General features: G+C 33.4%; 190 protein-coding genes, 10 tRNA genes, 9 rRNA genes, 1 other RNA gene, 3 riboswitches and 2 other annotated features (1 of these 215 cut by a window edge). Of the genes, 87 read left to right on the top strand and 123 right to left on the bottom strand.

Annotated features, from left to right (window positions below):
* Nucleotides 1–690, bottom strand: the 5' portion of a protein-coding gene (locus GXM21_RS01055; RefSeq protein WP_008540047.1) for an enoyl-CoA hydratase/isomerase family protein. The gene continues 84 nt to the left of window position 1, outside the view; the window shows 690 of its 774 coding nt (coding positions 1–690); the start codon lies at nt 688–690; its stop codon lies beyond the left edge, outside the window.
* 10 nt (nt 691–700) lie between these two features.
* Nucleotides 701–1828 carry a glycerate kinase family protein gene (locus GXM21_RS01050; RefSeq protein WP_008540048.1) on the bottom strand — a complete coding sequence of 376 codons (1128 nt, stop codon included), beginning with the start codon at nt 1826–1828 and terminating at the stop codon, nt 701–703.
* 99 nt (nt 1829–1927) lie between these two features.
* On the opposite strand from GXM21_RS01050, the gene GXM21_RS01045 reads away from it, so the two are divergent.
* Complete coding sequence (locus GXM21_RS01045) at nt 1928–2215, top strand: hypothetical protein (protein ID WP_008540049.1); 288 nt, start codon at nt 1928–1930, stop codon at nt 2213–2215.
* A gap of 72 nt (nt 2216–2287) precedes the next feature.
* On the opposite strand, the gene GXM21_RS01040 is transcribed toward GXM21_RS01045, so the two are convergent.
* From GXM21_RS01040 to GXM21_RS01025, 4 genes are all read right to left on the bottom strand, one after another.
* Complete coding sequence (locus tag GXM21_RS01040; protein WP_008540050.1) at nt 2288–3439, bottom strand: mannitol-1-phosphate 5-dehydrogenase; 1152 nt, start codon at nt 3437–3439, stop codon at nt 2288–2290.
* Nucleotides 3440–3465: 26 nt separating this feature from the next.
* Complete coding sequence (locus tag GXM21_RS01035) at nt 3466–5361, bottom strand: PTS mannitol transporter subunit IICBA (protein WP_008540051.1); 1896 nt, start codon at nt 5359–5361, stop codon at nt 3466–3468.
* Between the two features lie 2 nt (nt 5362–5363).
* The gene (locus GXM21_RS01030) at nt 5364–7436 is read right to left on the bottom strand and encodes a BglG family transcription antiterminator (RefSeq protein ID WP_008540052.1); all 2073 of its coding nucleotides are present in this window, start codon (nt 7434–7436) and stop codon (nt 5364–5366) included.
* A 214-nt stretch (nt 7437–7650) separates the two neighbouring features.
* A complete protein-coding gene (locus tag GXM21_RS01025) occupies nt 7651–7977 on the bottom strand; it encodes a hypothetical protein (protein WP_008540054.1) in 327 nt (108 codons plus the stop codon).
* A 148-nt stretch (nt 7978–8125) separates the two neighbouring features.
* On the opposite strand from GXM21_RS01025, the gene ssrS reads away from it, so the two are divergent.
* The 7 genes from ssrS (at nt 8126) to deoD (ending at nt 14598) form a co-directional block, all read left to right on the top strand.
* Nucleotides 8126–8308, top strand: a non-coding RNA gene (gene ssrS, locus GXM21_RS01020) — 6S RNA.
* A 220-nt stretch (nt 8309–8528) separates the two neighbouring features.
* Entirely contained in the window at nt 8529–9224 is a 696-nt protein-coding gene (locus tag GXM21_RS01015; protein ID WP_008540056.1) for a response regulator transcription factor, read from the top strand.
* A gap of 1 nt (nt 9225) precedes the next feature.
* Nucleotides 9226–10914, top strand: a complete 1689-nt coding sequence (locus tag GXM21_RS01010) for a sensor histidine kinase (protein ID WP_244263893.1) — start codon at nt 9226–9228, stop codon at nt 10912–10914.
* Between the two features lie 111 nt (nt 10915–11025).
* Nucleotides 11026–12033, top strand: a complete 1008-nt coding sequence (locus GXM21_RS01005) for a hypothetical protein (protein WP_008540059.1) — start codon at nt 11026–11028, stop codon at nt 12031–12033.
* Between the two features lie 72 nt (nt 12034–12105).
* Nucleotides 12106–12182: transfer RNA gene (locus GXM21_RS01000), tRNA-Arg, on the top strand.
* Nucleotides 12183–12293: 111 nt separating this feature from the next.
* Nucleotides 12294–12393, top strand: a riboswitch (TPP riboswitch).
* Between the two features lie 80 nt (nt 12394–12473).
* On the top strand, nt 12474–13778 hold the full coding sequence (thiC, locus tag GXM21_RS00995; protein ID WP_008540060.1) for a phosphomethylpyrimidine synthase ThiC: 1305 nt from the start codon (nt 12474–12476) through the stop codon (nt 13776–13778).
* Nucleotides 13779–13881: 103 nt separating this feature from the next.
* Nucleotides 13882–14598 carry a purine-nucleoside phosphorylase gene (gene deoD, locus GXM21_RS00990; protein WP_008540061.1) on the top strand — a complete coding sequence of 239 codons (717 nt, stop codon included), beginning with the start codon at nt 13882–13884 and terminating at the stop codon, nt 14596–14598.
* Between the two features lie 59 nt (nt 14599–14657).
* Here deoD and GXM21_RS00985 read toward each other — a convergent pair.
* Nucleotides 14658–16018, bottom strand: a protein-coding gene (locus tag GXM21_RS00985) for an IS3 family transposase (protein ID WP_421648064.1) whose coding sequence is annotated in 2 segments (ribosomal slippage) — nt 14658–15515 and nt 15518–16018 — 1359 coding nt in all. Because the reading frame shifts where the segments join, the coding sequence is not laid out codon by codon here.
* Nucleotides 16019–16095: 77 nt separating this feature from the next.
* Entirely contained in the window at nt 16096–17778 is a 1683-nt protein-coding gene (locus GXM21_RS00975; protein ID WP_008540064.1) for a carbon starvation CstA family protein, read from the bottom strand.
* Nucleotides 17779–18165: 387 nt separating this feature from the next.
* On the opposite strand from GXM21_RS00975, the gene GXM21_RS00970 reads away from it, so the two are divergent.
* Nucleotides 18166–18381 carry a cold-shock protein gene (locus tag GXM21_RS00970; RefSeq protein ID WP_008540065.1) on the top strand — a complete coding sequence of 72 codons (216 nt, stop codon included), beginning with the start codon at nt 18166–18168 and terminating at the stop codon, nt 18379–18381.
* 48 nt (nt 18382–18429) lie between these two features.
* Here GXM21_RS00970 and GXM21_RS00965 read toward each other — a convergent pair whose 3' ends face one another.
* The 11 genes from GXM21_RS00965 to GXM21_RS00915 form a co-directional block, all read right to left on the bottom strand.
* Nucleotides 18430–18879 (bottom strand): NanQ anomerase/TabA/YiaL family protein, encoded by a 450-nt coding sequence (locus GXM21_RS00965; protein WP_008540067.1) that lies wholly within the window; start codon nt 18877–18879, stop codon nt 18430–18432.
* A 74-nt stretch (nt 18880–18953) separates the two neighbouring features.
* Entirely contained in the window at nt 18954–19379 is a 426-nt protein-coding gene (atpC, locus tag GXM21_RS00960) for an ATP synthase F1 subunit epsilon (protein ID WP_008540068.1), read from the bottom strand.
* A gap of 3 nt (nt 19380–19382) precedes the next feature.
* Nucleotides 19383–20795 (bottom strand): F0F1 ATP synthase subunit beta, encoded by a 1413-nt coding sequence (gene atpD / locus GXM21_RS00955; protein WP_008540069.1) that lies wholly within the window; start codon nt 20793–20795, stop codon nt 19383–19385.
* Nucleotides 20796–20810: 15 nt separating this feature from the next.
* Entirely contained in the window at nt 20811–21662 is an 852-nt protein-coding gene (atpG, locus tag GXM21_RS00950) for an ATP synthase F1 subunit gamma (protein WP_008540071.1), read from the bottom strand.
* A gap of 17 nt (nt 21663–21679) precedes the next feature.
* Nucleotides 21680–23194, bottom strand: coding sequence for a F0F1 ATP synthase subunit alpha (gene atpA / locus GXM21_RS00945; RefSeq protein WP_008540072.1), 1515 nt, complete (start codon nt 23192–23194; stop codon nt 21680–21682).
* 28 nt (nt 23195–23222) lie between these two features.
* On the bottom strand, nt 23223–23762 hold the full coding sequence (locus GXM21_RS00940; protein WP_008540073.1) for a F0F1 ATP synthase subunit delta: 540 nt from the start codon (nt 23760–23762) through the stop codon (nt 23223–23225).
* Nucleotides 23756–24259, bottom strand: coding sequence for a F0F1 ATP synthase subunit B (gene atpF, locus GXM21_RS00935; RefSeq protein ID WP_008540074.1), 504 nt, complete (start codon nt 24257–24259; stop codon nt 23756–23758). Before atpF ends, GXM21_RS00940 begins: the two co-directional genes overlap by 7 nt.
* A gap of 54 nt (nt 24260–24313) precedes the next feature.
* Complete coding sequence (atpE, locus tag GXM21_RS00930; protein ID WP_008540075.1) at nt 24314–24565, bottom strand: F0F1 ATP synthase subunit C; 252 nt, start codon at nt 24563–24565, stop codon at nt 24314–24316.
* Between the two features lie 112 nt (nt 24566–24677).
* Complete coding sequence (gene atpB / locus GXM21_RS00925) at nt 24678–25352, bottom strand: F0F1 ATP synthase subunit A (RefSeq protein ID WP_008540076.1); 675 nt, start codon at nt 25350–25352, stop codon at nt 24678–24680.
* 135 nt (nt 25353–25487) lie between these two features.
* Nucleotides 25488–25868, bottom strand: coding sequence for a hypothetical protein (locus GXM21_RS00920; RefSeq protein WP_019000085.1), 381 nt, complete (start codon nt 25866–25868; stop codon nt 25488–25490).
* A 174-nt stretch (nt 25869–26042) separates the two neighbouring features.
* The gene (locus tag GXM21_RS00915) at nt 26043–27074 is read right to left on the bottom strand and encodes a mechanosensitive ion channel family protein (RefSeq protein WP_008540080.1); all 1032 of its coding nucleotides are present in this window, start codon (nt 27072–27074) and stop codon (nt 26043–26045) included.
* Between the two features lie 131 nt (nt 27075–27205).
* Here GXM21_RS00915 and GXM21_RS00910 point away from each other — a divergent pair, with 131 nt between their 5' ends.
* From GXM21_RS00910 to GXM21_RS00880, 7 genes are all read left to right on the top strand, one after another.
* Nucleotides 27206–27727 carry a GNAT family N-acetyltransferase gene (locus tag GXM21_RS00910; protein ID WP_008540082.1) on the top strand — a complete coding sequence of 174 codons (522 nt, stop codon included), beginning with the start codon at nt 27206–27208 and terminating at the stop codon, nt 27725–27727.
* A gap of 277 nt (nt 27728–28004) precedes the next feature.
* Nucleotides 28005–28580, top strand: a complete 576-nt coding sequence (locus GXM21_RS00905; protein WP_008540084.1) for a TMEM165/GDT1 family protein — start codon at nt 28005–28007, stop codon at nt 28578–28580.
* Nucleotides 28581–28654: 74 nt separating this feature from the next.
* Nucleotides 28655–29269 (top strand): DedA family protein, encoded by a 615-nt coding sequence (locus GXM21_RS00900; protein WP_008540085.1) that lies wholly within the window; start codon nt 28655–28657, stop codon nt 29267–29269.
* A gap of 2 nt (nt 29270–29271) precedes the next feature.
* On the top strand, nt 29272–30030 hold the full coding sequence (larB, locus tag GXM21_RS00895; RefSeq protein WP_008540086.1) for a nickel pincer cofactor biosynthesis protein LarB: 759 nt from the start codon (nt 29272–29274) through the stop codon (nt 30028–30030).
* A 178-nt stretch (nt 30031–30208) separates the two neighbouring features.
* Complete coding sequence (gene larC2, locus GXM21_RS00890) at nt 30209–30673, top strand: nickel pincer cofactor biosynthesis protein LarC2 (RefSeq protein WP_008540087.1); 465 nt, start codon at nt 30209–30211, stop codon at nt 30671–30673.
* Entirely contained in the window at nt 30666–31478 is an 813-nt protein-coding gene (gene larE, locus GXM21_RS00885; protein ID WP_008540088.1) for an ATP-dependent sacrificial sulfur transferase LarE, read from the top strand. Before larC2 ends, larE begins: the two co-directional genes overlap by 8 nt.
* A gap of 280 nt (nt 31479–31758) precedes the next feature.
* A complete protein-coding gene (locus tag GXM21_RS00880) occupies nt 31759–33078 on the top strand; it encodes a dicarboxylate/amino acid:cation symporter (RefSeq protein ID WP_008540089.1) in 1320 nt (439 codons plus the stop codon).
* 105 nt (nt 33079–33183) lie between these two features.
* On the opposite strand, the gene GXM21_RS00875 is transcribed toward GXM21_RS00880, so the two are convergent.
* Nucleotides 33184–33702: a hypothetical protein gene (locus GXM21_RS00875; RefSeq protein ID WP_008540090.1), complete on the bottom strand. Its 519-nt coding sequence runs from the start codon at nt 33700–33702 to the stop codon at nt 33184–33186.
* A 66-nt stretch (nt 33703–33768) separates the two neighbouring features.
* Entirely contained in the window at nt 33769–37518 is a 3750-nt protein-coding gene (locus GXM21_RS00870; protein WP_008540092.1) for a phosphoribosylformylglycinamidine synthase, read from the bottom strand.
* A gap of 281 nt (nt 37519–37799) precedes the next feature.
* On the opposite strand from GXM21_RS00870, the gene GXM21_RS00865 reads away from it, so the two are divergent.
* The 4 genes from GXM21_RS00865 to GXM21_RS00850 all read left to right on the top strand — a co-directional run bounded on the left by GXM21_RS00865 (nt 37800) and on the right by GXM21_RS00850 (nt 41387).
* Nucleotides 37800–38429 (top strand): DUF47 domain-containing protein, encoded by a 630-nt coding sequence (locus GXM21_RS00865; RefSeq protein ID WP_008540094.1) that lies wholly within the window; start codon nt 37800–37802, stop codon nt 38427–38429.
* A complete protein-coding gene (locus tag GXM21_RS00860; protein WP_008540097.1) occupies nt 38422–39420 on the top strand; it encodes an inorganic phosphate transporter in 999 nt (332 codons plus the stop codon). The genes GXM21_RS00865 and GXM21_RS00860 overlap by 8 nt, the downstream gene beginning before the upstream one ends.
* A gap of 46 nt (nt 39421–39466) precedes the next feature.
* Nucleotides 39467–39662: a binding site (T-box leader), on the top strand.
* A 79-nt stretch (nt 39663–39741) separates the two neighbouring features.
* Nucleotides 39742–40221, top strand: coding sequence for an Lrp/AsnC family transcriptional regulator (locus tag GXM21_RS00855; RefSeq protein WP_008540100.1), 480 nt, complete (start codon nt 39742–39744; stop codon nt 40219–40221).
* Nucleotides 40218–41387 (top strand): aminotransferase class I/II-fold pyridoxal phosphate-dependent enzyme, encoded by a 1170-nt coding sequence (locus tag GXM21_RS00850; protein ID WP_008540101.1) that lies wholly within the window; start codon nt 40218–40220, stop codon nt 41385–41387. Before GXM21_RS00855 ends, GXM21_RS00850 begins: the two co-directional genes overlap by 4 nt.
* Nucleotides 41388–41428: 41 nt before the next feature.
* Here GXM21_RS00850 and lpdA read toward each other — a convergent pair whose 3' ends face one another.
* From lpdA to glyA, 8 genes are all read right to left on the bottom strand, one after another.
* Nucleotides 41429–42769 (bottom strand): dihydrolipoyl dehydrogenase, encoded by a 1341-nt coding sequence (gene lpdA, locus GXM21_RS00845; RefSeq protein ID WP_039881505.1) that lies wholly within the window; start codon nt 42767–42769, stop codon nt 41429–41431.
* Between the two features lie 111 nt (nt 42770–42880).
* Nucleotides 42881–43990 (bottom strand): IS200/IS605 family element RNA-guided endonuclease TnpB, encoded by a 1110-nt coding sequence (gene tnpB, locus GXM21_RS00840; RefSeq protein ID WP_163604661.1) that lies wholly within the window; start codon nt 43988–43990, stop codon nt 42881–42883.
* A 615-nt stretch (nt 43991–44605) separates the two neighbouring features.
* On the bottom strand, nt 44606–45589 hold the full coding sequence (locus tag GXM21_RS00835) for a lipoate--protein ligase (protein WP_008540108.1): 984 nt from the start codon (nt 45587–45589) through the stop codon (nt 44606–44608).
* Nucleotides 45590–45595: 6 nt separating this feature from the next.
* On the bottom strand, nt 45596–47032 hold the full coding sequence (gcvPB, locus tag GXM21_RS00830; RefSeq protein WP_008540110.1) for an aminomethyl-transferring glycine dehydrogenase subunit GcvPB: 1437 nt from the start codon (nt 47030–47032) through the stop codon (nt 45596–45598).
* 2 nt (nt 47033–47034) lie between these two features.
* The gene (gcvPA, locus tag GXM21_RS00825) at nt 47035–48348 is read right to left on the bottom strand and encodes an aminomethyl-transferring glycine dehydrogenase subunit GcvPA (protein WP_008540112.1); all 1314 of its coding nucleotides are present in this window, start codon (nt 48346–48348) and stop codon (nt 47035–47037) included.
* 20 nt (nt 48349–48368) lie between these two features.
* A complete protein-coding gene (gcvH, locus tag GXM21_RS00820; protein ID WP_008540113.1) occupies nt 48369–48749 on the bottom strand; it encodes a glycine cleavage system protein GcvH in 381 nt (126 codons plus the stop codon).
* 39 nt (nt 48750–48788) lie between these two features.
* Nucleotides 48789–49880 (bottom strand): glycine cleavage system aminomethyltransferase GcvT, encoded by a 1092-nt coding sequence (gene gcvT, locus GXM21_RS00815; RefSeq protein ID WP_008540115.1) that lies wholly within the window; start codon nt 49878–49880, stop codon nt 48789–48791.
* Between the two features lie 83 nt (nt 49881–49963).
* Nucleotides 49964–51214: a serine hydroxymethyltransferase gene (gene glyA / locus GXM21_RS00810; RefSeq protein ID WP_163604660.1), complete on the bottom strand. Its 1251-nt coding sequence runs from the start codon at nt 51212–51214 to the stop codon at nt 49964–49966.
* Nucleotides 51215–51327: 113 nt separating this feature from the next.
* Nucleotides 51328–51388, bottom strand: a riboswitch (glycine riboswitch).
* A 3-nt stretch (nt 51389–51391) separates the two neighbouring features.
* Nucleotides 51392–51475, bottom strand: a riboswitch (glycine riboswitch).
* A gap of 134 nt (nt 51476–51609) precedes the next feature.
* Here glyA and GXM21_RS00805 point away from each other — a divergent pair.
* The 19 genes from GXM21_RS00805 (at nt 51610) to GXM21_RS00715 (ending at nt 65340) form a co-directional block, all read left to right on the top strand.
* Complete coding sequence (locus GXM21_RS00805) at nt 51610–51819, top strand: DUF4405 domain-containing protein (RefSeq protein WP_008540118.1); 210 nt, start codon at nt 51610–51612, stop codon at nt 51817–51819.
* Nucleotides 51820–51896: 77 nt separating this feature from the next.
* On the top strand, nt 51897–53135 hold the full coding sequence (locus GXM21_RS00800) for a multidrug effflux MFS transporter (protein ID WP_008540119.1): 1239 nt from the start codon (nt 51897–51899) through the stop codon (nt 53133–53135).
* Nucleotides 53136–53141: 6 nt separating this feature from the next.
* Nucleotides 53142–53735 (top strand): TetR/AcrR family transcriptional regulator, encoded by a 594-nt coding sequence (locus GXM21_RS00795; protein ID WP_008540122.1) that lies wholly within the window; start codon nt 53142–53144, stop codon nt 53733–53735.
* Entirely contained in the window at nt 53725–54084 is a 360-nt protein-coding gene (locus GXM21_RS00790) for a cyclic nucleotide-binding domain-containing protein (protein WP_008540124.1), read from the top strand. The genes GXM21_RS00795 and GXM21_RS00790 overlap by 11 nt, the downstream gene beginning before the upstream one ends.
* A 513-nt stretch (nt 54085–54597) precedes the next feature.
* Nucleotides 54598–55707 carry an IS200/IS605 family element RNA-guided endonuclease TnpB gene (gene tnpB / locus GXM21_RS00785; protein ID WP_163604659.1) on the top strand — a complete coding sequence of 370 codons (1110 nt, stop codon included), beginning with the start codon at nt 54598–54600 and terminating at the stop codon, nt 55705–55707.
* A gap of 154 nt (nt 55708–55861) precedes the next feature.
* Nucleotides 55862–56197: a Crp/Fnr family transcriptional regulator gene (locus tag GXM21_RS00780; RefSeq protein ID WP_008540126.1), complete on the top strand. Its 336-nt coding sequence runs from the start codon at nt 55862–55864 to the stop codon at nt 56195–56197.
* Between the two features lie 63 nt (nt 56198–56260).
* Nucleotides 56261–56869 carry an aminoacyl-tRNA hydrolase gene (gene pth, locus GXM21_RS00775; RefSeq protein ID WP_008540127.1) on the top strand — a complete coding sequence of 203 codons (609 nt, stop codon included), beginning with the start codon at nt 56261–56263 and terminating at the stop codon, nt 56867–56869.
* Nucleotides 56862–58100 (top strand): radical SAM family protein, encoded by a 1239-nt coding sequence (locus tag GXM21_RS00770; RefSeq protein WP_008540128.1) that lies wholly within the window; start codon nt 56862–56864, stop codon nt 58098–58100. The genes pth and GXM21_RS00770 overlap by 8 nt, the downstream gene beginning before the upstream one ends.
* 3 nt (nt 58101–58103) lie before the next feature.
* Complete coding sequence (locus tag GXM21_RS00765; protein WP_008540130.1) at nt 58104–58997, top strand: phenylacetate--CoA ligase family protein; 894 nt, start codon at nt 58104–58106, stop codon at nt 58995–58997.
* Between the two features lie 35 nt (nt 58998–59032).
* On the top strand, nt 59033–60166 hold the full coding sequence (locus tag GXM21_RS00760) for an exonuclease SbcCD subunit D (RefSeq protein WP_008540132.1): 1134 nt from the start codon (nt 59033–59035) through the stop codon (nt 60164–60166).
* Complete coding sequence (locus tag GXM21_RS00755) at nt 60166–62910, top strand: AAA family ATPase (protein ID WP_008540133.1); 2745 nt, start codon at nt 60166–60168, stop codon at nt 62908–62910. Before GXM21_RS00760 ends, GXM21_RS00755 begins: the two co-directional genes overlap by 1 nt.
* A gap of 124 nt (nt 62911–63034) precedes the next feature.
* A tRNA-Lys gene (locus GXM21_RS00750) sits at nt 63035–63110 on the top strand.
* A gap of 7 nt (nt 63111–63117) precedes the next feature.
* A tRNA-Glu gene (locus GXM21_RS00745) sits at nt 63118–63192 on the top strand.
* 5 nt (nt 63193–63197) lie between these two features.
* Nucleotides 63198–63273: transfer RNA gene (locus GXM21_RS00740), tRNA-Val, on the top strand.
* Nucleotides 63274–63277: 4 nt separating this feature from the next.
* A tRNA-Asp gene (locus GXM21_RS00735) sits at nt 63278–63354 on the top strand.
* Nucleotides 63355–63363: 9 nt separating this feature from the next.
* Nucleotides 63364–63439: transfer RNA gene (locus tag GXM21_RS00730), tRNA-Phe, on the top strand.
* An 11-nt stretch (nt 63440–63450) separates the two neighbouring features.
* Nucleotides 63451–63526: transfer RNA gene (locus tag GXM21_RS00725), tRNA-Val, on the top strand.
* 125 nt (nt 63527–63651) lie between these two features.
* Nucleotides 63652–64458 (top strand): HAD family hydrolase, encoded by an 807-nt coding sequence (locus GXM21_RS00720; RefSeq protein ID WP_008540136.1) that lies wholly within the window; start codon nt 63652–63654, stop codon nt 64456–64458.
* A 30-nt stretch (nt 64459–64488) separates the two neighbouring features.
* Nucleotides 64489–65340 carry a PHP domain-containing protein gene (locus GXM21_RS00715; RefSeq protein ID WP_008540138.1) on the top strand — a complete coding sequence of 284 codons (852 nt, stop codon included), beginning with the start codon at nt 64489–64491 and terminating at the stop codon, nt 65338–65340.
* 46 nt (nt 65341–65386) lie between these two features.
* Here GXM21_RS00715 and ilvA read toward each other — a convergent pair whose 3' ends face one another.
* From ilvA to GXM21_RS00700, 3 genes are all read right to left on the bottom strand, one after another.
* Nucleotides 65387–66649, bottom strand: a complete 1263-nt coding sequence (gene ilvA, locus GXM21_RS00710) for a threonine ammonia-lyase (protein ID WP_015563507.1) — start codon at nt 66647–66649, stop codon at nt 65387–65389.
* 140 nt (nt 66650–66789) lie between these two features.
* Complete coding sequence (locus GXM21_RS00705) at nt 66790–67803, bottom strand: M23 family metallopeptidase (RefSeq protein ID WP_008540140.1); 1014 nt, start codon at nt 67801–67803, stop codon at nt 66790–66792.
* A gap of 142 nt (nt 67804–67945) precedes the next feature.
* Nucleotides 67946–69865: an aconitate hydratase gene (locus GXM21_RS00700; protein ID WP_008540141.1), complete on the bottom strand. Its 1920-nt coding sequence runs from the start codon at nt 69863–69865 to the stop codon at nt 67946–67948.
* A 238-nt stretch (nt 69866–70103) separates the two neighbouring features.
* Here GXM21_RS00700 and GXM21_RS00695 point away from each other — a divergent pair, with 238 nt between their 5' ends.
* A complete protein-coding gene (locus GXM21_RS00695) occupies nt 70104–71441 on the top strand; it encodes a citrate synthase (RefSeq protein WP_008540142.1) in 1338 nt (445 codons plus the stop codon).
* Complete coding sequence (locus GXM21_RS00690; RefSeq protein WP_008540143.1) at nt 71442–72440, top strand: isocitrate/isopropylmalate dehydrogenase family protein; 999 nt, start codon at nt 71442–71444, stop codon at nt 72438–72440.
* 39 nt (nt 72441–72479) lie between these two features.
* On the opposite strand, the gene GXM21_RS00685 is transcribed toward GXM21_RS00690, so the two are convergent.
* The 24 genes from GXM21_RS00685 to GXM21_RS00570 form a co-directional block, all read right to left on the bottom strand.
* Nucleotides 72480–73631 carry an amidohydrolase family protein gene (locus tag GXM21_RS00685; protein ID WP_008540144.1) on the bottom strand — a complete coding sequence of 384 codons (1152 nt, stop codon included), beginning with the start codon at nt 73629–73631 and terminating at the stop codon, nt 72480–72482.
* 26 nt (nt 73632–73657) lie between these two features.
* Nucleotides 73658–74971, bottom strand: coding sequence for an MFS transporter (locus GXM21_RS00680; RefSeq protein WP_008540145.1), 1314 nt, complete (start codon nt 74969–74971; stop codon nt 73658–73660).
* A 107-nt stretch (nt 74972–75078) separates the two neighbouring features.
* Nucleotides 75079–76227 carry an iron-containing alcohol dehydrogenase gene (locus GXM21_RS00675; RefSeq protein ID WP_008540146.1) on the bottom strand — a complete coding sequence of 383 codons (1149 nt, stop codon included), beginning with the start codon at nt 76225–76227 and terminating at the stop codon, nt 75079–75081.
* Nucleotides 76228–76499: 272 nt separating this feature from the next.
* Nucleotides 76500–77480 carry a hydroxyacid dehydrogenase gene (locus GXM21_RS00670; RefSeq protein WP_008540147.1) on the bottom strand — a complete coding sequence of 327 codons (981 nt, stop codon included), beginning with the start codon at nt 77478–77480 and terminating at the stop codon, nt 76500–76502.
* A gap of 21 nt (nt 77481–77501) precedes the next feature.
* Nucleotides 77502–78374 carry a 4-hydroxy-tetrahydrodipicolinate synthase gene (gene dapA / locus GXM21_RS00665; RefSeq protein WP_008540148.1) on the bottom strand — a complete coding sequence of 291 codons (873 nt, stop codon included), beginning with the start codon at nt 78372–78374 and terminating at the stop codon, nt 77502–77504.
* 225 nt (nt 78375–78599) lie between these two features.
* On the bottom strand, nt 78600–79616 hold the full coding sequence (pdxA, locus tag GXM21_RS00660; RefSeq protein WP_008540149.1) for a 4-hydroxythreonine-4-phosphate dehydrogenase PdxA: 1017 nt from the start codon (nt 79614–79616) through the stop codon (nt 78600–78602).
* Between the two features lie 9 nt (nt 79617–79625).
* The gene (locus GXM21_RS00655; RefSeq protein ID WP_039881510.1) at nt 79626–80918 is read right to left on the bottom strand and encodes a four-carbon acid sugar kinase family protein; all 1293 of its coding nucleotides are present in this window, start codon (nt 80916–80918) and stop codon (nt 79626–79628) included.
* Between the two features lie 186 nt (nt 80919–81104).
* On the bottom strand, nt 81105–83009 hold the full coding sequence (locus GXM21_RS00650; RefSeq protein WP_163604658.1) for a sigma-54-dependent Fis family transcriptional regulator: 1905 nt from the start codon (nt 83007–83009) through the stop codon (nt 81105–81107).
* A 317-nt stretch (nt 83010–83326) separates the two neighbouring features.
* Entirely contained in the window at nt 83327–84511 is a 1185-nt protein-coding gene (locus GXM21_RS00645; RefSeq protein ID WP_008540153.1) for a pyridoxal phosphate-dependent aminotransferase, read from the bottom strand.
* A gap of 15 nt (nt 84512–84526) precedes the next feature.
* Nucleotides 84527–85321 carry a MetQ/NlpA family ABC transporter substrate-binding protein gene (locus GXM21_RS00640; protein WP_008540154.1) on the bottom strand — a complete coding sequence of 265 codons (795 nt, stop codon included), beginning with the start codon at nt 85319–85321 and terminating at the stop codon, nt 84527–84529.
* A gap of 152 nt (nt 85322–85473) precedes the next feature.
* Nucleotides 85474–85590: ribosomal RNA gene (rrf, locus tag GXM21_RS00635) — 5S ribosomal RNA — on the bottom strand.
* 81 nt (nt 85591–85671) lie between these two features.
* Nucleotides 85672–88584 (bottom strand): 23S ribosomal RNA (locus tag GXM21_RS00630).
* A 308-nt stretch (nt 88585–88892) separates the two neighbouring features.
* Nucleotides 88893–90447: ribosomal RNA gene (locus GXM21_RS00625) — 16S ribosomal RNA — on the bottom strand.
* Together the 16S, 23S and 5S rRNA genes form the textbook arrangement of a ribosomal RNA operon.
* Nucleotides 90448–90905: 458 nt before the next feature.
* Complete coding sequence (gene htpX / locus GXM21_RS00620; RefSeq protein WP_008540253.1) at nt 90906–91775, bottom strand: zinc metalloprotease HtpX; 870 nt, start codon at nt 91773–91775, stop codon at nt 90906–90908.
* Between the two features lie 24 nt (nt 91776–91799).
* Nucleotides 91800–92471 (bottom strand): YjbE family putative metal transport protein, encoded by a 672-nt coding sequence (locus GXM21_RS00615; RefSeq protein WP_018999857.1) that lies wholly within the window; start codon nt 92469–92471, stop codon nt 91800–91802.
* A gap of 258 nt (nt 92472–92729) precedes the next feature.
* Complete coding sequence (locus GXM21_RS00610) at nt 92730–93695, bottom strand: bile acid:sodium symporter family protein (protein WP_008540251.1); 966 nt, start codon at nt 93693–93695, stop codon at nt 92730–92732.
* Between the two features lie 236 nt (nt 93696–93931).
* Nucleotides 93932–94456 (bottom strand): nitroreductase family protein, encoded by a 525-nt coding sequence (locus GXM21_RS00605; protein WP_008540250.1) that lies wholly within the window; start codon nt 94454–94456, stop codon nt 93932–93934.
* 73 nt (nt 94457–94529) lie between these two features.
* Nucleotides 94530–94709, bottom strand: coding sequence for a hypothetical protein (locus GXM21_RS00600; protein WP_018999859.1), 180 nt, complete (start codon nt 94707–94709; stop codon nt 94530–94532).
* An 89-nt stretch (nt 94710–94798) separates the two neighbouring features.
* Nucleotides 94799–97135: an FAD-dependent oxidoreductase gene (locus tag GXM21_RS00595; protein WP_008540246.1), complete on the bottom strand. Its 2337-nt coding sequence runs from the start codon at nt 97133–97135 to the stop codon at nt 94799–94801.
* A 21-nt stretch (nt 97136–97156) separates the two neighbouring features.
* Nucleotides 97157–98788 carry a glutamate synthase-related protein gene (locus tag GXM21_RS00590; RefSeq protein ID WP_008540245.1) on the bottom strand — a complete coding sequence of 544 codons (1632 nt, stop codon included), beginning with the start codon at nt 98786–98788 and terminating at the stop codon, nt 97157–97159.
* Entirely contained in the window at nt 98776–99882 is a 1107-nt protein-coding gene (locus tag GXM21_RS00585) for a class II glutamine amidotransferase domain-containing protein (protein WP_008540244.1), read from the bottom strand. Before GXM21_RS00585 ends, GXM21_RS00590 begins: the two co-directional genes overlap by 13 nt.
* 361 nt (nt 99883–100243) lie before the next feature.
* Nucleotides 100244–100882, bottom strand: coding sequence for a hypothetical protein (locus GXM21_RS00580; RefSeq protein ID WP_117464522.1), 639 nt, complete (start codon nt 100880–100882; stop codon nt 100244–100246).
* Nucleotides 100883–100914: 32 nt separating this feature from the next.
* Nucleotides 100915–101313: a DUF3783 domain-containing protein gene (locus tag GXM21_RS00575; RefSeq protein ID WP_008540242.1), complete on the bottom strand. Its 399-nt coding sequence runs from the start codon at nt 101311–101313 to the stop codon at nt 100915–100917.
* Between the two features lie 116 nt (nt 101314–101429).
* Complete coding sequence (locus tag GXM21_RS00570; RefSeq protein WP_008540241.1) at nt 101430–102482, bottom strand: hypothetical protein; 1053 nt, start codon at nt 102480–102482, stop codon at nt 101430–101432.
* Nucleotides 102483–102685: 203 nt separating this feature from the next.
* Here GXM21_RS00570 and dhaM point away from each other — a divergent pair, with 203 nt between their 5' ends.
* Complete coding sequence (gene dhaM / locus GXM21_RS00565) at nt 102686–103087, top strand: dihydroxyacetone kinase phosphoryl donor subunit DhaM (RefSeq protein ID WP_008540240.1); 402 nt, start codon at nt 102686–102688, stop codon at nt 103085–103087.
* Between the two features lie 43 nt (nt 103088–103130).
* On the opposite strand, the gene GXM21_RS00560 is transcribed toward dhaM, so the two are convergent.
* Entirely contained in the window at nt 103131–104507 is a 1377-nt protein-coding gene (locus tag GXM21_RS00560) for an amino acid permease (RefSeq protein WP_039881524.1), read from the bottom strand.
* Between the two features lie 183 nt (nt 104508–104690).
* Between GXM21_RS00560 and GXM21_RS00555 the strand changes: the two genes are divergently transcribed.
* Entirely contained in the window at nt 104691–105329 is a 639-nt protein-coding gene (locus GXM21_RS00555) for a YigZ family protein (RefSeq protein WP_008540238.1), read from the top strand.
* A 48-nt stretch (nt 105330–105377) separates the two neighbouring features.
* On the opposite strand, the gene serC is transcribed toward GXM21_RS00555, so the two are convergent.
* Complete coding sequence (gene serC / locus GXM21_RS00550) at nt 105378–106466, bottom strand: 3-phosphoserine/phosphohydroxythreonine transaminase (RefSeq protein WP_008540236.1); 1089 nt, start codon at nt 106464–106466, stop codon at nt 105378–105380.
* Between the two features lie 336 nt (nt 106467–106802).
* Between serC and queF the strand changes: the two genes are divergently transcribed.
* The 3 genes from queF to GXM21_RS00535 all read left to right on the top strand — a co-directional run bounded on the left by queF (nt 106803) and on the right by GXM21_RS00535 (nt 109580).
* Nucleotides 106803–107297, top strand: a complete 495-nt coding sequence (gene queF / locus GXM21_RS00545; protein WP_008540235.1) for a preQ(1) synthase — start codon at nt 106803–106805, stop codon at nt 107295–107297.
* Between the two features lie 54 nt (nt 107298–107351).
* Entirely contained in the window at nt 107352–107924 is a 573-nt protein-coding gene (locus GXM21_RS00540) for a cob(I)yrinic acid a,c-diamide adenosyltransferase (protein WP_008540234.1), read from the top strand.
* Nucleotides 107925–108020: 96 nt separating this feature from the next.
* Entirely contained in the window at nt 108021–109580 is a 1560-nt protein-coding gene (locus tag GXM21_RS00535; protein ID WP_008540233.1) for a sigma 54-interacting transcriptional regulator, read from the top strand.
* A 44-nt stretch (nt 109581–109624) separates the two neighbouring features.
* Here the strand turns inward: GXM21_RS00535 and GXM21_RS00530 are convergent, their stop codons facing one another.
* The 13 genes from GXM21_RS00530 to GXM21_RS00470 all read right to left on the bottom strand — a co-directional run bounded on the left by GXM21_RS00530 (nt 109625) and on the right by GXM21_RS00470 (nt 125672).
* Complete coding sequence (locus GXM21_RS00530; protein WP_008540232.1) at nt 109625–111007, bottom strand: amino acid permease; 1383 nt, start codon at nt 111005–111007, stop codon at nt 109625–109627.
* A 92-nt stretch (nt 111008–111099) separates the two neighbouring features.
* The gene (ald, locus tag GXM21_RS00525) at nt 111100–112221 is read right to left on the bottom strand and encodes an alanine dehydrogenase (protein ID WP_008540231.1); all 1122 of its coding nucleotides are present in this window, start codon (nt 112219–112221) and stop codon (nt 111100–111102) included.
* 274 nt (nt 112222–112495) lie between these two features.
* A complete protein-coding gene (locus GXM21_RS00520) occupies nt 112496–113872 on the bottom strand; it encodes an amino acid permease (protein ID WP_008540230.1) in 1377 nt (458 codons plus the stop codon).
* 71 nt (nt 113873–113943) lie between these two features.
* A 5S ribosomal RNA gene (gene rrf / locus GXM21_RS00515) occupies nt 113944–114060 on the bottom strand.
* Between the two features lie 81 nt (nt 114061–114141).
* Nucleotides 114142–117054, bottom strand: a 23S ribosomal RNA gene (locus GXM21_RS00510).
* Between the two features lie 308 nt (nt 117055–117362).
* A 16S ribosomal RNA gene (locus GXM21_RS00505) occupies nt 117363–118916 on the bottom strand.
* A 324-nt stretch (nt 118917–119240) separates the two neighbouring features.
* Entirely contained in the window at nt 119241–119864 is a 624-nt protein-coding gene (locus tag GXM21_RS00500) for a CatB-related O-acetyltransferase (RefSeq protein ID WP_008540258.1), read from the bottom strand.
* Nucleotides 119865–120017: 153 nt separating this feature from the next.
* Nucleotides 120018–120281 (bottom strand): CD3324 family protein, encoded by a 264-nt coding sequence (locus GXM21_RS00495; RefSeq protein ID WP_008540257.1) that lies wholly within the window; start codon nt 120279–120281, stop codon nt 120018–120020.
* Nucleotides 120282–120538: 257 nt separating this feature from the next.
* Nucleotides 120539–120655 (bottom strand): 5S ribosomal RNA (rrf, locus tag GXM21_RS00490).
* 81 nt (nt 120656–120736) lie between these two features.
* Nucleotides 120737–123649 (bottom strand): 23S ribosomal RNA (locus tag GXM21_RS00485).
* Between the two features lie 225 nt (nt 123650–123874).
* Nucleotides 123875–123951: transfer RNA gene (locus tag GXM21_RS00480), tRNA-Ile, on the bottom strand.
* Nucleotides 123952–123956: 5 nt separating this feature from the next.
* A tRNA-Ala gene (locus GXM21_RS00475) sits at nt 123957–124032 on the bottom strand.
* A gap of 86 nt (nt 124033–124118) precedes the next feature.
* Nucleotides 124119–125672, bottom strand: a 16S ribosomal RNA gene (locus GXM21_RS00470).
* A gap of 431 nt (nt 125673–126103) precedes the next feature.
* Between GXM21_RS00470 and GXM21_RS00465 the strand changes: the two genes are divergently transcribed.
* The gene (locus GXM21_RS00465; protein WP_008539112.1) at nt 126104–127213 is read left to right on the top strand and encodes a M48 family metallopeptidase; all 1110 of its coding nucleotides are present in this window, start codon (nt 126104–126106) and stop codon (nt 127211–127213) included.
* Between the two features lie 358 nt (nt 127214–127571).
* On the opposite strand, the gene GXM21_RS00460 is transcribed toward GXM21_RS00465, so the two are convergent.
* A protein-coding gene (locus GXM21_RS00460) for an IS3 family transposase (protein ID WP_421648063.1) occupies nt 127572–128932 on the bottom strand; the annotation gives its coding sequence in 2 pieces (ribosomal slippage) (nt 127572–128429 and nt 128432–128932; 1359 coding nt in all).
* An 80-nt stretch (nt 128933–129012) separates the two neighbouring features.
* A complete protein-coding gene (gene gyrB, locus GXM21_RS00450) occupies nt 129013–131010 on the bottom strand; it encodes a DNA topoisomerase (ATP-hydrolyzing) subunit B (RefSeq protein ID WP_008539117.1) in 1998 nt (665 codons plus the stop codon).
* A 359-nt stretch (nt 131011–131369) separates the two neighbouring features.
* Between gyrB and GXM21_RS00445 the strand changes: the two genes are divergently transcribed.
* Complete coding sequence (locus GXM21_RS00445; protein WP_008539118.1) at nt 131370–132716, top strand: alanine/glycine:cation symporter family protein; 1347 nt, start codon at nt 131370–131372, stop codon at nt 132714–132716.
* A 119-nt stretch (nt 132717–132835) separates the two neighbouring features.
* Here the strand turns inward: GXM21_RS00445 and GXM21_RS00440 are convergent.
* From GXM21_RS00440 to GXM21_RS00380, 13 genes are all read right to left on the bottom strand, one after another.
* Nucleotides 132836–132911: transfer RNA gene (locus GXM21_RS00440), tRNA-Gln, on the bottom strand.
* Between the two features lie 76 nt (nt 132912–132987).
* On the bottom strand, nt 132988–133977 hold the full coding sequence (gene hypE / locus GXM21_RS00435; protein ID WP_039881468.1) for a hydrogenase expression/formation protein HypE: 990 nt from the start codon (nt 133975–133977) through the stop codon (nt 132988–132990).
* A gap of 62 nt (nt 133978–134039) precedes the next feature.
* Nucleotides 134040–135137, bottom strand: coding sequence for a hydrogenase formation protein HypD (hypD, locus tag GXM21_RS00430; RefSeq protein WP_008539120.1), 1098 nt, complete (start codon nt 135135–135137; stop codon nt 134040–134042).
* Nucleotides 135088–135351 (bottom strand): HypC/HybG/HupF family hydrogenase formation chaperone, encoded by a 264-nt coding sequence (locus tag GXM21_RS00425; RefSeq protein ID WP_008539121.1) that lies wholly within the window; start codon nt 135349–135351, stop codon nt 135088–135090. The genes hypD and GXM21_RS00425 overlap by 50 nt, the downstream gene beginning before the upstream one ends.
* A gap of 15 nt (nt 135352–135366) precedes the next feature.
* Nucleotides 135367–137676 (bottom strand): carbamoyltransferase HypF, encoded by a 2310-nt coding sequence (gene hypF / locus GXM21_RS00420; RefSeq protein ID WP_008539122.1) that lies wholly within the window; start codon nt 137674–137676, stop codon nt 135367–135369.
* The gene (locus GXM21_RS00415; RefSeq protein WP_008539123.1) at nt 137652–138128 is read right to left on the bottom strand and encodes a hydrogenase maturation protease; all 477 of its coding nucleotides are present in this window, start codon (nt 138126–138128) and stop codon (nt 137652–137654) included. The genes hypF and GXM21_RS00415 overlap by 25 nt, the downstream gene beginning before the upstream one ends.
* Nucleotides 138129–138130: 2 nt before the next feature.
* Nucleotides 138131–138805, bottom strand: a complete 675-nt coding sequence (gene hypB / locus GXM21_RS00410; protein WP_008539124.1) for a hydrogenase nickel incorporation protein HypB — start codon at nt 138803–138805, stop codon at nt 138131–138133.
* Nucleotides 138806–139147, bottom strand: coding sequence for a hydrogenase maturation nickel metallochaperone HypA (gene hypA, locus GXM21_RS00405; protein ID WP_008539125.1), 342 nt, complete (start codon nt 139145–139147; stop codon nt 138806–138808). It abuts the gene before it with no gap.
* A 49-nt stretch (nt 139148–139196) separates the two neighbouring features.
* A complete protein-coding gene (locus GXM21_RS00400) occupies nt 139197–139439 on the bottom strand; it encodes a cation transporter (RefSeq protein ID WP_008539128.1) in 243 nt (80 codons plus the stop codon).
* A gap of 15 nt (nt 139440–139454) precedes the next feature.
* Nucleotides 139455–140186, bottom strand: a complete 732-nt coding sequence (cybH, locus tag GXM21_RS00395; protein ID WP_008539130.1) for a Ni/Fe-hydrogenase, b-type cytochrome subunit — start codon at nt 140184–140186, stop codon at nt 139455–139457.
* The gene (locus tag GXM21_RS00390) at nt 140179–142080 is read right to left on the bottom strand and encodes a nickel-dependent hydrogenase large subunit (RefSeq protein WP_008539131.1); all 1902 of its coding nucleotides are present in this window, start codon (nt 142078–142080) and stop codon (nt 140179–140181) included. Before GXM21_RS00390 ends, cybH begins: the two co-directional genes overlap by 8 nt.
* A 6-nt stretch (nt 142081–142086) precedes the next feature.
* Nucleotides 142087–143193 carry a hydrogenase small subunit gene (locus GXM21_RS00385; RefSeq protein WP_008539132.1) on the bottom strand — a complete coding sequence of 369 codons (1107 nt, stop codon included), beginning with the start codon at nt 143191–143193 and terminating at the stop codon, nt 142087–142089.
* Nucleotides 143194–143509: 316 nt separating this feature from the next.
* Complete coding sequence (locus GXM21_RS00380; protein ID WP_008539133.1) at nt 143510–144370, bottom strand: YitT family protein; 861 nt, start codon at nt 144368–144370, stop codon at nt 143510–143512.
* A 188-nt stretch (nt 144371–144558) separates the two neighbouring features.
* Between GXM21_RS00380 and GXM21_RS00375 the strand changes: the two genes are divergently transcribed.
* The 6 genes from GXM21_RS00375 to GXM21_RS00350 all read left to right on the top strand — a co-directional run bounded on the left by GXM21_RS00375 (nt 144559) and on the right by GXM21_RS00350 (nt 151372).
* Nucleotides 144559–145302, top strand: a complete 744-nt coding sequence (locus GXM21_RS00375) for a DeoR/GlpR family DNA-binding transcription regulator (RefSeq protein ID WP_008539134.1) — start codon at nt 144559–144561, stop codon at nt 145300–145302.
* Nucleotides 145303–146214 (top strand): 1-phosphofructokinase, encoded by a 912-nt coding sequence (pfkB, locus tag GXM21_RS00370; protein WP_008539135.1) that lies wholly within the window; start codon nt 145303–145305, stop codon nt 146212–146214. It begins immediately after the preceding gene.
* 37 nt (nt 146215–146251) lie between these two features.
* Nucleotides 146252–148156 carry a PTS fructose transporter subunit IIABC gene (locus GXM21_RS00365; RefSeq protein WP_008539136.1) on the top strand — a complete coding sequence of 635 codons (1905 nt, stop codon included), beginning with the start codon at nt 146252–146254 and terminating at the stop codon, nt 148154–148156.
* Nucleotides 148157–148519: 363 nt separating this feature from the next.
* Nucleotides 148520–148861 carry an STAS domain-containing protein gene (locus tag GXM21_RS00360; RefSeq protein ID WP_008539137.1) on the top strand — a complete coding sequence of 114 codons (342 nt, stop codon included), beginning with the start codon at nt 148520–148522 and terminating at the stop codon, nt 148859–148861.
* A 12-nt stretch (nt 148862–148873) separates the two neighbouring features.
* On the top strand, nt 148874–150970 hold the full coding sequence (locus GXM21_RS00355; protein ID WP_008539139.1) for a glycogen debranching protein: 2097 nt from the start codon (nt 148874–148876) through the stop codon (nt 150968–150970).
* 27 nt (nt 150971–150997) lie between these two features.
* On the top strand, nt 150998–151372 hold the full coding sequence (locus GXM21_RS00350) for a desulfoferrodoxin family protein (RefSeq protein WP_008539141.1): 375 nt from the start codon (nt 150998–151000) through the stop codon (nt 151370–151372).
* Nucleotides 151373–151422: 50 nt separating this feature from the next.
* Here GXM21_RS00350 and GXM21_RS00345 read toward each other — a convergent pair whose 3' ends face one another.
* The 3 genes from GXM21_RS00345 to GXM21_RS00335 all read right to left on the bottom strand — a co-directional run bounded on the left by GXM21_RS00345 (nt 151423) and on the right by GXM21_RS00335 (nt 154395).
* Nucleotides 151423–152370, bottom strand: coding sequence for a D-2-hydroxyacid dehydrogenase (locus GXM21_RS00345; protein ID WP_008539144.1), 948 nt, complete (start codon nt 152368–152370; stop codon nt 151423–151425).
* An 18-nt stretch (nt 152371–152388) separates the two neighbouring features.
* Entirely contained in the window at nt 152389–153693 is a 1305-nt protein-coding gene (locus tag GXM21_RS00340) for a M18 family aminopeptidase (protein WP_008539146.1), read from the bottom strand.
* Nucleotides 153694–153849: 156 nt separating this feature from the next.
* Nucleotides 153850–154395: an NADH peroxidase gene (locus GXM21_RS00335; RefSeq protein ID WP_008539147.1), complete on the bottom strand. Its 546-nt coding sequence runs from the start codon at nt 154393–154395 to the stop codon at nt 153850–153852.
* A 362-nt stretch (nt 154396–154757) separates the two neighbouring features.
* Here GXM21_RS00335 and agaF point away from each other — a divergent pair, with 362 nt between their 5' ends.
* The 7 genes from agaF to dnaB all read left to right on the top strand — a co-directional run bounded on the left by agaF (nt 154758) and on the right by dnaB (nt 163197).
* The gene (gene agaF, locus GXM21_RS00330) at nt 154758–155186 is read left to right on the top strand and encodes a PTS galactosamine/N-acetylgalactosamine transporter subunit IIA (RefSeq protein ID WP_039881461.1); all 429 of its coding nucleotides are present in this window, start codon (nt 154758–154760) and stop codon (nt 155184–155186) included.
* Complete coding sequence (gene nagA, locus GXM21_RS00325; RefSeq protein WP_008539149.1) at nt 155179–156333, top strand: N-acetylglucosamine-6-phosphate deacetylase; 1155 nt, start codon at nt 155179–155181, stop codon at nt 156331–156333. Before agaF ends, nagA begins: the two co-directional genes overlap by 8 nt.
* 134 nt (nt 156334–156467) lie before the next feature.
* Nucleotides 156468–157421 carry a YybS family protein gene (locus GXM21_RS00320; protein WP_008539150.1) on the top strand — a complete coding sequence of 318 codons (954 nt, stop codon included), beginning with the start codon at nt 156468–156470 and terminating at the stop codon, nt 157419–157421.
* 11 nt (nt 157422–157432) lie between these two features.
* Nucleotides 157433–159442: a DHH family phosphoesterase gene (locus GXM21_RS00315; RefSeq protein ID WP_008539151.1), complete on the top strand. Its 2010-nt coding sequence runs from the start codon at nt 157433–157435 to the stop codon at nt 159440–159442.
* Entirely contained in the window at nt 159414–159857 is a 444-nt protein-coding gene (gene rplI / locus GXM21_RS00310; RefSeq protein ID WP_008539152.1) for a 50S ribosomal protein L9, read from the top strand. Before GXM21_RS00315 ends, rplI begins: the two co-directional genes overlap by 29 nt.
* A 9-nt stretch (nt 159858–159866) precedes the next feature.
* On the top strand, nt 159867–161846 hold the full coding sequence (gene lonC / locus GXM21_RS00305; RefSeq protein WP_008539153.1) for a Lon family ATP-dependent protease: 1980 nt from the start codon (nt 159867–159869) through the stop codon (nt 161844–161846).
* Between the two features lie 13 nt (nt 161847–161859).
* Nucleotides 161860–163197: a replicative DNA helicase gene (gene dnaB, locus GXM21_RS00300; RefSeq protein ID WP_008539154.1), complete on the top strand. Its 1338-nt coding sequence runs from the start codon at nt 161860–161862 to the stop codon at nt 163195–163197.
* 97 nt (nt 163198–163294) lie between these two features.
* Here dnaB and GXM21_RS00295 read toward each other — a convergent pair whose 3' ends face one another.
* Both GXM21_RS00295 and tnpA read right to left on the bottom strand, forming a co-directional pair.
* Nucleotides 163295–164401, bottom strand: a complete 1107-nt coding sequence (locus GXM21_RS00295; protein WP_163604655.1) for an RNA-guided endonuclease InsQ/TnpB family protein — start codon at nt 164399–164401, stop codon at nt 163295–163297.
* 28 nt (nt 164402–164429) lie between these two features.
* Nucleotides 164430–164825, bottom strand: coding sequence for an IS200/IS605 family transposase (gene tnpA, locus GXM21_RS00290; RefSeq protein WP_117464361.1), 396 nt, complete (start codon nt 164823–164825; stop codon nt 164430–164432).
* Nucleotides 164826–165167: 342 nt separating this feature from the next.
* Between tnpA and purB the strand changes: the two genes are divergently transcribed.
* Both purB and GXM21_RS00280 read left to right on the top strand, forming a co-directional pair.
* Nucleotides 165168–166463, top strand: a complete 1296-nt coding sequence (purB, locus tag GXM21_RS00285) for an adenylosuccinate lyase (protein ID WP_008539159.1) — start codon at nt 165168–165170, stop codon at nt 166461–166463.
* A gap of 41 nt (nt 166464–166504) precedes the next feature.
* Complete coding sequence (locus tag GXM21_RS00280) at nt 166505–167788, top strand: adenylosuccinate synthase (protein ID WP_008539161.1); 1284 nt, start codon at nt 166505–166507, stop codon at nt 167786–167788.
* Between the two features lie 65 nt (nt 167789–167853).
* Here the strand turns inward: GXM21_RS00280 and GXM21_RS00275 are convergent, their stop codons facing one another.
* The 5 genes from GXM21_RS00275 to GXM21_RS00255 form a co-directional block, all read right to left on the bottom strand.
* Nucleotides 167854–168429, bottom strand: a complete 576-nt coding sequence (locus GXM21_RS00275) for an HD domain-containing protein (protein WP_008539162.1) — start codon at nt 168427–168429, stop codon at nt 167854–167856.
* Between the two features lie 103 nt (nt 168430–168532).
* Nucleotides 168533–169216 (bottom strand): YczE/YyaS/YitT family protein, encoded by a 684-nt coding sequence (locus GXM21_RS00270; protein WP_008539163.1) that lies wholly within the window; start codon nt 169214–169216, stop codon nt 168533–168535.
* Between the two features lie 241 nt (nt 169217–169457).
* Nucleotides 169458–170585 (bottom strand): DUF362 domain-containing protein, encoded by a 1128-nt coding sequence (locus tag GXM21_RS00265; RefSeq protein ID WP_008539164.1) that lies wholly within the window; start codon nt 170583–170585, stop codon nt 169458–169460.
* Nucleotides 170586–170732: 147 nt separating this feature from the next.
* Nucleotides 170733–171164: a flavodoxin gene (locus GXM21_RS00260; RefSeq protein WP_008539165.1), complete on the bottom strand. Its 432-nt coding sequence runs from the start codon at nt 171162–171164 to the stop codon at nt 170733–170735.
* Between the two features lie 23 nt (nt 171165–171187).
* The gene (locus tag GXM21_RS00255; RefSeq protein WP_008539166.1) at nt 171188–171757 is read right to left on the bottom strand and encodes a DUF3793 family protein; all 570 of its coding nucleotides are present in this window, start codon (nt 171755–171757) and stop codon (nt 171188–171190) included.
* A 194-nt stretch (nt 171758–171951) separates the two neighbouring features.
* On the opposite strand from GXM21_RS00255, the gene GXM21_RS00250 reads away from it, so the two are divergent.
* From GXM21_RS00250 to GXM21_RS00205, 11 genes are all read left to right on the top strand, one after another.
* Complete coding sequence (locus GXM21_RS00250; RefSeq protein ID WP_008539167.1) at nt 171952–172869, top strand: NUDIX hydrolase N-terminal domain-containing protein; 918 nt, start codon at nt 171952–171954, stop codon at nt 172867–172869.
* Nucleotides 172870–173213: 344 nt separating this feature from the next.
* A complete protein-coding gene (iolG, locus tag GXM21_RS00245) occupies nt 173214–174239 on the top strand; it encodes an inositol 2-dehydrogenase (protein WP_008539168.1) in 1026 nt (341 codons plus the stop codon).
* Nucleotides 174240–174377: 138 nt separating this feature from the next.
* The gene (locus GXM21_RS00240; RefSeq protein ID WP_008539170.1) at nt 174378–175757 is read left to right on the top strand and encodes an MFS transporter; all 1380 of its coding nucleotides are present in this window, start codon (nt 174378–174380) and stop codon (nt 175755–175757) included.
* A gap of 28 nt (nt 175758–175785) precedes the next feature.
* Entirely contained in the window at nt 175786–176388 is a 603-nt protein-coding gene (locus GXM21_RS00235; protein ID WP_008539171.1) for a cytidylate kinase-like family protein, read from the top strand.
* A 121-nt stretch (nt 176389–176509) separates the two neighbouring features.
* Nucleotides 176510–177538: a LacI family DNA-binding transcriptional regulator gene (locus GXM21_RS00230; protein WP_008539172.1), complete on the top strand. Its 1029-nt coding sequence runs from the start codon at nt 176510–176512 to the stop codon at nt 177536–177538.
* Nucleotides 177539–177745: 207 nt separating this feature from the next.
* A complete protein-coding gene (locus tag GXM21_RS00225) occupies nt 177746–178756 on the top strand; it encodes a Gfo/Idh/MocA family protein (RefSeq protein ID WP_008539174.1) in 1011 nt (336 codons plus the stop codon).
* A gap of 44 nt (nt 178757–178800) precedes the next feature.
* On the top strand, nt 178801–179634 hold the full coding sequence (locus GXM21_RS00220) for a sugar phosphate isomerase/epimerase family protein (protein WP_008539175.1): 834 nt from the start codon (nt 178801–178803) through the stop codon (nt 179632–179634).
* A 119-nt stretch (nt 179635–179753) separates the two neighbouring features.
* Nucleotides 179754–180674 carry a sugar phosphate isomerase/epimerase family protein gene (locus GXM21_RS00215; RefSeq protein ID WP_008539176.1) on the top strand — a complete coding sequence of 307 codons (921 nt, stop codon included), beginning with the start codon at nt 179754–179756 and terminating at the stop codon, nt 180672–180674.
* A gap of 121 nt (nt 180675–180795) precedes the next feature.
* Nucleotides 180796–181122 carry an MFS transporter gene (locus GXM21_RS12980; RefSeq protein ID WP_008540265.1) on the top strand — a complete coding sequence of 109 codons (327 nt, stop codon included), beginning with the start codon at nt 180796–180798 and terminating at the stop codon, nt 181120–181122.
* A complete protein-coding gene (locus tag GXM21_RS00210) occupies nt 181062–182192 on the top strand; it encodes a sugar porter family MFS transporter (protein ID WP_244263895.1) in 1131 nt (376 codons plus the stop codon). Before GXM21_RS12980 ends, GXM21_RS00210 begins: the two co-directional genes overlap by 61 nt.
* 27 nt (nt 182193–182219) lie before the next feature.
* Nucleotides 182220–182531 (top strand): PTS sugar transporter subunit IIA, encoded by a 312-nt coding sequence (locus GXM21_RS00205; RefSeq protein ID WP_008540263.1) that lies wholly within the window; start codon nt 182220–182222, stop codon nt 182529–182531.
* A 45-nt stretch (nt 182532–182576) separates the two neighbouring features.
* Here the strand turns inward: GXM21_RS00205 and GXM21_RS00200 are convergent, their stop codons facing one another.
* Nucleotides 182577–183428 carry an AraC family transcriptional regulator gene (locus GXM21_RS00200; RefSeq protein WP_008540262.1) on the bottom strand — a complete coding sequence of 284 codons (852 nt, stop codon included), beginning with the start codon at nt 183426–183428 and terminating at the stop codon, nt 182577–182579.
* Between the two features lie 443 nt (nt 183429–183871).
* On the opposite strand from GXM21_RS00200, the gene iolE reads away from it, so the two are divergent.
* From iolE to GXM21_RS00185, 3 genes are all read left to right on the top strand, one after another.
* Complete coding sequence (gene iolE / locus GXM21_RS00195; protein ID WP_008539177.1) at nt 183872–184759, top strand: myo-inosose-2 dehydratase; 888 nt, start codon at nt 183872–183874, stop codon at nt 184757–184759.
* A gap of 65 nt (nt 184760–184824) precedes the next feature.
* Complete coding sequence (locus GXM21_RS00190; RefSeq protein ID WP_008539178.1) at nt 184825–186240, top strand: GntP family permease; 1416 nt, start codon at nt 184825–184827, stop codon at nt 186238–186240.
* Between the two features lie 23 nt (nt 186241–186263).
* On the top strand, nt 186264–187160 hold the full coding sequence (locus GXM21_RS00185) for a DMT family transporter (protein ID WP_008539179.1): 897 nt from the start codon (nt 186264–186266) through the stop codon (nt 187158–187160).
* Between the two features lie 51 nt (nt 187161–187211).
* Here the strand turns inward: GXM21_RS00185 and GXM21_RS00180 are convergent, their stop codons facing one another.
* The 9 genes from GXM21_RS00180 to GXM21_RS00140 all read right to left on the bottom strand — a co-directional run bounded on the left by GXM21_RS00180 (nt 187212) and on the right by GXM21_RS00140 (nt 197774).
* Entirely contained in the window at nt 187212–187781 is a 570-nt protein-coding gene (locus GXM21_RS00180; protein WP_008539180.1) for a sugar O-acetyltransferase, read from the bottom strand.
* 108 nt (nt 187782–187889) lie between these two features.
* Entirely contained in the window at nt 187890–188999 is a 1110-nt protein-coding gene (tnpB, locus tag GXM21_RS00175) for an IS200/IS605 family element RNA-guided endonuclease TnpB (RefSeq protein WP_163604654.1), read from the bottom strand.
* 558 nt (nt 189000–189557) lie between these two features.
* Entirely contained in the window at nt 189558–190853 is a 1296-nt protein-coding gene (locus tag GXM21_RS13105; RefSeq protein ID WP_008539186.1) for a sugar O-acetyltransferase, read from the bottom strand.
* An 85-nt stretch (nt 190854–190938) separates the two neighbouring features.
* Complete coding sequence (locus GXM21_RS00165) at nt 190939–191562, bottom strand: flavodoxin family protein (protein ID WP_008539188.1); 624 nt, start codon at nt 191560–191562, stop codon at nt 190939–190941.
* Nucleotides 191563–191638: 76 nt separating this feature from the next.
* The gene (iolD, locus tag GXM21_RS00160) at nt 191639–193585 is read right to left on the bottom strand and encodes a 3D-(3,5/4)-trihydroxycyclohexane-1,2-dione acylhydrolase (decyclizing) (RefSeq protein WP_008539190.1); all 1947 of its coding nucleotides are present in this window, start codon (nt 193583–193585) and stop codon (nt 191639–191641) included.
* Nucleotides 193586–193863: 278 nt separating this feature from the next.
* Nucleotides 193864–194673, bottom strand: a complete 810-nt coding sequence (locus tag GXM21_RS00155; protein WP_008539191.1) for a 5-deoxy-glucuronate isomerase — start codon at nt 194671–194673, stop codon at nt 193864–193866.
* Nucleotides 194673–195704, bottom strand: coding sequence for a 5-dehydro-2-deoxygluconokinase (gene iolC, locus GXM21_RS00150; protein WP_008539192.1), 1032 nt, complete (start codon nt 195702–195704; stop codon nt 194673–194675). Before iolC ends, GXM21_RS00155 begins: the two co-directional genes overlap by 1 nt.
* A gap of 33 nt (nt 195705–195737) precedes the next feature.
* On the bottom strand, nt 195738–196583 hold the full coding sequence (locus GXM21_RS00145; RefSeq protein ID WP_008539193.1) for a class II fructose-bisphosphate aldolase: 846 nt from the start codon (nt 196581–196583) through the stop codon (nt 195738–195740).
* Nucleotides 196584–196610: 27 nt separating this feature from the next.
* Nucleotides 196611–197774 carry an iron-containing alcohol dehydrogenase gene (locus tag GXM21_RS00140; RefSeq protein ID WP_008539194.1) on the bottom strand — a complete coding sequence of 388 codons (1164 nt, stop codon included), beginning with the start codon at nt 197772–197774 and terminating at the stop codon, nt 196611–196613.
* Between the two features lie 322 nt (nt 197775–198096).
* Here GXM21_RS00140 and GXM21_RS00135 point away from each other — a divergent pair, with 322 nt between their 5' ends.
* On the top strand, nt 198097–198852 hold the full coding sequence (locus GXM21_RS00135) for a DeoR/GlpR family DNA-binding transcription regulator (protein ID WP_008539195.1): 756 nt from the start codon (nt 198097–198099) through the stop codon (nt 198850–198852).
* Nucleotides 198853–199003: 151 nt separating this feature from the next.
* On the opposite strand, the gene GXM21_RS00130 is transcribed toward GXM21_RS00135, so the two are convergent.
* Entirely contained in the window at nt 199004–200209 is a 1206-nt protein-coding gene (locus tag GXM21_RS00130; protein ID WP_008539196.1) for a D-alanyl-D-alanine carboxypeptidase family protein, read from the bottom strand.
* A gap of 29 nt (nt 200210–200238) precedes the next feature.
* Complete coding sequence (metA, locus tag GXM21_RS00125) at nt 200239–201171, bottom strand: homoserine O-acetyltransferase MetA (RefSeq protein WP_008539197.1); 933 nt, start codon at nt 201169–201171, stop codon at nt 200239–200241.
* A 191-nt stretch (nt 201172–201362) separates the two neighbouring features.
* On the opposite strand from metA, the gene GXM21_RS00120 reads away from it, so the two are divergent.
* The 6 genes from GXM21_RS00120 (at nt 201363) to GXM21_RS00095 (ending at nt 209912) form a co-directional block, all read left to right on the top strand.
* On the top strand, nt 201363–203549 hold the full coding sequence (locus tag GXM21_RS00120) for a Tex family protein (protein WP_008539199.1): 2187 nt from the start codon (nt 201363–201365) through the stop codon (nt 203547–203549).
* Nucleotides 203536–205458, top strand: coding sequence for a nicotinate-nucleotide--dimethylbenzimidazole phosphoribosyltransferase (cobT, locus tag GXM21_RS00115; RefSeq protein ID WP_008539200.1), 1923 nt, complete (start codon nt 203536–203538; stop codon nt 205456–205458). The genes GXM21_RS00120 and cobT overlap by 14 nt, the downstream gene beginning before the upstream one ends.
* A 58-nt stretch (nt 205459–205516) precedes the next feature.
* Entirely contained in the window at nt 205517–206398 is an 882-nt protein-coding gene (locus GXM21_RS00110) for a LysR family transcriptional regulator (protein WP_008539202.1), read from the top strand.
* Nucleotides 206399–206643: 245 nt separating this feature from the next.
* Nucleotides 206644–207318, top strand: coding sequence for a TerC family protein (locus GXM21_RS00105; RefSeq protein ID WP_008539203.1), 675 nt, complete (start codon nt 206644–206646; stop codon nt 207316–207318).
* A gap of 160 nt (nt 207319–207478) precedes the next feature.
* Nucleotides 207479–208744 carry a UDP-N-acetylglucosamine 1-carboxyvinyltransferase gene (murA, locus tag GXM21_RS00100; protein WP_008539204.1) on the top strand — a complete coding sequence of 422 codons (1266 nt, stop codon included), beginning with the start codon at nt 207479–207481 and terminating at the stop codon, nt 208742–208744.
* Nucleotides 208745–208820: 76 nt separating this feature from the next.
* Nucleotides 208821–209912 (top strand): Coenzyme F420 hydrogenase/dehydrogenase, beta subunit C-terminal domain, encoded by a 1092-nt coding sequence (locus GXM21_RS00095; RefSeq protein ID WP_008539205.1) that lies wholly within the window; start codon nt 208821–208823, stop codon nt 209910–209912.
* A 47-nt stretch (nt 209913–209959) separates the two neighbouring features.
* Here the strand turns inward: GXM21_RS00095 and rpsR are convergent, their stop codons facing one another.
* From rpsR to GXM21_RS00065, 6 genes are all read right to left on the bottom strand, one after another.
* Nucleotides 209960–210193 (bottom strand): 30S ribosomal protein S18, encoded by a 234-nt coding sequence (gene rpsR / locus GXM21_RS00090; protein WP_008539206.1) that lies wholly within the window; start codon nt 210191–210193, stop codon nt 209960–209962.
* Nucleotides 210194–210207: 14 nt separating this feature from the next.
* Nucleotides 210208–210654: a single-stranded DNA-binding protein gene (locus GXM21_RS00085; RefSeq protein WP_008539207.1), complete on the bottom strand. Its 447-nt coding sequence runs from the start codon at nt 210652–210654 to the stop codon at nt 210208–210210.
* Between the two features lie 30 nt (nt 210655–210684).
* Nucleotides 210685–210972, bottom strand: a complete 288-nt coding sequence (gene rpsF / locus GXM21_RS00080; protein WP_008539208.1) for a 30S ribosomal protein S6 — start codon at nt 210970–210972, stop codon at nt 210685–210687.
* 128 nt (nt 210973–211100) lie between these two features.
* Nucleotides 211101–212465, bottom strand: coding sequence for an MFS transporter (locus GXM21_RS00075; protein WP_008539209.1), 1365 nt, complete (start codon nt 212463–212465; stop codon nt 211101–211103).
* Nucleotides 212466–212565: 100 nt separating this feature from the next.
* Entirely contained in the window at nt 212566–212799 is a 234-nt protein-coding gene (locus GXM21_RS00070; protein ID WP_008539210.1) for a hypothetical protein, read from the bottom strand.
* Between the two features lie 202 nt (nt 212800–213001).
* The gene (locus GXM21_RS00065; protein WP_008539212.1) at nt 213002–214114 is read right to left on the bottom strand and encodes an aminopeptidase; all 1113 of its coding nucleotides are present in this window, start codon (nt 214112–214114) and stop codon (nt 213002–213004) included.
* A 140-nt stretch (nt 214115–214254) separates the two neighbouring features.
* Nucleotides 214255–214498 (top strand) — a binding site (T-box leader).
* Between the two features lie 66 nt (nt 214499–214564).
* Between GXM21_RS00065 and GXM21_RS00060 the strand changes: the two genes are divergently transcribed.
* Complete coding sequence (locus tag GXM21_RS00060) at nt 214565–215896, top strand: MFS transporter (protein WP_008539213.1); 1332 nt, start codon at nt 214565–214567, stop codon at nt 215894–215896.
* Between the two features lie 59 nt (nt 215897–215955).
* Here GXM21_RS00060 and rpe read toward each other — a convergent pair whose 3' ends face one another.
* Nucleotides 215956–216621, bottom strand: coding sequence for a ribulose-phosphate 3-epimerase (gene rpe, locus GXM21_RS00055; protein ID WP_008539214.1), 666 nt, complete (start codon nt 216619–216621; stop codon nt 215956–215958).
* Between the two features lie 173 nt (nt 216622–216794).
* Here rpe and GXM21_RS00050 point away from each other — a divergent pair, with 173 nt between their 5' ends.
* Nucleotides 216795–218006, top strand: coding sequence for an MFS transporter (locus GXM21_RS00050; protein ID WP_008539215.1), 1212 nt, complete (start codon nt 216795–216797; stop codon nt 218004–218006).
* 63 nt (nt 218007–218069) lie between these two features.
* Here GXM21_RS00050 and GXM21_RS00045 read toward each other — a convergent pair whose 3' ends face one another.
* The 4 genes from GXM21_RS00045 to GXM21_RS00030 form a co-directional block, all read right to left on the bottom strand.
* Nucleotides 218070–221138 (bottom strand): efflux RND transporter permease subunit, encoded by a 3069-nt coding sequence (locus tag GXM21_RS00045; protein WP_008539216.1) that lies wholly within the window; start codon nt 221136–221138, stop codon nt 218070–218072.
* Complete coding sequence (locus GXM21_RS00040) at nt 221135–222217, bottom strand: efflux RND transporter periplasmic adaptor subunit (RefSeq protein ID WP_008539217.1); 1083 nt, start codon at nt 222215–222217, stop codon at nt 221135–221137. Before GXM21_RS00040 ends, GXM21_RS00045 begins: the two co-directional genes overlap by 4 nt.
* Nucleotides 222218–222419: 202 nt before the next feature.
* The gene (locus GXM21_RS00035; RefSeq protein ID WP_008539218.1) at nt 222420–223052 is read right to left on the bottom strand and encodes a TetR/AcrR family transcriptional regulator; all 633 of its coding nucleotides are present in this window, start codon (nt 223050–223052) and stop codon (nt 222420–222422) included.
* A 141-nt stretch (nt 223053–223193) separates the two neighbouring features.
* Nucleotides 223194–224618 (bottom strand): acetyl-CoA carboxylase biotin carboxylase subunit, encoded by a 1425-nt coding sequence (locus GXM21_RS00030; RefSeq protein ID WP_008539219.1) that lies wholly within the window; start codon nt 224616–224618, stop codon nt 223194–223196.
* 320 nt (nt 224619–224938) lie between these two features.
* Here GXM21_RS00030 and GXM21_RS00025 point away from each other — a divergent pair, with 320 nt between their 5' ends.
* On the top strand, nt 224939–225646 hold the full coding sequence (locus GXM21_RS00025) for a phosphatase (protein WP_008539221.1): 708 nt from the start codon (nt 224939–224941) through the stop codon (nt 225644–225646).
* A 115-nt stretch (nt 225647–225761) separates the two neighbouring features.
* On the opposite strand, the gene GXM21_RS00020 is transcribed toward GXM21_RS00025, so the two are convergent.
* From GXM21_RS00020 to dnaA, 4 genes are all read right to left on the bottom strand, one after another.
* Complete coding sequence (locus tag GXM21_RS00020; protein WP_008539223.1) at nt 225762–226661, bottom strand: DciA family protein; 900 nt, start codon at nt 226659–226661, stop codon at nt 225762–225764.
* A gap of 43 nt (nt 226662–226704) precedes the next feature.
* Entirely contained in the window at nt 226705–227814 is a 1110-nt protein-coding gene (gene recF, locus GXM21_RS00015) for a DNA replication/repair protein RecF (RefSeq protein ID WP_008539225.1), read from the bottom strand.
* Nucleotides 227815–227819: 5 nt separating this feature from the next.
* Entirely contained in the window at nt 227820–228938 is a 1119-nt protein-coding gene (gene dnaN, locus GXM21_RS00010; RefSeq protein WP_008539227.1) for a DNA polymerase III subunit beta, read from the bottom strand.
* 257 nt (nt 228939–229195) lie between these two features.
* On the bottom strand, nt 229196–230686 hold the full coding sequence (gene dnaA, locus GXM21_RS00005; RefSeq protein WP_008539228.1) for a chromosomal replication initiator protein DnaA: 1491 nt from the start codon (nt 230684–230686) through the stop codon (nt 229196–229198).

The following is a 230686-nucleotide window of genomic DNA, read 5'->3' as shown; positions in this document are numbered from 1 at the left end:
CTGTACGAGAGCTTCTTCATCAAGAAAATCTTTCAGATTTGCATATGATTTATTTAACATTTTCTTCATATACATAATAGCCATCGGCGCACCTTGAGCTATTTTTTGTGCTATTTTTTCTGTTTCTATTTTCAAATCTTCTTTTGTATAGACATGCATTACCATTTTTAATTTTTCTGCTTCTTGAGCACTGATTACATCAGCTGTGAACATTAATTCTTTCGCTTTTTGCAATCCTACTGTTTCTTTTAATAAATACATACCGCCACAATCAGGAACTAAACCAACATTGACAAAACTTTGAATAAATTTGGCATCTTCACTACTACATACAATATCGCAAGCTAACATTAAATTAACACCAGCGCCAGCAGTAACCCCATTTATCATACCAATGACAGGCTTAGCACAATTTCTCAATTTTAGAGTCATTTCACCCACACGTTCAATAAAGGCTTTTCTTTTTTTATCATCATTTAAGCTTTCTAAATAACCTAAATCACCACCAGCACAAAAAGCTCTACCTGCACCAGTTAAAATAATTACGCGAATATCTTCATCTTCTACAAAAATATCTAAGGCACGATGAAATTCTTCCACTAAATCTGCATTCATTGCATTTAAACTTTTAGGACGATTTAATGTAATTATCCCTAGATGCTCATTTTTTTCCATTAAAACACTTTGCATATTTGCCACCTCATATTTTTAATAACCTTAAAATATTTTCCATAGTTAATATCATATTTTCTTTGCTTTTCAAGGCTGATTTACTAAATTCCATAGGTTCTTTATTAATGCTAAATATAGCTGTTATACCTTTATTATACGCTTCTTGAATATTTTCACCAATAGCTCCTGTTACCACAATTACAGGAGTTTTATATTTTTGACTGCGATTTGCCACACCCATGACTACTTTTCCATGCAAAGATTGACTATCAAATTTACCTTCACCTGTAAATACAATATCTGCCTTTGAAACTAATTCATCAAAATTTATCGTATCTAAAATAACATCTATGCCTTTAGTTAATTTACTTTGCAAAAAAGCTATACTGCCTGCACCTAAACCGCCAGCAGCTCCAGCTCCTTTGATATCTTTCACCTCAATATGTAAATCTCGTTTAATTATTTTTGCTAAATGAGCTAACCCTTCATCTAATGATTTAACCATATCTTCATCAGCACCCTTTTGAGGAGCAAAAACTGCCGACGCACCTAGTCTGCCACATAAAGGATTATCCACATCACACATAGATATAAATTCTATATCTTTTATTTTCGAATATATATTATTCATGTCAATTTTATAAATTTGAGACAATGTCCCACCTGTTGGTATAAATTCTTGGTCTTGTTCATCTTTAAATTTCACGCCTAAAGCAGCAGCCATACCACAACCGCCATCATTTGTCGCACTTCCACCAAGACCTAAAATTATTTTTTTAGCCCCACTATTTATAGCATCTATGATTAATTCACCCACACCGAATGTAGTTGTTTTATCTGGCTCTAAGCGATTTTTCACCAATGGTAATCCAGCACAAGCAGCCATCTCTATGACAGCTATATTATCTTTTAACATAGCATAATGAGCTAATATTTTCTGTTCATTAAAAGCATCACTTACCCAAATACTTTTCTTTTCCCCACCAAGAGCATATAAAAATGCATCTACTGTTCCTTCACCACCATCAGCTACAGGTACACTGATGATATTTGCATCTTTATATAAATTTTTTATTGATGACTTCATGATATTGCAGACTTCTATAGCTGATAAAGTTCCCTTAAAAGAATCAGGTACTAAAATAAAATTTTGCATAAAACATTTCACACCTTTGTTATATTTACTATTTTCTTCATATTTTATATTATATAGTTAAAATTTTTATTTCATCTTATTTATACTGGAGGTAGCTTTATGGCTGTAAAAATCACAGGATATTATAAATTACCTAATGAAATCGAACCTCAATTAATAGAGTTTGACAAAGTATTCAATATTTCCTTTATGCGTAAATACACTAAATATAAAACTTTTGCCAAATTTTTAACAGGTGGTAAATTTAATATCACTTGCCAAAAAGATTTTGAAGAATTACCAGAAGAATTAATGGATAAACATGTAGCTAAAAATACTCAATTCAAAACATGGCAAGAAATGTTGGATTTTGCTACAGATAAATATATAATCAGTAAACAAAAATAAAATAAAAAGCACAGCTTATAATAAGCTGTGCTTTTCTTATTTATTTAGAATAGGAATGGGGAAAACTTTGTTTTAAGCTTTAATAGCTTTATAATTTTCAATTACAAGCTGATAAAGTTTTTGATCTGCTGTAAGTCCAGAATATTTTTCTACTGCTTTTTCAATACCATTGTCAGCAATATAAGCCTGAATTTCTACAGCTTGTTCATCTTCTTTATAATCAAAAGTATATCCTGTAGCAATAGCTTTTGCTAAGTGAGTATTATCAAGACCATAAGATTCAGCTAATAAAGCTGGCCCTACTAAACGGTCTTTAAGATTTAATTTACGGATAGGAGAACGACCTACACGTACTACTTCATCATGTAATGCTTCTAAGGAAATACGTTTTAAGATTTTTTCGATATAAGCTTCTAATTCTTCAAATTTAAATGGATATTTTTTAGTCATTGCCATAGCTGATTCTTTCATTACAGCTACTACATCAGCTTTAATTTCTGGAACTTCTAAAGCATCATGAATTGTTTCACAATTATTATGGTAACCAAAATATGCAGTTGCAGCATGACCACAGTTAAATACATAAAGTTTACGTTCAAGATACATGCCAAGATTTTCTACATATTCTGCACCTTTAATTGGTTGAGCTTCTGGATTTACCATTTTGTCTTTTTCAATAACAAGTTCAAAAGCTGCTTGAATTTGAGGTACTCTTACGCCATTTATAACTGTGCTAAGTGCAATTCTATCTACAGCTACATTTGGGAAAGCGCCTACTTTATCAAGTTCTTCTTCTGTTACTGGCGCTTTAGTATTTTCTACTAAAGCTTTTTTCAACATATCTGTAGCATAAAAAGCATTTTCACAAGCCATAACATCTACTTTACCTATGCCACGATTTAAACGTTCTTTTAATCCTTTAGCAAGTGTAGGAGCTATTTTATCTAAATTATCAACACAAACAGATGTTGTAATTAAATCAGCTTCACAAATTGCTTCCACAATATCTGCTTCATTAGTAATTGGAGAAAAAGCTTTTACATTTTTAATTACTTTCTTTTCATTATTATCAATGATATACATTTCATAAGAATTTGTTTCATTGATATAATCAACTGTTGCTTTTACTACATCAACAAAAGTTGTAGAAAAACCAGATTCATATAATAATTCTCCAATAAAACCTCTACCGATATTACCAGCACCAAAATGTACTGCTTTCATTTAAAATACCCCCTATTATCTAAAACTTAATCATTAGATTTTGTAAATAAGTTATATAAAGCTTCTTTGTCTTTTGTAACGAATAATTCTTCTAATTGTTCATCAGTATATTCGTCAAGAGCAATAGCAATATTTGCTAAGATAGCAAGATGTTCGTCGCCTTTACCTGCGATACCAACAACTAATTTTGCTTTACCTGTACCAAATTCTACACCATTAGGGAATTGTAATACTACAATACCTGATTTTTTAACTGTGTCTTTTACTGCATTTTCACCATGTGGAATAGCAATGCCACGTCCCATGTATGTGCTTACATCTTGTTCACGTGCAAGCATACCATTAATATATTCTTTGCCAACATAGCCAGATTTATACAATAATTCGCCAGCCATTTTTATAGCTTCTTCTTTAGTAACTGTATCTAAGCACATTTTAATATTTTCACGTTTTAATACAGTTTCATCTTCAACAGCATTTTCTTTGCTATCTGTAACTTCTTCTACTTTAGCTTCTACATTTTGTAATTTAGCTAAAATAATATCATAAACATCGTTTTTAATGAAATCTTGTACAAATAAATGTTCAGCTTGTGGAGAATCGGCGATTGCACGGTCTGCTAATTTTTCATGAGATACTACAATCTGAGCATCAGATGGAATATTACCGATAGCACAGTTTGTTACAGAAATATATCCATAACCTGCTTTTTTCAATTTATTGCGAAGTGCACTTGCACCCATAGCGGAAGAACCCATACCTGCGTCGCAAGCATAAATAATTTTCTTAAGTTCGCTACCTTTTACTACTACATCACTTTCAACACGTTTGCTACCACGGTTTTTCATATCTTGCATATTTTGTTGAGCTTCTTCTAAGGAAGAACCGTCATCTTTAGAAGCTTTGATGAAGATAGAAGCTATTACGAATGACACTGCTGTAGCTACTACTACTGCTGCGATATTTGCAAAATATGCTCCTTTTGGAGTCATTGCTAAGATTGCAAAAATACTACCTGGAGAAGCTGGAGCGATAAGACCACCATTTAAAACGCTTAATGTGAATACGCCAGCCATACCTGCTGGAATAACTGCTAATAAGAGGATTGGTTTCATGAGAATGTATGGGAAGTAAATTTCATGAATACCACCTAAGAAGTGGATAATTACTGCACCTGGAGCAGAGCTTTTTGCCATGCCTTTACCTACTAAACAGAAAGCAAGTAATACACCAAGACCAGGGCCTGGGTTAGATTCAATCATAAAGAAGATGGATTTTCCAAGTTCTTGAGATTCCTGAATACCAATTGGGCTGAATACACCATGGTTGATAGCATTATTCAAGAACAATACTTTTGCAGGTTCAACCAAAATAGATACGAGTGGAATAAGACCTAAGTTTACGATAAATTCAACGCCACCGCGTAAAATATCATTTAAGGAACTTACTACTGGACCTACGATAGCATAAGCAAGGATTGCTAAAATACCACCTAAAATACCAGCAGAGAAGTTATTGATGAGCATTTCAAATCCTGTTGGGATTTTATCTTGGAAAGCTTCATCAAATTTTTTAATACACCAACCACCAAATGGACCAACAATCATTGCTCCTAAGAACATTGGAATGTCAGAACCAGCGATGATACCAGCTGTTGCGATAGCACCTAAAACACCGCCACGATGTTGATAAATAGCACTACCACCACTATAACCAATCAATAATGGAATTAACCATTTTGACATAGGGCCACCTGCAGCTGCTAAATATTCATTTGGTATCCAACCAGTTGGAATAAATAATGCTGTGAGTAAACCCCAAGCGATAAATGCACCGATATTTGGCATTACCATTCCGCTTAAAAATCTACCAAATTTTTGCATCTTTTCTTGAGCAACATTTCCTGCTTTTGCTTCAGACATTTTTAACCCTCCATTACCTTTTTATATTTTTTCTTAAAATAATTTGTATATATTTTTTCTAGTTCCAAATAAATTTCTGCCTTAGAACCTTGATGTAAAATATCTAATAAGTTCGTATTTTCTATAATGCTTTCGGATAAAACTCCCATCGTTTCTAAAGCTTTTTCATCAACTTTATCTGGAACTAATAAAATCAACACTGTAGATATTTCTTTTTCATTTATTTTTAAAGATTTTTCTAACTGAATAATCCCTACTGTCAAATTTTGTATAACTTTAGATTTTGTATGTAATAACATTAAATCTTTAATAATAGTGCTACCTTTTTCTTCTCTTGATTTCAAGTCAGCTTCCAAAATTTGACTTATATTTTCTTTTAATAAATAAATACTAACAAAACTACATAATTCTTCTTTAGAATTAACATTTACCATATCTTGATAAAAGAAATTCTTTAAAATAGATTTAATATAAAAACCAAATAGATTTAGTTCGCTCAATTTCTCAACTAAACTCTTATTATCTTTATGATACTCTCCACTATTTTCATCAGGTAATAATTGCATTTGATGAATGATATTATCTATATCCTTATCATCTAACATGAAATTCACAATCACTACTGGTATTGTCGCTTCATTTATTTCCACGGTGGAAATTATAAAATCTATGCCTTCATTTTGATAAAATTCATAGTTTATATTAATTGCAGAAACAATAGCTACAATATTTAAATTAGTGAATTTTTGTTTTAGTTGACTTGCTAATAATTTTGATGTGCCAATTCCTGTAGGACAAGCCACCAAAACATTATATTTTCTCGCTTTTTGCAAACTTGCATCTTCTAAAGTGGAACCTAAATGCATTGCTAAATAAGCAATTTCCGCTTCTGGTAAATTAACCCCTAATTTTTCCTCTAAAGGCTTAGCTGCTTTTTTAGCTAATTTCATCCATTGAGGATATTTCTCTTTCATCTCATTTAGTAGTGGATTACGTATCTCTAAATTTAATTTTATTCTCGTTGCCGCTGGCCCTAAGTGTTTTACAAGACCTATTAATAATTTACTTTTCTTAGCTATAAAAATACCGCTTTCTTCTTGAGCTATAGCTATTATTTTTTTGGCAATTTTTATCAAAGCAAAATTATCATAGTTATTAATAGTGCCTTCTTGATAATTATTTCTAGCTCCTAAAAGATGCATAGTGATAAAACCACTTTCTTCTTCTGGAACTACGATATCAAAGACTTTCGCAATCTCTTCACTTATCTTAAATGCTAAATCAAATTCTTTTTTCTTTTTCAATTCTGTTAAAAACTTAGTATCAATTTTGATAATTTCACCTTTTAATAAACGCTGTATCGCTAATGTAAGATGAACTACTAAGCCTGAAAAAGCATTTATCGATAAATTATAATTCTCTCTTTCCACTACTGTAGTTATTGCTTTTTCTACTTTTTGAATGATATCTTTATCGACTAAGTCTAATAAAAACTTATCCGTGCCACTTTTTAATTTAATATTTTTTTCTTGTTTATTTAAGACATTTAGAATGTTTTTCTCATGGAGATTTTTATAAATATGACTTATAATCGCTTTCCTGATGTCTTTCTCTAATCCCTCTAAATAAATCCCTAAACCAGGTTTGCGAACTAAATTCATATTCATCTTTTTTATCCATGTTTCTAATTTGTCTAAATCATTGCTTATAGTGGCTTCTGTTACATTCAATAATTTTGCCAAAGTCAATAACTTTATAGGTTCTTGTGATTTTAACAAATGACTTAATACTATATTTTGTCTTTCCACTGGCGAATATTCATGCAAACCATTAGATTGGATTTGTTCTAGCATTTTTTGCCTTTGCTCTTCAGTCCCTATGATTTGCATACCCTTGCTAGTTTTTCTTTCTAAAATTAAATCATTTTCATTTAAAATCTTTTCAACATTAACTAATTGTCTAGTTACTGTTTTTATACTTACTTGTAGTAAATCAGCTATTTCACTAGCTGTTACATAAGTATTTCTTTTTATAAGTTCATTAATTATAAATTTCGAACGTTCGTTTATTTTCATACAATTAATTCCTTATAGTTTAATATTAAATAACCGGTTTATTTCTACAATTAAATTATAATAGAGAATTGTTCGTAAATTCAATCTAAAGTTATATTATTAAGTCTTTAATCCTTTAGGACAAAATTAAATAATGTCTAAAATAGAAAAACTACATTCAATAAATTCATAAAAATGAATATTAAATGTAGCTTTTTATAACCTATAATATATTTTATAAATCTTTTAAACTGCGAATTCCATTTTTTACATAGTCAACTGGTCTACTCCAATCAACATGTACATCAGTTGCTTCCCATAAACGAGTAAGTGCTAATTGAAGTGTTTCCACATCATCTAATGGATTAATAGTTATTGTAGTAAAATCATGTAATGTTTCATGTGGTACTTGTAAAGTTAATGGTGTATTTAAAAACTCTTCTACTTTTTGTTTAGCTACTTCATTTGCCAAAACAATATTTGCAGATTTAGTATCAGCTGTATACTCAATATATCCTAAATCACTATGACAAGAAATAGCTACACTATAATTGTTTTCCATAAAAAATCCCTTCTTTTATCAATAACGTTATACTTATTTTAACTGAGCCTAATAATCTGCGCAAGTAAAAATGCAATTTGCAATTCTGACTTGTTCACTCTTGCACAGATTTCATCTTTATGCTATTATATTATCAGTTAATAACGGAGTATGCCTGCAATGTGCGTAGGTCTTTTTATATTGTCTAACCTTACTCTTTCTAAACGGGAATCTGGCTGTGATATTTGTGCTGCTGAATCGTCTCGAACGAATAGCAAAGCTCTTATCCAAGATACCCACCTGCACCAAGCAGGTCTAGGCGAATAAAAGATAACGGCATTATGGGCATATAAAAAAGCATTGTTTTACAAAAAGTGAAACAATGCTTTTTTGTTTGTCAAAAATCCATTTAATATTACAAAATTCTAGCCTTTAGTAAAAACTATGTAAAATATAAAATCTTCTCTTGTAGTAGCTATCAAAAAATTTTATACTGATTACATATTAATATAATATCCATTATTTTTTATAAAATATAATTTACATTTAATCTATATCTATGAGGTGTTCTTATGCAAAAAATTTACTGTGTTGAAGATGACGAAAGCGTTCGCGAACTTGTCATCTATGCATTACAATCTTCTGGATTTGAAGCTCAAGGCTTTGTCAATGCTGAAGAATTTTTTCCTGTACTAAAAAATAATGTGCCTGATTTAATTCTTTTAGACATTATGCTTCCTGGCATTGATGGCATTGAAATTCTCAAAGAAGTTCGTAAAAATCCTAAAACACAACATACTCCTATCATCATGCTCACAGCTCGTGGTAGTGAATATGATAAAATAACTGGTCTTGATAATGGCGCTGATGATTATGTAACTAAACCATTCGGTGTAATGGAATTAATCGCACGCATAAAAGCAGTTTTACGTCGCAGTGCAAAAATCAATGTAGCACAAGATAAAGCTACTAATGATTTATCTGCTGGTAACGGTCTTCTTGTATTAAATCATGATTTCCATAAAGTCTATGTAAATAATGAAGAAGTTATTTTGACATTAAAAGAATTTGAACTTTTATATTATCTATTAAAAAATAAAAATATCGTTATTTCCCGCGATAAAATTATGGATGAAGTATGGGATTATAATTATGCAGCTGAAACTCGTACTGTCGATGTGCATATAAAAACACTTCGCCATAAATTAGGAGTAGCCAGCAAATTAATCGAAACTATCCGTGGAGTCGGTTATAAAATTATTGATTAATATGAGTATGAAGCAAAAAATCTTCAATTACATGTGCTTTTTAGTATCCATGGCTGTTATTTGTACTTTTATTTTGACTTTGACCTTATGTTATCCATTATTTTTTGAACATACAAAACAAGAAGTTAAAGATGAGGCTACTTATTTAACTTATGTTTTTAATCATCATTTAACAGACCCTAAAGAATTACTAAAAGATGCACAGACACAAACACGCATTACCTGGATTGACTCTGAAGGCAATGTTATCTTTGATAATAGTGCTGAACCAGATAAAATGGAAAATCATCTTTTGCGTCAAGAAGTACAAATTGCCCAAAAAGTAGGAGCAGGTGAATCTTATCGCATCTCAACTACGCTTGGGACTAATACGTATTATTACGCTGTGAGATTAGATGATAATTCTGTTTTACGTCTTTCTCGCAATAATGTCAGTGCATATGATATGGTTCAAGAAGCCTTGCCAATATTGTTAGCTATGATGTTATTAATCTATTTAACTTCTCTATTGGCTGCTCGCCGTATGGCTAGAAATATCATTGCACCTATAAATTCTATCAATCTTGAGCATCCTATTATGAATGACTTGTATGAAGAATTAAATCCTATGTTAATTCGTTTAGAAAATCAAAATGAGCAAATTCATCAACAAATGAAGACTTTAAAAAATCAACAGCGTGAATTTACCATGATTATCAATAATATTGAAGAAGGTTTAATCTTAATCAATCATTCTTATAAAATATTAGCTATAAATCATAGCGTATTAAATATCTTAAACGCCGAAAAAATAGACTATATTGATAAAAATCTCTTTACGCTTATCAATAATGAAACATTATATCAAGCTGCTCAAAATGTAATGCGTGGAGAACGACAAGAGTTTTATTTACCTCTTGATAAAAAAACTTATCAAATCATTGCCAGCCCTGTAACTAAGCATAATACGGTAAAAGGTGCTTTAATTCTCTTTGTAGATATCACAGAAAAACGCATGGCAGAAAAAATGCGTCAAGAATTCTCCGCTAATGTATCTCATGAATTAAAAACACCACTCACTTCTATCTCTGGATTTGCTGAACTCTTACAAAATAATATGGTTCGACCAAATGACATTCCTTTATTTGCTGGCAAAATCTATAAAGAAGCTCAACGTCTAATCAGTTTAATTCAAGATATAATCAAACTTTCTCAACTTGATGAAAAAAATAGTACCTTTATGAAAGAACCGCTAAATCTTTCTGCTATCTGTAAACAAATTATTTTACGTCTAAATGATAAAGCATTGACAAAACAGGTAAAACTCATTTTTAAAGAAGTTCCTACTAGCGAAATTATCGGTGTTCGTCAATTAATCGAAGAATTAATTTATAACCTCATCGAAAATGCTATAAAATACAATAAAGCCAATGGTTCTGTCTTTATTTCTTTATTAAATGAAGACAAAAATCATCTTATCTTAGAAGTAAAAGATACTGGAATAGGTATAGCGTCAGACGATTTACCACATGTATTTGAAAGATTTTATCGTGCTGATAAATCCCGTTCTCAAATCAATGTAGAAGGTACAGGTTTAGGTCTCGCTATCGTTAAACATATTGCTGAATTCCATCATGCTAATTTAACAATTCAAAGTAAACCTAATGAAGGAACTTGTATCAGAATTCACTTTTCTTTAAAATCAGATTAAAAAATTTTTTAAACCCCTATTTTAGGGGTTTTCTTATTGTTTAAGCTAAAATTTTTGGTATAATAAGTAGAGTAACAAATTTTATAATATATATAATGAGGGTGCATGCTTATGCGATTAATAAAAAATATTATTTGTCTTACTGTATTAATGGTTTTCACATTATTCCATACTCAAATTAGTTTTGCGGCTGATTCTGAATGGTATTGGATTAGCTCAGATGATAAATATAGTAAATATTTTTCTATGACAAGAATTACTACTGTTTCTAGTCAAAATAACATTCCTACTTGTATTGAAGACTGGATAAAAACAGGTTACGCTCCAGGTGGAGCAGCTGAAACTATAGCTAATATGAAACTTCCTATCAATGACCCTAATCAATTAGTCTATAGCTTAGCTCGTGTTCAAATCAATCCTCAAGAAAGAACCTTACGCTATATGGAAGAAATCTTCTATGATAAAGATGGCAAGGCTCTTTATACACTCAAATATGATAATCCTGTAAATAAAGATATCAACTCTCAATCTTTTGATGAAAAATTCTATGCTATGATTGTAGACCGTGTATTCAATAAAGGTGAAGGCGGTCGTCTTATTTCTAATGCTCGTTGGCTTGGCTTATGGAGCAATGAATCTGGAGAAAGCAGTGCTGATACAGCAACACTTCGTCAGATAGATAACAATATTATTGTTTGGATTTGGCAAGAAAACAAAGACTCTGCTGGTAATGTTTCCTCTATCCAATTCATGAAAAAAGAATATAACATACAAAATCTAACAGCTAGAACATTAAAATATAATTTCTGGTCTCCTGATACAAATTGGATTGATAAAACACCTAATCTCGACAAAAATATGCATTCTATCATTCCTGAAAACACAGAAGATGTAGAATTCAAGAAAATAAGATATTATGCTAATAAATATCCTGAATGGGCAACACGTTATCAAATCAATAAAACAGCAACAACAGCTACTGTTCCAACAAACACAACAGCAACTACTACAACTCCAACACCTACTACACCTGTAAACTCTACTACAACATCACCAGCTGCTAGTGGTGTTACAAATCCTATTGGCTCTGTAGGTCCTATTGGAGCTCCTATAAATTAAAATTTGCGACTTAGTTTTAGTTATGCTAAAATTTAGCTTATTAAATTCATCTAACTAAATTAGATTGAAATTGCGGCTGTAGCTCAGACGGATAGAGCATTCGCCTCCTAAGCGAAGGGTCGCGTGTTCGACTCACGCCAGTCGCACCATTAATTTAATAATTAAACAATAAAAGGATATCAAATGATATCCTTTTTTTATTTTCATTTTTAAAATCTTGTTTTTTCTTGAAGAATAAACTATAATATAAGAAAATTGAAAAAATCCACTAGGGGTGCTTATAAAAGCTGAGAGGAAATATTCCGACCCTTAGAACCTGATTTGGTTAAGACCAACGTAGGGAAGTGGCAAATAAATGATTATCAAGGCAGATTTGCAACTTTCTTTTCATATCTGCTTATTTTTTTGCCATTTATCACTTATATTATGGAGGCAAAATTATGACAATGACACAAATGCAATCAGCTAGAGCTGGTAAAATCACTGATGAAATGAAAATCGTAGCTCAAGAAGAAAAAATGGATATTGAAACACTTCGTGAACGCGTTGCCAATGGTACTATCGCTATTTGTGCTAATATCAATCATCAAAATTTACACCCTTATGGTGTAGGCGAAGGACTTTGTACTAAAGTAAATGCTAATATCGGCACATCTAGTGCTTTTCCTGACCCAGCTCCTGAAATCGAAAAATTAAATGTCGCTATCGCATCTGGTGCCCATTCTGTAATGGATTTAAGCACAGGAAATAATATTGATGCTTCTCGTCAAGCTATTTTAAAACATTCCACTGTAATGGTAGGAACTGTGCCAATTTATCAGGCAACAGTTGATGCCATCAAAGCTCATGGTGCTGTCGTGAAAATGACTGAAGAAGATTTACTTCATGCCATTGAAAAACAAGCCAAAGATGGTGCTGATTTCATGACTATTCACTGCGGTGTAACTATGGATGTAATCAATCGCATGAAAGCAGAAGGTCGTTATATGGACGTAGTTAGTCGTGGTGGTTCATTCATCACAGGCTGGATGCTCTATAATGAAAAAAATAATCCACTCTATGAACGCTATGATGATATCTTAGATATCTGTGCAAAATATGATGTTACTATGAGTCTTGGCGATGGTCTTCGTCCTGGCTGTCTTGCTGATGCTACTGACCATGCTCAAATTCAAGAACTTTTAAATTTAGGTGGACTTGTAAAACGCGCTTGGGATAGAGGTGTACAAGTCATGGTTGAAGGTCCAGGTCATGTACCATTTGACCAAATAGCTACAAATATGAAATTGCAAAAAAGCATTTGTCATAATGCTCCATTTTACGTTCTTGGCCCACTTGTTACTGATATTGCTCCTGGATATGACCATATCACTGCTGCAATCGGTGGAACTATGGCAGCTTCTTGCGGTGCAGATTTTCTTTGCTATGTAACTCCTGCTGAACATCTTGCTTTACCAAATGTTCAAGATGTAAAAGATGGTGTTATTGTAACTAGAATTGCCGCTCATGCTGCTGATATCGTAAAAAATGTACCTGGTGCAAAAGATTGGGATTTAAATATGGCTAAAGCTCGTAAAAAACTTGATTGGGAAGAACAAATGAATTTAGCTATCGACCCACAAACAGCTCGTCAAAGACGCGCTTCACGCAATCCAGAAGGCACAACTGCTTGCTCTATGTGTGGCGATTATTGTGCTGTTGAAATCGTCAATAAATACCTCGGTGCTACAATCGAACATTGTTAATTTAAAAATGCAGGATAATCCCTGCATTTTTTCATTCATTATGATAAAATTTTTATAGATATTCTTATATCTCATAAAATTATTGATGAAAGAAGGTATTGTTATGAGTAATCATATTGAAGCCAAAATCGGAGAAGTTGCTGATGTCGTTTTACTTCCTGGCGACCCATTACGTGCAAAATACATCGCTGAAAAATTTCTAGAAAATCCTGTCTGCTACAATCATATTCGCAATATGTTTGGCTATACTGGAACTTATAAAGGCCATAAAGTTTCTATCCAAGGAACTGGTATGGGTATTCCTTCTATTTCTATCTATGCACATGAATTAATCTGCGATTACCATGCTAAAAAATTAATTCGCGTTGGTACTTGTGGTGGTTTAAAAGATGATGTTCATGTTCGCGATGTCGTTATCGCTCAAGGAACAACTACTGATAGCGGCATTATTGTTCGCACTTTTGGTGATGGACTTCATTATGCTCCACTTGCTGATTTTGAATTATTAGGCAAAGCATATCACCACGCTAAAAAATTAAACATTCCTGTAAAAATTGGTAATGTATATTGCCAAGACCGTTTCTATGATGAAGAAGTTGATTTGCAAAAATTAATCCAATATGGCTGTCTTGCTGTAGAAATGGAAACTTCTGCTCTTTATATGCTTGCTGCTCGTTATAATGTACAAGCACTTGGCGTATTTACTGTAAGTAATCACTTATTTACAGGTGAAGAAACTACAGCTAAAGAACGTGAACAATCCTTTGATAATATGATTAAAATAGCGCTTGAAACTGCTATCGACGAAAGAGATATTTAATAATGCAAATACAAAAAGAGGACAATATTGATGTGCACCCAAAATATTGGACATATTAATTAGGCTACTAATTGAAACTTAATTCTGTATTCTACAGGACTAAGTCCTTTTAGTTTTATCTTTATCCGTTTTGTATTATAATATTTTATATAAGATTTTAACTCTTTTATAAAATCTTCAACGGATTTGAATTTTTTTAAATAGAATAATTCGCTTTTTAGTAAACCAAAGAAATTTTCTATTACGGCATTATCTAAGCAATTGCCTTTTCGGCTCATGCTTTGGATAATGCCTTTTTCTTTTAATAATTTTTGATATTTTTTATTCTGATACTGCCATCCTTGGTCTGAGTGTAGAATTATCCCTTTTGTTTCTTTTATCTTTCTTGTTGCATCTTCTACCATATCTAATACTTGCTTTAGTATTGGTCTTTTCGATATTTTATAACTTATTATTTCTCCGTTATATAAATCTATTATTGGTGATAAGTATATTTTTTCATTACATAATGCAAATTCTGTTACATCTGTTGCCCATTTTTCGTTTGGTTTTTCTGCTTTGAAATTTCTATTTAATATATTTTTAGCTATTTTTCCTTCTTGCCCTCTATACGATTTATATTTCTTTGCTCTTACTTTGCATGTTAAATTTTCTTCTTTCATCAATCTCATAACTACTTTATGATTGATTTTTATTCCCTGTTTATGCAGCTGCATAGTTACTCTTCTATATCCATATCTTCCATGATTTTTATTACAAATATTATGAATTAATGTTTTTAATCCTTTATATTTATCTTCTCTAGATAATTTTTTTAATGCATCATAATATGTGCTTTTAGCTAATTTTGTATAGTTTAATAGGGCTTTTAGAGTATATTTTTTCCTTAATTTAGCAATTACTAGAACTAGTGTCTTCCTTCCTTTTCCCATTGCTTCATTAAGGCATGCCACTTTTTTAATAGGTCATTTTCCATTCTTAATTGATAAACTTCTTGTTCCAATTTTTCAACATAAGAAAGTTCTTTTTTAGGTTTGTTAACTTTGTATTTAGATTTAGATTTTTTCATAGATGGTCTACCTCGTTTCTTAGCAAGTAAGCCAGAAAAGCCATAAGAATGATACAACTTTTCCCATGTAGAAATTGTACCAGTATTAGGAATGGAAAATTTGGCTGCTGTTTGATTTAATGATAAATGATGTAGCCATTTATATTCAATAACTTTTTGCTTAAAGATAGGAGTATATTTAAGATTTTTATGAAGAAGTTGTGAGATGCCACCATTTTCATAATGAAATATCCATTTGCAAAGAGAAGCTGTGTTTGGCATGTTTAGAATTTTAGCTACATGAGAAATAGAATCTCCTTTTAAAACCATTTTAATTGCTTTAACTTTAAATTCATTTGAGTATTTAGTCATAAAAAAACTGCACCTCCAAAAGTTGTTTTTTGTCCAACTTTTGGGGTGCAGTTCAAAAATACCTATCACTCTTTTTATTAATTATTTAATTCAGCTTTACTATTATCTTTAGCACCAGCAAGTTCTCTACCACAATGAACAGCTACAGAAATTGCAAGTATCATCAAAGCAAGCGCGATAATTAACTGTAATCCATCTACAGCAAAAACAAATTGTCCCATAGATAATTTTACAACAATTGCATACACAGCCTCTACTAAAGCTGTCAAAGTAACGCAGAACATAACTACCATTGGAATATAAAGCATAAAACCTTTTCTTCCAGTTGTTTTTAAGAATACAGCCAAAGAAATAAGTACTAATGCAGATAATAACTGATTAGCAGCTCCAAACAATGGCCAGATATTCATATAACCACCAAGGCATAATAAATAACCAATAAATAAAGTTATAAGTGTAGCAAAATATTTATTTGTACATAACTTTTGTACAAAACTCATTTCTTGACCTTCATCTACACTGAATAATTCTTGGAAAGACATACGGCCAATACGAGCTACTGCATCTAATGAAGTAAGAGCTAAAGCTGATACACACATAGTCAAAATACAATTTGCTATATCATGTGGCATACCAAACATAGCGAAAAATCCAGCTACAGCTGTGGAGAAAATCTGGAAAGGTGTACCTTCTGGCAACTGACCATTAGTAGCAGCAGAACAAACAATTACTAAAGAAACAACACCTAAAACAGACTCTACAAGCATAGAACCATAACCAACAAATAAAGTATCTTTTTCATTAGAGATAGTTTTAGAAGAAGTACCTGAAGATACTAAGCTATGGAAACCAGAAACGGCACCACAAGCAATAGTTATAAATAAAATTGGGAATAAATCTTTTCCATTTACATTAAAACCTACAAAAGCTGGCATATTAATTGTTGGATTTACCGCTAATACACCGATAACGCCACCAGCAATCATTGCTAAAAGTAAAAATGTACTCAAATAATCGCGAGGCTGTTTTAAAATCCACATAGGCATTACAGAAGCTGCAAATATATAAGCAAATACTACATAGAGCCAAATCATTCTATCTAAATAAATTGGAAAAGCAATACCCACAGCAAGCATAGCAATTAATAAAATAATACCTAAAACAAGACGAACTTTTTCATTCGGTTTAAATTTCTTAATGAATAAACCACATAAAATAGCTACAAAAATAAATAACATGGATATTGAAGCTGCTGCTGCGTTTGGTGTTATTAATGCACCATCTTTACTAAATCCATTAAAAGTATTCGCTACTATATCAGCAAAAGCAGCTATTACTAATAAAGTGAATAACCAACAGAATAACAAAAATAAACGTCTGCCTGTTTTACCAATATAATGCTCAATTAACATCCCCATGGATTTACCTTCATTTTTCACAGAAGCATATAATGCTGTAAAATCCTGTACTGCTCCAAAGAAAATGCCACCTACGATAATCCATAAAAAAGCAGGAAGCCAGCCATACATAGCTGCAATAATTGGGCCAGTTACAGGGCCTGCACCTGTTATTGAAGAAAATTGATGAGAAAATACCGTAAATTTAGATGCTGGTGTAAAATCTTGACCGTCATTATATTTAAAAGCAGGTGTTTTTGCATTTTCATCAACACCCCAAGTATGTAATAACCAACGACCATAAATTCTATAGGCTAGAAAAAAAATTATAATAGCACAACCAACTAACATTATTCCATTCATCTAATCACCCTTTCTGGACAAATAAAATTTTTATCTCTCGATAATATATATATATGTCTATATTTTATATCGAAAAATAAATGATTTTAACTTATAAAATTTATTATTGACTTATAAATATATCACCATCTATTTATTATGTCAAATTTTATTGTAAATATGTAAATCTAAAAATTAATTCAACTATAAAAAATAATTATGATATGTGTTATTTTGTAAATTGACAAATTATACTTCCCATGCTACTATTAAGATATTCAGTCTTGTTTTGGAACACAATTAAAGTCACGTCTTAGTCCTCCTCTTAATAAGTGTGGAAGATTCTTATGTGTTTTTTAGTTTGACCTCTGCACTGATTATATTTTATATCCTAAGGAGGATTTTATAATGGGAACAGGTACAGTTAAATGGTTTAATTCTGGTAAAGGCTATGGCTTCATTACTAATGATGACGGATCTGGAGATTTATTCGTTCATTTCTCCGCTATCAATTCTGAAGGCTTCAAAACTTTAGAAGAAGGTCAAAAAGTTACTTTTGATACAGAAGCTGACAGCCGTGATGCTAGCAAACTTCGTGCAGTAAACGTTACTGTTGTAAAATAATAATAGAAAAAAGAGCAATCATATGATTGCTCTTTTTTATTTCCCAAATTAAATTCTAATTTTAAATAAAGCTATCTTAAATTTATTCTTTAAATCCATATGAATTCCTGTCTTATGCGCTTCATTTGGATTACAAACTAAAATATCACCAAAATTGCTCAAAAAATTAATATTTGTGTATGGCATTTCTTCTAACATCAACATATCGTCTATCTTATCACGATGATAAATTACACCTTCATAGATATTAACATCTATGCGTTCTTGTCCCTTTAATAAAATATATACATCTATATGTTTTTCATGTGCTTGCCAATATCTTTCCTGAGCAATTTGTGTTTCATATTCATCAATGCGAAAACAAATATCCTCTCTGTCTGTTTGATATGTTCCTGCATTATAATTTATTAAATCATGTTCATTAAAATAATCTACACAAAATTTAATTCGTTCATCTATAGTGGTTAAATCTATATTTTTTATATTGCTAAAAATCATATTATCACCTTTAAAATAAAAACGGTTGTAGCTAAATTAAGTTACAACCGTTTTTACATAAAACTAATTAAATATTAACCAATATCTGTTTTAGTTGCTTTAAGTCTTGCTTTAGCACGTTCGAGTGCAGCTCTAGCGCGAAGTGTATCAACATCACTCTTAACTTCTGGATTTTCTTTAAAGCTTTCCAAACGTTTTTGTGCACGTTCATAAGCTTTTTTTGCTCTATTGATATCAATTTCAATAGGAAGTTCTGCTGCACTTGCAAGTACAATAATTTTATCAGGTTGAACCTGAATAAAACCACCGCTAACTGCAATAAGATTTTCAGTGCCGTCAATCATAGCTCTCATTGCATGAGGAACAAGTCCTGCAAGAAGCGGAGCATGTTTTGGCATAATACCTAAATCCCCAGCAATAGAACGCACGATTAACATATCAATATCAGCACTATAAACAACTTTATTTGGAGAAATAATTTCTAGCTTTATTTTAGCCATAAATTATCCCTCCTTCTTCATTTTATTTGCTGCCTCAACAACTTCGTCAATGCTACCAACCATATAGAAAGCACTTTCAGGTAAGTCATCATATTTACCTGCTAAAATTTCTTTAAAGCCACGAATAGTTTCTTTCAATGGTACATATTTACCTGGTGTACCTGTAAACTGTTCAGCAACGAAGAATGGCTGAGATAAGAATCTTTGAATTTTACGTGCTCTAGCTACAGTAAGTTTATCTTCATCAGATAATTCTTCCATACCTAAGATAGCGATAATATCTTGAAGTTCATTATATTTCTGTAAAATAGCCTGTACACCACGAGCTACTTCATAATGATCTTCACCGATTACATGTGGGTCAAGAATACGAGAAGTAGAATCAAGTGGGTCTACTGCTGGATAAATACCAAGCTCTGCAATCTGACGAGACAATACTGTTGTTGCATCCAAGTGAGCAAATGTTGCTGCTGGAGCAGGGTCAGTTAAGTCATCGGCAGGAACATATACAGCCTGAACAGATGTGATAGAACCTTTTTTAGTAGAAGTAATACGTTCCTGAAGAGCACCTACGTCTGTACCAAGTGTTGGCTGATAACCAACGGCAGATGGCATACGACCTAAAAGTGCGGATACTTCAGAACCAGCCTGAATGAAACGGAAAATATTATCAATGAATAATAATACGTCCTGATTTTGAACATCACGGAAATATTCAGCCATTGTAAGACCAGTTAAAGCAACACGCATACGTGCTCCAGGTGGTTCGTTCATCTGACCATAAACTAAAGCAGTTTTATCGATAACGCCAGATTCTTTCATTTCAGACCAAAGGTCATTACCTTCACGAGTACGTTCACCAACACCAGAGAATACAGAATATCCACCATGTTGAGTTGCGATATTATGGATAAGTTCCATGATAAGAACTGTTTTACCTACACCAGCACCGCCGAACAAACCGATTTTACCACCACGGGAATATGGTGCGATAAGGTCAACGACTTTAATACCAGTTTCTAAAATCTGTGTAGATGTTTCTTGTTCATCAAATTTTGGAGCTGGACGATGAATAGGCCAAAATTCTTTGTTGCCTACAGGAGTATCATCATGGTCAACTGTTTTTCCAAGTACGTTAAATACACGACCAAGAGTTGCTTCCCCTACTGGAACTCTGATTGGAGCACCAGTATCTTCAGCTTCCATGCCACGAGTCAAACCGTCAGTAGAACTCATAGCGATACAACGAGTAACATTGTCACCCAAATGTTGCATAACTTCAACAACTAAATCGATATCAATGTCACCAGATTTACCTTTAATAGTTACAGCATTTAAAATTTCTGGCAAAGATTCTGCCGGAAACTCTATATCAACAACAGGTCCAATAACCTGTACAATTTTACCTTTTGCCACTTAGGTGAAACCTCCTTACTTCAGAGCTTCTGCACCGCCCACGATTTCTGTAATTTCGCGAGTAATACCAGCCTGACGTACTTTATTATAATGCAAATCAAGTTTAGAGATGAGTTCTTCAGCATTATCTGTTGCATTGCTCATCGCATTCATACGTGAACTTAGTTCACTTGCTGCTGATTGTAATAATGATGCATATATTGTTGTAATAATATATTGCGGTAATAAATATCCAAGCACTGATTGTGCTGATGGTTCATAAATATATTCAGCAGTAGGTTTATGATCGGAGGACTCTGGTGCTGTAAATGGTAATAATTTAATTGTCTGAGGTATAGCAGAAATAGCTGACACAAATTTTGTATATACAAGATATACTTCTTTATAGTCACCTTTACTAAAATGCTCCATAATTTCAACAGCAATTTGACGAGCATTTTGATACTCTGGACGTTCTGTAAATCCCATATAAGAATTTAATACATCATATTTACGTGGAACGAAATATTCTTTACCACGACGACCTACAGTGATAATAGATGTATTTTTTGCATCTTTGATATGAGAAACTGTTTCTTTAAATACATTACTAGCATAAGCACCTGCAAGACCCTTATCGGAAGCTAAAACAACATATAAAGTTTTACCTTCTTCACGTACTTCTAGCAGAGGATGTGAAAAACTTCCTGCATTAGAGGCTACATCGGCAATAACCTCATACATTTTTTCAGCATAAGGTTGGTTGGATACAGCCGCTTCTTGGGCACGACGTAAACGAGCAGCAGCAACCATTTTCATTGCTTTAGTGATTTGCTGTGTACTTTTTACGCTTTTTATTCTGCGGCGTATGTCCTGTAAACTAGCCAATTAAATCACCTCACTGCTTATTTATTATATGAATATGTGGATTTAAATTCTTCAATAGCACTATTGATAGAAGCTTCTAAAGCATCATCTAATTTTTGTTTTTCAACGATTGTTTGTCCAATTTCTGGGTGATTTGAATTCATAAATTTCAAGAAATCACGTTGGAAGTTAACAACCTGATTAACAGGAATATCGCTTAAGAAACCACGTACAGCTGTATAAATAACAAGGATTTGTTCATCTACTTTTAAAGGTGAATACTGTGCTTGTTTTAATGTTTCAACCATACGTACACCACGGTCTAATTGTTCTTTTGTAGATTTATCAAGGTCAGAACCAAATTGAGCGAATGCTGCAAGTTCACGATACTGAGCAAGGTCAAGACGCATACGACCAGCAATCTGTTTCATAGCTTTTATCTGAGCACTACCACCTACACGAGATACGGAAAGACCTACGTCAATAGCTGGACGAATACCAGAATAGAAAGCTTCTGTCTGAAGCATAATCTGACCATCTGTAATAGAAATAACGTTTGTTGGAATATAACCAGATACGTCACCTGCTAAAGTTTCGATGATAGGTAAAGCTGTAATAGAACCTCCACCGAGTTCATCACTTAATTTAGCAGCACGTTCTAAAAGACGAGAATGTAAGTAGAATACGTCCCCTGGATATGCTTCACGTCCTGGTGGTCTGCGAAGTAACAAGCTCATTGCACGATAAGCAGTAGCATGTTTAGAAAGGTCATCATATACACAAAGTACATGTTTGCCTTGATACATGAAATGTTCACCCATAGTAACACCAGAATATGGAGCCATATATTGAAGTGGTGCACTATCAGAAGCAGTAGCTGCTACTACAATTGTATAATCCATAGCACCATGATCTTCAAAAGTTTTTACAACACGAGCGATTGTAGAAGCTTTCTGACCAATAGCTACATAAATACAAATACAGTTTTGACCTTTCTGATTGAGGATTGTATCTACAGCAATAGCTGTTTTACCTGTACCACGGTCACCGATGATAAGTTCACGCTGACCACGACCAATTGGAACTAAGGCATCAATTGCTTTAATACCAGTTTGTAATGGTTCTTTTACTGATTTTCTATCAGCAATACCAGGAGCTGGATATTCAATTGGACGGCTCTGTGTTGTATGAATAGGGCCTTTGCCATCAATTGGACGACCAAGTGCGTCAACAACACGACCAATCATACTTTCCCCAACAGGTACTTGCATGATTTTACCAGTACGTTTTACGATATCTCCTTCTTTAATTTTTGTGTCGCCACCTAATAAAACGGCACCGACATTGTCCTGTTCAAGGTTTAGGACCATACCATATATATCATTACCAAAGTCGAGCAGTTCCCCTGACATCGCTTTGTCTAAGCCATGAATATGTGCAATACCATCACCGATTTCAATAACAGTACCTACATCATCAACATTTAAATCAACATTATAATTTTTAATTTGATCCTTGATAATGGCTGTTATTTCTTCTGGATTCATTTTCATAACGACTCTGTCACCCCACTTAAATAACTTAATTTGCCATTAACTGCTTTCCTAAAGATTTAATTTTGCTAGTTACACTACCATCGATTAATTTGTCGCCCATTTTTACAACGACACCACCAATGATGGATTTATCAATATGTGTTTTTAGCTGAATATGCTTGCCGGTAATAGCTTCTAATTTCGCAGTTAAAGCTTTTTCTTGTGGCTTTTCCATAGCAACTGCTGTAGTAACATGTGCTACTACAATATTACGAACTTCATTAGACAGAGCTTCATATTCACCGACTATCTCTTCAATTAATGCTATGCGACGTTTGTCAATCAATAATAACATAAAATTATGCACTGATTTTTCAATATCGCTACCAAAAACTTTATTTAGCAGTTCTTTTTTTGCTGATGGCTGAATTTGAGGATTACTCATAAAAGCTTTTAATTCTGGTTGAGTTTTAAAAAGCGTACTAATTTCTGCTAATTGCTCACCATATTCTACAAGCTTATTTTCTTCCTGAGCTAATTCAAACATTGCCACAGCGTATTTTTTTGCTAACTGTAAATTCAGCATGGCAATCCACCCATTTTATCTTTATCCAACTGGTCAATGAAATCACTAACCAATTTTTCATTTGTTTTATTATCCATATTAGCAGCGATAATTTTGCCAGCTGCTTGCATGGATAAAGCTACCATTTCACCACGTAACTGCATTGCTGCACGTTCACGTTCTCTAGCAATATCTTCTTTTGCGGCTTTTCTCATCTGCTCAATTTCACGTCTTGTTTCAGCAACGCTAGCATCACGTTCTTCTTGAGCACGTTTCATTGCTTTATCTACAATTTCCTGTGCTTTTATACGGGCATCAGCTAATTGCTTATTATATTCAGCGAGCAGTTCTTTAGCCTTTTGTTCATCTGCTTCTGCGGCATCAATGCTTCTTGCGATTTTTTCTTCGCGTTCTTTAAGCATTTTCATAACAGGCTTATATGCTACAAATTTTAAAATAAGTACCAAAATAAGGAAGTTAAGGATTTGAGCCACAATCGTCATATTGATATCAATCAATTTATTGCCCCCTTATGCGTTCCTAAACATCTAAAATTTAAATGTTTACCCAAATTATTTAATAAGTGGGTTAGCATAAAGCATGATCAATGCAATAACTGTTGCAATGATTGGCATAGCTTCGATTAAACCTACAGAGATAAGAGTGTTCATGAATAAAGTGTTTTTTGCTTCTGGCTGACGAGCAATACCTTCGATAAATTTAGAAGTAACAAGACCATCACCAATACCTGCACCGATAGAAGCAAGACCCATTGTAATACCTGCACCAATTAATGCTGCCATAACCATAATTGCGTTTTCCATAAAAATAAATCCTCCTTAAAGATAAATATAAATTAAATTAATTTTTCAAGATTACCTACAACTATAGATAATCTTATATCAATATCTGCTGACTAAAATATATCAACAAATATTAATGGTGATCATCGTCTTTCATAGCATTTGCTAAGTAAGACATAGATAACATAGTAAATATAAATGCCTGAACTGCACCGATAAATAAACTAAATGCAAGCCAAACAACACTAGGTACTGGCATCCATATTGGCACTAATAAAAGCAAGATAATAATTAAAATTTCCCCTGCTAGAATATTACCAAATAGACGGAAAGCAAGTGTAATAGGCTTTGCTATTTCTTCAATCAAATTGATAATTACAAATGGCGCTACTGGCTGGAAAAAATGTTTTATATAATTAAAACCTTTATAATACAAGCCAAGTACATGTAACATTACAATCACCAATAAAGCTAGACCTAAAGTTGTATTTAAGTCATTTGTTGGTGATGCAAGCGTTGGAATAAGTCCTATCCAGTTTGAAATCAATAAGAACAGAAATAGCGTGATTAAAAATGGTGCTACTAACTGACCACGAGAACCTAGTGTAACACCAATTTGCTCATTGAGCCAAACAATAACCATTTCAATTACATTTTGCCAACCTGAAGGAACAAGCTTTAGACTTCGTGTTGCTAAAAATGCAATCAGTATTACAATGGCCATTGCTAGCCAGGTCATTTCTAAGGTCTGAATATTGAATTGCATACCTGCGAAAGTGACCACTTCACGCACACCAATTTCATGCATTTTCCCCACTGCCGCTTATACAGTCCATAAGTAACAGTGTCCTCACCTCTCTTTACTATATATTTCATATTTTACCGAAAAATACAGATTATATTTTTCAGTTTCTATGTAGATAATATTTGCACTAGGCAAATATTATTCCATATTCTTATGATAAACAAAAATAATTAAATGTATCATATACAGTATAAAAGCTAAGAAAAAGCCTCCTACTACTGCATAAAATAATTCCACTGATTGCAATATAGCCGCTCTTAGTATAATAAAAATCATCAATAACCTCGTTATCAAACTAAGCCACATCTGACCTTTAGCTTTACCTACTGTTAAATGAGCAGCCTTCCACGTTCTATATACCATTACCCAAGCACATATAACCGCTAATAAATAGCCTGTAAATACACCTGTTATCAAGTAAAGTTTATCATAATTTATAAACATACCAATAATAATAATAGTACAAATAGAAATCTGTATTAATAACTTTCTACCTTGAACAGATAAAAATTCTTTCATTAAATTTAATTTCTCCATGTTTATCCCAAAATCATGCATTTTGTATTCAATCAAGTATATCTTACCAAATCTCTAACAAAATAAAAAGCTTTTCCTGAAATATTCTCTAATTATTTTATTCATTATTACTATAAAATATTTTTATGATAATTTTCATTTATTTTGATATCCATTTTACTCTTTATTATTGATAATAGTTCTTACTGGGAATGGTATTTCTATGTTCTCTTTTCTAAATTCTTTTGTAATCGCTTTTATAAATTCATGCTTAACAATATATTGATTTGTAAATTCACTAACATGCATTATCACATTGAAATTAATGCTAGAGTCAGCAAACAAATTAAATCTAACTACAGGCTCTGCTTTAACTTCTGGGTCTAATTTAGATAAAATTTCCTTTGCTGTTCTTATGCAAACAGCTTCCACTTTATCTAAATCACTATCATAGCTTACACCAATAGCTACACTTACTGTTATATCTTGAAGTGGCATACTGTAATTTGTGATAATCGCCTTAGATATACTTTGATTAGGTACAACTACCACATTATTGCTAACGGATTGAAGTGTGGTAAAACGCCATGTAATATCAGATACTCGACCTTCTTCACCTGTACTTAATTTAATATAATCATTTAAACGAAGTTGCTTTGATAAAATTAAATGCAATCCAGCAAAAATATTAGCAAGCGTATCTTGAAGACCAAGGGCTACTGCCATACCGCCGACCCCTAAAGCTGTGAGAATTGGCGCTACTGATATTCCACAATATTGTAAAACAATGAGTGCACCCATAGAATACACTAAAATATTTATTAAATTATTTAATAATGAAGTCTTTGGCATATTTTGGTCAGAACGCATAGTATAAAAATCTATCATTCCAGATAAAGTTCTTGCAATAACTCTTGTCAAAGTAAAGATAATCACTGCAAATAATAAATATGATAATAATCTGCTGATAGTTTCTGGTATGGATAAACTATTTATCGTCCAATATAAGCCAACACCGGAACACCAAGAAATCGGTAATCCCTTTAAGGCATTGACAAAAATATATTGCCATGAATCTCTATTTACATTACTTTGTAAATAACGATTAATTAAACGACTGAGAAATGAACCTACGATTAAGGCACCTATTTGAATACAAATTGGTACAAATAAAATATCTAATAAATGTTCAAAAGATATCGTTGCCAATACTGCTGTCCTCCTTATTTGTTATATTAAGAAAAGTATACTATACTTTTCTTAAACTGTCAGGGAATTTTCCCATAAGTTTCTAAAATTTATTATAAAATCTATAATATTATAATGAAGGTGGTTTTAATATGGAAAAAATCGTAAAAACAGGAAATAGATTACGTTTTCGTCAAGCAACAGTTGAAGATATGGACTATATCATGGAAGTGGAATACATTCCTGAAAATGCCAAATATGTAATTCCTTATACTCGCGAAGTGCATATGCAAACTTTAGATACTCCTTCTGCTACTCATCTAATTATCGAAACTTTAGACACACATGAAAAAGTTGGTTTTCTCATGATAGCAGGTCTTGATAATCCATCTAAAGAAATCGAATGGACTCGCATTATTTTAAATGTAAAAGGTAAAGGCTATGGTCAAGAAACACTAGAAATGTTAAAATCTTGGGCATTTGATGATTTAAAATTCCATAGAGCATGGCTTGACTGTAAAGACCACAATACTCGTGCTTTACATGTATATGAAAAAGCTGGTCTTGTCCGTGAAGGTCTTATTCGCGAAACAATTTTAACTGATGGTGTTTATGAAAATTTAATCATTCTCGGAATTTTAGACAGAGAATATTTTGCCATGAAAAATAAATAAACCCTTGCCAAAATATTTATTTTTGTGTATTATATCCATTGTGTGTATATGGTATTATTGGTAAATGTATTGGCTAAAAGGGAGTAGCTTTTTAGAATAAGTCAACATACTGATGAACGACGAAATTCATCTGGCTTATTCGTTGATGTTTTACATCAATAGTGAGACTTTTGGTATAGATTAGTTACACTAAGTGTATCAGTCTATACTAGAAGTCTCTTTTTTTATTCCCTTTTATCAAATAAATTTAATTTATTTTAAGGAGAGATTTAATCTTATGTTTGCATTTTCAACAGCGTTTATCATGGTGGTTCTTGCCGAAATGGGTGACAAAACTCAATTATTAGCTATGGCTTTTGCCACAAAATATCCATGGAAGAAAGTCATGTTTGGTATTTTAGTTGCTACTATTTTAAATCACTTTGTAGCAATCGCTGCTGGTATTTATTTGCATTCTTTTATTCCTAAAGACATCGTTGAACTCGTTGCTTCTATTGCTTTTATTGTCTTTGGTCTTTGGATTTTAAAAGATGATGAACTCGGTAATGAAGCTGAAAAAAATCATTTTAGCATCTTTTGGACTGTAGCTATCGCCTTTTTCCTTGCCGAAATGGGAGATAAAACTCAACTCGCTACAGTAGCATTATCTGCTCAAATCGGTGCTGATATGCTTTCTATCTTAGTAGGTACAACTCTTGGTATGCTCGTTGCCGATGGACTTGGCATTTTATTAGGTGCTACTCTTCATAAATATGTACCTGATAGAGTCATCAAAAAATTTGCTTCATTAATCTTTATTCTCTTTGGTGCTGTTGGCATTTTACATGCTATGAATATCATAAATTTATATTAACTTAAATATTTTTATCGGTTATAATATATATAAGGATTATCTTATAATTTAACAATAGAAAGGACTAATTTTTAATGGAACAATTTTCAACAATCTTTTTGAGTTTTATTGATACTTGGGGCTATGTTGCTGTAGCTGTACTAATGGGGCTTGAAAATGCTTGTATTCCAATTCCTAGTGAATTAATCTTAGGTTTTGCTGGATATCTCATCTTTGCTGGCAAAATGGAATTTTTCCACGCTACTGTTGCTGGTATGATTGGCGGTATGGTAGGTTCTATCATCACTTATTATATCGGTGCTAAAGGTGGCAAACCTTTTGTAGATAAATATGGTAAATATTTCTTCATGAAAAAATCTCATGTAGACACTGCTCAAGAATGGTTTGATAAATATGGTATTAAAGCTGTATTCTTCAGCAGATTACTCCCTGTAGTTCGTACATTTATCTCTTTACCTGCAGGTTTTGCCAAAGTAAATATGAAGAAATTCATCATCTATACTTTTATTGGTTCCCTTCCTTGGACTATGTTCATCTTATACATCGGTATGATACTTGGCGAAAATTGGAAAACTATGCTTGCTGTAGGTCATGAAGCAAGTTTAGTTGTAAGTGCTATTCTTGTTCTCACTTGCGCTTTTTACTATATTCGCTGGAAACGCAATAAAAAAAAGGCCGTTAAACAATAAATATGGACACTACTCAATTATTAGATTTACTTCACGATTATAAACAAGGAAATATCTCTGACGAAACTATGCTTCAATCACTTCAAGATAATCAAGGTTTTGAAGACATTGGTTTTGCCAAGATTGACCATGACCGAGCAAAAAGACAAGGATTTCCTGAAGTAATTTATTGTGCAGGTAAAACTAATGAGCAAATAGCTGATATTTTCGCTCACCTTTATCAAAAAAGTGAGCAAAATATAATTGCCTCTCGTGCTACTTTAGAAAATTATCAAGCTGTACTAGCAAAAGTAAAAGATGCAAAATATGACGAATTTGCACGTATTATCTATGTTGATAGAGATACTATGCCTATTGATGATAAACGTTTTATTCTCGTCATGACAGCTGGTACAAGTGACATACCTGTCGCTAAAGAAGCAGGTCTTACTGCTCAACTGATGGGAAATAAAGTACAATATTGCTTTGATGTAGGCGTTGCAGGTATTCATCGTCTACTCAGTAAAAAAGATTTGATTGATAAGGCTAATGTAATCATCGTTGCTGCTGGTATGGAAGGAGCTTTGGCTAGTGTTGTTGGTGGTCTTGCCAATAAACCAGTAATTGCTGTGCCTACAAGCGTAGGTTATGGTGCTTCCTTTCATGGATTAACAGCATTGCTTTCTATGTTAAATAGTTGCGCTGCTGGCGTTGCCGTAATGAATATTGACAACGGTTTTGGCGCTGGTCGATTAGCTAGCATGATTAATCATATGCGTTAAATCATTAATATTAAAAATAAGAAGCATAAAAGTTTAGATGAACTGCACCCCAAAAGTTGGATACAAAACAACTTTTGGGGTGCAGTTCATTTTATTTAAGCTAAAATCTACTTTCTTGCCTAAATAAAAATTCTAATTTAATATATAATTAAATTTACAACAAATGACAGGTGAAAAAATGAACGATTATATTATAGAAAAATTACTTATACTATCTTGTAATATAGATGATTTCAATCCTCAAAATTATGAATATATCTCGCAAAAACTCTTTGAGCATAATGCTTTAGATGTTTGGCTCACTCCTATTTATATGAAAAAATCCCGCTCAGCTAATACTTTATCTGTTCTAATCCGTCCTGAAGATAAAGAAAATTGCCTTGATATTATATTCAGTGAAACGACAACGCTTGGCATACGTGAAGAAATAATCACTCGCTATAGTCTAAATAGAGAATTTAAATCCATCACCACGCCATATGGTCAAGTAAAATGTAAAATAGCTAAAAAAGGCGATAAAATCCTAAATATATCCGCTGAATATGAAGATTGTAAACAATTAGCCCAAAAACACAATGTACCATTAAAAACAATTCAACAAACAGCATTATTTCTAGCAAACGAGGAACTAAAACATGAATAAACAACAACAATTAATCGAATTACTAAAATCTTACCAATCTGTAGCTGTAGCTTTTTCTGGTGGTGTAGATAGCTCTGTACTTGCTAAGGCAACACAAATTGCTCTAGGAGATAAAGCTATCGCCATCACTGCTGTATCTGAATTAATAACTACTAATGAAATATCTGACGCTAAAAAAGTTGCTAAACTCATTGGCATAAAACATGAATTATTCACTGTAGATGATTTAGCTGATAAAAAATTCACCTGCAATGATAAAATGCGTTGCTATCATTGCCATATCAATCGCTTTAAACTTTTAGAAGATTTTTGTCAGAAAAATAATTATAACTATCTTTTAGAAGGCTCTAATGAAGATGATAAAGGTGATTATCGTCCTGGTATGCTCGCTTTAAAAGAATTTAAATTAACAAAATCACCTTTTTTAGAATTGCACATTACTAAAGATGAAATCCGCCAAATGGCGAAAGACTGGAATTTACCTGTTTGGAATAAACCTAGCTCTGCTTGTCTTGCCTCTCGTTTAATTTATGGTCTTGAAGTTACTCCTGAAAGATTAAATCAAGTTGCTAAAGCAGAAGATATACTTCATAAATTTTTACAAGGTCAAATTCGCGTACGCCATCACGGAGATTTAGCGCGCATAGAAGTAGAGACAAATGAAGTCCCTAAATTATTTACCAATCCTCTTAAAGATTTAATTCATAAAGAATTTCAAAAACTAGGTTTTAAATTTATCACTGTAGATTTAATAGGTTATCAAAAAGGTAGTAATAACGTGATATTAGACAATAATCCATTTTGATTAAACTTTTTATTTTAACTAAAACATTTATAAATACTATAAAATAATCTATTTTTTCTAAGCTTGATGACAAAATGAATTACTTTTTATGTTGACAAGTCCTTATTTATTTTTGATAATGTAAATAGTAAAAAATAAAATCACATTACTCTTTTATTTTTTATGCACTTTAAAACGATTGACATGTTTACATCAAAATCGTATAATCTTTTTCATACATATATTGTATGAATTAATTATATATGTATATACAATATTAAAGAGAGAAGAGGGATTACATATGGCTGATAATAAAAAACAAGTCAATGTTAAAGAAACCGCTCAAAGTGCTATCCGCGAAAGCAAAGCTAAATCTTCTCAAGGACGTCAGTTCTTATTATGGTTTGGTGCACTCATTCTAGGTGGCATTTTAGGCTGGCTCGGTATCCAACCTTTAAATGAATTTTTCAATTTTGTAGCTACTGTATTTACGCGTTTATTCCAATTCATTGCAGTTCCTACAATCGCTCTAGCAGTTATCACTACTTTAGCTGCACTTGGTAATAATAAAGATACAAGTCGTATCTTTTCTCATGCACTATTTTATACTTTATTCACCACAATCTGTGCAGCAGCTACAAGTCTTTGTCTTTATTTATGGATTTCTCCAGGAAATCTTCCTATGGATATTATCAATGCCGGTCAAGAAGCTGTACCTATGCAAAAATTAGGCGCACTTTCTTATTATGACCACTTCTTATCTGTAATTCCAAATAATGTTCTACAGCCATTTTTAACTGGTAATGTTTTATCTGTTATGTTGATTTCTGCGGCTGTTGGTCTAGCTTTAGCTTTCATGCCAAAAACAGATAATCGTGAACAATTATTAAAAGTAATCAACGGTTTACAAGAATTATCCTTCACACTTATTCGTGCATTACTTTATGTTTTACCACTTGGTATCATCGCTTTTGCAGGTCAATTATCAGCTCAAATTGAAGCTGGTGTTATCGTTGGCGCTTTAGGAAAATATACTGCTGTAGTAATTGGTGGTAATGCTATTCAATTCTTTATCATTTTACCTTTAATCATGCTTCTTCGTGGATTAAATCCAGTTAAAGTTTTCCGTAAAATGGCTCCTGCTCTTGCCGTAGCTTTATTTACAAAAAGCTCTGCCGGAACTTTACCTGTAACACTTGCTTGTGCAGAACAAAATTTAAAAGCCAATCCAAAAGTTTCTCGTTTCGTCTTACCAATTTGTACAACTATCAATATGAATGGTTGTGCTGCATTTATCTTAGTAACCTCTTTATTCGTAATGCAAAATGCTGGTTTTGAATTATCCATGACTACTATGATTACATGGTTATTTATATCCGTTATTGCCGCTGTTGGTAATGCAGGCGTTCCTATGGGTTGCTATTTCTTGACTTTATCTCTTATGTCCTCTATCGGTGCTCCAATCGGTTTACTTGGTATCATCTTACCAATTTATACCATCATCGATATGATTGAAACAGCTGAAAATGTTTGGTCAGACTCTGCTGTTTGTGCTATGACAGATAATGATTTAAAAGGAAAATTAGACGATAGCGAAATTCCAAATACTAGTATTCTCTAAAATTTAAAATTAAAATATAAAAACCTCGAGAAGTTTTTAACTACACTCGAGGTTTTTTATTTCTATATTTATTTTATAACTAATTATATAAATAGTATAAAATAATTACCAATCAGTTCCTACATAAATTTCTGTAATAATATTATTTTTATCAACAAAAAAACACATTACTGGTTGAAAATAATGTCGTTTTTCATCATCCCAATCATAAGAATAATAAAATTTATTACGATAAGAATCATATTCTTTTTTCACTGTTCCATACATACCAGCTACTGTTTCATACGGTATACCTACCGTTAATCCAGATTGTGTTGATAATGAATTATTTTTTAAAGTATAACCCACAACAATAAGCTCTGATTCAGGTCTAGGATCTCTTGAGCCTGTTCTACCTGTAATAGAAAAATATGGAGAATATATATATGTAACACCCCTTACACCATCAGAATTAAACCATCTCTTTTCTTTAGGTTGACCATAAACACTAGCAACATATTCTAATGTACAACCTGGACCTACCCCACCAACAAATAATTCAGATTTAGGCAACCAATGTGCTAAACATATATTTGAAAAACTATATACTAAACATATAGTAAAAATAAATAATATTTTTCTCATCTTTTCATCTCCTAAAAAAATAGACAAGGTAATATATACCCTGTCTATTTTTATATCTATTATTTTTTATTTAAAGTAAGCTACGCCAGCTTCAAATAATTTTTGGTCTTTTGCACCTGGAACATTTTTCGCTACATATTTGCCAATACGTTCGGAGTGTCCCATTTTACCTAAGATACGACCATCTGGACTTGTGATACCTTCGATAGCCCATACAGAACCATTTGGATTTACTTCAATATCCATAGATGTATCGCCATTTGCATTTACATATTGAGTTGCAATCTGACCATTAGCTTTTAATTGAGCTAAAACTTCTGGACTTGCACAGAAGCGACCTTCACCATGAGAAACAGCAATAGTATGAATATCTCCTACTTTTACGTTATTAAACCATGGAGAGAGATTAGATACAACTTTTGTTTCTACCATGCAAGATACGTGACGACCAATTTCATTGTATGTGAGTGTTGGATTTTCTGGTGTTAATTCTTGAATATCACCAAATGGTACAAGACCTAATTTGATGAGAGCTTGGAAACCATTGCAGATACCGAGCATTAAACCATCACGGTTTTTGAGTAAATCGCGAACAGCTTCTGTAATACGTGGATTTCTAAACATAGCAGCAATGAATTTACCAGAACCATCTGGTTCGTCCCCACCACTGAAACCGCCTGGAAGCATGATAATCTGAGATTTTTCAATGCCTTTTACAATAGCTTCAACAGATTCTTCAACCATGGAAGGAGTCAAGTTTTTAATAACGAGAGTTTCAGCTTGACCACCTGCACGATTAAATGCTTTAGCAGTATCATATTCACAGTTTGTACCTGGGAATACTGGAATGAAAATTCTTGGTTTAGCAAAAGAAGTTGGAGCTTTAGCAATGCTAGTTGCTGTATAAAGTTCACTTTGTTTTGTTTCACCAGTAGATTTACGTACATGAGTTGGGAAAATCTGTTCAAGTGGCTGAGTATATGCTGTTTCAATTTCATCAAGGGAAATTTTTACATCGCCACAGATAATTGCTTTGTCTGCAATTACACTACCAAGTTCATATGCACCTACAAATTCATTTAAATCTACATCTTCATTTAATTCAAGAATGATTGTACCATAATCGCAAGCGAATAACTCTTTTGTATCAAAGCCATCAGCAAAAGCAAAACCGAGTTGTTCACCAAGTGTCATTTTGCTGATTGCACTAGCAATACCGCCAACGCCTACAGTTTTTGCACTTGCAACTTTACCTGCATGAATTAATTCATAAACTTTATTGAAGTTAGCAGTCAATGTATCAATAACTGGCATTTCAAATTCATCACGCGTTGCTTTAACTACGATAACTTTATGTCCTGCTTGTTTAAATTCAGGAGATACAACTTTATCTGCTTCTACCATATCAAGAGCAAAAGCGATTAAAGAAGGTGGTACTGTCATATCCATGAATGTACCAGACATGGAGTCTTTACCGCCAATAGCAGCTGTACCGAATTTATGCTGTGCCCATAATGCACCTAAAAGTGCAGCAAATGGTTTACCCCATTTTTCGCTATCTTTACCAAGGCTTTCAAAATATTCTTGGAGAGTTAAGCGAACTTTTGCATAATCACCGCCGATAGCTACGATTTTTGTAATAGCTTCTACGATAGAATATACTGCACCATGGAATGGGCTCCAGCTCATGAGATATGGATTGAAACCAAATGTCATAGCAGTAGCTGTATTTGTAGAACCTTCTAATAATGGTAATGTAGCTACCATACCTTCTGCTGGTGTCATTTGACGTTTACCACCAAATGGCATAAGCACAGTATTAGCACCGATTGTAGAGTCGAATTGTTCACTTAAACCTTTTTGACTGCATACATTTAAATCTTTTAAAGTATTAAGCCAAGCATCTTTTACTGAGCCCTCTACTTGTTTTGCTTGTTCAAAATATGTTTCGCCTTCTGGCATTTTTACTACAGCATCAGTATGCTGTTTTACACCGTTTGTCTGAAGGAAAGAACGTTTAATGCTAACGATATCATTACCACGCCAATTCATAACAAGACGAGGTTCTTTAGTTACAGTTGCCACAAGTGTTGCTTCAAGATTTTCTTTTGCAGATTCAGCTATGAATTTATCTGCATCTTTAGCATCTACAACAACTGCCATACGTTCCTGAGATTCAGAAATAGCAAGTTCTGTTCCATCAAGACCATCATATTTTTTCTTAACTTTATCAAGTTCAATTACAAGACCATCAGTTAATTCACCAATAGCTACGGCTACACCGCCTGCACCAAAGTCATTACAACGTTTGATCAAACGACTAACTTCTGGATTTCTAAATAATCTTTGTAATTTACGTTCAGTTGGAGGATTACCTTTTTGTACTTCTGCACCACAATGTGTTAAAGATTCAATAGTATGTTCTTTAGAAGAACCTGTTGCACCACCGATACCATCACGGCCAGTACGTCCACCAACTAAAATAACTACATCACCTGGTTGTGGTTCAAAACGAAGTACATTTTCTTTTGGAGCTGCAGCTACTACTGCACCGATTTCAAGACGTTTTGCTGCATAACCTTCATGATAAACTTCATGAACCTGTCCTGTTGCCAAACCAATCTGGTTACCATAAGAACTATAACCATGTGCTGCACCACGAGTAATTTTACGCTGTGGTAATTTACCTTTAATTGTTTCTTCAAGACTACGACGAGGATCAGCACTACCTGTTACACGCATAGCTTGATATACATAAGAACGACCAGAAAGTGGGTCACGGATAGCACCACCAAGGCAAGTTGCCGCACCACCAAATGGTTCAATTTCAGTAGGATGATTGTGAGTTTCGTTTTTAAACATTACAAGCCAATCTTCTTGCTTTCCATCAATATTGGCTTTTACGACAATACTACAAGCATTGATTTCTTCAGATACGTCTAGGTCTTGTAATTTGCCTTCTTCACGAAGTTTACGCATACCCATTACAGCGATGTCCATTAAAGTAACATCTTTATGAGTTCTACCTAATGCTTCACGGTCATTTAAATATAACTGATAAGCATTTTTTATTGTTTCTTTATATTTACCTTCTTCAATATCAACATTGTCGATAGCTGTTGTAAATGTAGTATGACGACAATGGTCAGACCAATAAGTATCAATAACGCGAATTTCAGTAATACTAGGATCACGTTTTTCTTCTTTAGCAAAATATTCTTGACAGAATTTCAAATCTTCTTCACTCATTGCTAAGCCCATTTCATTTCTTAAAGCAATAAGTTGGCTATCATTCATAGAAATAAAGCCTGTAAGTATTTTTACATCAGCTGGTTCTTCCATAACCATTGCAAGTGTTTCAGGTTTTTCAAAAGAAGCTTCTCTAGATTCTACAGCATTAATGCAGTAATTTTTTATTTTAGCAAAAATTTCATCATCAATATTACCAATTAAAGCAATTACTTTTGCACTGCGGATAACTGGACGTTCTTTCTGTGTAACGAGCTGTACACACTGTGCAGCTGAATCAGCAGTCTGGTCAAATTGACCTGGAAGAGCTTCTACTGCAAATACACGAGCATTTGCTATTTCTGGTAATTCTTCTTCATAAATTACATCTACTGGTGGTTCATAAAATACAACTGGTTTTGTCTGTGCATATTCTGCATCAGTTAATCCTTCAATATCATATCTACGGATAACTCTTACTTGTTCTATTCCTTCAATTGCAAATAACTCTTTTAAATCAGCAAAGAGTTTCTGAGCTGGAATATCAAAACCTTGGCGTTTTTCAACATACAATCTTCTAACTGACAATTTTATTCCTCCTGTAAATTAAGAAAAAAACTCACTTCTATTGTACATTAGAAAACCTATGATGTCTATTATTATGAACAAGAAAAGCTATTGTTTATAGATTTATTTTCATATCCATTAATATATAAATTTTCACTAAAATAATAAATCCTTCAATTTTACTTAGATTTTACCAAAAATATATTTATTCTTCTTATTAGGCTTTTATACTTATTTTCAGTATGAAAATTCCAATAAAAAACCAATAAAAAACCAATAAAAAACTTCAGGAGGATTATTTTATGTTTGATATCGGAAACAAACACTATGAATTTTTTGATATGCTCAATCAACATGCTAAATATTTTAACCAAGGTTCCAAAATAATGTATGATGTAATGATTAATTACGATACAGCTCAAACCAAAATGGAAGAAATAAAAACTGTTGAAAAACAAGCTGATTTAGTTACAGCAGAAACTGTACAAAAGTTAAATCAAGTATTCATCACTCCAATTGACCGTGAAGATATTTTCGCTCTTTCTTATGGTTTAGATGATGGTGTTGATAATATTCATGGTAGTCTTGAACGAGTTATCATGTATGAAGCAGGTCAACCAAAAACAGATGGGCCAGCAAAATTATCTCAACTTTTAATTAAAGCTACAGATGAATTAGTAAAAGCTACTGCTTTATTAAAAGATATTCGTAAAAATCATAATGAAATACTTGAATGTACTAATCGCATCTTAACCTATGAAAGCCAAGGAGATACACTCTATCGCAGTGAAATGTCTTCATTATTCAAAACTGAAAAAGACCCTATTGCTCTTGTAAAATGGAAAGACATTCTTCAATGCCTTGAAGATACTCTCGATCAGACTAAACATATTTCTGACACATTAAAAGGAGTTGTTATGAAGTATGCTTGAGCAAGCTTCCATTTTAATTTTTATCGTTATCGCTTTAGCTCTTATTTTCGATTTTGTAAATGGTTTCCACGATACAGCTAATGCTATTGCGACTTGTGTATCTACTCGTGCAGTATCTCCAGCAGTAGCTATCATTATGTCTGCTATTTTAAATTTTGCTGGTGCTATGATTAGTACAGGCGTTGCCAAAACCATCGGTGGCGATATAGTTCAATCTGCTTCTATGGTAAATGAAATCATCATTATCGCTGCTTTAGCTGGTGCCATTATTTGGAATTTAATAACATGGTGGTTTGGTATGCCAAGTAGTTCTTCTCATGCTTTAGTTGGTGGTATCATTGGTGCTGTAATCATTTCTGTTGGCTTTATGGGATTAAATGGCTATGGTATTTTAAAAATATTTTTATCCTTAGTACTTTCTCCTCTTGCTGCCATGGCAATTGGTTGGATTATACTACATATTATTTTTGCTATCTGTCATTCCATGAGACCAGCTACTGTCAATGATAATTGCAATCGTCTCCAAGTAATTTCTGCTGCTTTAATGGCATTTGCTCATGGTTCTAACGACGCACAAAAATCCATGGGGATTATCACACTTGCTCTTTTAAGCGGTGGCTATATCGGTGCTTTAGAAGTACCTACTTTTGTAAAAATATCATGTGCTTTTGCTATGGCTCTCGGTACTTCTTTTGGTGGTTGGAAAATCATCAGAACTGTTGGCGGGAAAATCTTCCGCATGCAACCTGTTCATGGATTTTCTGCTGATTTAAACTCAGCTGTAGTAATCTTTGGCGCTACACTTCTACATTTACCAGTATCTACTACGCATGTAGTTTCTGGTTCTATCATGGGTGTAGGTGCTGCCCAACGTGTTAAAGCTGTACATTGGGACGTTGCTCGTCAAATGCTTGTTGCTTGGCTTATGACAATTCCATGTACTGCAATTTTATCTGCTATTGTATATTTAATTTTACATTTATTCATCTAACACTTGATTTTTATTCTAATTTCATGTTAACATTATTACACATATATAAAATGCAATGAGCGGAAAAGTATAATTTTGTTGACTTTCAGAGAAATAGCGGTTGGTGCGAGCTATCAAGCGATAAAATTAGAAAGCTACCCGTGAGCACCTAGCAAAACTAGGCGCTATGCCAGCGATATCGGCATTAAGTGAGCTATTTGCTAACTAAGGTGGTACCACGGGAGAAGACCCTCGTCCTTTATTGGACGAGGGTCTTTGTTTTTTCGCTAAAATAAAGATTACTAAATTACTATTCATTAAACTTACTAAGGAAGTGATTTTATGCGTGAACTATTAGAATTACTAGAACATGATGGACGTCGTTCAATCAAAGAACTTGCTACGATGCTTGGTCGTTCTGAATATGAAATAGAAGAACAAATGAAAAAGCTAGAAAAAGAAAAAATTATTCTTGGCTACAACACTATGATTGACTGGGAAAAATACGGAGATGATAGCGTTTCTGCTATGATTGAAGTCAATGTTACTCCACAGCGTGAATTTGGTTTTGATGCTATCGCCGAAAGAATTTATCGTTTTGATGAAGTAAAAACTGTTTATCTAATGTCTGGTAGCTTTGATTTATTAGTTATCATTGAAGGTAAATCTTTAAAAAATGTAGCTGACTTTGTCGCTCGTCGTCTTTCTACAATCGAAGGCGTTACTTCTACACGCAGTCATTTTATGCTCAAACCTTATAAAAAAGATGGTATTATCATTGATGATAAAGAAACTGACCATAGATTGGTGGTATCACCATGATTGATTGGAATAAAAATTTAGCAACTACTGTACAACATACAAAACAATCTGGTATTCGCCGTTTTTTTGATATTGCTTCCACTATGGAAGATGTCATCAGTCTTGGTATTGGTGAACCTGATTTTGTAACACCTTGGACTATTCGCGAAAGCTGTATCTATGGCTTAGAACGTGGATATACTGCATATACTAGCAATAAAGGCCTTTATGAATTACGTCATGCCATCACACATATGTACGAAAGAGATTTTCAAGTAAAATACAATCCTAATGATGAAGTACTCATCACTGTTGGCGTTAGTGAAGCTGTTGACCTTGCTATGCGTGCTATTTTAAATCCTAATGATGAAATTTTAATTCCAGAGCCATGCTATGTATCTTATGCAGCTTGTGCTACTTTAGTTGGTGCCAAAGCTATTGCTGTACCTACTAAATCAGAAAATGAATTTAAAGTAACTCCTGAAGATTTAGAAAAACATATTACGCCAAAGACAAAAGCATTATTAATCGGCTATCCTAACAATCCAACAGGAACAATTTTAGAATATGATGAATTACTCGCTATTGCTAATTTTGCCCAAAAACATAATTTAATTGTCATATCCGATGAAATTTATGGCGATTTAACTTATGGCGAACGTAAACATATTTGTTTTTCTGCTCTACCTGATATGAAAGAACGCAGTATCATTTTAAACGGTTTTTCTAAAGCATATGCTATGACAGGCTGGCGCCTTGGTTATGCCTTAGCACCAAAACCTGTAATTGATGCTATGAATAAAATTCATCAATACACTATGATTTGCGCACCAATAACAGCTCAAATAGCTGGACTTGAAGCAATTCGCAATGGTCAAAAGCATATGAAAAAAATGGTAGCTGAATATGACCGCCGTCGTCGTTTAATCTATGAAGGCTTTACTAGCATGGGATTAAAATGCTTTGAACCTAAAGGAGCATTTTATATTTTCCCTGATATTTCTAGCACCGGTCTTTCTTCTGAAGAATTCGCTGAACAATTACTTCTCCGTCAACATGTAGCAGTAGTTCCTGGCACTGCTTTTGGTGAATGTGGTAAAGGATTTATCAGAGCTTCTTATGCTACTTCTGTAGATAATATAAGCGGTGCTCTTGCTCGCATAAAAAATTTCTTAGATAATTTATAAAGAAAAAAGCTGATGTAAATTAAATTACATCAGCTTTTTTATTATTCTACAGCTTTACCAATAGCTTCATTAAATGTTGGGTGTGGGAATATTATTTTCTGTAGGTCTGCTAGCGTTAATTCTTGTTGAATAGCTTGTGTAAATTGACTAATCATATCTGTAGCATGAGCACACATCATTTGTGCTCCCAAAATACAATCAGTTTCTTTATCCACTATTATTTTTATAAATCCTCTCTCTTGTAAGGATAATACAGTTTTTCCATTAGCACCCATAGGATATTTTATGGTTTTTACATTAATTCCTTGAGCTTTAGCTTCATCAAGAGTCATACCTATAGAGGCGATTTCTGGATTAGTATAAATACAACTAGGTATTAATTTCATATTATAAATTGGCACTCTGCCTAACATATAACAAACTGCATTTATTGCTTCTGCTGTAGCAACATGAGCTAATTGTATACCACCAATAACATCTCCACTAGCATAGATATTTTCTATATTTGTTTGGTAATTTTCATTTACTTTTATCTTACCTCTATCAGTTTCTATTGATAAATCATCAGCAAAAAGATTTTGAGTATATGCTCTTCTACCTACAGCCATCAATACTTTATCTGCTGATATGATATATTCTGCATCTTTTTGTAGATACTTACAATTATATTTCTTTGTTTCTTCGTTATAGCTTATTTCTTGGACTAATGCTTTTGTTTGAATTTCCACATTGCGTTTACTCAATAACATTTTTAAACTTTGTGCAAATTCTTTATCCATATTAGCTAAAATTCTATCTAATGCTTCTAAAATAATGACTCTTTTTCCTAAGGAAGCATATAAAAAAGCAAATTCAATACCAATAACGCCACCGCCAATAATAGCTATTTGCTCATATACATTTTCATCATTTAATAATTCATCGCTATTTATAGTCAATTCAGCACCTTTTATTTGGGGCATAGCTGGCACTGAACCTGTGGCGATTAAAATATTTTTAACTTCAATATTTTCTACTTTTTCATCACTTTGAATTGCTATCTCATGTTCGCCAACAATCTTAGCACAACCTTTGATTATCGTTACTTTATGCATTTTCATCAATTTAGCTATGCCTTCACGAAGTTTTTGTATCACATCTTGCTTATGCAATTGCATTTTTTTCATATCAAAGGATAATGCTTGATAATCTAATCCTATTATGTCCGCTTGATTAGTCATCTCACGATATAAATCAGCTGTATGCAATAATGTTTTTGTGGGTATACAACCATTATTCAAACAAGTTCCACCAAGCTCTGATTTTTCAATTAAAGCTGTTTTCAATCCTTGTTTAGCAGCAAAAACTGCTGCTTCATATCCTGCTGGACCTGCCCCAATTATTGCTAACTGAACCTCCCACGACTAAAATCACGGGATTCTCGGTCAAGTATTCTAACGAATACAGTATCTCCGAGCTATCCCCATAGTTCCTACGGTTCTTGTATATATTATTTATGCTATGTTTAATATTCTTAATCCTTCATTTCTAATATTTATAGCTGCATTTACATCTCTATCATGATATGTTTTACATTTAGGACAGTTCCACTTTCTAACATTTAAGTTTTTTACTTCAGTATTTTTATATCCACAAACATGACACAATTGGCTTGAAGGATAAAATTTATCTATTTTGACAATAATTTTGCCAAACCATTTGGCTTTATATGTTAGTTGTCTCATAAACTCTGACCAGCTGACATCAGCTATATTTCTTGCTAATTTATGATTTTTCATCATGTTTTCAACCTGCAAATCTTCAAGACAGATTACATCATAATTTCTGATAAGTTGACATGTCACTTGATGAAGTAAATTATGTCTTTGGTTGGCAATTCTATCATGCAATTTAGCCACTTTTACTCTAGCCTTTTCCCAATTTGAGCTTCCTTTTGTTTTTCGAGAAAGCTCTCTTTGGAGTTTAGCTAATCTAGTCAGTGATTTTTGCAAGTATTTAGGATTGCTATATTTTACTGCATCTGAGGTTATGACAAAATCCTTTATCCCTAAATCTAAGCCAACATATTTATTCGTTTTGATGAATTCAGGTTGAGGCAGGTCTGTACAACATAGTGCAACGTAATATTTTCCACTAGGAGTCTGTGATACTGTCGCACTTAAAATTCTACCTTCTATTTGGCAATATTTATCTCTTGTTTTAATCTTGCCTATTTTAGGTAATTTTATTTTATTTCCTAAAAATACAATGTTGTTATTTGTCATATTTGTTTTGTACGATTTATACCGATTCTTTTTAGATTTGAATTTAGGAAAACCTGCTTTTTGTCTATTAAAAAAGTTTTTATAAGCTGTATCTAAATTTTTTAAAGCATTTTGTAAAGAGGATTTATCTGGTTCTTTGAGCCACTTTTTTTCTTTTTTTAATTGAGTAAGCTCTTTTGAACATTCATTATAACCTATGCACTTCTTACTTTGTTCATATGCTTTAATTCTTCTATCTAAAAAGTAATTATATATAAAACGTACACAGCCAAAAGTTTTTTGAAGTAAACACTCTTGTGTTTTGTTAGGGTATATCCTAAATTTATAAGCTCTTTCCATAATAAACACTTACGCTTTCTTTTGATATACTATCATCTAATATAATCATTACATATCTATAGTAATATAGCAAGTGTTTATATATTTTTAAATAACATATACAAGAACTCTAGGTTCTACTTTAGTCGTATTATGAGGTCTCGTTCATATAGAAACGCTACTTTCTATACAGTTCTCTTATGAACTTCCGTTACTTTCGTAACGGCACAGACTATATCTTATCCCTCAGCTTTACCTGTTAGAGTCTGTCCACTTCCTCAGTCAATCGCTTACTGAGTACTTCCCTCAAGAGGAATAGTCGTTGAACGTTCTCCTATTTGGAGCTTCGCTGCTGATTATCCATTTTTCAGCACTTAGGATTTAACCTTATGCTATATATCTAATTTTTTCTGCTTTCGCCACATTCACGCTTAACTTTATTTCATGTTTACGTTGTAGTTCAGATATCTTTAGGAGTTTCCAGCAATTCAAACAGTATTGGATAGCTCTTTGTCTATCTCTACGTACATATTTCTATATACGCTGACTATTTTGTTCGCCTAACTCATGATTTAAATCACAAGTGTGCGGCTCACAATAATCAAAATTTTCCATAAATCACCACACCTTTATAATTTACAAATCATCTTGAATTAAAGTTATTAAATCTTTACTCATAATTTTATCTTCAGTTAAATTTTCTATCCGCTCAATTATATTTCTTTTTATATACAAACAATCTTTTAATGCTTCTTTCAATGATAAAATAAAATTTTGCTCCATAGCGTCAGAATATATCTCTATATCCTTGACTCTACCTTTATCTACATAAATATAAAATTCCACATTTCCCCATGAGAAACGTCTTTGCAAATGATTTGTAAATTGTATTTTCCGTCCAAAAATCCAATCCCAGTCGCTAAATTTTTGCATTAATTCATTTATCTTTAATTTATCAACAGAATTAATCACATAATCCACAGCTAAGCAATTATAAATTTTCTCTGCGGATATTTTTATCTGCTTACACATTGACTCTACTGTAATATCAGCATTATATTCTTTTAAATTTGTTACACGTGATTTTACAGAATCCACGCCTTTTGATTGTAATTTAGCTTTATCTACATTTAAGAATTTCAGCATTTGTTCACTATCTACCGATAGTAATAAAGTCCCATGATGATAACAAAAATCTCCTTGTTTATAAAAAGCATTTCCAGAAAACTTCTTTTGCTCAATAGTTATATCATTGCGACCTGTTTTTTCTGCTTTAATTCCTAAAGCTTGTACAGCCGTCAAAATTACGGATAATTGTCTATCTATATCATAATCTTCTTTTCTCACACAAAAAGTGAAATTCAAATTTCCCAAATCATGATAGACAGCACCGCCACCAGATAAACGGCGAGCTATTTTTCCACCATCTTGGATAAACTTTTCTACATGACATTCTTGCCAGGCATTTTGATTTCTGCCAATCACAATGGTGTGCTTATTTTGCCATAGATAAATTATCAATTCACCTTTATTTACAGTAGTAGTCAAATATTCTTCTTGAGCTAAATTATAATAGGGATTAAAGCCATCACCTCTTACAATTTTTATACTATTTATCATAATTAATCACTCTGCCTGATAGCGTAATATTGGTTTTCTTGCAGCTAAAACTTCATCTAAACGACGCACTACAGTATTAAGTGGCATTTCATGCATAATATCTGGATTTTCTATCGCAGTTTTATAAATTTCTTTATAAATTTTAATAGCTTCATCCATCTGTGCCTTGCCTTCTGTTTCTGTAGGTTCTACCATCAATGCTTCATGCACAATTAATGGGAAATACATTGTTGGTGGATGAATACCATAATCTAACATAGCTTTTGCTACATCTAAAGCAGATACATTATAATCATGTTTCAATTGTTCTAAGCTCATTACAAATTCGTGCATACAAATGCCATCATAAGCCATATTAAAAGTATCTGAAAGTTCTTGTTTCATATAATTAGCATTGAGTACAGCATTTGCCGAAGCTTCACTGATGCCTTCTTTGCCTAAAGTCATAATATAAGCTAATGCTTTCAATACTACGAGGAAATGACCATAAAATTCTTTTACCATACCATATGATTTTTCATAGCGCACTAAATCAAAATAATCATCTTTTTGCACTACTTGATATCCTGGTAAAAATTCTTGTAAAAATGCTTTACAACCAATAGGGCCACTTCCTGGGCCACCGCCACCATGTGGAGTTGCAAATGTTTTATGCAAATTAAGATGTACTACATCAAAGCCCATATCACCTGGACGAGCCCAACCCATTACAGCATTTAAATTTGCCCCATCATAATAACATAATCCGCCTACATCATGTATCAATTTGGTAATTTCTAAGATATTTTTATCAAAAATACCAACTGTATTTGGATTAGTTAACATCAAACCTGCAATATTTTCGCCTTCTTTAGCCACTACAGCTTTTAATGCTTCTATATCAACACAACCATCACTAGATGATGGAACAGAAATAACATCATAATTTACCATAGAAGCACTTGCTGGATTTGTGCCATGTGCAGAATCAGGAACAATTATTTTATGACGTTTTTCATCATTTCTGCTCTTATGATACGCTTTGATTAATAATAATCCGGAAAATTCACCATGCGCGCCAGCTGCTGGTTGGAAAGTCATTTTATCCATACCAGTTATTTCACATAAATAATCATTAGCCAAAGAAATTGCTTCTAATACACCTTGTACAGTTTTTCTATCTTGCAATGGGTGAATATTAGTAAAACCTTTGAAACTTGCTACTTCTTCATCAATTTTAGGATTGTATTTCATAGTACAAGAACCTAAAGGATAAAAACCATTATTTACGCCATGCACATTTTCTGCTAATTGCGTATAATGACGACTGATTTCATTTTCAGACAGCTCTGGTAAATTCAAATTCTCTTGACGTTTTGTAGGCAATTCTACTTTGGGAACATCACAAGGCGGTAAAATACTACATTGATGATTTTGTGTACTTTGTTCAAAAATTAAATTCATATCTACACCGCCTTTACTAATTCAACTAATTTATCAATTTCTTCTTTAGTATTCATTTCTGTAGCACACCATAATATTTCTCGTTCATTTAGTGGCAATCCACCTAAAATATTATTTTGAGCTAATTTATCCATAATATCTTGTGTATTTTTAGCAGAAACAGTAACGAATTCATGGAAATATGGTTGCTGATATTTTAAAGTCAAACCTGCTTTTGACAATTCTTCTGCTAAATAATGAGCTTTAGCTACTGACTGTTCTGCAACTTCAACTAAACCTTTAGCCCCCATAGTTGCAAGATAAATTGAAGCTACTAATGCACACCACTGCTGATTAGAACAGATATTAGAGCTAGCTTTTTCTCTGCGAATATGTTGTTCTCTTGCCTGCAATGTAAGTACGAAAGCTCTTTTTCCATCAACATCAACAGTTTGACCAACTAATCTGCCTGGCAATTTACGCATCATTTTATCAGTAGTCGCCATAAATCCTAAATATGGGCCGCCAAAACCAAGTGGTAAACCAAGTGGCTGAGCTTCTCCTACTACAATGTCAGCACCTGCTTGTGCTGGAGTTTGTAATACTGCCAAAGCTATCGGATTAGCGCCTACAATATATTTTGCTTTTACCTTATGCACTACTTTACCAAGTGCTACAAGGTCTTCAATATTACCAAGATAATTTGGCTGTTGCACATAAAAACAACTAGCTTCATTGTCTATCATTGTTTTTAGTGCTTCGATATCAGTAACGCCATTTTTTTCCGGCACTAATTCAACTTTTATATCATGACCAAAACTATACGTTTTAATAACTTCTATCACTTGTGGATTAGTAGTTGCTGATACATAAACAGTATTAGCTTTTTTGCGTTCATAACACATAGCTGTTGCTTCTGCTACTGCCGTTGCTCCATCATAAACAGAAGCATTTGCTATTTGCATACCAGTCAATTCGCAAATCATAGTCTGAAATTCAAATATAGCTTGTAATATTCCCTGACTTATTTCCGCCTGATATGGTGTATATGCTGTTACAAATTCTTCTTTACTTGCAATAGCTTTTACCACTGATGGAATGTAATGATTATACGCACCAGCTCCACGGAATATATATTTATAAACTTTATTTTTATCAGCTAAATCTTCAAATTTTCTTTTAACATCAAGTTCAGCTAAGCCTTTTGGTAAATTCAAGCCATCTTTCAATAACACTTCTTCGGGAATATCTTTATATAAATCCACGAAAGAATTAAGACCACATCTAGTTAATAATTCCTGCTGTTCTTTTTTACTATTGACTACATATGTTCCCATAAAATCACCTCAATAATTATTTAATCGAGAGTTTGTACATATTCTTCATATTCTTTGGCACTTAATAAATCTTCATGGTCAGTTAAATTGCTAACTTTAATAAACCATGCACCATAAGGATCACTATTAATAAGTGCTGGGTCATCAGCTAATTCTTCATTAACAGCTTCAATAGTAGCACTAACAGGAGAAAATACATCAGATACAGCTTTTACAGACTCTACATCAGCAAAAGTTTCACCTTTAACTACTTCATCGCCTTCTTCTGGTAAATTAACAAAAACTAAATCACCGAGTGCATCTTGAGCATAATCTGTAATACCGATTAAATAAGTTCCATCTTCTTGTTTTTGTACCCATTCATGAGATTTTACATATAATAATTCTTCTGGAAAGTTCATAATTTATTCCTCCTAAAAATTTATAAATTTATTTTCTCTTTATTTACTTCTTTTATAAAATGGTAATTTAACGATTTCCGCTTCAACCATACGACCACGTACATCAACTTGTACTTTTGTACCTACATCTTTATGTGCTACATCTACAATAGCTAAAGCCACTGCCTGTTTTAAATATGGACAATGTGTACCTGATGTAGTAATACCGATTTTTTCTCCATCAATATAAACATCTTGTGCTTCTCTAATAATTCCTTTTCCTGTAACTTTTAAGCCTACACGACGTCTAGTTGGTGCACCTTTTTGTTCTAATGCACTCTTACCGATAAAATCTGGTTTATCCATTTTTACAAAAATGCCTAAGCCTGCTTCTTTTGGAGAAATTTCATCATTCATTTCATGACCATAAAGTGGCATTGCAGCTTCTAAGCGCAAAGTATCTCTTGCACCTAAACCACAAGGAATTAAGCCATCTTCTTTGCCATTTTCTAATAATAAATTCCAAATAGCTGGAGCATATTTACTAGCTACATAGATTTCAAAACCATCTTCGCCTGTATATCCTGTGCGAGAAATAATGCAATCAATATCATCAATCTTAGCATCAAAAATACAAGTGTAATATTTTTGTGGAATATTTTTTTCATCAGTAACTTGAGCTAAAATATGTTCACTTTTTGGACCTTGTAATGCTAACTGAGCATATTCTGCTGAAACATCACTAAATTTTACATCACCAAAAGCATGTGCTTTCATCCATGCAAAATCTTTATCTTTATTAGCAGCATTGACTACAATAAAATACTTATGTTCATGCTGTTTATATACGATTAAATCATCAACTACGCCACCTTGTTCGTTGCACATTGGGCTATAGCGAGCATGATTAATATCTAAATCTGTATAATCATTGGATAATAACATATTTATATTTGCTAGAGCATCTTCACCTTCACAAATTATTTCGCCCATATGTGATACATCAAATAAGCCACAAGCTGTACGCACTGCTAAATGTTCTTTAATTACTCCTGTAGCATATTGAACAGGCAAACTGTACCCTGCAAATTCCACCATTTTACCATGACATTTAAGATGTTCTTCATATAATGGTGTTTTTAATAAATCCATATACATTCCCTCCTTGTAATTATTACCGACACTAAAATTTGATGTTTTTATATACTTAATTGTCCAACTGACAAACCGATATTTTAAGCTTCATATAATGGGAATTTCTTACAAATAGCTTGAACTTTTGCTTTTGCTGCTTCAATAACAGCGCTATCTTCACGGTTTTCGATAACATCAGCAATGATATCTGCTACCTCACGGATATCTTCTTCTTTTAATCCTCTAGTTGTAAGTGCTGGTGTTCCTAGGCGAATACCACTTGTTACAAATGGGCTTAGTGGTTCAAATGGAATTGTGTTTCTATTTGCTGTAATACCTATTTCATCTAATAAGAATTGAGCTTCTTTTCCTGTGATATTTTTAGAGCGCAAATCTACCAGCATTAAATGATTATCTGTACCACCTGATACAATTCTAAATCCTTTTTTCACAAGTTCATCTGCTAGGGCTTTTGCATTATCTAAAACTTGTTGCTGATAAACTTTAAATTCATCACTTAGCGCTTCTTTAAATGCTACTGCTTTTGCTGCCACTACGTGCATCAATGGGCCACCTTGAATACCAGGGAAAATAGCTTTATTGAATTGTTTACCAAATTCTGCATCACGACAGAGGATTAAACCACCACGAGGTCCTCTAAGTGTTTTATGTGTAGTTGTTGTTACTACATCTGCATATGGCACTGGGCTTGGATGAAGTCCTGCTGCTACTAAACCTGCAATATGTGCCATATCTACCATGAAATATGCACCTACAGATTTTGCAATCTGTGCCATGCGTTCAAAATCGATAACTCTAGAATAAGCACTAGCTCCACCAACGATTAATTTTGGTTGATGTTCTTTTGCTAATCTTTCTAATTCATCATAATCGATGCGTTCAGTTTCTTTATCCACACCATAAGGAATAATTTTAAAATATTTACCAGAAATATTTACAGGGCTACCATGTGTTAAATGACCACCATCTGTAAGGTTCATACCTAAAATAGTATCTCCTGGCTGTAGCAAAGCAAAATATACTGCTGTATTTGCTTGTGCTCCAGAATGTGGTTGTACATTTGCATATTCTGCACCAAATAATTTTTTAGCACGATCTATAGCTAATTGCTCTACAATATCAACATATTCACAACCACCATAATAGCGTTTGCCTGGATAACCTTCTGCATATTTATTTGTAAGTATACTTCCTTGAGCTTGCATAACGGCTGTGCTAACGATATTTTCTGAAGCAATCATTTCTAATTTTTCACGTTGACGAGAAAGTTCTTGGTCTATTGCTTTTTGTATTTCTGGGTCAACTGTTTTTAAATTTGTTAATAAATCCATGGCTACGCCTCCTGTTATTAAATAATTACTTTATTTTTATTTATAATATTCTTTTATATTTAAAACTAATTTCTATTTTTTCGCACAAAAAAGAGCGCATGAAAATTCATGCGCTCTGTCTTTTGTACCTGAAAGATTTTTCTTCTTCGGTGCAAATTTAATTGCTTTCCAGAGTTTCGTCCGTATACGGTCCTTTTGCCTGAGAGTTTGTGCCTCTTTCACCTTCGGCGTTGCTATCGCAATCTCTCCCGTATCGATCAACCGAATATCTAGGTTTATAATATCATTTAATTCAAAATAATGCAACAATATAAAAAATTTTTTTATATTTAATTCAAAACTTAAGATAATTTTAATATTTATTCGTTATAATAAAGAAAAGGAGTTGATCAAAAATGAAAACACGTATGCATATTACGTTTATTTTACTAGCCATATCTTTTATCATAATTGCGTTTACTGGAATTTGTATGGATTTTAAAATTTTAATACTGCCAAAAACATTATCTAAACCGTTGCATATATATTTAGGTTATTTTATGATTATACTCGTTATCATTCATTTAATTGATAATCGCAGATGGATAAAAAATATCTTTAAGTAAAGTCCTTTGACTTTACTTATTTTTTTTGCTATATTATATAGACCAGTTGTTATATTTTTATAAAAAGGAGTATAAACATGTCTACAATGTCAAAAACAGATGCTAATATTAGCGAAAATAAAAATAATATTTTAATTACACTTTTAGCTTCAATCTGCTCATTAGGTCCGCTTGCTACTGATATGTATTTGCCAGCATTGCCTCAAATGACACTTGATTTTTCAACTACACCATCTATTATTCAATTAACACTTACATCTTGGCTTATTGGTCTTGCCATAGGGCAAGTCATAGCAGGACCATTAAGTGATATTTATGGCAGAACAAGACCTCTTGTTTTCGGTTTGATAATTTTTACTATCTCTTCTGTAGCTTGTATTTTTGCCCCATCTATTGAGCTTTTTATCTTTGCTCGTTTTATTGGTGGCTTTGCTGCTTCTTCTGCTTTAGTTGTCAGTCGTGCTATTGCCAGTGATATCTATAAAGGAACAATGCTCACTAAACTCTTAGCTACGATAATGATTATTCAAGGTTTTGCTCCTATAATTGCGCCAGTGCTCGGTGGTCAATTATTGCGTTTCTTCTCCTGGATAAGTGTTTTTGTTATTTTAACTCTTGCCGGTATCGGTATTACTCTTTTATCACTATTAAAATACAAAGAAACTCTTCCTGAAGAAAAACGTTTAAAAGGCGATATTGCCCATATTGTTAAAGTATTTTTCAGCTTATGTGCTAGACCTTATTTTGCTAGCTTATGTGCTATTCAATTCTTTGTTTTCTGTTCCTTGTTCGCTTATATATCTGGCATGCCTTTCATGCTTCAAGGTATTTATAATTTCACACCACAAGATGTTTCTCTCGTTTTTGCTTTCGTCGGTATCGGTATGATGATAGCTGGTAAAATCACTAATATTTTAACTGGTCGCATACCTGACTCTAAATTATTACTTATAGGACTTTGCCAAGGTTTGATTTTTGGTATATTATTTTTAGTAGGAATTGTTTTAGATTTTTCTATATATGTATTGATTATTTTATTGCTATTAACTCAAACAGCATTACCACTCACTGCTTCCACTAGTTTCTCTCTTGCTATGCAAACTCAAAAGAAAGTTGCCGGTAGTGCTTCTGCATTACTCGGATTTTTCTCCACAATCTCTGGTGGTTTCGTAGCACCTATTGTAGGTATTGGTGGTGGTACTACAGCTCTTCCTACAGCCTTAGTAATTGCTGTTGCTGAAGTTTTAGCATTGATTATCTTCTTAACTATCACTAGAAAATATGTTAAAACTATAGCTTCTAATACAAAAGGATAATTGCCTATGAAAACAAATACAAAAGATATCTTTATTGATACAGCCTCATCTTTATTTGCTAATCAAGGATATCACGCTACAGGAATTAGTGAAATTCTCAAAAAAAGTAATGCTCCTAAAGGTTCGCTTTATTATTATTTTCCCCAAGGAAAAGAACAACTTGCTCAAGAAGCTTTGCAAAAAACTGCTGAAAAAATTTCTACAGAAATTTTAGATGTATTAGCTAAAGCTTCTACACCGCTTGAAGGCTTGCAACAACATTTAATATATATTGCACAAAAGATTGAAAAAGATTTATTTCAACCAAATGTTTCCATAAGTCTAATAGCTTTAGAAACTTTTTCTTCTAATGAAATAATACGCCTAGAATGCGAACGTACTTTCCAGCAAATTCAAAATATCTATAAAAACAGCTTTTTAAAAATGGATTTGCACGAAGAATATGCTAATTTTCTAGCTATGACTATGGTCATGCTGACAGAAGGTGCCATTACTTTATCTTTAACTAAAAAAAATACTCAACCTTTACATCAATTAGCTAATAATCTGCCTTTGCTTATAAACTTTAATAATCTTTTAGGGGAAAATTATGCTAAATAATGATGATTTTAATTTATTAAATACGCTTTTTCCTGCATGGCAACAATTAACTACTAAACAACAACAAATCATTTCTCAAAATGCTTCTTTAATTCAAGTAAAAAAAAATAATTTTGTGCATACAACTAAAGAAGGTTGTTCTGGTATTTTAATCATCAAAAAAGGACAATTGCGAGTTTATACTTTATCTGAACAAGGTAAAGATATCACTTTTTATCGCTTAAATGATGGCGATATTTCCATATTATCTGCTTCTTGTGTGATTAAAGATATTACATTTGATTATTGTGAGCCGCACACTTGTGATTTTAATCATGAGTTAGGCGAACAAAATAGTCAGCGTATATAGAAATATGTACGTAGAGATAGACAAAGATCTATCCAATACTGTTTGAATTGCTGGAAAACCCTAAAGATATCTGAACTACAACGTAAACATGAAATAGAGTTAAGCGTGAATGTGGCGAAAGCAGAAAAAATCAGATATATAGCATAAGGTTAAATCCTAAGTGTTGAAAAATGGATAATCAGCAGCGAAGCTCCGAATAGGAGAACGTTCAACGACTATTCCTCTTGAGGGAAGTACTCAGTAAGCGATTGACTGAGGAAGTGGACAGACTCTAACAGGTAAAGCTGAGGGATAAGATATAGTCTGTGCCGTTATGAAAGTAACGGAAGTTCATAAGAGAACTGTATAGAAAGTAGCGTTTCTATATGAACGAGACCTCATAATACGACTAAAGTAGAACCTAGAGTTCTTGTATATGTTATTTAAAAATATATAAACACTTGCTATATTACTATAGATATGTAATGATTATATTAGATGATAGTATATCAAAAGAAAGCGTAAGTGTTTATTATGGAAAAAGCTTATAAATTTAGGATATACCCCAACAAAACACAAGAGTGTTTACTTCAAAAAACTTTTGGCTGTGTACGTTTTATATATAATCATTTTTTAGATAGAAGAATTAAAGCATATGAACAAAATAAGAAGACTATAAGTTATAACGAATGTTCAAAAGAGCTTACTCAATTAAAAAAAGAAAAAAAGTGGCTCAAAGAACCAGATAAATCCTCTTTACAAAATGCTTTAAAGAATTTAGATACAGCTTATAAAAACTTTTTTAATAGACAAAAAGCAGGCTTTCCTAAATTCAAATCTAAAAAGAATCGGTATAAATCGTATAAAACAAATATAACAAATAACAACATTGTATTTTTAGGAAATAAAATAAAATTACCTAAAATAGGCAAGATTAAAATAAGAGATAAATATTGCCAGATAGAAGGTAGAATTTTAAGTGCGACAATATCACAAACTCCCAGTGGAAAATATTACATTGCACTATGTTGTACAGACCTGCCTCAACCTGAATTTATCAGAACGAATAAATATGTCGGTTTAGATTTAGGGATAAAAGATTTTGTCATAACCTCAGATGCAGTAAAATATAGCAATCCTAAATATTTGCAAAAATCACTGACTAGATTAGCTAAACTCCAAAGAGAGCTTTCTCGAAAAACAAAAGGAAGTTCAAATTGGGAAAAGGCTAGAGTAAAAGTAGCAAAATTGCATGATAGAATTGCTAATCAAAGACATAATTTACTTCACCAAGTAACATGTCAACTTATCAGAAATTACGATGTAATCTGTCTTGAAGATTTGCAAGTTGAAAACATGATGAAAAATCATAAATTAGCAAGAAATATAGCTGATGTCATCTGGTCAGAGTTTATGAGACAACTAACATATAAAGCCAAATGGTTTGGCAGGGTTATTGTCAAAATAGATAAATTTTATCCTTCAAGTCAATTATGTCATATTTGTGGATATAAAAATACTGAAGTAAAAAACTTAAATATTAGAGATTGGAACTGTCCTAAATGTAAAACACATCATGATAGAGATGTAAATGCAGCTATAAATATTAGAAATGAAGGATTAAGAATATTAAACATAGCTTAAATATTAAATAATATATACAAGAACCGTAGGAACTATGGGGATAGCTCGGAGATACTGTATTCGTTAGAATACTTGACCGAGAACCCCGCGACTTTAGTCGTGGGAGGTTCAGATTTACATTGAAGCTTTAACTGATTGTGAGCTTATTCAAATCTTGCCTTGTGCTTTTGCCAAAGTCATGAATGAAAATATCCATCTTGAAGCTATCACTTATAAACTTGCTACTAAACGGTTATGCACTGTAACATGGGCTATGCAACAGATGATGTTCACCAGTTTTGATAAAAGACTTGCTGAGTTTTTACTCAATGAAAGTAATACCACTAATTCTGATGAAATCAATATGACTCATGAACAAATAGCCAAATTAATGGGTTCAGCTCGTGAAGTAGTAACGCGTATGCTCAAATATTTTTCTACAGAAGGATATGTAGAACTCACTCGTGGAAAAGTAAAAATCATAAATAAACAAGCACTAGAAAAACTCTAGTGCTTTTGTTTTTGTTTTTATGCTAAAATATTAATTATTATATATTATCTTGGAGGTAATTTAATGAAAATAATTGTAGGTCTTGGCAATCCTGGTAATGAATATGCCAAAACCCGCCATAATGTCGGTTTTATGCTCGTTGATGCACTAGCTGAGCATCTTAATATAAATCTTTGGAAAGATAAATTCAATGCTCAAATTGCGGAAGGTCGCATTGGCACTGAAAAAATCCTGCTAGTTAAACCGCAAACTTATATGAATAATAGCGGTGAAGCCGTTGGTCCTTTAATGCGTTGGTATAAAGTAACTCCAGAAGATATCATTGTAGCTCATGATGATATGGATATCCCTGCTGGCACTATTCGCATTCGCAAAAAAGGTAGTTCTGGCGGACACAATGGTATAAAATCTTTAATCGCTCATTTAGGCAGTGAAAATTTCCCACGTGTAAGACTCGGTGTTGGTAGACCTCTTCCTGGTTGGAGCGTAGTAAATCATGTTCTTGCTCCATTTCCTCAAGAAGATAAAACAGCTGTTGATGAAGCGATTAAATATCTTATCCCTGCTGTAGAATGTATCGTTAATGATTCTGTCGATATGGCTATGAATAAATACAATCCTAAAAAAGCAAAGAAAAATAAAGTAAAACAGGAGGATAAAAATAATGGCTGATATTCGTGCATTATATGCTGATGAAGATGGTAATATCCTAGATGCCCCAAAAGGTTTCAAAGCTTTAGCTAGAACTGGAACAGATATCATCGAACTTTCCCCAGATGATTTAATTCCACTTCCAGAATCTGCCGATTTAATGTTTTTACCAGACCGTTTACCACTTGCCAAATACGGTGATGAAATCATGCCTATCATGGGCAATGCCGTAGCTGCCATCTTGCCTGCTGGTTATACTCGTTTATATATGCCAGCTTTCAAAAAAGAAGATGACGCTCAAATGCTTCCACTTTATGGCTATACTGCTGTTGTTGTTTACAAAGATGAACTTTATGTAGCAGCTATGTACACTGATGAAAATGATAAATGGGACCCAGCTCATTACAATACTCGCAATTTGCATAAATTAGTTAAACGCGTTCAAAAAGATTTACCAGATAATCGCCTTGTTGAACATTTAGGTAATTGTTCTTTAACATGGCATTGTTGCACAGCTCAAAATCTATTTTATCGCCGTTGGGAAGCTGGTATTCCATCTTCTCCAGTTTGCAATGCTAATTGTTTTGGCTGTATCTCTCTTCAACCTGCTGAATGCTGTCCATCTCCACAAAGTCGCATAAAATTCCGTCCTACACCAAAAGAAATTGCTCAAATCGGTATCTATCATTTAGAAACAGCACCTGACGCTATCATCAGTTTTGGTCAAGGCTGTGAAGGTGAACCTTCTCTTGCTGTAGACAATATCGTGCCTGCTATTGAAAAAATCCGCAAAAAAACAGACAAAGGTCAAATCAATATAAATACTAATGCCGGCTATACAGAAGGTATCAAACGCATTGTTGATGCTGGTCTTGATAGTATGCGTGTAAGTATTATCAGTGCTATTCCTGAAAATTACAAAGCTTATTATCGCGGTAGTTATGAACTTGATAATGTAAAAGAATCCATTCGCTACGCTCATGAACATGGCGTGCATATTTCTTTAAATATGCTTTATTTCCCTGGCTTTAATGATAGTGAAAGTGAATTTAAAGCATGGAAAGAATTTTTACATGAAAATCCTGTAGATATGATTCAAATTCGCAATTTAAATATCGATCCTGATGCTTTTGCCGAAATCATGCCACCATTTACTAAAGCTATCGGCACTAAAGAATTTATTCGCCAATTACACGAAGAATTCCCTGATATCGTCATTGGTAATTTCAGTCATTATCAAAAAGGAGAATAAATCATGGTCATCAATCCCAGAGTAGAAATGATGCCAACTGAAGAAAAAGTTGAACTCATTTTACAACGCTTTCGCAAAAATCTTCGTTGGGCATTAGAAAAATCCTCTTTCTACAAAAAGAAATACAATGGTCTTGATATTCATGCTGAAGATATAAAAACTTTATCTGATATAAGAAATCTCCCTGTAACGACTAGAGATGAACTTATTCAAGCATCTGCCTTTGATTTATTAACAGGCCCACTTAGTCAAACTTTGCGTTTTAACCGAACAATCAGCGGTTTATATCGCGGTTTTACAGCAGACGATATTGCACGCAATATCGATATCGCTATCAGACCTTTAGCTAGCAATGATATTAATAAAACATCAACTTTGATTATCTGTGGTAATTATAGCTCTCAATATTTATTGGATTTACATTATGCAGCTGAAGCATTAGGTGCTACAGTACTTCCTTGTAATAGCGTAGATGCTGCTATTGATGTTATTGGCATTTTCAATGCTACATCTTTAATCATCAGTGCTAAAAATTTAAAAACTATGATTGAACGAAATGTTGATCACTTACCGCCAAAAATCATTGTTTTAATTGATAACTTCCAAGATACAACACTTGATGAAATCGAACATCATTTCCATCATCCATTAGCTAAAGTTTATATGTCTAAGTATTTTGGCTTTGCAGGTATCATTTTCACTTGTGAACATAATCATGTTCATGTACAAGATGATTATCTCTATCCAGAAGTTGTTGATAATAAATTAGTCATTACTCCTTTAACATTTGAAGCAATGCCTATTATTCGCTTCCAAACTAAACTGACAGCTTCTATTGATTATAAACATACTTGTGAATGTGGTCGTACTTTTGCCACTATACAATTAGAAAAATAAATCTCAATATATTTAATTTAGGAAAGGGATACTTTATGAAAATCATGCATTTGTCCGACCTTCATCTCGGTAAAAATCTCAATGGTTTTTCTCTATATGAAGACCAAAGGCATATCCATAAACAAATACTTCAAATTGCAAAAGAAGAAGCTATTGATGCTGTTATGATTGCTGGTGATGTATTTGATAAATCCGTTCCTACCAATCAAGCTATACAATTATTTGATGAATTTTTAACATCTTGGGCAGAGTTACATCTGCCCGTTTTTATTATCAGCGGTAATCATGATAGTGCCCAACGTGTAGCTTTTGGAGCGAATTTATTTAAAGACAATAATATTTTTATCTCACCAATCTATGATGGCAAAATCTCTCATATCACTTTAAAAGATGAACATGGCAATATCAATTTTTATCTTTTGCCATTTATTAAACCAGCTATTGTAAGAAGTTATTTTCCTGATGAAGAAATCACCTCTTATAATCAAGCAGTAAAAGTAGCTCTAAAGCAAATATCTTTAAATCCAAATGAACGCAATATTTTAATCGCTCATCAATTCGTAACAGGTGCTTACACTTGCGACTCTGAAGAAATTATCGTCGGCGGTATAGATAATGTCGATGCCCAATTATTTCAAGATTTCGATTATGTAGCACTTGGTCATTTGCATACACCGCAAAATGTTTTAAATGAAAAAATTCGTTATTGCGGAACTTTATTAAAATATTCTTTTTCAGAAGCTAATCAAGAAAAAACTGTTACTATCCTTAATTTTCCCCAGAAAAACAAATTGACCATTTATGAAAAAAAACTTTCATTTCTTCATGATATGCGTAAATTAAAAGGCTCTTATGCAGAATTAACGCTAAAGAGTAATTATGAACAGACGAATACAGATGATTATTTAGCCATAACACTCACTGATGAAGAAGATATTCCTGATGCCATCAATCGCTTGCGTTCTATCTATCCTAATATCATGCAACTGACATATGATAATCTTCGCACCAAGACAGTTCAAAATATCGAAACTACAGATATTGCCAATTTAAAAACACCATTAAATCTCTTTGAAGAATTATATTACAAACAAAATAATCAAAATTTAAATGATAATCAAATAGATATTTTACAAGAATTAATCCAAGATATCTGGGAGGAAAAATAATGCGTCCTTTGAAATTAACTATATCAGCTTTCGGTGCTTATGCTGATAAATGCGAATTGGATATGAGTCTATTAGGCAATAAAGGTATTTATCTAATCAGTGGCAATACAGGTGCAGGCAAAACTACAATTTTTGATGCTATTACTTTTGCCCTCTATGGTCATACTAGTGGTGGCATCCGTGAAAATGAAATGCTTCGCAGTAAATATGCCGACAAAAACACGCCTACATTTGTAGAAATGGCTTTTTTATACAACAATAAATCATACACTATTCGCCGTAATCCTGAATATCTTCGCCCTGCCAAAAAAGGAAATGGCTTCGTCAAAGAAAAAGCTCAAGCAGAATTTTATCCACCCAATCAACAGCCAATAACAGGCATAAAAGAAGTGAACTCTTCCATAAATGAGTTAATCGGTCTTGATGTAAATCAATTCACACAAATAGCCATGATTGCTCAAGGAGAATTTTTAAAATTAATCCATGCTTCGACAAAAGAACGCAGTGATATTTTCCGCAAAATCTTCAATACTAAACCATATCAACAATTACAAGAAAAATTAAAAGAACGCTTCAATGCCCTCAAAAAAGATTTTCTCCTGATTGATAACAGTATTAAGCAATATATAGAAACAATCATACTTCCTGAAAATATGAATTATGACTTCAATCCATTGATGCCTAAAGATTGCCTTGTAAATTTAGAACAAATCATTAATCAAGATAAAAATGATTTAAAACAATTAGAAAAAGATTTTACGGTTTTAGAACAAAATATCAAAGAAAATGAAAAAATTATAAATACTGCTATTAATCAACAGCAAATACAGCAAAAAATCAATGAATATCAGTCAGAATTAACAACTAAAGCAAAAATACTCCCTAGCATTCAAAAAAAATTATCCCTAGTACAAAAAGATTTTGAAATAAAATCTACTTCACTAAATGTAAATATTGCCAAATTAACAGAAGAATTACCTAAATATCAATATATATCTAAACAGCAAAATCTCTTACAAACAGCAAAAAAAGCATTGCAAAGCAAACAACAACAAATGGCAAATGATGAAGCCACTTTAGCAAAATTAACGCAAACTATAAATGATATACAAACAGATTTAAAAACTCTAACAGATATAAATGTACAGATTGAACAAACAAATTCTGCACAAAAAGAAAATAATCAACGACTACAAAATTTAACAAAACTCTCCACACTACTTGAAGAATATAAACAAACATCTTTAAAACACAAAGAATATAAGACAAAATGGCAACACGAGCAGGCAAAAGTTGCTGAATTAGAACAAATTTATAATCAACAAAATCACTTGTTTTTAGCAGAACAAGCAGGCATTTTAGCCAAAGATTTAAAACCATACACACCTTGCCCTGTTTGCGGTTCTACAAATCACCCACAATTAGCCAAAATATCTACGTTGGCACCAACTCAAGCAGAACTTGAACAATTAAAAAATAGATGCGATATTTTCTCCAAAAAATTGAATGAAATTACCCAATTAGCTAGCGAATTAAATGGTAAATTGCATAATCTTTTTACAGAAATAAAAGCACAAGCAGAAAATATTTTAGGTAACTTCACGCAAAAAACTATCTTTCATGATGTAGAAATAAAAAAATCTGAACTTCTAAACGAAAAAAATCAGCTTGATAAGCAATTAATCCAGTTAAATAAATTAAGTCAAAAACAAATAAACTTAAATGCACAATTAGAAAAAAATCTATTATTGCAAAAAAATTTAGAGCAAAAACTTCTAACATTAAATACTTCTATCGTTAAAGAAAATACAGATATTGAAATCTTAACAACTGAAATCAATACCTTAACTAAAGCTCTTTTATTCACTGATGAAAATGAAGCTAGAAAGCAACTTCAAAAATATAAACAAACACAAAATTATTTACAACAAAATCTCGCTACTACTCAAACTGAATTTGATAGATTAAATCAATCACTTGTAGAAATCAAAGCAAAAATCGCCTCACTACAAACACAACTCACACCTCAAAATTATGATTTAAACGAATTAGAAAAAATTCAACAAGAGTATTTATCAGCAAAAGAAAATTTAATGCCTCAAATACAAAAACTGCATACTAGAATTACTACTAATCACCAAATTCAACAAAAATTAATGAAAAAAATCGAACTATTAGATACTAAACAATCCCTTTATAGCAATATACAAGCACTCTACACTACAGCTACAGGTTCAGTTGCCGGCAAAGAACGCATTATGCTTGAAACTTATGTACAAATGCACTATTTCGATCGAATTTTAATACGAGCTAATACTCGTTTAATGATGATGACACAAGGTCAATATGAATTAGTGCGTTGTAAATCAAGTGAACAACTTCGCTCGCAAACTGGTTTAGAATTAGATGTAATCGATCACTATAACGGCACGACTCGCAGTGTAAAAACTCTATCTGGTGGCGAGTCCTTCAAAGCTTCCTTATCTTTAGCTCTCGGTTTATCTGATGAAATCCAATCTTTTGCCGGTGGCATTCATTTAGATACTATGTTTATTGATGAAGGTTTTGGCTCTTTAGATAGTGAATCACTTGCTCAAGCAATCAAAGTTCTTTCTCAATTATCTCAAGGAAATAAATTAATCGGTATCATCTCTCACGTAGATGAATTAAAAGAAAAAATTGATAAACAAATTCAAATCACCAAAAATCATGAAAAAGGTAGCACGGCTAAAATCCTTATTTAACAAGGGTTTTAGCCCCTTTTTTTACAAAGCAAAAAAAACTTTAATTTTTTTCAAAAAAAGTGTTGACATTTGTTTCAAAGTTCTATATAATAATCTACGTTGTCAAGCGACAACAACGCAATACGGTTCACTAGCTCAGTTGGCAGAGCACCTGACTTTTAATCAGGGTGTCCCGAGTTCGAATCTCGGGTGAGCCACCATTACAATGGCGCGTTGGTCAAGTGGTTAAGACACCGCCCTTTCACGGCGGCTTCATGGGTTCGAATCCCATACGCGTCACCATATTTGGGCGATTAGCTCAGCTGGGAGAGCGCTTGCCTTACAAGCAAGATGTCAGCAGTTCGATCCTGTTATCGCCCACCACTACGGCCCGGTAGTTTAGTTGGTTAGAATGCCGCCCTGTCACGGCGGAGGTCAGGGGTTCAAGTCCCCTTCGGGTCGCCATTTTTATTTGCCTCGGTAGCTCAGTCGGTAGAGCAGGGGACTGAAAATCCCCGTGTCAGTGGTTCGATTCCGCTCTGAGGCACCATTTTTTTATTTGGGCGGTTAGCTCAGCTGGGAGAGCGCTTGCCTTACAAGCAAGATGTCAGCAGTTCGATCCTGTTACCGCCCACCATAATGAAATATCTACACTACCCTCTCTCATTAAAGGGTAGTTTTTTTATACCCAAATTTAAGTATTTATGATAAACTTTCTATATAAAATTATTTTTACCAAAATTTGATAAAGGAGTCTGCTATATGATTAAATGGATTATCTCCGATATGGACGGTACTTTACTTGTTGAACCTAATAAATTACCTGATGATTTTGATGAAATTATGGATTTATTAAAACAACATAATATTATGTTTTCACCTGCTAGCGGACGCCAATATCAAGCACTCGTTTCCCAATTTCCTAAATATAAAGATGATTTACTTTTTATTTCTGAAAATGGAACTTATGTCTGCCAACATGATAAAGAAATTTTCTCTGCTACATTACCAGATACTGCTGTACAAAAAATTATTGATGAAACTGCAAAATTGCCAAAAGTAGAAATTGTATTAAGCGGTAAAAAAGGTGGCTATATCATCTCTCAAAATAAAGAATTTCATGATGAATTAAATCTTTATTACACTCAATATAAAATTCTTCATGATTTTTCTGAAGTTGATGATGAAATTATTAAAATTTCTCTTTGTGATTGTTTTAATCGCGATTCTTTAAATAATGTCTATAAAAAATTCTTACCTTTAGCTGATGAAATGCAAGTAGTTTTAAGCAGTGATATCTGGGTGGATATCATTCCTTTAGGCATCAACAAAGGTGTAGCTATCCAAAAATTACAGAAAAAATTAAATATAAAACCAGAAGAATGTGTCGCTTTTGGCGATTATTTAAATGACTATGAAATGATGCAATCTGTATATTATAGTTATGCTATGGAAAATGCCATTCCTGAATTAAAGAAAGTAGCTCGCTATATAGCACCACCAAATTATAAAAATGGTGTAGTTAAAACAATTCGTCAATTACTTGCTCAACAAGAAAGCAATCATTGATTAAATATCAAATAGAAAGAAGCTAATATTATGAAATTAGATTATCATATGCATTTTGAATATGGCTCTTATGATGAAAATTGGGTCAAAGGATTTTTTGATAGTGCTAAAAATCATGGATTGACAGAAATCGGCATCTCTGAACATAGCCATACTTTTCCTGAATTCAAAGATTTATATTATCAAGATTTAATTTTAGATGATAGCTTTGTAGGTAAATTCCAACAGCAATGGTTAAAGAAAAATAAATTCAAATACACTTTAGATGATTATTTTAACTTTATGGCTAAATTGCGAAAATTAGGCTACAAGGTTAAAACAGGAATTGAAGTATGCAATTTCCAAGACCAAGAAAAAGTAAAAAGTATTTTAGCACCATATGATTTTGATTATATCATTGGCTCTATCCATTTTCTTCATGGTTGGGCTTATGATTCTTCAGAAATAAAAGATGAATGGAATAATCATACTTTAGAAGAAATCTATGATTGGTATGCACAAGAAGTTGAAAAACTCTGTGCTAGTAAAATTTATGATGTTTTAGGTCATCCATTTAATATTCGTTTATTTAAAAATATACCAGATTTTGATGTTACACCTTATTTAGTCCGTGTAGCCAAAGCTGTTAAAGAAGCTAATATGGCTATCGATATCAATACTGGTACTTTATATCGCTATCCTATAGCTGAAATTTCACCATATCCTGATTTTATGAAAATCGCTGTAGAATACAATCTTCCTATTATCACTTCTTCTGATGCACATAAACCAGAACATTGTGGTAATCATATTGATGATGCTATTTCATATGCAAAATCTTTTGGCTATAACCAATCTATACGTTTTACAAAAAGACAACGTGAATTTGTAGAATTAGGCTAATATAATTAAAAAGACGATAACTTTTAATAGTTATCGTCTTTTTTTATTAATATATTTTCTTAACTTTAAAACCATGTTCATGTAAGCTATGAGTAATTTGTTGAATATGCTCTATACCATTTGTTTCAACAGTTACTTCAAGCACTACTTTTTTGAAGCTATCTGTTACTTTAGCCTGATTATGGTCTAGTTTAATTACATTGGCATTTAAATCTGCTAAAATTTGAGAAATTGCCAATAACTGACCTGGTTTATCTGGAAGTTGTACACTAAAGCAGAATACTCGACCACGAGCGATTAAAGCTTTATCAATAAGTGCTGAAATTGTAGAAATATCAATATTACCACCACTTACAATAGCAGCTACTTTTTTACCTTTGAATTGTAATTTTCTACTAGCTGCTAAAGATAATACGCCCGCACCTTCAGCAATCAATTTATGTTTTTCAATCAAAGATAATAAAGCTGACATAATTTCAAATTCAGAAACTGTGATTACTTCATCTACATATTTTTTAATGAATTCAAATGTTACATCACCTGGTGTTTTTACTGCTGTACCTTCTGCTACAGTATCAACGCTTGGCAAAGATACTACTTTATTTTCCTGAAGTGATGCCTTGATACAAGCTGCTCCACAAGGTTCTACACCGATTACTTTTACATGTGGATTTACCATTTTAGTCGCAAGTGCTACACCACTGGCAAAACCGCCACCACCGATAGGTACTAAAATCGCATCAACATCTTTTAAATCATCAATGATTTCTAAAGCTGTAGTACCTTGACCTAAGATAACTTCGATATCATTAAATGGGTGGATAAATGTATAATTAAATTCTTGTTGTAATTCTACTGCTTTTGCTGCCGCATCATCAAAACTATCTCCAGATAATACAACTTCTGCTCCATAAGCACGAGTTGCTTCTACTTTTAATAATGGAGTAGTCGCTGGCATAACAATTACAGCTTTAACGCCTAATTGTTGAGCTGCATAAGCTACACCTTGAGCATGATTACCAGCTGAAGCTGCAATTACACCATGAGCTTTTTGTTCTTCACTCAACTGACTAATGCAGTTATACGCTCCGCGAAGTTTGAAAGAACCTGTTTTTTGCAAGTTTTCAGGTTTTATATATATATCATTATGTGATAAATTGGAAAAATAATCACTGTAGATTAATTTAGTTTTGTATATAACACCATCTAAATTTTTAACAGCACGATATACATCAGCTATAGTTGTTTTTTCTACTATTTCTTGTGGTGTTAATTTTACTTCTACTTGCTCTTTAGCCAATAAAACCATCTCCTTTTTGTTTACTTAAAATTATGTAGATGTTTTCTATTATATCATAAAATTAACAACTTTACATATATAAAAAATTGTAAATAAAAAAAGTGATGAATTAAACTCCTATTTAGTCTAATTCATCACTGTTATTTTTATTAGTTAAATAAATATCCAGATGGGTCTACAGCTTGTCCATTTATACGAACTTCATAATGTACATGAGGGCCTGTTGAAAAGCCTGTACTTCCCATATAAGCAATAATCTGTCCACGTTTTACTTGTTGACCAGCAGATACTACTACATAAGAAGCATGTCCATAACGAGTCATCACTCCGTTGCCATGGTCAATATCTACCATATTTCCATATCCGCCAGAATTCCAACCAGCAATGCTGACAACGCCATCAGCTGTTGCTCTAATTGGTGTTCCCATATCATTTGCAATATCAATACCAGGGTGGAAATCACTACCGCCCCAACGAAGACCATATGGTGAACTTACTACACCTTTAGCTGGCCAAATAGATGGAGTAATAGATATGGTCTGATTAGCAATTGCTACTTGCTGACGTTTCATCATGATAGCAGTCTGCAAACGTTTTTTCAATTCTTCCATATTATTTAGTTTACCATTCATTGTATTTTCTACAGTATCTAAGGTAAGACGTACATTTTCTATAGTAGGTGTTTGCGGATAAGGTCCACCTTGTCCATTTTGTTCTGGATTTACACTATCTCCATTATTTCCTTCTGGAAGTTCTATACCAGATAATTGTTTTAATTCATTTTCCAAATTATTTAATTGGTCCATATCTTCTTTTAAGCTATTAGCTTTTTTATCAAGTTCAGATAATTGTTGCTGTTGAAGTGCATTTGCTTCTTGCAATTCTTGTAAATGCTGTTTATCTGCTTGATTATTGAAATATACATAACCTGCAAAACTTAATGAACCAACGACTAATACTATCATAATAACTACAGATGCCATCACATATCTGAGCATATTTTTACTTATAGTAAATAATTTTACATCATCTGTTTTATTAGGTATGATTTTTATTGTATATTCATCATTTTTTACTACTTTTTTATCTTCTTTTATATCTTCTATTTCTGTTTCTGTATTATTTTGTTCAGTAGCTTGTTTATTTAACTCTTCCTGACTCAAAACTTAAACCTCCTGTATCTTTAAATAATAAATAATAGTAAACATTTATTTCCTAATTTCTTATTATAACATAAATAAAAAGCATTTTGCCTTGCAAATAGCCAAGCAAAATGCTTTTTTTCATTAAAATTCAATTAAGATTTTATTTACCCATTTTTATATAATTTAAACGACCGCCAGCCATTAAAATATCAATATCTAATTGAGATAATGCATGATTTACGGCAAAAGAAGTTTTCTTAGTAACATTTTCTACCATCATAGCTTTTCCTGGAGCAAGCTGATGTAAATTACTGATTTTCAATACATCGCCTTCATCAATAGTATCATAATCTGCTTCATTTGCAAAAGTGAATGGTACGATACCAAAGTTTATAAGATTAGCTTGATGTATACGCGCAAAGCTTTTAGCGATAACAGCTTTAATGCCTAAATACATTGGTGCAAGTGCTGCATGTTCACGGCTAGAACCTTGACCATAGTTTTGACCTGCAACGATAAAGCCACCGCCAACAGATAAGCAATGTTGTTTAAATCCAGCTTGTACATCACGGAAAATAAATTCAGATATTTTTTCAATATTAGAACGGAATGGCAATACTTTTGCCCCTGCTGGAGCGATATGGTCTGTAGTGATATTATCTACTACTTTAATTACTACTTGTTTTTCTACAGTATCAGCAAGTGGAGTATTTTCTGGAATTGGTTTAATATTTGGACCACGAACGATTTCCACATTTTCAGGATGCTGTTTTTCTGGAGCAATAATCATGCTGTCATCTACTAAGAAATGATCAGGTTCTGATGGAATATCAAATTCAGCTTCTCTAGGGTCAGAGATAACACCTTTTATAGCACTATAAGCAGCTACTTCTGGAGAAACAAGACATACATTAGCACTTAAGGTACCACTTCTACCATAGAAATTGCGGTTGAAAGTACGAAGTGACCATGCATTTGTAATAGGAGATTGACCCATACCGATACAAGGACCACAAGTACATTCAAGCATTCTAGCACCACTAGAGATTAAATCTGTTAATGCTCCATTTTGAGAAAGCATAGTCAATACTTGTTTAGAACCTGGAGAAATACATAAGGATACATTTTCAGCAACTGTTTTATTTTTTAATATAGAAGCGACAATCATCATATCTCTATAAGAAGAATTTGTACAGCTACCAATAGCAACCTGGTCTATTTTTTTGCCAACAACTTCACTGATGGATTTTACGGCATCAGGGCTATGAGGCATAGCAATCATTGGTTCTAAATCATCTAAATTGATTTCATATGTTTCATCATAAACAGCATCATCATCTGCACTTAAAGCTACGAAACAATCTTCACGATTTTGTTTTTTCAAAAATTCATATGTTACTTCATCGCTTGGGAATATAGATGTAGTAGCACCGAGTTCTGCACCCATATTTGTTATAGTAGCACGTTGAGGAATATTTAAAGTTTTTACACCTTCACCTGTGTATTCAATAACTTTACCTACGCCACCTTTTACAGTCATAAGCTGTAAAACTTTTAAAATAATATCTTTAGAACTTACACCTTTATGTAATGCACCTGTAAGTTTTACATTTACCACTTTTGGCATTTTTAAATTAAATGGACGTCCTGCCATAGCACAAGCAACATCAAGTCCACCAGCACCAATAGCCAATGCACCAATACCACCAGCTGTAGGAGTATGAGAATCACTTCCTAATAAAGTTTTACCTGGAGCTGCAAATCTTTCCAAATGTACCTGATGGCAAATACCATTACCTGGACGAGAAAAGTAAATACCATGTTTGTTTGCTACTGTTTGTAAATATTTATGGTCATCAGCATTTTCAAAACCACTTTGAAGTGTATTGTGGTCTACATAGCTTACGGATAATTCTGTTTTAACTTGGTCTACACCCATAGCTTCTAATTGTAAATAAGCCATAGTTCCTGTAGCATCTTGTGTTAAAGTCTGGTCAATTTTAATAGCTATTGGACAACCACGGTCCATAGTGCCTTCTTGTAAATGAGCTTTAATTATTTTTTCTGTTAATGTAGGCATCTTTAGCTCTCCTTTACTTTTTTAGTATACATAAGAACAATATTTTCATTATAACATAAATTATTACGATTTGTGTATCAATACAGTAAACATTTACTATAAAAATATTGTATACAGTGTATATTTGACTTTTATATAAGATATTTTTTGTGATATAATAGACAAGTATCTTTTTATATAATATGTTTTTTATAAACTCATCGTTAATATCAATTCAATAGAAAAGGAGAATTAGTCTATGGATAATACGTTCTTAGCTCAATTCTACGGAAAATCACAAAATTATACAGATATTCCTAATCATTTATATAAAGACTACAATGTAAAAAAAGGTTTACGTAATGAAGATGGTACAGGTGTTTTAGTAGGTCTTACTCGTGTTGCAGACGTTGTAGGTTATACATACAATGAAGATGGTACAAAAGTAGATACTGAAGGTACTTTATTTTTTCGTGGTATAGATATCAATGAAATAGTAAAAAATCGTCATGATTTACGCTATATTTATGAAGAAGCTTGCTTTTTATTATTATTTGGTTACTTACCAAAACAAAAAGAATTAGAAAACTTTTGCGAACTCCTTCAAGAAAACTATGAACTTCCTGATGATTTCTTAGAAATGAATTTACTTCGCATGCCTGGTAAAAATCTAATGAATAAATTGCAACATGCAATTTTGACTTTATATAATTATGATGAAGACCCAGATAATACCGATGTATATGAAACATTATTAAAAGGTATTCAAATCATGGCAAAATTGCCGTCAATCGCTTGTTATGCTTACCAATCAAAAATGCACTATTATGAACATAAAAGTTTAGTTATTCATTATCCTCATAAAGATTATTCTACTGCCGAAAACATTTTATATATGCTTCGTTCTGATAGTAAATTCACCAAACAAGAAGCAAATCTTTTAGATATTATGCTATTGATTCATGCTGACCATGGTGGCGGTAATAACTCCACTTTTACTAATGTTGTAATTTCTTCCACTGATACGGATATTTATTCTGCTGTATCTGGCTCTATTGGTTCACTCAAAGGGCCTCGTCATGGTGGTGCTAACATTAAAGTTGCACTAATGATGGACGCTATCATTGCTGAAATCGGTTATACTCGCGATGATAATAAAATTAAAGATATTGTACGTAAATTATTGAATAAACAATTCTACAATAAATCTGGTCTAGTATATGGATTTGGTCATGCTGTATATACACTTTCTGATCCACGTGCTGAAATTCTTCGCCATTACTGTGGTATCGTCGCTCATGAAAAAGGTCGCGATGAAGAATTTGAATTCTATTTGCGTTTTGAACGTATCGTAAAAGAAACGCTAATGGAAATGAAAGGTCTTACTGCTTGTGCTAACGTTGATTATTACAGTGGTTTTGCCTATGATATGCTCGGCATTCCTCGTGATATGTTTACACCATTATTTGTAATCAGTCGTATGGTTGGCTGGCTCGCTCATAATTTAGAAAATAAACTATATGATGGTCGCATCATGCGTCCTGCTACAAAATATGTAGGCGAATTAAATTATTATGTACCTATGGAGGATAGATAAATGAGTAATACTATTACTGTATTTAAAGGCGACGGCATTGGTCCAGAAATCACCGATGCTGTTTTAAAAATTTTAGACAAAGCTGGTGCTGATCTTAATTATGAAATTTTTAATGTTGGCGCTAAAGAATATGAAACAAATGGAAAACTAATTCCAGATGCTGCTTTTGCTTCCTTTGATAAAACTAAAGTATTGTTAAAATCTCCAATTACTACTCCTATTGGTAAAGGATTCCGTTCATTAAATGTAACTTTACGTAAAAAGTATGATTTATATGCTAACATTCGCCCTGCTAAATCAAATAATGCTGTAAAAACTGCATTTAAAGATGTTGACCTAATTGTTTTCAGAGAAAATACTGAAGACCTTTATGTAGGTGTAGAAGAACAAATTGATGAAAATACTGTTCATGCTACAAAAATAATCACTCGCCATGCTAGTGAAAGAATTATTAAAGATGCTTTTGAATACGCTAAAGCTCATAATCGCAAAAAAGTAACTTGTGTACACAAAGCTAATATCTTGAAAATGAGTGATGGTTTATTCCTCAACATTTTCTACGACATCGCTAAAAATTATCCAGAAATCGAAGCTAATGATAAAATTGTTGATAATACTTGCATGCAACTTGTAATGAACCCTCAACAATTCGATATCATGGTTATGCCAAATCTCTATGGAGATATTGTTTCTGACCTCACTAGTGGCTTAATCGGTGGACTTGGTTTATTGCCATCTAGCAATCTCGGTAAAGATTATGCTATGTTTGAAGCAGTTCATGGTAGCGCACCAGATATCGCCGGTAAACATATAGCAAATCCTACAGCACTTTTATGGTCTGCTTGCATGATGCTTGAATATCTTGGTCAAAATGATGTTGCTAGCAAAATCAGAAAAGCTGTTGATGAAGTATTAAACGAAGGAACAACTTTAACACCAGACCTTCATGGTACAGCTACAACAGAAGCATATTGTGATGCTATCATAGCTAAACTATAAAAAAAGCTGTACAGTTTAAATACTGTACAGCTTTTTCTCTTAAAATGGAAATTCTACATTTCTATAAACAATTTTCCCATTAATAATTGTTACTTGTGGTACTATTAATTTTTGTCCTATAAAATCTTCATTCAATCTATTTTTCATATGAAATTCTTTATTTATTACTTTAAATATAGTAACATTTCCATGAGCTCCAACATCCAAAGTTCCTAAGCCATCTCCTAAATGATGTATTTTAGCAGGATTATACGTACATGCTTGTATTACTTCCTCCAAAGATAAACCTAAATTTAACCATTTAGACAACACTACTGGTAATCCCCAACACATATTTCTAAACATACTAGCATATGTTAAATCTGTACTTATAATATCTGGCTTAAATCCTTGTTCTATTGCTGGTCTAATTATAGCATATGAATGATTTATTCTAGCATCTGCTGAATCAAAAAATACACCTCTTTTTTGTGCTTTAAATATTGCTTTTTTTACTATATTATTTTCATCTAAAATTGTACTTCTTTTACCTTGATAAATATGACAAACAATATCTCCATCTCTCATTTTATTTATAATTTCTTCCATCTCACAAGGCGGATTAGTAACATGTACAGTTAAAAAACATCCTAATTTATTCGCCAATTCTATAACTTCATCTAATACATTATTACCAAATTTCTCTACAACCTCTGTCCCATATCTCAATTTTAATCCTCTACTATATTTAGAATCTTCTTGCATTATTTTCTTATATTCCTCTAATATATAACATCTAGGATCAATATTTTCTGGATATCTTTCCGTAATCTGTCCTGATGGAGAAACATTTATTGAATAATAAACATTTAATATACTATTATCTACTATATTTTTTTTAAAAGTTTTCCAATTTCCATATCCACAACTACCTCCATCAATAGTAGTTGTTACACCCATAGGAATTAAAGATACATCTGCTGGTAATCCGGATTCTGTACATTCATAAAAAATATGTGTATGTGCATCAATCCAGCCTGGACTTACATAATATCCTTCACCATTCAATTCATCATCAATTATATATTCTTTATTTAAATCATATTCTACTATCTTATTACACTCAATAGCTATATTTCCTTTTTTTATTGTTTTTTGCTTAGCATCAATTATATTTGCATTTTTAATTAATATATCTATATGTTGTTTCATTTTTACAACTCTTTTCTTAAATAAATTTATTCACCAATTTTTTTATTAAAATTAATCACTAAAGAACATAATCCTATACCCAAGCCAAAACATGCAAATAACAATATTGCTAAAAAATATGAACCAGTAGAACCAACTATTGCTCCTATTACTAATGGAATTATTGCCCCACCAATATTACCCACACAGTTCATACAGCCTCCAACCGTACCAATATTATTACGTTGTGCTAATGTTGCTGGTACAGTCCAATATAAACATCCAGACCATTTTTGAAAAAACAATGCTACAGTAATACAAATAATTGCCATATATATAGAAGTTGATTGACTTAACAATAACATTGCTCCACCAGTAGCTACACCAATTAATAATAAATTTCCATGCATAATTTTATTATATTTCTCTTTACCAAATTTTCGTTTTAATGTATCTGTAATTGTACCGCCTAATAATCCACCTAATACACTCACACCATAAATTATAAATAAAGCTCCTCCTAATTCTTTTATATCCAGATGATGTACTGTAGCTAAATACATTGGTCCCCATGTCATTAATCCATAAGCAATACAATTACCACAAGTAAAACCAAAACACATTCCCCAAAAACTTTTATGCTTGAAATATTGTTTTAATTCAACTTTTATTTTTTCTTTTTTATTATCAATCTGGTTAGCTTTCCATTCTTCTTCTAGTGCCTTTTTTATATAATCACGTTCGGCTTGATTAACATTCTTATTTGTATCTGGTGTTGTCATTAATCTTCTTCCACATATAAGTACAATTATTGCCGTTAAAATACCAATAGCAATAAGAGCTTCACGCCAACCATCTAACCATAATACAAATAAAGCTACAAGCGGTGCACCAAAAGCATTTCCTAAAGATGATCCTACATCTACAAGTGCGCTGCCACGAGAACGCTCAGTTGCTGGAAGCCATATAGATTGTAATTTAGCTCCTGCTGGATATATAGGTGCTTCTGAAACACCTAATAATGTTCTAATAAACATAAATAATTTACTACTACTAATTAGCCCTGTAAATATTTGGAAAATCCCCCAACATAAACCACCTATTAATAAAATTTTACCTGGCTTAAATCTATCACAAAGCCAACCACAAGGAATTTGCATTAATGCATAGCCCCAAAAAAATGCACTTAGTATTGCTCCTACAGTCTCTGGTGAAAAAGCTAATTCTTCTGTTATCTGTGGCATACAAACAGATATAACAGCTCTATCAATATAATTAATAGTACAAATTATTGCTAACATAAAGAAAATATTCCATCTTGCATTCGTCTTTTTTTCACTATTTAAATCTCTCTCTAACATTTCTATCCTTCTTTCTACTCTATTATATTTTCAATATATTTATAAAATTTACTAGTTAAAGATAAAGAATACAAAAACTATTTATATTCCTTATCTTATACAAATTCTTACATTACTTTTTTATAAATATAACGAATATCATCTAACGATAACTCTTTACAATTATTTACAAGTAAACGTGTTTGTTGACTACCTGCTTGAACTAAAAAATCTAAATCATCTGGTTTAACCCCAAATTCTTCCAAACTAGTTGGGATATTTGTATCTTTCACAATATCTGCAATTTCTTTAATAATATAATCCGCTTTTTCATCAATAGATTTCACTGCTAATTCTGGATATACAGCATCACAAAGCATTGCTAATCTATCTTTACAACCATCTTTATTAAATTCCATTACATATGCAAATAAAATAGCATTAGAAACACCATGTGCTATATGATACTTACCACCAAGAGGATAAGATAATGCATGTACTGCTGTCGTACCTGAACCTGTAATTGCTACACCACCATAAAAAGCTCCCAACATCATTTCAGCCTTAGCTTCTAAATCATCTGCGTTATTGTATGCTTTTCTAATATTATGAAAGATTTTACATGCTCCTTCTTTAGCATATGTGTCACTAAGTATAGTAGCTTTCTTAGAAGTAAAACATTCTACTACATGTGCTAAAGCATCTACACCTGTTGCTGCAATAATTTTAGGTGGTAATTTTGCAATCATATTAACATCCAATATTACATAATCCGGTATCATACAATTATTTACTATTCCTTGTTTTGATTCCTGTTCAGGAATAGCAACAATTGCATTACAAGTGGCTTCTGAACCTGTTCCACATGTTGTAGGAATCATTACTGTTTTTATTTGTTTTTTTGCAATACTACTATCTTTTAATAAATCGCGTAAACTATAATCAGCACCTAAAATAATACTGGCAAGTTTAGAAGCATCCATTACACTTCCACCACCAACACCAATAATTAAATCATATTTTATACTACCTACCTCATTAATTACACGTTCTACATCAGCTACAGCTGGTTCTGCTGTTAAATCATCAATAATTCTATATTGTACTGTTTTACAAATTTCTTCTACTTTATTACATAAACCTACAGCACGGACACCTTTATCTGTAAATACTAAAATAGAATTTACATTTTCTTTATCTATGATATCTACTAAGTTATCTATACTATCTTTACCTGCATAAATATTCGATGGTATTGTTAATTGATATGATTGCATAATATAAATCCCCCATAATATAATATTTTTTATTCTACATATATATTAATGCAAATATCATGCCAATTATAAATAGCTTAATTTTCTTAATAAAATTATAATTTGAAAGTTTTTATCGTTTTAACGCAACACAAAATCAATATAAAATGCAACACTTATTATATTATTGCAACATTAAATTAATCTACTATTTAAATTAATCTACTATTTTATAAAAAAAATGCAATTTAGTTTTCAGTGGTCAATTAACTAAATTGCATCTTTTTAACTAATTATTTATTATTCCATCTAGGATGTTCATACGCTTTAGGATTACATACTTTATCCCATTTTTGACCATTAATTACAGCCATAACACCTTCTGCCGCCATAGTTGCGACACCAGATGCAGCCTCTTTTGTCTGACCTGCCATATGTGGCGTTACAATAATATTTTCATGCATAAATAATGGATCATCTACGCTAATTGGTTCATGCACTACTACATCTGTTGCAGCACTATGAATCCAATTTTCTGATAAAGCTTTACATAATGCTTCTTCATTTATAATTCCACCTCGAGCACAATTTATTAAAATGCCCGTAGATTTCATTAATTTTAATTCTTTCTCACCTATCATATTTTTAGTTTTTGGTGTCAATGGTGTGTGAATAGATACTACATCTGCTTCTTTTAAAATGTCTTCCATTTCTGCTCTATAACCATAACCTTTAGCTTCAACTACTTCAGCTTTTACAAATGGATCATATACTAAAACTTTCATACCTATTCCTGTAGCCATTTCAGCTAAAATATTACCAATATGTCCACAACCTATTAAACCTAATACTTTGCCATTTAATTCATAAGCTTTATATTCACTTCTAATAGCAAAATTACCTTTACGCATTTCCTTATCACAACGAACCATATCTTTAGCACATGCAAACATCATTGCCATTGCATGTTCAGCTACTGAACGAGTATTGGCTCCTGGAGCTATAACTACAGGTATTCCTAACTCTGTTGCTGCTTCAACATCCACGTCATCTACACCTACACCTGGTCTTCCAATTACTTTTAAATTTTTACATTTTAGCATAGTTTCTCGATCAATAGAGCCTATACGTATTATTAATCCATCTGCATCAAGCAATTCTGGAAGCATATCTTTAGGCTTTCCAGAATTAGTAATAACAACATTAGCTCCTGCTCTTTCTAATACTGCCATACCATCATCATGTAATTTATGTGAAATAACTACTTTTGCCATAATTTCATATCCCTTTATTTTTTAATATTGTTTAAAAACTTCTTTTAATGCTTCTATAATTTTAGGATCAGTACAATTAGATGGTCTTCTTGCTGGTCCTACATTAAAGCCACGTAAATTTACTGCCAATTTAACTACAGAATTCGGATTTCCCATTTGCATCACATTTCTAAATGGACGAATTTTCTTTTGTGCTTCATTTGCTTTTTCAATATCGCCTTTAATAAAATAATTATAAATACTAACCATTAATTCCGGAAATACATTTGAACAACCTGATATTGCTCCTGTACCACCTGCCATAAGTGTCCATAATATAAGTGAATCACTTCCTGCCAATACATTAATTCTAGAATTTGTATTTTCAATATATTTTAATGTATTATCAAAGTTTCCACTACTATCCTTAATACCGATAATATTTTCAAATTCCATTAATTTTTTTACTGTTTTAAAATCAATATTATTGCCAGTTCTTGCTGGTATATTATATAAAAGTATTGGCATATCTACAGCTTTTGCAACTGCACTAAAGTGATTATAAATATCATCTTGACTAACTGATACAAAATATGGAGAAATTACAGATAAACAATCTACTCCCAAATCTTTTACCTTTAATGAAAATTCAATTGTTTCTTTTGTCGTAACACAGCCAGTACCAGCATAGACAGGTACACGACCATTTACAGCCTCTACTGCTGTTTTTATAATTTCATATTTTTCATCATTATTAAATGCATAAAATTCTCCATTTGTTCCTAATGGAAAAATACCATGAACACCTGCTTCAATTAGCATATTTATAAAATCTTTATATGCTGTAGGATTAAATTTTTCATTTTCATCTAATGCGGTTAAAACTGGTGTAATAAGACCTTTTGCTTCAAACATAATTTCATTCTCCTATTCTTGAATATGTATACATATTTAATATCTTAATTTTATAATACTATACATATATAATGCAAAAATCATGCCAATAATAAAATGCTAAAAAAATAAGCTTTTTTTATTTATATTATTTTATTGTTGCAAATTAATACATATATTGAAATAATTAACAACAAATAGTTGCACAAATAAAAAAAGCGATATATAAATATATCGCTTTTTTATTTATTTACTTAATAAATCATAAAATTTAACCTTTGCCATCTGCGCACCTAATCTCAAAGCTTCTAACATACTATTTTCACTTGCTTTACCTGTTCCTGCTACCGGAAAAGCTGTTCCATGATCAACAGAGGTTCTAATACATGGTAATCCTACAGTAACATTTACACCACTATCAAAACCTAATACTTTAATTGGTATATGACCTTGATCATGATACATAACTACTACAATATCAAATTCATCTAAATTAGCTGCACGATGAAATACACTATCTGGTGGCACTGGCCCTGTTACATTATAACCTTTAGCTTGCGCTTCTTTTATTGCCGGTACAATCTCTTTTTCATCTTCATCTCCAAATAATCCACCTTCACCACAATGTGGATTTAATCCAGCAACTGCAATTCTTGGTTCATCAAATCCCATTAATTTTAAAGTTTCTTGTGCTAAATCAATAACTTTACTAATACGTTCTTTTTTTACTACTTTGGGAACATCATGTAATGCAATATGTGTTGATACATGAATTACGCGAAGTTTTGGGCTTGTTAACATCATTGAAAAATCTTTTTGACCTGTTAAATGTCCTAAAATTTCCGTATGTCCTGGATAATGTACACCACCTAGATTTAATGCTTCTTTATTTAATGGTGCAGTAACAATTGCATGTATTTCATTTTTCATAGTATATTTTACTGCACTTTCTATATATTCATAAGCAGCTTTACCTGCTCTACCATCAACTTTAGCAAATGGTAAATCTACTGGTAAATTATCCAAATCTATAATATCAATTATACCCGCTTGATATTTTCCTTTCTCTGGATTATCAATGATATTACATTTAATATCTACTCCAATAATATCTATAGCGCGATTAATAATTTTAGCATCACCAAAAACTAATGGTTTTGCTATTTTATAGATATCTACATTATTTAAAGCTTTTACTATAATTTCTGGACCAACACCTGCTGCATCACCCATAGTTATTCCTAAAATAGGTCTTTTCATCATTAATTCCTCCTAATATTTTACTCCAAATTCTTCAATAGCTCGTATTGATTTTATAAATACATCAGGCTTTCCAAAAGCTCCTGCTTTTGTCACAATAAAAAGTTTTTCTAAATTATCACTTTCAATATATCCTAAAGGCACACCATTATCAATTTCTGATATGATTTTTATACTATTTACACCAATAGCGCGACAAATATGCACAGCCATATCTCCACCAGTTAAAATCATTCCTGATAAACTATTTACTTCAATACTTTTTATTAATTCTGCCATAATAGTAGCAATTTTTTCACTGATTTCTTTTCTTGATAAATTATATTTTTTACCAATTTCTATTGCTTTTTCAACTTCATCATCTGATTGTGCAGTAGCTAACAATATATTTTTTTGTTCTCTAATTAATTGATTTATAATCTGTGATTTTTCTATCAATTCACTATTTTTATCTTCTAATAATCTAACCATATTTATTTTTACTAAATTTATTTTTCTCTGATTTAACAATGTTCGCACTTGATTCTGCGTAATATGACTGACACTTCCCGCACAAACTAATACAGACCCCTTACGTTTTTTCATAAATAGCTCTTTATTACCTTTCCATTTATAAAAATATGGTAGATATTCTGCTAATCCTGCTGACCCCACCCACAAAATATTTTTATAACTACTCACAGCATCCATTAAAGTTATAAAATTTTCTTCTTCAATAATATCACAAACAATCCAACGTTTTTTTTCTTGTAAAAATTCTACTATTTTTTTACTAATTATATCTGTTCTTTGACGAAGCAATTTAAAATCTAGTATCGCTATTTTTTCATTTACTTGTTCTGTTAAAATAGATGGTAAATACGATTTTTTTACTGGAGTTTTTGGTGCATTAGCTATTTCTGTAAGCTCTATAGGCTTACCTTCTAATAAATGATATCCACCTATTGTAACTCTTTGATTTGCTGGATACGCTGGCGCTATTATCACTATATCAGGATTAAACACATCATCAACTGCTTTTATTTCTGCACCTAAATTACCTCGTAGTGTTGAATCAATTTTTTTATATATACATTTAATATCATATTTAGATATCTTTTCACAAATATCTTTTACTTTCTTATATGACAACTCTTTATCTAAATCTCTACTATCTGTATCTACCACAATAACTTCTTTATCTTCAACATCTTCCATCTTCATAAAATTTATTTCTACACTAGATTTTATATTTCTTTTAGCAAATTGCAAAGCTGTATCATTTGCTCCCGTCAAATCATCTGCAATAACAGCTAATTTTATCATATCTTCACCTTCTTGCACCTTTATTATTAAATATATAAATGCAAAAATCATGCCAAAAAAGTCCTTCTACAAAATTAAGTATTTTACATATCTTTCATAAAAATGTGTTGCAATTTATCATTTATTTCGTTATATTTTGCAACAAAAAAGCTATATACTAATATAGTATATAGCCAAAATATATTTTTATTTATTTTTTAACTTTCGCCAAAGAGTTGTTCTATGAATTCCCAATCTTTTTGCGGCTTTAGTATAATTATAATTTTCCTCAACTAAAATTTTATGCAATAATTCTATTTCCATTTGTGCTAAATTTTTATCTACAGTATTAATTGATTCGGTACATTCAATTATTTCTTTTTCATTTGAGATTAAACTTTCTTTATCATCTTCATAAGCATTTATTACATCTTGTTTAGTAATAGTATCTCCATCTGTAAGTAACATTATACGTTCCATCATATTAACAAACTGTCTAATATTTCCTGGCCATTTACAATTACTTAAAAATGACTTAGCTTCTTCTGTTATACTTTTTAAATTAAGATTTATATATTGCATCTTTTGTAATAGTTTATCTGCTAATAAAGGAATATCTTCTTTTCTTTCAGCTAAAGTCGGCATATGTATTCGTAAAATATTTAAACGATAATACAAATCACTACGAAACTTTCCTTCTTCTACCATTTTCGATAAGTTTTGATTAGTCGCAGCAATAATTCTAACATCTATAGGAATTATACTTTCACCACCTAAAGGCATTACTTCACGTTCTTGCAATACTCTTAAAATTCTAGATTGCAAAGATAAAGGCATTTCACCAATCTCATCTAAAAATAATGTGCCTCCATGAGCTAATTCAAACATCCCTTGTCTACCACCACGTTTAGCACCAGTAAATGCACCATCTACATAACCAAATAACTCAGATTCTAATAAATTTTCAGGTAATGCTGCACAATTTAATGCTACAAAAGGACCTTGAGCTCTATCGCTTATATTATGAATTCCTTGAACTAACATCTCTTTACCCGTGCCTGATTCTCCTGTAATTAAAATAGTTGAATTAGTTAAAGCATATTTCTTAGCTTTATTTTTCATCTTAACACAAGCTGGTGATTTTCCAATTGTATCTTCTAAAGAATACTTTGCCACTAATCCTTTAGAAGATAATTTTTTACGAATATTACGTTCTAATTTTTGCATTTCAGAAATATTTTGTAATGAATATATACTTCCTTTATTTACATCTTTTACATATATTGAAGATTTTTTTATTAAATACTGCTTATTATATATATTTATTAATAATTCTTCTTCTTCATTTAATTTTTTTTCATTAATCGATGAACAAATATCTTCTAGTTTTTTTCCTAAAACTTCATATTTTATTCTATGAAAAATTTTTTCTGCTTCTGGATTAAATAAACTTATACGATTTTCCTCATTTGTTGCAATAATTCCATCATGCGATTTTTGAATTATTGTTCTTATCATTTCAGATTTATGTTCATCTTGACGACGTACTTTTGCTATTAATAAAGCTTCTTGTAATGCACGATAAATAGATTCTTTTCCCGAATTAATAAATTTTCCATTTATACCATATTTTTTAGCTAATTTTACAGAAATGGCATCACCTACAATAAAATCTATACCCCTATTAATAGCTCTATTTATTTTCATATCTGCTTCTTCTGCTTTACTTATTAGAATCTCCACAAAATTAGTATTTAATATTTTAGCAATCTCTTCTACACCATAGATCATATTTTCAAAACCCGCTATTCCAATATTATCTGGCATTTTCTTTAATTCTAACAATGATTGTAAAATATCAGTAATAGTAACTTGTATATACACCATAGGGATATCAACTTCTTTTTCCAATAAAGATGCTGTTCCACCTCTACTAACAATAACTTCTATACCATCATTAATATATTTTTTTACTACTTCTTCTGCTTCTACTAAATCAGCTTCAACAACTTTAAATAAATCCTTTTTATCTGAAAACCTCTCTTCAATAACTAAATAAGCATCTTCTGCTAATTTTTTAAAAGGTGCAATAAATAAAACTTGTTCTTTCATAAATTCATCAAATCCTATCATAAATATTAGCAATAATATTATAATACATTATTAAATGAAATAAAAAGTATTCTAAATAATACTTCTATTTATATCTAATAAGTTTTTATTAAGAAATAAAATTATATTTACTCTCTATTTTATAATGAATTCCCTATATAAATATACTTAATATTTTTGCTATATAAAAATATAATTTTCCATTTAAAAACATTCTAATTACCTTAAATTTATTTAAGTATTTAATAAAAAAAACTGTATTTCAAAAATTGTTTTATATACAACTTTTGAAATACAGTTCATATATCCAGTCCTTTTTATCTCCAATCTATATTTTGAGCATTATTAACTTTTTTCTTTAGTGTTTCCAATCTTGTGAGTGCTTCATTAAGAGTTGCATCTTCTTTTGCAAAATGAAAACGAATTAAATTGTGTACATCTTCATGGAAGAAACTAGAACCAGGTACAGCTGCCACTCCTACATTTGCTGTCATCCATTCAGCAAATTTATAATCATCTTTTACGCCAAATTCTGAAACATCCATAAGCACATAATATGCCCCTTGTGGTTCAGTAAATTGAAAGCCTAAATTTGCTAATCCTCCCACAAAAAGTTTCTTCATATGCGTATAATGATCTTGAAGTTCTTTATAATATCCATCTGAAAAATTTAAACCTACTACAGCTGCTTCCATAAGTGGTGCTGCTGCACCAACAGTTAAAAAGTCATGGACTTTTTTAACTCGATCAATGATATTTGGTGGAGCTATGACATATCCCAATCGCCAACCTGTAATAGAATACGTTTTGGAAAGTGAATTACATATGATTGTTCGTTCACGCATACCTGGCAATGTAGCCATATATACATGTTTATGAGGTTCATAAATAATATGTTCATATACTTCATCAGTAATAACATATGCATCATATTTAATTGCAAGTTCAGCAATATTTTCAAGTTCTTTACGTGTAAATACTTTTCCGCATGGATTTGACGGATTACAAAGAATAAGTGCTTTAGCACCGCTACGAAATGCTTCTTCTAATAAATTTACATCAAAATTAAAATCTGGTGGAACTAGCGGAATATATATAGGCTCTGCTCCGGAAAGAATTGTATCAGCTCCATAATTTTCATAAAACGGAGAAAAAATTGCAACTTTATCTCTAGGATTTATAATTGACATCATTGAAGCCATCATTGCTTCTGTACTCCCACAAGTAACAACAATCTCACTATCAGGATCGATTTTCATACCTGAAAAATGTTCATGTTTTCGTGCTAAAGCTTCACGAAAATTTTGTGCACCCCATGTAATTGCATATTGATGTGGCCCCATTTTTGCCACTTCAGCTAACCTATCTGTAATTTCTTTTGGTGGTGCAAAATCTGGAAAACCTTGTGAAAGATTAATTGCATCATATTTATTAGCAATACGCGTCATACGTCTTATAACCGAATCACTAAAATTTGATGTACGCTTACTGAGTTCATACATATATATCTCTCCTCATTAATCAGCTGAAGTAATTGTTCCTTTAAAATGCTCATTTATAAAAGTTTTTACAACATCAGAATGATAAATATCTAAAATCTTTTTATAATCAGGATTATCCTTATCCTCTTTACGTGTTGCAAGTATTACAACTGCTAATGGTTCATTTTTATCTTCAAAGAAAATCCCCTGTTTTTCTACATTCAACCCAGCACTCATTACGTAATTCATTGTTATTACAGCTATGTCTACATCTTCTAAACTACGCGGAAGTTGTGCTGCTTCAAGCTCTTGAAACTTTAAATTTTTAGGATTATCTATTATATCCTTAACTGTACTTTTAAATTCTAATCCATTTTTTAATTTAATAAGACCAGCTTTTTCTAAAAGCATCAATGCTCTCCCAGCATTTGTAGGATCATTAGGAATTGAAACAGTTGCTCCATTTGAAATATCTATCATATTATGAATTTTATTACTATATATTCCCATTGGCATAATAATAGTTTTTCCTATGGATGTTAAATCAGTACCTTTATTTTCATTAAAATTATTAAGAAAAGGTTCATGTTGATAAGCAGCAAGTTCCACCTCTCCATCAGATAGTGCCAAATCTGGCGTTATGTAATCTGAGAATTCAACAACTTTAACATTAAGACCTTGTTTATTTGCTTCTTTAGCAACAATCTCTGCTATTTCTGCATGTGGTCCAGAAGTTGCACCTATGCGAATTTCTTTTTGAGTACTTATCCCACAACCTGTAATAAATAATGAAAATATAAATAATAGTGCAAAAAAGGTATATTTTTTCATACCAAAACCTCCTCTTATTTTCTAGTTATCCAATATGATATATATAAAATTCTTTTTTGTCAAGATTATATACAATATATTTTATAATTAAGTGCAAGACTAATTTTTTTAGAAGACAAAAAAAGCACTGAAATATTCAGTGCTTTTTTCTTAACTGGCAACTTCCTATCCTCCCAGCACGTCTCCATGCAAGTACTTTCGGCCTCTAAATGCTTAACTACTGTGTTCGGTATGGGTACAGGTGGAACCATTTAGGCATCGTCACCAGATATTCTCTTTTTTCTTTTTTGAAAGATATCAATCTTTCAAAACCACTCAGAAGATTACTTTGCTCCAAGTCATTTCTTTTTTAAGTTAAGCTCTCGACATATTAGTACCAGTACGCTACATTCATTACTGAACTTCTACTCCTGGCCTATCAACCTCGTCATCTTCAAGGTGTCTTTCAAGCTTTCGCTTCGGGAGACCTCATCTTAAGGCAAGTTTCACGCTTAGATGCTTTCAGCGTTTATCTTTTCCGGACGTAGCTACCCAACTGTACCCCTGGCGGGATAATTGGTACACCATTGGTCCGTCCACTCCGGTCCTCTCGTACTAGGAGCAGCCCCCTTCAAGTCTCTTACGCCCGCGATGGATATGGACCGAACTGTCTCACGACGTTCTGAACCCAGCTCACGTACCACTTTAATGGGCGAACAGCCCAACCCTTGGGACCTGCTCCAGCCCCAGGATGTGATGAGCCGACATCGAGGTGCCAAACCTCCCCGTCGATATGGACTCTTGGGAGAGATTAGCCTGTTATCCCCAGGGTAGCTTTTATCCGTTGAGCGATGGCCCTTCCACTCGGAACCACCGGATCACTAAGCCCTACTTTCGTACCTGCTCGTCGTGTCTGACTCGCAGTCAAGCTCCCTTCTGCCTTTACACTCTTTGCGCGGTTTCCGTTCGCGCTGAGGGAACCTTTGGGCGCCTCCGTTACATTTTGGGAGGCGACCGCCCCAGTCAAACTGCCCGCCTGATACTGTCCTGAGAGTCGTTACTTCTTCAGTTAGAGGTCCAATAAATAAAGGGTGGTATCCCAAGGTTGACTCCATATCAGCTAACGCCAATACTTCTCCGTCTCCCACCTATCCTGTACGTTATTTACCGAACATCAATGTCAGGTTGCAGTAAAGCTCCATGGGGTCTTTCTGTCCAGTCGCGGGTAACCTGCATCTTCACAGGTACTTCAATTTCACCGGGTCCCTCGTTGAGACAGTGCCCAAGTCGTTACACCTTTCGTGCGGGTCGGAACTTACCCGACAAGGAATTTCGCTACCTTAGGACCGTTATAGTTACGGCCGCCGTTTACTGGGGCTTCAATTCAAGCCTTCGAGTTTCCTCTAAGCCCTCCTCTTAACCTTCCAGCACCGGGCAGGTGTCAGCACCTATACGTCAGATTTCTCTTTTGCAGGCACCTGTGTTTGTGCTAAACAGTCGCTTGGGCCTCTCTTGTGCCACCGGCTGACGCTCCAGAAGTAAATCCCTTCACATCCTCCGGCTATCCTTATCCCTAAGTTACGGATACAATTTGCCGAGTTCCTTAACGAGGGTTGTCCCGCGCACCTTAGGATTCTCTCCCCGCCTACCTGTGTCGGTTTCGGTACGGGCGCCTCATCTCTCACTAGAAGCTTTTCTCGACAGCATGGCTCACTTGAATTTGACTTTACCGAAGTATCGTCTATCTATCAGTTCTCGGTCTTATACAGTACGGATTTACCTATACTGCAACCTACCACCTTCGACACGCACATCCATTCGCGTGCTCAAGCTACCTTCTGTGTCACTCCATTGCTCAAACGATTTGAAGCGGTACAGGAATATTAACCTGTTGTCCATCGCCTATGCTTTTTGCCTCGGCTTAGGTCCCGACTTACCCTGAGTCGACGAGCGTTGCTCAGGAAACCTTAGGCTTTCGGTGGAACAGATTCTCACTGTTCTTTTCGCTACTCATACCGGCATTCTCTCTTGTATATCCTCCAGCGCTCCTTCCGGTACACCTTCAGTCGGATATACAACGCTCCCCTACCCAGAATTATATAATCCTGCCGCGACTTCGGTTCTGTACTTGAGCCCCGGACATCTTCGGCGCAAGGCCTCTCGACCAGTGAGCTATTACGCACTCTTTTAATGGTGGCTGCTTCTAAGCCAACATCCTGGTTGTTTATGAAGTCTTACATCCTTTTCCACTTAGTACAGCATTGGGGACCTTAGTCGGCGGTCTGGGCTGTTTCCCTCTTGACTACGGGTCTTATCACTCGCAGTCTGACTCCCAGGGTCTTAATTATAGCCATTCGAAGTTTGACTAGGGTCGGTAGGCTTTACGCCCCCTTGCCAGATCAGTGCTCTACCGTCTATAATCTTCCCTGAGGCTAGCCCTAAAGCTATTTCGGGGAGTACCAGCTATCTCCGCGTTCGATTGGCATTTCACCCCTATCCACGGTTCATCCCAAAGTTTTTCAACACTCACGGGTTCGGTCCTCCACGCATTTTTACCTGCGCTTCAACCTGACCATGGATAGATCACTGCGGTTTCGGGTCTACACCATGTTACTAGTCGCCCTATTAAGACTCGCTTTCGCTTCGGCTCCGTGTCTCCCACTTAACCTCGCAACATAATGTAACTCGCCGGTTCATTCTTCAATAGGCACGCCGTCGCACTCTTAAGGTGCTTCGACTGCTTGTAGACATACGGTTTCAGGTTCTATTTCACTCCCCTCCCGGGGTTCTTTTCACCTTTCCCTCACGGTACTATGCGCTATCGGTCGCCAAGTAGTATTTTGCCTTGGAGGGTGGTCCCCCCTGCTTCCTGCAAGGTTTCACGTGTCTCGCAGTACTCTGGATACCAGCCCGATTGACTTCTTTTCGCCTACAGGTGTTTTACCTTCTGTGCATGGCCTTTCCAAACCATTCGACTAAGAAGTTTCCTCTTTTTGCCGGTCCTCAACCCCACAAAACCGAAGTTTCATGGTTTGGGCTCTTCCCCTTTCGCTCGCCGCTACTTAGGGAATCTCAATTGATTACTTTTCCTCTGGGTACTTAGATGTTTCAGTTCCCCAGGTCTGCCTCTTTCGTACCATCACATGACTGATGGTGGGTTGCCCCATTCGGATATGCATGGATCACTGGATGCTTGCTCCTACCCATGCCTTTTCGCAGCTTACCGCGTCCTTCATCGGCTCTTGGCGCCAAGGCATCCGCCGTATGCCCTTGTTCACTTAACTTACTTAAGGTCATTTGCGTTTGTCTTCGCTAATGTAATTTGTTTAAATCCTAAAATGCTTGGTTCAATCCACTTTAAACTCATAAGAGAAGCTAATTCTTTTAATGAGGTTAGAACTTTTGTTCTAACTATAGTATCTGTAAATGATAAATCATTAACAGCCTACTTATATGGTGAATTTGTTTTTTTGCATTTCTTCTTCTGTGCAGTTTTCAAAGATCAATATCTGAGAGAAATATTCTCTCAAAACCAAACAATGCTCGAATGTGCTCGACACATGCCGTTACCTCGGTAACGCATGCTCCTTAGAAAGGAGGTGATCCAGCCGCACCTTCCGATACGGCTACCTTGTTACGACTTCACCCCAATCATCGCCCCCACCTTAGACGGTCGGTACCATAGGCCCTTAGCCGGCTTCGGGTGTGAATGACTTTCGTGGTGTGACGGGCGGTGTGTACAAGGCCCGGGAACGTATTCACCGCAGTATGCTGACCTGCGATTACTAGCGATTCCGACTTCATGTAGGCGAGTTTCAGCCTACAATCCGAACTGAGAGATGCTTTTAGGGATCCGCTCCACCTCGCGATTTCGCTTCCCTCTGTTCATCCCATTGTAGTACGTGTGTAGCCCAAGACGTAAGGGGCATGATGACTTGACGTCATCCCCGCCTTCCTCCGCGTTGTCCGCGGCAGTCTACTATGAGTTCCCATCCGAAATGCTGGCAACATAGTATAGGGGTTGCGCTCGTTGCGGGACTTAACCCAACATCTCACGACACGAGCTGACGACAGCCATGCACCACCTGTTTTCTTGTTCTCCGAAGAGAAGGAACTTATCTCTAAGTCTTTCAATCAATGTCAAGTCTTGGTAAGGTTCTTCGCGTTGCGTCGAATTAAACCACATACTCCACCGCTTGTGCGGGCCCCCGTCAATTCCTTTGAGTTTCAACCTTGCGGCCGTACTCCCCAGGCGGGATACTTATTGCGTTAACTCCGGCACGGAAGGAGTCGATACCTCCCACACCTAGTATCCATCGTTTACGGCTAGGACTACCGGGGTATCTAATCCCGTTCGCTACCCTAGCTTTCGAGCCTCAGCGTCAGTTACAGTCCAGAAAGCCGCCTTCGCCACTGGTGTTCTTCCCAATATCTACGCATTTCACCGCTACACTGGGAATTCCGCTTTCCTCTCCTGCACTCAAGAAAACCAGTTCGGACCCCATCACGGGGTTGAGCCCCGCACTTTTAAGATCCGCTTAGTTTCCCGCCTGCGCTCCCTTTACGCCCAATAATTCCGGACAACGCTTGCCGCCTACGTATTACCGCGGCTGCTGGCACGTAGTTAGCCGTGGCTTCCTCGTTAGGTACCGTCAAACAAAGACTGTATTATAATCCTTATCCTTCGTCCCTAACAACAGAACTTTACGATCCTAAGACCTTCATCGTTCACGCGGCGTTGCTCCGTCAGGCTTTCGCCCATTGCGGAAGATTCCCCACTGCTGCCTCCCGTAGGAGTCTGGGCCGTGTCTCAGTCCCAATGTGGCCGTTCATCCTCTCAGACCGGCTACTGATCGTCGCCTTGGTGGGCCTTTACCCTCACCAACTAGCTAATCAGACGCAAGCTCATCTTCAAGCGGAAGCTTATGTCAGAGGCCTCCTTTAGTAAGTGTCTCATGCGATACTCTTACATTCATTCGGTATTAGCACCCCTTTCGAAGTGTTGTCCCCATCTTGAAGGTAGATTGCTTACGCGTTACTCACCCGTTCGCCACTTGGTGTTTACCGAAATAAACACCCCGTTCGACTTGCATGTGTTAAGCACGCCGCCAGCGTTCGTCCTGAGCCAGGATCAAACTCTCCAAAAAAATTATTTTTCGAAGAACCGATTGGCTCTTTAATTATCTGTTTAAAAAGAATTTATTAGGTAATCTGCTACAAAGCAGATACCGCACATTCGTTTATGTTAGAAAACATATTGTGCATTGTTTAGTTTTCAAAGAACATTTCTTGCTGGCTTCAAAAGTCAGCTTGTATATCTTAACTCAAGAAGTTTATCTTGTCAAGAACTTTTTTTAATTTATTTTTTGTTTTTAACAATTTTCTTCTTTTGAGTTGCCCTCTCGTTGAGTGCTTAATTATTATATCTACTATAAATCACTTTGTCAACATCTTTTTTGTGATTTTTTTACATTTTTTAATAAATATTTTATAAATCACTTATAAAATGTATCAAAATCCTTTATTTTTCAATAAAAATAGAGATAGCATACTAAATAAATAACATGCCATCTCGTATTGATATCTATTAACTTTACAGATTTTATTAAACTGTTGTAATACCTTGCTGACTAGCTTGCTCATGAAGTTTCGCAATTCTATCTTCAGTCAATGGATGTGTACTAAATAGATTTGCTATAGATTTTCCTTTGCCGGCTAAAGGATTAATAATAAACATATGAGAAGTTTCTGGTTTCGCATTTGGTATTTCTCCATATTTAGCATAATGCTCTATTTTTTCCAAGGCATTTGCTAAATAAAGCGGATTTCCACAAATACGGCCACCTTCAGCATCTGCATCATATTCTCGTGTACGGGAAATAGCCATCTGAATTACTGCAGCAGCAATAGGAGCTATAATAGCTGTTGCCATCAATACTAATGGATTAGAACCTTCTTCTTCATCATTATTGCTACCAAAAATAGCTGCAAATTGAGCAATATTCGCTATCATAGAAATTACACCTGCAATAGAAGCTGCTATTGTACCAATCAAAGTATCACGATGTTTTACATGGGCAAGCTCATGGCTGATAACCCCAGCTAATTCTTCATAAGTAAGAGCTCGCATAATTCCTGTTGTTACAGCTACAGCTGCATGTTCTGGATTTCTACCTGTAGCAAAAGCATTTGGCTCATCAGCTTCAATAATAGCTACTCTTGGCATAGGAAGTTGTGCTCTTTCTGCTAATCTTTCTACTAAATCATATAGATTAGGTGCTTCTTCGCGTGTTATCACTCTAGCATTATATGCTCTTAAACACATAGTATCGCTATTCCAATAAGTATAGAAATTCAATCCTAAAGAGATAACAAACATAACCACAGCGCCTGTGCTGCCGCCAATTGCACCACCAATAGCAATCAATATACCTGTTAACGCCGCCATCAATAACGTCGTTTTTAACATATTCATAAATAATTTCCTCCTAAAGTTCTGTTAACAATTACAACTTTTATGATTTTTAAACCAACCAAAACTCAATATCATTAATACCAATACAACTTTAATAATCAAACTCCATTCCACTAAGTAAACACCAATAACTCTATCCATTACCATCATTTCAGCAGCAGTATAAGCTAAAATACCGCCACCTACATAAACAAGACCTGGTAATTTTTTCATTATCATTAAAAATAATTGCGCACCACATAATACTATTGGCAAGCTAATCATCAAACCACAGATAATTAAACTCCATTTTCCTTCTGGAACCATATTAGCTACGCCTGCTAAAGATAATACATTATCTAAACTCATGATAAAATCTGCAATAATAATAGTTCTTACTGCAGCCATCAAAGTAGTCGGCTGTTTATCACCGGCTTTGTCATCACCATGGTCAGTCAACAATTTAACTGCTATATATAATAGAAGAATTCCTCCTATAAATTGTAAGTATGGTAAACCTAACAATTCTGTAGCAAATAAAGTTAATAATACTCTAATTATTACAGCTCCCATACAACCAATTATCATGGCTTTCAATTTCTGTTTATCAGGAAGTCTTTTACATGCCATAGCTATTAAAATAGCATTATCACCACTTAAAATTAAATCCAATAACAAAATACTTCCTAGAGCTGCAAACCATGCCGCAGAAAACATGCCTTCCACTTATTCATCGCTTCTTTCTAAATTAATTTGTATCATATTGATGATATAAAAAAAGACCCTGCTTCCTAAAACATCAGCCTAGGAAACAAGGTCTTGCTTACATGTTAAATGTCGATTGTACCGGAGATAAACTCGTATTGACGATATCAATCGTTCAGCTACTCCCCTTGCGAGTAAGTAATCATTACTAATAATATAGCATATTCAATATTTACCTGCAAGATATGATTTATCACTTTATAATTTAAATCAATTTTCTACTAATTTATTAGCAACTGCTTTTTCTTCTTTATCCATTTTTCCAGCTAAATAATTTGCTGCTAAAGAACCAGAAATATTATGCCATACACTAAAGATTGCTCCTGGTATAGCTGCTACAGCACCAAAGTGCATCATAGCAAGAGATGTTGCAAGCCCTGAATTTTGCATACCTACTTCAATAGAAATTGCTTTTGATTTAGCCATATCCATTTTTAAAGCTTTAGCAATAGCAAAACCTAAAGCGTAACCTAACATATTGTGCAAAATAACTACAGCCATGATGAGTAAGCCAGTTTCCATTATTTTTTGTGCACTAACAGATACTACGCCACCTACGATTAAAACGATAGCAATTACGGAAATAAGAGGTAATAATTTTATAGCCTTGCGTACAAAATCACCAAAGAATTTATTGATGATAATACCTAAAGCAATAGGTACTACTACTACTTGAATAATAGAAATCATCATTGCTTGTAAAGAAATATCAATCCATGCACCAGCGAGCCACCAACTGAGAATAGGTGTAACAATTGGCGCCAAAATTGTAGTTGTCATTGTCATAGATACGGATAATGCTACATCACCACGTGCCAAGTAAGTCATAACATTTGAAGATGTTCCACCTGGGCAAGTACCTACCAAAATTACACCGACTGCAAGTTCTGGTGGTAATTGAAATAATGTTGCTAAAACCCAAGCAAGTGCTGGCATAATAGTGAATTGAGCAAGTGCCCCAATAAATACATCTTTAGGACGTTTAAATACTAATTTAAAATCTTCAAAACGCAAAGTCATACCCATACCAAACATGACAATGCCTAATAAATATGTAACATATTTCGCCGACCAGGTAAAAGTCCACGGCATAAACAAAGCAATTGCAGCCACGATAATAACAAAAGCCGCCATATATTTCGATATAAAATTACTGATTGCTTCTAATGTCTTCATCTTAATCCCTCCATAAAAACTATAAGTCCACCATAAAAACTATATTATAAATGCATTTAAAATATGTAAAATAAAGTTTCATCTTATAAAATAAGATATTTAAGTATATATAATGTTTACATATTTACAAGTGTTAGCTTATATAATACTCCAAAAATCAACTTCTGTCAAATAAAAAAGGTATTTAATGTCTATAAAAAGTCCATTAAATACCTTGAAATCTATTTATATTATGCTTATTTAACAAAAACTACATAATCATCTTTACGAGGAGCAGGTTTTGGTAAATCAACTGCTGGATATCCTAATACACAATGTCCAACACCGATATAATCACCTTCAATACCCCATTGTTTCAATAATGCTTTGCCTTCTTCTGTAGCAAATTCTTCTTTTGCTCTATTAATCCAGCAAGAAGCAACACCTATACTATGAGCTGCAAGCATTAAATTTCCCATTACAAGTGAACCATCTTGAACAGCTGTAGTTCTTGTTGCATCAGCTAAAACTAAAATCACTGTAGGTGCTCCATAAAATGGGTCAGATTTCACTCCCATAATATCAGCATTCCATTTAGATAATTTTGCAATTACTTCAGGATTTTGAATAACTACCATTTTCGGAGATTGCAATCCTTTACCTGTAGCTGCATATTTACCCGCTTCTAATATAGCTTGTAACTCTTCATCTTTTATTTGCTCAGCTTTAAATTTACGACAAGAACGTCTTTCAATCATAGCTTTTATAACTTCATTAGTCATTATATAACCCTCCTTATCTATGTTATTTTAGTTCCACAATTTTCTTTGAAAATCCTTTATATTTTAAATAATATCATTCTCTTTTTCCATGCAGATAATCAAAAACTTGTTTTATCATGATAAGTACGACAATTACAGCTATAAATTTTACAAATTCTTCTATGAGTTCTGGTACATTTAAAATATGAAATACTGCTCCTACTATCAATAATATACATAAAATCAAAAACTTCGCCATTAATGATTTTCTCATTTTATTCACTTCTTTTTTCTATAATATGATTTAATAAATTCCATAAAAAAGCTACCTGTTTAATAACAGATAGCTTTTTATTTATCAGCTTATTCAGCTTTTGTTCTATACATTTTTATTTCTTCTGGATTATTTTTTAATGTCCAAATACCGCAAGGACAAACGCCTGCACAAATACCACAACCGATACATTTTTTAGCATCAGATACATATTCAAAGCTACCATCTAAATGTTGAATACGTGTAATTGCTTTTTCTGGACAAGATTGCATACAAGTTTCACAATCACGGCAAGTACCACAACTAATGCAGCGATTTACATCATCTGCTGGTTCGCCAAGATTGCAATGATGACATTTATCAAAATAAGCTTTAGCTAAAGTATCTTTATTTACTTGCTGTTTTTCAGGGAAAGCTTCTACTTCTTTATTCATCACATAAGCATCTGCATAGTAAGCTGCTTTTTGACCTGAACCGATAGCATCAGTTAAACGACCAGGTTTGATTACGTCCCCTGCTACAAATACTCCATCTAAAATGGAATTGTCTTTATTTGGTACAACCCAATCACGGAATTTTTTAATGCTATCATCTTGTGGTAAGTAATCAAGAATAGGTGCTTCACCGATTGATACCATAACCATATCACCTGGAATGAAACGACCTTTATCATCATAGATACCTTCGTCAGTGATTTTTGTTGTCATAAATGGCCAAACTAATTTACCGCCACGGCTTTCAATATATTCAATTTCTTCATCAAAAGCTGCTGGTTTTTGTACGTCGATACAAGTAACAGTTTCTGCACCCATATCATAAGCACCACGAGCTGTATCCATGCCGGCATTACCGCAACCAATAACGATTACATGTTTACCAACTTTTGGATTATCACCGCGATTTACTGCTTTCAAGAATTGAAGACCCATGACGAGTTTTTCTTTACCTTCCCAGTTAAAGAAACGAGATTTATGACCACCTGTTGCTACAACAACAGCATCTGCATTATTTTTAATTTGAGCAAATTTATCAGCATCAACTTTGCATTCTGGTACGAATTTAACGCCCATATCTTCAATGCGTTTAAGTTCAGACTGTAATAATTCATGAGATAAACGAGCACGAGGAATAACTTGTTCAAGTTTACCGCCCATATGTTTATCATCATCATAAACAGTTACATCATGACCTTTGCGAGCAAGTTGCCATGCAGCAGATAAACCAGCTACCCCACCACCGATAACGGCGATTTTTTTGCCAGTTTTAACTTTTGGTGCATCAACTTTTGTAAAAGCTGATAAATAGCCAAGTTGACCGATTTGTACAGCTTCATCAATGCCACCACGAGTACAACCTTCCATACAAGGATTAGGGCAAACACTACCGCAAACAGAACCTGGGAATGGTGTATATTCTAATACAAGTTTAATTGCGTCTTCTAATTTACCTTGACGAATTAAGTTATAACGTTTTTGAGTTGGTATATTTGACGGACAACTAAATTCACAAGGAGCTGCAAATTTTGCATTTTCCCAATAAGGAACTCTTTGACGATATGTTCCTGTTACAACTGTAGGATTTACAGCAAAATCATCTACAGCAACATCACTGAACATACCACCTTTTATCCATTCATTTTGACGGAAGGATTTTATATCTGGTTGTTTATCAGCAATAGCTTGTTTTTCTGCAAAAGTTAATGGTTCAAGTTTATGCCATTGTTGCCAATCAGATAATTCACTGCGAAGTTCTGTTTTTCTGATGGATTCCAAGAATTCGTCCATATTATTATCTAAAAATGCAATGTCTTCATCTGTTAAATCTTTCAAGCGAATATCTGCTGGATAACCATCTATTTTTCCACGGAAATATACTGTACCGCCTACCATACCTACACATGGACGTTCGCCGAGTACACTTGCAAATTCTTCACTATCTACACCGCAGACAACAGCTTTACCACCACCCATGAATTCAAAGGAGAATGAACCTACATTTTTTAATACCCATAATTGTGGTTCTTCATAAAGTGGGTCATGTTTCATAAGTGAACCAGAACGAGTACCTGCTCTACCACCGATATAAATTTTACCGCCAGCAGAACAATGACCAGCTGTATCACCAGCATCACCGCGAACAGTGATTTTACCACCAGCATTAAGCCAGCCAACATCAGCAGAAGATGATTCATCTACTACGATTTCTGTATTATCAAGACACATACAACCAACACGTTGACCTGCATTAGTTACATGGAAAAATAATTTTTTTCCTTCTGGATGCCATAATGGACCACCAATATCATGTTGACCAGAAGCATGTATTTCAAATTCTGTTTCTCCTTGAGCTACAGCTTGACCAATAGCAAGGAGTAAATCTTGTGTGGACATACGTTCATGTCCAACTAAAGTATCTATAGTAAACATCTTAAAAATCCTCCTCACTAATTAGCATACATATTGAATGCCAAGTTTTTCAGCAATAGCTTTATCTGTAGAAACAAGAGCATCACTTCTACCAATTGGAAGAGATGAGTTACCAATTGGAGCCATGAGTTTTCTAAGTTCTTGGTCAAAAGCTAAGACATAATCAACGATTTTTTGTGCGCCTTTATCAATATCAAGACGTTTAACAAGGCGAGGGTCTTGTGTACAAATACCAGTTGGACATTTACCAGTATTACAAGAATTACAACGACCATGTTCATTACCAACACAGCCTAAAAGTTGAATTAAGATTTTACCACAGAATACCCCATTTGCACCAAGGCACATCATTTTGAAAGCATCAGCTGCTGCATTACCAGTAAGACCGATACCACCACCACCATAAAGTGGAATTTGACCTTGAAGACCTTGTTTTACAGCTGCTAAATAGCAATCACGAATTTTGGAAACAACTGGATGACCTGTATGGTCTAAGGAAATTTCATTTGCAGCACCAGTACCACCTTGAATACCATCAATGAAGAAACCGCCACAAATTTTATAAGGGTCACGAAGTAAATTATTATATACAGATACAGAAGTAGCTGAAGCAGCACATTTAATAGCTACAGGAACTCTGAAACCAAAAGCAGCGTTCATGGATAAATGCATTTTCTGTACAGATTCTTCAATGGAATACAAACCTTGATGGTTTGGTGGAGAAGAAAGTGTAGCTTTTGGTACACCACGAATTGCCTGAACATGTTCTGCTACTTTAGCTGCAGGAAGCAAACCACCATCACCAGGTTTTGCCCCTTGACCAATTTTAATGAGAACGCCTGCTGGGTCTACTTTCATTTTAGGAAGAGCTTTTACAATACGGTTCCAACCAAAGTGACCAGAAGCAATCTGTAAAATCATATATTTTAAATAATCCGATTCCAAAAGTTTAATTGGCATACCGCCTTCACCAGAACTCATGCGAATTGGAATATTGCATTTTTCATTCAAATAAGCACAAGCAAGAGCAACAGCTTCCCATGCTCTTGTAGACAAAGCACCAATGGACATATCAGAGAAAATAAGTGGATAAATCCAATTTACTGGTGGTGCTTTATGTTCCATAACTAATTTGCCATTTTCCATTTTTAAAGGCAAATCTTTTGCTGGTAATACTCTACCAAATGGAGAACGTATATCAAAAGTATGACGCTGAGAGTCAAGTGCAGGGTCAGTCATCTGACTGATACGACCTACAATAATGCTATCTAATGTTCTTTGTGCATTTAAATTTGTACGTCCACCACGTTTAATAGGGCCATGATCACGAGAAAGCAATGTTTTTCTTGTATCAGCATTTCTCACTGGACGAATAGCACCATTTGGACAAACTTTTTCACACATACCACAACCAACACAAGCATTTGCAAGTGTTTTTACCTGTTTTATAACAGGAATTGCTTTATGTGTATGTTTTGGATCAGGGAATAATCCATCAGAAGTAGTTTTATCTATGCGAATTACATCTGCTTTAATTGCTTGAAAAGTACAAGTTGCTAAACAGCTACCGCACATAGTGCAACGGTCCATATCATATTCAATTTTCCAATTAAGGTCGTTTGTACTTATATCTTGCGTTTTTACTGTTTCCATCTTTGAACCTCCAAGTCATTGTTAATTACTACAACTTCACGTTCATTAGGATAAATATCTTTGCTCATATCTCTATTTGGCAATATTTCATTAATACCACAAACTTCTGAAGCAATAGCTACCATATTTTCATCGCCACCTACAACAACTGGGCGAAGTTTTTTAGAATCACAGCATGTCATCATTCTGCCATCTGGTAAATTAGCAATAACTGTATTTGGTCCATTTATTTCTAAATTAGCTAAAGATTGACGAATAGCTGTTAATACTTCTTTATCTTCACGTTTATCAATTTCTTCAAATGGAAGAGGTGTAATTACATGTTTAAAATATTCAATAGACCATTTTAATTCATGTAAAACATAATGAAGTGTATATAAGAAATTTTGAGAGTCTGATTCAAAACCTATATATCCACGATGTAAAGATTTTTGGAACTCTTTATTTTTAGTAAAGAATGTATTTTCACCATTAGCGCAAAGAGTATATCCTTGTAAAAAGAATGGATGTGCTGCATAACGTACAATGTCATAATTTGTATTTTGACGACATTGAGCAACAATATTTTTAGCAAGTAAACAGCCATTTTCATTCCAAAGATGGAAATATGTAGCAATATCAGCAGGGTCACCAATTTCTTTCAAAGTAAGTACATCTGGCCAAAATGAATATACAAAACCATTACCTGATTCTTCTAATATTTTACGAAGAGCTAAACGTGTATCTAATAACAATTCGCCTTTTTCTTCTTCTGATTTATCTTTGTAATATTCAGGATAATCATAATTACGGAATATATAATATGGCATAGCTTGAATATCTAAGCCTGGTTGTTTATCAGGGACGGGAATCCATTCAGCCAACTGAATAAAATTGTGGCTGTCCATATATTCTTCAACCATTTCTGCACCGCGTTGAGTACAAGCTAAAGAAAGTAACGGCTTATCTTTATAATCGGAAAAAATACCATATAAATCCTTCATAACCATAGCAAATCCAGAGTTATCATGACCTTCTTGTTGAGGTATCATTAATTTTAAAGCTTTTGCCGGACTAACAGGAACTTTACTTTTTATAGAACCTATTCTACACACAATAACCGCCTCCAATAAATTATTTAAAACACATCAAAATAAATACATTCGTATTTTTATAATGTACCTTTATAATAAAGTGCAATATACATTATAAAAACTTGTTACTACGATGTCAATATATTTATACAATAAATAAATCTTATCTTTTACACAAAACCCTTATATTTAAAAGCTATTTAAAATAGTTGTAATATTCTGTTTTGTATATTTAAAAATTATTATGCAGCAAATGAAGATTTACATATTAACAAAGTCTAATAAAATAGCATATTTTTAGGCTTCTTTTACTTTACTGCATAAAATTGTATTGTATAGTTTTACTGTATACAAAATAAAAAAGGCAGAAAATATCTGCCTTTTATTTTAAAAACTCATTTATTAAATTTTCTAATCTATATTTCAATATACTTATCTCGTCGCTATGTTCATCTAAAAAGCCCTGTGTAGAATTTTTTAGATCAGTTATATTTTCTTTTAAGTCTTTATCTTGTGCTATATCTTCTTCTAATCCACCAAGAATTTGCTTTGCCTTATCTACTTTTGCTTCAAAAGTCTCTACCTTTTCACTTACTTGAGTATCAAGATTATTTTCATCTGTTTTATCATCTAATTTTAATTCTTGTCTCACTTCAGTTTTTACTACTTCTTCATCATCTCTATCAATAGGCATATTCCAAGAAAAAGCCAAATAAAATCCCAGTATAGCTACAATTACAAAACTAGCGACTATGAGAATTTTTCTTACAACATTTTTTACAGTCTGTGCAACATTTTTAGTTTTTTGAGAAATAGTCAACTTTGTTTTCGTTTCAGGAGCTATATCTTCTATTTTAATCTTATTATTTTTTTCAACCGTAGTTTTTGGCGTATTTTCTACTTTAGTTTCATAATTAAATCTAGCTTGTTCTAATTGCTCCATTTCTTCTTCAGTTAAAAATCTTGTAGGTTCATCATTTCTAGATATCCCTACTTTATTAAATGATTCTTTATTATCCAACAAAATTCACCTTTCCATTTTAAAACCAATTTTTATGCATCTTGTTTTTGCATCGCTAAATGTTCTTTTTCTAGTGCATGACAAACACGCGCTATACTCCAAAAGCGATTAAAAGTCGTAACAACTGCTTTGCAAATAGGCACTTGCAGATTTTTTTCTCGCATTACTTTTAAGACATTATCTAATCTAGGTTTAGTAAAATTATGAAACATCATTAATTCATATTCAAAATTTAACACTTCTTCATTTGTTGGCTGTACTTTGTTAAATCCCTTTAAACCAAATAAATAACCAATTTTTTGATAATGTTCTTCTTTATCTACAGTAATAACTTTTATTTTCATCGCTTCTAATAAAGTTTTTATTTCCATTAAGCGTAATTCATCTGTAAAATTATATAATAAAATCATTTCTTGAATATTTTTTTTCATACTAAAATCACCTCTTCCCAATTATAAATTATCTATATAATTTAAACAAGAATAGAGTTTTACGAAAAAAGCTCCCAATAGAAATATTTACATATATCTATCAGGAGCTTTATTTTTTATTTTATTTGTCCTTCAATTCGTTTAGTCAACAAATTAGCTTCATATTCCATAGTTTTAGCTTTTTTCAAATTATCTGTAGCTTCTCTTAATGTTTTTATATCTTTATTATCTAACCATTTAGCATAATCTTGATAATAAGCTATTTTGCTTTCACATGCTTTTAAACGCAAATTATGCAATGTTTCTGCTGATTTTGGTACTTCTACAGATTGTAATGCTTCTTGTAACTCTTTCAATTGAGGTAATATTTTATTTTCAATATCGTTTTTCAAATCAGTTCTAGTTTGACTACTACCCAATGTTCCTAAATTCAATGCTGCATTTAAATTTGCTTCATTTTCTGTTAAAATCTTTTCTTTATCAATGATAATAAGCGCTGTTTGACTCAAATAATCTTTTATGAATTCTTTTCTGCCATCTTCTAGAGCTTTGATAAAATCAGCAAAATTGTCTACACTAACAACTTTCCAATAACCATCTGCTTGTTCTTCTAATGACACTTTAAATACAAATGGCTGATTAATTTCACTTTGAGTTACTTTTATACCAGCTTCAGCTGTACCATTATCTTCATTTGTATTAATATAATCAATTCCTTCAAAAGTTAAATCAGTCAATCCAGATTGTTCTAATATCATATCTGAATTTATCATGGCACCTTGAGCATCTGCTGTTGTGTTTCCAGATTGCCAACTACCTGTTTTTACATAATTATTTAAACCTTCTTGTAAGCTAGCAACTATTGGTGCTTTAAACATTGTAGCTAGACTATTCATTGCTACTTTTGCTTCTTCTGGCAAATTAGTTTGCGATGCAATTATACCATCTAGCATATTATTAGTTACACCTGCTACAACATTATCAACATTTACATACTTATTAAATTCATCTACATCATGATTTTGTATTGATTCTTGTATAACTTTTAGCGTATATTCGGGTGTCTTTACATAAAAATTAAAATATGCCAGGCCTCCACCTATAACAACAAGTACTAATAATATTGCTGCTGCAAAAATCTTTAATTTAGTACGCATTGATAATACCATAGTTTTTCCTCCAATTATAATTTAATTAATAATTCCCATAATATATTATATCTTCAATATCAATTATGGCACCTATTCACATCTTATGCAATACTTTATCTATAGATATTATCTAAAATATAGTATTAATAGATTGACACTATGGCTCAAGTAACATATTATTATCTAAGAACTTAATTTATACTTGGATAGAGGTGTGCTTCGTGATAGGTATTGTAATCGTATCTCATAGTTCTTTAATTGCAGATGGAACTAAAGAGCTAGCTCTCCAAATGGCAGACCCTACATTGAAAATCATGGCCGCAGGAGGCACATCAGATGGAAAACTTGGCACCGATATGAAAAAAATAAAATCTGCCATCGAAAAAGTAAATGGAGCTGATGGAGTTCTTATACTTACTGATTTAGGAAGTTCTGTATTAACAACTGAAATGGCTATTGATATGATGGATGAAGATGATAAAGATATCAGTAAAATTCAAATAGCTAATGCGCCTTTAGTTGAAGGAGCTGTTATTGCTGCTGTTGAAGCTTCATTCAATAGTGATATATTCAGTATAAAAAAGACTGTTGAAGACATCATCATAAAAAAGGTTCCATTATAAAAAAGCTGTACATATAATATGTACAGCTTTTTTTCTTTATCGTTTATAATTCTGTTTTATTGCGAACTAATCCTGCACGGTGAGCCTTTATCTGTTTTAATTTAAAAATCACCATCGGTATTACCATCATTGGAATACCTGCATATAAAGTAGAACGTAAATCATCAGTAAAGGCAATTACAATAAGACAAAATACTTGTACCCAAATTCCAAATAAAGTTACATAAGGGAAAAATGGAGTTTTGTATTTTAATTCAGATACTCTATTTTCTGCCATCATTTTTTTGCGGAAATTATATTGACTCCAGCAAATAGAAATCCAAGCCATAGCACCAGTAAATCCAGAAACAGCTAATAAATAAGTATATGCTGTTTCACTTGTATCTAAAGTATATAATAAAATTATAATCCAGCAAGCACAAATAGATACAATAATTGAATTTTGAGGCATACCATTATGATTTAATTTACCTAAAAATTTAGGTGCCATATTATGTCTAGAAAGTCCATGTAATGCTCTGCCCGCACCATATAGACCTGAATTAGAGCAAGAAATTGCTGCTGTAAGAATAACAAAAGCAAACATATATCCAAGCCAGTCAAATCCATAACGATGAAGTGCTGCTGCAAATACACTTTCTGTCAAAGTTGCTTCGTCCCATGGCAATATTGATATTAATAAAGTAATTGGTATTATATATAAAGCAATAATTCTCCAAGTAACATTGCGAACTGCTATAGGAATACTTTTTGCTGGGTCTTTACATTCTCCAGCAGCTAAGCCAATTATTTCTGAGCCTTGGAAATTAACTAAGATAATTACCATTGTCATGATAATTGCCCAATATCCATGAGGAGCAAAACCGCCACTACCTAATAAAATTTTTGTTCCAATAGGTTCGCCAGTTTCACTAGCCCAGCCCATACAAATAGCAAAAGCAATAATACTGAAAACTACTAATGCGACTATTTTTATAATTGATAACCAAAATTCACTTTCACCAAACTTGCCTACACTGAATAGGTTTATAAAGGTAACAACTAGACCAAACGATACAGCCCACCATAACTGACTGACCTCAGGTACAAATTGATTCATGATAATCCCCGCTGCAATCATCTCTGCAGGTACATAAACAATCCAATTCAACCAATATGCCCAACCGACACCACATGCCCATGTAGGCGATATATGGTCGTTTGCATACGTGACAAAAGAACTAGACACAGGCTGAGCTACCGCTAATTCAGCCAAACATAGCATAACGCATAATACTACTATCCCGCCCAATAAATAAGCTAAAATAGAAGCAGGTCCTGCTTGTTCTAATACATAACCAGTACCTAAAAAATAACAGCTCCCAATAATTCCCCCAAGAGAAATAAGCTGTATATGTCTGTTTTTCAGACCCCTATTCATTATAGGTTTGTTGTTCATCTCCTTAATAACACAACCTTTCTTATATTATTTTATATACTCTAAAGTATATTTATTTTTATTACAAAAATAATACTATAAAATTCATCATTTTACCATACAAAAAGAAAAAAACTTATAAAAATTTTCATGCTATTTATATTATAATTATTTTGAGGTGAAATTATGCTTGAATATAAAACAATCGAAGGCGAATACTTTACTGAATGGGAAATCAATAAATCTAGATTTTTAACTTATATTAAACATGTAGAAACAGAAATAGAAGCTCAAGAATTTATTTCGTCCATAAAGAAAAAACATTTTGATGCTCGCCACAACTGTTCTGCTTATATCATTGGCGAACGCAGTGAAATCCAAAAATCAAGCGATGATGGCGAACCTAGTGGCACTGCTGGAGCTCCTATGCTTGAAGTCCTCAAAAAAAATGAATTAAGTGATATTGTCGTTGTCGTTACTAGATATTTTGGTGGCATAAAATTAGGTGCTGGCGGTTTAATTCGTGCCTACGGAAAATCTGTAACCTTGGGACTTGATGTTTCCACTATTGTAAAAAAATCCATCTTTAATTGTTATAAACTAGATTTAAATTATGATTTACTAGGCAGTTTTGAAAATTATCTCCACCAAAAAGAAATCCGCATACAAAATAAAGATTATAGTGATATCGTAAGCTTTACTTTATTATTAGCCCAAAATGACAGTGAAAATATTCTAAAAGACATCACTAATTTATCTGCCGGTCGCATAAAAATAGAAGAATTAGAACCTGTTTACTTAAATATTCCCTTAAATGCAAAATAAAAAAATCCTTAGTAGTTAGATTTAGCTACTAAGGATTTTTTATTAAATTTATTTATTAGCTTTGCGGAATTTTTCCATAAAGTCAACAAGAGCCTGGCAACCTTCCATTGGCATTGCATTATAAATAGATGTACGCATACCACCAACAGAACGATGACCTTTTACACCACCTAAACCATGTTCTAAAGCTTCTTTAGCAAATTTAGCTTCTAATTCTTCACTTGGTAAGCGGAAAGTAACGTTCATGAAAGAACGGCTATCTTTATCTGCATGACCAACATAGAAACCATCACTATTATCAATAGCATCATAAACTAATTTAGCTTTAGCTGCATTTTTCTTCGCCATAGCTTCTAAACCGCCATTAGCTTTTATCCAAGCTACTACCTTACCTACCATATAGATACCAAATGCAGGAGGTGTATTATATAAGGAATTTTTCTTCAAATAAGTATCATAACGAAGCATTGTTGGCACTTCTTTTGGAGAATTTTCAAGGAAAGATTTACGAGCAACGACTACAACAACACCAGCAGGGCCAAGATTTTTTTGTGCGCCTGCATAAATTAAACTGAATTTAGAAAAATCAAGTGGACGAGATAACATATCAGAAGACATATCCGCGATTAAAGGCACATCGCCAGTTTCTGGAATGTAATGATATTCTGTACCATAAATTGTATTATTGTAGCATAAATGAAGATATGCTGCATTGTCGCTTAATTTAATTTCATCTTGAGTTGGAATATGTTTAAAATCTCTATCTTTGCTAGAAGCTGCTACAAAGCCACGATTTAAAAGTTTTGCTTCATCATAAGCTTTAGTTGCAAAACTACCAGATAATACATAGTTACCCACTTTGCCATCAACAGCAAAATTCTGTGGAATCATAGTAAATTGCATACTTGCTCCACCTTGACAGAATAATACTTCATAATCATCACCAAGACCCATAAGCTCTTTTATATCTGCTTTTGCTTGATTATGTACTTGTTCATATTGTTTAGAACGATGACTGATTTCTATAATTGACATTCCACTTTTAGCAAAATTTAAAAATTCAGCTTGAGCTTCTTGTAATACTTCTAAAGGTTGCATAGCAGGACCAGGATTAAAATTGTAAATACGATTTTCCATCGAATAAGCCTCCTAAAAATAAAAATATAAGTTCTCCTTATTGAACTTATCATTTAATAATACTTTTACCATCTTACAATATTATATTTTAAATAAACATTTTGTAAAAAATATGATATTATTTTAAAATATCTATGATAATATGTCAATTTTACTGCTACAAAAGTATTTTAGTCAAGTAATAATATTCTATTTTATTGATAATTTGTAAATCAAGCTTATAAGTTTTAATACTTAACCATATTTCTACATCATTTCATAAATATGATATAATATTTATTAATCACTTTATTTTTATACGTGCAATGATTAATTATTTAAAAGGAAGGTATATAGATGCGCACTAGCGAAGAAACTAAAGACATTACGCTTTTAGGTCAAAAAAATGTAAAATACGAATTTAATTATCGTCCAGATGTATTAGAAACATTTGATAATAAACACCCTGACCATGATTACTGGGTAAAATTTAATTGCCCTGAGTTCACTACACTTTGCCCTATCACAGGTCAACCAGATTTTGGTACAATTTATATCTCTTATATTCCTGATGAAAAAATGGTGGAAAGTAAATCCTTAAAATTATATTTATTCAGCTTTAGAAATAACGGCGATTTTCATGAAGATGTAGTAAATATCATCATGAAAGATTTAATTAAACTCATGAACCCTAAATATATTGAAGTATGGGGAAAATTCTTACCTCGTGGCGGTATCTCCATTGACCCATATACAAATTATGGTCGCCCTGATACAAAATATGAACAATTAGCTCAAACTCGTTTTGTAAATCATGATTTATATAGCTTAGATAAAGTAGATAATCGTTAAGTAAAAATAAATTTCATAAGATGAATTTTAATCAAACTAAAAGGAAATGATTATATGCTTCAAGTTTATACAGGCAATGGCAAAGGTAAAACTACAGCAGCCATAGGTCTTGCTATTCGCAGTTTAGGTGCTGATAAAAAAGTTTATTTTTGCCAATTTATGAAAACTTTAGCTTATAGTGAACAAGCTATTTTACAAAAATTCGCCCCACAATTGAAATTGACAACTAGTGGCAAACCTTATTTTATCGCTAAAGAAGGTATGTTGACTGATGAAGAAATCAAAAAATGGGGAGATATGCTCCAAGTTTATCCCGAAGGTAAACCACCTAAAGATTATGTAAAATTAGTTAATGACAGTTTAAAAAATTTACTTGAAGAAATAAATAATACTCACTACGATTTAATTATTCTTGATGAAATCAATGTCGCTATGTATTATGACTTAATCACTAAAGAAACTTTAGAATTTGTTTTAAATCAAATACCTTCAGATATTGAAATAGTTTGTACTGGTCGATATGCTCCTCAATGGCTATGTGAACGTGCTGATTTAGTCACTGATATGCAAGAAGTAAAACACTATTATCAACAAGGACTCCAAGGTCGCAAAGGTATTGAAGACTAATTTTGTTAATCTCCTACAATATGCTAAGAAGTTTTAATAAATAAAATTTCTTAGCATATTTAAATTAAACATTTCTCAAGAGGTGCTTTATAATCTATGAAAATATGTATTGAAAATAAAGACCGCCATGGATTAGTCTATGATATATCAAAAATTTTACTCAAATATAATGTAAATATTATCTCTATGGAAGTTATTAAAAATACTACATATTTAGAAACAGAAGCTTTATCTTATAAAGGTGAGCAAAAAATCTTATCTGAGCTTCATGAATTATCTGGTATTGTTCAAATAAAATCCATTATGTTAATGCCTCATAATGAAAAATACCAACAAATGGATATTGTTTTCAACACCATTAATGAGGGTATTATCATCACCGATAAAAACGGAAATATCATCTACATCAACAAAGTTGCTGTAAAAATTCTAAAAATTCCCAATGATGATATTTTAGGGCAAAATATTTCCAAAGCATTACCTTTTTGTAAATTATTATTAAAAACATTACAAACAGGTAAAAAATATCTTCATCATGAAGTTTACGCTGAAGAATATGACAATCATTATATGGTTAGCAGTCAACCACTATTAGATGAAAATAATAATTTATCTGGTGGCGTTGCTGTCATTCGTGATATGGAAACTGTTCGTCAAATATATCAAAAAATTACAGGACAGCCTTCTATTAGTTTTAAAGATATTATTCACCAAAGTGATATTATGGAAAAATTAATTTTGTCAGCTCAACATTATGCTAGCAGTAATTCTACTATTCTCATACGTGGAGAAACTGGCTCAGGGAAAGAATTATTTGCTAGAGCAATCCATAACGCTTCACCACGCCATGATAATATCTTTCTCGCTATAAACTGCACAGCTATTCCTGATACTCTACTTGAAAGTGAATTATTTGGTTATGAAGAAGGTACATTCACTGGAGCTAATAAAGGTGGTAAATTAGGTCTTTTTGAATTAGCTAGTGGTGGCACTTTATTTCTTGATGAAATAGGCGATATCTCCTCCACTCTCCAAGCAAAATTATTGCGTGTACTTCAAGAACATAGAGTTCGCCGTATTGGTGGTAACCGCGAAATTCCTATAAATGTGCGCATTATTTCCGCTACAAATTGTAATCTCGAACAAATGGTTAAAGATGGATTATTCCGCCAAGATTTATATTATCGCTTAAATGTAATACCACTATATCTACCGCCACTTAGAGAACGCAAAGAGGATATCCGCTTACTGGCAAATTACCTTTTCCAATCCACAGTAAATAATATTAATACAAGTATAAAATCTATTTCTCAAGAAGCTTTTGAAAAACTTACCAATTACGATTATCCAGGAAATGTCCGCGAATTAAGTAATATCATTGAACGTGCTATAAATGTTGCTCAAGGTTCACAAATAACTGCTGAGGACATTATTTTATTTAATCAAATGCAAAATACTAGTTGCGCGCATGATTTAAATGAATATTCTACACTAAATTTAGATGAAGCACTTCGCCGTACAGAAAAAAACATTCTTCAACAAGCAATGAAAAAATTTTCCTCTTCACGTAAATTAGGTGCAGCACTCGGTCTATCCCATACTAGCGTTATTCGTAAAATGAAAGAACATAATTTAAGCTTTGATAAAAATAATTAATAAAAAAGGTCTTACTTAAAAGTAAGACCTTTTTTTATATTATATTATTTTCCAGATTCTAATTTAGAATGTTTATAGCTATAGCCGAAGTATACAACAAAACCAATACCACACCATACTACGAAACGAATCCATGTATGAATTGGTAAGTTATACATCAAATAACCACAGCAAATCATAGCCATTGGAGCTACAAAGTAAATAGCAGGACATTTGAAACCACGTTTGATATCTGGGCGTTTTATTCTTAAATAAAGAACACCAAAGCCAGCGATGAAGAACGCAGATAATGTACCAATATTTGCCATTTCAGCGATTAAATGAATAGGAGCAAAACCAGCTATAATAGATACTAAAATACAACCACCGATTGTTACTAAATAAGGAGTTCTATATAATTTGTGAATTTTGCAAATACCTGCTGGAATCATACCATCACGAGATAAAGCAAAGAAAATACGTGCTTGACCATATAATAAAACGAGTAATACTGTAGTAATACCACAGATAGCACCTACGGCAACAATAGCAGAACCAATTGGATAGCCGATAACACGAAGAGCATATGCTACAGGTTCAGCATTATTCAAGTCTGTATAAGGTACTACGCCTGTTAATACAAGAGCTACGAAGAAGTATAATACAGCGCAAACACCTAAGGAACCTAAGATACCTATAGGTAAATCACGTGAAGGATTTTTTGCTTCTTCTGCTGAAGTTGCAACAGCATCAAAACCGATATAAGCAAAGAATACAATTGCAGCACCAGCTGAAATACCTTGTGTACCATATGGTAAGAATGGATCCCAGTTAGTTGGGTCAATATTAGGAACTGCCAATACGAAGAAGATAACGATAACTGCTAATTTTACAAATACTAAAATACGGTTAATCATAACAGTTTCTTTTGTTCCACGTACTAACAATATACATAAGAACATAGTAATTAAAATAGCAGGTACATTAATGATACCGCCTTCTTCAGGAACTTTCGTAAAAGCAACTGGTAAATCAATACCGCCAGAAGATAAAAGTCCTACTACGTAGCCTGACCAACCAGCAGCAACAGTACTACAAGTAACAGTGTATTCCAAAATCAAATTCCAACCTACAATAAATGCTAGAAATTCACCTAATGATGCATATGTATAAGCATATGCACTACCTGCTACTGGAACCATTGAAGCATATTCAGCATAAGCAAGACCTGCAAACGCACAAGCGATAGAAGCTAATACGAAGGATAAAGATATACCAGGACCTGCATATAAAGCTGCACCTACACCAGTTAATACGAAAATCCCTGTACCAATAACACTACCGATACCTAGAAATACTAAGTCAAATGCACCTAAGTTTTTTGTAAGACCTGAATTTTGCGCCATTGAACGCAAGGCACCTATATCTTTCTTACGGAACAAATCCATAAAAAACACTCCTTTTTCTACAACACGAAAACATCACTTACTTTCTCATTTTTTTCAAAAATAAAGGCCTGGTAAAACCAGGCCTTAGCTTTTTATTTTAAGATTTCGTGAATATCATAATAAGGTAAATTCAAACCTTCTGCTACGCCTTTAAATGTTACTTTACCATCTATAGTATTAATACCTTGCATTAAACCAGGATCGTCAAGGCAAGCTTGTTTATATCCTTTATTAGCAATTGCTAAAGCATAAGGCAAAGTAGCGTTTGTCAATGCCAAAGTAGAAGTTCTGGATACTGCACCTGGGATATTTGCTACGGAGTAATGAGTTACACCATGTTTAACAAATGTTGGATTGTCATGAGTTGTGCAATGATCGCAAGTTTCAACTGCGCCACCTTGGTCAATTGCAACATCGACAACAACTGAACCAGGTTTCATTGTTTTAATCATATCTTCAGTTACTAAGATAGGAGTTTTTGCACCTGGAATAAGTACAGAACTAATCAATAAGTCAGCTCTTGCTACCCATTTAGCAATATTGTAGCTATTAGACATTTCTGTAACTACACGGCCATGGAAAATATCATCAAGATAACGAAGTCTGTCAATAGAAAGGTCGATAATAGTAACTCTAGCACCTAAACCAACTGCCATTTTTGCAGCATTTGTACCAACGATACCGCCACCAACGATTACTACTTGACCTGGGCAAACACCACTAACGCCACCTAATAATACTCCGCGTCCACCATATTGACTTTCAAGGAACTGAGCACCTAATTGAACGGACATACGACCAGCAATTTCACTCATTGGGGAAAGAAGTGGTAAGCTACGGCCATCTCTACCTCTAACTGTTTCATATGCGATACCAACAACTTTATGACGTAATAAAGCAGCTGTAAGTTCAGGTTCTGGAGCTAGATGTAAATAAGTATATAGAATTTGACCTTCATGGAATAAATCATATTCAGCAGGTAATGGTTCTTTTACTTTAATAATCATATCAGCTCTATCAAAGAGTTCTTTTGTATTTTCAACAATTTCAGCACCAGTAGCAACATAAGCTTCATCTGGGAAACCACTGCCAACACCAGCAGATTTTTCTACTAATACAGTGTGTCCTGCACGTATTAAAGCTTCACTTCCCGCAGGTGTTAAGCCAACACGGTTTTCATTGTTTTTAATCTCTTTAATAACACTAATAATCATAATATAAACCCTCCTTCAGGTCGAAAAAATTTATTATAAGACTATGTATAATCATTTCTGATTTACACTTTATATATAATGCAAATCCCGTGCCAAAATTAAATATAAAAATTTTATATTGATAAATAAGTATTTTTTATCGTCGCTATTATTTTTGTAATATTTTTGTTACAAAAACTGTAATAATATTATTACAGCTGTAAAATTTTTATTACACTTTATAAAAAAATAAGAGATTAAAGTGTAAATTCTTTAATCTCTTATGGATAATCTTCTATTTATTTAACAAAGAATGTTTATAACTATATACAAAATAAATAATAATGCCTACAATACACCAAACAATAAATCTAATCCATGTAAGTGCTGGCAAATTATACATCAAATAACCACAACTAAGCATAGCCATTGGCCCAACAATGTAAATTGCTGGACATTTAAAACCTCTTTTTATCTCAGGACGTGTAATACGCAAATACAATACCCCAAATCCAGCTATAAAAAATGCTGATAAAGTACCTATATTTGCCATTTCTGCAATTACATTAATCGGTACAAATCCAGCAATCAAAGAAACTAAAATACAACCACCAATGGTTACTAAATATGGTGTATGATATTTCTTATGCACTCTACAAATTCCCTTTGGAATCATACCATCACGAGACAAAGCGAAAAATACACGTGCTTGACCATATAATAAAACAAGTAATACTGTAGTAATACCACAAATAGCACCCACTGCAACAATGGCTGAACCAAAAGGATAACCAATGACGCGAAGAGCATAAGCTACAGGTTCTGCATTATTTAATTGAGTATAAGGCACTATTCCAGTCAATACCATTGCTACAATAAAATATAATAAAGTACAAACTGCAAGTGAACCTAAGATACCGATAGGCACATCTCGAGAAGGATTTTTTGCTTCTTCTGCTGATGTTGCTACAGCATCAAAACCAATATAGGCAAAAAATACAATTGCTGCACCAGAAGCAATACCTTGATAACCAAAAGGTAAAAAAGGATCCCAATTTCTAACATCAATATTAGGAATAGCTAAACATAAGAAAATAAAAATAACTGCTATTTTTACAAAAACCAAAATGCGATTTATAAAAATACTTTCTTTTGTACCTCTAACCAATAAAATACATAAAAACATAGTAATAAAAACTGCAGGAAGATTTATAATTCCACCTTCTGCTGGAACTTTTAAAAAATCTATAGATAAATTTAATCCACCTGATGTCAACAAGCCCACTACATAACCAGACCAACCAGCTGCAACTGTACTACATGTTACAGTATATTCTAAAATTAAATTCCAACCTACCAAAAACGCCATAAATTCACCTAATGAAGCGTATGTATAAGCATATGCACTTCCAGATACTGGTACCATTGAGGAATATTCCGCGTAAGCCAAACCAGCAAAGGCACAAGCAACCGAGGCCAATATAAAGGAAATGGCAATTCCAGGGCCTGCATATAAAGCTGCACCTACTCCAGTTAATACAAAAATACCTGTTCCAATAACACTACCAATGCCTAAAAAAACTAAATCAAACGCAGTTAAATTGCGTACAAATCCAGATTTTTCAGCATCTTGTGCTAAATGTGCAATGTCTTTTTTTCGAAATAAATTCATAACATTCACCTCATTATTAAATTGTATTTTGATAAAGAAAAAAGCACTGAAGTATTCAGTGCTTTTTTCTTAACTGGCAACTTCCTATCCTCCCAGCACGTCTCCATGCAAGTACTTTCGGCCTCTAAATGCTTAACTACTGTGTTCGGTATGGGTACAGGTGGAACCATTTAGGCATCGTCACCAGATATTCTCTTTTTTCTTTTTTGAAAGATATTAATCTTTCAAAACCACTCAGAAGATTACTTTGCTCCAAGTCATTTCTTTTTTAAGTTAAGCTCTCGACATATTAGTACCAGTACGCTACATTCATTACTGAACTTCTACTCCTGGCCTATCAACCTCGTCATCTTCAAGGTGTCTTTCAAGCTTTCGCTTCGGGAGACCTCATCTTAAGGCAAGTTTCACGCTTAGATGCTTTCAGCGTTTATCTTTTCCGGACGTAGCTACCCAACTGTACCCCTGGCGGGATAATTGGTACACCATTGGTCCGTCCACTCCGGTCCTCTCGTACTAGGAGCAGCCCCCTTCAAGTCTCTTACGCCCGCGATGGATATGGACCGAACTGTCTCACGACGTTCTGAACCCAGCTCACGTACCACTTTAATGGGCGAACAGCCCAACCCTTGGGACCTGCTCCAGCCCCAGGATGTGATGAGCCGACATCGAGGTGCCAAACCTCCCCGTCGATATGGACTCTTGGGAGAGATTAGCCTGTTATCCCCAGGGTAGCTTTTATCCGTTGAGCGATGGCCCTTCCACTCGGAACCACCGGATCACTAAGCCCTACTTTCGTACCTGCTCGTCGTGTCTGACTCGCAGTCAAGCTCCCTTCTGCCTTTACACTCTTTGCGCGGTTTCCGTTCGCGCTGAGGGAACCTTTGGGCGCCTCCGTTACATTTTGGGAGGCGACCGCCCCAGTCAAACTGCCCGCCTGATACTGTCCTGAGAGTCGTTACTTCTTCAGTTAGAGGTCCAATAAATAAAGGGTGGTATCCCAAGGTTGACTCCATATCAGCTAACGCCAATACTTCTCCGTCTCCCACCTATCCTGTACGTTATTTACCGAACATCAATGTCAGGTTGCAGTAAAGCTCCATGGGGTCTTTCTGTCCAGTCGCGGGTAACCTGCATCTTCACAGGTACTTCAATTTCACCGGGTCCCTCGTTGAGACAGTGCCCAAGTCGTTACACCTTTCGTGCGGGTCGGAACTTACCCGACAAGGAATTTCGCTACCTTAGGACCGTTATAGTTACGGCCGCCGTTTACTGGGGCTTCAATTCAAGCCTTCGAGTTTCCTCTAAGCCCTCCTCTTAACCTTCCAGCACCGGGCAGGTGTCAGCACCTATACGTCAGATTTCTCTTTTGCAGGCACCTGTGTTTGTGCTAAACAGTCGCTTGGGCCTCTCTTGTGCCACCGGCTGACGCTCCAGAAGTAAATCCCTTCACATCCTCCGGCTATCCTTATCCCTAAGTTACGGATACAATTTGCCGAGTTCCTTAACGAGGGTTGTCCCGCGCACCTTAGGATTCTCTCCCCGCCTACCTGTGTCGGTTTCGGTACGGGCGCCTCATCTCTCACTAGAAGCTTTTCTCGACAGCATGGCTCACTTGAATTTGACTTTACCGAAGTATCGTCTATCTATCAGTTCTCGGTCTTATACAGTACGGATTTACCTATACTGCAACCTACCACCTTCGACACGCACATCCATTCGCGTGCTCAAGCTACCTTCTGTGTCACTCCATTGCTCAAACGATTTGAAGCGGTACAGGAATATTAACCTGTTGTCCATCGCCTATGCTTTTTGCCTCGGCTTAGGTCCCGACTTACCCTGAGTCGACGAGCGTTGCTCAGGAAACCTTAGGCTTTCGGTGGAACAGATTCTCACTGTTCTTTTCGCTACTCATACCGGCATTCTCTCTTGTATATCCTCCAGCGCTCCTTCCGGTACACCTTCAGTCGGATATACAACGCTCCCCTACCCAGAATTATATAATCCTGCCGCGACTTCGGTTCTGTACTTGAGCCCCGGACATCTTCGGCGCAAGGCCTCTCGACCAGTGAGCTATTACGCACTCTTTTAATGGTGGCTGCTTCTAAGCCAACATCCTGGTTGTTTATGAAGTCTTACATCCTTTTCCACTTAGTACAGCATTGGGGACCTTAGTCGGCGGTCTGGGCTGTTTCCCTCTTGACTACGGGTCTTATCACTCGCAGTCTGACTCCCAGGGTCTTAATTATAGCCATTCGAAGTTTGACTAGGGTCGGTAGGCTTTACGCCCCCTTGCCAGATCAGTGCTCTACCGTCTATAATCTTCCCTGAGGCTAGCCCTAAAGCTATTTCGGGGAGTACCAGCTATCTCCGCGTTCGATTGGCATTTCACCCCTATCCACGGTTCATCCCAAAGTTTTTCAACACTCACGGGTTCGGTCCTCCACGCATTTTTACCTGCGCTTCAACCTGACCATGGATAGATCACTGCGGTTTCGGGTCTACACCATGTTACTAGTCGCCCTATTAAGACTCGCTTTCGCTTCGGCTCCGTGTCTCCCACTTAACCTCGCAACATAATGTAACTCGCCGGTTCATTCTTCAATAGGCACGCCGTCGCACTCTTAAGGTGCTTCGACTGCTTGTAGACATACGGTTTCAGGTTCTATTTCACTCCCCTCCCGGGGTTCTTTTCACCTTTCCCTCACGGTACTATGCGCTATCGGTCGCCAAGTAGTATTTTGCCTTGGAGGGTGGTCCCCCCTGCTTCCTGCAAGGTTTCACGTGTCTCGCAGTACTCTGGATACCAGCCCGATTGACTTCTTTTCGCCTACAGGTGTTTTACCTTCTGTGCATGGCCTTTCCAAACCATTCGACTAAGAAGTTTCCTCTTTTTGCCGGTCCTCAACCCCACAAAACCGAAGTTTCATGGTTTGGGCTCTTCCCCTTTCGCTCGCCGCTACTTAGGGAATCTCAATTGATTACTTTTCCTCTGGGTACTTAGATGTTTCAGTTCCCCAGGTCTGCCTCTTTCGTACCATCACATGACTGATGGTGGGTTGCCCCATTCGGATATGCATGGATCACTGGATGCTTGCTCCTACCCATGCCTTTTCGCAGCTTACCGCGTCCTTCATCGGCTCTTGGCGCCAAGGCATCCGCCGTATGCCCTTGTTCACTTAACTTACTTAAGGTCATTTGCGTTTGTCTTCGCTAATGTAATTTGTTTAAATCCTAAAATGCTTGGTTCAATCCACTTTAAACTCATAAGAGAAGCTAATTCTTTTAATGAGGTTAGAACTTTTGTTCTAACTATAGTATCTGTAAATGATAAATCATTAACAGCCTACTTATATGGTGAATTTGTTTTTTTGCATTTCTTCTTCTGTGCAGTTTTCAAAGATCAATATCTGAGAGAAATATTCTCTCAAAACCAAACAATGCTCGAATGTGCTCGACACATGCCGTTACCTCGGTAACGCATGCTCCTTAGAAAGGAGGTGATCCAGCCGCACCTTCCGATACGGCTACCTTGTTACGACTTCACCCCAATCATCGCCCCCACCTTAGACGGTCGGTACCATAGGCCCTTAGCCGGCTTCGGGTGTGAATGACTTTCGTGGTGTGACGGGCGGTGTGTACAAGGCCCGGGAACGTATTCACCGCAGTATGCTGACCTGCGATTACTAGCGATTCCGACTTCATGTAGGCGAGTTTCAGCCTACAATCCGAACTGAGAGATGCTTTTAGGGATCCGCTCCACCTCGCGATTTCGCTTCCCTCTGTTCATCCCATTGTAGTACGTGTGTAGCCCAAGACGTAAGGGGCATGATGACTTGACGTCATCCCCGCCTTCCTCCGCGTTGTCCGCGGCAGTCTACTATGAGTTCCCATCCGAAATGCTGGCAACATAGTATAGGGGTTGCGCTCGTTGCGGGACTTAACCCAACATCTCACGACACGAGCTGACGACAGCCATGCACCACCTGTTTTCTTGTTCTCCGAAGAGAAGGAACTTATCTCTAAGTCTTTCAATCAATGTCAAGTCTTGGTAAGGTTCTTCGCGTTGCGTCGAATTAAACCACATACTCCACCGCTTGTGCGGGCCCCCGTCAATTCCTTTGAGTTTCAACCTTGCGGCCGTACTCCCCAGGCGGGATACTTATTGCGTTAACTCCGGCACGGAAGGAGTCGATACCTCCCACACCTAGTATCCATCGTTTACGGCTAGGACTACCGGGGTATCTAATCCCGTTCGCTACCCTAGCTTTCGAGCCTCAGCGTCAGTTACAGTCCAGAAAGCCGCCTTCGCCACTGGTGTTCTTCCCAATATCTACGCATTTCACCGCTACACTGGGAATTCCGCTTTCCTCTCCTGCACTCAAGAAAACCAGTTCGGACCCCATCACGGGGTTGAGCCCCGCACTTTTAAGATCCGCTTAGTTTCCCGCCTGCGCTCCCTTTACGCCCAATAATTCCGGACAACGCTTGCCGCCTACGTATTACCGCGGCTGCTGGCACGTAGTTAGCCGTGGCTTCCTCGTTAGGTACCGTCAAACAAAGACTGTATTATAATCCTTATCCTTCGTCCCTAACAACAGAACTTTACGATCCTAAGACCTTCATCGTTCACGCGGCGTTGCTCCGTCAGGCTTTCGCCCATTGCGGAAGATTCCCCACTGCTGCCTCCCGTAGGAGTCTGGGCCGTGTCTCAGTCCCAATGTGGCCGTTCATCCTCTCAGACCGGCTACTGATCGTCGCCTTGGTGGGCCTTTACCCTCACCAACTAGCTAATCAGACGCAAGCTCATCTTCAAGCGGAAGCATTTTCAGAGGCCTCCTTTAGTAAGTGTCTCATGCGATACTCTTACATTCATTCGGTATTAGCACCCCTTTCGAAGTGTTGTCCCCATCTTGAAGGTAGATTGCTTACGCGTTACTCACCCGTTCGCCACTTGGTGTTTACCGAAATAAACACCCCGTTCGACTTGCATGTGTTAAGCACGCCGCCAGCGTTCGTCCTGAGCCAGGATCAAACTCTCCAAAAAAAAAATTATTTTTCGAAGAACCGATTGGCTCTTAATTATCTGTTTAAAAAGAATTTATTAGGTAATCTGCTATAAAAAGCAGATACCGCACATTCGTTTATGTTAGAAAACATATTGTGCATTGTTTAGTTTTCAAAGAACATTTCTTGCTGGCTTCAAAAGTCAGCTTGTATATCTTAACTCAAGAAGTTTATCTTGTCAAGAACTTTTTTATTTATTTTTTGTTTTTAACAATTTTCTTCTTTTGAGTTACGCCATTCATTAGCGTGATAATTATTATATATGCTTTTTATACCTTTGTCAACACTTTTTTATAAAAATATTTCATTTTATTTTACTTATATCTCCAGACTGTATAGATATTATGTTTTGAGCTATTTTTTGCTTAGGCCAATCCCACCATTTTAAAATTTTCAATTCATTAATAATATCTTCAGAAAATCTCCTTCTTATAATTTTTGCTGGAACACCTCCAACTATACTATAAGCAGGAACATCTTTTGTTACTAATGCTCTTGTACCAATAATTGCACCATCACCAATTTTCACGCCTGCCAAAATTATTGCCTTGTAACCGATCCATACATCATTACCAATTACAATATCTCCTTTATTATCCCAACCAGATGCTACATCTTTTTTATTCATGTTCCATTCATCAAATAAAAGTGCAAAAGGATATGTAGAAAGTGATTTTAATGTATGATTAGCACTGTTAAATAAAAATTTAGCGCCACAAGCTATAGAACAAAATTTTCCTATGATTAATTTTTCATTATTTATAGGATAATGATATAAAACATTATTTTTCTCAAAATCTTCAGGATTTCTTTCAAAATCATTATATATAGTATAATCTCCTACAATAATATCTTGTTTTGTTATCACATTTTTTAAATAAATTGTAGTTTTATCATCTTTTCTAGGATATATATCATTTAAACTCATAAATATAAACTCCTTTAAATCAATATATTTAAATAGCTTTCATATATCCATAATATGCTAGTGAAATTATTTATTCTACACCATGAATAATACAGAATTAATCTTACTAAAAATAAAAGGCTCAGCTTATTTATTAAACTGAACCTTCTATTTTTATTTTGTATATAAAATTTTTCTAATTGTATCTACAGATAAATAATATTTTTGCGCTAAATTTTCTATAGAAATACCTTGCTTATAATCATTTTTTATTTTTTTATTTCTATTTTTATATTCTTGTTTTATTCCAGAAATTGCTCCCCAAGATTTATAATTTTCTTTTTTTATAGGAATATAAATATATTTACCTTGAATATATTTTTGTATTTCTTCTATTACTTTTTCTGGTAATATCACATTTGCATTAATATATTTCATTATGGCTCCCCCTTGATAATATATCAAGAAACAAAGCCAATATATTGTGACTTTATTACTCCATACAATAGTCACAAATAATTAGCTTTGTATGGAGTAATTTTTGATTATTTTTCATAAATAGCAACTCCCTTTATTTATAAAATAAAAAAAGTATAAAAACATCATTTAATAAAATGTTTCTATACTTTTATAATATCATATATAAATCTTAAATATAAAGAAAAAAGCACTGAAATATTTCAGTGCTTTTTCTTAACTGGCAACTTCCTATCCTCCCAGCACGTCTCCATGCAAGTACTTTCGGCCTCTAAATGCTTAACTACTGTGTTCGGTATGGGTACAGGTGGAACCATTTAGGCATCGTCACCAGATATTCTCTTTTTTCTTTTTTGAAAGATATTAATCTTTCAAAACCACTCAGAAGATTACTTTGCTCCAAGTCATTTCTTTTTTAAGTTAAGCTCTCGACATATTAGTACCAGTACGCTACATTCATTACTGAACTTCTACTCCTGGCCTATCAACCTCGTCATCTTCAAGGTGTCTTTCAAGCTTTCGCTTCGGGAGACCTCATCTTAAGGCAAGTTTCACGCTTAGATGCTTTCAGCGTTTATCTTTTCCGGACGTAGCTACCCAACTGTACCCCTGGCGGGATAATTGGTACACCATTGGTCCGTCCACTCCGGTCCTCTCGTACTAGGAGCAGCCCCCTTCAAGTCTCTTACGCCCGCGATGGATATGGACCGAACTGTCTCACGACGTTCTGAACCCAGCTCACGTACCACTTTAATGGGCGAACAGCCCAACCCTTGGGACCTGCTCCAGCCCCAGGATGTGATGAGCCGACATCGAGGTGCCAAACCTCCCCGTCGATATGGACTCTTGGGAGAGATTAGCCTGTTATCCCCAGGGTAGCTTTTATCCGTTGAGCGATGGCCCTTCCACTCGGAACCACCGGATCACTAAGCCCTACTTTCGTACCTGCTCGTCGTGTCTGACTCGCAGTCAAGCTCCCTTCTGCCTTTACACTCTTTGCGCGGTTTCCGTTCGCGCTGAGGGAACCTTTGGGCGCCTCCGTTACATTTTGGGAGGCGACCGCCCCAGTCAAACTGCCCGCCTGATACTGTCCTGAGAGTCGTTACTTCTTCAGTTAGAGGTCCAATAAATAAAGGGTGGTATCCCAAGGTTGACTCCATATCAGCTAACGCCAATACTTCTCCGTCTCCCACCTATCCTGTACGTTATTTACCGAACATCAATGTCAGGTTGCAGTAAAGCTCCATGGGGTCTTTCTGTCCAGTCGCGGGTAACCTGCATCTTCACAGGTACTTCAATTTCACCGGGTCCCTCGTTGAGACAGTGCCCAAGTCGTTACACCTTTCGTGCGGGTCGGAACTTACCCGACAAGGAATTTCGCTACCTTAGGACCGTTATAGTTACGGCCGCCGTTTACTGGGGCTTCAATTCAAGCCTTCGAGTTTCCTCTAAGCCCTCCTCTTAACCTTCCAGCACCGGGCAGGTGTCAGCACCTATACGTCAGATTTCTCTTTTGCAGGCACCTGTGTTTGTGCTAAACAGTCGCTTGGGCCTCTCTTGTGCCACCGGCTGACGCTCCAGAAGTAAATCCCTTCACATCCTCCGGCTATCCTTATCCCTAAGTTACGGATACAATTTGCCGAGTTCCTTAACGAGGGTTGTCCCGCGCACCTTAGGATTCTCTCCCCGCCTACCTGTGTCGGTTTCGGTACGGGCGCCTCATCTCTCACTAGAAGCTTTTCTCGACAGCATGGCTCACTTGAATTTGACTTTACCGAAGTATCGTCTATCTATCAGTTCTCGGTCTTATACAGTACGGATTTACCTATACTGCAACCTACCACCTTCGACACGCACATCCATTCGCGTGCTCAAGCTACCTTCTGTGTCACTCCATTGCTCAAACGATTTGAAGCGGTACAGGAATATTAACCTGTTGTCCATCGCCTATGCTTTTTGCCTCGGCTTAGGTCCCGACTTACCCTGAGTCGACGAGCGTTGCTCAGGAAACCTTAGGCTTTCGGTGGAACAGATTCTCACTGTTCTTTTCGCTACTCATACCGGCATTCTCTCTTGTATATCCTCCAGCGCTCCTTCCGGTACACCTTCAGTCGGATATACAACGCTCCCCTACCCAGAATTATATAATCCTGCCGCGACTTCGGTTCTGTACTTGAGCCCCGGACATCTTCGGCGCAAGGCCTCTCGACCAGTGAGCTATTACGCACTCTTTTAATGGTGGCTGCTTCTAAGCCAACATCCTGGTTGTTTATGAAGTCTTACATCCTTTTCCACTTAGTACAGCATTGGGGACCTTAGTCGGCGGTCTGGGCTGTTTCCCTCTTGACTACGGGTCTTATCACTCGCAGTCTGACTCCCAGGGTCTTAATTATAGCCATTCGAAGTTTGACTAGGGTCGGTAGGCTTTACGCCCCCTTGCCAGATCAGTGCTCTACCGTCTATAATCTTCCCTGAGGCTAGCCCTAAAGCTATTTCGGGGAGTACCAGCTATCTCCGCGTTCGATTGGCATTTCACCCCTATCCACGGTTCATCCCAAAGTTTTTCAACACTCACGGGTTCGGTCCTCCACGCATTTTTACCTGCGCTTCAACCTGACCATGGATAGATCACTGCGGTTTCGGGTCTACACCATGTTACTAGTCGCCCTATTAAGACTCGCTTTCGCTTCGGCTCCGTGTCTCCCACTTAACCTCGCAACATAATGTAACTCGCCGGTTCATTCTTCAATAGGCACGCCGTCGCACTCTTAAGGTGCTTCGACTGCTTGTAGACATACGGTTTCAGGTTCTATTTCACTCCCCTCCCGGGGTTCTTTTCACCTTTCCCTCACGGTACTATGCGCTATCGGTCGCCAAGTAGTATTTTGCCTTGGAGGGTGGTCCCCCCTGCTTCCTGCAAGGTTTCACGTGTCTCGCAGTACTCTGGATACCAGCCCGATTGACTTCTTTTCGCCTACAGGTGTTTTACCTTCTGTGCATGGCCTTTCCAAACCATTCGACTAAGAAGTTTCCTCTTTTTGCCGGTCCTCAACCCCACAAAACCGAAGTTTCATGGTTTGGGCTCTTCCCCTTTCGCTCGCCGCTACTTAGGGAATCTCAATTGATTACTTTTCCTCTGGGTACTTAGATGTTTCAGTTCCCCAGGTCTGCCTCTTTCGTACCATCACATGACTGATGGTGGGTTGCCCCATTCGGATATGCATGGATCACTGGATGCTTGCTCCTACCCATGCCTTTTCGCAGCTTACCGCGTCCTTCATCGGCTCTTGGCGCCAAGGCATCCGCCGTATGCCCTTGTTCACTTAACTTACTTAAGGTCATTTGCGTTTGTCTTCGCTAATGTAATTTGTTTAAATCCTAAAATGCTTGGTTCAATCCACTTTAAACTCATAAGAGAAGCTAATTCTTTTAATGAGGTTAGAACTTTTGTTCTAACTATAGTATCTGTAAATGATAAATCATTAACAGCCTACTTATATGGTGAATTTGTTTTTTTGCATTTCTTCTTCTGTGCAGTTTTCAAAGATCAATAATGGTGGGCCTAACTAGACTTGAACTAGTGACCTCACGCTTATCAGGCGTGCGCTCTAACCAGCTGAGCTATAGGCCCATATATGGTGGAGATGAGGAGATTCGAACTCCTGACCCCCTGCTTGCAAGGCAGGTGCTCTCCCAACTGAGCTACACCCCCATATATAGAGAGATATTCTCTCAAAACCAAACAATGCTCGAATGTGCTCGACACATGCCGTTACCTCGGTAACGCATGCTCCTTAGAAAGGAGGTGATCCAGCCGCACCTTCCGATACGGCTACCTTGTTACGACTTCACCCCAATCATCGCCCCCACCTTAGACGGTCGGTACCATAGGCCCTTAGCCGGCTTCGGGTGTGAATGACTTTCGTGGTGTGACGGGCGGTGTGTACAAGGCCCGGGAACGTATTCACCGCAGTATGCTGACCTGCGATTACTAGCGATTCCGACTTCATGTAGGCGAGTTTCAGCCTACAATCCGAACTGAGAGATGCTTTTAGGGATCCGCTCCACCTCGCGATTTCGCTTCCCTCTGTTCATCCCATTGTAGTACGTGTGTAGCCCAAGACGTAAGGGGCATGATGACTTGACGTCATCCCCGCCTTCCTCCGCGTTGTCCGCGGCAGTCTACTATGAGTTCCCATCCGAAATGCTGGCAACATAGTATAGGGGTTGCGCTCGTTGCGGGACTTAACCCAACATCTCACGACACGAGCTGACGACAGCCATGCACCACCTGTTTTCTTGTTCTCCGAAGAGAAGGAACTTATCTCTAAGTCTTTCAATCAATGTCAAGTCTTGGTAAGGTTCTTCGCGTTGCGTCGAATTAAACCACATACTCCACCGCTTGTGCGGGCCCCCGTCAATTCCTTTGAGTTTCAACCTTGCGGCCGTACTCCCCAGGCGGGATACTTATTGCGTTAACTCCGGCACGGAAGGAGTCGATACCTCCCACACCTAGTATCCATCGTTTACGGCTAGGACTACCGGGGTATCTAATCCCGTTCGCTACCCTAGCTTTCGAGCCTCAGCGTCAGTTACAGTCCAGAAAGCCGCCTTCGCCACTGGTGTTCTTCCCAATATCTACGCATTTCACCGCTACACTGGGAATTCCGCTTTCCTCTCCTGCACTCAAGAAAACCAGTTCGGACCCCATCACGGGGTTGAGCCCCGCACTTTTAAGATCCGCTTAGTTTCCCGCCTGCGCTCCCTTTACGCCCAATAATTCCGGACAACGCTTGCCGCCTACGTATTACCGCGGCTGCTGGCACGTAGTTAGCCGTGGCTTCCTCGTTAGGTACCGTCAAACAAAGACTGTATTATAATCCTTATCCTTCGTCCCTAACAACAGAACTTTACGATCCTAAGACCTTCATCGTTCACGCGGCGTTGCTCCGTCAGGCTTTCGCCCATTGCGGAAGATTCCCCACTGCTGCCTCCCGTAGGAGTCTGGGCCGTGTCTCAGTCCCAATGTGGCCGTTCATCCTCTCAGACCGGCTACTGATCGTCGCCTTGGTGGGCCTTTACCCTCACCAACTAGCTAATCAGACGCAAGCTCATCTTCAAGCGGAAGCATTTTCAGAGGCCTCCTTTAGTAAGTGTCTCATGCGATACTCTTACATTCATTCGGTATTAGCACCCCTTTCGAAGTGTTGTCCCCATCTTGAAGGTAGATTGCTTACGCGTTACTCACCCGTTCGCCACTTGGTGTTTACCGAAATAAACACCCCGTTCGACTTGCATGTGTTAAGCACGCCGCCAGCGTTCGTCCTGAGCCAGGATCAAACTCTCCAAAAAAAATTATTTTTCGAAGAACCGATTGGCTCTTAATTATCTGTTTAAAAAGAATTTATTAGGTAATCTGCTATAAAAAGCAGATACCGCACATTCGTTTATGTTAGAAAACATATTGTGCATTGTTTAGTTTTCAAAGAACATCTTTTGTCTTGCTCTCTCGAGCTGACTTTAAATATTATATCTTACGTTTTTTGTTTTGTCAACAACTTTTTTCAAACTTTTTTATTTCGTTTGTTTTGTTGTTTTCAAAACTCTTTATTTTGTTTGTTGCTCATCGACAACGTTGATTATTATATATTAAACTCAACCTAAATGTCAACACCTTTTTTATATTTTTTATAAAAAATTAATATAATTTTAATTTCTCTTGTAGATATATATAGATTATAATAAAAATATACTATATATATAGAGAGAAAGAAGGGCTATTTATGTTAAGAAAAACATACAAAAAACTATTATCAACAGGTATTGCTTTATCTTTAGGTTTTTCAGTTTCTTATACTATATTACCTAATCAATCTGCATATGCCTTCAACTGGGGCAATGCTATTGGCGCTGTGGCTATCACTGGTATTCAATATCAGCAATTAGAAAAACAGCTCAATTATCTAGATAGTGATGGTCGTCATGAGTATTTTAATCAAATGAAAAGTGAATTGGGAGAAAATACTGACCCTTATTACAATACTTTATTAGACAATATCATGAATCGTTTGACTTATGCCATCTCCTTAACGGACCCTTCTATTAAAGATAAACCTTATAATTATTTCATTAATCCAAGTGAAGAATATAATGCCTTTTGCACTGTAGGGCATAATTTAAGTGTAAATACTGGTATGTTTAAATTGCTCAATAATAATGAAGATGAACTTGCCATTGTTATTGCTCATGAATTAGCTCATGGTGAAGAAGAACATGTTCAAAGCTCTGCCAAGAAAAGTTTTTCTGTACAATTATTGACTAATCTTTATGCTTCTCAAAATCCTAATATTATATCTATAATTGGTGCAAATGTCCTGCAAAATAATATGATTGCTAAAGGTATAACTAAAGTTCAAGAACAAGATGCTGACGATATTGCTTTTAATTATGCAACAAGCGCTGGTTATAATATCGGTGCTGGTGCTGCTACTTGGCAACGTTTTATCGATAAAATGGGCGAGTCCAAAACTAATTTCGTAGGTGAATTATTCTCACCTTCTGACCATCCAAGTCATCAATCACGCCGTGATAATTATTCTGATAAACTCACTGACTATAGTAATAATAAAGTAAAGGTTGATAGTAAAACTGGCACAATTAGTGTAAATCGTCATGATTTTATAACACCTATCCCTGCAAATGATATGAGCAGTCAAGAAAGAGCATATCTAATTGCTGGTAATTTGGCAGCAGTTTATCATAATCATCCTAAAAATCCACCTGAAGCTTATTTAAGTGGAAATACAATTTATATGGGTAATCAAGCAATAATGGTTGTTGAATATGGAGAAAATGGTAATAGTATTGTAAATAAATTAAATTCTATTAGATAATTTGACGGAGGATATAACTAAAAATAGATTAATTACTTTTATCAATGTAATGATTTATAGTATTAACTTCATTACTTTATCTTGTCTATTATTAAGTGCTTTATATTCTTTTAAATCCCATCCTCTTTTTATATTATTCTTTGCTTGTAATTGTTGGCTAATAAATCAATTTAAAAATGCTTTATCTCAACTAATACCTAACAGAAAATTGAATTTCTTTATTTGCACTTTAAATATCATTTTAATATTAACTATCATTTTTCATTTAGGATATATTTCCATGTCCTTTCATGACTTCAACTAACAAAAAAAGACTTACTACCAATTTGATATGCACCCAAAATATTGGACATATTAATTAAGCCACTAATTGAGACTTAGTTCTGTATTCTACAGGACTAAGTCCTTTTAGTTTTATCTTTATCCGTTTTGTATTATAATATTTTATATAAGATTTTAACTCTTTTATAAAATCTTCAACGGATTTGAATTTTTTTAAATAGAATAATTCGCTTTTTAGCAAACCAAAGAAATTTTCTATTACGGCATTATCTAAGCAATTGCCTTTTCGGCTCATGCTTTGGATAATGCCTTTTTCTTTTAATAACTTCTGATACCTCTTATTTTGATATTGCCATCCTTGGTCTGAATGTAGAATTATCCCTTTCGTTTCTTTTATCTTTCTTGTTGCATCTTCTACCATATCTAATACTTGCTTTAGTACTGGTCTTTTCGATATTTTATAACTTATTATTTCTCCGTTATATAAATCTATTATTGGTGATAAGTATATTTTTTCATTACATAATGCAAATTCTGTTACATCTGTTGCCCATTTTTCGTTTGGTTTTTCTGCTTTGAAATTTCTATTTAATATATTTTTAGCTATTTTTCCTTCTTGCCCTCTATACGATTTGTATTTCTTTGCTCTTACTTTGCATGTTAAATTTTCTTCTTTCATCAATCTCATAACTACTTTATGATTGATTTTTATTCCCTGTTTATGCAGCTGCATAGTTACTCTTCTATATCCATATCTTCCATGATTTTTATTACAAATATTATGAATTAATGTTTTTAATCCTTTATATTTATCTTCTCTAGATAATTTTTTTAATGCATCATAATATGTGCTTTTAGCTAATTTTGTATAGTTTAATAGGGCTTTTAGAGTATATTTTTTCCTTAATTTAGCAATTACTAAAACTAGTGTCTTCCTTCCTTTTCCCATTGCTTCATTAAGGCATGCCACTTTTTTAATAGGTCATTTTCCATCCTTAATTGATAAACTTCTTGTTCCAATTTTTCAACATAAGAAAGTTCTTTTTTAGGTTTGTTAACTTTGTATTTAGATTTAGATTTTTTCATAGATGGTCTACCTCGTTTCTTAGCAAGTAAGCCAGAAAAGCCATAAGAATGATACAACTTTTCCCATGTAGAAATTGTACCAGTATTAGGAATGGAAAATTTGGCTGCTGTTTGATTTAATGATAAATGATGTAGCCATTTATATTCAATAACTTTTTGCTTAAAGATAGGAGTATATTTAAGATTTTTATGAAGAAGTTGTGGAATACCACCATGTTCATAATGAGATATCCATCTGCAAAGAGGAGCTATATCTGGCATGTTTAGAATTTTAGCTACATGAGAAATAGAATTTCCTTTTAAAACCATTTTAATTGCTTTAACTTTAAATTCATTTGAGTATTTAGTCATAAAAAAACTGCACCTCCAAAAGTTGTTTTTTGTCCAACTTTTGGGGTGCAGTTCAATTTAAGTAGTAAGTCTTTTTATTTTTATAAATCGAGATTTCTAACTAGATTTGCATGTTCTTCAATAAAACGACGACGAGGTTCTACTTTATCACCCATCAAGATAGTAAAAATAGAATCTGCTTCTTCCGCTTCACGAAGATGTACTTGCAATACTGTACGTTTTTCAGGGTCCATAGTTGTTTCCCACAACTGTTCTGGGTTCATTTCCCCTAAACCTTTATAACGCTGTACAGTGATACCATCTCTGCCGATTTCATCTAATTTTTGCGCTAATTCTTCATCGCTATAAGTATACCAATGGCTACGACCTTTTCTTATCTGATAAAGTGGTGGTTGCGCAATATATACATGACCATTTTCAATTAATGGTCTCATATAACGATAGAAGAAAGTCAATAACAATGTACGAATATGAGCACCATCGACATCGGCATCTGTCATAATGATGATTTTTCCATAACGACGTTTTGTAATATCAAATTCAGAACCAATACCACTACCAAATGCAGTAATCATAGTGCGAATTTCTTCATTGTTAAGGATTTTATCTAAACGTGCTTTTTCTACATTTAAAATTTTCCCACGAAGTGGCAATATAGCTTGGAAACGACGGTCACGACCTTGTTTTGCACTACCACCCGCACTATCACCTTCGACAAGATAAATTTCTGCTTGTTCTGGGTCTTTTACAGAGCAATCAGCTAATTTACCAGGAAGAGAGCTAACTTCTAAGGCATTTTTACGTCTAGTTAATTCACGAGCTTTACGCGCAGCTTCTCTAGCACGAGATGCCATGATGGATTTTTCAATGATTTTTTTAGAAATGACAGGATTTTCTTCAAAGTATTCAGATAAGCCTTCACTAACAATAGAATCTACAATTCCACGAACTTCAGAATTACCTAATTTTGTTTTTGTCTGTCCTTCAAACTGTGGTTCACGAAGTTTAATGCTAATTACACAAGTTAAACCTTCGCGAATATCTTCACCCACTAAGTTATCTTCGTTATTTTTGATAATACCTTGTCTGCGTGCAAAATCATTAGCAGCACGAGTCAACGCACTTTTAAAACCAGCTAAATGAGTACCGCCTTCTTCAGTATTGATATTGTTAACAAAGCTATAAATATTTTCACTATAGCTTGTATTATACTGAAGTGCAATTTCTACAACAGTAGTATCTTTTGTGCCATTGAAATATACAGGCTCTGGATTGATTACTTCTTTATTACGATTTAAATGTTCTACAAAGGAACTAATACCGCCTTCAAAATAGAAAGTTTCTTGACGAACTTCTTCAGGACGTTCATCAGTCAAAATAATAGTAATACCTCTATTTAAGAAGGATAATTCACGTAAACGATGTCTTAAAGTATCATAATCATAAACAGTTTCATCAAAAATTTCTGCATCTGGTACAAAATGAACTAATGTACCTGTTTCATCAGTTTGACCTACTACTTTTAATGGTTCTTTAGTTACACCTTTTTCAAAAGTAATTTCGTGAATTTTGCCATCACGTTTTACTTTTACTTCCATATTTGTGCTAAGTGCATTAACTACAGATACACCTACACCATGTAAACCACCGGATACTTTGTATCCAGAACCACCAAATTTACCACCAGCATGAAGTACAGTAAGAACTACTTCTACTGCTGGTTTTCCACTTTCGTGCATATCTACAGGAATACCACGACCGTTATCTGTTACTGTAATACTATTATCTTTATGAATTGTTACTTCTATATGAGTACAATATCCTGCTAAAGCTTCATCAATACTGTTATCTACAACTTCATATACTAAATGATGTAATCCACGAGCTGATGTACTACCAATATACATACCTGGGCGTTTACGTACTGCTTCTAAGCCTTCCAAAATCTGGATTTGATTTGCACCATAATCGCCTTCTACAGCAGTTACTTCTGCACTTTCTTCATCTAAATGAATCTTTACAGGTTCATCATGTTTAATATCTATTTCATTATTTATATTTTCTTCCAAATTAGCCATGTCGTTCCTCCTATTCTCTTTAATATTGTACCATTTATAAGCCTTCTAAGCAATTAATCTCTTTTTTCGTTCAGATTTTCCTTGATTTTCTTTTGCTTGAAATTCTACTTAAAAGTTCACATATCAATATAGCATTTAAAAAGTAAATAAGCATAGGAAAAATATATACATTAAGTCAAAAATTTTTACTTTCTTGCTATTGTAAGTGGATTTTTATAATTATTTTTGCTATTTTTTCAAATAAAAATGTATTTTTGTGTTTTTTACAGTGACATTTGTCTTTTTTTATGCTATGATAGAAAATATTTTTGTATCACTATACTAAACAAATGTATTTATCTAAGAGGAGGACTTTTTTCATGGACTTTTTTTCTATTATTTCCGCTATTGATAGCTTCCTTTGGGGACCACCTTTAATCATCTTATTGGTTGGTACAGGTATTTATTTGACACTGCGTTTAAAATTATTACAAGTTGCTAAATTGCCTTTAGCTATGAAACTCATCTTGAGTGCTAAAAATAAAGGCGATGGCGATATCAGTAGTTTCAAAGCACTTTGTCTTGCTTTATCTGCTACTGTAGGTACTGGTAATATCGTCGGTGTTGCTACTGCTGTTGAAGTCGGTGGTCCTGGTGCTATTTTTTGGATGTGGGTTGCAGCATTTTTTGGTATGGCTACAAAATATGCCGAAGGTTTACTCGCTATAAAATATCGTTCTAAAGACGAAATTGGTCAAGTTGCTGGTGGACCTATGTACTATATCGAACTCGGTATGGGTAAAAAATATAAACCTTTAGCTGTTATCTTTGCTGTTTTTTGTATTTTAGTTGCATTCTTTGGTATTGGTACATTTGCTCAAGTAAATGCTATTGTTGATAGTGTTTCTTTGACTTTTGGCGTTCCAGTTTACATAACTGATATTATTCTTACTTTATTAGTTGCTGGTATTACTTTAGGTGGTTTAAAAAGTATTGCTCGTGCAGCTTCAGCTATTGTTCCTTTTATGGCTGTTTTATACTTCGTAACTTGCTTAGGTATTATTTTACTTCATATCTCAGATGTTCCTGCTGCTGTTGCACTCATTATTGATAGTGCTTTCAATGGTCATGCTGCTGTTGGTGGTTTTGCTGGTTCAACAATCATGATGGCTATGAAAAATGGTATCGCACGTGGTGTATTCTCCAACGAATCCGGTCTTGGTTCTGCACCAATCGCAGCTGCTGCCGCAAAAACACATTGGCCTGCTGAACAAGGTTTAATCTCTATGACTGGTACTTTCATTGATACTATCATTATCTGTAGTATGACTGGTTTGACTTTAGTTTTAACTGGTGTTTGGTCTGGAGACCTTTCTGGTGCTGCTATGACTAATACAGCATTTAGCATGGATTATGGTTTTATGGGTGGTATTTTCCTTACAGTTTCTTTAGCTTTATTTGCTTTCACTACAATCTTAGGCTGGAATTATTACGGTGAACGTGCTTGCCAATATTTATTCGGCATTAAAGGTATCTTACCTTATCGCATCATCTTCATCTGCTTAGTTGCTTCTGGTGCCTTCTTAAAACTCGAAGCAATTTGGATTTTAGCCGATATCGTAAATGGCTTGATGGCTATTCCAAACTTAATTGCTATCATCGCTCTTTCTGGTGTGATTTCTCTTGAAACTAAAAAATACTTTGAACATCTAAAAGAAAATAAATAAAATTTTTCATAAAAAAAGCAGTGATATAAACTAGGTAATACTAGTTACATCACTGCTTTTATTTTATTTAAATTTAGATACAAAAAAACGTCGCTATAATAGCGACGTAAACTTTCAAATGGCAGGGGTAGCTGGACTCGAACCAACGCATGCGGGATTCAGAAACCCGTGCCTTACCAACTTGGCGATACCCCTATATCTTATTGACTTATAATATTATAAAAGCCAATAAGCCTTTTGTCAACCATAAATAATATTTTTATGATAAAAATTAACAAATACGTGGAATTTGTTCACCTTGTGGCATATCTACAATACGTATACCACCTATAGCTGTGCGAAGTCCAACCTCGCCAATAGCTTTATCAATGACTTTGCCAATCACTCTAGCATTTTTACCATATTCAAATTTATGCATTGTAGCTAATACATTTTCTGTATCTTCTTGGTCTACAAAAGCTACTAATTTACCTTCATTTGCCAAATAAAGTGGGTCAAATCCTAAAATATCGCAAAAACCTTGTACTTCTTCACGCACTGGAATACTATCTTCTTCTAATAAAATTCCCACTTGAGCTTGCTGTGCTATTTCATTTAAAACAGCTGCTACACCACCACGAGTTGGATCACGAAGTACAGCGATATTTGGCGCTACTGTGAGCATTTCCTTCACCATATGATTAAGCGGTGCACAATCTGTTTTTATCACGCTTGGCAATTCTAAATTATGACGAGATGCCATAATTGTTGCTGAATGGTCTCCCAAATAGCCACTGACAATTATATTTTGACCTGCTTTCGCTTTCAATGGAGATATTTCCACACCTTCTATGCGTTCTCCCACACCAGCAGTATTGATAAAAATACCATCAGCACAGCCTTTATTCACTACTTTAGTATCACCTGTAACGATATAAACTCCAGCTTCATCAGCAGCTTTGCGCATAGTATTTACTATTTCCTGTAAATCTTTTAACGGAAAACCTTCCTCAATTATCATGCCCACAGAAATATATTTAGCAATTGCTCCTGTCATAGCCAAATCATTTACCGTACCACAAACAGCCAATTTCCCAATATTACCGCCAGCAAAAAACAAAGGTTTTACTACATATGAGTCTGTAGTAAATGCTATTTTATTTGTACTTAAATCTAATTTAGCACCATCGTGCATTTCCCTTAATATAGGATTATCAAATGCTGGCAATAAAATTTTTTCCATAAGCTCATGACCTGCTTGACCACCACTGCCATGTGCCATAGTAATTACGTCATTTGCACCAAAATTACCTGCCAATATTATCACCACCAAAATTTTTAAACTTATTCAAAATGAAATACTCTCGAGCCATATTTATACCAAGCAGCACAAGTTCCTTCAACAGAAACCATACATGAACCTACTGCATGATTTGGTGTACATACCTTGCCAAAAAGAGGGCAATCTGTAGGTTTTACTAAACCACGAAGCACTTCACCACAACGACAACCAGCAGGTTCTTTGGATATTTCCTTATTCACTGGTATCATCTTCAAAGCATCAAATTCACTGAAAGCATCTGTTAAGTCCAATCCTGAATTTTCGATTACACCCAAGCCACGCCAATTAGCAGGTGCTTTTTTATATACTAAATCCATGATTTTTTGCGCTTGCATATTACCTAATGTTTTTACCACACGCTTATATTGATTTTCGATTTTAAAATCTTTTGCATGAATTTGTTTTGCAATCATATAAATAGCCTGCAAAATATCAAGTGGCTCAAAACCTGCTACAACTGCTGGCAAATGATATTTTTCTGCAATAAATGTAAAAGGCTCTTCACCTGTGATTACACAAACATGACCAGGAAGTAAAAAGCCATCTATTTTTATTTTTTCATCACAAAGCAATGCTTCAATTGCTGGCGGAGTCAATTTATGTGCTGTTAATACAAAAAAGTTTTTTATATTTTGCTGTTTTGCTGCAAGTATTGTAGCTGCTGCTGTAGGAGAAGTTGTTTCAAAACCAACAGCAAGAAAAATAACTTTTTTATCAGGATTATCTTTTGCTATTTGCAAACTATCCATAGGAGAGTAAATAATTCTTATATCGCTACCTTCTGCTTTTACCTGATTTAAACTAGATGATGTACCTGGCACCTTTAACATATCGCCAAAAGTAGTGATAATAACATCTTCTTGACGAGCATATGCAATCGCCGTATCTAAATAATCATTTGGTGTAACGCATACAGGGCAACCTGGACCACTTACTAGCTCTACTTTTTCTGGCAATAATTGGCGAATTCCTGCACGGAAAATAGATACTGTATGTGTACCACATACTTCCATAATACGCACTGGTCTATCTATTAATCTATCTATTTCTTTAAGCAAGAATGCTGCTATCTGTTTCGTTTCGTTCACTTGCTGGCTCATTAGTTCCAAGCACCTCTTTCAATAATTCAGTAGTGATTTTCGCTTCTTCTTCATCAATTACTTGAATGGCAAAACCAGCATGCATCAAAATATAATCTCCTTCATTAGCCTCTGGTAATAACATCAAGCTAATATCACGGCGAATACCTTCTACTTCTACAGTCGCCACCATGTCTTTTTTTTCAATAACTTTTGCAGGTACCGCTAAACACATAAAAACCCTTCCTATCTATTTCACTATTTCAATATCATTTTCTTGTAAATAACGAGTCAAAGCCACTGCCATTTGACCTAAAGCTATACCACCATCATTAGACGGTACTTTCTCATTGATGTAAATATCATATCTATCTTGTAATTCTTTGTAGATTAAATCCAACAAAGTGATATTTTGACATACACCTCCACTTAATACTACTTTATTTAAATTACTTTCCTTACCCAATAAATCTATCATTTCACAAATAGCTTTTGCCATAGTCAAATGGAAAGATTTCGCTATATATGCTACAGAATATTTCTGTTTTAAATCATATAAAAGCTGATACATAGGCATAAAATCTATGATATATTGACCTAATTCTTTATTTATCGTAAATGGCAAAACTTCACCATCGCTATCATAAGCTATTTTTTCCAATTCAATAGCTGCTTGTCCTTCATAATTTATCTGATAACAAATACCTAGCAAACTAGCTACAGTATCAAAAATTCTGCCAGCACTAGAAGTAAGTGGAGCATTAAATCCTTTTTGTGTAGCTTTTATCAATAATTGCCAATTCACCTTTAATAATTCAGGATATTTGTCCTTAATATCTTCACCATAAAGATTATACGCTATCCATAAACCTAATCGCCATGGTTCTTTTACCGCTTTGGCTCCAGATGGCAATGGCATATATTGAAAATGTCCTCTGCGTTCATATCCAGATAAATTGGCTATAAAAAATTCTCCGCCCCAAATACAACCATCATCGCCAAAACCTGTACCATCTAGGCTAATACCGATTACATCACCTTTCAAATCATGCTCTGCCATGACTGAGGCAATATGTGCATGATGATGTTGTACCTGTACTAATGGTAAATCATTATCTTGAGCATAGCTTTTGGCAAATTTTGTCGAAAAATACTCTGGGTGCATATCACAAGCAATAAGTTTTGGTTCAATAGTAAATAGACGCTTAAATAAATCAATACTATTTTTATAAGCGTTATTGACTGCCATATTTTCTAAATCACCTATATGCTGACTCAAAAAAGCCTTTTGCCCTTTCGTCATACAAAAAGTATTTTTTAATTCTGGCCCACAGGCTAATACAGGAATATCACTTATCAAATCGCCTTTTAATAATACTGGAGAAGGAGCATATCCTCTACTTCTGCGTATTAACATCTGTCTATTATTAAACACTCGCACTACAGAATCATCTACACGCGTTTGAATAATTCTATTATGTGAAAGTATATAATCCGCTATTGTTGATAAATGTGATTTAGCTTCTTCATCTTGATAAACAATTGGCTCATCACTTAAATTAGCACTTGTCATTACAAATACATCATCATCATTTAATAATAAATAATGAATTGGTGCATATGCTATCATCACACCTAAATAAGCATTATGAGGTGCTACCTTTGATGCTAAGTTATAAGCTTTTGCTTTATGCAATAAGACAATCGGTGCTTGCATAGAAGTCAATAATTCTTCTTCTTTATCGTTCACTTCACAGATTTTTTTTACTATATCAAGATTAGTAGCCATCACTGCAAAAGGTTTATCCTCGCGAATTTTTCGCTGTCGCAAATTTGCTACAGCTTCTTCATTAAAAGCATCACAGACTAAATGATATCCGCCTATCCCCTTTACTGCGACAATAGCACCTTTTTTGATTAATTCATGTGCTTTTTTTATACTTTCATTAGCTATATATACTTTATCAGCTACTAATTTATACTGTGGTCCACAAATATCACAAGCATTTGGTTGAGCATGAAATCGTCTATCTAATGGATTAGTATATTCATCTTCGCAATTTTTACACATAGGGAATACTTTCATCGTAGTATTTTGGCGGTCATAAGGAATGTCTTGCACTATGGAAAAACGTGGCCCACAATTTGTACAGTTCGTAAAAGCATATTGATATCTTCTATTGTTTTTATCTTTTATTTCTCGTTTACAATCTTCACAAATAGCTAAATCTGGAGAAATCAAAGTTTCTTTCGTCAAACCTTGTGGGCTTTTTTGAATTATAAACTCTTTATCATCACAAATTACATCAATCTCATGATAGCTGATATTTGTTATATATGATGCTTTAGGCGCTTTTGTTTTTATACATTGACAAAAATTTTCTATATCTATATCTCGTCCCTGAATTTCCAGCAAAACGCCTTCTACATCATTTAATACATAACCGCTATAACAAGACTGTATAGCTAAACCATATATAAACGGTCTAAAACCTACACCTTGTACAATACCTTCTACACGTATCTGATATCTTTTTATTTCTGATACTCTGCTACCCATTTATCAACTAGCTCCTTAGCCTTTTGAGCTACTTCTGGTACTTTTTCAGCTATTTTTTCTGTCATATCCAATCCCATAGAAACAACCTCTGGTTTTACACCCATTACAACGACTTCTTCAATAGGATTATCTGTCAATTTCAAAACAGCTAACATATCATTAACGCCTAAATCATGTACAGATATTTTATCTTTAAAATATGCATTTAATTCATCACCTGTAAAACTATGAAAACTACCTACAGGCGCATCAATGTTCATTGCATCAATCAATAATAATTTTTTAGTACCTGCAATATATGGCATTAAATCCATACCTAAAGTACCACCATCAATAATTTGTACAAAATCAGGATAGTCAGTGATTTTCTGCAAATATTCTGCACATCTAACACCAAAACCTTCATCTTGCATGATGATATTGCCAATACCTACAACTGAAATATCTGCCATAATTATTCTCCTAATTTTAACTGTTCTTGTTTTTTCTTAAATTCACTGCGGATAAAATCACACCATTTATCTACACCTACATCTTTAGAAGCAGCAGTTTCCATGATTTCAAGCTGTGGATGAATACATTTTAAATCATGTTTAGCAGCTTCCATATCAAAATTAGTAAATGGTAAAATATCAACTTTGTTTAAAATAGCAACTTTAGACTCTTTGAAAATAATTGGATATTTTAATGGTTTATCATCGCCTTCAGTAATACTTAAAACAGTAACCTTCATATCTTCACCAACGACAAATTCTGCTGGACAAACGAGATTACCCACATTTTCGATGATTACAACATCTAATTTATCAAGGTCTAAATCGCCAAGTACTTCTTCTACCATTGGCGCATCTAAATGACAACCGCCATTTGTATTAATCTGAATTACTGGCACATTATGCTGTGCTATTCTATCAGCATCTTTATCGGTAAATAAATCACCTTCAATTACAGCTAAGCGTAAATCATCTTTTAGATGAGCAATAGTTCGTTCTAATAAAGTTGTTTTACCTGAACCAGGAGAACCCAATAAATTAATAACTAAAATACCATGTTTATCAAATAAAGATTTATTCTTGCCAGCAATTTCATCATTTCTGCCAAGAATATCTTGCATTACAGGAATATCCATTCAATCCGCCTCCAATGATTCTACTCGAAGCTCTCGTCCCGATATAGTTTCCATGCGCAAAGAACCACAATGAGGACAAGTAAAGTTGTATCTTTCTATCTTAGTTTCCTTACCACATTCTAAACATCTTGCTACAAGTGGTATTCTCTTTAAAATCAATTTTGCTCCTTCAGCTTTCGTGTCTTTAGCTATAGAAGTAAAACAAAACTCTAAAGACTCATCTACAACACCTGTCATTTCGCCAACTAAAACAGAAATTTCTGTTACTTTTTTCGCTTCATTTTTATCTGCATAAGAAAGCACAATATCTAAAATGCCTTCTGCTAATGCCATTTCATGCATAATCTAAAATAATAAAACAGTCGGGTAAAAACCCGACTGTTTTATCTCCTTATAACAGAGCAGTTAACCCACGCTGAGTAAACTCAGCAGTCAACTGTGTTAGCGGTGTTTTAGCAGGATTATAATTAATCGTTGTTTCACCGTTATGCGCATGAATATGAACGTTATATACTCCAGGTAATCCTAATAAACTTTCTTTAAGTTCTTTAGCATTTTCCTTTGTATATCCTTCAACTTTAAATCTTAATTTATTACCTTTTCCACCAAAAAGGCAACCACAAGTAAGACACATGAAAATTACATCTCCTTAATCTTCTGCAACATGTCCTTTTTTATCTTTGAGGTCATCAATATCAGATGGAATATGTGCTAAAGTTTTTGTACCAGAGAACATACTAGCAGCTTCACCTTCACGTTCCATTAAATCTGCTCTGAATACCATATATACATGACCCATAGCAAAGAACATAATGAACCAAGCAAAATAATGATGAACCCAATGGAAAATCATTTCACCATACATACCAATTGACCAACCAAAAATAGAAGCTGGTACACCTGTGGAGTTAGGCATATAGTACATAGCAAAACCTGTTACGATTTCTACTAAAACCATAACATATAATGCTAAATATGAGCCACGAGCCAAAGGATTACGTAAATATGGTTTATGAGAATATTTTAATAGGCTGTAGTGAAGTGCTACTTCTACAGTTTCTTCCATGTATTTAGTAGTCCAGAATTTAGGTAACAAACGGTCACCACGATTGATAATCCAGCCATAAATACGCAAAGTAAATGAAGCTGTAAAAATAAAGCCTAATAAGAAGTGAATATTACGGATTAAATCTACAGATAAACGCCAATCTGCAAAAGTTGGTTCATGACCTGGGCCACCAGAAATAGGGTCCATAATCAACAATCCTGTAATAAATAATCCAGCAATACACCAAACCATAATCCAATGAAATATTCTTAAAAATGGACTAAAAATATAATATTTCTTTAATTGTCCCTTTGGATGAACTAACTTAGCCATTTAAACCACCCCTAATATAAGGGTCAGTATTAACTGTACTTATTGTTCTTCCCTTCGCATCATATAAGTGAGTAGCACAAGCTATACATGGGTCAAAAGAACGTATAGCTTTGACAATTTCTAATGGTTTTTCTGGAATTTTAACAGCAGTATCCATCATAGCGCGTTCAAAAGCACCTTGACCTGCCACTTCATCACGAGGGCAAGCATTCCATGTAGTTGGTACTACTGCTTGATAATTGCTACATTTCTTATCTTTAATTGCAACCCAATGGCTAAGTGCACCACGAGGAGCTTCATAAAGACCTACACCTTTTACTTCTTCAGTTGGCCATGTAGATGGATCCCATTTAGTAGTATTAGCTGTATCTGTATCACCATTAGCAATATTTTTAATGAGTTTTCCGAAGAAATATTTATTCATGCAAGCATTAAGCTGTGCATCTAAACCACGAGTAATTGTACGTCCAAGTGTAGATGGTAACCATACTTCTGGTGCTACATTTAATAATTTAGAAATAGCATCTACTTGATCTACCATCATCTTTTCTGCCCAATTTGGTTGGAGAAGATTTTGTTTAACTTTTGTATAAATAATAATATAACGAGCAAGAGGTCCAACTTCTGCCATTTTGCCACGCCATAATGGTGTTTTAATCCAGGAATATTTGCCTTTTTCATTAAGCTGTTCCCAATGGCTCTTATTACCGTTTTTATCACCAGTGTATTCAGCTTCAGATTTACCATCCCATGGATGAAGAGCATCGCCATCTTTATACCATGCATGAGTTGTAGTTTCTGTTAATACTTCTGGATCTTTTAAGTCATCAGCTGTAACTTCAGTAACTTTTGCGTTCATAACGCCAGCACCGAAGTTTTCAACTACAGCATTGCAGTGAATCATGATTTGATTGAACCAATCTCCACCATTAGCTGTACCTGCAAATGGTTCTTCTGGGAAGGAGCCAAATCCTAATACACGTTCTTTAGCAAGACCAGCACCGCCAGTGATTAAACCTTTCTGAGCATAAATATGACCAATAGCTAATAAGTCAGGTAAATAGAAATTATTTACTAAATCCATGCTTAAATTGATGGAAGTATCTACAGCAGCTAAACGCTGGCTATTAACAGGAGCATTCATTTCGTCCATGGAAATAGCGCATGGCATACCACCAACAACATAATGAGGATGTGGATTTTTACCACCAAAAATAACATGAGGAATAACTACTTCACGTTGTTTATCGAGCATATTTAAATAATGAGCGATAGCCATTAAATGTACTTCTGGAGGAAGAATTTGATAATCTGGATGATCCCACCAGTTTGCAGCAAAAATACCAAGCTGTCCACCGCTAACTAAAGCTTGAACTTTATCTTTAATTGCTTGGAAATATGCTGGTGTTGCTTTTGGGAAATCTTTTGGATATGCAGAAAAATCATATTCCATTGGACCATTAAATGGTAATTTATAATTTGCAAGCACTGCATTTTGTAAATTAGCAGTTGCTGTTGGGTCTGCTTTTAATGCTTCAAGTGGGCTAACCCAATCTAATGCATGTAAATGATAAAAATGTACTAAATGGTCATGAACAGTAAGTGTTGCTGCCATTATATTACGGATATAGTTTGCATTTTTAGGAATTTTAATGCCGAGTGCATCTTCTACTGCACGAACACAGCCCAAAGAATGAGAACTAGTACATACGCCACAAATACGTTGAATATATGCCCATAAATCGCGAGGGTCACGATTTTTAGCAATTACTTCAAGACCTCTCCAAGCTGTTCCGCTAGAAATAGCATCTGTTACTTTATTGCCTTCCACTTCAATTTCTACACGTAAATGTCCTTCAATACGTGTTATTGGGTCTACTACTATATGTGCCATTATTTATCAACCGTCCTTTCTTTCAGAGCTTTTTTTAGCTTCAGCTGCATCTCTTTTCTTTTTCTGAATAGCAGATGTAGCTGCATGTCCTGCGATACCGACAGCCATAGCACCAAGTGCAATACCACCAACTGTATCAATATTACCAAGACCTAGGCTACTAATACCTGGAACATCTGGTATACGTTCATATAATGGATCTTCATCCCAGAAGTTTTTGTTTGTACAACCGATACAACTTGCCCCAGATTGTACAGGATAAGATAAACCATTCCACCAACGAAGGTTACCACAAGAGCTATAAGTTTCAGGTCCACGGCAACCTAATTTATATAAACACCAACCTGCTTTAGCACCTTTATCATTGAAATCTTCAGCAAAAAGACCAGCATCAAAGAATGGACGACGATAGCAAGTATCATGCAAACGATTACCAAAGAATTGTTTTGGACGTCCTTCATTATCTACAGGTGGTAATTTACCAAACATAGCATAATGAGCGATAACACCAGTCATTACTTCTGGAATTGGTGGGCAACCTGGTACATTGATAATAGGTTTATCACCAATAATATTAGGTACGCCAGTAGATTGTGTAGGATTTGGTCTAGCAGCTTGAATACCGCCCCATGCAGAGCAAGAACCATAGTTAATAATTGCAGCACAATGAGCTGCTGCTTCTTTTAACTGATTAATGAAAGCATGACCACCTACCATACAATAGCCAGAATCTGCAAGAGCAGGTACTGCTCCTTCTACAGCCAAAATATATTGACCATCATATGCTTTAATAATTTCTTGAAGATGTTCTTCAAATGGTTGTCCGCTGGCAGCTGCTAAAGTATCGTCATACTCTAAAGCAATCATATTTAACACTACGTCAGATGCCATTGGTGCTCCAGAACGAATGAAGGCTTCACTACAGCCTGTACATTCATGACCATGAAGCCATACCACAACTGGTAATCTTTTTTCTGCTGCTTCTACAACTTCAGATAACATACTTGGAGCTATGCCAAGCATAGCAGCCATTGCTGTACAAGCTTTGATGAAGGAACGACGACTCATTCCTTTTTTTTGGTACATGTCCCAAATAGAATTATACTTTTCCACAGTACCCCTCCTAAATAAATTAAATACTAGACCCACTCATTTTTCCTGACTAAGGTATGAATGAAAAATATCATATTAGACCCAATATTTATATAAAATAATAAGAATATTATTTATTCCCTAATTGGATTTTCATAATATATGTAAATGCAAAAAACACATAATTTGTAGCTATATTTTTATATATTATTTTTATTATTTTATTAAATTATATAAAGTTTTCTTATACCTTGTATTATAGTTCGCTAGTTATTATATCGTCAAGCATTTTAAAAAGTTACAAATTATTTATGTAATTATACATTTAATATATTATTTAATGATTTTTCTTTACTCTCAATCTTCCACCTACAATATCACTAACAGGATTAATAGTTACAAATGCACCTTCATCTATATCTAAAACCATATTTTTTAATTTATCTATCTCTAATCTAGTTACTACACAATATAAAATTTTTCGTTTTTCTTTCGTATAACCACCTTCTCCATGAAGCACAGTTACACCTTTATCCATTTCCAACATCAAACGATTTAAAATATCCGTATGTTGTGAAGTAACTATCATTACAGAATAAGTTTCCTCTAAACCTTTTAAAACCACATCAATCATTTTAGCGATAACAAAATAAGCTACTAATGAATACATAGCTTTATCCCAGCCAAAAACTAAACTTGCACTACTTAAAATAAATAGATTTATAAACATGACAATTTCGCCAACAGAAAAAACTGTTTTCTTATCTGTCAAAATCGCCACAATTTCCGTTCCATCTAAAGAGCCACCATTGCGAATTATAAGACCTACACCTGTTCCCGTAATAATACCGCCAAAAACTGCTGCCAAAAAATAATCATTAGTTACCGGCAATACAGGTAAAAATACACTAGACCAAAATGACAATGATATTACAGCAAAAGTAGTCGCTATAGCAAAAGCTTTACCTATATGTTTATATCCTAAATATAAAAAAGGTAAGTTTATCAAAATTAAAAATGCACCGAAAGGAAGTCCTGTTATAGCACTAAGCATAATAGAAACACCTACTACGCCACCATCAATTATATTATTAGGAATTAAAAATATTTCTAACCCTATTGCTGTGATTATCGAACCAATAAAAATATAAATATATTTCTTCACGTACTGGCTCAATTTACTTTTTTTAGTATTCAATATGTAACCTCCTTTTTTATTTTAATCATATCATATTTATATATATATTCTCTATGAAAAAATACTTATGACGGAGATAATTATAATTCAATTGACTGACTTTGATTTATATTAGCAGATTTCAATCATTTTATGATTGACTTTGATTGGGTTTGAGTGATATAATAATCTTGAAATGAGGTGAGCTTATGTTAACACAAGATCGTCATTGTGCTATTTTAAATTTACTAAAAACTAAATCTAGCGTTACTTTATTAGAATTAACTACTTTATTAAATACATCTGAATCTACTATTCGTCGTGATTTGACAGCACTTGATAAAGCTGGAAAACTCCGTAAAGTCTATGGCGGAGCAACTAGCATTGATTTTTATACTGCTGATGAAAAAGACATTCACACTAAACATGATTTACAAATTACAGAAAAGAACTTAATCGCCAAAAAAGCTGCTAGTTTAGTAAAACCTCATGATTTAATTTATATTGATGCTGGTACTACTACAGAATTAATCATCGACCATTTAACTGAAAAAAAAGCAACCTATATAACAAATGGCATTATTCATGCTCAAAAATTAACTGATAAAGGTTTTAATGCTTTCATCATTGGTGGTCAATTAAAAAAATCTACTGGAGCTATTATCGGCACAACATCTATCGAAAATCTTCAACCTTATAATTTTACTAAAGGCTTCTTTGGCACAAATGGTATTAGCCTTCAGGCAGGGTTTTCTACTCCTGATAGTGTTGAAGCTTGTGTGAAAAAAACTGCTTTAAAACACTGTCAAGAAGCTTATGTCTTGGCTGACTCCACTAAATTTGACCAAATAACACCTATAACTTTTGCTAACTTAGAAGATGCCATCATCATCACTGACATCTTAAAAGATAAAAAATATCTTGATTATACAAATATCATGGAGGTGTTGTAAATGATTTATACTGTAACATTTAATCCTGCTATCGATTATATTGTTCGCATGCCAGAATTTATTGCTGGAGCTACTAACCGTGTAAATTATGAACAAGTTTTAGGTGGCGGAAAAGGTATAAACGTTTCTATCGTATTGAAAAATCTTGGTATTGATAGTACAGCTTTAGGCTTTATTTCCGGTTTCACTGGAAAAGAAATCATTCGCCAGCTTCATAGCTTTGGTTGTAAAAGTGATTTCATTGAATTACCAAATGGCTTTTCTCGTATAAATGTAAAAATTAAAACAAATGACGAAGAAACTGAAGTCAATGGTCAAGGCCCTGATATTCCAGCAAATGCTATTGAAGAATTATTTGCTAAATTAGATAAATTAACTGCTGGTGATACTTTAGTTTTAGCTGGTAGTATTCCTAAAACTTTGCCAGATGATATCTATGAAAAAATCATGGCTCGTTTAGAAAATCGCAACATCAATATCGTTGTTGATGCTACTAAAAATCTCTTACTTAATGTTTTAAAATATCGTCCATTCTTAATCAAACCTAACAACCATGAATTAGCTGAAATGTTTAATGTTACTTTAACTTGCAATGATGACATTATCACTTATGCTAAAAAACTCCAGGATATGGGAGCTAAAAATGTATTAGTTTCTATGGGTAAAGATGGTGCTATCTTAGTAGCTGAAGATGGTTCCATAACATATAGCCCTGTTCCTAAAGGAAAATTAGTAAACTCCATCGGTGCTGGTGATTCCATGGTCGCTGGTTTCTTAACAGGCTATATTGAAACAAATAGCTATGAAAAAGCTTTCTATATGGGAGTTGCTACTGGTTCTGCTTCTGCATTCTCTGAAAATTTAGCAACTCGCAGTGAAGTTGAAGCTTTATTAAAAACTTTAAATAACTAACTTCATAAAAGTTAATAATATTAAGGAGATATATTAAATGAAAATTACCGACTTATTAAAACCAGTTAGTATTCAATTAAATGTTGCTCCGCCAAAATCCAAAACTGAAGCTATTGAAATCTTAGCTGATTTAATGGAAAAAAGCGGTAACCTCAATAACAAAGAAGAATACTTAAAAGCCGTAATAGCTCGTGAAGAATCTGGTTCCACTGGATTAGGCGATGGTATCGCTACACCACATGCAAAAAGCGCTGCTGTAAAAGAAGCTGGTCTTGCTGCTATGGTTATTCCTGATGGTATGGACTTTGAAGCTTTAGACGGCAATCCATCTCGCTTATTCTTCATGATTGCAGCTCCAGATACTGCAAGCGATTTACATGTAGAATTATTAAGTAAACTCGCTATGATGGTAATGGATCCTGATTTTAAAGAATCCTTAATCGCTGCAAAATCTGTAGATGAATTCTTAAAATTAATCAATGATAAAGAAAATCCACCAACTGAAGAAGAAACTAAAGCAGAAACTGCACCTGCCAAAGAAGAAACTTCTACTGGTTATGATGTGTTAGCTGTTACAGCTTGCCCTACTGGTATCGCTCATACTTATATGGCAGCTGAATCCTTAGAACAACATGCTAAACGCAAAAATATTTCCATCAAAGTTGAAACAAATGGCGCTGGCGGTAGAAAAAATATATTAACTGATGAAGATATCGCTAATGCAAAATGTATTATCGTTGCTGCTGATAAAAATGTACCAATGGCTCGTTTCAATGGTAAACACGTTATCATTACTAAAGTAGCTAATGGTATCAATAAAGCTGATGAACTTTTAGATAAAGCAATGGCTCAAGATGCTCCTATCTATAAAGGTTCTGGCGATGATGACAGTGCTTCCACTGCTTCTAGTGAAAATGAAAGTATCGGTCGTCAACTTTATAAACACTTAATGAATGGTGTTTCTCATATGCTTCCATTCGTTGTTGGCGGTGGTATCTTAATTGCTATTGCATTCTTAGTCGATGTTTACGATCCAGCTAATCCTTCTAATTTCGGTTCTAATACTCCACTTGCTGCCTTCTTCAAAAATGTCGGCGGTGTTTCTTTCGGATTTATGCTTCCTGTACTTGCTGGATTTATCGGTATGAGTATTGCTGACCGCCCAGGTCTTGTTGCTGGTTTCGTTGGTGGTGCTATGGCAAACACTGGTGGTTCTGGTTTCTTGGGTGCTTTAATCGCAGGTTTTGCTGCTGGTTATATCATTTTAGGTCTTAGAAAAGTTTGCAAAGTATTACCTGAGTCTCTCGAAGGTATCAAAACTATCTTAATCTATCCTTTATTTGGTGTATTATTGATGGGTATTGCTATTACCTTCATTATCAACCCTCCTGTAAGTGCTATTAATACATGGCTTGTGGAAACATTAAAAGGTATGGATCCTAGTAGCTGTATTTTAATCGGTATTATCGTTGGCGGTATGATGTCCATCGATATGGGTGGTCCATTCAACAAAGCAGCATATGTAACAGGTACTGCTCTTTTAGCTGATGGTGAATTTGGTATTATGGCTTCTGTTATGGCAGGTGGTATGGTTCCTCCAATCGCTATTGCTCTTTGTACTACATTCTTTGGCAATCGCTTCACTGAAGCTGAAAGAAAATCTGGTATCACAAACTATGTAATGGGATTATCTTTCATCACTGAAGGTGCAATTCCATTTGCTGCTGCTGACCCTGCTCGTGTAATTCCATCTTGTGTTATCGGGTCTGCTGTGGCTGGTGCTTTGTCTATGGCTTTTGAATGTACTCTTCGTGCTCCTCACGGTGGTATTTTCGTTGTTCCAACAATCGGAAATCCTCTCATGTACTTATTAGCTATAGCTATAGGTGCTGTCGTTTCTATGATTCTCTTAGCTATCTTAAAAAAACCATTAAATAAATAATAATAATAAAATCAATGCAGATTAATTTCTGCATTGATTTTTTATTGACCAAAGCTAACAAATAAGGCTCTAATACTTGCAAAACAGTGTAAACTTTTATAAAATAATATTAGGAAATATACCATAATATAATTTACTTTTAGTCATTTTATTCAGATATATAAATCCCTATTTCTAGCTATAATAAAATTTAAAACTATATTAAATTTTATATTAGTAGGCAGATATCGTTATATTCCAATTTACAATATATTGCTTATTTAGCTAATATATATACATTAGTAGTATTATTTATATTTTTGTATAGCTAAAATTTATTATAATATTATTTTTATTTATAGTCATTAGGAGGTATTTACTATATTGGAAACTCGCACTAATCAAAAGGAAAAACTTCACATTATAGCAATAAAGGGTAAATTAGATATATCTACTGCACAACAAGCAAAAATTGAAATTTTAGATAAAATGACTTCTAGTGACAATATTATAATTGATATGTCTGATTGTAATTACATTTCTAATTATGGTCTATATTTACTTTCTAATATTGCCAACAAAGCTAAATTATTAAATATAAAAGCAATCTTTGTTTCCATAATTGATAAAATATCAGAAATATTTGATTTAACAGGTTTAACAGATACAATTGAACTCGCTCCTTCAATTGATGATGCTATAAAAAAATATGCTCTGATACATTAATGAGGTGTTATCATGCAATTAGATATTCTGCCTACTGATACGTTCAAACAATTTAAAATTAGACGCGGATTTTTCCGCTTAAACGGCTCCTCTATTGTTCCTGGAGGAGTTAATTTTTGCATATATTCAGCCGGTGCTACAAGTTGTGAATTAGTATTATTCAAAGACAGAGCACCTAAACCTTTTGCGATAATTCCATATCCTGAAAATTATCGTGTTGGCAACGTTTTTGCCATGATTGTACTCGATTTAGATTATGAAAATATAGAATATGGTTTTCGCATTGATGGAAAATATGATAAAACCACTGGCGATATTTACGACCGTCGCAAAATCATCTTAGACCCATATGCTAAAATGGTCTCTGGTCGCAACGAATGGGGTAAATTGCCAGATAAAGATAATATATTTCAATATCGTTCCAAAGTAGTAATCAGTGATTTTGAATTAGACTCTGATTTACCACAAAAAACAGACCATGGTGATTTAATCATTTATGAAACCCATTTACGTGGTTTCACTCGTCATGAAGCTTCCAAAGTAAAACACCCTGGGACTTATGCTGGATTTATTGAAAAAATTCCTTATCTCAAAGAATTAGGTATCAATGCTGTTGAATTTTTACCAATCTTTGAATTTGATGAAAATGAAGATGTCATTAACGATACTATTCGTTATGATAGTAAAGGTAATCGCCTTTTAAATTATTGGGGTTATAATCCAATATCTTTTTTTGCGCCTAAAGCGGGCTATGCTGCTAGTGGAAAATACTCCATGCAAAATTATGAATTTAAAAATCTAATTAAAGAATTACATAAAAATAATATAAAAGTTATTCTTGATGTTGTTTTTAATCATACAGCAGAAGGCGATGAACGTGGCCCATATATATCCTTTAAGGGTATTGATAATAAAGCCTATTATATTCTAGGGCCAAATGGTGAATATTATAATTTCAGTGGTTGTGGTAATACTTTAAATTGCAATAATCCAATTGTTCGCCAAATGATTTTAAACTGTCTACGCCATTGGACAGCTGAATATCATATTGATGGCTTCCGTTTTGACTTAGCTTCCATCTTAGGACGCAATCAAGACGGTTCTCCTATGAGTAACCCTCCACTTTTAGAATTATTGACCTTTGACCCATTGCTCAATAATACTATTTTAATTGCTGAAGCATGGGACGCTGGTGGATTATATCAAGTAGGTACATTCCCTGCTTATGGTAAATGGTCTGAATGGAATGGTCATTATCGTGATGATGTTCGCCATTTCCTCAAAGGCGATTTAGGTTTTGCTCAAGCTATAGTAAATCGTATCACTGGTTCTGAAGATATTTACAATCCTTCTAATCGAGGCAATTATGCTTCCATCAACTTCATTACTTGTCATGATGGCTTCACATTGTGGGATTTATTTTCTTACAATGAAAAACACAATGAAGAAAATGGATGGAATAATACAGATGGTGCTAATGATAATATCAGTTGGAACTGTGGTGTTGAAGGCGAAACAACAGACCCTGAAATTTTGACTTTGCGTAGAAAAATGGTACGCAATGCTGCAACAATCTTATTCTGTAGCATTGGTATTCCTATGCTTTTAGCTGGTGATGAATTTTGTAATTCTCAATTTGGCAATAATAATGCTTACTGCCAAGATAATGAAACTTCATGGTTGAATTGGAACCAATTACAAGAAAATCATGATATGTTCTTATTCTTCAAACAGCTAATTGCGTTTAGAAAAGAACACCCTCTTTTCCGCCGTGCTTCTGAGGGTACACCTAAAAATTATCCTGCTGTAAGCTTACATGGTATTAATCCATGGCAATTTGACTCTTCTCATGGCAATCGTGTTGTCTGCATTATGTTGACAGGCAAAACAGAAGATGGTCGTGATGATTTTATCTATATCGCTATCAACGCTCACTGGGAAAATCATCGCATTAATTTACCATCACTTCCACATGATACGCCTTGGCAGTTAATTATCAATACAGAATTTGATGATAAAGCATTTATCAAACCACAAAATAGACCTAAAATTTACCAACAAAATACATTAAATGCTAGGTCTGTATCTGTATATAATGCTATAATATAATTATTATATATTTGAGGAGGGATTTTTATGTCTCAAAAATTTTATATTTGTTCACACTGCGGTAATATCATTGCTTTTGTAAAAGATAAAGGCGTGCCTGTTATCTGCTGTGGTGAAAAAATGAAAGAAATTATTCCTGGTACTACTGATGCTGCTGTAGAAAAACACGTTCCTGTGATTTCTCAAGAAGGAAATATTGTTACTGTTTCTGTAGGCTCTGTTGAACATCCTATGATTCCTGAACATTATATTGAATGGATATCACTTGAAACAAATAAAGGCAATCAACGTAAGGTACTACAACCTAATACTCCTCCAACAGCTCAATTTGCTCTTTTAGATGGTGAAGAAGTAATTACAGCTTATGCTTATTGCAATCTTCACAGCCTTTGGAAAGCTTAATATAAAAAACAAAGCCACTCATTATTTATCACTATAATGAGTGGCTATTTTTATTTTTTATATCCAGTTTCAAAATCGACAATATTTTTTAATTCTTTGCCATCTATCAAAGCTTGCAAATTACCTTTAGCGATATTCACTATATTATCTAAGGTCTTTGCCAAATGATATTGACCTGCTGTATGTGGTGTAATATGCAGATTTTTTGTCTGCCATAAAGCACTTGTTTGTGGTAATGGCTCTATATGCGTTACATCAATAGCAGCACCTGCTAAATGATTTGAATTTAAAGCTTCTATTAAATCATCTTCAACTACAGCACTTCCACGACCTGCATTAATAAAGAAGGCACCTTTTTTCATCAAAGCGAATTTTTCTTTATCAAAAATCTGATAAGTCGCTTTCGTTCCTGGCAATACAGTAGCTACTATATCAACTTTAGGTAAATACTCATTTAATTTATCTAGACTAACTAATTCATCCACATAGTCTGGTTTTTCACCAAGGCGACGCTTAATACCGATAACCTTTGCTCCTAGGGCTTTTACTCGTTTAGCAAAACAACTTCCTATATCACCTAAACCCACAACTAAGATAGTAGACTCAAAAATAGAAGTTACTTCGCCTTCATCTTTCCATAGAGATTGTTTTTGATTATCGTGATAACTATATAATTTTTTCTGCATAGCCATCAATACAGCAAGCATATATTCAGATAAAGCTAAACCATATGCCCCTGTAGCATTAGTCAATATAGTCTGCATTGGCAAAATACCTTTTTCACAGTATCCATCAGTACCTGCGCTATTTAATTGCAACCATCTTAAATTTTTAGCATCTTTCAATAGACTCGGCTTAACATTGCCAATAATTGCCTCCACATTTTCCACTAGTTCTTTGCCTGGATTGCGTTCATAAATAAATTCTACTTGAGGAAAATTTTGAGCCATTAATGCTTTATGCTTATCTTTAAATGGCATCACTACTAAAACTTTCATCTATATCACCTCTATATTTTAATAAAAACCTTCAAAAAATACTCTAACTAATTTTTCTAAAGATTTTTGGTCATCTTTCCCCATAGTTTCTCGTGCTGAATGCATAGCTAAAATAGGAATACCTACATCTAATGTTCTCATAGTCAATAAAGCGGAAGCTATTGAGCCTATAGTTGACCCACCTGAAATATCTGAATTATTTACATACATCTGATAATTTATTTTATATTTTTCACATAAAGCTCTTACGATAGCAATAGCTTCAGCATCTCCTGCATACGATTGACTAGCTGCCATTTTTATAGCCAAACCTTTATTTAATATTGGCTTATTAGTCAAATCATTTTTCTCTACATAATTAGGATGCATAGCATGAGCTACATCTATAGATAACATAAAGCTCTTTGCTAAATCTGCCAAAAATGCCTGTCTAGTATAACCAAAAGCCATATAAATGCGTTCAATTACATTTGATAAAACATTAGAAGCTCCGCCCTGTTTTGTTCTACTGCCCACTTCTTCATTATCAAATAAAACAGCTATATCTAAACCTACCTTACGCTTGTCAGCGATAATTCCTTCAATACAAGCTTTAACAGAAGTTATATTATCTAATCTAGGTGCTGTTACTAATTCACCTACAAAACCTAAATAATATGGAGTTTCCACTTGATATACAGTTAAATCATAGCTCAAAATATCTTCTTGAGTGCAAGATAATTCTTCAGCTAACAATTTAATTAATTTACTATTATCATTTGCTAATTCATCTTCACTATTATTTTCAGTTTGCATAAAAGCTAAAGGCAACATTTCTTTTTGTTTACTTATACTTTTACCTGAATTAATACTTCTATCCATGTGAATAGCAAGATTAGGAATAATCATCAATGGTCGTTTAAAATCTACAAATTTCACATCTGGCTGATAACAATCTTGACCTTTCAAAACGACTTTTCCCGCTATGGATAATGGTCTATCAAACCATGTATTTAAAATCATACCACCATAAATTTCTACATTTAATTTGCCATAATCATTTTGCATAATATCAGCACTAGGTTTTATCTTTAAACAAGGAAAATCTGTATGACTAACAGCAATTTTCATGCCTTCACGCAAATTTTGATGTGGAATAAATGCAATCAATGTTGAATCATATATCTTCGTAAAATATTTTTTATCTGCTTTTAATTGCCAATCTTCACTAAAATTGACTTCTTCAAAACCATTTTTTATCAAATATGATTGTGCATTTAAAACTGTATGAAATGATGATGTTGAATTGTTAATAAAATTAAATAATGAACCTGTGTAACTCATAAAATCAATCCTCAAAAAATTTAATAAAAATTCTATCAAATTTATTATACTAATATAAATTTATAACATTCAATAACTATTTATAAAAATAAAAAAGAGTATGGTGCAGTTCATTCACTTACACCATACTCTTTTAATAATCCTATCTATATCAAATTATTTACCGAAGTAACGTTTTAAGAGGCCATTGAAACCGCAACCATGACGAGCTTCGTCTTTAGCCATTTCATGAACTGTATCATGAACTGCATCTAAGCCAAGTTCTTTAGCTAAAGTAGCAAGTTCTTTTTTACCAGCGCATGCACCATGTTCAGCAGCAACACGGAGTTCAAGATTTTTCTTAGTGCTGTCAGTTACAACTTCACCGAGAAGTTCAGCAAATTTTGCAGCATGTTCTGCTTCTTCAAAAGCATAACGTTTGTAAGCATCAGCGATTTCAGGATAACCTTCACGTTCAGCAACACGGCTCATAGCGAGGTACATACCAACTTCTGTGCATTCGCCAGTGAAATTCTGCTGTAAACCTTCGATAATGCGAGGGTCAGCACCTTTTGCTACGCCTACACGATGTTCGTCAGCGAATACTAATTCACCGGATTGTTCTACAAATTTATCTGCTGGTGCTTTACAAATTGGGCACTGTTCTGGTGCGCTTTCACCTTCATATACATAACCACAAATACTGCAAACCCATTTTTTCATTATAAATTCCTCCAATACTTAGATATATACACATTAAATAAATTGATAATTTCTAATTCCTTATCAATATTGTTTGTTCCTTATGTGTATATTATATGATTATACTAACAATAAATCAAACGCTAAAAATTCCATATTATCTCCTTTTTTCTCATATTTTCTTTTATATTCTTCATTATTCTATGTTTTACTAAATAAAATTAATTTTTTATAGCTTTTTTTTACTTTTTAATAATTATTATCATTTAGTTATATACTTAAAAAAATACATTAAATAAACTGTAGATATACTTATTTTATGATACAATTAATATAGAAAGAATTTAAAATATGAGGATATTCACTCCAGGGAGGTTTTTTTGTTGATAGGTATTATAGTTACAGGACATGGTAACTTTGCATCTGGCCTTGCTTCATCTATTGAAGTTATTGCTGGCAAACAAGATAAATTTGAAGCGATTGATTTTCCTATCGGTTCTACAAATACAGAATTAGCTAAACAATTACAAGAAGCTGTTGACCGCTTAAATTGTTCTGATATTATTTTCTGCACAGATATAGCAGGCGGTACACCTTTTAATCAAAGCGTTATTTTATCCACACATTTACCAAATAGTAAGGTTATCAGTGGAACTAATGTTCCTGTTTTATTAGAAGCACTCTTTAGCAGAGCTAATCAAACAGCTTTAAGTTTATCTGAAATTTTAGTTGATAGTCATCAGTCCAGAATTCAAGTATTCCAATCTCGTTCTCAAAATAAAAAAAATCGAGGAAGTGTTCTTAATGACTAAAATTGCTATTAAGGCTCAAAAAATTTTTACTGCAGATTTTATTGAAAGCAATAATTATCTAATTGTTGAAGATAATAAATTTGCTGGTTTTCTTTCTAAAGAAGACGTCGAAAAAGAAAATATTCCTGTAAAAAAATATAATGATGCATTCATTATTCCAGGTCTTATTGATACTCATATCCATGGTGCTGTAGGTCATGACACTATGGACTCCACTCCAGAGGCTTTAAAAAGTATTGGGGATTATCTTTTAACTCAAGGTACTACTACATGGATGCCAACTACAGTAACAGCTCCACTTGAAGATATCTATAAAGCTATTGCCAATGTAGCTGAATGTAAAGGTACATTAAATAGTGCTCGTATTCTTGGTATGTTCATTGAAGGACCTTATATCACAAGTAAACACAAAGGAGCTCACCCTGAAGAACATATTCGCCCATTAAATAAAGAAGAAATCGAAAAAATGGCTGAATATAACACTGTAAAATCCATTATCATTGCACCTGAAAAAGAAGATGCACCAAAATTCACTAAATGGATAACACAAGATTTAAAAATCAAAGTTTCCTTAGGTCATAGCAGTGCAAATTACGAAGAAGCTTGTGCTTGTTTTGATATGGGTGCTGATGCTGGTGTTCATACTTACTGTGCTATGGAACAACTCCATCATCGCAATCCTAATTTATTAGGTGCTATCATGACTCGCAATGATGTATATGCCGAACTCATTGCTGATGGTATTCATGTTTCTTTACCAGCTATGAAAATTCTCTTACAGAATAAACCAAAAGATAAAGCTTTACTCGTAAGTGATGCAATTCAAGGCACTGGCTTAAAAGATGGTCGCTATATGCTTGGCACTTTACCATTTAATGTAAAAGATGGAATTGCTCGTATTGATAGTGGTAATCTCGCTGGCAGTACAACAACTCTTTTAAAAGAAGTTCGTCGCCTCGTTTTAGAATTACATGAAAATCCTATTCATGCTGTTAATATGGCATCATTAAATCCAGCAAAACGCTTCGGTGTTGATGATGAACTTGGTAGCATTGCTATTGGTAAAAAAGCTGACTTCCTTATCATAACTCCTGATTATGAGCTCAAAGAAACTTGGCTCGATGGAAAATGTGTATTTAAAGCTTAATAATTAATAAAAAACACTTTCTAATTTTTATTTAGAAAGTGTTTTTAGTTTTTGCAGTAATATAGTTTTTATATTATAATTAAGAATTAAGGTTTATCAATTATTAAACTATCTCTTAATGAAAGGATTTTTTTATGAAAAATGCTAAGCTACGACCCTTAACTGAAAGTAGCCTATTGACTGCTATAACAGTAATCATTGCTATGGCAGGAATTTATATACCTTTTATTATTTTATTTTGGACTTTACCTATTACAATTATTACAGCCAAACATAATCTTAAATATGGTATATTTAGTGCTTTAATTGCTAGTATTTTATTATGTGTATTTTTAACACCTGTTACTGCCATACCACTTGTCCTAGGTTCAGTGCCTCTAGCTTTAACTTTAGGTTTTGGCTATAATCATTGTTGGTCTGCTGTAAAGATTTTTGCTACATCTTTTGTAGCTTCAATCATTGGTGTATGTCTATTTTTAATATGTACATTCTATCTGACAGGTATAAATTTATTTGTAGACCAATTAGATGCTTTTAAAACAGCTATGCTTGATACAAATGAAATGTTTAATTCTATGGGCATAACTTCAGAAGCTATGATTGATGCACAAAGACAAACCCAGCATTTAATAGAAACTCTTGCGCTTGTCTTACCTATGATTTTTATTTTAAATGCTGTAATAAAATTAGTGATTAATTATATTGCTAGTTCTTTTTTATTAAAACGCTTGGGAACTACAAATATTAACTCTTTGCCACCATTTAGATTATGGCGTTTCCCTAAAGTTTTCATATATATATATGCCTTTTCTTTAATCGGCATGTATTGGGGCGATACTCGCAGTATTACGCTACTTTATCAAATTGCCCTAAACACTTATTTATGTGCTAATGTCTTAGGTTTAGTACAAGGCTTATCTGTCATAAGATTTTTTTATAAATTAAAAAATTGGCCAACTGCTGTTTGGATTTTCATTATCATTATGTTATGTCTAAACATGATAATTGCTCAAATCATTGCTCTTGCTGGCTTCTTTGATATGATTTTCGATTATCGAAAGAAATTCAAAAATAGCAATGATGTTTAGGAGGTAATTTTATGCCTAATAAATTATCCACTTGGATTGATATATGTGTTACTTTAATAGTTTCTTTGATATTATTAGTCATATTATTTCAATACAATTGGTATATATTTAGTGGCGGTATTGTTTTATGGATATGTTTATTCTTTTATCTAAAAGAACGCAGTATTGAACGACGCAAAAATCTAAAAGCTTACTATGAAAATGTCATTAAAAATGTAAATGAATTATCTAATTATGCTTTGGAACAATTACCTCAAGTAATCATGGTTATCAATAAAGATTTACGTTTAGAATGGTATAATCATGAATTAGAACGCTGGCTCAAGCAACCACCTGAAATAGGTTCTTTTATAACTGATATTTGGCCAAACATTCCTATCGATAATATTTGGAACCGCAATGGTCAATATATCTTTTCTCAAGATAATAAATTCTACATGGTAATCTATCGACCAGTAAATACTGATGATGATAGCCATTTGATGACTTTATATATCTATGATATTTCAGAATATGAACGTTTTAAATTAGATACAGCTATGCGTACTATGGTATTTGGTTATATCCAAATAGATAATTATGATGACGTTATGCAAGGGTTAAGTGAAGCTCAACGTACATCTATCTTATTTGAAGTCAATAGTCTTTTAGATAAATGGTCTCATTCTCTAGGTGGATTACTTCGTCGCATCTCTGATGATATGTATGTAATCATCTTAGAACGCCATGCTCTTGATTTAGCTGTCAGTGAAAAATTCGATATCTTAGACAAGGTTCGCAATCTTCACGGCGATAACAAATTCCCTGTTACTTTGAGTATCGGTTTAATTCAAAGCAGACCAAAAACTTCTATGGAAGAATTAGGTGCTCTTGCTCAATCTCATCTTGACTTAGTATTGGGTAGAGGTGGAGACCAGGTAGCTGTTGACTTAGATGGTAAAGTTCAATTCTTTGGTGGAAAATCCAAAGCTGTAGAAAAACATACCCGTGTAAAAGCTCGCGTTGTCGCTCATGCTGTTTTTGAACGCATGGAAGCTGCTGATGTTGTGTTTGTCATGGGACATCACAATGAAGATTTTGATAGTCTAGGCTCTGCCATAGGTGTATCGCGTATGGCTCGTCAAATGGGAAAACCTGTTTATATCATTTTAAGTGATATGAATGAAGGTGTAGATAAATTAATCAGTCTTTGCAAAACTGATAAAGACTTTGAAAATCTCTTTATCACGCAAAAAGAAGCACTAGCAATGACTGCTTTAAATCCTGCATTATTCGTAGTCGATACACATATACCTCATCTTGTGGCTAGTCCTGATTTATTGCAATCAATAAATAATGTCATTGTAATCGACCATCATCGTCGTTCTGAAAATGTAATCAAAAATGCATTATTAATCTATATTGAGCCATATTCTTCTTCTACAAGTGAATTGGTAACTGAATTATTGATGTATTTCAATGAAAATATCAAGTTATCACGTTTAGAAGCTACTGCTCTTTATTCTGGTATAGTTGTCGATACGAAAAACTTCCGTGTCAATACTGGTGTTCGTACATTTGATGCTGTATCGCATTTACGTCGTTGTGGTGCTGACCCTGAAGTAGTTCATTATTTATTCCGCACAGATTATGAAACTAATCTTGCTGAATGTACTGCTATTGCTAATTCTGTTTTCTATCCAGAAGGCTTAGTTGTAGCAGTTTGTCCTGATAATGCCAATAGTATTCAAGCTATATCAGGAAAAATCGCTGATGATTTATTGGGAATTGAAAATGTACGCGTAAGTATTGTATTTTTCCGCTTAAAAGATAATGTCATTGGTGTAAGCGCTCGTTCCACTGGTGAAATCAATGTCCAAGTCATCATGGAACAATTTGGTGGTGGCGGTCATCAAAATGTGGCTGGCTCCCAAGTAAAAAATAGACCTTTAAAAGAATTAAAACAAGATGTAGTAAATACTACATTGTCATATATGAAAGAGGCTGATAAGAATGAAAGTAATAATGTTGCAAGATCTTAAAAAAGTTGGTAAAAAAGGCGATATCGTAGAAGTTGCTGAAGGATATGGTAGAAATTTCCTCATCGCTAAAAAATATGCAGTAGAAGCAACTAAACAAAATATAAATGTAGCTCAAGCTCAGAAAAAATCTGCTGAACGCAAAAAACAACAAGCTAGTGATGAAGCTCGTTTAATGGCTTCCCAATTATCCCAAGTAGAAATCACTATTCCTGTTCGCGTTGGCGAAGGCAGTCGTTTATTCGGCTCTGTTACAAGTAAAGATGTTGCTTTAACACTTAAAGAAAAACACAATATTGATATTGATAAACGCAAAATCGATATAAAAAATATAACTTGTCTCGGTGATTACACTGCAACAATCAAAGTTCACCCTGAAATAACAAGTACAATCACTGTACACGTTGTAGAAAAATAAGAGGCAATTATGAGTATATTTTCTCGTTTTTTCAAATCTAAAAAAAAATCTCGAACAACTAAGGCTGCTGTAAAATTACAGCAGCCTAATATTTCTGCTACAAAAGTTGAAAATACTCCTGAAGAAATTGTAGTTGAACCTATAGACCATGATATTGATGCTCTTTATGATATCTTAGTCGATATCGAAGGTGCTGACCGTCTTGTATTAAAAGCGAGCAAATTAGAAGCTTTAACGCTAATTCGCTCAAATAACCGCAATCAACGTATCTTAGGTCTACAAAAAATAGTTTATGAAAATCCTACTTTAGATAAATTGCCTAAAGATGATGAAATTCCTACACTTTTAAAAGAAATGATGGATTATTTAGCCAATATCATGGCACGTCGTTCTTTTGAAGATGAATTAGAAAAACGCATATCTGCGAAGATGGAAGAAAATCATCAAGATTATATTTTCGATATAAAAAAACAAATCCTTAAAGAAGAAAGTTCTCTTAAAGAATCTTCTCAATCATTAGCAAAACTACAACAGCTAGAAGATAAAAATAAAATTCATCTAACAAAATCCATCATGGAATTGTTACGACCAGAAAATTTATCTGAAATCATAGGACAAGAAAGAGCTATTAAAGCTTTAAAAGCAAAATTAAGCTCACCTTATCCTCAACATCTAATACTTTATGGCCCTCCTGGCGTAGGGAAAACAACTGCTGCAAGGCTTGTACTTCAAGAAGCATGTACTCAGCCACATACACCATTTAATGCTGATGCACCTTTTGTGGAAACAGACGGCACTACACTTCGCTATGACCCTAGAGGTATAGCCAATCCTCTACTTGGTTCTGTTCATGACCCAATTTATCAAGGAGCTCGTAGAGATTTAGCTGACAGCGGTATTCCTGAACCAAAACCAGGGCTTGTTACAGATGCTCACGGTGGTATTTTATTCATTGATGAAATCGGGGAACTTGATGATACTTTACAAAACGAATTATTAAAAGTCCTTGAAGATAAGCGCGCTTATTTTGACTCTGCTTATTTTGAGCCAAACGACCCTAATGTACCAGAATATATCAAAAAATTATTCACTGAAGGTGCGCCTGCTGATTTCGTTTTAATTGGAGCTACAACTCGCGATAGCTATTATTTAAATCCAGCTCTTCGTTCTCGTTGTGCTGAAATCTATTTTGAACCGCTGACTCCAAAGCATATTGAAACTATAGTTTTAAATGCTGCTCATAAACTAAATGCTAAATTAGATGATGAAGTAGCCCAGATTATCAGTGAATATACAATTGAAGGACGTAAAGCTATCAATATCTTAGCTGACGCTTACAGTAATGCTCTCGTTCGCCAAGAAAATGATATGGATAATATATTAATCACTAAAGAAGATATCTATACTGTGGCTCAAGTAAGTCGCTTAACACCATTTATCACTAAAAAAGCTTCTGACACTAGTGAGATTGGTAAAATTTTTGGCTTAGGCGTTGCTGGTTTCATTGGTTCTGTTATCGAAATTGAAGCTATCGCTTTTAAAGCTCATGAAAAAGGTAAAGGTATCTTGCGTTTTAATCAAACAGCTGGCTCTATGGCTCAAGACTCTGTTTTCAATGCTGCTGCTGTTGTACGCAAACTCACAAATGAAGATATCCATGATTATGATATTCACATCAATATAATCGGTGGCGGTAATATTGATGGGCCATCTGCTGGAACAGCCATTTTAATAGCTTTGATTTCTGCTATTACCCAAAAACCAATTCGTCAGGATATCGCCATTACTGGTGAAATCTCTATTCAAGGATTAGTTCGTCCTGTAGGCGGTGTCTTTGAAAAAGCTTATGGTGCTAGCCAAGCTGGTATCAAAACTTTGATTATTCCTGAAGAAAATGCTAAAGATATCCCTCCTGATTTACATGGCTTAAAAGTACATCCTGTTAAAACAGCACAAGAAGCTTTAGCATTCGCTTTTGATAAAATTTAAGAGGTGATTATTTTTGATAGATAGAGTACCTCCCCAAAATATAGAAGCTGAGCAAGCTGTTTTAGGTGCTATGCTCATCTCTAAAGAAGCTATTGCTGAATCTGCTCAAATTTTAAATCCACAGGATTTTTATCGCGAAGCTCATCGCATTGTTTTTGAAGCAATGCTTGATTTGTCCAATCGCAATCAGGCAGTCGATAATTTAACTGTCATTGAACAATTAAATAAAACAAATCAATTAGAAAAAGTTGGCGGTATTGCCTTTGTTACTGCACTTGCCAATACTGTGCCCACAGCTGCAAATGTAGTTTTTTATGCTAAGATAGTCAAAGAAAAGGCTCTCATGCGTCATCTCATCAATACAGCTACAGCCATTGCCGCTATGGGTTATGAAGGTGCTGATGATGCTGATAGCATCATGGATAAAGCCGAAAAAATGATTTTAGAAATCGCTTCTAATCGTAAAACTGGCGATTTCACACCTATTAATCAAATTGTCATTGATACTTTTAGCAAAATTGAAAATCTATATGAATCAAAAGGTGGTCTGACAGGTTTATCCACTGGCTTTAAAGACTTAGATAAACTCACCGCAGGGCTTCAACCTTCTGATTTAATCTTAGTCGCTGCTAGACCTAGTATGGGGAAAACAGCCTTCACTTTAAATATAGCTTCTCATGTTGCTTTAAAAGAAAATAAACCTGTAGCTTTTTTCTCTCTTGAAATGTCCAAAGAACAATTAATGCAGCGTATGCTCTGTGCAGAAGGACTTGTTGAGTCTCAACGATTACGCGTCGGTGATTTAGATGAACAAGATTGGCAAAAATTAATTGCCGCTGCTGATAAATTTTCTAAAGCACCACTTTATATTGATGATACTCCTGGTATCAGCATCATGGAACTTCGCTCCAAAGCTCGCCGACTTCAACAAGAAAAAGGTTTAAGTTTAGTATTAATCGACTATTTGCAATTAATGCAAGGTAGAGCAAATAAAAATGGCGATAATCGACAACAAGAAATCTCTGAGATATCTCGTTCTTTAAAATCTCTAGCTCGTGAACTCAATGTTCCTGTAATTGCACTTTCCCAGCTTTCTCGTAGCGTAGAATCAAGACAGATAAAAAAACCAATGCTCAGTGACCTTCGTGAATCTGGTTCACTAGAACAAGATGCCGATATCGTTATGTTTTTATATCGTGAAGATTATTACAATGCTGAAACAGAAAATAAAAATATAACTGATGTTATTGTCGCTAAACATCGTAATGGTCCCGTTGATACTGTTCAATTATTCTTCCATAAGGAATTTACAAAATTTGCAGATTTACTTCGTACTCAAGATAATATTTAACAAAACAAGCTATATTAATCTTGACATACTCCCCATGCCTAAAGGCAGGGGATTCTTGGATACAAACGATACTTGCCTACTAAAATAGCAGGTCTTACTATATCTCTCCAAAGAAGGTTGATGCCCCAACCTTCCATATATTTATAGCAGCATTTCTATCTCTATCGTGGCTGGTTTTGCACTTTGCGCAAATCCACTCACGAACTGCCAAATTTTTAGTTTCAGGATTTTTTGTACCACAAACATGGCAAATTTGCGAACTTGGATAGTATCTATCTATCTTTTGCACTATTGAGCCAATTTCTCTCGCTTTATATTCAAGAATTTTTATAAATTCACTAAATCCATAGTCAGATATTTTTCTACCCCAACGTTTTTGCATTCCTTTTATATTCAAATCTTCTATGCAGATTAAAGCATATTCACTACAAATTTTATTTGCTAATTTAAAATGAAAATCTTTACGTTGATTAGATATTTTCTTATGCAATCTGGCAAGAGCTATTTTTGCTAATCTACGATGATTAGAAGTCTTCTTTTTTCTAGATAATATTCTATTAGCTTTTTTTATATCATTAGCATTTTGTTTAAAAAATAAAGGTGCTTTTATATCTTCATTATCCGATGCAGTTAAAAACTGTTTAAGTCCAAAGTCATAGCCGACGCTTTTACCTGTTCTTGCTAAAACTTTATTCTCGTTAGTTTCACAAACAAAATAAAGATATATATCACCTAAAGTATCACGTTTAATTGTTATTGTTTTAACTATTCCTTCAATATCTCTACTTTTAAAATATTTGTATTTTTGTTTATTAATTTCTATAATATTACCCTTTAAAAGCTTCCAACCAGCTTGTTTGAGCGTGAATGATTTATATTTTCGTATCTTTTTAAAAGATGGTGGTGCTGTACGAATTTTATGTTTTAAATTTCTAAAAAACAATTTATAATCACGGTCTATTCTTTGAGTTATGTCTTGAATAGCTTGCGAACCTACTTCTTTAAAATAGCTAAATTTACCTATTTTCTTAAGTTTAGTTAAATGTTTTTGAAGCTTATAGATATTAAGAGATTTTTTAAATAAACGATAATATCGCTTATGCAAAGCTATACAATGATTGTAGATAATTCCAGCTATATTAATAACTTTATGAAGTTTTCTATTTCTTTTTGCCTTATACAGTTTAAAACAATATGTTTTCACTACAATCACCTGCCTTTTTATCATTTATTTATTCTGAACGCTTTTGACTTTCTATATACTGTTTAATAATTGATATTGGTGCTCCACCAACTGTAGATACAAAATATGAATTTGTCCACAATGTTGGTAGCCTTGATTTTAACCATGAAAATTCTTCTCGAAGTATTCTTGAAGATATTCCTTTTATTCGTTTAACAACTTTATGTATACCAAGTTGTGGATCAACTTCTAAAAGCAAATGAACATGGTCTGGCATTACTTTCATCTCGATTAAATCGACGTGAAGCTCCTGACAAATATTATTAATCAACTCCTTTAATCGTTCATCAACACCATTGTTCAACACTTTTCTACGATATTTAGGACAAAATACTACATGATATTTACAAGAATATACTATATTATTATTTGATTTATATTTCATAAAAGTATTATATAACTATTAAAAATATAATACAATAAAAAACAACGATATCGAATCATTGTTTTTTAGCGAGCTTATATCCCCATAAATAAATTTAGGGGCTTTACGCTCGCATTTGGTAAAATTAATATAGCTTTTTATTATGCACATATGTATCGTAAACTTATAATCCCCATTTTCATTGACACTAAAGTACATAAAATGCTATTATATGAAGGTAAAAGCTACATATAGATTTTACAAATAAAACTCAAATCCTTGACATAGTGTCTATTTGAGTTCTTTTTGCTGTTATCAGTAGAAAATTTATGCTGGTTTTAAATATGAGGAGGAAATTTTTAAATGATTGAACGCTATACCAATCCTGAAATGGGAAGAATTTGGACTCTCCAACACGAATTTGAAGTAATGCTTGAAGTTGAAATTACAGCTTGTGAAGCTATGGCAGAACTTGGTCAAATTCCTGTAGAAGCTGCTAAAAATATTCGTGAAAAAGCACAGTTTAACTTAGAACGCGTTAAAGAAATTGAAAAAGTTACTAATCATGATATTATCGCATTTTTAACTAACGTTGCTGAATACGTTGGTGAAGATTCTAAATATATCCATAAAGGATTAACTTCCAGCGACGTAAAAGATACAGCACTCGGCATTATGATGAAAAAATCCGCTGAGCTTATTTTAGAAGACCTCAAAAATTTACGTGATGTATTAAAACGTCAAGCTAAAAAATACAAACATACTGTTTGCATCGGTCGCACTCATGGTATCCATGCTGAACCAATGACTCTTGGCTTAAAATTTGCTTTATGGTATGACGAAATTTGCCGCGATATCGAACGTGTAGAACACGCTAAAAAAGTTGTCGCTGTCGGTAAACTTTCTGGTGCTGTAGGAACTTATTCCAATATTGACCCTCGTATTGAAGAAATCACTTGTAAAAAACTTGGCATTGAACCTGTAAAACTTGCAACTCAAGTTATCCAGCGCGATCGCCATGCAGAATATATGACTACACTTGCTATTGTAGCTAGCACATTTGAAAAAATCGCTACAGAATTACGCAATCTCCAACGTACAGATATTCGTGAAGTTGAAGAATATTTCCAGCCTGGCCAAAAAGGCTCTTCTGCTATGCCTCATAAACGCAATCCAATCACTGGAGAACGCATCACTGGTATGGCTCGTCTTGTTCGTGGTAACGCTATTGCAGCTATGGAAGATATCACTCTTTGGCATGAACGCGATATTTCCCATTCTTCCGTTGAACGCGTAATTTTACCAGACAGCACTATCAACGTTGATTACTGCTGCCGTAAATTAACAAATCTTGTAGATAAACTTCTCGTTTATCCAGAAGCTATGATGGAAAATCTTAACAAAACTGGCGGTCTTATCTTCAGCCAACGCATCATGCTCGCTGTTGTAAGCAAAGGCGTACTTCGTGAAGATGCTTACAAATGGGTTCAAAGAAATGCTATGGCTAGATGGCTCAAAGGCGAAGATTTCCGCACAAATGTAGAAAAAGACCCAGATATCACAAAATATCTCACTAAAGAAGAAATCGACAACTGCTTCGATTATCAATGGTTCTTACGCAATGTAGACATGATTATGGCTCGTTTCGGTATTGAATAAGCAGTTAATATTAAACTTGAGTAATAGAGAGGAAGTTTTTTATGTCAACAGTTGTTGTAACTGGTACCCAATGGGGTGATGAAGGTAAAGGTAAAATCGTAGACTATTTAGCAGAAAAAGCTGATATAGTTGTACGTTATCAAGGTGGTAGTAATGCAGGTCATACTGTTACAGTAGACGGCAAAGAATTTAAACAAAGACTCATGCCATCTGGTATGCTCTATGATAATAAAATTTGTGTGATTGCAAATGGTGTAGCTTTTGACCCTGAAGTAATCCTTCAAGAAATGGAAGCTCTAAAAAAAGATGGTTACTCTGTTGACGGATTACGTATCTCTAATCGTGCTCACGTTGTAATGCCTTACCATCGTCTTATGGACGGTCTTGAAGAAGAAAACAAAGGCGAATTAAAAATCGGTACTACTAAACGTGGTATTGGCCCATGCTATATGGACCGCGATAACCGTATTGGTATCCGCGTTTGTGATTTAATTGATGAAGAAACATTCAACGAAAAATTAAAAACAGCTCTTGAAACTAAAAATCGTGAGCTTGTAAAACTCTATGGTAAAGAACCATTAAACTATGAAGATATTCGCACTGAATATCTCGGTTACGCTGAAAAACTCAGAAAACATGTAATTGATACTTCCGCATTCTTAAATAGAGAAATCAATGCTGGTAAAAAAGTAATGTTTGAAGGTGCTCAAGCTACTATGCTTGATATCGACCATGGTACTTATCCATATGTTACTGCTTCTCATCCAACAGCTGGTGGCGTAAGCTCCGGTGCTGGTGTAGGCCCTAACAAAATCGATAAAGTAGTAGGTATCGTAAAAGCATATTGCACTCGCGTTGGTGAAGGTCCTTTCCCAACTGAACAGCTCAACGAAATCGGCGATAAAATCCGTGATTGCGGTCATGAATATGGTACAGTTACAGGTCGTCCTCGTCGTACTGGCTGGCTTGATGCTTGCGTAGTTCGCTATGCAGGTTACCTCAGTGGTATTGATTATATGGCAGTTACTCGCCTTGATATCCTCGATACTTTCGATGAAATCAAAATGTGTGTAGCTTATAAATACAATGGTGAAATCTTAGATGAAATGCCTGCAAGCTTAAAAGTTCTTGCAAACGTAGAACCAGTTTATGAAACATTCGCTGGTTGGAAAACAGACATTTCTGGCATCAGAAAATACGAAGATTTACCAGAAAATGCACGTAAATATTTAGAAAGAATGGCACAGGTTACAGGTATTGGTCTTGGATTTGTTTCCGTAGGTCCAAACCGTGACCAAACAATCATTCTTCATGATGTATTTTAATTAATGATACAACAAAAGCCTAGAGATTAAATTCTCTAGGCTTTTTTATATTATTAATTAAAATTTTATAGATTACCTTTTAAACCAATAGCTTCTGCTTCCGTCTTCATGCCTTCAATAGTTTCCTTGATGACTTCATCTAAGCTCATGCCTAACATTTCACAGCCATCTTTTACAATCTGACGATTTACACCAGAGGCAAATGATTTATCTTTAAATTTCTTTTTAACTGATTTTACTTCTAAATCTAATACACTTTTTGAAGGTCGCATCAAGCAAAGTGCATTGATAAGTCCAGTCAATTCATCTGTAGTAAATAACACTTTTTCCATGATATATTCCGGTTTCACATCAGAACATATACCATAACCATGACTACATACTGCATGAATATAAAAATCATCAATTCCTTCTTCTTGCATGATTTCTACAACTTTATGACAATGTTCTTCCGGAAATTGTTCATAATCTAAATCATGAAGTAAACCCACTACTCCCCATTTTTCTACATCTTCATTATTTAGTTTTGCAAAATGCTTCATTACAGCTTCTACTGCCAATGCATGTTTTTGTAAGCTAGGAGTTTTTGTATATTTTGTCAATAATTCCCAAGCTTCTTGTCTTGTCAACATTTTACCCATAATCAAAATCAGCCCTTTTCTTTATTATGTATAAAATCAATAAGAATTTTAATTTTAGTTTAGCACTATTTTCTAAAAAAATAAAAAAAGTTTATCTAAATGATTATACTTTATTTCCTTTAGATTTTAACTTTTCCATTTTATATTGCTGTCTTAATTGCCCAAATCTCTTCACTCTAAATTTCAAAAGCATATTCATAAAGAATTTCACTAATAAACCTGTAGCAAAAGCTGAAACAAGTGTTCCTTCTCGTATTCCTTCAATAGTGCCAAAATAATATAATGATAATCCACCAGCTATAGCAACGAGTGACCAATCAAAAATAACCTTTATCTTGCCAAAGTCTAATTTCCAATGAGTAGCAATCGCATTCACTAAACCTTCACCAGGAAGCATAACCACACGTCCTAATAATTGACATGTAACACCTATTCCCATACAAATACAACCGATTAACAATACTAAAATATGTTGATAATAAGCTTGAGGATGAAGCCAACTAAATATATACATAAATAAATCAATAAAAGCACAGAAAATAAAAGTCATTGGCACTTGTAAAATCTGTACCCATTCAAATTTATTGCGTAAAATAATAGGTTGTAAAATAAACATCAATGAACTAACAGCAAAATTAAATTGACCGACTGTAAATGGCAATGCCAAGCTTAATACATATGGTACACTAGAAATTGGAGAAGTCCCTAACGCTGATTTGATGATTAAAACAATTCCTAAAGACATAAATGTAAGTCCAATTAAAAAAATACCATATCTTTTTATCATGTAAATTTTCCTTTCTTATATTATATTGTTAATTAACTATTTAATTATTTTAAAACTAAACAAAAAATTTTTCAATAGTTTATAATAATTAAAATCTATATATTTATAGTTTAAATTTATTAACTATATTATTATTTAATCATATAAATTTAATAATAATTTTCTTATTAAATTAAAGATAGATAAAAAAATATAAAAAAACAGCACTATTAAAATTTAGTGCTGTTTTCTTATTTCTAACTTAAATTTTAACTAATTCATATTCACAAGTACCAAGTCCAATTTTTTCAGCATGTTCAAGACATACATGCCAATTTGTATTTGGATGTGTATTATGGAAATGATCATGTTTTGCTGCTTCAACACTATCTTTTAAAATATTATCAGCAAGTTCTGAACCTGCAATTACAGGAGCTTCATTTACAAGATCTGCACTAGCTTGGTCAACTGCTACTGGGTCAAAAGAAGCTACCATACCAAGATTTGGTACAATTGGCATATCATTTTCACCATGGCAATCACAGTTTGGAGAAACATCTGTAATGATATTGATATGGAAATGTGGTCTACCATTTAAAATAGCATAAGCATATTCTGCCATACGTCTATTTAATAAATCTTCAGCATTCCAATTTGTAGGTTTAATAGCATCAAAATGACAAGCACCGATACAACGACCGCAACCTAAACATTTATCTGGGTCAATATAACATTTTCTATCTGTGATAATTGGTGCACCATGAGCACAAATTCTGCTACAAGCGCCACAGCCTACACATTTATCTGTATCTACGCTTGGTTTTCCATCACAATGCATTTCCATTTTACCAGCACGAGAGCCACCGCCCATGCCAATATTTTTAATTGCTCCACCAAAACCAGTCATTTCGTGACCTTTAAAATGAGATAAATCAATGATGATATCTGCATCCATTAAAGCTTGACCAACTTTAGCTTCTTTTACATATTCACCATTTGGCACTGGAACATAAGCTTCATCTGTACCTTTTAAACCATCTGCAATAATTACCTGACAACCTGTAGTGAATGGATTATATCCGTTTTCATAAGCTGCGTCCATATGTTCTATAGCGTTTTTTCTACGACCTACATATAAAGTATTGCAATCTGTTAAAAACGGTTTACCACCGCGAGCTTTTACTACATCAGCTACAACTTTAGCATAATTTGGACGAAGATATGCTAGATTTCCTGGTTCACCAAAATGAATTTTAATGGCTACAAATTTATTTTTAAAATCAATTTTATCAATACCAGCTTTAACCATTAAACGTTCAAGTTTTTGTAATAGATTTTCTTTACCTGGATATGCACGCATATCAGTAAAATAAACTTTAGCTTTTTCCATGACTACCTCTCCTATGTATATTATTTATACCATATAATACCATAATATAAATATAGTTTTCTACATACATAGTTATTTTACAACTTAAAGTACACTTCAAGTCAATAAAAAATCCCTAGCTTTCGCTAAGGATTAATTAAAACATATTTATTTACTTACAGCAAAACGTTTGCCAAAATCTTCACAAGTATTTAAGCCATCTTCATCTGGTGTTTCATTGATGATTAAGCCATTTTCAAATAAATCAGCACCAGCTTCTTTAACTTGCTCTTCCCAAGTCGTCATCCATTCGCCACTGCCCCAACCATAAGAGCCAAATAAAGCTACGGATTTACCATTTAAAGAATTTATCATTTCATCAAAAACTGGCTGAAATTCACATTCTTCCAAAACTTCTGCACCCATAGCAGGACAGCCTAAAATAAGCCCATCATAATCATTTATTGAAGCTACATCAAAATCACTTACAAAATATAAATCGCAAGGCACTCCTGCACCATCTACACCTGTTTTAATTGCATTTGCCATTGCTTCTGTATTACCAGAACCACTCCAATAAATAATCGCTATTTTATTCATCAAAAAACCTCCTAAAGTTTAACTTAAACAGCTTTTACTAAATCTTCTATTGATTGCCCTTGTGATAAACAAGCACAAAAACGGTCTGAGCATTCTGCGTATTTTGCAAATAATTTTTCAGCTCGTTTTGTATCTGAATATACTTTCCATTGACCACAGATTTTGAAATGACGTCCGCTATTTTCAATAAAACCTTTTACATCTTCTAGCGGATAGCCTAAAAATATGCCAATCTCATGAGGAAAGCCTTTTTGCAAGCTCATGCGAGTCTTTAAATAATTTAAGCATTGATTTAGATTTTTAAAATTCACATAACCATAAAAACTCAAAAACTCTTGAACTTTATTCTCTTGAATTACCTGATTTAAAGCATTTTGGCGATAAATAAAGAGTAACAACCAATTATCTGTTTCTGATATTATAAAAAATCTTATGCCTTTACATTCCATGCATTTCTTATATCGCTTTAATATCAAATGACAATTTTTTATACGTTGTTTATTAAATGAAATCAAACTACCTGGCTTTATACCTTCTAATGTTGGAGCGCCATGAAAAGCCAACATAGTTTCTACATTATCACATACTCTCATTTTTTCACCTCTTTAAATTGATAATCATTATCATAAGTGTATTATATAATAATTGATAATAGTTTTCAATAATAAATTTAATCAAAATAACTACTTTTTCAAATAAAAATAGATATAATAAAAATAAACAGTTCCTCGCTTTAAATATAATAAGCTAATAAGCCAAGAACAAATAAAACTACGGATGTGATTTTATGTATAAGAAACTATTTATCAATAAAAGCTTACAAAATAATGAATTCAAGCAAATAATTTCCCTTTTAGAACAGAAAAATATTTCCATATCATTTGTAGAAACTAAAACAGATTTTACAGATAAAGATAATGCTTTATTCATTGGTATCAATGCCCAAGATAGCGATTTATCCCAAGAATTAAATATAGATTTTGCCCTTGCTACATGGTGTTGCCATGATTTTAAACATATTCAAGCAAAATATTATTTCCGTCAACCCTATGATATTTTAAATACATTAACTATGATTGAAAAACCATATATCAATCATAAATGGCTTACAACTGCTATGGAAATGCAATTTATCGCTCAAGCTGGTCTTGCTTATACTAAAGATGATTTTGATTATGAACGTTTCACTAGACTTAGCGAAATGGCTGCTGAAATCATGAGCGAATATGTAGATTTACCTGTAGAAAAAGTAAAAACTCTATTTTGCAATGAAACTGGCTATCAAACACCCAAATTAGATACACGTTCTGTTATCTTCAAAGATGATAAAATCCTGCTCGTCAAAGAACGTGATGGTCGTTGGTCTCTCCCTGGGGGCTGGGTAGATGTCAACCAATCCATCTGCGATAATCTCATCAAAGAAGCTAAAGAAGAAGCTGGTCTTGATGTCATTCCTACTAGATTAATTGCAATACATGATAGAAATCGCCACAATGTGCCATTATACGCTTATGGCATAACTAAAATCTTCATGCTCTGTGAAGTCATCTCCGGCAAATTCAATCAAAATATAGAAACAAGTGATAGTGCTTATTTCACGCTAGATAATCTCCCTAATCTATCTCTAGGTAAAAATACAAAAGAACAAATTGAACTTTGTTTTGCTGCTTATAAAGATAAAAATTGGATACCAGTTATTGATTAGTAAAATGATTAAAATTCACATGATTATTTTTTGATTATTTCTTGATTAAATTGACTATGTTTATATACAAAATAAATATATTTTTATTTGCATTTTTATTTTATCTAAATGATATTAAAGTTTTAAGTTTTCTGATAAAAGCAAGATTTTATAGTTTTTAAATTCATTTTTTTATATAGCAATCGCATATATATTAATAATTAAGTATCTATAATATATTGCTAATATTATAAAAAACAATATATTATAGATATTTTTTTATAAAAACAGTTAAAATTATATATATAAGATACACATAAATAACTCAAAAGTTGAACATAAATTATTCAAAGGTGGTTTTTTTAATGATTAATATTGGTATTATTGGTGCTGGACGTATCGGTCGTGTTCATGGTGAAAGTATTTCTAAATTTGTTCCTAACGCAAAAGTAAAAGCAATAGCTGACCCATTTTTAAACGATAACACTATAGCGTGGGCAAACGCTCTTGGCATTACTGAAACTTATACAGATTATAAAAAAATATTGGCTGATAAAGATATTCAAGCTGTTCTCATTTGTGCTTCTACTGATATGCATTCTCCTCTTTCTATAGAAGCTATTCAAGCTGGTAAACATGTTTTCTGTGAAAAACCTATTGACCATGATGTTAATAAAATCAAAGAAGTTCTTGATGTTGTTAATGCATCTGGTCTTAAATATCAAGTTGGTTTCAATCGTCGTTTTGACCATAATTTCCGTGCAATTAAAGAAGCTGTAGCTTCTGGCAAAATTGGTAAACAACAAATTATAAAAGTAACATCTCGTGACCCAGAAGCTCCACCTATTGAATACGTTAAAGTTTCTGGTGGTATTTTCCTTGATATGACTATTCATGATTTTGATATGGTTCGTTATCTTTCCGGAAGTGAAGTTACTGAAGTATTTGCTGTAGGTTCTGTTACAGTTGATCCTGCAATTGGCGAAGCTGGTGATATTGATACTGCTGTTATCACTTTAAAACTAGCAAATGGTGCTACTGCTGTTATTGATAATTGTCGTAAAGCAGTTTATGGTTATGACCAACGTGCTGAAGTTTTTGGAACTAAAGGTGCTATTGCAATCTCCAACGACTCTAATTCTAATGCAGTATTTAGTGGCGAAGAAGGTGTTGTAGCTGAAAAACCTATGTATTTCTTCTTAGAACGTTATATGATGGCATATGCTCATGAAGTTAAATCTTTTGTTGATGCTATTGAAAATGACACTGAAACAGAAGTTAATGCTAATGATGGCTTACAACCAGTTTTAATTGGTCTTGCTGCTAAAAAATCTGTACAAGAAGGTCGTCCTGTAACTATTAAAGAAATTGCTGATGAATATAATCTATAAATCTTTAATATAAAATAATTAGCAAGGATAAATTTATCCTTGCTAATTATATATACTTATAGTAAATATTATTATATAGAATTTATTTTATATTTTAATTTTTATTAATTTTCTTATTTTATTGAGAGGAGTATATTTATGAATAATGCACAGGCTTCTAGTGGAAAATTATCTTGGACAACCCGTGTAGCATATGGTTTAGGTGATACAGCTCAAAACGTCGTTTGGGGTGCAATGAGTATCCTCACTTTTTTCTATACTGACTATGCTGGTATTGATGCTAGCGTTGTTGGGTTAGTAATGCTTCTATCCAGATGTTTTGATGGTGTATCTGATGTTATCATGGGTTTTTTAGTAGAAAAAACTAATTCCAAATGGGGTAAATCTAGACCTTGGATTTTATGGACTAGCTTACCATTTGCAATCTCCATTGTATTAATTTATACAGTACCTCAAACTACATCTGCACTTCAATTTGCATATATTTTCGTAACATATAATTTATGTACTACAGTTTGTTATACAGCTTTAAACTTACCTTATGGTAGTTTATCTGCAATGATGACTCGTATCTCTAAAGAACGTGATATGCTCAGTATCTTTAGAATGGCTTTATCTCCTTTTGGTAAAATTTTAGCAGTATCTGCTACTTTACCACTTATTAAAGTATTCGGTGATAACCAGCTTGCTTGGGTAAAAGTTATGTCTATCTGGGCTGTTTTAGCTCTTTTATTGTTACTTATTTGCTTCTATAAATGTAAAGAAACAGTTGTTCTTGAAAAAACACAAAAAACTGAAAAAATTCCAGCTAGACAAGCATTACGCTTCTTAGCTCTAAATAAATATTTCTGGATTGCAATGACTATTTGGACAATGCAAAATGTTATTGCTTGTATCACCGGTATCATTTTACCTTATTATTGTAAATATATCTTTTTTGATGATTCCTTATATGGCTTACTTTATTTAGTAGAAACTATTGTTATGATTGCTGTCATTCTCTTAGTTTGTCCTACATTACTAAGAAAATATGGCAAACGCAATATGTCTTTAGTTGGTATCATTTTAGCCTTAATTGGTCATTTAATATATCTAATCAATCCAATGGATTTCAACTGGGTAGTAGCTAGTTGCGTCATTCGTGGTATTTTCTTTGCTCCACTTTGCTCCGTTATTTTTGGTTTCTTTGGTGATTGTATTGAATATAGTCAATGGAAATTCCATGTTCGCCAAGAAGGTCTTATTTTCTCTGGTGGCTCTGTAGGTACAAAAATCGGTTCTGGTGTTACTAGTGCAGCTTTAACTGGCTTATTATCTTATGCTGGATATGTTTCTTCTGCTAGTGGCCTCATCACTCAACCTCAAAGTGCTATTGATATGATTGTTAGTCTTTATATGTATGGACCAATCTTAGTATGGATTGTTCTTATAATTGTTTTATTAGCTTACAACTTAGATAAAATATATCCTCAAATTATGAAAGATTTAGCTAAACGCGAAGCTGAAGGCAAATTATAATCATTCATTTGAAAGGATTGATTTTACAATGCTAAAAGATAATACGTATATTACAATAACTAGACAATATGGTAGTGGTGGCAAAGAAGTAGCTAATATTGTAGCTAAAAAATTAGGTATTAACTGTTATGATCGTAAAATCGTACATTTAGCTGCTGAAAGATTCCATAATTCCACAGAACCTATATCAAATGAAGTTATGGAAGACTTAATTACTACTTCCTATTCAATGCCTGGTTCTTTAGGAGATTATTCTTTTGAAAGTATTCCCTTTTACAACAAAATGTTTAAAGAGCAATCTATCGCCATTTTAAAATTAGCACAAAAAGGAAGTGCTGTATTCTTAGGTAGATGTTCTGATTATATTTTAAAAGATTATCCAAATACTTTTTCCTTCTTTATCTATGCTGATGATGATTTTAGACAAAATAGAGCTAAAGATCATTATGGAAATAATACATTAGAACAATTAGATAAAGAAGACAAAAATCGTAAAAGATATTATGCTTACTATACTGGTCAAACTTGGGGAGAAGCACAAAACTATGATTTAATGATAAATGTTAGTAACATTTCTTTAGAAAAAGCTGCTGACTTAATCATTGAATATATTAAACTTCAACAAAAATAATATAAGATTTAAGAGATAAAGTTTTTACTTTATCTCTTTTTTAATTAAATGTATTATTGATATCCAAAAATATAAATATTATAATGAATTATCATTAAGATATTTTAAAGGATGAATGTAAATGGCTATTACTCTACAACAAATTGCAGATTTGGCTGGTGTTTCACGTGGAACAGTAGATAGAGCTCTTAATAATCGTGGTCGTATAAAACCCGAAGTAGAACAACGTATTAAAAAAATAGCTAAAGATGTAGGTTATAAACCTAGTAGAGCTGGTAGAGCTCTTGCTATGGCTAAAAAAAATATTAAAATTGGAGTTATTTTACAATTAGCTCAAACTCCATTTATGAAAGATGTTTTAATAGGTTTAAAAGCTGCAAAATTAGAAGCTGAAAGTTTTGGAGCTAGTGTAAAAATCCATAAAATTAATGGAGTAAATCCAACAGAGGTCATTCAAATAATGGAAAAAATGAAATCTGAAAAATTTAATGGTATCGCTCTTTCTCCATCTCAAGATAATTTGTTAATAAAGCTAATAGATAAATTTTCACAAGAATATAATATCCCTATTATTACTTTTAATTCTGATTTAGAAAATACAGCTCGTCTTTGTTTTATTGGACAAAACGCTGTAAAAAGTGGTCAAACAGCTGCTGGTTTGATGGGAGAAATCACCAACGGACAAGGTCAAATTATTATTATCTCTGGACATGAAGAAAATCCCTCTCTACAACAGCGTGCCGATGGCTTTAACAGAGAAATTTCTATTTCTTATCCTCAAATCAATAATCTTGGTATTCGATATGCTTATGATGATGATTGGGTTGCAGAAAAAATTACCGATGAAATCTTAGATAAGTATCCTAATTTAAAAGGCATATATATTACAGGATCTGGTGTTTTGGGGGTTTGTAAATCACTACAAAAAGCAAATAAAATCAAAGATATTAAAATTATTGCTAATGATTTTATTAATGATAATATTCAATTACTGTCAAATGGTACAATCAATTTTTTAATTGGACAAGATGCTTATACTCAAGGATATCAATCTATTATGTTATTATTTTATAAATTATTTGATAATAAAAATCCTGACAGTAAATTTGCTTATACTGATATTGTGATTAAAAATCGCTTCAACATCTAACAGAAAGGGAATGTATCTTTATTATTATTATCAAGATATTTCCCTTCTATTTTTATTTAATCATCAGAAAATTTATAATAAAAAAAAGTTTATTTTATTTGCAAAAACATCTTGCGTTCACGCGAACATTATTATATAATAAATTCAACGAAAGAAATTATAAACAACTAATAAATAATCATAAATTTATAATTGGAGGAATATATAATGTTAAATGTAGGTGTTATTGGCTGTGGCGGAATGGGTAGAGACCATATCTCCAGATTGACAAATAAAATTCAAGGTGCTCAAGTTGTTGCTGTTTGTGATGTATTTGAAGAAAGCGCAAAAAAAGCTGCTAGTATTTGTAACGCTAAAGTTTATACTGATGAAAAACTTTTAATTAATGATCCAGATGTTGATGCTGTATTCATTGTAAGTCCTGGTTTTGCTCATGTCGAAGCTCTTTTAGAAGCTATCCAAGCTGGCAAACGTATTTTCTGCGAAAAACCACTTTGCACAACAGCTGAAGATTGCCTAAAAGTTGTACAAGCTGAAGTTGCTTCTGGCAAACATTTAATTCAATTAGGCTTTATGCGTCGTTATGATGTTGGTTATGCTAAAGTAAAAGAAGCTCTCTTATCTGGTGAATATGGTGAACCATTAATGCTTCACTGCACACATAGAAACCCAGAAGTAGGTACTAATTATAATACTCCAATGGCTGTTCATGATACTGCAATTCATGAAATTGACGTATTACATTGGCTTGTTGATGATGAATATGAATCCGCACAAGTAATCATGCCAAGAGTTACTAAATATTCTCATAGCGAATTAAAAGATCCTCAAATCATGTTACTCCGTACAAAAAAAGGTGTCTGCATTGATGTAGAAGTATTTGTTAACTGCAAATTTGGTTACGATATCAATTGCGAAGTAGTTTGTGAAGATGGTGCTATCAAAATGCCTATGGCTACTGTTTATCCAACAATTCGTAAAAATGCTAGTGTATCCACAACAATTGATACTGATTGCTTCGTTCGTTTTAAAGACGCTTATGATGCTGAAGTTCAAGCTTGGGTTGATGATGCTGCTAAAGGCGAAATCAATGGTCCAAATGCTTGGGATGGCTATCTTGCTGCTATCACTGCTGACGCTCTTGTAAAAGCTCAACAAACTGGTGCTATTGAAAAAATTAACGCAGCTGTAGAAAAACCTGATTTCTACAATAAATAATTTTGCCCATTGCGTTCACGTGTACAAATTGGAGGAATATAAACATGAAAATCGGATTTAATGAAGCTACAGCTTTAGAATGTAAAGGTCAGTCTTTAATGGCAGACCTCGAAATGTGTGAAAAATACGGTTTCGATTATATTGAAATTCGTTTTGACTGCGTAAAAGACTATTTAAAAGAACATACTTTAGATGAACTCGCTACTTGGTTTAAAAATCATCATTTAAAACCTTGGGCTTACAATACTTTAATTTTCTTCAACCAAAGAGATGAAGCTGGAGAAAAAGAAATCGATGATGAAGTAGATTTCATTTTAAAAGTTTCTAAAGCCATCGGTATGAAAATGCTTATTACTGTACCATCTTTTGATGTAAAAGATAAAACTATCTCTGAAATTAAAGAAGAAGCTGTTGCTCGTCTACGTTATTTATCTGATAAAGTTGGAGAAGATATGAAAATCTCTCTTGAATTCTGTGGTGCTCCAAATTGCTCCATCAATCAATTTGGTACAGCTTATGATGTTGTAAAAGCTGTTGATCGTCCAAATGTTGGCATCACTGTAGATACATTCCATTTCCATGAAATGTGTTCTAAACTTGAAGACCTCAAAAAAGCAGATGGTAATAAAATTTTTGCTTATCATTTAAATGATTGCGAAGATTTACCACTTGGCTCTTGCGGTGATGATAAACGTTTATGGCCAGGAGAAGGTGTTGTAGATCATGAAGGTATTGCTACAGCATTAAAAGAAATTGGCTTTGATGGAGTTTGCACTATCGAAGAATTTCGTCCAGAATATTATGCTATGAGTCATGAAGAAAATATTAAAAAAGCAGCCGAAGTAACTAAAGCATTTGTAAATAAATATTTTGGTTAAAATATAACAAAAGACGGCTGTCTATAGATAAGCCGTCTTTTATACATACTAAAATTTTAGTTATTAATTTACTTAAAATATACTATATCTTTTACTTATAAATTCATGGAGGTTTTATTATGAAAATAGCATTTGATGTTGATGTGCTCGCTAAACAAATGGATATTAACACTATGGTTCACCAAGTAGCTGATTGGGGTTATAAATATATTGAACAATCCCCACATCCTCGCATTAATCCATTTTATAAACATCCACTTTTCTCTGAAGATTGTGAACGCGAATATAGAAAAGCTCTTAAAGAAACTGGTGTAGAAATTTCTTCATTTATTGTTGTATATCGTTGGTCTGGTCCTACTGAAGAAGAACGTCAATTCGCTGTACGTAATTGGAAACGCATGATTGAAATAGCTGTAGATATGGGTGTTCCTGTCATCAATACTGAATTTTCTGGAGATCCAAATCAACAAGAAATTTGCAACGGCATGTGGTTTAAATCTATGGAAGAATTGCTTCCAATTATCGAACGTGAAGGTTTACGTGTAGAAATACAGTCTCATCCTTATGATTTTTGTGAATTAAATAATGAAACTTGTGATTTAGTAAAATCATTCCGTTCTAAAAACTTAGGTGTAGTATATTCAGCAGCTCATACATTCTTCTATGACCAAGGAAAAGGTGACGTTCGTTCTATGTTAAAATACGCAGGAGACGAATTAACACATGTATTATTTGCTGATACATTTAATCAAACATTAGATTGTAGATATATAGCAAATCCACCATCTTTAAATGCAAGAGGTAGAGCAGATGTAACTATCCATCAACATTTAGCAATGGGAGAAGGCGATGTAGATTTTGCAGGTATTTTTGAAACACTACGCGGAATGGATTTTGCAAATAAACAATTAAAGAAAGATGCTCCAAAAGTAGGTGGAGATAATATTGCTTGCGTATCTTATTTTGGCTTCCCTGAAAAAATGAATATCCAAGCACCAGAAGCTCGTGAACGTATTGAACGTGAATTATTAGGTAAATAAACAAATAAATATAGTAGCTAGAAATAACCTAGCTACTATATTTACTAAAATTATTTTCATTTTATTTTAAATTTTAAAATTATTTTTAATTTTTATCAAAAAGTCAAAGTGAGGGAATTATATGTCTAGTGAACAAATAAATACAAAAGCCTCAAGAACTGTAATGATTATGGCTATTACTGCTACATTTGCTTCTTTAGCTTTTGGTTATGATACAGGAGTTATAAATGGAGCACTTCCATATATGGCTGAACCTGACCAACTAAATTTAACACCTGCATTAGAAGGTCTTGTAGTAAGTGCCATTTGCATTGGCGCTGCTTTTGGTTCTGCTCTTGGAGGTCGTATTTCTGATATTTTGGGTCGTAAACACCATCACTTACTTATTTGTCAATACTATTTTTTATATCTACTCTTGGTTGTGCTCTATCCATTAATGCAACTATGATTATAATATTTAGATTTACATTAGGATTAGCTGTTGGTAGTGCTTCTACTATTGTTCCTGCATATTTAGCAGAAATTGCCACTGGTAATTTACGTGGTAGTTTAGTTGTTCTAATGGAACTAGTTATTGTATCTGGTCAATTATTAGCATATATAGTAAATGCTATTATTGCTATTACGCTTGGACACGATCCTCATGTTTGGCGTTATATTTTAGCAATAGCAGCTATTCCTGCTATTCTATTATTTTTTGGTATGTTAATAAACAAAGAATCTCCTCGTTGGCTTGTTGCTAAAGGAAAAACTTCTGAAGCTTTAGATGTTCTGAGATTAACCCATGAAAGTGAAGCTAAAGCTATTGCTGAATTAAATGATATCCAAGATTTATTAGCAGAGCAGTCTATTCAACAAAATTTATCTTTTAAAGATTTTACTGAACCATGGATGAAGAAAGTTCTATTAATTGGTATTGGAGTAGCTATTTTACAGCAAACAACAGGTGTTAATACTATTATGTTCTATGGCTCTCAAATACTTACAAAATCTGGATTTTCTACTGATGCTGCACTAATTGGCAATATTGGTAATGGTATTATCTCAGTTATTGGTACCTTGTTTGGTTTTACATTAGTGAGACGATTAACTCGCCGCAAAATGCTTACTATTGGGCTTATAGGTATTCTATTTGCTAATACTTGTATTGGCACTATTTCTAATATTATGGCTGGCTCTCCAAATTTACCATATTTTGTATTATCTCTTACAATAACATTTCTCTTTTTTCAACAAACATTTGTATCTCCTGTAACTTGGGTATATATGTCTGAAATATTTCCACTTAGAATGCGTGGTACAGCTCTTGGTATTGCCGTTTTCTTTCTATGGGGATCCAACTTTTGTATTCAATTACTATTTCCAATACTTATGAATACATTTGGCTTATCTAATACTTTTTATATTTTTAGTTCTATTGGTATTTTATCTCTACTCTTTACTAAATTTATTATGCCAGAAACTAAAGGTTTATCTATAGAAGATATTGAACGTAAATTCCGTCATGATTATAAATAATAAAAATTTTTGAAAGGTGTTGTTAACATGAATACAGAAAAAATTGCATTTGATATTATCTCCTTGGCTGGAGATGCTAAAGCTGAATTACAAGCTGCATTAAAATTAGCTCATCAAGGAAAGTTTACTGAAGCACAAGCTCAAATTGATAAAGCTACACCACAATTACAAAAAGCTCATGAATTACAAACACAAGAATTACTTACACGTGAAGCCAATGGTGAAAAACTTTCTTTTAATGTTTTAATATCACATGCTCAAGATTATCTAATGACCACCTATATACTTAAAGATATGGTAATTGAAATCATTCAATTATATAGTATCATTAAAAAGTAATTCTAAAATAAGCTAAGACACAAAATATGTCTTAGCTTATTTTATTTATACCTGCCAACGCTTACGATATGAACCTGGAGTGTATCCAACTATTTTTTTAAAAACATTTTGAAAATAATTTGAATTATTATATCCTACATTTGCTGCTATTTCTGTAATACTAAGTTGTGTATTAATCAGCAAATTTTGTGCTTCTCCAATTCTTCTTCGAGTAACATATTGCATTGGAGAAAATCCTGTTTCTTCTTTAAAAATATGTGATAAATAATACTGATTGGCATTTACAGCTTCTGCAATACTTTTTAAAGATATATTTTCATTATAATTTTTATCAATATATATTTTTACTTTTGTTGCTAATGATGGCTCTTTTATTTGTTTTACATCTCCATTTTTTTCAATAATTATACGAAACTTAACCACTAATGCTTGTACTAAAAAATTACTGAATTCTGCTACATGTATTCCATCAATATCTATACTTTTTCTTATTATATCAAACATACTCAAAATATCATCAAAATACTCATTACAATTTATTATTGGACAATAATTATCTTCAATGATTTTATTATTTCCTAATTTAACTATTTTTAAATTAGATATACCTAAACAATACGTTCCTAAATTACTTCCATTACCACCAAATTCATCATGTACTACTCCAGAATTATAAAAAATCAAATCACCTTTCTTAGCTATATATTTATTATTATCAATTGTATAAATACCGCTACCTTCATAAACTAATAAAACTTCAACTAAGTTTTCATGTACATGCATAGCTCTAGGCATAACAGATGAAACTTCATCTACTTTACAAAAATATTCTAATTTAGGCGTACAATCTCTATTCAAAATATGTTTATATTTATGTGGCATAAAATACTGTAACATATAAATACTCCCTTCAAAATTATTAAAATTAAACTTACTAAAAATAATAAAAATTTTCATAAAAACTATAGACAAAATCACCAAAAAGATGTACTATATACTTACATAAGTTACTCATAATATATTCATAATATATTCATAATATAGATAAATATTTTTAATTATTTAACTAATATGCTCTTTATATAATCATAAATTAACTTCTTAAAACTGTCAATTTATGATATAAAATTGCCCCCTTTTTTATTATGCTATATATTTTCTAAGAGGAGAAAATTTCTCCTCTTACACTAATTCAGCATAAATTTATATATTATCACTATATAAATAAGTCTTCCTTTTATTTCTTATTTTGATAAGTATGTTTAGTAAGCATACTTATCTATTTTGCAAACAAGGTTATTTAAACCATAAATATAAATTATAATTTGGAGGAATTTCTCATGACAAATATTAAATTAGGTATCTGCCCAATTGGTTGGACAAACGATGATATGCCAGACCTCGGCAAGGAAAACACATTTCAACAATGTGTAAGTGAAATGGCTTTAGCAGGTTTCACTGGCTGTGAAATGGGTGGTAAATTTCCAAAAGATGTAGATGTATTAAAAAAAGCTCTTGCTCTACGTGGTCTTTCTGTTGCTAGTGCATGGTTTAGTTCTTTTTTAACAACAAAACCTTATGAAGAAACTGCTGAAGCATTTAAAGCTCACCGTGATTTTTTACATGCTATGGGAGCAAAAGTAGTTGTAGTATCCGAACAAGGTAATAGTATTCAAGGTCAACTTTCTACACCTTTATTCGCTAACAAACCTCATAATACTGATGAAGAATGGAAACTAGTTTCTGAAGGACTTAACAAATTAGGGGCTTTAGCTGCTGAAAAAGATATGAAACTTGTTTATCACCATCATATGGGAACAGGTGTACAAACTGAGGCAGAAATTGATAAACTTATGGAAATGACAGATCCTAATCTTGTATTCCTTTTATATGATACTGGTCATCTCGTATGTTCTGGTGAAGATTACATTGGTATTCTCAAAAAATATGTTAATCGTATTAAACATGTTCATTTAAAAGATGTTCGTAAAGAACTTGTTGAAAAAGTAAAAAACGAAAATATGAGTTTCTTAGATGGTGTAAGAATGGGCATGTTCACTGTTCCTGGTGATGGTTGCATTGATTTCAAACCTGTTTATGATATTTTAAAAGAAAATAATTACGAAGGTTGGACAATGGTTGAAGCAGAACAAGATCCTGCAATTGCTAACCCTCTTGAATATGCTCAAAAAGCTAGAAAATATATCCACGAAGTTTCTGGTTTATAATTTAAAGCATCATAAAAGCCTTCCTTATTTAGGAAGGCTTTTATTTATACTTGGAGGTATTATTTATGGATTTAGCTATTATTTTTATTAGTTTATTATTATTAATGTTTTTTGCCTATCGAGGTTTTTCATTAATCTTTATTGCTCCAATATTTGCTGTTTTAGCAGCTATTACTAGTGACTATACTTCCATGCCTGTGTATAGTGAATTGTATATGACTAAAGCTGCTGAATATATTAAAAGTTATTATCCTGTATTTTTACTTGGTGCTGTCTTTGCCAAAATCATGGAAGAAGGCGGTCTAGCTGCTTCAGTTGCTGCTAAAATTGTATCTGTTCTAGGAAAAGAACGTGCCATCCTTGCTGTATTACTTGGTTGCGGTGTTCTCACTTATGGTGGATTAAGTGTGTTTGTAGTAGCTTTTGTTATGTATCCATTTGCTGCTATACTTTTTAAACAAGCTGATATTCCTAAACGTCTTTTACCAGCAATTTTGTGGATGGGTATTTTTACTTATAGTATGGTATCTTTACCAGGTACACCTCAAATACAAAATATTATCCCAGCTGCTGTATTTGGTACAACTACTTGGGCAGGTATAGGTCAAGGGCTACTTGCATCGATACTATTTTTTATCATAGCTTATGTTTGGATTTCTTACCGTAGTAAATCGCTTAAATCTAAAGGCGAAGGTTATGGCAAACATACTTTAAACGAACCAGAAAACAATAATGATGAACTACCTGATTGGCGATTATCCTCTATTCCTCTTTTAATGGTTATTATTATTAATCTATATGTTAGCAATCCATTTAACTGGTCTTGGGCTTTTCATTGGGATCAAAATAGTTTATTAGCATTTGCACCTTTAAAGCTCTCTTTGATTGCTTCAAGTGTTGCTAAAGTTCAAGCTATATGGTCTATCAATGTTGCTTTATTAATCAGTAGCATTGTCGCTGCTTATATTGGTCGTAAAAAATTACGCCGTTTAGGAGGCGTTATTCATCCAATAAATACAGGTGCTATTGGCTCTACCTCTGCTGTTTTAAATGTAGCTTCTGGTTATGCTTTTGGTTGTGTTATCGCTGCACTTCCTGCTTTTGCTATGATAAAGTCTGCTCTTTTAGGACTCTCTTTTGGTGATGGTCCTTTGTTCTCTTCTATCATTACTACTAATATCATGGTTGGTATTACAGGTTCCTCTTCTGCTGGTTTAATGATTACAGTAGGAACATTTGGTCAAGAATGGCTGACTTGGGCACAGCAAATTGGTATGTCCCCAGAAGTTTTACATCGTATTATCTGCATTGCTTCTGAAGGATTTGATACTGTACCTCATGCTGGGGCACTTGTAACTCTAATGGCAGTTTGTGGTCTCACTCATAAAGAATCTTATTATGATATTTTTGTACTTACATTATTAAAATTCTCAGTAGCTTTCATATGTTTAATCGCTTATATGTTATTTGGTTTAGTATGATTAAGTACTAAGGTATATATTCCATGTTAAAACAAACATATTTATTATTATCGCTTGCCACCATCTTTTGGGGCATCCAACCATTATGTATTAAAATTCTTGTACAAAATTGGACACCCCCTGCTTTAACTACTTTTAGATATTTATTAATAAGTACGATTTTATTCATAATTATCTATTTAAAAAAAGAACAAAAATTTATTCCACCTAAACATTGTATCGTTCCTCTAATCCTCATGGGACTGACAGGTATAGGCATCAATAATGTAGCTCAGTTTACAGGGCTTCAATATTCTAGTATCACTAATTGTACATTAATCGCCGCTACAGGTCCTGCTATTACAGCATTAATTGCCATGATATTCATTCATGAACGATTAAATTTCATCCAATGGATTGGTATTTTTATTTCTTTTATTGGTGTCATTTTCTTAATTACAAAAGGCTCTATAGATGTATTATTAAATTTTAATTTTAATCCTGGCGATACATTATTTTTTATTTGTCAAATCGTTTGGGCATTATATTCCATTTTAGGCCTAAAAATCATGAATTATTTATCTGCTATTGCTGTAACAGCTTGGTCGGGATTAATCGGTGCTATTGAAGTAGCAATCTATGCTTATTTCTCTGGACAGTTATATTACACACCACTAGATAGTTTAGGATATATGTCCTTTGCTTTTGTTGTAATATGTGGCGGTGTTGGCTCGATGTTATTTTGGAACATCGGTGTAAAAAATGCTGGTCCTAGTATAGCAGCTATTTTTTCTAACTTAACTCCTATTTTTGGCATGATCTGTGGTGCTATTTTTCTTAAAGAAGATATTGGTTATATTCAATTATCTGGCGCCTTATTTATTTTTTTAGGAGTATATATAACAACTCATAGTCAAAAAATCATCAAATGTTTCACGTGAAACATTTAAAAGCCTTAAGAAAAAAATTCTTAAGGCTTTTTCATTATCTATTTATTTTTTGCGAATTGGATTTATTTTGTCATCTTCTGTAATTTTTCTAATCACTCGACAAGGATTACCTACTGCTACTACATCATCTGGTATATCTTTTGTTACTACTGAACCTGCACCAATCACTGAATGTTTACCAATGCTTACACCTGGTACTACTGTTACTTTACCACCAAGCCAAGCACCATCACCGATATTAATTGTCTTTGCTTTTTCAATGCCTTCATTTCTAGCTTCTACATCAAAAGGATGTATAGCTCCATAAAGCCCAGATTTTGGCCCAATTAAAGCATGTTTACCAATATTGATTTCATTCGTATCCAAAAATACACCACTATGATTAATAACTGTATTATTTCCTACTTTTACATTACAACCATAATCACAAGTAAACGGTGGTATGATATTAGCATTTTCACCAAATTCTTTAACAATAGCTTTTGCTATTCTATCTTTATAAGACAAAGTATTTATAGTTATTCTGCTATATGCTTCTGTCTTTTTATTATTTTCTTGACGCATTTTCAACATAGAATAATCCATTGCATTATACCATTGACCAGCCATCATCTTCTGAACCTCCCACGACTAAAGTCGCAGAATTCTCGGTCAAGTATTCTAACGAATACAGTATCTCCGAGCTATCCCCATAGTTCCTACGGTTCTTGTATATGTTATTTATGCTATGTTTAATATTCTTAATCCTTCATTTCTAATATTTATAGCTGCATTTACATCCCTATCGTGATGTGTTTTACATTTAGGACAATTCCATTTTCTAACATTTAAGTTTTTTACTTCAATATTTTTATACCCACAAATATGACATAATTGGCTTGAAGGATAAAATTTGTCTATTTTGACAATAACCCTGCCAAACCATTTTGCTTTATATGTTAGTTGTCTCATAAACTCTGACCAACTAACATCAGCTATATTTCTTGCTAATTTATGATTTTTCATCATGTTTTCAACTTGTAAATCTTCAAGACAGATTACATCGTAATTTCTGATAAGTTGACATGTTACTTGATGTAGTAAATTATGTCTTTGATTGGCAATTCTATCATGCAATTTAGCCACTTTTACTCTAGCCTTTTCCCAATTTGAGCTTCCTTTTGTTTTTCGAGAAAGCTCTCTTTGGAGTTTAGCTAATCTAGTCAGTGATTTTTGCAAGTATTTAGGATTGCTATATTTTACTGCATCTGAGGTTATGACAAAATCTTTTATCCCTAAATCTAAGCCAACATATTTATTCGTTTTGATGAGTTCAGGTTGAGGCAGGTCTGTACAACATAGTGCAACGTAATATTTTCCACTAGGAGTTTGTGATACTGTCGCACTTAAAATTCTACCTTCTATTTGGCGATATTTATCTCTTGTTTTAATCTTGCCTATTTTAGGTAGTTTTATTTTATTTTCTAAAAATACAATGTTGTTATTTGTCATATTTGTTTTGTACGATTTATACCGATTCTTTTTAGATTTGAATTTAGGAAAGCCTGCTTTTTGTCTATTAAAAAAGTTTTTATAAGCTGTATCTAAATTCTTTAAAGCATTTTGTAAAGAGGATTTATCTGGTTCTTTGAGCCACTTTTTTTCTTTTTTTAATTGAGTAAGCTCTTTTGAACATTCGTTATAACTTATAGTCTTCTTATTTTGTTCATATGCTTTAATTCTTTTATCTAAAAAGTGATTATATATAAAACGTACACAGCCAAAAGTTTTTTGAAGTAAACACTCTTGTGTTTTGTTAGGGTATATCCTAAATTTATAAGCTTTTTCCATAATAAACACTTACTCTTTCTTCTGATTTTAGATATATTCTATAATTTATATCCTCTACCATGAATTACTTTCATACTGTCACTCAATATAATCATGACATATCTATAGTAATATAACAAGTGTTTATATATTTTAAATAACATATACAAGAACTCTAGGTTTTACTTTAGTCGTATTATGAGGTCTCGTTCATATAGAAACGCTACTTTCTATACAGTTCTCTTATGAACTTCCGTTACTTTCATAACGGCACAGACTATATCTTATCCCTCAGCTTTACCTGTTAGAGTCTGTCCACTTCCTCAGTCAATCGCTTACTGAGTACTTCCCTCAAGAGGAATAGTCGTTGAACGTTCTCCTTTTCGGAGCTTCGCTGCTGATTATCCATTTTTCAGCACTTAGGATTTAACCTTATGCTATATATCTGATTTTTTCTGCTTTCGCCACATTCACGCTTAACTTTATTTCATGTTTACGTTGTAGTTCAAATATCTTTAGGGTTTTCCAGCAATTCAAACAGTATTGGATAGCTCTTTGTCTATCTCTACGTACATATTTCTATATACGCTGACTATTTTGTTTGCCTAACTCATGATTAAAATCACAAGTGTGCGGCTTACAATAATCAAATTCACTTTTATTTACATCTTTTTGTTTTGCTAATTCTTCTTGATATTTCTTACTATCTTCTGCTGTGATTTTACGCAAAACTCTAGCAGGATTACCCACTACTATTGTATTTGGCTCAACGTCTTTTGTTACTACTGCACCAGCACCTACAATGGCATTTTTACCAATAGTTACGCCACCTAAAATAGTAGCTGAACCACCAATCCATACATTATCTTCAACAGTTATTGGCTTAGCATATACAAGCCATTGTTCACGTTGTTTAGCGTCAATTGGATGTATAGCTGTATAGAAACTTACTTTTGGCCCAACTAATACATTATCACCCAATTTTACCATCGCATTATTAAGCATGATACAGTCATAATTGATAAAGCTATTTACACCCATTTCTAAATGATTTGCAAATTCCATATAAAATGGACTATTAATCATAGCACCTTCATCTAATTTTGCCACAAAAGTTCTTAAGAAATCTCTACGACGCTGAATTTCACTATTAGATAATTTATTTAAAATCTCTACATAATGAACTGTATCTTTCACTATATTAAAAATAGCTTCATCTTTGGCACTATAAACATAACCATTTTCTTGTTTATATTTGCTATCTTTTGTTTCATCATCCAAAATCAAACTATTTATATATTCTCTGTCTTTATCATTTACCTGTCTAATTACTTTACAAGGATTACCTACAGCAATTGAATTATCTGGAATATCTTTTGTTACTACAGAACCTGCACCAATGACGCAATTTTCACCAATAGTAACACCTGGAGTGATGACTACATCTCCACCAATCCAGCTATGTGAACCTACTGTTACAGGAAGTGCGTATTCAGTTACTTTTTCCTTACGTAGTTCATAATGAATAGGATGACATGGTGTGAAAATATTACAATTTGGCCCCATATACACATAATCGCCAATCGTAACTTTTGCTGAGTCTAAAAAGCAACAATTGTAATTTATATATGTGTTATTGCCAATAAATACATGGTCACCATAATCACAACGAAATGGTGGCACAATATAGCTATCTTGACCTATTTTCGCTACTATTTTTCTTACTAAAGACATTACATATTCCGTATCAAAATGACTAACTCTACTCAATTCACTGACTAAACCATATGTTCTATCTTTTATATCAGTTAATTCTTGTTCAAAAACATCGTATAATAATCCTTCTTCTTGTAATTGTCTTGCTGTTTTTGTCATACAACTTTACTCCTCAAAATACATATTTATTCTTTTCTCTAGTTTAGCAAAAAAAGAGCCTTGATAACAAGACTCTTTTTTATTTCTAACGTATAAAATTAGTCATAGTACGTGGTTTTGTTTCTGGTGGATCAATCTTGTCTTTACTTGCTTCTATTACTTTCATTATCCAAGCCATATTACGAGCTAATTTTTGTACAACTTCAATGCCTTCAATATCTTGATTTATTTCTCCTACATCTAATCCATGAAGATTATTCCAATAATCTGCTGTTGGCATTATCATTTCCATGGTATTAAGATAAGCATTTAATTGCTGAAATGTTTCTAATGCTCCAGAACGACGAGCAGTTACTATAGATGCTCCTACTTTATGATGAAGTTTATGACCAGCAGCTAAAAAAGCTCGATCTAAAAAGCATTTCATTGTACCTGATATACCACCATAATAAACTGGAGATGCTAAGATTATACCATCAGCTTCTAGCATTTTATCAATCCATTCATTAACATCATCTTTTTGCACACAATAACTACTGCCAGTCTGTAAACAATGATAACAAGCTAAACATCCTCTTATCATTTTATTACCAACTTGTACAATTTCAAAATCTATACCATTGTTATTAAATACTTCTCCCATAAAATTTAACGCTTGTTCACAATTACCGCCTTTTCTAGGGCTACCATTAAATGCTACTACTTTCATTTTTATTACACTCCAATAAATCATACTAAAAAAGTCCCATAAAATTATGGGACTTTTATTCATTTTAATATTTCAATTAATATTGTCTAGCTTTTGCAAGTTCTACTTTAAGTGCTTCATATGCCTTACGAACAGTTTCACTCTTAGAAACTTGAGGCTGACCTACACGCCACCAATGACCATAACCATGAAGCATTGTTTTTGGTAATACTTTGATATCTATTAATGTAGATACTGTTTGTTTTTCAGCATCTTCTAAAGCTGCTTTTAATTCTTCTACAGTTGTTGCTTTATAAGTTTTGCAACCATAAGAAGCTGCATTCATCGCAAAATCTACTGGTACAAAGCCACCATCTAATTTACCAGTTTTTTCATTTCTGAAACGGAATTCTGTACCAAAGCTACCCATACCATGTTCAATTTCAAGATTATTAATACAACCAAATGTCATATTGTCAAATAACATAACATTAATCTTTTTATGTTCTTGAATAGACGTAGGAAGTTCAGAATGAAGCATCATGTATGCACCATCGCCAACCATAGTATATACTTCTTTATCAGGTTCAGCCATTTTTACACCTAAAGAAGCATTTACTTCATAACCCATACAAGAGAAACCATATTCAACATGGTAAGTATTAGGGTTATATACACGCCAACCTCTTTGTAAATCTCCTGGTAAAGAACCAGATGCACCTACTACAACGCCACCATTTTTAGCAACAAATTGATTAATAATACCAAATGCACGGCTTTGAGTTAGATAGGAACCTGTAATATTGTGGAATTCTTCATATACTTTATCTGTATCTAAAGCATCATCAATTTCTGGAACAAAATCTTTACCTGTATATTCTAAGTTGTATAAACGATCAGTTTCTGCTACATATTTTGCTTTAGCAGCAGCAATTTCTGTAGTATAAGAAGATTTCCAGCCAGTTTTTTCAAGTTCAGCATCAATAGCTTCAAGTGCTACTTTAGCATCAGCTACAACCTGTACACCATCTAATTTATATGCATGGAATTCAGAAACATTGATATTTAAGAAAGAAACTTCTGGATTTTGGAAAATCCATTTAGAAGATGTCGTAAAGTCTGTATATCTAGTACCAACACCAATTACAAGGTCAGCTTCTTTAGCAATTTCATTAGCAGCTATACAACCTGTTTCACCAAGACCATTTAAATTCATTGGATCATCCCAAACGATAACCCCTTTACCTGCTTGTGTTTCGCCAAATGGAATATTATATTTATGAGCAAATTCTCTAAATGTATCCCAAGCTTCAGAATATTTTACACCACCACCACAAATGAGCATTGGTTTTTTCTTAGCAGTGATTAATTTAATTGCATCTTCAACCATAGCTTTTGTTGCAGGACGGCGGTCAATGCGATGAACACGTTTCTGGAAGAAGTATTCTGGATAATCATATGCTTCACCTTCAACATCTTGAGGAAGTGCAATTGTTACTGCACCAGTATCAGCTGGATCAGTCAATACACGCATTGCATTGATACATGCACTCATCAACTGTTCAGGACGAGTAATTCTATCCCAATATTTAGATACAGCACGAAAAGCATCATTTGTACTAATAGATAAATCATGTGGTTGTTCCATTTGTTGAAGAACTGGATCTGGCTGACGAGTTGCATATACATCACCAGGTAAAAATAATACTGGTATGCAGTTAGCAGTTGCAGTTGCTGCTGCTGTTACCATATTTGCTGCACCAGGTCCTACAGAAGAAGTACATGCATAAATTTGTTTTCTTCTTTTTTGTTTTGCATAACCCATTGCTGCATGAGCCATACCTTGTTCATTACGACCTTGATGTACAATTAAATCACCTGGATCATTTTCTAAAGCTTCACCAAGACCAACAACATTACCATGACCAAAAATAGTGAAGATACCTTTAAACATTTTATTTTGTTTACCATCAAATTCGATGTATTGATTATTTAAAAATTTTACTAAAGCTTGTGCTACTGTAAGACGAACTGTATTTGCCATTATTATCTAATCCTTTCTTTTCCGATTGCAATATCTATTTTGCTTCTACGGGCAATATTTATCTTTATGTACATAAAATTTCGTTTTCTACCTTGCCTTTACAATTAATACTATAGCATATAATAAAAGAATACTATAGATATAATATTAACTAAAAAATAGGTTTATATTATCTTTTTAATAATATTTTATATTTTTAAACATTTTTAAAAACAAAAAAGCTATAATCTTGATAATTCAAAATTATAGCTTTTCCATTTTTCTATTTTTAATTTATTTTATTTCTTTAGAGGATCCCAAATTTTTGCTTCTGCTCCATCTTCTTCAAGCCAAGCATGTTCTTCACATACAATACGAGTTTTGGCCCAAGGATCATCTGGAAGATGTCTTATCATCCAGCTATACCACATAGCATAACCTGGAGCTGTTACCTGTGGATGTATATCACCACCAGGAATTGCTACATATGCATTAGTTTCTGTACGGAAGGTATCTTCACCAATAAAAGCTGCACCAAAACCTTGTGGACGGTCAAATTTATATACATATACTTCTGGCTGTGGATGAAAATGTGGTATATAACTAGACCAACGACCTGGGCTATTGATAACTTCACCATTTACCATATTAGAATATGGCGCATTTTCATAATCAAAAATTGTACGAACAGTTCTTGTTGCTGTACCGCTCCATACACCTCCACCGAAGACATCAGCTTGTACATCTTCTGGATAATAGAATTTAGGAGCAAATTTTGTATCGTTTTCTGTTTTTTGGATTAAAACCTCAGAATCTACTACAGCTTCTATAGTAACTTCTGTAGCTAATGGTACATGCAAACAAGTAGGATTTTCATCAAATAAAGAAGTACGTTTCATTACTTCTGTATTATTTTCCCAAGATATTTTTACTTCACCAGTTAAAATTACATAGGCAACTTCTTTTGCTTGTTCGTTAAAAGTAAGTTTTTCACCAGCACTCATAACTTGAATACCAATGTCCATCATCATATTGCTTTCACAAATAGTCGCACTATTATAACCATGTTTTAATTGTGCACCCATTTTACCAAATTTTGCTTCAGCCATTATAACACTACCTTCCATTCAACAGGAGTAATAACTTGTTCAGCTGCATGTTCTTGAATAAAAGCATCAATAGCTGGTGCATCTTGCATTGCTTCAGAACAGCTATGACTAGCAACAACCATAGCTGCATGTGCTGTACCATGACGAAGAGAATCTGCTAAGCTCCAACCTTCTAAAAGACCATAGATAAATGCAGAAGCATAAGCATCTCCACCACCAAAGGATTTTAAAAGTTTAATTTTATAAGAATCAACTTTAAAAGCTTCTTTATCTGCGCCATAAGCTACAGAACCTTTTTTACCATGTTTAATAATAACAATTTGATTACCATAATTTAAATATTTTTCTGCTATTTCATAATCTGCTACATCATTTTCTTCTGGTAAATATTCAGTTAAATTAAATTCTTCACGAGAGCCAATAATAACATCGCTCATGCGTCCAACTAAAGAATAGTAAACAGCAATATCTGCTTTACTTCTCCAGTTGTATTCACGATAGTCAATATCAAAAATAACTTTTGTACCATGCTTTTTAGCATAATTAATTGCCATAAGACAAGCTTCACGAGATGGGCTTGCTGCAAGAGCTGTACCAGATACTAATAAGATTTTGCTTTGTGCAATATATTCTTCAGACACATCTTCTGGAGTAATTACAAAATCAGCAGCCATATTTCTATACATCAAAATACTGCTTTCTGTTGGACTTTTAATTTCAGTGAAAGTAAGACCAAGTTTTTCACCATTTTTAGCTCTTACGATCTGAGTTGTATCAATACCTCTATCATTGAAGAAATTAATGATGAAATCACCAAATTGATCATCAGATACAGCACCAATAAATCCTACTTTTTTACCAAGTTTATTAACACCTACAGCAATATTTGCAGGGCTACCTCCTACATACATAGTGAAAGTTCTTACTTTATCTAAAGTACGATGTATTTCATTTGGGTTAAAATCAATAGCAGCTCTACCAATTAAAACTATATCCATTGGTTTATTTTGATCAAATTCTATTAAAGCCATGTTATTCTCTCCTTAATCTATATATTTGCCGAATTATAATTTATTTTTCAAGCCAAATATTTCCATATGTCTCATAATATTTTCACAAGTAGCATTTACAGCAGCATCACTAAATGTAAAATAATTTGCATCTGGATCTTCTTTTGCCACTTCTTTAAAACGTTTAGCTACACTATCATAAGAAGCAGTCGCTATATTTATCTTTTTAATACCACCTGCAATACAGTTTTTAAAATCTTGTTCTGTAAGACCTGTGCCACCATGTAATACAAGTGGACAACTAACTTCAGATGCAATTTCTTTTAATCTATCAATACGCAATTTTGGTGTTTCTTTATAATTACCATGAGCAGTACCAATAGCTACAGCTAAAGCATCTACTTTTGTTTCTTCTGCAAAGCATTTTGCTTCTTCTACACTAGTAAGTGCAATATCTACTGCTTTATAATCACCTTCTGCGCCACCTACACGACCGATCTCTGCTTCTACATCAGCACCATAGGATTTTGCCAAAGCAATTACTTCTTTTGTGCGTGCGATATTTTCTTCAAGAGGATATTTAGAACCATCAAACATTACAGATGTAAAGCCCAATTCAAGAGCTAATTTTATTGTTTCCATAGTTCCACCATGATCTAAATGTACGGCGATTGGCACAGTTGTATTTTTTGCTGCTGCCATCATGATTGGCCCTAAAATTTCTAATGGAGAATATCTAAGTCTTCCTTCTGCAATCTGAATGATAATAGGGGCTTGCATTTTTTCTGCTGCTTTTATTGCTCCCATTGCCATTTCCATATTTGAAACATTAAATGAACCAATTGCATAACTATTATCTTTTACAGAGCTCAAAAGCTCACTTAATTTAGCTAATGCCATAGTTTTTACTCCTTAATTATATATCAATTAAAATAATTTTTTGTAGATTTCAATGATTTCTTCTTTAGTTGGTTGTCTCATTGTATTTGCAGGGCTACCACTATCTAATGCATCTGTAGCCATTTTGTCTAATTGAGCTAAGAAATCATCTTTTGTAAATCCATTTTTATTTAAAATTTCTTCAACAGAAGGAATATTTAATTCTTTACAGAAACGTGTCACTTCAGCTACAAAAGCTTTAGCTGCTGTCATATCATCAGTTTCATCTGTTGCTACTTCCATAATACGTGCAATTTCAGCAAATCTTGCTGTATTTTCTTGAATAGCAAATTCCATACAAGCTGGTAATAATACTGCATTGGATACACCATGAGCAATATGGAACAATGCTCCAATTGGACGACTCATTCCATGAACAATTGTTACAGAAGAGTTATTAAATGCTATGCCAGCTTCAGTTGCACCAAGTGCCATCTGCATTCTAGCTTGTTCATTTTTACCATCAGCAAAACAAATAGGTAAATTTTTATGAATTTTTTTGATAGCAGATAATGCAAATGTATCAGAAAGTGGTTGTGCTTTTCTAGATGTATAAGCTTCTACTGCATGACAAAGAGCATCAACACCTGTTGCAGCTGTAACAGATGGAGGAGCTGTCATTGTAAATGCTGGATCAACTACTGCTAATGCTGGTAATACAGATGGACCTGCTAAAAGCATTTTTACATTATTTTCTGTATCAGCAATAATTGTAAATTGAGTAGCTTCTGAACCTGTACCTGCTGTAGTTGGAATAGCTACTAAATATGGTACGTTAACAGTTATTGATTTATGCATAAAATCACTGATTTTTTTAGCATCACTAGCTACCATTACACCAATAGCCTTAGCACTATCCATTGGGCTACCGCCGCCTAAACCAATCAAGAAATCACATTCATTTTCTTGATAAAGTTTTACACCTTCAGCTACCATTTTATCTGTTGGTTCACCACTAATACCATCATATACCACATATTCAATATTACATGCATCAAGAGCATTGGTAACTTTTGCAACATTACCAAATTGTACCATAAATTTATCAGTAACAATTAATGCTTTATTTCCTTTTCCTTTAATATTAGCACCTAATTCATTGATTGCACCTACACCAGATAAGATTTTTGATGGAACTAAAAACACGCCCATGTCTATTCAACTCCTTAATTATTAAAATCCAGCCATATAACCCGGATACAAAATATTAATTTTATGATTATTTTATGATTATCTTTTGATTATAAGTTAATACATTTTTGTAATTTTGTCAATAGATTTAATATATATTTTTATATATTTGAGTAACTTATAGAATATATAACTCTTATAAAATCGATAAAATCTTTGTGTTATAAATATCTTGAAAAAAACAAATAATAATAATATAATTATAAAAAATGATTAAATTAACCAAAATTTACCCATTTAAAACCATATTTTTTGATAATATTATAATTAGGCGGTGTATAAGATGAAAGCAACTCGTTTAAATGATATTGAAAACCTCTTAGAGGAACAAAATACTTTATCTATTAACCACTTATGTGAAATCTTTAATGTATCCAAAAATACAATTCGTAGAGATATTGCTGAATTAGAAAAGCGTGGTACCATCAAAAAAGTCTATGGTGGCATTATGCGAAATCAAACTAATATTCCAGAACCATTTGCTGCTCGCGAAATAAAAAATAAGACGAAAAAGAAACAGCTAGCTAAATTAGCTGCAAATCTTGTAGACGATAACGACATTATTTACATTGATTCTGGAACTACTACAATGCATATGATTCCATATTTAGCAGAAAAGAAAAATCTTACCATTTTAACAGCTAATGTTTATGTAATTAATGAAGCTTTTCATTATCCACAAATGAATATAATTGCTACTGGTGGCACTCTTTATCGCCCATCTAATGCCTTTGTTGGAGCAAGTGTTCTCCAATTTTTAGAAGGATTTAATATCTCAAAATGCTTTTTGGCTGCTACAGGTATTTCTATTGAAAATGGTGCTACAAATGCATCTCCAATGGAAGGAGATATAAAAAAATATCTTACAAGTAACAGTAAAACTAAAATTTTATTAGTAGATTCTACAAAAATAGACCAAGTTTCCTTAGTTACTTTTGCTAAATTAAAAGATATGGACTATATCATCTCCGATAATAAATTCTCCTCAAAATACAACGATTATTTCAAACATAATAATGTTCATTTAGTAACACCTTAAAAATAAAGCCTCCAGTTTTGATGTACACCCTTCTTACTGGTTTTGTTCAGTAAAGATAGTACATATCAAAACTGGAGGCTTTGTCTTTCTTACCTAAAAATAAAAACTCTTTGTTAAATATTAAAATCAATATTTAACAAAGAGTTTTTTATCAATATACATACTTTTCTAATGATGGGTTTAATTCTTCTGATGTTGTTATCTCAGTTGTATTCATATCTGTTGTTACATCAGAAACAACTTCGACATTTTCTTCACTACTATTATTTTCTTTATACTCATCATTACTTATATTATTGTCTACATCACTAGATACTTCTACTTTTGTATTTTCAGCTACATCTACATCTTTTGCTTTTGTTTGTTGTGCTGTATCTGCTACATCTGTTGTTTTATTATTTAAGCTTTTAGCTTTGTTGACAATTGCAGCATCTAAAGCTGCTAAATTTTTATTTGTTTCTCTACTGTGTTTTATTCTTTGTTCTGTAATTTTATTTAATTTAATTACATTTTGTTTATTCACTACAGTTTTATCTTGCAATTCACTAGGGTCATAGAAGCTAAAGCCAAATTCAAGCCAAACTGGTGCATCGTCCCAACGATAATCATCATTGTAAAATACTGCAATCAAAGTTTTTTGCCCACGTGTAGCTGAAGCTACTAAGCAATCTCCTGCTGCATTTGTAAAACCTGTCTTTATGCCATTAGCACCTTCAAAACCACTTTTTAAAAAGCGATTTGTAGTAGTTACATATTCAGTATGACCATCCATATATTTCATATTATATGCTTTTTTACTTACTATTTCTCTAAATTCAGGCTTTTTCATAGCATAACTTGCAATAATTGCCATATCATGAGCAGTAGAATAATGACCTTGAGCTGTAAGTCCATGAGGATTTAGAAAATGCGTATTTACTGCCCCTAGTTCTTTTGCTTTGTCATTCATCATTTTAGCAAATGCTGGTACACTTCCCGCTACTGTTTGCGCTACAGCTACGGCTGCATCATTGCCAGATACTATCATCATACCAGTCAAAGCTTCTCTTAAAGTTATTTTATCGCCTAATCTTAAACCCAAAGAAGAAGGCTCTGTATTCACTGCTTCTGGCGTTATCACTAATGGCTCGTCTAATTTGCCACTTTCTAAAGCTAAAATGGCTGTCATTATTTTTGTGGTACTAGCAGGATGCATTATTTTATCTTCATCTTTACCATATAATACACCATTATCATCAGCATCTATTAAACAAGCTGACACTGCACTTGTATCAGGGTTAGGCAAGGTCTTTGCCAAAGCTATATTGCAAATCAATAAACATAAGCTAAAAATTATAGCTATCTTTTTTAAACACATAAAAATAAACGCTTCTCTCTTTATCTAATTTATTTACGTCTAGGATTTTGTTTAAGTGTATCAATATCATATGGAGTTTCCTGATATACATAATAGTTAAGCCAGTTATTAAATAATAAGTTAGCTACACTTCTCCATCTTACAATCGGCTCTTTTGTTGGATCATCATCAGGATAATAATTGATAGGAATATGCATATCCATACCAGCTTTTATATCTCTATCATATTCGCTTTTCAAGCTATATGGATCATATTCCGCATGACCTGTAATGAAAAATTCATTATCTTTCAAATTAGCAACAATATAAACTCCTGCATCGCCTTCTGCCATAATAGTTAAATCTTTTACTTTTTCAATATCTTCTCTTTTCATACCGATATGACGAGAATGTGGTACATAGAATTCATCATCAAAACCACGGAATAATTTTTCATGTTTTACATTTAAATGATGTTTATATACACCAAATACTTTTTTAGGTTCATAATATTTTTTTATACCATAATGATGATAAAGTCCTGCAAAAGCACCCCAACAAATATGGAAAGTAGACCAAGCATGTTTTCTGCTCCAATCCATAATTTCACATACCTCTTTCCAATATGCTACTTCTTCATATTCCATACGTTCAACAGGTGCACCTGTGATGATAAAACCATCATAATATTTATCTTTTACATCTTCAAAAGTACCATAAAATTGAGATAAATACTGTATTGATGTATGTTTTGGTAAATAAGACTCTGTATAAATAAAATCTACTTCAATCTGTAGTGGTGTATTACCTAAAAGTCTTAATAATTGCGTTTCTGTAACAGTTTTATTAGGCATTAAATTTAAAATTAAAATCTTGAGGGGACGAATATCTTGTGTATAAGCTCTTTCGGTATCCATCACGAAAATATTTTCGCTCTCTAGTATTTGTGAAGCTGGTAATGTACTTGGTATTTTTATAGGCATATTTTCTTATCCTCCCACTATTATTATAAATTTTATGTAATATCTAAAAACTTTTTGCTATGGCGTTAATTCTATCACAGCGATAAAACCTCGTCAATTAAGATTGAGTTTGACTCTTGAGCTTTTATCTATAACTTTTTTTTCATATTATATGATATAATTACTAATAACATTTATTAAGGAGACTTTTTATGCTTGAACAAAATATCACAGCTTATCTAGCAAATCTACTTAAACTAAAAACAAGTCAAATAAATGCTGCTATAAAGCTCATAGACGAAGGTAATACAATTCCTTTTATCGCACGTTATCGTAAAGAAGCAACTGGCGATATGAAGGATGAACAACTTCGTGATTTAAACGATAAGCTTATTTATGTACGTAATTTAATTAAACGTCAAAATGAAATAAAAAATAGCATTGAAGAACAAGGAAAAATGACTCCTGAACTCTCCTTGGCTATAGATAAAGTAGAAAAACTTCAAGAACTTGAAGACATATATCTACCATATAAACAGAAAAAACGCACTCGTGCTATGATTGCTAAAGAAAAAGGTTTAGAGCCACTCGCTCAATTTATCTTGAAACAAGAAGATAGCTCTGAAAAACTTGAAGACATCGCCTTGAAATATTTAAATGATGAAGTAACTTCTAGCGATGAAGCACTCGCTGGCGCTTCTGACATCATTGCCGAAACTATTTCTGATAGTGCGGATATTCGTGCTAAACTTCGCCAACACCTCTGGCAAACTTCTTCATTGAGCATTACTAGAGATAAAGAAGCTGACAGTGATGAAGCTTTTCTCATGTACGAAGATTATACAGAACCAATTAAACATCTACCATCACATCGCATTTTAGCTATCAATCGCGGTGAAAGTAAAGATATTTTAAAAGTAAAATTAATCAGTGATATAGATAAAGATATTGCTATCATCACTAAATTTATCTTAAAACAAAATAGTCCATACAAAGAATTTCTTACAAATGCAATCATTGATGCCTATAAACGTCTAATCTTCCCTGCACTTGAAAGAGAAATTCGCAATCAGCTTACGGAAACAGCTCAGACTCAAGCAATCCATGTATTTGCTTCCAATCTCAAACAATTGCTCTTACAAGCACCACTAGCTGGCTATACTGTAATGGGACTTGACCCTGGATATCGTACAGGTTGTAAAATGGCAATTGTCGATGCTACAGGACAAGTTTTAGACCATGGTGTATTATATATCACTATGAGTGATGACGCTAAAGCAAAATCTGCACAGAAATTATTAGACTATATTCGAAAATATAAAGTAAATTTAATCTCTATCGGCAATGGTACTGCTTCTTATGAAACAGAAGAATTCGTAGCTAATTTAATCAATGAACATAAATTACCTGTTCATTATTTAATCACTAACGAAGCAGGCGCATCTGTTTATTCTGCTTCCAAATTAGCTGTAGAAGAATTACCTGAATATGATGTAACTATTCGTGGCGCTATCTCTATCGCTCGTCGTATTCAAGACCCATTAGCGGAACTTGTAAAGATTGAACCTAAAGCTATTGGCGTCGGTCAATATCAACATGATGTCAATCAAAAAGAATTAGCTAATACTTTAGATGCTGTTATTGAAGCTGCTGTTAACCATGTAGGTGTAGAACTAAATACAGCTTCCGCTGCTCTTTTAAAACATATTGCTGGTATCAATGCTACTGTAGCTAAAAATATCATTAAATATCGTGATGAACATGGCATATTTACTTCACGTAAAGAACTATTAAAAGTTTCTCGTCTTGGACCTACAGCTTATACTCAATGTGCAGGATTTTTGCGCATCAATGGTGCTACTTGCCCACTTGATAATACGCCTGTACATCCTGAATCATATCCTCTTGCTGAGCAAATATTAGCTGAATTAGGATTTTCCCTTGAAGATTTAACCGATAAAAATAAATTAGATTTACTTAAGGCTAAAATCAAATTAGTAGATATAGATAAATTAGCTACTAAATTAAATGCTGGCGTTTTTACTGTTAAAGATATCTTAGATGCTCTAACAAAACCAGGCCGCGACCCACGTGAAGATTTACCAGCACCACTTACACGCCAAAATATCATCAAATTAGAAGATATCAAAGTGGGTACTATCATGCGTGGTACAGTTCGTAATATCACTGATTTCGGTGTTTTTGTTGACATTGGTATCAAGACTGCTGGTCTTATTCATATCTCTGAATTAAGCAATAAACATGTAAAACACCCATTAGATGTTGTATCTGTTGGTGATATTTTAAATGTTTTAGTCATCAGTGTAGATGCTAAACGCAATCGCATTGGCTTAAGCCTTAAACAAGTAACAAAGGAGAACAATAATGTCCTTGCTTAATCAAACTATAAAAAAAATCTTACCACCAGATCAAAGAGCGATTAAATTTGTTGAAAATAAATTAGCTCAAACCATGACAAATGCAGATGGTCTTGGTGAGTTAAAAAATCTATTATTGCGCTATGTAGGTATCACAGGTCAAATTCACCCTGAAATTCCTAAAAAATTCACTATCATAACTTGTGGCGACCATGGTGTTGCTGAAATGAATGTCAGCGCTTATCCTCAAGAAACAACAGCACATATGACTAAAAATTACCTTATTTCTAAAGGTGCTGTAGCCAATTGCATGTCTAATTTTTGTGGTTCTGATATGATAGTTGTAGATATGGGTATCAAAGCTCCCGTTGATGATATTCCTGGATTAATCGACCGCAAAATCGCTCATGGCACACAAAACTGTGCTAAAGGTCCTGCAATGACTCGTGAACAAGCAATCCGTGCTATTGAAACTGGTATAGAACTTGTAAATGAATATGCTAAACAAGGATATCGCTGTTTTTTGCCTGGAGAAATGGGCATCGCTAACACTACATCAAGTGCTGCTATGGTAGCTTGTCTTTGTAATCTAACACCTAAACAAGCAACAGGTAGAGGAACTAATATTTCTGATGAACGACTTGCCATTAAAATTGAAGTAGTAAAACAAGCTTTAAAAGTAAATAAACCTGACCCTAATGATGGTATTGATGTCATTAGTAAATTAGGTGGCTTTGAACTTGCTTGTATCACAGGCATAATATTAGGTGCTGCCGCTAATCGTTGCTTTGTCGTTTTAGATGGCTTTAATACAGGCTCAGCTGCTTTAGTCGCTCAAGCTATTTGCCCTGAAATAACAAATTATCTCATGGCATCTCATTTAGCTGCTGAACCAGCTCATAACGCTATTTTAAAGAAATTAAATCTATCTCCATACATGGACTTACAATTCCGCTTAGGCGAAGCTACAGGCTCATCTATCGCTGTTAATATCTTAGACTGTGCTATTGAAGCTTATCAATCTGTATATCAAGCAGCACTTGCTGAAACAGATAAATTAATCCGCCCTAACATTCCTCAAGCAGATTTAAATACAAAGACCACATTATTAAAACGCACTCGCAATATTCCAGCTTTAGACGCGGATATCCAAAAACAATGTAGATTTCGCATTGATAATCTGACTAAACCTATTTATAGTTTAGGTAGATTAGAAGAAATAGCTGAACATATATCTGGTATTGTAAAAAAAGTGAAACCTACATCTGTACGCAAAAAAATCATTGTTTTAACATCTGAAAAAAGCTGTAGTATCGTACAACATCGACTCACTCAATCATTTGCTCATCATGCTAATGCAGATTATCATTTCACTGCTATTCCACAATCCAATCTCACAGAAAAGACATTATCCTTCAGTCTGTTACAAGGTATAAGTTATGGCTCTAAAATCAAAAATGTTGAAGTTTTAGGCATAGCTTGCTGTGAAACTCATCCTAAAGAAATTTGTGGTACATTTAGCTTAAATATTCAACAACAATTATGTCTACCTAATGGTGATTTACGTTACGGTAAACGCGGTTTTCTTTCCTTAACACCTACAGAAGATTTACAACAAATCGCTTTTATGGCAGGTATCGCCATAGGTGCTGCTAGCAATGGTATATTGACATTATCTGATGATTTAGTATCCACTATCGCTTTAAAATACGCTTTAGTTTTAGCTCCTGCTATCAATCCTTATCTAATGTTTATATGTCCTGATTATTTAGATTTAAATATAACTACAGGCGGTGGTTGTATCTGTAGCTTGGGCATGAAATTAATTGACGCATCACTTCAAATGATGAAAGATATGAAGACATTTGCTGAAGCAGGCGTTGCCATAGCTACTGATGGACCTGGAGCTGGTATTCAAGTAGATAAATAAAATGTTTCACGTGAAACATTTTTAATTTTAGATTTTATAAATACAAAGAGGAGTAATAATGACACTTAGACATTTAGCTATATTTATTAAAGTTTGTGAAGAAAATGGTATTACTGCTGCTGCCAAAAAACTTCATATGACTCAACCATCTGTTAGTCAAGTTATTCAAGAATTAGAAGCACATTATCAAACACTTCTATTTGAACGTTTAGGTCGTCGCATTTTTATTACAGAGGCAGGTCGTAGATTATTACGTTATTCTCGCAATTTGATCAATCTGAACGCTCAAACAGAACAAGCTATGCGTGCATTTAATGAAGTATATCATCTTCGCATTGGTGCTAGTATCACCATCGGCAGTAATTTTCTCATTGATTTAATTCAGCATATTTCCCATAATGGTTCTGGCAAAGAAATCTTTTCAGAAATTCATAACACCTCTGAGCTTGAAGAAATGCTTTTAAATGATAGCTTAGATTTAGCTTTAGTTGAAGGTGAAATCCATTCTGAATACTTGATTACTAAACCTTTTATGAATGATGAATTAGTCTTTATCATTGGACAAAATCACCCATTAGCTGATAAAGAAATCACTCTTGAAGATTTAACAAAACTAAGATTTTTCGTTCGTGAAACAGGCAGTGGAACTCGTGAATTATTTGAACAAGTAATGCACAGACATAATATTTATTATCAAACTGCTGGTATTTACAATAGTATGGAAGCTATAAAAAAAGCTGTCATCAGCGGTTTAGGTGTTTCTGTAATCTCCACTGAAGCTATCAAAGATGAATTAAAAGAAGGCAAATTAAAAACTTTTACTATGCCTGAACTTGTATTTAAACGTCAATTTAATATTGTTTATCATAAAAACAAATTCATACCACCAGAAATGCAAGAAGTAATTGATGAATGTTTACAATTATCATCAAATAAATAATCATTACTTTTTAAAATAAATTATTTCTATTCTCATTGACAGATTTTATATTTATCTATTATAATAATAACGATATTAAAAGGGAGTAACTTCCTTGTGTTATTGTCAACAATCACTGTAGCAATCGCTTCTGGCAATAACGTCGATTATTTTCGATAAGTGAGACTTTTAATACGCATATAATTCATGTGTGTATTAAAAGTCTTTTTTTGTGTTCAAAAGACTTTTAATGGAAGGAGCAATTTATGGAAATCTTATCTACTCAATTTTTATTAGCTTTAGGTTCTATTATCTTACTTGATTTAGTATTAGCTGGTGATAACGCTGTAGTCATTGCTATGGCTTCTCGTAAATTACCAGAAAACATGCGTAAACGTGCCATTTATATTGGTACTGCCGGTGCTGTAATAATTCGTGCTATCATGACTTTAATTGCAACATATTTATTAACCATTCCTTTTCTACAAGCAATCGGCGGTCTTATCTTATTGCCAATAGCTTTCAAATTGTTAAAACCGGAAAAACACAATCTTGAAGATACAAATTCTCTTAGTGCTTCTACTGGTTTTGCCACTGCTATCAAAACAATTATCATTGCTGATGCTGCTATGGGCATAGATAATGTATTGGCTATCGCTGGTGTTGCTCATGGTAATATGGTGCTTGTATTATTAGGTTTGGCTATTAGTATTCCTATCGTTGTATGGGGTAGCCAAATCATTTCCAACTTAATGGATAGATTACCTATCCTCATCACTCTTGGCTCTGCTATCTTAGCTTATACTTCTGCTAGTATGATACTTCATGATAAAATCATTGGTAATTTCTTGTTATCTTTAACTGAATATATGAATTATATTCTACCTGTTCTCTTTATCGGAGCAATTATCGTTTATAGCCAAAAAGTAGCTAAAAAATAAAATATATCTAAAAGCTCTATTAGTTATCAAAAAATTAATAGAGCTTTTTTATTTTTACTCTAAATCACTTTGTCTATAGATAATATATATAATTTCTTATTGCTATACATAAAGGTAAATGATAAAATAATAAAGATATAAGTCTTGTGGAGGATGAAAATTGGAAAAGTTGATTATACATGGCGGTCATGAATTGCATGGTCGTGTAAAAATTAGCGGTGCAAAAAACGCTGTACTGCCTATTATTGCAGCAACTCTTCTGGCCCAGGATAAGCCATGTGTTTTAGACGAAGTACCTTATTTAAACGACGTCTGCACAATCGCTGAAGTTCTGCGTCAGCTTGGTGCTAAAGTTGATTTCAATCGTCAACAACATACATTGTTTGTTGATAGTACTGTTTTAAAAACAGTTGATGCACCATATGATTTAGTACGTAAAATGAGAGCTTCCTTTGTTATTATGGGACCTCTATTAGCACGTTATGGAAAAGCTAAAATTTCCATGCCTGGTGGCTGTGCTATTGGTACTAGACCTATCGATTTACACCTCAAAGGTTTTGAAGCTCTTGGAGCTGAAATCGAAATCGGACACGGCTTTATCAGTGCTACTGCACCAAATGGGCTAAAAGGAACTAGTATTTATCTTGATTTCCCAAGTGTCGGTGCTACAGAAAATATCATCATGGCAGCATGTATGGCTGAAGGTCAAACTATACTCGAAAATGCTGCTCAAGAACCAGAAATTATCGATTTAGCTAATTTCTTAAACATCATGGGAGCTAAAATTCGCGGTGCTGGTACAAATGTGATCAAAATTACAGGTGTGCCAAAATTAATTGGTCATAACTACACAATTATTCCTGACCGAATTGAAGCTGGAACCTATATGGTGGCTGTAGCCATGACTGGCGGAGATATCTATATAGAAAATGCTATTAGTGAACATTTAAAACCTGTTATTGCAAAATTAAATGAAGCAGGAGTTAAAATTGAAGAAGATATCGATGGTATCCGTGTTAGCTGTAACAAGCGCCCCAAAGCTATCGATATTAAAACTCTACCATATCCAGGATTTCCTACAGATATGCAAGCTCAATTTATGGCAATGCTCACTATTGCTGATGGTACAGGTCTTGTTACAGAGACTGTATTTGAAAATCGTTTTATGCATGTAGATGAATTAAAACGCATGGGAGCTTGTATTAAAGTTGATGGACGCACATCTATTGTTGAAGGTGTTCCTTCATTAAATGGTTGTCAAGTAAAAGCTACAGACTTACGTGCTGGAGCTGCCATGGTACTTGCTGGTTTAGTTGCTAATGGCGAAACTGAAGTATCTTATATTCATCATATTGATAGAGGATACGATAATCTCGTAGAAAAATTATGTGGATTAGGTGCAGACATTTGTCGTGTTGATAACTAAAAATTGTGTGTACATAAATAGCCAAGATAGTCATCATCTATCTTGGCTATTTTGGTATAACAAGGAGGTTTTACTTATGCTGTGCTCAAAAAATAGTTGTACTGGTTGTTTATCTTGTCAAAATATCTGCCCTAAAAATGCAATACAAGTAATCACCGACAAGCAAGGTTTTTGGCAACCTCAAATCGACAACGAAAAATGTATTAATTGTGGATTATGCCATAAATCTTGCCCCGTATACTTCAAACCACATAATGAAGAAAACTTAACTGAAATCTATGCTTGCTGGCATAAAAATCCGCAAAAGCGTCAACAGGCAGCTTCAGGAGGATTATTTACCGCTTTAATGCTACAAGCACTATCCCAAAATTTTTATGTTTGTGGCTCAACTTTGACTGATGATTTAAAATCCAAACATATCATCATCAATAAAATCGAAGATTATCCTTTATTAATTGGCTCTAAATATGTACAGAGTTTTATTGGAACAACATATAAGGATATCCGTAAATTATTACTTCAAGGCGAAAAAGTATTATTTTCCGGTACACCTTGCCAAGTTGCTGGTCTATATGCTTTTCTCAAAAAACGCTATGTAGGTCAATTATTCACAGTTGATTTACTTTGCCATGGTGTGCCTTCACCACAGATATTCAAAGATTATCTAAATCATTTAAAATCCACACATAATGCCAATGTCATTGATTTTAAATTTCGTGAAAAACCAGGCTGGCGTCGCTATCAAGTAATCGCCAAATTTGATGACAACAAAAAAGATATTTCTTATAAAGATACTAATGAATATATCAAAGGATTTTTAAAGGGAAATTTCCTCAGGAGTTCCTGCTATAATTGTGCTTATACGAATTTAGATAGAGTAAGTGATTTAACTATCGGCGATTTTTGGAATTACTTCTCTGATAATGTAAACAGCGAAGATATTGATGATGATAAAGGTATTTCTATGTTATTAATCAATACGCAAAATGGCAAATCATTATTTACTAAAGCTAAAGAAGATTTAATCTATTTTGCTAAAGATTTTCAAAAATCTATTGAAAAAAGCCCTCGCTTGCATAAACCTACAAAAAAACCAGAAACATATGAACAATTTTGGCAAGACTATGCTCAACACGATTTCAGTTATATGTTAAAAAATTATTTTTAAATGCAAAAAAGCCGATATCAAATGATATCGGCTTAATTATCGCTAAATTATTCAGCTGTGAAAGGTAAAAGAGCGATGTTACGAGCTCTTTTAATTGCAACTGTTACTTGACGTTGGTGGCAAGCACAGTTACCGGAAATACGACGAGGTAAAATTTTACCACGTTCTGTAATGAAACGACGGAGTTTTGCTACGTCTTTATAATCGATATGTTCGATTTTATCAGCGCAGAAGCTACAAACTTTTCTTTTTGGTCTTCTGTTTCTATCGCGTTTAACCAATGTTGTTACCCTCCTTAAAATGGTATTTCTTCGTCAGGGGGTACTTCAGAACCGAAAGATGCTGCTGCTCCACCCATCATTGGAGATGAAGTCTGCATTTGTGCACCACCGAATTGCTGTGTTGGTGCTGGAGCATTTGTTGGTCTAGAACCCATAAACTCAAGTTCTTGGGCTATGACTTCAGTAACATAGCGTTTACTTCCATCTTGTGCATCATAACTGCGAATCTGAATGCGACCTTCAATCAAGACTTGACTGCCTTTTACTAAATTGTTGCCACATACTTCAGCTAATTTATCCCATACTACGATAGGAATAAAATCTGCTGTTTGTTGTTGATCAGCACTACGACTAAATCTACGGTTCACAGCTAAAGTAAAGCTTGCCACCGCTTTTCCTGTCTGCGTGTAACGTACTTCTGGGTCACGCACAAGACGCCCTGCTAATATTACCTTATTCATGGTAATTTCCTCCCTGGCAAATCTTTATAATTATTTTTCGTCTTCTCTAACGATCATATGTTTTAATACTTCATCAGTAATTTTCATTACACGATCAAGTTCTGCAGAGCAAGCTGGTTCTGCTGTGTATTCAAATAAGCAATAGAAACCATCAGTGCAGTCTTTAATTTCATAAGCCAAACGTTTTTTGCCCCAACGATCTTCTTTGTCAATAGTACCGCCATTGGCAACGATTAAGTTAGAGAACTTTTCGATAACAGCATTAGTTGCTTCTTCTTCCATTGGTCTAATAATAAATACGACTTCGTACTTTCTCACGAAATCACCTCCTCTTTGGACTATCGGCCCACAAATGGGCAGGGATTAATTCCGCTAAGCGGAACTCGTTATTAACATAACTTCTTAATTATATCATTGTCTAAATGCTAACGCAAGCTATTATTTAACTATTCTTTAACATTTTCTTTACCTCTCATCAAAGAAGCAAATAGGGCTATAATACATAAAAAGCCAAATAAAATAAATATATATTTAAAACTGTGTAAAAGTATATCTACATAATTACTTTCTATCGCTTCAGCAGTAAAAATAGATAATAGCAAGGTTACTAATGACATGCTTATCGCTTGCCCTGTAAGGCGCATTACTGCCAAAATCGAAGACGCCACTCCATAAAATTTTGCCTCTACAGCTCCCATAATGGCATTATTATTCGGTGAAGCAAATAAACCAAAGCCTAAACCAATAAAGGCTAAATTTATACCAATCAGATAAAATGATGTATCTTTATCAAAAAAAGAAAAAGCAAATAATCCTATCATCATCATACCCATACCTAAAGAAGCAATAAGTCTTGATGAGAATTTATCAGACAATGCTCCTGCTTTAGGAGAAACAATCGTCATAATAAATGGTTGTATCAATAAAAATCCTCCAGCTGTAAAAGCATCCATACCTCTGACTAATTGCAAATATAAAGATAATACAAAACCTAAAGCAAAAGTCGCACTATAATGAATTAAAGCGGCTATATTTGACATGGTAAACACTGTATTTCTAAAAATAGATAAATCTACAAGTGGCGAAGCAACTTTTTTCTGCTCATATATAAATAATAAAAATAAAATAAAGGCTATAAATGGCATATAATGAACAAATTCATGTATTGTCCAATCTGATAATCCATATAAAAATAAAACTATCATCACTAGATAAATAATACTACCAATATAGTCAAATTTTTTATCTTTTGCTCCATACCAATCAGTTTTCACCTTAAAAATCAAAAAGAAATTTATCAATAAAGCTATACCAGTAAGCCAAAAAATCATTCTCCAGCCCAAATAATCTGTGATAAAACCACCAATAAAAGGCCCTAATGAAACACCTGAATATACACATGCTGCTGATAAACCTATCGTCTTACCACGATTTTCAGCACCACAACAAGAGACCAGTAATGCCATACTTGTACCAAAAATCATTGACATGGACAATCCCTGTAAAAATCGCACAAAGATAAAAGCTAAAAAGTTTTGCACTACTGCACAGACTAAAGTAGTAGCACAAATACAAGCCAATCCTTGTAGATATATTCTTCTGCGTCCTTTTATATCAGCTAAACGACCAAAGGGTAATAAAGTGGCTGCTGAACCAATTAAAAAAGCTGTAACAGCCCAAGTCAACTCATCTGGCATCATGTTAAAATTTTCAGCCATGGCTGGAACAGCGATATTTACTGAACTTCCCATAAATGGACCTATGAATGATGTTATCATCACTGCAATCAATATTCTTTTCTGTTCTGTCATTTTTCTCACCTACTTTTATTTCTTTTAACTTCACCTTAACATAAAAAAAGAACTGCAACCAAATGAAAAATATACAATCATTTGTTTACAGTTCTTCTCTTTATACAACAGATTCAATAAGTCTATCTTTTGTAGAAATTCGCCATATTCTTTCAAAAGGATAAGATTGGAACATGTATCTTAAATCAATATATCCTTCGCCTAAAATAAAAGATATACGTTTTAGGATTTTACCCTTATGTGTTTTCCTTATTTTATTAATATAATAAGCTATCTCTACATCGTCTAATTTACCATTCTGCATGTATACTTTTATACCATCGTAAAACAACATCGACACCTCCAGGACGCTGGACATATTTAGAGATATTACGGATTTAATTTTTCTTATTGGCAATTTTACAATATCTAATAAAAAATGTCAAAATATGTAAACAAAGAAGTACTATATATAATATTTTGATTTTTTGCAAAAAAACAAGATACTACTAAAACCCTTGTAGTACCTTGTTTTCTTACTAATTATGTTTTACTTGTTATTTTAAATTCTCAGGATTTAAACAGAGTAAATCTTCCACAACAAATCGACCATCTTTGCGAATTAATTCATCATCAAGATAAATTTCTCCTCCACCATATTCAGGAGTCTGAATTAAAACTAAATCCCAGTGAACAGCTGAACGATTTGTATTATCTGCATCTTCATAAGCACAACCTGGAGTGAAATGTAAACTACCACTTATTTTTTCGTCAAATAAGATGTCTTTCATAGGGAAAGTTACATATGGATTTAGACCAAAGGAGAATTCCCCTATATATCTTGCACCTTCATCAGTATCCAAAATTTTATTTAAAGCCTCTGTATGATTTGCTGTAGCTTTTACTATCTTACCATTTTCAAAAGTAAAAGATACATTTTCAAAAGTAGTACCTTGATAAATTGATGGTGTATTATATGTGATTGTTCCGTTTACACTGTCTTTAATTGGAGCTGTATACACTTCACCATCTGGAATATTACAATCACCTGCACATTTAACAGCTGGCATATTTTTGATAGAAAAAGTTATATCTGTTCCTTTGCCTTTAATTCTGACTTTATCAGCATTATCCATGCGTTTAACTAGGCTATCCATAGCTTTACCCATTTTAGCATAATCTAAATTGCAAACATTGTAATAAAAATCAGTAAAAGCATCTGTACTCATATTTGCAAGCTGTGCCATAGAACCATTTGGATAACGAAGAACACACCATTTTGTTTTTGGCACGCGTATATCACTATGCACTGGCTTCATCCAATATTTAGAATAAATTTCCATTTTATCTGCTGGCACATCACTCAATTGACTTACATTTTCACTGCCACGAATAGCAATATATGCGTCCATGTTTTTCATGCGAAGTGATTCATATTCTGCACAAAGCTTCATTTGCTCTGTTGTAGCATTTAATAATAATTCACGTTGCATTTTCAAATTTTTTATAGTTAAAAATGGTATACCGCCTACTTTATAAGCTTCTTGTATCAAAGCTTGTGCAAGCTCCATACCTTCATCAATCAATTCAATTAAAAGTTTTTCGCCTTTTTGTAAACGCACAGAATAATTTATGAGATTATGTGCTAATTGTAAATTTCTACTATCCATTTTTTCAGCCTACTTTCTGTAATTTTTATTATTTATTTATTTTATCATAAATTATTTTAAAAAAACTATTGACAATTTTGCAATATAAGATTATATTAATCTACAATGAGTTTTGTAAATTTGTAAATATAAAATAAAGTATAAATCTAGAGATAGGAACAAGTAATTTTTCCTTAAAGCTTACAGAGAGCCACTATTTTGCTGAAAAGTGGTAGCCAAAAGAAAAATGAAAATCATCCTTGAAGATTTTAGCTGAAATCCAGTAAGCTAAAACGTTTGTTCTACGTTATAAGAAACGCGTATTATGATGTACGTTGAGAGCTGTTGTCTATAATTAAGACAAAATCAGGGTGGTACCGCGGAAATATAACCTCCGTCCCTTTATGGGGCGGAGGTTTTTTGTATTTATACTTAGTTTTACACAAAATATTTTATTAGGAGGTTTTAACAATGGAACAAATCAATTTTGCAAGTTTAAAAAGAAAGCGTGATTTACATATTATTTTACCTATATTCTTAGTTTCAATCATCGCTTGTATCGATCGTGTAAATATAGCTTATGCAGCTTTGACTATGACTGAAGATTTACCATGGCTTACACCTGAAATCTTTGGAGCTGGTGCTGGTATTTTCTTCATGGGTTACTTACTTTTAGAAATTCCTGGTTCTCTTATCGCTGCTAAATATTCTGCTAGTAAATGGATTGCCCGTATCATGTTCACATGGGGTCTCGTTTGCGTTCTCATGGCTTTCATGTCTACTCAAACTGAATTTTATATCTATCGTTTCTTACTTGGTGCATCTGAAGCAAGTCTTTATCCTGTTATTTATTCTGTATTATTCCCTCGTTGGTTCACACCAAAAGAAAGAGCTCGTGCTACTTCCTTAATGCTTACTTCGCTATTATTATCTACTATTATCGGTGCTCCTTTAGCTGGTGTTTTATTAAATACTTCTATTTTAGGTATGCATGGTTGGCAAGAATTATTCATCTTAGAAGCTGTTCCTGCTCTCCTCTTTACTGTAGTATTCTTCTTCTGGGTTAAAGATAGACCAGATCAAGTATCTTGGCTCAATGATGCTGAGAAAAAATATTTAACAGAAGCTTTTGAAGTTGAACAAGCTCGTTTACAAAAAGTAAAAAAATATACTGTTATGCAAGCTTTTACTGATAAAAAAGTTTTAAAACTTTGCTTTATCTATTTCATGTGGGTAATTGGTTTCTGGGGCTTCAACTTCTGGATGCCAACTGTATTAAAAAGCCTTTCCGGTTGGTCAACTTCTCTATTAGGTGGCGCTATCGCTATCCCTATGACTGTAGCTTTAATCGTACAAATAATCGCAGGTTATACATCTACTAAAACAGGTGATAAAGTTTGGCATGTAGCTATTGCCATGTTCATCGGCGCTATTGGTCTTGGACTTAGCCCATTTGCTAGTAATCCTTCTGTAGCATTATTTTTAATCTGCTTATCCGCTATCGGTATCTATGCTTCTATGGGCGTATGGTGGACAGTTCCTACTACATTCTTAACAGGCCCTGCAGCTGCTGGTGCTATCGGTCTTATCAATTCCTGTGGTAATCTTGGTGGTTGGGTTGGTCCTTATATGATGGGCTTCATCAAAACAGAAACAGGTTCTTTTGACCTTGGATATTTTGCTATGGCATTATTTATGTTAATCGCAGGTATAACAACTCTCACAATCAAATATGGTTGGACAGGTCAAAAAAATCGCCAACCAGTAACTGAAAACACAATTACAGATACTGTTGCAAATTAAATAATTCAAATAAAAAACGTATTATCTTTTATGGATAATACGTTTTTTTATGATAAAAATTAAATATTATATTCTTTGGCAATTTGAGCAAATTCTTCTACTCTTGCAGAAATATCCTTTGCTCCTAAAACGGCAGAACCTGCTACAATTACATTTGCACCAGAAGCAAAACATGTTTTTATTGTTTCAGGATTTACACCACCATCAACTTCAATATCATATTTATAATTATTCTCTTCACGAAGTTTTACTAATTCTTTTACTTTTTCCATCTGGTCTTCCATGAATTTTTGACCACCAAAACCTGGTTCTACAGTCATTACTAAGACCATATCTAATTCACCTAATAAATCTTTTATTTCACTTATTGGTGTTGCTGGTTTTACAGCGATAGCTGCTTTCATACCATATTTTTTTATTTTATCTACTGTAGCTTTTGCATCTTTAGTCGCTTCAATATGGAAACAGAAAATATCTGTACCAGCTTTAGCGAACTGTTCTACATAACGTTCTGGTTCTATAATCATCAAATGCACATCAAAAACCATTTTTGTATATTTGCGAATAGACTCAACAACAGCAAGACCGAAAGATAAATTAGGTACAAAAACCCCATCCATAATATCTAAATGAAGATAAGGGACTTTTGCTTCATCTAATTTGGCTAATTGTTCTTTTATAATACCAAAGTCAGCTGCTAATAATGATGGTGCTAATTTATACACAATATCACGTCCTTATTTATTAATCTATAATTAATTGTAGCCCAAAGAATATTTTTCGTCTATAGTAGCTTTTTAATTTATACCTTTTGATGTATAATCATCTTAGATATTTAATTATTTTTTTATAAAAATAATTAATAAACTATGAAATTATTACGAAAGGATTGATTTAATTGAATTGGAAAGCTGTTTTAGCCATTTTGACTTGCAATGTTGTACTGATGTCAGCTAGTTATACTATGCTCATTCCATTTTTACCTATGTATTTAATTAATGAATTAGGTGTAACATCTGACAATGTAAATATGTGGTCAGGCATTATATTTTCCGTAACATTCATCGTTAGTGCTGTTATGGCTCCTATCTGGGGCAAATTATCTGACAAAAAAGGGCGAAAACCAATGGCAGTACGTGCTGGAGTAGGTCTTGCTATTACTTATTTCATCTGTGGTATCGTTAGCTCTCCTATTCAATTAATGTTTGCTCGTATTCTCCAAGGTTTTGCCGCTGGACTTTGGCCTGCTGAACTTGCTATTATGTCCTCTTATGCTCCCAAAGAAAAGCTCGGTTTTTGTATGGGCGTAATGCAAGGTGCTTTAACTGCTGGCGGAGTTATTGGCCCATTACTCGGTGGCGTATTAGCCAGTGTATTTGGTATGCGAGTTTCCTTCTTTATCTCCGCAGGTGCTCTCGCTTTGATTACTTTAATTACCTTAATTTTCATTAAAGAACCACCTCGTGAAGCTAAAACACCTGAACAATTAGCATTAGCTAAAGAAGCAGAAAAAGTAAATTTATTAAAAGTGCCTATGATTAGACGTATGCTTGAATGTGCTGTTGTTATCCAAATGGCAATTTTAATTCTTCAGCCTATATTAACATTATATGTAGCTGAACTACATCATAGCATGGATAATGTTATCATGTTATCTGGTATGGTCTTTTCTTTAGGTGGTTTTGCTGGAGCTATTTCCGCACCGCTTTGGGGTAGATATGGTCAATCGCATGGATTTTTCCGTACTATGTGTATAACCCTTGCTGGTACAGGTTTTATTTTAATCATTCAATCCATACCTAGCACGCTTACTCCATTTGCTATTTTGCAGTTTGTTTGTGGTCTATTTTATGCTGGTGTATATCCATCAATCAATTCTATTTTAGTTAAAAAAAGTCCAGCCGAACAACGTGGGCGTATTTTTGGTTTGATGTTTGCAGCCCAACAAATTGGTTCAACTATTGGCCCATTAGTTGGTGGCTTTATCGGCACTTTCTTTGGTTTAAAATTCGTCTTTATTTTCGCTGGAATTTTGATGTTCATAACAAGTGCCTTAATGTATCTCAAACCACCAATTAGTAGAAAACCTCGTAAAAGATTTGCTAATTAAATAAATGAAAAAGTGCAAGTAAGAAATTTCCTACTTGCACTTTTTTGTTTCACGTGAAACATTTTATTTCTGTTTCAATTTATTTTCACTATCTGGTGTGATTTTAAACCATGCTGCATACATTGTTGGCAAAATGAGCAAAGTTAAAATCGTAGCGACTACTAAACCACAAGAAATAGCAATTGCCATAGAGCCCCAAAGCGTACTTGGTACAAGTGGCATCATTCCTAGTATTGCCGCTGCTGCTGTAAGCATTATTGGACGGAAGCGCAATACAGCAGAATCAATAATAGCATTCCATGGTTTTTCACCATCAAGCATATGTTTCTTTATCTGGTCAATCAAGATAATTGAGTTACGAATAATCATACCAAATAAAGCCAAGATACCTAATACTGCAACAAACCCAATTGGTTTATCAAACAATAACATACCAAAGCTAACACCAATTAAGCCAAGCGGAGCTGTAAGTACAGTCATTATCATTAACTGTACACTTCTCAACTGGAACATCAATATAGTAATAACCGCTATGACCATCACAGGTATAGGTTTTAACAAATGTTCCATGGCTGTTTGACTATCCGACATAGCTCCATCTGGTTCAATGCTATAACCAAATGGTAAATCTTTTTGTAAATCAGCTAATTGATTATATATTTTTTCAGTTGCATCATTGGCTGTTCCTTGATAAATACTACCACGAACAGTGATTGTAGGTTTTAAATCACGACGCCAAATAACACCATCTTCTGCACGATAACTAATTTTAGCAATCTGTTCAAGTGGTACATATCCATATTGCCCTAAATAAATCGGTAAATTGCGCACTTTTTCCAGATTATCTCTATCGTCATCAGATAATCGCATAACTATATCAATGGTTCTATCACCTTGATAAAATTGAGCAGCTGTTGCTCCTGTAAGCTCTGTATATAAAGTCTGGGCAACCATTTGACTAGATATACCCATTGCTCTCAATTTATCTTGGTCTAATTCTAAATGAAGTGTTTTTGCTTTTTCTTGCCAATCAAAATTTACATTGTAAATATTACTATCTTGGCGCATCTTCATAGCCACTTCATCAGCTATATTTTTTACCTTATCCACATCATATCCTGAAACTCTAATCATTACAGGATAATCAGCAGGTGGCCCCATTTGTAAAAATTTAATATTTGATTGTACTGCTGGAAAATCTTCATTTAAGATTTTAAATAATTTTTGATTTAAATATTCTCTAGCTTCTACATCTTTTGCTGTAATTACAAATTGAGCATAATTATCTTTTGGTAATACAGGGTCAAAAGTCAATACAAAACGTGGAGAGCCTTGACCTGTATAATAAGCAAAATTATCTATTACATCTTGTTCTTCACTTAAAATAGCTGCTAATTTTTCAGCTTGTTCTTCCGTTGCCTTTATAGATGAACCTTCTGGCAAAGTAAGTTCTACTACAAGCTCTGGTCTTTGAGATGGTGGGAAAAATTCTTGACTTATAAATTTCATACAATAAATAGAAATAGCGAATATAACCACTGTGCTAGATAATATTATTTTTTTATGTGTTAAGCAATAACATAATATCTTTCTAAAAAATGTATAAAATTTACTTTGATATGGGTCTACATTTCCCTTTTCATCTTTTTTTACTTTAACTTTAATTATTTTATAACCATATAATGGAGCTACCATTACAGATACAATCCACGATAAAATCAAAGCTATGGCAATTACAGGGAATAACGCACTACAAAATTCAGATGCTAATCCATCGGCAAAAGCTACAGGTATAAAGCCTGCACAAGTAATTAGTGTACCGCTAAGCATTGGCATAGCTGTCGCTTTATACGCATAACAAGCAGCACTAAATCTATCTAAACCTTCTTCAAGTTTTACACTCATCATTTCTACAGCAATAATAGCATCATCCACTAATAAACCTAAGGAAATAATCAACGCTCCCAAAGAAACCTTATGCAAATCTATACCCAAAGCTTCCATAGCAACAAATACGCCTAAAATAACAAGAGGTATACAACCTGCAACTACCATACCTGTTCTGAGTCCTAAACTCAAAAAACTGACTGCCAATACGATGATAATTGCTTCTCGCAGGGAACCTACGAATTCATCTATTGAGTCTTTTACCACTTGAGGCTGATTAGATACTTGATTTATCTCTAAACCTGTAGGTATATATTTTTGCACTTCTTCAATAGTATTTTGTAGATTATCACCTAGAGTTAAAATATTACCTCCAGCTTCCATGGAAACAGCAAGACCTATAGCTGGTTTTCCATTGTAAAACATCTTTGGTTCTGCTGGTTCTACATATCTGCGTTCTACTTTGGCTATATCTGCCAAACGCAAAATTTTGCCCCCAGCATTGATAGGCATTTCTTTGAGCATATCCACATCAGCGAATTGACCACTTAAACGTAAATATACATTATCTGTTTGAGTTTCAATCATGCCCGCAGGTGTCATTTGTTGTTGAGTCTGCACTGCTTGCATGATATCTTGAGGACTAATACCCAATTCAGAAAGCTTATCTAATGAAGCTTCTATATATATTTTTTCAGGCTGTTCACCTACAAGTTCTACTTTGCTGACATTATCCACAGTCAATAAGATACGTCTTATTTTTTCTGCCTTTTCACGCATTTCTTCATAAGAATAACCATCACCTGTGATAGCATATATAGAACCATATACATCATCAAATCGGTCATTATAATATGGCCCATAAACGCCTTCTGGTAAATCCTTTTTTATGTCATCAACCATATTGCGAACTTCAAGCCATGTAGGTCGTATCTTGTCATTATCTATATCATCACGTAAATTTACATAGATAACAGCTTCGCCTGAACGCGAAAAACTTTTTACATAATCAAGACCTGGTGTATCTTGCAATTTTTTCTCAATCTTATCTGTAACTTGTTCTTCCATCTGTGAAGCTGTCGCTCCTGGCCAAGCTACAGATACTACCATTTGTCTAATCGTAAATGAAGGATCTTCCATTCGTCCCAATTTCGTATAGGAAAAAATTCCTGCAAAAAAAATCACAACGATAAAGTACCAGACTAGATTTTTATTTTTTAATGATACTTCTGTTAAATTTCTCATAAAGTATCACCATCCGCTAATTTTACTGATTGCCCTTCATAAAGTTTATGCACACCTGCTGTTACTACTACATCACCTTTATTTAATCCACTGACAATCACATCATTTTTTCCCAAAGATATTACATTTATATCTTTTAATTCCACACAAGAAGCATCATTGACGATCCAAACTTGAGTTTTATTTTCCACTTGATACAATGCACTCAATGGCAAACTAATATTTGTATCACCATTATTTGCTCCTGTAAATATAACATTTGCAGTCATACCTAATTGAATATCAGATGGAGGATTTACAAGGCTAATTCTAACTTTATAAGTCTTTGCTACGGCATCAGCTATCGGTGATAGTTCTCTGACTACACCTTGAACAGTAGTGCCTTTTAAAGCCCAAAAATCAACTGTCGCATTTTGGCCTATGCTTATATCTTGAATTTTATTTTCAGGAATGGATATTTCAATTTCTCTTTCTCCATCTTGAATAAGTACAGCTACAGTCTGACCTGCACTTACGACTTGACCAGTTTCACCACTTACACTAGAAATAACACCATTTGCATTTGCGACTAATTGTGTATAACCCAAAGAATTATATCCTTGTGTCGCTTGAGCTACAGCTTGATTATATGCTGATAAAGCACTATCATAAGCATTTTGATATTGATCTAAAGATTGAGCACTAACTGCATTAGCTGCATATAACTGTTCATATCTAGCAAGATTAGATTGTGCTAAATTCAATTGCGATTTAGCAGCTTCCACTTGAGCATCATAGGCATTTACACTCTGTCTAATATCTTTATCATCAATGACCATCAAGACATCTCCTGCTGATACTCTATCTCCTAAATTTATATTTCTAGATAATATTTTTCCACTAACTTGAAAAGCCAAATTAGTTTCATAGCGACCTTTAACTACACCTGCATAATTATCTTCATTACTACTTGCACCATAATCAATTGTCTGTGTTTTTACATAAACAGTGTTATCCACAACTTGTTCATTTTTTCCACAACCTGTGCATAAATATAAAGATAATAACAAACATAGCACAAAAAATATTTTCTTCATCATAAATCCCTCCTTCTATATTCATTTCTATTTTATTCATCACTTATATAATATCAGAAAAATCCTAATATAATAACAAATTTTATCATCTCATCTCATAAATGAATAAATTCATTCATTTAAATATTACTACAAATAAACTATACCGTCAAATAAAAAAACTAAGTGTTGATATAATATAACACCTAGTTTTTTACATCTATATCTATAAAATGTTTTCCCAACCTTCACCTAGTAATTCAGGTTCTTTTATATTTAAAATCAATACTAAATTTGTCTTTAAATACTCTAAAAAAGACTTAATATAATTTTTTATATTTCGCTTAGGCATTTCTTCATGAAAAGTATGCACCAAACCAAAAATAAAAATCTTAGTCGTTCTTTCTATATCATGACAATTAAATATCTTTTCTTCATTACCTTGCTTAATTATCGGTATGATTACTTCTATAATCTGTCTGGAAATACTATCTAATCTATCTGCACGTAAGGCACTTACTTCACTATTAGCTTCAAACTCACCATGTTTGATAATATATTGAAAAAGTCTTTTTATCGTAACATTAAATTTATCAATTGCTTTCATATTTTCAGGAAAAGGTTGTCTTATTTGAATTAAAATCTGCTGTGCATAAAATTCAGCAGTTGCTGTGAATATCTCCGCTTTAGATTTAAAATAACGATAACATAATCCTTGAGATATATTTAAATATTTAGCAATATCTTGTATAGTTGTATGCTCATATCCCTTTTGGGAAAATAAATGTAAGGCTGCTTCTATGATTTCTTGTTTTCTCTCTTCTGGGTCTTTAATAATTCTTACACGAGAATTACTCATTATCTCCACCTTTACCTTTCCTAAATATAAATTGAATTAATTCATTATTTATCATTTTTATTTATTTTGTCAATAAAAAAACCCTGATAACAATTTATCTCTGTTATCAGGGCTAGGTATATTACTATATATTTTTATAAATTAAGCATAATACATACTTGCATTTATAGCATTAATAATTTCTTTTTCAGTTTTAGCTGTCTTAGAAGCTTTCAACTGTGCAGGTGTCATTGGTTGTACATATTTAGAGAAATGATTTCTAATAAATCTTGTATCAATATCACCTGTGCAGAAGTATTCATTTTTCAAAATACGTTGATGAAGTGGTATTGTTGTTTTGATGCCACCAACTTTAAATTCATTTAAAGCACGACGCATAATTTTAATAGCATCACCACGAGTACGTCCGCGTACTACGATTTTTGCAATCAAAGAATCATAATATGGAGATATGGAAAGGCCTGCACAAACACCACTATCTACACGAACACGAGGTCCACCAGGTTCTAAGAAGAAATCAATTTTTCCTGGAGATGGCATGAAGTTATTATCTGGGTCTTCAGCATTGATACGACATTCAATAGCATGACCTGTGAATTTTACATCTTCTTGTTGTAAATCTAAAGATTCACCAGCTGCTATACGAATTTGTGTACGCACAAGGTCAATACCTGTAACAGCTTCTGTTACACCATGTTCTACTTGAATACGTGGATTGATTTCCATGAAATTAAACTGATTTGTTTTCAAATCAAGTAAAAATTCTACAGTACCAATATTATTGTAATGAACACTTTTTGCTGCTTTAATAGCTAAAGCACCAACTTCGGCACGACGGTCTGGAGTTAAAGCAATAGAAGGAGATTCTTCTAATAATTTCTGATTACGACGTTGTAAAGAGCATTCACGTTCACCTAAGTGAATAACATGACCATAATTATCAGCTACAATCTGTACTTCAATATGACGAGAATGTTCAATATAATGTTCAAAATAATATTTTACTTTATTTATATCAATGATAGTTAAGATATTTCTTAAATCATCTTCGCTGTTAGCGATAAGCATACCCTTACCACCACCACCAGCTACTGGTTTTAAAATAATAGGATAGCCTACATCTTTTGCCTGTTCAACAGCATCTTCTACACTAGTCAATGGAGTACTACCTTTTGACATTGGAATACCTGATGGTATCATTGCAGCTCTAGCTTCATCTTTATCGCCAACTTTACGGATAGTATCTGCCCATGGACCAATCCATGTCATTCCAGCTTTAGTTACCATTTCTGCAAAATCAGCATCTTCGGATAAAAATCCATATCCTGGATGAACGGCATCTGCTTCTGTTCTTTCAGCAGCTTCCATTAAAGCATCAATATTTAAATAACTTTCACTAGCATCAGCTGGACCAATATTATAACTATAATCTGCTAATCTTACATGCATTGCATCTGCATCTTCATCAGAATAAACAGCTACAGTTTCTATACCCATTTCTTGACAAGCACGTATGATACGTACTGCTATTTCACCACGATTAGCAATTAAGACTCTTTTAAACATTTATTATGACCTCCTATAAGCCAATCTTATCATTTCATTGGTTCTCTTTATACTAAATACTATTATAAAAGAGCCTTCTTAGTAAATTTAAATATAAATGTTATGGCAATCGGCTCATCTTTAATAAAATCTATAACTTTTTGTTATAGATTTTATACATATATTACATAACTAAAATTATTATATCATAATAAAACAAAATATCAATGAAAAAATATATGTATATATGTATACAATATTTTTAGTCAAAAGTACTTATTGACAGGCTTATAAAGATATTTCAAAATAAAACTATATTATAAGGAAAGAAGGACTTACAAATGATTGATATCTTAGATGTCCACACCCACACAATCGCTAGTGGTCATGCTTATAGCACACTTCAAGAAATGATTGATAGTGCAAAAACTAAAGGTCTAAAATTATTGGGAATTACAGAACATACAAATAAAATGCCTGGAACTTGTTCTGAAATATATTTTTACAATTTTAAAGTTATCCCTAGAAAACAAGATGACCTACTAATTCGCATGGGTGCTGAAATCAATATTATAGATTATGATGGAACTATGGATTTATCCACAAAAGCATTCAGTAAAATAGACTACGGTATTGCTAGTCTTCATGATATATGTATAAAACCTGGTAGCCAAGAAGAAAATACATCTGCCATAATCAATGCTATGAAACATGATAAAATAAAGATTATAGGTCATCCTGATAATGGCTATTATCCTGTTGATTATGAAAAACTCGCTCTTGCTGCTAAAGAATATAATGTTCTTTTAGAACTCAACAATAGCTCTGTACGACCTGATGGTGAACGATTAAATTCTCGTGAAAATATGAAAATCTTACTAAAATATTGTGCACAACATCAAACTAATTTAATTATCAACAGTGATGCTCATATCGCAAATGATGTTGGAAATCATAAATATGTACATCAAATTTTAACTGAAGTGAATTTTCCATCCACATTAATTGTGAATACATCTGTGGATAAATTTAAAAAATTTATTGATTAATCACAAAAAATAGATAAAAAACATCTGTTTATCCACAAAAATATATATCATCTTGTGGATAAGTGGATAAATAGAAAAAGATGTGTATATCTTTATAGAGATATACACATCTTTTTTATTTTCTCTTCACTTTTATTTTATTATTATCCCAAAAAGCCATATCAAAACGTAATTTATTTAATGTATCTTTTATTATATATTCATTTAATTTTTCTGGAGAAATAGCTTTATATAGCATAACTAATTTTATAGCTTCCACACTAGTATAATCATCGGGGGATAATTTACTTGCTATCATTTGAATTAATTTATCACGCATTTTTTTTACCATATTCATATTACAATCTACATATTGTGATATATCTTGATAATTAGCCCATGGCATTTCTTCAAATATTTCAATTATAGTAGCTTCTTTTTCTTCTTTTATTTCTCGCAGACAATTAAAACAAATAGGTTTTTCTTTTGGCGTTAATCTGCCACATCGCTTACAAGCTATCCACCCGTAATCTTTTTTTAATCTTGTTAATTGTATACTTTTTAAATAAATCGTTTTTAATTTTTGCCTTAAATTTTCATCTTCTATTTGTTGAACTTTAGTATCTGCTAATATTAAATCCTCATCTGTTATTGGGACTCTTCGTACATATTTTCCTAAATCAATCTTTCTTTCTAAAACAGATGAATAATTATCTATTTTTTTCTTTCTCAATCTAGTAAATTGTATATCTTTAACAAATTTATACCCTAAAAAATCATTTATTTTTTCAATGATTTCTATCTTTAAATATTGAAAATTATTTGCCCATACAGACGAATTTGCATATACATATAATACACCAAAATTTATTTCTTGAGGGGATATATGTTTTTCTATTTCCTTGCCTACTATATCCCCCCATTTGTAAAAAATTTGGTTTTTCTTATACTCTTTTAAAAGACCTAGATTTTTCATTGTTTTAGGAATTATTGTATTTCCAGTCTCAAATAAATTATTTGAATATGCTCTTTTCATATTATTAATTCATATAATAAATAATATTATATGCCTTTCTCATTTATTCACTGACAATTCCTTTTTCTACTTTGAAAAATTTATTTTTAGGGTGGGCATTAAATAAATGTATATCTGTTGCTGTAATTAACGTTTGCACATTATTATCTTGCAATAAAGATAATAAATTTTCTCTTCTACGCGTATCTAATTCACTCATCACATCATCTAATAATAATATAGGATATTCTCCTGTTTCAAGCTTTAAAAATTCTAATTCAGCTAATTTTAAAGATAAAACAGAACTACGCTGTTGTCCTTGAGAGCCAAAAGATTTTAATGAAATATCATTGATGAAAAAATCAATGTCATCTCTATGTGGTCCAATACTTGTAGACCCCCTATAAATATCATTATCTCTATATTTACTTAATGCTTGTATATAAAAATTAAATAAATCATCGAAACTATTTAAAGCCTCATTTTTATAATTATGGATATTATATCTTATATTAAGTATTTCCATTTTTTGAGATATTTCATAATGTATTTTTTGAGCTAATTTTGATAATTTTTCTATACCCCTTAATCTTTTTTCCACAATAAATGCTGCTGTCTTTGCAATTTGTTCATCCCAAGTGTCTAGCATAGGTATAAGCTTTTTATTTTCACGGATTTTTTTTAATAAATTATTGCGTTGTAATAATAATCTATTATATTGCACTAATTCATTATAATAAATTCTACTAATTTGAGATAATTCTATATCAATAAACCTTCTTCTCAATAGGGGTGAACCCTTAATAAGCATTAAATCCTCTGGAGAAAATAATATCATTGTTAATAATCCTGGTAAATCTTTCTGTTTAATAATTTCTCCATTAAAATTTAATTCTTTTCGTTTATTCTTTTTTAAAATTATTTTTAATATAGAATTAATATTTCTTTTTGAAAATTTAACATTTATACTAGCTTCATCTTTACCCCATAGTATTAAATCACCCTCAGTGCGAGTTCGATGAGATATACCTAAAGAAGAAAAATATATAGCTTCAATTATATTTGTTTTTCCCTGTGCATTAAAACCAGTAAAAATATTTATATTTGAAGATAATTTTAAATTTAAATTATTATAATTACGATAATTATATAATGTTAATAAATCTATTTTCATAATGATTACATAGTCTTTGTGCGTACAGGAGTAACAACATAAACAAAGTTTTTATTATCTCTTTGCGTAATAGAAGCTGTTGTTAATGGTTGATTAAAGGAAAAAATAAAGTTTTCAGCATCAATAGCTTTTAATACATCTATAATATATTTAGCATTAAAAGAAATATTTATTCCAGGGCCTTCGATATCTACATTTATTGTTTCTTCTGCTTTACCAATATTTGGATTATCTGAGGAAATTCTTACAATGTTATCCACAAATTCAAAATGAATAATATTATAATCACCAGAACGAGATATTAAAGATACACGGTCTAAAGCAGATTGGAATTCATTTTTATTAATATTTACATGTGTTTTAAATTCTTTAGGAATAACGCGGTTATAATCTGGGAATTGACCTTCAATTAGACGTGAAATTACATATATATTTTCATAAGAAAAGCTTATTTTATTATGTGTACAGGAAATTTGAATATCTGTTGGTATTTCAGAATTAAATATATGTGTAAATTCATTTAATATTTTTGCAGGAATAATTATTTTAATATTATTATCTGATATATAATTTATATTTCCTTTTATTAATGCTAATCTGTGCATATTTGTTGCCGCCATTACGATATTTTCATCAGTAATATCCATTAAACAGCCTGTAAATACTGGTCTTGATTCATCTGTTGCACAAGCAAAAGATGTTTTTTTGATAAAATTTAAGAATATATCATTTTTTAAATTAAAATTAATTTGACCTTTTAATGGTTCAATAACAGGGAATTCATTTTCTTGCATATTTAATAAATTAAATTGTGCAGAATTAGAGCGAATGTTTACAGAGTTATCACTGTCATTATTTTTTATTTCTACATATTCACCAGGTAAAGTACGAACAACTTCGTATAAATATTTTCCTGGTAATACGATAGTACCTTCTGTTTCAATTATTGCTTTTATTTTACAGATAATGCTGATTTCATAATCTGTTCCTTGTAATTCTATATAGTTTTGATGTGCTTTGATATATATGCCAGATAATATAGGCATTTGTGGTCTACTTGGTACAGCTTTTAAAACTGTTTGTATTGCTTGTACAAGTTCTTTCTTTTCACAGGTGATTTTCATGAGTTATCCACTCCTATGTTATTATTCTATTAATATTATATATATATTATATTTTAGTAGTATTAGTAGTAGGTATCTGTGGATATGTTGATAAGTGGCTTAAAACCTTATGATATATGGCTTTATGCCTGTTGATATCTTGTGGATATTTTGTGACTAATTATCCACATATCCACATCGTTGTGTATATTATCAAGTTATACACAAGTTATGCACAGCTTATCAACAAGCTTATCCACAACCCTTGTTAATAAGTTTTAACTTGTGATTAATTTACGTATTTCATCAATGACGCTAGCTGTTTTTGGATTATCTTGATATTGTTTCTTGATTTTATCATGGGCATGCATAACAGTTGTGTGGTCTCTACCACCAAAGTTGCCACCTATTCTCGGTAAAGAAGCATCTGTCATTTCTCTAGCTAAATACATCGCTATTTGGCGAGGAAAAGCAATATTGCGATTGCGTTTTTTTCCATTTAAATCTGCTAATGTTAATTTGAAATATTTAGCAACTGTTTCTTGAATTAATGCTATGTTGATAACTTTATCCACTTGTTTAACTGTTGTTTCCTGTTTAGTGATGGTATTTTTTAAAACATCAACAGCTAATTCATTAGTCACAGGATAATGTTTAAATGACGCATAAGCTACAACTCTAGTCAATGCGCCTTCTAATTCACGAACATTATTGTCGATATGGCTAGCGATATATGTCATGACATCAAGAGGTACATCTAAATTATCCATTAAAGTTTTTTTCTTTAAAATAGCAATTCTTGTTTCTAAATCTGGTGCTTGAACATCTGCAAGTAATCCACCTTCAAATCTAGAACAAAGACGGTCTTCTAAAGGTTTTATTTCTTTAGGGGGTCTATCGCTAGATAATATAATTTGTTTATTAGCATCTTTTAGAGCATTAAAGGTGTGGAAAAATTCTTCTTGAATTCGTTCTTTATTTGCCAAAAATTGAACATCATCCACAAGTAATACATCAATGTTGCGATATTTTTGACGGAAAGCAGCAGATGTGCCATCTTTAATAGAATTAATTAATTCATTTGTGAATTTTTCGCTAGTTGTGTATAACACTCTTTTTTGTGGATGTTTTTGCAAAATTTTATGACCTATTGCATGCATTAAATGTGTTTTTCCTAATCCTACACCACCATACATAAAAAATGGATTGTAATCTTTTGCAGGATTTTCAGCAATAGCAAGTGCTGCAGCATGAGCAAAACTATTAGAATTACCAATTACAAAACTTTCAAAAGTATATTTAGGATTAAGTGAAGATTTATCTCCAGGATTTATAGGAAGAGGTGTCTCTGTCATTTCACTAGGTGGTTGCATCGCTTCTGTTAGTGTTGGCTGAAATAAATCATTAGATTGTGCCAAACTGGTAGCTTTTTTCTTCGTTCTAACTCTAGTATTGCGTTTTTTTAATTGTTGTTGTTTTAATTCATCTGGATAAATAGTTTCTGTGTCTTTTGTACTTTCAAGATTAGTGATGGAAATTTCTAAATGTGCTTTAGTGATTTCATAGCAAGAATCTGTTAAAAATGGTAAATAATATTTTTCTACCCAATTTTTTGTGAAGACATTAGGTGCACCTAGTTCTAACATTTCTGTAGTGAGTTTTATCGGTTTTAATGGCTTTAACCAATTATTACAAACTCGCGTGGATAGTGAATTTTCAAGATTTTTTAATATTTCTTCCCAAGTTGCCTGTAATTGAATATCCGTCAT

Origin of the sequence: Megamonas funiformis, assembly GCF_010669225.1 — a bacterium.
Lineage (GTDB): Bacteria > Bacillota > Negativicutes > Selenomonadales > Selenomonadaceae > Megamonas > Megamonas funiformis.
This window is presented reverse-complemented; position numbering and strand designations above follow the sequence as displayed.

Bases quoted from the DNA above. Each gene is read 5' to 3' on its own strand.
- GXM21_RS00425 (WP_008539121.1), bottom strand. From the start codon at position 135,351: ATGTGTTTAGCGGTACCTGCAAAAGTTATTGAAAAAAAAGACATGGTG.
- GXM21_RS00695 (WP_008540142.1), top strand. From the start codon at position 70,104: ATGGATAATACGTTCTTAGCTCAATTCTACGGAAAATCACAAAATTAT.
- GXM21_RS00145 (WP_008539193.1), bottom strand. From the start codon at position 196,583: ATGGCATTAGCTAAATTAAGTGAGCTTTTGAGCTCTGTAAAAGATAAT.
- GXM21_RS00315 (WP_008539151.1), top strand. From the start codon at position 157,433: ATGCCTAATAAATTATCCACTTGGATTGATATATGTGTTACTTTAATA.
- GXM21_RS00675 (WP_008540146.1), bottom strand. From the start codon at position 76,227: ATGCAATCATATCAATTAACAATACCATCGAATATTTATGCAGGTAAA.
- GXM21_RS00555 (WP_008540238.1), top strand. From the start codon at position 104,691: ATGCTTGAATATAAAACAATCGAAGGCGAATACTTTACTGAATGGGAA.
- purB (WP_008539159.1), top strand. From the start codon at position 165,168: ATGATTGAACGCTATACCAATCCTGAAATGGGAAGAATTTGGACTCTC.
- GXM21_RS00350 (WP_008539141.1), top strand. From the start codon at position 150,998: ATGTCTCAAAAATTTTATATTTGTTCACACTGCGGTAATATCATTGCT.
- GXM21_RS00560 (WP_039881524.1), bottom strand. From the start codon at position 104,507: ATGAATAGGGGTCTGAAAAACAGACATATACAGCTTATTTCTCTTGGG.
- GXM21_RS13105 (WP_008539186.1), bottom strand. From the start codon at position 190,853: ATGACAAAAACAGCAAGACAATTACAAGAAGAAGGATTATTATACGAT.
- GXM21_RS00700 (WP_008540141.1), bottom strand. From the start codon at position 69,865: ATGCCTACATTAACAGAAAAAATAATTAAAGCTCATTTACAAGAAGGC.
- GXM21_RS00970 (WP_008540065.1), top strand. From the start codon at position 18,166: ATGGGAACAGGTACAGTTAAATGGTTTAATTCTGGTAAAGGCTATGGC.
- GXM21_RS00265 (WP_008539164.1), bottom strand. From the start codon at position 170,585: ATGGAAAAAGCTAAAGTTTATTTTACTGATATGCGTGCATATCCAGGT.
- serC (WP_008540236.1), bottom strand. From the start codon at position 106,466: ATGGAAAATCGTATTTACAATTTTAATCCTGGTCCTGCTATGCAACCT.
- GXM21_RS00240 (WP_008539170.1), top strand. From the start codon at position 174,378: ATGAATAATGCACAGGCTTCTAGTGGAAAATTATCTTGGACAACCCGT.
- GXM21_RS00255 (WP_008539166.1), bottom strand. From the start codon at position 171,757: ATGAGAGTATGTGATAATGTAGAAACTATGTTGGCTTTTCATGGCGCT.
- GXM21_RS00250 (WP_008539167.1), top strand. From the start codon at position 171,952: ATGTATAAGAAACTATTTATCAATAAAAGCTTACAAAATAATGAATTC.
- GXM21_RS00765 (WP_008540130.1), top strand. From the start codon at position 58,104: ATGGTCATCAATCCCAGAGTAGAAATGATGCCAACTGAAGAAAAAGTT.
- GXM21_RS00355 (WP_008539139.1), top strand. From the start codon at position 148,874: ATGCAATTAGATATTCTGCCTACTGATACGTTCAAACAATTTAAAATT.
- GXM21_RS00790 (WP_008540124.1), top strand. From the start codon at position 53,725: ATGCTAAATAATGATGATTTTAATTTATTAAATACGCTTTTTCCTGCA.
- GXM21_RS01005 (WP_008540059.1), top strand. From the start codon at position 11,026: ATGCGATTAATAAAAAATATTATTTGTCTTACTGTATTAATGGTTTTC.
- gcvH (WP_008540113.1), bottom strand. From the start codon at position 48,749: ATGAACTTTCCAGAAGAATTATTATATGTAAAATCTCATGAATGGGTA.
- GXM21_RS00920 (WP_019000085.1), bottom strand. From the start codon at position 25,868: ATGAAAGAATTTTTATCTGTTCAAGGTAGAAAGTTATTAATACAGATT.
- GXM21_RS00535 (WP_008540233.1), top strand. From the start codon at position 108,021: ATGAAAATATGTATTGAAAATAAAGACCGCCATGGATTAGTCTATGAT.
- cobT (WP_008539200.1), top strand. From the start codon at position 203,536: ATGTCCTTGCTTAATCAAACTATAAAAAAAATCTTACCACCAGATCAA.
- GXM21_RS00965 (WP_008540067.1), bottom strand. From the start codon at position 18,879: ATGATTTTTAGCAATATAAAAAATATAGATTTAACCACTATAGATGAA.
- queF (WP_008540235.1), top strand. From the start codon at position 106,803: ATGCGCACTAGCGAAGAAACTAAAGACATTACGCTTTTAGGTCAAAAA.
- GXM21_RS00045 (WP_008539216.1), bottom strand. From the start codon at position 221,138: ATGAGAAATTTAACAGAAGTATCATTAAAAAATAAAAATCTAGTCTGG.
- atpA (WP_008540072.1), bottom strand. From the start codon at position 23,194: ATGAAAATGAATCCAGAAGAAATAACAGCCATTATCAAGGATCAAATT.
- GXM21_RS00645 (WP_008540153.1), bottom strand. From the start codon at position 84,511: ATGTATGAACTCAGTAAGCGTACATCAAATTTTAGTGATTCGGTTATA.
- GXM21_RS00865 (WP_008540094.1), top strand. From the start codon at position 37,800: ATGTTTGATATCGGAAACAAACACTATGAATTTTTTGATATGCTCAAT.
- ilvA (WP_015563507.1), bottom strand. From the start codon at position 66,649: ATGGTTTTATTGGCTAAAGAGCAAGTAGAAGTAAAATTAACACCACAA.
- GXM21_RS00715 (WP_008540138.1), top strand. From the start codon at position 64,489: ATGAAATTAGATTATCATATGCATTTTGAATATGGCTCTTATGATGAA.
- GXM21_RS00940 (WP_008540073.1), bottom strand. From the start codon at position 23,762: ATGCTGAATTTACAGTTAGCAAAAAAATACGCTGTGGCAATGTTTGAA.
- GXM21_RS00110 (WP_008539202.1), top strand. From the start codon at position 205,517: ATGACACTTAGACATTTAGCTATATTTATTAAAGTTTGTGAAGAAAAT.
- GXM21_RS00655 (WP_039881510.1), bottom strand. From the start codon at position 80,918: ATGATAAAATTAGCTGTTATTGCAGATGATTTGACGGGAGCAAATGAT.
- hypA (WP_008539125.1), bottom strand. From the start codon at position 139,147: ATGCATGAAATGGCATTAGCAGAAGGCATTTTAGATATTGTGCTTTCT.
- gyrB (WP_008539117.1), bottom strand. From the start codon at position 131,010: ATGGCTAATTTGGAAGAAAATATAAATAATGAAATAGATATTAAACAT.
- GXM21_RS00180 (WP_008539180.1), bottom strand. From the start codon at position 187,781: ATGATGGCTGGTCAATGGTATAATGCAATGGATTATTCTATGTTGAAA.
- GXM21_RS00860 (WP_008540097.1), top strand. From the start codon at position 38,422: ATGCTTGAGCAAGCTTCCATTTTAATTTTTATCGTTATCGCTTTAGCT.
- larE (WP_008540088.1), top strand. From the start codon at position 30,666: ATGAATAAACAACAACAATTAATCGAATTACTAAAATCTTACCAATCT.
- GXM21_RS00230 (WP_008539172.1), top strand. From the start codon at position 176,510: ATGGCTATTACTCTACAACAAATTGCAGATTTGGCTGGTGTTTCACGT.
- GXM21_RS00595 (WP_008540246.1), bottom strand. From the start codon at position 97,135: ATGTTTACTATAGATACTTTAGTTGGACATGAACGTATGTCCACACAA.
- GXM21_RS00365 (WP_008539136.1), top strand. From the start codon at position 146,252: ATGAAAATTACCGACTTATTAAAACCAGTTAGTATTCAATTAAATGTT.
- GXM21_RS00770 (WP_008540128.1), top strand. From the start codon at position 56,862: ATGGCTGATATTCGTGCATTATATGCTGATGAAGATGGTAATATCCTA.
- larC2 (WP_008540087.1), top strand. From the start codon at position 30,209: ATGAACGATTATATTATAGAAAAATTACTTATACTATCTTGTAATATA.
- GXM21_RS00275 (WP_008539162.1), bottom strand. From the start codon at position 168,429: ATGGGTAAAATGTTGACAAGACAAGAAGCTTGGGAATTATTGACAAAA.
- pfkB (WP_008539135.1), top strand. From the start codon at position 145,303: ATGATTTATACTGTAACATTTAATCCTGCTATCGATTATATTGTTCGC.
- hypF (WP_008539122.1), bottom strand. From the start codon at position 137,676: ATGGGTAGCAGAGTATCAGAAATAAAAAGATATCAGATACGTGTAGAA.
- iolG (WP_008539168.1), top strand. From the start codon at position 173,214: ATGATTAATATTGGTATTATTGGTGCTGGACGTATCGGTCGTGTTCAT.
- GXM21_RS00105 (WP_008539203.1), top strand. From the start codon at position 206,644: ATGGAAATCTTATCTACTCAATTTTTATTAGCTTTAGGTTCTATTATC.
- GXM21_RS00855 (WP_008540100.1), top strand. From the start codon at position 39,742: ATGCGTGAACTATTAGAATTACTAGAACATGATGGACGTCGTTCAATC.
- thiC (WP_008540060.1), top strand. From the start codon at position 12,474: ATGACAATGACACAAATGCAATCAGCTAGAGCTGGTAAAATCACTGAT.
- GXM21_RS00640 (WP_008540154.1), bottom strand. From the start codon at position 85,321: ATGAAAAAATATACCTTTTTTGCACTATTATTTATATTTTCATTATTT.
- GXM21_RS00530 (WP_008540232.1), bottom strand. From the start codon at position 111,007: ATGGATTTGTTCCGTAAGAAAGATATAGGTGCCTTGCGTTCAATGGCG.
- GXM21_RS00060 (WP_008539213.1), top strand. From the start codon at position 214,565: ATGGAACAAATCAATTTTGCAAGTTTAAAAAGAAAGCGTGATTTACAT.
- pth (WP_008540127.1), top strand. From the start codon at position 56,261: ATGAAAATAATTGTAGGTCTTGGCAATCCTGGTAATGAATATGCCAAA.
- cybH (WP_008539130.1), bottom strand. From the start codon at position 140,186: ATGGCTAAGTTAGTTCATCCAAAGGGACAATTAAAGAAATATTATATT.
- GXM21_RS00130 (WP_008539196.1), bottom strand. From the start codon at position 200,209: ATGTGTTTAAAAAAGATAGCTATAATTTTTAGCTTATGTTTATTGATT.
- rplI (WP_008539152.1), top strand. From the start codon at position 159,414: ATGAAAGTAATAATGTTGCAAGATCTTAAAAAAGTTGGTAAAAAAGGC.
- GXM21_RS00755 (WP_008540133.1), top strand. From the start codon at position 60,166: ATGCGTCCTTTGAAATTAACTATATCAGCTTTCGGTGCTTATGCTGAT.
- iolD (WP_008539190.1), bottom strand. From the start codon at position 193,585: ATGGCAAATACAGTTCGTCTTACAGTAGCACAAGCTTTAGTAAAATTT.
- GXM21_RS00905 (WP_008540084.1), top strand. From the start codon at position 28,005: ATGTTTGCATTTTCAACAGCGTTTATCATGGTGGTTCTTGCCGAAATG.
- GXM21_RS00020 (WP_008539223.1), bottom strand. From the start codon at position 226,661: ATGAAAAGAGCATATTCAAATAATTTATTTGAGACTGGAAATACAATA.
- GXM21_RS00190 (WP_008539178.1), top strand. From the start codon at position 184,825: ATGGATTTAGCTATTATTTTTATTAGTTTATTATTATTAATGTTTTTT.
- hypB (WP_008539124.1), bottom strand. From the start codon at position 138,805: ATGGATATTCCTGTAATGCAAGATATTCTTGGCAGAAATGATGAAATT.
- GXM21_RS00185 (WP_008539179.1), top strand. From the start codon at position 186,264: ATGTTAAAACAAACATATTTATTATTATCGCTTGCCACCATCTTTTGG.
- GXM21_RS00875 (WP_008540090.1), bottom strand. From the start codon at position 33,702: ATGAGAAAAATATTATTTATTTTTACTATATGTTTAGTATATAGTTTT.
- GXM21_RS00500 (WP_008540258.1), bottom strand. From the start codon at position 119,864: ATGAGTTTAAATGATATATATCCTAGAAAAGATGATAAAACTACAATT.
- GXM21_RS00720 (WP_008540136.1), top strand. From the start codon at position 63,652: ATGATTAAATGGATTATCTCCGATATGGACGGTACTTTACTTGTTGAA.
- GXM21_RS00680 (WP_008540145.1), bottom strand. From the start codon at position 74,971: ATGTTAGAGAGAGATTTAAATAGTGAAAAAAAGACGAATGCAAGATGG.
- GXM21_RS01025 (WP_008540054.1), bottom strand. From the start codon at position 7,977: ATGGAAAACAATTATAGTGTAGCTATTTCTTGTCATAGTGATTTAGGA.
- GXM21_RS00340 (WP_008539146.1), bottom strand. From the start codon at position 153,693: ATGAGTTACACAGGTTCATTATTTAATTTTATTAACAATTCAACATCA.
- GXM21_RS00120 (WP_008539199.1), top strand. From the start codon at position 201,363: ATGCTTGAACAAAATATCACAGCTTATCTAGCAAATCTACTTAAACTA.
- GXM21_RS00415 (WP_008539123.1), bottom strand. From the start codon at position 138,128: ATGGCAGATATTTCAGTTGTAGGTATTGGCAATATCATCATGCAAGAT.
- GXM21_RS00465 (WP_008539112.1), top strand. From the start codon at position 126,104: ATGTTAAGAAAAACATACAAAAAACTATTATCAACAGGTATTGCTTTA.
- GXM21_RS00085 (WP_008539207.1), bottom strand. From the start codon at position 210,654: ATGAATAAGGTAATATTAGCAGGGCGTCTTGTGCGTGACCCAGAAGTA.
- nagA (WP_008539149.1), top strand. From the start codon at position 155,179: ATGACTAAAATTGCTATTAAGGCTCAAAAAATTTTTACTGCAGATTTT.
- GXM21_RS00320 (WP_008539150.1), top strand. From the start codon at position 156,468: ATGAAAAATGCTAAGCTACGACCCTTAACTGAAAGTAGCCTATTGACT.
- GXM21_RS00335 (WP_008539147.1), bottom strand. From the start codon at position 154,395: ATGAAAAAATGGGTTTGCAGTATTTGTGGTTATGTATATGAAGGTGAA.
- dnaA (WP_008539228.1), bottom strand. From the start codon at position 230,686: ATGACGGATATTCAATTACAGGCAACTTGGGAAGAAATATTAAAAAAT.
- GXM21_RS00040 (WP_008539217.1), bottom strand. From the start codon at position 222,217: ATGATGAAGAAAATATTTTTTGTGCTATGTTTGTTATTATCTTTATAT.
- gcvT (WP_008540115.1), bottom strand. From the start codon at position 49,880: ATGGATTTATTAAAAACACCATTATATGAAGAACATCTTAAATGTCAT.
- pdxA (WP_008540149.1), bottom strand. From the start codon at position 79,616: ATGATGAAAAGACCTATTTTAGGAATAACTATGGGTGATGCAGCAGGT.
- tnpB (WP_163604659.1), top strand. From the start codon at position 54,598: ATGGAAAAAGCTTATAAATTTAGGATATACCCCAACAAAACACAAGAG.
- gcvPB (WP_008540110.1), bottom strand. From the start codon at position 47,032: ATGAATTTAATTTTTGAACAAAGTACACAAAATCATCAATGTAGTATT.
- GXM21_RS00030 (WP_008539219.1), bottom strand. From the start codon at position 224,618: ATGTTTAAAAGAGTCTTAATTGCTAATCGTGGTGAAATAGCAGTACGT.
- GXM21_RS00155 (WP_008539191.1), bottom strand. From the start codon at position 194,673: ATGGCTGAAGCAAAATTTGGTAAAATGGGTGCACAATTAAAACATGGT.
- GXM21_RS00615 (WP_018999857.1), bottom strand. From the start codon at position 92,471: ATGTTTTCTGCGGCATGGTTTGCAGCTCTAGGAAGTATTTTGTTATTG.
- GXM21_RS12980 (WP_008540265.1), top strand. From the start codon at position 180,796: ATGTCTAGTGAACAAATAAATACAAAAGCCTCAAGAACTGTAATGATT.
- GXM21_RS00900 (WP_008540085.1), top strand. From the start codon at position 28,655: ATGGAACAATTTTCAACAATCTTTTTGAGTTTTATTGATACTTGGGGC.
- GXM21_RS00270 (WP_008539163.1), bottom strand. From the start codon at position 169,216: ATGATAAAAAGATATGGTATTTTTTTAATTGGACTTACATTTATGTCT.
- GXM21_RS00495 (WP_008540257.1), bottom strand. From the start codon at position 120,281: ATGAAATATATTAATGCAAATGTGATATTACCAGAAAAAGTAATAGAA.
- GXM21_RS00140 (WP_008539194.1), bottom strand. From the start codon at position 197,774: ATGGGCGTGTTTTTAGTTCCATCAAAAATCTTATCTGGTGTAGGTGCA.
- gcvPA (WP_008540112.1), bottom strand. From the start codon at position 48,348: ATGGGAACATATGTAGTCAATAGTAAAAAAGAACAGCAGGAATTATTA.
- GXM21_RS01040 (WP_008540050.1), bottom strand. From the start codon at position 3,439: ATGAAAGCAGTACATTTTGGTGCTGGTAATATCGGTAGAGGTTTTATT.
- GXM21_RS00205 (WP_008540263.1), top strand. From the start codon at position 182,220: ATGAATACAGAAAAAATTGCATTTGATATTATCTCCTTGGCTGGAGAT.
- GXM21_RS00570 (WP_008540241.1), bottom strand. From the start codon at position 102,482: ATGGTATTATCAATGCGTACTAAATTAAAGATTTTTGCAGCAGCAATA.
- GXM21_RS00835 (WP_008540108.1), bottom strand. From the start codon at position 45,589: ATGATAAATAGTATAAAAATTGTAAGAGGTGATGGCTTTAATCCCTAT.
- GXM21_RS00445 (WP_008539118.1), top strand. From the start codon at position 131,370: ATGGACTTTTTTTCTATTATTTCCGCTATTGATAGCTTCCTTTGGGGA.
- metA (WP_008539197.1), bottom strand. From the start codon at position 201,171: ATGCCTATAAAAATACCAAGTACATTACCAGCTTCACAAATACTAGAG.
- GXM21_RS00520 (WP_008540230.1), bottom strand. From the start codon at position 113,872: ATGAATTTATTTCGAAAAAAAGACATTGCACATTTAGCACAAGATGCT.
- GXM21_RS00390 (WP_008539131.1), bottom strand. From the start codon at position 142,080: ATGGCACATATAGTAGTAGACCCAATAACACGTATTGAAGGACATTTA.
- GXM21_RS00095 (WP_008539205.1), top strand. From the start codon at position 208,821: ATGCTGTGCTCAAAAAATAGTTGTACTGGTTGTTTATCTTGTCAAAAT.
- atpB (WP_008540076.1), bottom strand. From the start codon at position 25,352: ATGCATGAAATTGGTGTGCGTGAAGTGGTCACTTTCGCAGGTATGCAA.
- GXM21_RS00590 (WP_008540245.1), bottom strand. From the start codon at position 98,788: ATGGAAACAGTAAAAACGCAAGATATAAGTACAAACGACCTTAATTGG.
- GXM21_RS00685 (WP_008540144.1), bottom strand. From the start codon at position 73,631: ATGAAACAACATATAGATATATTAATTAAAAATGCAAATATAATTGAT.
- GXM21_RS00910 (WP_008540082.1), top strand. From the start codon at position 27,206: ATGGAAAAAATCGTAAAAACAGGAAATAGATTACGTTTTCGTCAAGCA.
- GXM21_RS00975 (WP_008540064.1), bottom strand. From the start codon at position 17,778: ATGAATGGAATAATGTTAGTTGGTTGTGCTATTATAATTTTTTTTCTA.
- hypE (WP_039881468.1), bottom strand. From the start codon at position 133,977: ATGGCACATGGCAGTGGTGGTCAAGCAGGTCATGAGCTTATGGAAAAA.
- GXM21_RS00850 (WP_008540101.1), top strand. From the start codon at position 40,218: ATGATTGATTGGAATAAAAATTTAGCAACTACTGTACAACATACAAAA.
- GXM21_RS00670 (WP_008540147.1), bottom strand. From the start codon at position 77,480: ATGGCAAAAGTAGTTATTTCACATAAATTACATGATGATGGTATGGCA.
- GXM21_RS00345 (WP_008539144.1), bottom strand. From the start codon at position 152,370: ATGAAAGTTTTAGTAGTGATGCCATTTAAAGATAAGCATAAAGCATTA.
- GXM21_RS00165 (WP_008539188.1), bottom strand. From the start codon at position 191,562: ATGAAAGTAGTAGCATTTAATGGTAGCCCTAGAAAAGGCGGTAATTGT.
- GXM21_RS00235 (WP_008539171.1), top strand. From the start codon at position 175,786: ATGCTAAAAGATAATACGTATATTACAATAACTAGACAATATGGTAGT.
- htpX (WP_008540253.1), bottom strand. From the start codon at position 91,775: ATGAATATGTTAAAAACGACGTTATTGATGGCGGCGTTAACAGGTATA.
- glyA (WP_163604660.1), bottom strand. From the start codon at position 51,214: ATGGATTTATTAACAAATTTAAAAACAGTTGACCCAGAAATACAAAAA.
- GXM21_RS00200 (WP_008540262.1), bottom strand. From the start codon at position 183,428: ATGTTACAGTATTTTATGCCACATAAATATAAACATATTTTGAATAGA.
- recF (WP_008539225.1), bottom strand. From the start codon at position 227,814: ATGAAAATAGATTTATTAACATTATATAATTATCGTAATTATAATAAT.
- tnpB (WP_163604661.1), bottom strand. From the start codon at position 43,990: ATGGAAAGAGCTTATAAATTTAGGATATACCCTAACAAAACACAAGAG.
- GXM21_RS00805 (WP_008540118.1), top strand. From the start codon at position 51,610: ATGAAAACACGTATGCATATTACGTTTATTTTACTAGCCATATCTTTT.
- GXM21_RS00605 (WP_008540250.1), bottom strand. From the start codon at position 94,456: ATGACTAATGAAGTTATAAAAGCTATGATTGAAAGACGTTCTTGTCGT.
- iolE (WP_008539177.1), top strand. From the start codon at position 183,872: ATGACAAATATTAAATTAGGTATCTGCCCAATTGGTTGGACAAACGAT.
- GXM21_RS00800 (WP_008540119.1), top strand. From the start codon at position 51,897: ATGTCTACAATGTCAAAAACAGATGCTAATATTAGCGAAAATAAAAAT.
- GXM21_RS00260 (WP_008539165.1), bottom strand. From the start codon at position 171,164: ATGAATAAAATAGCGATTATTTATTGGAGTGGTTCTGGTAATACAGAA.
- ald (WP_008540231.1), bottom strand. From the start codon at position 112,221: ATGATTATTAGTGTTATTAAAGAGATTAAAAACAATGAAAACCGTGTT.
- GXM21_RS00375 (WP_008539134.1), top strand. From the start codon at position 144,559: ATGTTAACACAAGATCGTCATTGTGCTATTTTAAATTTACTAAAAACT.
- GXM21_RS01050 (WP_008540048.1), bottom strand. From the start codon at position 1,828: ATGCAAAATTTTATTTTAGTACCTGATTCTTTTAAGGGAACTTTATCA.
- GXM21_RS00880 (WP_008540089.1), top strand. From the start codon at position 31,759: ATGGCTGATAATAAAAAACAAGTCAATGTTAAAGAAACCGCTCAAAGT.
- GXM21_RS00650 (WP_163604658.1), bottom strand. From the start codon at position 83,009: ATGAAAGAACAAGTTTTATTTATTGCACCTTTTAAAAAATTAGCAGAA.
- tnpA (WP_117464361.1), bottom strand. From the start codon at position 164,825: ATGAAATATAAATCAAATAATAATATAGTATATTCTTGTAAATATCAT.
- GXM21_RS01035 (WP_008540051.1), bottom strand. From the start codon at position 5,361: ATGTCTGAAGCAAAAGCAGGAAATGTTGCTCAAGAAAAGATGCAAAAA.
- GXM21_RS00280 (WP_008539161.1), top strand. From the start codon at position 166,505: ATGTCAACAGTTGTTGTAACTGGTACCCAATGGGGTGATGAAGGTAAA.
- GXM21_RS01010 (WP_244263893.1), top strand. From the start codon at position 9,226: ATGAGTATGAAGCAAAAAATCTTCAATTACATGTGCTTTTTAGTATCC.
- GXM21_RS00760 (WP_008540132.1), top strand. From the start codon at position 59,033: ATGAAAATCATGCATTTGTCCGACCTTCATCTCGGTAAAAATCTCAAT.
- tnpB (WP_163604654.1), bottom strand. From the start codon at position 188,999: ATGGAAAAAGCTTATAAATTTAGGATATACCCTAACAAAACACAAGAG.
- GXM21_RS00690 (WP_008540143.1), top strand. From the start codon at position 71,442: ATGAGTAATACTATTACTGTATTTAAAGGCGACGGCATTGGTCCAGAA.
- GXM21_RS01045 (WP_008540049.1), top strand. From the start codon at position 1,928: ATGGCTGTAAAAATCACAGGATATTATAAATTACCTAATGAAATCGAA.
- GXM21_RS00575 (WP_008540242.1), bottom strand. From the start codon at position 101,313: ATGAAAAAAAATATTCAAGAAATGATTTTATTATATAATTTTACAGAT.
- GXM21_RS00540 (WP_008540234.1), top strand. From the start codon at position 107,352: ATGCTTCAAGTTTATACAGGCAATGGCAAAGGTAAAACTACAGCAGCC.
- GXM21_RS00215 (WP_008539176.1), top strand. From the start codon at position 179,754: ATGAAAATAGCATTTGATGTTGATGTGCTCGCTAAACAAATGGATATT.
- larB (WP_008540086.1), top strand. From the start codon at position 29,272: ATGGACACTACTCAATTATTAGATTTACTTCACGATTATAAACAAGGA.
- GXM21_RS00065 (WP_008539212.1), bottom strand. From the start codon at position 214,114: ATGGATAGTAGAAATTTACAATTAGCACATAATCTCATAAATTATTCT.
- lonC (WP_008539153.1), top strand. From the start codon at position 159,867: ATGAGTATATTTTCTCGTTTTTTCAAATCTAAAAAAAAATCTCGAACA.
- deoD (WP_008540061.1), top strand. From the start codon at position 13,882: ATGAGTAATCATATTGAAGCCAAAATCGGAGAAGTTGCTGATGTCGTT.
- dnaN (WP_008539227.1), bottom strand. From the start codon at position 228,938: ATGAAAATCACCTGTGAAAAGAAAGAACTTGTACAAGCAATACAAACA.
- dapA (WP_008540148.1), bottom strand. From the start codon at position 78,374: ATGTTTGAAGCAAAAGGTCTTATTACACCAGTTTTAACCGCATTAGAT.
- GXM21_RS01030 (WP_008540052.1), bottom strand. From the start codon at position 7,436: ATGAAAATAAACGAACGTTCGAAATTTATAATTAATGAACTTATAAAA.
- GXM21_RS00220 (WP_008539175.1), top strand. From the start codon at position 178,801: ATGAAAATCGGATTTAATGAAGCTACAGCTTTAGAATGTAAAGGTCAG.
- GXM21_RS00075 (WP_008539209.1), bottom strand. From the start codon at position 212,465: ATGACAGAACAGAAAAGAATATTGATTGCAGTGATGATAACATCATTC.
- GXM21_RS00600 (WP_018999859.1), bottom strand. From the start codon at position 94,709: ATGAGAAAATCATTAATGGCGAAGTTTTTGATTTTATGTATATTATTG.
- GXM21_RS00135 (WP_008539195.1), top strand. From the start codon at position 198,097: ATGAAAGCAACTCGTTTAAATGATATTGAAAACCTCTTAGAGGAACAA.
- GXM21_RS00225 (WP_008539174.1), top strand. From the start codon at position 177,746: ATGTTAAATGTAGGTGTTATTGGCTGTGGCGGAATGGGTAGAGACCAT.
- GXM21_RS00400 (WP_008539128.1), bottom strand. From the start codon at position 139,439: ATGTGTCTTACTTGTGGTTGCCTTTTTGGTGGAAAAGGTAATAAATTA.
- atpC (WP_008540068.1), bottom strand. From the start codon at position 19,379: ATGGCTAAAATAAAGCTAGAAATTATTTCTCCAAATAAAGTTGTTTAT.
- atpE (WP_008540075.1), bottom strand. From the start codon at position 24,565: ATGGAAAACGCAATTATGGTTATGGCAGCATTAATTGGTGCAGGTATT.
- GXM21_RS00025 (WP_008539221.1), top strand. From the start codon at position 224,939: ATGATTGATATCTTAGATGTCCACACCCACACAATCGCTAGTGGTCAT.
- hypD (WP_008539120.1), bottom strand. From the start codon at position 135,137: ATGAGCCAGCAAGTGAACGAAACGAAACAGATAGCAGCATTCTTGCTT.
- GXM21_RS00795 (WP_008540122.1), top strand. From the start codon at position 53,142: ATGAAAACAAATACAAAAGATATCTTTATTGATACAGCCTCATCTTTA.
- GXM21_RS00610 (WP_008540251.1), bottom strand. From the start codon at position 93,695: ATGAAGACATTAGAAGCAATCAGTAATTTTATATCGAAATATATGGCG.
- iolC (WP_008539192.1), bottom strand. From the start codon at position 195,704: ATGGCTTTAATAGAATTTGATCAAAATAAACCAATGGATATAGTTTTA.
- GXM21_RS00035 (WP_008539218.1), bottom strand. From the start codon at position 223,052: ATGAGTAATTCTCGTGTAAGAATTATTAAAGACCCAGAAGAGAGAAAA.
- GXM21_RS01015 (WP_008540056.1), top strand. From the start codon at position 8,529: ATGCAAAAAATTTACTGTGTTGAAGATGACGAAAGCGTTCGCGAACTT.
- GXM21_RS00070 (WP_008539210.1), bottom strand. From the start codon at position 212,799: ATGTTGTTTTACGATGGTATAAAAGTATACATGCAGAATGGTAAATTA.